A 230686-nucleotide genomic window follows, 5' to 3' on the forward strand; every position below is an offset into this window, starting at 1 on the left:
TAGCCGAATTTATCTTGTCGAATTCCTTTTCATCATAACCATGCTTTTTGGTTTCGGCAAGAATCATGCGTTTGACTTGTGGTCCTGAAACGTCCAGCATCCAATAGATATCGTCGGCAGAAACAAAATGCCAGGTTGGCCTGAGGATGTGTGTCCGGATGATTTTACCGGAATTTATGGCTTCTTCAATTTCTTTTTCAGTGGCATCACATCTGGAACCTATGGCCCATTTCGCCATGGAATAATCCTGCGCCTGCATGGCACCCAAATGATGCACAATTTCTTGTGGAGTGTTTAAGCTCGTTTCTAAAAGCTTTTGAGAAGCAAGTCTGTAATGAGATATTTCCTGATGTGTCATTTTTTAAACCCTATAAGTTATTGAAATTCATTTAAGCTTTGTACTTCTGAGCCTCTTAGTAGCTCAGCATCTTAGCACCTCTTTAACCATATAAGTTATTGAAGTTCATTTAAGCTTTGTCCCTTTGCACCTCTGTTTCCTTGCACCTTAGAACCTTAGCACCTAAGCATCTTAGCACCTTTTAAACCACATAAGTTATGTAAGCTCATTTAAGCTTTGTCACTTTGCACCTCTGTTTCCTTGCACCTTAGAACCTTAGTAGCTCAGCCTCTTAGCACCTTTTAAACCCTATAAGTTATTGAAGTTCATTTAAGCTTTGTGCCTTTGTAACTCTGATCCTTTTTCGCTTAGAACCTTAGTAAATCAGCACCTTAGAACCTAAAAAAGAACTAAACATGAATAATTTCATCGGCAATCAATAAATCTTCACGGCGTAAACGCAGGAAAATCTGAGCAACGGCAATGGTATCTTTTTCACAATAGGTTACAATTCGGTCAATGTCTTTTTCTACATAAAACACATGAGCCACCTGACTGCCGTCAATATCGCCTTTTGGGGAAGGGATGCCAAGTATTTTGGTCAGTAGTTTTAAAGAAGTAAAATGCTTGTAATCACCAAATTTCCATAATTCTAAAGTGTCCAGATGCGGGACTTCCCAGGGCTTTTTTCCAAATAAATTAAGCTTGTTCGGAATCGCAATCTGATTGATAATCATGCGGCGTGCTATGAACGGAAGATCAAACTCTTTGGCATTATGACCGCACAATAAATGTTGCGGCTGGTTAAAATGATTGTTCAGCAGATTATTGAAATCATGAAGGATCTTTTTTTCCTCGCCAAAAAAGGAAGTGACCCTAAAATTCCGGATATCTCCTTTGATAGTAAAATAGCCCACAGAAATGCAGACGATTTTACCAAACTCCGCCCAGATGCCGGCGCGGTCATAAAATTCTTCAGGAGTGAATTCCTCTTTTCGCTGATATTGGGTTTTATGGTCCCAAAGGGATTGCATTTCAGCATCAAGCGAATTAAAATGCTCTTCTTCCGGAACCGTTTCTATATCCAGGAATAAAATATTGTTGAGGTTTATTTTTTCAATCATACTTGTTAACCACTAATTCTACGAATTGATTTTTTTGTGAATATACATAAATTCGACTTAAAGAAAGAAATGTATTACAATTTAAATTGGTTTGGCTAATTTATGAAATAATATTTTTAAAACAGACTTTGTTGCTGCGTTGGATTTTCATGTTCCAAAAGCCATTTTTTGCGCCAGATTCCTCCGGCGTAACCCGTAAGTGAGCCATTTGTCCCAATGACCCTATGGCATGGAACTACAATCCAAAGCGGATTTTTACCATTGGCCGATGCAACGGCCCGAATGGCTTTGATATCACCAAGTTTTTTGGTCTGGTCCATGTAGCTGACTGTTTTTCCATATGGAATTTCGAGCAGCGATTTCCATACTTTTTGCTGGAATTCCGTTCCTTTTGGATTCAATTTGAAAGTAAAATCAGTTCTTTTGCCTTCAAAGTATTCTTGTAATTGTTGAACAGCTTCCTGCAGCACTTCCGGAATCTCAGCAGAAAGTTCGCCTTCTTTTGTGACCGAAATAACCGATACGCCCTCTTCATCACCAATGATTGTTGTGATTCCGAGCGGGGATTCTATGTAAGCTGTCTGTTCCATTTTTATAGTAACCTAAAGTATCAGGTCTTTCACAAAGTTCGCAAAGTTTTTGTTTGGAATCCTATAAGTGATCCTAATAATTTTTCAGATCAAATTGATATTTTAAACTAGTTTCAATTTTTTCACTTGAAACGATTCTCTTAATCTGAGATTGCTCCGGGCTGAATTTCGGCAACGGTAAATTTAAAGCTGTTGCTTTTTCGGTGTAATACATTTCGCGGGTAGGATGGAAGGGCGCCACAGCGTTAAAAACTTCCCCCCATTTTGACTGCTGGATGATTTCGTAAATCAAATTAATACAATCCTTTTGGTGGATTAAATTGACCGGAGCATCTGCATTTTCAAGGTTTTCTTTTCCCGATAAAGTTTTTACAGGATGACGGTCTTCACCGATTAAGCCTCCAAAACGGAGAATTGTAGTTTCGAACTGCTTATTTTTTTGTAAAAGAGCTTCCGCTGAAAGCAATTGTTTGCCGCTTTCGGTATCCGGATTTGGGGTTGTTTGTTCTGTGATTATGTTGTTTTCATTCCCATAAACAGAAGTTGAACTCACAAAAAGCACTTTTTTTGCGGTCGATTGTTCGATAAACGGAATCAGGTTTTCGATTTTCGCCACAAAAACCTTCTTTTCAGTATCCGGATTATTTCCTCTTAATTTCGGTGGAATGTCTATAATCAGAATTTCGCTTTTGGCTAAAAAATCGGTTATGTTTTCAGAAATACTTTCGCTTTCGAGTGTAACCAGAAAAGAATTTATTCCAACTTCTTTCAAGATCGACAACTTGTTTTCTGAAGTTGTGGATCCGTTTACTGAATTTCCTCTTTCGATTAATTTTTTCGCCAGGGGCAAACCCAGCCAACCACAGCCTAAAATACTAATTTGTGTCATTTTTTTATAAGGTACAAAGAGGCAAAGGTTCAGAGGGGCAAATGGAAAGTTAAACCGGATAGTTTCTTTCTTTATGTCTTCGCTTTGCGAAATTAATTTTTTACAAATTTAAGGTAAAACGAACTTTGTCTTTTCCTTTTCCGCCAATTCTATGATAGAATTTAATGGCCCTCTCATTAAATTGTGGGGTTTGCCATTGTATATTGATGCAGTTTTTCTCCCTTCCAATTTGTTGCAGCTTTTCAATTAAAATTGCCCCGATCCCGAAACTTCTGGCTTGTTCTTCCAGAAACAAACAATCCATATGTATAAATTCAGCGGCATCCCAGGTAGAATAATCAATTGTATAGGAAACGTAACCAATGATTGTTTCTTTAGTGGCAACAACCAGACAATAAAGTTTAGGGTTTTCTGCGAATATTGCTTTTTCTAAACTTGTTGCTTTTCCCTCCTGAACAAATTCCGCTTTTTCAAATTCCGCATGCTTTTGACATAAAACGACTAATTGGGGCAAATCCGTGAGTTCGCAATTCCTTATTGAATATTCCATTGCAGGTTGATTTCGGTTTGTAAAAAAGTAATAAAATGATGAAAGTAGTCGGGATAGTTTTCGTTTTCGCGGATCGCAATAAAATGCTTTCTTTTTAAACCGTTTTTACCAATTTTAATGGCTTTTATCGGACTAGTCTTAAGATGGGGCAACAAAGCCCATTTTGCCATCGACATGACGCCCATATCGGCTTTTACCATTTCGAGAGAAGCTTCGGTCAGAGGTAAGGGCGTAATTTTTCTGGGCGTTACTTTGGCCGGAGCCAGAAAGAACTGGTGTATCGTAACCGTTTCCATCGGAAGGGAGTGAATCAAAAGATGTTCGGTGACAAAATCCTCGGGAACCACATATTTTTTATGCACCCACGGATGGTTTTCGGAAACTGCCATTACCACTTCATCCTGAAAAAGTTCCAGGTATCTGATGTTATTGTCTTTGATCTGATCGCTGATAATCGCTATGTCAATGGTATTGGCCAGTAAATTCTGGAGTGGAATATGAGTCGCTTCGGTCACGATTTTCAATTCGACATTCGGGTATAACAGATGAAACTGTTTTAAAACCGATGGCAGCCAGTGATAACTTGAAAAACATTCGGTACTAATTCTGATTTCACCGTATTCACCAAAAACCATTTGTTTGATCTGGGTTTCGGTTTGCAATAGTTTATCCAGGATTTCATTGGCAATCTGATACATCTTTTCACCGGCTTTGGTCAGCACCAGTTTTTTATTCATTCTGAAAAATATGGGAGTGCCCAACTGATACTCGGCTTCTTTGAGCTGGTGGCTCAGGGCCGATTGTGTCAGATGAAGTTTATCAATTGCTTTGGTGATGCTCCCTTCTTCGACAATTGCTTTGATCAGCCGTAAATGACGTATTTCCATTTTTAGAGAATTTACACAAAGGAACAAAATTTTACGATGGGTTTTCCATGAAAAAAAGTAATCAAATGGATGAATTCTTTTCGTTTTTATGATGTTTGGAGTTCCGCTACTTTTGAAAAAATAAATCATTAAAATCTACTAAAAATGGAAGCACAACTTAAACATTATGAAAATAAACTGGCCTTCGAAATGGATCCTTCCGATTTGTTTGATGCCTTAAATAATGGCGAAAAAGTTATGGTAATTGATGCCAGAAAAGCATTTGGTTTCGAAGCAGAGCATATTCCGACTGCGATTAATATTCCGCACCGTGAAATGAACACAGAAAATACAAATCATCTCGACAAGGAAATTTTGTATGTGACGTATTGCGACGGAATTGGCTGTAATGCTTCGACAAAAGGAGCCTTGAACATGACGAAACTAGGGTTTAAGGTAAAAGAGCTGATAGGCGGAATCGAGTGGTGGAAGTTTGACGGTTATGCTACCGAAGGGACAAACGGTAAAAAAGCCGGATTGAAAATAGAATGTGCCTGTTAAACAAAAAGGACAAACTTTAATTTTAAAGTTTGTCCTTTTGCTTTTTTGGGAATTATATTGAAAAGCTTTCTTATTTAGGGGTAACAACCGGTGTTAAAGTATCTTTTGCAACAATAATACTGTCTTTTACAGGAGCAGTTTCCATGGGTTTCAAAGGAGCTGTATATCTTTTTATTTTCTGCTGAATCAAAACAGCATCATTCAAAACAAAAGGTGTCGGCATCATCCAGTCACTTCTTGGTTTGATTTTAAATAACGGATTGGTCATTAAATCGAAAGAACTTTCAATAAGATCCATATCGAAAATAGAGGATTTATTGATGTAAAATTCCAATACAAGCGGTTCGTTGCCTACCACATAGTAGCATAAAATCTTGCTGTCATCACGCTCTAGACGATTTCCGATTTGTCCTGAAGTTGAAACACCATTGGCCTTAAAGTTGTAAAACGTCATTTTGGTGTTGGCATAAATGTCATAACGATTTACTTTTCTGTTGGGTGAGATTTTTATTTTTAAATACCTGTTGTTTCCAACTACACTGTCTTTTATGAATGTTACTGTTGGTTTTGGCACTGCAACATTAGGAGCAATTGCACTGTAGGTAAATGTTGAATTGTATTTGCTGGTGATCGGAAGTGAATTTAAACCCACTGCTTTTTGATTGGTCTGTCCCAGATAGCTTTTGGTCCAGTCGTCTAAGTTGACGTCATAAGTAGTCCATAGTGCCGAATTGGTGTTGGCGTTATAGACATACAATAAACTGTTTGATTTTGCTTTCCCGTGTTCATAACCGGAGTGAATACCTGCGTAAACGAAAAATCCAATGGAAATACTAAAAAAGAGCATTGTCCATATTCCTTTTTTAGAAAAAGCGCCAAATATAGGGAGCAATAGTCCAAAGACCAAAACGGTGAGAATAGCACTTCCGTAAAGTATTTTTAATCCTAAACCAACCGGAAACATGATTATAAAAGGAGCTACAATGGCTAAGGCCGGAATACAAAATAATAAGTTCAGGCCTAAACTGTAATGTTGGGTGATGACAAAAATTCCAAATAAAATAATTCCGAAATATACCGGAATAATTAAGAAACCGGCTCCCGTCAGGCTGTTGGCCAGAAAGGCATTGATTACGATCCAAAGCAGTAAAGGGGCTACGAAATGATTCATAGTTATCTTTCCTTCAGAAAAGTGATCATAGAACGCAAAACAAATGGCAATACTTAGTGTTACAAAAGCACCGATGTAAGCATGTCCGTTGTACGTAAATCCGTTGAGCAAATCATTGTATTGCGGATAGGCCTCCAGAAGAATTTTCCATCCTAAAAAAGTAACCAGTCCGGATATAATCAGGGAACCTAACAACGGAACAAATCCTCTGAAAATCTCCCTGAAGCTAATGACGCGTTTCGCTTTTCCTATAAATATAAAAAGGATTAACAGACCTAAAGCTATGATTGTCATGGGTGCTACCCAGCTAAAAGGATAACTTATAAAAAATCCGAAGGGAACATTAAAATAAACATTATCCTGAGTTGAAGCTGTTGTATTTAAATCAATATTCGAAAAATATTTCAATAAAGGCATCAGATACGTTCCCTGATGTGTCAGTGTGGTTGTATTGAGATGCTGAATGTCATCTTGTTGAGTGTGGTAATTGAAATGACCATCGATAAAAGCAAAATTAAATCCCTGAATGTTTCCCTGCTCTCTAAAAACGGTCAGATCAGTATCATTCGGAAGCATTTTGTAAATGCTGTACATGAGTGAATTTGAAACCGGAAATTTTGTTTTGGCATTTGAGAATTCTTTTACAAGCGCTTCATTTCCTTTGTTGGTCTCCATTAACATGTAACTTGGTCCTGAAGAACCTCTGGCCTCAAAATTTAAAACCAGTCCTACGTCTTTTGCCCACGGATGCTGATTTACAAAAAGTGCCGCACCGTTTAAGCCTAATTCTTCGGCATCGGAAAAGAGAATAATAATATCATTTTTATGAGGTTGTTTTGCGTATAAAAAGGCACGGATACCTTCCAGGATCGTGGCAACTCCGGAAGCATCATCACTTGCTCCTTTAGAAAACGAGTGTGGGGCACTGTCGTAATGGGAAAGTAATAAAAGCGCTTTTGAATGGTCTGTTCCTTTAATGCGGGCAAGAATATTCTTAGATTTTACCAGAAGTCCTTTGTTGTTAAGGGTGAATCCTTCCTGGACAGTTGTCTCTAAACCGATTCTGTTTAGTTCAAGTTTAAGATAATTGGCAACTAATTCATGATTTGTCGAGCCTACATAATGGGGTTTTTGGGCTATGATTTTAACTTGACTTAGTGCTCGTTCTGTAGAGAATTCTGCAAGGGCTTCTTCGTTTTTAGAAACCCACTGGGGCATCATTGTGGCGTATATGATAGCTAAAATGGCTATGACGCAGAGAAAGGCTAGTATTGAAGTAGGATTTTTTTTCATGTTGAATATACTAAATTTCTTTTTTTACGAGCATAAAATAATCATTGTCCAGGGAGCAATATCCCTGGTCATACAGGAAATAATAGGTATCGCCTGTTTTCGTCTGCAAAATATTAGTAAAAAAATCAAAATCAAAGCCTTTATTCAACATTTTATCTCTTGTTGCTTTTGATTTTCCTTCTGAATTGAGTTCAGACAAAATACGGTAATTTTTGCGTAATTTATTGTTTACATTCCGCATAAAATTATTCGTATCCTTATTTATTTTATTATTGTATGCATTGCGACAACTGTCGGAACAGAATTTTTTATCTTCCCGTCCTACAATTTTTTCAGAGCATTCGAGACATGTTTTCATGGCTGTTCTATTTTTCTAATTTCATACAGGTCATTCCTTCTGTCCTTTAGAATGCGGACACTTCCATGCTCGTGGAGCTGTTTTAGCAAATTCAGATCAACGTCTACGATCAGAGTCATTTCTGTATTCGGAGTAGCTTCTGCTTTTATACCATTACTCGGAAAAGCAAAATCAGACGGTGTAAATACCGATGCCTGCGCATATTGAATATCCATATTATTTACTTTCGGTAAATTACCGACGCAGCCTGCAATGGCTACATAACATTCATTTTCTATAGCTCTGGCCTGTGAGCAATGTTTGACACGGGTGTAAGCATTCTGAGTATCGGTTAAGAAGGGCACGAACAAAATATTCATTCCTTCATTGGCCATAATTCTGGAGAGTTCCGGGAATTCGACATCATAGCAAATCAGGATTCCGATTTTACCGCAATCGGTATCAAAGGTTTTAAATTGAGATCCGCCTTTCATTCCCCAATGCTGTACTTCGTTGGGAGTAATGTGAATTTTGGTATACATTTCCGAAGTCCCGTCTCTTTTGCATAAAAAACCAACATTGTACAAATTACCGTTTTCTAAATGCGGCATACTCCCGGTGATGATATTGATATTGTATGAAATGGCGAATTCCTGAAAGCGTTTTCGAATCGGATCAGAATGCCGGGCCAATTCCCTGATGGCTTCTGCTTCTGAAAGATGATTGTAATCGGCCATTAAAGGCGCAATAAAAAGTTCCGGAAATAAAGCAAAATCACTCCCGTAACCCGAAACGACATCAATAAAAAACTCCGCTTGTTCAAATAAAGCTTCAACATTGTTAAGCTGACGCATCTGCCATTGGATTAATCCCAATCGAATCACACTTTTTTCAAGGTTAATTAATCTTGGACTTTCATCATAATACACGTTATTCCATTCCAAAAGCACGGCAAATTCTTTGGATTCTTCGTCGCCTTCTAAGTAATTTTTGATGATTCTTAAAACGTGAAAATCATTACTCAGCTGAAACGAAAGTACGGGATCGTGTAATTCTTTGTGTTTTACTTTTTCGATATAATTCTTGGGAGTCATTTTACTGGCATACTGACCATAGTTTGGAATCCTTCCGGCAAAGACAATCGCTTTTAGGTTCAATTGCTCACAAAGTTCTTTACGGGCATCATACAAACGGCGGCCTAAACGTAAGCCACGGTAATTGGGATGTATAAAAACATCAATTCCGTATAAAATTTCGCCATCCTTATTATGGGTAGAGAAAGTGTAATCCCCGATAATTTGTTTGTAATTATGTCTTTTGTCCACCAATTTTTCATCCAGTATTAAAGAAAGTGCTGATCCTACAACCACGCCATCTACTAAAATAACCAGTTGACCTTCAGGAAATATGGAGAGTAATTTTTTTATGTCTTTAGATTCCCAATACGAATTAGCCATTTCGGGATAGGATTCTATCATTGAGTTTTTCAATTGTTTGTAATCGACTAATTGTAAATTTCGCAATTCAACTTTGTTGATTTGTGTCTGCATATAGTAAGTTTTTCCCCGAATATACGAAATTATTCCCATTTGTAAACGCTTACAAATAATTACAACCGAAAGTAAATAGTTTAAAATTGTATAATTGTAAGAATAAACTGTATATTTGTATTGTTGAATTTGACTAATGAATTCATTTACACTAACCTTAAAAATTTATACGCCATGAATGCAATGAAAAATCGAGTACAGTTAATTGGGAACGTAGGTAACGATCCGGAAATTAAAACATTGGAAAACGGAAAAAAATTAGCGCATATGAGTATCGCTACAAATGAGTACTATAAGAATGATAAAGGCGAGAAAGTAGAACAAACCGAATGGCACCGGGTGACGGCCTGGGGGAAAACAGCTGAGATTATCGAAAAATTTGTAGTAAAAGGAAAAGAAGTTGCAGTTGAGGGCAAACTAACCCACAGAAGCTATGACGACAAAAACGGAGAGAAAAAATTTATTACAGAAGTAGTGGTCAATGAAATTTTACTGTTGAAGTAAATAATTCAAACCCGACAGTTCCGAAGCTTCGGGACTGTCGGGTTTATTTTTTAACAAGGTATTACAAAACAGAAGCGCCATTGACATCAGTAGTCAGTATTTCGCTCATATAATCGAAAAAAGGTCTCATATTTTGGCAGGTTTCCAGGGCCTGTTCTAAAAAAAGCGGACTTAATACTTCTGTATCTGTAAAACGTTTAATGATTAAAAACTGTTTGTAGCGAAGTAAGTCGATGGCTTCATGATTGATATCAAATCCTTTTGGTGCAGTTTTAAGCTTTTCGCCCTGTAACGTTCCGAAAGTTTTGACAAAAGATTCTGAATGCAGTATTTTTTGGAAAGGTGCAGCATCGTGCGCAAATTCACTTCTGATGCGTTTTAAATCGGCAGCACTTGGTCCCCAAAAGCCTCCGGCGAAAAAACTGTTTCCTTGTTCGAGATGAAAATAATACCCACCACGTCTTTGAGTTGTTGCCCGGGTAAAGCTGCCGCCCCAAAAGGTTTTAAAAGGCGTTTTGTCTTTGGAAAAACGAATATCACGATAAATGCGATAGACGCTTTTTTTGCCGGAAGCCGTTTCTAAAACGTCGGTTTTGGAAAGTTCCTGCAGCAATGCCCCTGCAAAGGTTTCAATATGGTTTAATTCCTTGAGATAGTTGGTTTTGTTTGCCTCAAACCAGGGTTTGTTGTTGTTTGCTTTGAGCTGCTGCAAAAAATCAAGACTGGATTTGGGTATCGTAATCGGTTGTTTCATAAGTATACTATTTGCGTTTCTAAAAGTAGAACACGAATGTCATTTAAACTAAAAACCCATCAGGTTTCTGATGGGTTTTTATATATTTTTTAAGCAGTCTTTTTTATTAAGTCAAACATAGGACAACGGGAGCAACGTTTCTTTTCGCTCTTTTTGAATTTCTCACAACAGCTTGATTTGCAGTTTTCGAGCTTCTTAATCTTATCAAGGATAACAGCATTCTGCTTTTTCTTTTTATCCTTTTTCTTGTCTTTGTCCTTAACTTTATCTTTCTTGCTCACAGTTCATCTCAATTATAAAACGAGACAAATATAAAAGAATAAATGTTATTTTTATGTATTCTAAATAAACTTTAACTTTTTTATTTTGGATTGATTGCGATAGAGCTTGTTACCGTTAATTGCTGAATATCACGATCAAACAAGTAAAGTCCGCCTTTGTCATCACCAATTAAGTTGATTTTATCCAGGATAGATTTAGCCGTAGCCTCTTCTTCGATTTGTTCCGCCACATACCACTGTAGGAAATTATGTGTAGCATAATCTTTTTCAGAAAACGTAATGTGTACTAATTCATTGATAGATTCCGATACAAAAATTTCATGATTGTAAAGTGTTTCAAACATTTCCTTAAAAGTAGTGTATGATGTTTTTGGCGCTTTTAAATCGGTAATGGTAGCACGTCCGCCACGTTCGTTAATATACTTAACCAATTTAAGCATGTGTGCGCGCTCTTCGTCTGATTGAGTGTACATAAATTGAGCAATTCCTTCTAATCCGTGTACTTCTGCCCAACAAGCCATTGAAAGGTAAGTTTGCGAAGACTCTGCTTCAATTCTGATTTGCTTGTTCAGTGCTGTTTCTATATTTTTTGATAACATAATCTTGAGTTTTGTGTAAAGTTAAATAATTTTAAGGAATTGAGAACCTCATTCCGTGCTATTGAAAACAATTCAGATTCAGACTAAATACATTGAAATTAACTTATTTGAATTAAAAGCCTTTTTTTGTACCATAGCCGCGTATAAGTATTTTGGTATTCTCTCAGTTGTACCCGTCCGTAAACTTCAGCATAGTATATTGTTTGGTTGTGGTATCGAAATAACCTAAAATCGAATAATCCTTAAATTTCATGATACTTTCTAAAGCAATTTCTTTATGTTTATCCATAAATGAGTAAATTTTATCTACTGCAAGAGGCTGTTGTTTTTCGGTAGTAAATCCTAGTTTTTTATCCCAGATACTTTCAAAAAATACTGTTTTGGTTTGAATGTCAGGATAGTAAAATCCGTCAAAACTCTGGTTGGTTGCTTTACTGATTCCCCCAATGGTAATAAACAGATTTTTTTTGTTTTTAAAGACAGAGATGCCCATATCTAAACCCGCTAAATGCTGCAGGAATTTGGCTGTGGTTTTTAATTCTTTCGGACTGTAGTTATCTCTTTGGATCAATAAAGGCGAATTTTTAAAAAGAATAGTGTCATTTTTTGAAACGGCGATACTTTTTAGGACTTCCTGCGAGTCCAGATCTTTTACATCAAATAAAAGCTCGTCTTCGTTGGCATTGATCTGATATAATTTGTTTTCGTGATAATAAGAGTTGGAGGATCTGGCTCCTTTTTTGGCAAGCGATTGAACAAAGTCTTTCTCTTTGATCTCAAGATTGTTTAAATTAATATCGAAGAGTTGTGTTTTTTTAACGTTCTGATCCAGCGTTAGCAGGATACGATCGCTTAATAAATACATCTTAGTTTTACTAATGGTTTTAGGCAGCGGATTGTATTCACCGGGTTCCATCTTTTCAATAGGGTTCTCTGTAAGGATCTGATTGAATGTTTGGGGTTGTGTTTTTCTGTCTGAAAAGGTAAAAGGGGAGAAATCAAGCACCTTTTCTTCTACGATTCCGTTTTTGAAGACATACAGAATTAGTTTTGGTTCGGTCTTATCCTGCGTCAGGAAATTAAAGGAATTATCTTTCTGATATTGAGTTACGATAAACTGATTCTTAACCGGATACTCAAATTTCAGCGCTTTCGAGGTTTTGCTTTCGAAATAATATTTAACGATTATAATGTTTTTTGCTTCTTCTGAAAACCAATACAAAGTTGGATTTCCGTCTTCACTAAAACTATATCCCATCAAAGATCTGTCTTCAAAATAGGTCGCCGGACCCGTAAACTGATCGGTCAGGAACAAGGCACTATTGTATTTTAAAACCGTAAAATTTCCCTGGTACAGCACGAAAACAAATACTTCATGGGTCGAGTTGTTTTCGAAATTTAAAATCTGATCGTTTTCGCGTATCCTTTTTAAGTCCAAAGGATAAGTCGTCAATACCGTTTGGCTTAACAAGATAGAATTGTACAATACAGCTAAAAACAGAAATATTTTTCTCATACTTTTTAAGAATAAAATCAATTCAAAATCATTGCCTGAATTCTGTTTAGGAATTCATCAACTCCTGAAAATAATCTACAAACTGACCCAGATGCAGACCGTCCATTAAACCATGATGCACATATACAGCCATCGAAATAGTTCTTTTTCCGGCTTCCGAAGTCATCATTTTTCCAAAAGAAACTTTAGGGCAGCTGTCAGGATACGTGAAACTGCGGGCATGCGTAAGCGAAGTAAAATTTAACCACGGTATTGCCGAAAAATGAATGACATTGTCGTCTTTAAATTCCCGTGTGAAAAGCCCGGTTGTGTTTTGAATACGCTCGATTTCTTTTAAGGCAGTTTGTTCGAAAACCTTAAAATCAGGATTGTATTCGATTAGTGAAAATCCGAAAGTACCGTCTTCGCGGCCAATTGTGGCTGATGCATCAATACGATCGTTGATGTAAATCTGGTCTTCTGCAATTCGGTATCGGAAATTCTCAATCGCGTTTACGGCAACCAACGTTTTGTGTAAATAATAAATAAAAAAGGAAGCATTGAGACTTTTTGCGGTCTGATAGGATTTCGTGCAGTCAATCTCGACAGTGGCACCAAAAAAAGGTTCTTCCATCTGTTTGAAATGGGCAAAATGCTCTCTTCTGTTCCAGTTTTCTAAATCTAAAAGTGTTTTCATTAGGCTAAATTATTAACCACTTCCGTGATTTTTTCAAATGAACTAAAATGTTCGTGTTCTACTTTATGGTTGATTTTCTCGTGTTCCCAGGTAGTGTGAAACGGAATATGAACGGCATAACCACCGATTTCTAAAACGGGTAAAACATCCGATTTTAATGAATTTCCGATCATCAGAAACTCATTTGGCTGAATGTCTAAACGGCCCAGTAATTTCTTGTAATCAATTTCCTGTTTGTCTGACATTACTTCAATATGATGAAAATAATGCCCTAAACCCGAACGGTGTAACTTGCTGTGCTGGTCTTTTAAATCACCTTTTGTAGCCACGACCAGTTTGTATTTGCCGTGCAGAGCCTGCAGTGTTTCTTCGATTCCGTCAAGGAGTTCGATCGGTTTTTCGAGCAATTCTTTTCCGTATTGAATGATTTTCTGAATCACTTCAACCGGAATAGTGTTGTTCGAAATGTTCATCGCCGCCTCAATCATCGACAAAATATAACCTTTGATTCCGTAACCGTACAAAGGCAAATTCTGGATTTCGATTTTAAACAGTTCCTGCGAAATGCCCTGATGCGAAAGATAATCTTCCATTAGGGCACAAAATTTATGTTCCGTTTCCTGAAAATAGGGTTCGTTTACAAACAAAGTATCATCGGCATCGAATGCGATTACTTTTAAATTTGGAATTTTGCTTTTATGTAACATATGTTTTTTGTTTCAGGTTTGAAGTTTTCTTTTTTTTAGGTTTTTTTGCCATTACTTACACGAATTTTCTTGAATTTTTTTGCCACAGATTATGGAGATTCCAAAGATTTGAAAATAATCTGCCAAATCTGCGTGAGAACTTTTTTGCCACAAATTAGCACTAATTTTTTTGTCTCTTCTGATACCTATCGGAATAAATGATTTCAAAGATTTAAAAAAAAATCTGCTCCATCTGCCAAATTTGCGAGAGAACATTTTAAAATTAATCGGTGTAAACCCATTTAATCCGTAAAATCCGCGAACTAATCTCCAATCTTAATTCTTAGAAAAGAACCTGCCCGGAGAAATGGTCTTATCGTAAAACGTAATCCGGATTCCGAAAAGCAAAATGATTCCGCCGAAAACCATTTGTAAAGTTATTTGTTCTTCTAAAAACAACCAAGCTAATATCGAAGTAATTACAGCCTGACTCAATAAACTTAACGAAACTCTCGTCGCACGCATGTGTTGCGTCGCATAACTGATCGAAAGCCAGGCGCACAACTGGCAAATTATTGCCTGAAGTACAAATACAAACCAGCCTGTATTGGAGAATCCTGTAAAAGATTCATTCAACGCATAACAAAGAATTCCTAAATAAGCGCTGGAAGCCAGTAAACTAATCGTCATAAACGATAAAACATCAACATGGGAAAGTACATTTTTACTCACCAAAAGATAAATCGAATACAGGATTCCGGACAAAACAGCAAACAGGAACGCCTGATCAAAATTTAATTCCAGAAAAAAACTAAAGCCAACTAAAGTCACCATTCCTAATAAAGAAACGATAGTTCCGATCCAGAAATTAGTTGCCGGTCTTACTTTCAAAAAGAAAAAAGAACCCAGCCCAACCCAAAGCGGAGAAAGGTTAGTTAACAAAGAAGCCTGAGTGGCACTTGAATCCTGAATGGCGATATTCCAAACCGCAACATCTGAGGCAAACAGAATTCCGCATAGTGATGCTAAAAGCGCAAATTTTAAGGTTGGAAGTTTAAAGTTTTTAGTCAAAAGTACATACGGCAAAAGCAAAAGCACGGCAAAAAACATTCTGTAAAAAGCAGAAATCAATCCCGAAGCTAAACGCAATTTGATCAATATCGGAAAAATCGAAATACAAAGTATGCCGCAGATTAAAGCTAATCTTGGTTTGGTTAATTTCATTATCATTTTATTTGAGCTTTTGAAAAGCAGATTCTTAACTGAAAAGCTGAGGATTCTTATTTAATCAAACACTTTAAAACTTTAACTAAGCATTGTTATTATTCAGTAAAACTAAAGATCTGATATTTTTTATTTTTCTTATTGTAATTTCCTAAATATAAACTTTTATTGAATTTGAAAAGTATTAAATCTTTGTACAAATTTGTCGTAAGTATTGAAACCTTTTCCTTAAGGTCTTTATTTTCTTCAAGGAAAATTCTAACCTTGTCGAAAGCTGAATTTTTTATTTCGCCATCAAGATGATTAAAATTGGAATCAAACAGGCAATTTGTATAAATTACAACTTTATCTTTATAAGAAATTAAATTCTCTATGGTATAACATCTTCCATAAGGAGCAAATGACATTCCTGCGCCCATTCCACCGGAAGCGCCCATTCCAACTCCCATCCCCATTGAACCACCACCGTGAACTCTATCATCTGAACTTCCTATAACGGTATGATAAACACCATCTAAATTATAGCATGATACACTGGGAGAAGTATTAATTTTGTTAAGAAATTCATCTGATTTTTTAATGATTTTTTTATTATTAAAACCATTTCTTTCCTGAAAGATATCAGAGTTTTTAAAACCTATTTCCTGATCGTGCATAGCTTTGTATTCGTTAATCTTATTGCCGTCTAAATCACTCATGGTAAGAAACAAAACGTACGAATTGGTTTTTAACTGAAGAATTTTATTGTCAATCACAAATGAATTTGATTCAAATGCTATTCCTCCATATTCTCCTTTGGCTATTTTTTGTTGTGCAAATGATTTGAGATTTGATGTGAAATTTTGAAGATTAATTCTTAAAACTTGTGTAGTGTTTCTAGTATTATCGATAGTAAAAATAATTTCATCCGGATTAGAAGTGTAAATTTTATATTTTTTAGAACTTAACACTAATGAAGGCGGACTATCGTTTGCTATAGTCTGAAAATTGGGTTCTCTGGACTCATCCGTTAAAACTATATACAAATTCTCAGGGTGATCAAATATATTTTTAAATTCCAAATGAGACAGGTCTACTGTTTTTTCGTTTAGATTGCCGTTATTATCTGAAATGTAAAATTTTAAAATACTGGTGTTTTTAATGATGGTAATAAGGTAAAAGACATTATTGATTGTGAGTTCTTTAATTATTTTTTCCTTTTTCAATTCTAAATTAATAGGGGTGCTTCTGGTTTCTTTTGTGGTAAAATTAAAATATTGAGAATTGATTTCTTTTCTGTCTTTTGAGCCCCAGAAAATGAAATAATCATTCTTATTTTGACTATACCCAATAATTTCGGTGTATGCCTTATCTGGTCTTACAGAAGATAGAGAATCTTTTAAATTAAATTTTTCATCAAACCTGATGGAAGTAACTTTTTCCTTATCGTTCAAAAACAGGATAACTTCTTTTTTATCCTCGTTTACTACCTGAAAGAAATCTCTTTTCTTTTCTAATTTTAAATCAAATTCGTTTACAACTTCCTGTGAAAAGGAGCTTAAACCAGCTAAAAAGAAAGAGGCTAAAAGTATTTTTCTGAACATTGACTGAGAATATTACGGTTTTAAATTTTTGTGCAAATATCCTATTTTTTTGAAAATAGTATAGGATAATTTTTCCAAAAGCAAAACGCGTGAACGAATTAATTGATTCACGCGTTTCGGGTTGTTGTTTTTTAAGCAGTTAAACTTTTACAGGCTTTCTCGATTTGTTTGTCTGAAAACGGTTCGAGTGCTTTGACGAGCATTTTACTGGTTTTAATGCAGTTCAGCATTTTGGCTCGCAGGTCGTGGTTGTCGCCCATTTCAGTTTCCAGTAGTGCCTCAAAAATTTCGGACAAATGTTCTGGTTGTTCTCTAAATTGTCCTTCAAACCAAAGGTTAGAAAGGAAATTCGCCACAGATGGCATTACATCATGATGTGATGGTTTTTGATTTTCTTTTGTCATTTTCTGAAAATATTAAACGCACGAAACCCTCGTCTTCGGTTGTGACAAAACACTCCTAGGAGTGAGATTAGGGCTATCACTAGCACCAGCAACGTGAACGAGGGTTCGCTTATGTTAAACTTAAAGATAAGTTTTTCGGATTTCTCCTAGTAAAGTGTTTTGTCGGTACAAACTTACAAAATATAAATCCTACCCACAACAAAAACACAAGAATATTCTTTCATTTTAAAATTATCAAATTATCAAATTATCAAATTATCACATTTTCAAATTTTCTAATTAAAAAACCTAGTTTACCGTTTCACCATTCGGTGCATCAGCATCCGGATTGATGAAAACCAGTTTTCCTTCTGCATTTGTCGTCATCAGGATCATTCCCTGACTTTCTACACCACGCAACGCTCTTGGCGCTAGGTTGGCGAGAACAGAAACACGTTTTCCGATGATTTCTTCCGGTGTAAAGCTTTCGGCAATTCCCGAAACAATCGTACGAACGTCAATTCCGGTATCTACTTTCAGGACCAGAAGTTTATTGGCTTTCGGCATTTTTTCTGCTTCCAGAATAGTTCCGACACGAATGTCCATTTTAGCGAAATCTTCAAACTGAATTAAATCTTTTTGAGGTTCCACTTGTTTATTTTCGGCAAGATTGGCCGTTTTTGTTGCTTCCAATTTGTCTATTTGTTTTTGTATTTCTTCGTCTTCGATTTTTGCGAAAAGTAATTCTGCTTCACCAATCTGATGACCTTCCGGAATTAATTCTGAATTTTCAACAACATCATTCCATTTCAATTTTCCTTCGTTTTTAAGGATTCGGGATAATTTCGCAGCTGTAAAAGGCAAGAACGGTTCCGCCAATATGCTCAACGCAGCGGCAATTTGCAAAGCGACATACATCTGCGTTTTTACACGCTCCGGATTGTCTTTCATTACTTTCCACGGCTCTTCGTCAGCCAGATATTTATTTCCTAAACGAGCCACATTCATCAATTCGCCCAAAGCTTCACGGAATCTGTAACGCTCTACCGAACTTGAAATCACGGCTGGATACGCTTTCAATTCTTCCAAAGCAGCTTCGTCGACTTCCGATAATTCATTTGGCGTCGGAATATATCCGTCGTAATATTTGTTCGTCAACACCACCACACGGTTGATGAAGTTCCCAAAAATCGCTACGAGTTCGTTATTGTTTCTCGCCTGAAAATCTTTCCAGGTAAAATCGTTATCCTTAGTTTCCGGCGCGTTCGATGTTAAGGCATAACGCAAAACGTCTTGTTTTTCCGGAAATTCTTCTAAATATTCGTGTAACCAAACCGCCCAGTTTTTAGAAGTCGAAAGTTTGTTTCCTTCTAAATTCAAAAACTCATTCGCAGGCACATTGTCCGGTAAAATATAACTTCCTTCGGCTTTCAGCATCGCCGGGAAAATGATACAGTGAAAAACAATATTGTCTTTCCCTATAAAGTGAACCAGTTTGGTGTCTTCGTCTTTCCAATACGGTTCCCAGTCTTTTCCTTCGCGGGCTGCCCATTCTTTAGTAGACGAAATATATCCAATTGGCGCATCAAACCAAACGTATAATTTTTTTCCTTCGGCACCTTCAACCGGAACATCAATTCCCCAATCAAGGTCACGTGTTACGGCACGAGGCTCGAGTCCACCGTCAACCCATGATTTTACTTGTCCATACACATTCGGTTTCCAGTCGTTTTTATGTCCGACTAAAATCCATTCTGTTAGGAAATCAGTATATCGATCTAAAGGTAAAAACCAATGTTTTGTTGCTTTTAAAATTGGAGTTTCTCCGGTAATCGTCGATTTCGGGTTTATTAAATCCGTAGCATTTAGAGTCGATCCGCAATTTTCACACTGATCTCCATAAGCTCCGTCGTTACCACATCTTGGACAAGTTCCTACCACAAAACGATCTGCCAGAAACTGATTGGCTTTGGCATCGTACAATTGCTCGGTTATTTCCTCAATAAAATCACCATTATCATACAGTTTTCTAAAAAATTCCTGAGCCGTATCATGATGAATTTTAGCCGAAGTTCTGGAATAATTATCAAACGAAATTCCGAAATCAACGAATGATTTTCTAATAATTCCGTCGTATTTATCAATAACTTCTTGTGGTGTAATTCCTTCTTTTTTGGCTTTCATCGAAATCGCAACGCCATGTTCATCGCTTCCGCAAATAAACGCAACGTCTTTTCCCTGTAAACGTAAATATCTCGAATAAATATCTGCAGGCACGTAAACCCCCGCCAAATGGCCAATATGAATAGGTCCGTTGGTGTAAGGTAATGCTGCCGTAATAGTATATCTCTTTGGATTTTGTATCATAACTCAATTTTATTGCCTGCAAAAATAAGCAATAGAATCGAGAATTTGTTATTTCACGGAGATTCACAAAGAAAAAGCGCGGAGATTCGCGAAGTTTTTTTAAGAAGGAGGAATTAATCACGTAATCCCGATAGCTATCCGAAGCAGAGCACAAAGTTTTATTTAGCCACAGATTACGAAGGATTAAAATGGATTTTTTCTAAATTAAATCTGCTAATCTGCTCAATCTGCAGAATCTGCGAGAAACAAAAGCTTAGTCAAATCTTTGCGGGTGCTTCGACTTCGCTCAGCCTGACAAACTTTGCGAATCTCAGTGGAAAAACCCATAAAATAGAACGAGTTTAAACTAGCCCTTCCGGTAAAAACTTCAAAATATATTTTGCAATATTTGCCAAAAACAAAGCAACTTTATGAGCAAGACAAAATTAATCATCAATAAAAACGGATCCATCAAAATTGAAGGTGATTTCGAAATAATGGATTCAGAAGGAACGGTTTACGGACTACAAGGCAGAAGTGCATTAGGCCTTTGCCGTTGCGGATTATCGGCCAACAAACCATTTTGTGACGGGGGACACCGTAATAATTTCGAGCACGATTCAGTTGCATTCGATTTACCGCCAATGAAAACGAACTAAGAGACGTTTCTGAAATATCATGAAAGCTGCATTTTTTAATGTGGCTTTTTTTATTCTCTTTTTTGAAATAATTATTCAATAATAATAAGTTAATTCCTTAAAAAAGTATATTATATTTACGGAAATTTTTAAAATATAGAGAATGAGAAAATTTACTATCGTGTTATTGCTTATAAGTTTTGTTTCGGTTCAGGGCCAGACACCAAGGGTTATTTCGAGTGACTGGATGGCTTTCAGCCAGACGATTGACATTCAGACTCCGGTCAAGAAAAAGTTTAAACTGATCGCTTCGGCAAAAGTAGAAACCACAGAGCCAAAAGCGTGGTCAGGAATCTGGGCAAGAGTAGATAATAAAAATGATGAAGTCGGTTTTTTTGATAATATGGGCGAAAGACCAATTAAATCAAAAGACTGGCAATCGTATACTGTTGAAGGAACAATCGATGAGAATAGTAAATCTTTGACTTTTGGAGGCTTAGGCTCGTATAATGGAAAGTTTTATTTTGATAAATTTCAGTTATTTATTGAAAATGCAAAAGGTGTTTTTGAGCCGGTAACCCTTTTAAATTCAGGTTTTGAAACGCCTGTAAATAATGGAGATATCCCGAAATGGAATTTAGGGACTTCGAAAGCAAAATTGGTTAAGGTGAAGGAATATAAGGTTTCTTCCGACAAATCAGCCGCCGATGGAAAAAATGCATTAGTACTGGAAGGAACGGGTATCATAATAAAAGAAACCGGAAAAATAGGAAATGTTGAAGGCGCTTCACCAAAAATCGGCGACATGATTTCGATGCTGGAAGACCTTAAAGATCGTGTTGAAAGAGCCGTTAAAAACATGAATCAATATGAAATAGATTACCTGCACGATGAACAGGCGAACCGAATTGGTGCCTTGGTGATGCATTTGGCTGCAGCCGAAAAATACTATCAGGTTTTTACTTTCGAAAACAGGGAATTTAATGAAGAAGAAAAGAAAATTTGGGATGCCGCTTTAAACTTAGATCAGGGCGGACGAGATGAATTTAAAGGACATGACATTCAGTATTATCTGGATATTTATAACGAAGTAAGGGCCAAAACGATTTCGGAATTAAAGAAAAGAGATGATGCCTGGTTTGCCGAAGTTCAGATGAAATATGACATCAGTAACCAATATTGCTGGTTTCACGTTATGGAACATCAGTCGAGTCATTTGGGACAGATTTTGTTTTTGAAAAAACGAATTCCACCACAACAGCAACAAAAGCCGATAATAGACAAGGGGATAAAACAATAAAAACAGAAAGCTGCACTAAATGGTGCAGCTTTTTTTATGCTGTAAAATGTTAAAAAAACAGCCATCAGGTAAATGATATTGAATTAATTATTTAATTTTAAATCCCGTATTTTGAGACTATTTAATGTGGAATAAAAAACAATTTAATTGTGAGGTTTATGGAATATAAAAGGCTTCAGGTCGTTTTTCTTTTGCTTCTTTTTGCAGGTAAGGCGATAGCTCAAAATAAAATCAATCTTTTTTCGGAAATTAACTATAACTCTATTCCTGCAGTAAATTTGAGTGAATATAAATCGGTTCAGGAACGCGACAAAAGAATCCAGAATCCCAATATTGCTCTGGGTGTCGGAATTTCAGGCGGCGGATCGAGAGCACAGTTTTTTAGTATGGGTGTGCTTTTGGGTTTAGAAGAGATAGAAGAAGGCAATTCCCATCGTAATTTTTTAAACGAAATCGATTATTATTCCACCGTTTCCGGAGGCTGCTATTCGGCGGGTTATTATTTAACGATCCTGAAAAATAAGCTACAGCACGATAATTGTTCTTTCAACGAATTCTATTTCTCTAAAGCAGACGCTTACAAATCAGATGTAAACAAATCAGCATCACTTTTCTCTCTTCTGAATAATAGCAGGAATGAAAAAGGAGAAAAAATATCAATGACGCAGCGTTTAGATCTGGAGGTTTTGCAATACGACAGCTCCAATCCTGAAAATCCGGATAAGTTTAAAACCCAAATGCTGCTGTCTGATTTTTTCATCTCCAAAGAGAGCAAAAAAAATCCGGAATTGCCCATTCTCGTTGCCAATGGAACAGCGTATAGTAACGGAGAGCGATTTCCCTTTATGCCGCATATTATTCGCGGTTTAAAAATAAATGCATCATTGGCTCCCAATAAGTCGGTTCTTCCTCTGGATAAAAACGAGATTAGTAATGGTTACGATTTCCCGCTGACGTATGCGATTACCGCAAGTTCTGCTTTTCCGGGCGTGCTGCCAAAAACCAAATTCGGAATCAAAGGTCAGAACAAAATATTGTGTGTGATTGATGGCGGTGCTTCAGATAATATGGGCTATCAGACCTTAATTGAACTGCTGCACAACGATGATAAAGTTGATAATAAAAACAAAAAGGCCCTTTTTATCGATTGTTTAGGACAAGGGAAGAAGGAACCTTATATCAATGATGCCAAAATCAGACTGATTTCCTTATTGGAAACAGCTTCTTTATATACTGTTCAGACCCGATACATTACTTTTGAAAACGATGTTGAAGATGTGTTGGAGAAGTATAAAATTCCGATTTCCAATTTTCAGGTTATTGGTTTTACAACCTTACGCGATTATCTTCTAAAGCTCAAAAAAGATAAGGATTATGAAGACCTGGTACTGCAATTGAAAAATACGGATGATGAAGATAGCAGCTGGCTGAAACTCCATGTTGATTTTAGAACCAAACTCATTAAAAACTTTGGTGCAGACAGTTTCAAAAAAGATAAAAACGGCGAAGTGATACTGTCCAGTTTAGACAAAGAAAAGTTTAAGGATTTTGGCGCCAGCGAACTCTTGATTTTATACGAATATACAGCGCACGTTGAAACAAAACTCAAAACAACTCCCGAAGAAAAAGAAATGTTATTGCTGGCGGGACGTTTTGCCGCTTTTGTAAAAACAAGCGAACTGAAAGAATTATTGGTCGAGCAGAAATAATTAAAACCAATTTACTATTGCTCTCACAATCCACAAAAGGACTATAAAGAGCAGGAAAGAAAACTGAATTTTATTCACCTTTTGGCTTCCAAATTCCCGAACCAGAAACCTGTCGACTATGACTGCGAATAAAACCAATACCAAACTGAATAAAATATAAATTCCCATTAATCCATCCTGCGCGGAATTTCCGGCAATTAAAATGACAGCGTAAACAGTACCGGCAAGAATAGAAAGTATTCCCAGCACAAAAAACAGGGTTGGTTTTTTTAGCAGTGTATTCATTTAGCTAGGTTTTTATCTCTTTAAAAATCACTTTTTTATTTGATCTGGGCATTTTAATAATATGAAACGGATGTGTTACTACGGTGGCAATATTTCCTTTTTTCAAATGTTCTACCTGAATAACGATCTTGTTTCCGTTTTCAACTATTCGGGTAATATCTACGGAATATCCTCCGTAATGGCGTATCTCATCAAAAACAGCAATAATCTGATATTTTGTAAAATCGATTTCGGTTTCAGTAAATGTAGCAGTAAGCTGAGACTGGCCATTGATTGTGGCTAGAAAAGTAGTCCAGCTTTTGATGTCTTTGATCACTAATTTTGATTCAATAAAACTTTCTGTAGTGCTTACGGAAAAATCATTTTGTGCAATTAAGGAATATTGTACGGCTGATTCATTGAATTCACTCGATTCATCGCTACTGCAACCCATTAATAAAAAAAGAAAACTGCAAATTAAAACAATCTTTTTCATGGTTTTTGGTTATGGAAATATTGGTGGTATTTCCTTAGTTTGCAGATGTGTTTTTTTATAAAAGGTTGCGTTGTGTCGCTTTTTAATGCTATAATTTGTTTTGATTATTAATGAGTTAGCGAATTGTTTTATAAAGTTACTGATAATAATTTTAAGTTTCCTTATTTACGGAAATGACAAAATTGCGCATAAAAGCAATTTAGGATTTCTTTCGTCTGTTATTTTACCCGAAATTTGCATCAAACTCCTTAAAAACAAACTCAAATGGAATTCGGCAGAATCATTATTTCAGAAACCGCAGCAAACAGCGAAAATCCACAGGATATTATCAACTCAAATATTTCGGTGATCAACCTGATGCGTGAGGAAAAAATTGACGACGACCTGATTCACGAAGATGCATTGATGAGTTACTACTTAGATTATTATATTTCGCAATATACAGAAGGTAATTTTTCGCAATTTGTGTACAACTCACGCTGGAATAAGGAACTGAATGAATTGATAGAAGAAGGCCTCACTCTTATTGGCGCCGAGAAACATTTAGAATTGTTTCAGACACAGGCCAAAAGAGTCCGATTGCTGAGCAGTGTTAAGATTGATAAATTCCTGAAAGGCAAACTTGAAGGCGTAAACCCAACAAGAGATTTGCTGAACAACGATACTTTCTTTGAATTAGAGGAAAACCTGGTGACACTTAACGCCGGCTTCCTAAAATCCCATCCCGATACCGAAGTACTTTCGGTGGATGAAATGTTTGCTGCTTTAGAGGAATTTGTGGGGCATGAGATTAAGAGGGAATAGTTTTTCTTTCAAGGAAATACACAAAGAAAATTACAAAGCAGCACAGAATTGAATCTAAATTCTAAAGAAATGTTATGTTAGTTTTATATTGCGCTGTGAAATTCGCTTTTACGGGCAACTTTGTCCTTATTCTTAACAAACATTTCCTTAAATTTGCTTCCTTTATATAAAAATAAAATAGTTACAAAAATCAAGCTATGTTACAAATCGCATTTATTAGAGAAAATCAGGAGAAAGTAATCAAGGCTTTGGCAAAACGAAATATCGATGCCAAAAGTGTTGTTGAAGAAGTGGTTCAATTAGATGAAAACCGTCGTGCTGCGCAGGTAGAACTAGACAATGTTTTATCTGAATCTAATAAATTATCCAAAGATATTGGTGAACTGATGAAAGCCGGAGAGAAATCGAAAGCAGCAATTTTAAAAGAAAAAACCGTTTCATTAAAAGAAAAAAGTAAGGAATTAGGCGAAAAAGCGGAAGCTTTGGCGATCGAATTAACGAACAAATTATACACTTTGCCCAATCTTCCGGCTGATATTGTTCCCGAAGGAAAAACTCCGGACGACAATTTAAACGTCTTTGAGGAAGGCGATATTCCGGTGCTGCACGAAGGTGCACAGCCGCACTGGGATCTGGTAAAAAAATACGATATCATCGATTTTGAATTGGGTGTAAAAATTGCAGGTGCGGGATTTCCGGTTTACAAAGGAAAAGGAGCCCGTCTGCAACGTGCACTGATCAATTACTTTTTAGATAAAAATACAGCTGCAGGATACAATGAAGTGCAGGTGCCGCATTTGGTAAACGAAGCTTCAGGTTACGGAACAGGACAATTGCCGGACAAGGAGGGACAAATGTATCACTCTACAATTGATGATTTATACCTGATTCCAACCGCTGAGGTTCCGGTGACGAACTTGTTTCGTGATGTTCTTTTGAGCGAAAGTGAATTACCGGTTTTACATACGGCTTACACACCATGTTTCCGTCGTGAAGCGGGTTCTTACGGAGCACACGTTCGCGGACTGAACCGTCTGCACCAGTTTGACAAAGTAGAAATTGTACGAATCGAACACCCGGACAATTCCTATAAAGCGCTTGACGGAATGGTCGAGCACGTAAAAAATATTCTACAGGAATTGAAATTGCCTTACCGAATCTTACGTTTGTGTGGTGGAGATATGGGTTTTACTTCTGCTTTGACGTATGATTTTGAAGTGTTTTCTACCGCGCAGGATCGTTGGTTAGAAATCAGTTCCGTTTCTAACTTTGAAACTTTTCAGGCCAACCGTCTGAAATTGCGTTTCAAAGACAAAGACGGAAAAAACCAACTGGCACATACCCTTAACGGAAGTTCATTGGCTTTGCCAAGAGTTCTGGCAGGAATTTTAGAAAATTACCAAACGCCCGAAGGAATCGTAATTCCGGAAGTTTTACGTCCTTATTGTGGATTTGATATTATAGATTAATTCAGTTTACAGTTTACAGTCGCAGTATTCAGTTAGCAAACTGCGACTGAAAAAGATTTTCAACAAAAACCAGAAATATGAAAAACATTTTTATCTATATTCTTTTGTTGTGGTCTGGTTTTGCGTTTGCACAAAATGAGCAACTGGCTCAATATTACTACGATAAAGGCGATTTCGAAAAAGCAAAGGTCAGTTACGAACAGCTTTTAAGCCTGGCGCCATCCAATACCCAGTATTTTTTAAGAACGGTCGATTGTTATCAGCAATTGCAGCAATTTGATATTGCCCAAAAAGCAATTCAGGAAAGATACAACCGATACAAACAAGGTGTTTTTCTGGTTGAATTGGGATATAATTTTCAATTGCAGAAAAATGAACCCAAAGCTAAAAACTACTACGATCAGGCTATTGAAAAAATCAGAACCAATTCGAATGATGTTTACGGAATCGGGAATTCGTTTGAGAAAAAGGTTTTGTTGGAATATGCCTTAAAAGCGTATCAGACGGCTATGGAAGTACAGCCGAATTACAATTTCAATTTTCAGATCGGAATGTTGTACGGTCAGTTGGGAAAGACCGATCTTATGATTGACCTTTTACTGACAGAATCATTTAAGAATCCGCAGAATGCCAATTTAATTCAGACGCAGCTTTCCCGTTTTATGAATGGTGAAACCGATAATACGGCTTTCAAAGACGCGATGCGAAAAGCATTAATCCTAAGAACGCAAAAAGATCAGGATGTTTTCTGGAACCATTATTTAAGCTGGTTTTATGTGCAGCAAAAAGAATTCGGAAAGGCTTTTATCCAGGAAAAAGCCATTTATAAAAGAGAACCCGAATCCCTGAGGAGTATTGTGAATCTGAGCCAGTTTGCACTGAATGAAAATGATACCGAGACTGCTACTGAGATTCTGAATTTTATTCTGCTTAATACCAAAGATTTAGATTTATTGATTCAGACTAATGCCAGTCTGATGGAAATTAAAATTGAAAAAGCCCAGGAAAAAGACTATCCGGCAATCCAGACCGAGTTACAACAATTGCTGACAACCTATGAAATAACTCCTTTTACCGTATCTTTGCAAATAATTCAGGCGCACTTTCTGGCTTTTAATTTAAAAAAACCGGACGAAGGCAAAGAAATTATAAAAAAAGCATTAGAACTTAATCTGAATGAGTATCAGCAGGCTGATGCTAAAATGGAATTAGGGGATATTTTGCTTTTGGAAGAAAAATTCAATCAGGCGCTGATCTATTATTCCCAGATTCAATTGGATTTAAAGAATGATGTGATGTCGCATGAGGCGAGTTTGAGAGTAGCCAAAACAAGTTATTACAAAACTGATTTTGAATGGGCCTTAAAACAATTCAAGGAATTAAAATCGGCCAATACACAATTAATTGCCAATGACGCTCTTGAATATTTTTTACTGATCAATGACAATACCGTTGCCGATTCGACACAAACGGCACTGAAGCAGTTTGCAAAAGGCGATTTCCTGATGTATCAAAATAAGAAAACCGAGGCTATTGCTCAGTTTCAGCGCATTCTGAAGGATTTTAAAGGACAGGAAATTGAAGCTGTTACAATGTTGCGTTTAGGAAAAATATACGAAAGTCAGGCCGATTATACTGCGGCGCTGAGTCAGTATCAGCAAATAATTGACAATCACAGTGACGGAATTTATGTAGATGAAGCGTTGTTCTTTTCAGCAGAAATTTACAACGACGAACTGAAAGATACAGAAAAGGCAAAACCTTTATATGAAAAAGTGATTTTTAACCATCAGGACAGTATTTACTTTGTTGATGCGAGAAAAAAATACCGGGAGTTAAGAGGAGACAAGAATTTGTAAATTCTAAAAAACAAATTCCAAATTCCAAAAAAAGAATTTATAAAATTAGATTCTTAGATTTTAGACTACTTAGATCTTTAGACTTTTCTGAAAATCTAACAATCTAAAAATCTAAGAAGTCTAACAATCTAAACAGAAAATGATTATTTACAACGTTACGACCAATATACACGAAAGCGTGCACGACCAATGGTTAAAGTGGATGCAGGAAAAACATATACCCGAAATTTTAGCCACACAAAAATTCTCTTCGGCACGAATTGTAAAAGTTTTGATTGAAGAAGAAATGGGCGGCATTACGTATTCCGTTCAATATGTTACCGATAGTAAGGCCACTTTAGAGCAGTTTTATATCGAAGATGAACCGCAATTTCAAAGGGAAGCTTTGGGATTATTTGCAGATAAAATGCTTTCTTTCCGAACAGAGCTGGAAGTTATTTCGGAACATTAAACGTAAGTTTTCAGTCCCGGTTTTCAGTATCAGCTAAAAAAAGAAAATTATGGAAATTCGATTTCAAACTAAAGAAGAAAGTAATAAGCAACAACAGGAAGATTTTCTGAAGTTGTCTAAAACGGAAAGATTTTATAGTTTTTTACGCTTAAGTGAAAGGATAAGCAGATTTCCTGTAAAAAATAGAGAGGATAAAAACAAAGACAATTTTCTGATTGTTATAAAATCGAGTTAGTATGTCAAAATTATGGGACCAAAACATTGATGAGTTCATTATTTTGGCAAGTAAAAAAAAGAGATTTTTAGATTATTTGATCTTTAGATTATTCGATATTTCGAGAATCTAACAATCTTAAAGTCTAACCATCTAAGAATCTAAAAAAAGACAATGGAAAAAGTAAAAGCCAAAAAACATTTAGGACAACATTTCCTGAAAGACGAAAGTATCGCCAAAGCAATTGCAGATACTTTAAGTTTAAAAGGATACGATGAGGTTTTAGAAATAGGACCGGGGATGGGTGTGTTAACTAAATATTTACTTGACAAACCAATTAATACACACGTAATCGAGATTGACACAGAATCTGTGGTGTATTTGGGTGAAAATTATCCAAAATTAAAAGATAAAATTATCTCTCAGGATTTCCTGAAATACAATATAAAAGAAGTGTATGAAGACAAGCAGTTCGCTATTATCGGAAACTTTCCGTATAATATTTCGACTCAGATTGTTTTCAGGACTTTAGAACTTAAACATCAGATTCCTGAATTTTCGGGAATGTTTCAAAAAGAAGTTGCAGAACGAATCTGCGAGAAAAAAGGTTCAAAGGCTTACGGAATCTTATCCGTTCTGGCTCAGGCTTTCTATGTTACAGAGTATTTATTTACTGTTGACGAAAATGTTTTTATTCCTCCGCCCAAGGTGAAATCGGGTGTGATGAAAATGACCCGAAAGGAAGATTACAGTCTTCCTTGTAGCGAAAAGTTGTTTTTTACAGTGGTAAAAACGGCTTTTCAGCAAAGACGAAAAACATTACGTAACAGTTTGAAAACATTAAATTTATCAGATTCTCTGCGATTAGACGTTATCTTTGATAAACGTCCGGAGCAGCTTAGCGTAGACGAATTTATTGTTTTGACTCAAAAAATAGAAGCCGATGGAGTTCAAAGTTAGCAAAGAATTAATCCAACAATTAGAAGAGCACATTGTTAACAAAAACGACAAGGAACTTGAAGTTTTGCTTAATGATATGCACCACGCTGATATTGCTGAAATCCTTGATGAACTGGATTTTGACGAAGCAACGTATATTTTTAAAGTTTTAGATAGTGATAAAACAGCAGAGATCCTTCTGGAGTTAGAAGATGATTTGCGTGAAAATATCTTAAGCCGACTTTCGCCTAAGGAGATTGCAGAAGAACTTGATGAATTGGAGACGAATGATGCGGCAGATATTATCGCGGAGCTGTCACAGGAAATTAAAGCGGAAGTAATCTCGGAGTTAATTGACGTTGAACATGCAAAGGACATTGTTGACTTATTGCGTTACGACGAAAATTCCGCGGGTGGTCTGATGGGAAAAGAGCTCGTAAAAGTCAATGAAAACTGGAATGTGCTGACCTGTGTGAAAGAAATGCGTATTCAGGCTGAAAATGTATCCAGGGTACATTCTATTTATGTGGTCGATGATGAAAACCGCTTAAAAGGAAGATTGTCACTTAAAGACTTGCTGACTACTTCTACCAAAACACAAATCGGTGACATTTATATCAGAAAATTAAATTTCGTAAACGTAGATACAGAAGATGTTGAGGTAGCCCGTATCATGCAAAAATACGATTTGGAAGCCATTCCGGTTGTAGATGAACTGGGGCGTCTGGTGGGTCGAATTACCATTGATGATATTGTTGACGTAATCAAGGACGAGGCAGACAAAGATTACCAATTGGCAGCGGGTATTACGCAAGACGTAGAATCCAACGACAGTGTTTTGGAGTTGACCAAAGCACGTTTGCCGTGGCTTTTAATCGGAATGGTGATCGAGATTGTAGCGTCTTTTGTCCTGAAAGGAAACGAAGCTACTTTTCAAAAATATTCAACCTTAATTATTTTTGTGCCATTACTTTCGGCAACAGCCGGAAATATTGGTGTTCAGGCTTCGGCAATTGTCGTTCAGGGTCTGGCGAACGGAACACTGAAAGAATTCAGTCGCGGATATTTCAGCAAGGAGATTTCAGTATCGATGATTTCCGGAAGTATCATATCGTTGCTTTTGTTAGGATACCATTCGATCATGTACCAGCAGTATCTGGTAGGAATGGCAATTTCAATTTCGATGATTGTAGTCATTTTATTTGCTGCAACCCTAGGAACCTTAGTGCCGCTTTTCCTGCATAAAAACAAAATTGATCCCGCGATTGCGACGGGACCTTTTATCACGACAACCAATGACGTTTTTGGAATTATGCTCTATTTCGGAGTGGCCAAACTGATTCTTGGGTTTTAAGTTTTTGCAACAAATTAATGGATTACAGTGATTAAAAATCTATAAAATCTATGTAATTTGTGGCTGAAAAATAAGCTATTAACCAGCCAAAAAACAAGCAATGAAAGTACACATTATAGGAGGGGGAAATCTTGGGGTTTCTATAGCCTTGGGAATTGCAAAATTCTCTAAAAACAATCAGGTAACCGTTACAAGGCGAAACACAGCCAGTATTCAATATTTATCAGAACACGGAATTACGGTTTCATCCGATAACAAACATCAAATTCAGGAGGCCGATGTGGTGATTCTAACCATAAAACCCTATCAGGTGGATACGGTCCTGGCAGAGATTTTACCGGTAATAAAAAATAAAACGATTGCTTCGGCAGTAAGCGGTTTGTCTCTTGAGGTGCTCCAGTCCAAAACAAACAATGAATATCCTGTAATCCGGATTATGCCCAACATCGCGGCCCAGTTTGGAGAATCAGCAACCTGTATCTCTTTTCCTGAAAAAGACAGGGAAAAAGCATTGCCAATAGTTGATTTGTTTCAGGACCTGGGAACGGCTCCGGTAATTGATGAAAAATTGATGGATGCAGCGACTGTTTTAGGTGCTTGTGGTACTGCGTATGCTTTGCGTTATATTCGTGCCTCTATGCAGGCCGGAATCGAGATTGGATTCGATTCGAATACTGCTCTCGCAATTGCAGCGCAAACGGTAAAAGGAGCGGCCAAAATGCTGTTAGAAGAAAAAGTACATCCGGAACAACTAATCGATCGTGTTACAACGCCTCAAGGCTGTACAATTGTCGGTTTGAATGAAATGGAACACAATGGTTTCAGTTCATCTTTAATCAAAGGAATCAAAACTTCCCTGAAACAGATCAAGGGATAAAATTTAATAAAATTCCAACATATAAAAATTCCAAATTCCAATTCTGATGATCGAATTGGAATTTGGAATTTTGTTTTTGATGCTTAAAGATTTTTATTTTCTAATCAGTTTCTTTTTTTTCTTTTCTTTCAAAGTATATTTTAAGTAGAAATAACCAAAAAAACCAGAAAGCATTGAGGCTATTAAAATGGCAATTTTAGAAAAAACAATAGTTTCGGGATCTTTAAAAGCCAAAATGGTAATGAATATCGACATGGTAAAACCAATTCCGCCCAGCATTCCGGCGCCTAAAATATGAGGCCATTTTAATTCTTTTGGCAAAGAACAAATTCCCGCACTAACTCCGATAAAAGAGAAAAGTAAAATTCCTAATGGTTTTCCGAGAACAAGACCCAAGACGATTCCAAAGGTATTGGGGTGATTTAAACCTTCGTGCCAGTCTGGTTTTATGGCGATGCAGGTATTGGCAACAGCAAACAATGGCAATATAAAAAACGCTACCGGTTTGTGTAGATAGTGTTGTAGTTTATGCGATATCGAGTTTTCTCCGCCATCTCCAAACGGAATTACAAAAGCTAATATGACTCCTGTTATAGTAGCATGGACACCGGAATTCAGCATAAAATACCACATCGCAGTTCCTCCGATTAAATAAGGAAGAATATAGTGCACTTTTTTGCGGTTCAGAATAAAAAGAACTCCCCAAATCCCTAACGCAATGGCAAGGTTTAAGAAAGAAATTGATTTCGTATAAAAAACAGCTATTACAATTATAGCACCCAAATCATCGATGACCGCAAGGGCGGTTAAAAATATTTTTAGTGATGCAGGAACTTTGCTTCCTAAAAGAGATAAAATTCCAATAGCAAAAGCAATATCGGTAGCCATCGGAATTCCTGCTCCGTTTTGGGTCGCAGTGCCAAAATTCAAAGCCAGAAAGATTGCGGCAGGAATTAACATTCCTCCAAATGCTGCCATTATGGGTAAGGAAGCATTTTTGATATTCGATAATTCACCGTGATAAATTTCGCGTTCCAGTTCTAAACCAATGAGTAAAAAGAAAATAGTCATCAAACCGTCATTGATCCAATGGGTTATGGAATGATGTCCCAGGTCTTTTTCCCAAAATGAAATATACTCCGTCTGAAAAGAGGAATTAGCAAGAATAAGTGAGGCAATGGTCACAAAAAGCAAAAGGAGTCCTCCTGATTTTTCGTTTTCAAAAAAAGCATTAAAAGTTTTCGTTAATTTCATTTTTAAGTTTTAATAGTTGATTCTAATGAAAATGCTACAGCTTTCTTTGCATGAATTTCAGCAGTATTAAATAATTCAGCATTAGTATATTCATTAGTAATTAATAATTCGATTTCTGTGCAACCCAATATTATTCCTTCGGCTCCTTTGTGAATTAAACCGGTAATTATTTCCAGAAAGAGATTTCTTGAATCAGCGTTTATAATTCCCTTTACTAATTCTTCATATATAATGCGGTGTATATCTGCTCTTTGTTTCTCGTTCGGGATTATGGTTTCGATATTATATTTTTCAAGTAAACGAAGTTTGAAAAAATCTTGTTCCATGGTAAACGACGTGCCTAATAAACCTATTTTTTTTATACTTTTCTCCTCAATCTTTTCGGCAGTTGCGTCAACGATATGTACTAAAGGAATTGAGACACTTTTTTCTATTTCATCCGATACTTTGTGCATCGTGTTGGTACATAAAATAATAAAATCAGCACCGCCTTTTTCGAGTTTTTGTGCAGCTTCAACCATTAATTGCCCCAGTTTTTCCCAGTTTCCTTCTTTTTGCAATACTGCAATTTCATTAAAATCTACAGAATACAGCAGCGATTTACCAGAATGAACACCTCCTAATTTTTCCTGAATGGTTCTGTTTATTATCTGATAATATAAAGAAGAGCTTTCCCAAGACATTCCTCCAATTAAGCCAATTGTTTTCATATTCCTTTTTATGCGAATTTACGCATTTTATGGGGAATTACTTTTGTTAAAATAATAAACGGCAATTTTTTTGTTACTTTGTTTTTCTAATAAAGTTTTAATTTATGAGTATCAAAATTCTACATATCGATAGCAATAATCCCATACTTTGGGGACAATTAGAAGAAGCCGGTTTTGAAAACCATGCAGATTTTAAATCTTCTAAAGAAGAAATCGAAAGCAAAATTCAGGATTATAACGGAATCGTCATTCGGAGTCGTTTTAAAATCGATAAAACTTTTCTCGATAAAGCAGCCAACTTACAGTTTATTGCCAGAGTGGGTGCGGGTTTAGAAAGCATTGATTGTGAATATGCCGAAGCCAGGGGAATTCATTTAATAGCTGCGCCGGAAGGTAATCGCAACGCTGTTGCAGAACATTCTTTGGGCGTAATCCTGTCCTTGTTTAATAATTTAAATCAGGCTGATGCAGAAATAAAAGCCGGACACTGGAATAGGGAAAGCAACCGCGGACATGAACTTGACGGGAAAACAGTAGGTATTATCGGTTATGGAAACATGGGAAAAGCATTTGCCAAAAAACTTCGCGGATTTGAGGTTAATGTTCTTTGTTATGATATTTTAGAAAATGTCGGTGACGAAAACGCTGCACAGGTTTCATTGCACGAATTACAGCAAAAAGCAGATGTGCTGAGTTTACATCTTCCGTGGACTCCGGAAACGGATAAAATGGTAAATACCGATTTCATAAACGCCTTTGCAAAGCCTTTCTGGATTATAAATACTTCCCGTGGTAAAAATATTGTTACGGCAGATTTAGTAGAAGCCATGAAAGCAAGAAAAGTTCTGGGAGCAGGTCTTGATGTTCTGGAATATGAAAAGTTGTCTTTTGAAACCCTTTTTCAGGATAATAATACACCGGAAGCCTTTCAGTATTTACTGGATGCTAAAAACGTTTTGTTAACACCACATATAGCCGGATGGACATTTGAGAGTCATGAGCGACTTGCACAGGTAATTGTAGATAAAATAAAGGCAGTTTACAGGATTAATTAACTTTAATTTTAGATTTAAATAACGAGCGTTTTCTTCTAAATATTCCATTCATAATTAGTTTTATTAGGTAATTTTTAATAATATTGTTTGTTATTTTCGAAGAATTAATCTAAATAAAGGTTGTCTTTGAGAATCAGGGAGTAACCGAAAATCCTTAAGAGTAGGAATTAACTTAACTAATATTGTTTATTATGATTGAATGGTACAAAAAAGTGGTTTTTGAAAATTACGCAAATTTTGAAGGCAGAGCGAGAAGAAAAGAATACTGGATGTTCTTTTTGGCAAATCTTATTATCAGTTTTGTGTTAGGTTTTGTATTAGGTTTGGTTTTCGCATTGATATCTCCTAGTCTGGCTCCTCTGGTAAATATTTATAGTTTAGCGGTTTTCATTCCTTCAATTGCAGTTGCAATCAGAAGAATGCATGATGTTGGTAAAAGTGGATGGTACATTCTTATCCCTATTTATAATATTATATTGTTGGCTACTGAGGGAGATAAAGGAACAAACGAATATGGTACTGATCCTAAAAGCGATAGTGACACTATTGATGAAATTGGAAAAGTTGAACTTTAATAATCTTTAAAAAGAAATATAACATGGAAGAGACAAAACCAGAATCATGGAATACTCCCCCAACTGTAAGACAGGAAAATAAAAAAGTTCTTGCAGGAGTTTTGGGGATAATTTTCGGATATTTAGGAATTCATAAATTCGTTTTAGGGTACACTCAGGAAGGAGTAATTCAACTCGTTTTAAGTATTGTAACCTGTGGTATTGCAGGAATAATTGGTTTCGTTGAAGGAATCATTTATCTTACAAAATCAGATGAAGATTTTTACCAGACGTATCAGGTTGGTAAAAAAGGCTGGTTCTAAAACATATAAATCCCATTTACTAAATGGGATTTTTTCTTTACTAAAATGCAAGTTCTTTCAAACGAGAGAACTTGTATTTTTTTTGTTCAGAAAAGAACTTTTGATGAAATAACAAAAGTAAAAGGAGTTAACTGAAAATCCTGAGTAGTAGGTAAAATTAAGAGATATCGATTATGATTGAATGGTACAAAAAAGTAGTTTTTGAAAATTACGCAAATTTTAACGGAAGAGCCAGAAGAAGTGAATATTGGTACTATGCTCTGGCAACTATACTTATATCTGTAATCTTAAGAATGCTGGAGTATTTTTGTGGATTAACATCTGGTATTGGTGAACTTGGAATCCTTAGGGGTGTATACAGTCTGGCGGTTTTTATTCCCGGACTTGCCGTAATGATCAGAAGATTACATGATGTTGGCAAAAGCGGCTGGTTTTTATTTATTTTAATTATTCCTTTAGTAGGTGTGATTTGGCTTTTCATAGTACTTTGTACCGAAGGAGATGATGGCACAAATGAATATGGTTCAGATCCAAAAGAGGAGTTTGATGAAATGGATGACATTGGAAAGGAAGTAGCCTAACCTGCATTCTCTAAAATAAAAAACCCGTTTCATGTTGAAACGGGTTTTTTATTTGGTGATTAAAGGGTTAATCTTCTTTTTCAGATAGTTTACGCTCTAATTCTATTTGAAACTCTTCAATAACGGGTTTCATGGTGCTTTCAGGAATATCTGCGATTCTGATGTACATTAAGCCGTCTATGGCATTATTAAACAAAGGATCTACGTTAAAAGCCACTACGCGCGCATTCTGCTTGATATACTTTTTAATCAAAACAGGCAAACGTAAATTACCGGGCTCTAATTCGTCAATAATTTTATCAAATTTATTCAGATCAGATTCTGCTTCATCAAAAATAAAGTCTTTGTCTGCGTCTTTCAGTTTTACTTTGTATGCTTTTTTAGGGTGGATGTACTGTGCAATATAAGGATCGTAATAGTTGGATTTCATAAACTCAATCATCAAAGATTTTGAGAAGTCAGAAAACTGATTACTGATACTTACGCCGCCCAACAGATATTTGTGCTCAGGATAACGCAGGGTAGTGTGAATAATTCCTTTCCACAACAAGAACAAAGGCATTGGTTTTTGCTGATAATCCTTGATGATAAAAGCACGTCCCATTTCGATTGATTTGTGCATCATATCATGTAATTCTGGCTCAAATCGGAACAGATCATTCAGATAGAAACCTTCAATTCCAAATTTCGGATAAATCTCAGAACCCAATCCCATACGGTAGGCACCTGCAATTTTTTTGGTTTCATCATCCCACAAAAACATATGGTGATAATATTGATCGAATTTGTCTAAATCTATAGACTCGTTGGTTCCTTCTCCTACTTCACGGAAAGTAATTTCACGTAAACGACCAATTTCATGCAGAATGTTCGGAACCGCTTTGGCTCTTGCAAAAAACACTTCGTAGTTTTTACTTTGTAATAAACGGCAATCGCTGTTTCTCAAGGCATTTACTTCGTCAATCATTGCTGACTCACTTGCCGGAGTAACGATTTTTTTAGGTGCTTTCGGGATTTTTAAACTTGCCGTGTCAAGCAGCTTGCTGTCCTTTTCAAAAGGATTGGCAAGCATATAAGTTTTCTTTCTTAAAAATTCTGAGTATTCTTCAAACGATTCAATTTCGTTTTGCTCGTTTACAGAAATCGGCTTACCAATACGAACTTTTATAACGCGGTCTCTTTGCGTTAGCAATTCAGATGGTAATTTTGCGGTACGTAAAGTATCATCAATTTTAGAAAGCCAGTAAAATAATCTGCTGTTTTTGGCGTGAAAATAAATCGGTACCACTGGAACTTTCGCTTTTCTGATTAATTTCAGTGCGCCTTCTTCCCAGGGTTTATCAACGACTAATTTTCCATCCTTATAAGTTGAAACTTCACCGGCAGGGAAAATTCCAAGAGGTTTCCCATCACTTAAGTGACGCAATGTTTCCTTAATTCCAACCACACTTGATTTGGCATCCTTGTGATTTTCAAAAGGATTCACCGGCATGATGTATTTCTTAAGCGGAACAATTCGGTGCAGTAAAAAGTTGGCAATAATCTTAAAATTAGGCTCTCTTTCAAGCATTAATTTCAATAATAAAATACCATCAATCCCTCCCAGAGGATGATTTGAAATGGTAATGTAGGCGCCATCTTTTGGTAAACGCTTTAAATCTTCTTCAGGAATTTCGAATTTAATTTCCATTTCATCCAAAATCCCGTTTAAAAACGGAACATCCTCTAAATGTTTATTATGGTCGTAAATCTTGTTCAGGGTAGATATCTTAAGAACCTTCATAAGCATCCAGCCTGAAAAAGTACCCAGTACTCCGTACTTGTCAACATTTATTGCCTTTGCAACTTCTTTCGCGGTAACTAAACCCATGTACTATTTTTAATTTATTAGAGCAGCGAACAAAGATAACAAAAAACTCTACTTTTTGCTGTTTCAAACACAAACTTTCCACTTTTTTATTACATTTGAAATCCTAAAAAAAAACTGTAATGAAAATTATTTCTTATAATGTAAACGGAATCAGAGCCGCAATTTCAAAAGGATTTATCGATTGGCTGCAACATGCCAATCCGGATGTTATTTGCCTTCAGGAAATAAAAGCATCGCAGGAGCAGATTCCTGTAGAAGCTATTACTGCAGCGGGTTATCCGTATCAGTACTACTACCCCGCAACAAAAAAAGGATATAGCGGTGTGGCAATTTTATCTAAAATAAAACCCAACAATGTCGTTTACGGAACCGGAATTCAGCATATGGATTTTGAAGGACGTAACCTTCGTGCCGATTTTGACGACTGTTCTGTAATGAGTCTGTACCTTCCGTCAGGAACAAATATCGAAAGACTGGATCATAAATTTATGTTTATGGATGATTTTCAGACGTATGTAAATGAGCTGAAACTTACCATTCCAAATTTGGTAATTTGCGGGGATTACAATATTTGTCATGAAGCGATAGACATTCATGATCCGGTTCGTAATAAAACTGTTTCCGGGTTTTTACCGTCAGAACGCGCCTGGTTAGATGGTTTTATGAAATCCGGTTTTATTGACAGTTTCCGCCATTTCAACAAAGAGGCACATCATTATTCCTGGTGGAGCTATCGTGCCGGAGCCCGTGGAAATAACAAAGGATGGCGTATCGATTACAATCTGGTAAGCGATTCTTTGCAACACCGATTGAAACGCGCTGTTATTTTACCGGATGCGATTCATTCTGACCATTGTCCGGTTTTAGTCGAAATCGAATAATTTCTGGTATTGTTCTTGTGAAGAAAATAACGTTTTTAAGCTGTCATTCTGAGTGTATTGAAAGATAGAGCGCTAATATTCTCTAGTTTAGGGAGCCGGAAAAGAATGCCATTTTATAGTTAGCGGGACATCTGAACCCTTATATTTCGAAAGACAAGAAATTAAATTATTAAACGCCTCAAATAAAAAGTAAATAAAATGATTAAAAAAGCCTCAATCGGATTGTTAGTTTTAGCTTTATCCACTACTTCTTGTGTTTCTAAGAAAATTTACAATGATCTTGAATCGAAATATTCAGATCTGAAAAAAGAAAACCGCTCTATTGCTGACGAAAATTCTGATTTAAAGAAATCAAAAAATCAATTGGAATTGGATCGTGATAAGTTAACCAAAGATCTGGCCAGCACAAAATCAGATCTTGAAAAACAAAAAGCCGATTTAGCTGCGGAACAGAAAAAGTACAAAGTGCTTCAGGATTCCTACAATGCTCTTGAGAAAAACAGCAACGATGCGCTGGAAAGCAACATGAATAAAAATCGTGAATTGTTGGCACAATTAGAAGCAAAATCTAAAAAATTAGCCGAAGAACAAGCCCGTTTAGATAAAACAGCAAGCCGCTTAAACGAACTGGAAGCTATGATTGCCGCCAAAGAAGCCGCCATGAAAAAACTGAAAGAAACCTTATCGAAAGCCTTAAATGGTTTTGAAGGAAAAGGTTTGACAGTGGAACAAAAAAATGGAAAAGTATATGTTTCCATGGAAAACAAATTGCTTTTCAATTCAGGAAGCTGGGCGGTTGGAACTGAAGGAAGAAAAGCAGTAGTCGAGTTAGGAAAAGTATTAGGAGATAATCCTGATCTTTCTGTTTTGATCGAAGGCCATACAGACGATGATCCGTACGCAGGTTCAGGACCAATTGCAAACAACTGGGATCTGTCTACCAAAAGAGCCACTGCCATTGTAAATATCCTAAGCGAAAACACTAAAATCAACAAACAAAAACTAACGGCAGCAGGGCGCAGCGAATTTTCACCACTGGCCAGCAACGAAACTCCGGAAGGAAAAGCCAAAAACCGCAGAATCGAGATCATCTTAACGCCAAGATTAGATGAAATTGCGGAGATGTTGAATAGCATCAACTAAGGTTCTTTTTAGGAACAAAGGTTCAAAGGAACAAAGGCTCAGAGTTTTTAACTTTGGGCCTTTTTTTGTTCCGGCAAGTTTCAATATAGGTTTAGTTTAAATTATCTATATTGAATTTATATTTTTGTAACTTTGAAATTCAAAAAATCAGGATTATGGGACTTCCCGAATTAAAAGATAAAATACGAAATCAGCTAGATTTAGCAGACGAGAAAGTATTGCGTATTGTCTCTTCAGTATTTGATAATTATTTAAATGAAGTTGTGTCTTACGATGCAAAAGGAAATCCTTTGACCTTGTCTGAATATCATAATAAGGTTGAAGAAGGTTTGAATGACGTTAAATACAATCGAATAACTTCACAAGAAGATTTATCTAAAGAAATGCAGGATTGGGATAATGAGTAATATCAAAATCAAAATTTTTTGGACAGCAAACGCAAAACAAGATTTAAAAGAAATTTACATTTCAATAAAGAATAAAATCTCTAAAGAAACGGCACTTAAAATTAGAGTTGAATTATTTAATAGTCCAAATCATATTGTTTTTGCAGAACAATTTCAATTAGATGAATACAGATTGGATTGCAGAAGAATTATAGTAAGGAATTTTAAAATTCTTTATCAAATTAAAGATAACTCAATCTTTGTGATCAGGGTTTTTAATTCGTTTCAAAATCCCGTTAAAAGTCTATAATAAAACTTAGAATCTTAGAGCCTTATTAACTCAGAACCTCAAAAAAACTTATCCTTTTTTTAACTTTTGTAGAATTTTCATTTGAAGAATCCCGTTGTATCTTTGAAGCTTCTTGGTCAAAAGAAAAACTTAGACTCTTAGCAAATCAGCACCTTAGAACCTCAAAAAACAAAATGAAATACACAACTTTACCCAATACCGATATAAAAGTTAGTAAAATCAACCTTGGTACAATGACTTTTGGTCAGCAAAATACAGAAGCCGAAGGACATGCCCAAATGGATTATGCATTCGAAAGAGGCGTTAACTTTTTTGATACAGCCGAAATGTATTCGATTCCGGCACGTCAGGAAACTTATGGAAGTACAGAGAAGATCATTGGAACGTGGTTTAAAAAATCAGGAAATCGCGATAAAGTGGTTTTGGCATCCAAAATTGCGGGTCCGAACCCGAATTTCACCTACATGCGTGATAAAATAGATTTCTCTCCGGAAAGTATTAAATACGCTTTAGAAAACAGCTTAAAACGCCTTCAGACAGATTATATCGATTTGTATCAGATGCATTGGCCGGAAAGACCAACCAATTATTTCGGACAACGCAATTTCAAAGATCATGATGCCGTGTGGGAAGATAATTTCAGGGAAGTTCTGGAAACTTTCGATGGCTTAATCAAAGATGGAAAAATAAAACATATTGGCGTTTCTAACGAAAATGCATGGGGAATGATGCGCTTCCTGGAAGAAAGCAAGTACCACAATCTTCCAAGAATCAAAACAGTTCAAAATCCGTATAATTTATTAAATCGTCTTTTTGAAGTAGGTTCTTCCGAAGTTGCCAAATATGAGAACGTGGGATTATTAGCCTATTCTCCTTTAGCGTTTGGTGTTTTAACCGGTAAATTTTTAACCGGAGAAGCACATCCAAAGGCAAGAATCAATCTTTTCCCGCAATACACCCGTTACAATAGCGATCAATGTACGCAAGCGACAAGATTATATCAGGAAATCGCTCATAAACACGGATTAACCCTAACGGAACTTGCCATGGGATTTGTTTTGCAACAGCCCTTTTTGACAAGTGCCATTATTGGTGCAACAACGCTGGAACAATTAAAAGAAAACATCGATACGATTGATGTATTTTTGTCAAAAGAAATCCTGACTGAAATTGCAGCCGTTCAGGCAATAATTCCGGATCCGGCTCCTTAAGTACTGTTTTAAAATAAACAAGAATTCCACAAATTGTCACGGGTTAATCTGTGATAATTTGTGGATTTTTTTTATTTAAGTAATTCGTGTTTACAAATCAAATTCATCTCCAATAGCTAAAGAATCAACCGGAACTGCTGTTGAATCCGGGGCTTTAATGCGTAGTAAAGAACGTGCATTTCCTGAAATATAAACCGGAGAAAGTCCGCCAATTGTATCTTCGGAAATTAAAACGCCACGACGTAACATTAAGTTGCTTAGGAATTTCTGATTTTTAACCGCGTAGTCTCTTAAATTTCCCTGATCGTTAAACTGATACATGAATTTTCTGGGCTTCGGAATAATCGTTGCCAAAAAGAGACATTCATTTAAACTCAATGCCGATGGGCTTTTCTGGAAATAAAAATGACTTGCTTCGCCAATTCCGTATACATTTGGTCCCCATTCAATAATATTGAAATACACTTCCAGCATTCGTTCTTTGCTTACAATTCGGTTGTTTTCTAAAATGTAAACCAGTAAAATTTCTTCCAGTTTGCGCGAAACTGTTTTTTCGCGGGTCAGGAAAACATTTTTAATCAATTGCATGCTAATGGTGCTGGCACCGCGGGAGAATTTTTTGGTTCTGATGTTCTTTAAGATTGATTGTTTGAAAGCTTCATTAATAAAGCCACGATGCGAAAAGAAAGAAGGATCCTCGGTCGTCAGTACACATTTTCGTAGATAAGGTGAAATCTGATCCAGAGGGGTGTAATTCGGATTTGCATTTCCAACCAAAACAGGCCGCTGCAATACATTTTGAATGATCGCGCGATACACAAATTCTCCGTTCAGTTTGTTAAGATCGGCCTCGCCGTATTTTGTGATTCTTAAATCTTCTTTGTTTAGTTTACTGTCAAAAACAAGTGCATTTGGTTTGTTTTTATTGAATTTGAAATCCAGTTTGTAATCAAAATTTCCGGTAGCTTCCATTCCCTGGAAATGCGTAAACAATCCATCAGGCAGAGAAACGATAAAATCCTGCGCTTTCATCTTCGGAATGTCAACTTTTAAAGTGTAAACGGTATCTTTCTCGGTATTGTAAGAAACGTAAGGACGGACTTTTATTTTATTCAGCTGCATGGTTGAAGTGCTGTCGATCGAGATAAAATCATCTCCTAATAAAAAGCGGTAATCAAAACGTGCATTTTTAATCACAACATCTTTGCTGGCAATTTTCGGGTGATTGATTTTTAAGTTTGAAATAGAAGTATAGCCGTCAATATGCAATTCGCTTCCGTCTTTTTCGATATTTGCCACGTTGAGGCGTATCGAGTCAAAGCTGGCTTTCAGGTTGTAGCGCTCGTCCAGATACGGAACTTTTATGGCACCTGTATCGAGATTGAAAAAACGGATATCTGCTTTTTTGTTTCTCGGATCTGCAAATCCTTTTATGTTCCAGCGCTGATCGAAATCTTTGCTTTGGACATGAAGGCTGGTTTCGAGTTGCTTGTTGTTTAATACAAGCTTATTTACGGCAATAGACGTTTTTTTGCCGTTATCATCAATTCTGAAATTTAAATTCTCCAGCTTCATATCTGTCGGAACCAGATTCAGTAGTTTTGAAATAATGCGATAGGCAAAAGCAGCATATTTGCGTTTCTCATTTTTATCAGTGTCGGATTGATCTCTTTTTAAGAAAGCATCAAAATTGCGGATTTTTCCTTTTTTGACTAATTGAATATAACCGTTATTGACTTTTAATGTCCCAACCTGAACGTCACCAATTAATAAATTGGACAGACTGATGCTGGTTTCAATTTTTTGAATATTAAAAAGAGTGTCCGCATTTTTAGGAACCAAAACCACATCCGTCAGCCTGATCCCTGATAATCCGTCAAACGTAGCCGATTTGACAGAAAAAGTACTGTTGTATTCAACATTCATTTTGCGGGTTACTTTGGCAATTGCCTGTTTTAGCAGTGAATTGCGAAAAAAGTAAAATCCTGAAAAAAGCACTGCTAATACCAGGGCAAGTATTAAGAGTGCTTTTATTATTTTTTGTTTGGGGAATTTCATAAAGTAGGTTTTATAAAAAATTAACCAAAAAGAATACTGGCTACATCTTCGATTTTAGCCACAAGTTCAATTTTGATTCCTGCGTTTTTTAAAGCAATTTTATTGTACTTGGAAACAAATATAGTGTTGAATCCTAATTTTTCGGCTTCCTGAATTCTTTGGTCTACCCGGTTTACCGGGCGAATTTCTCCTGACAAACCAACTTCACCTGCAAAGCAGAATCCTTTGGTGACCGGAATATCCTCATTGGAAGATAAAATGGCAGCCACAACGGCTAAGTCTATAGCAGGATCATCAACAGAAATTCCACCGGTTACATTTAGAAAAACGTCTTTTGCGCCTAAACGAAATCCGGCTCTTTTTTCTAAAACGGCCAGAATCATATTGAGTCTTTTAGCGTTGTAACCCGTTGTGCTTCGCTGTGGGGTTCCGTAAACAGCGGTACTTACAAGCGATTGGATTTCGATCATCAGCGGACGCATGCCTTCCATAGTGGTGGCAATAGCAGTTCCCGACATTTCTTCGTCTTTGTGCGATATTAAAATTTCCGACGGATTACTTACTTCCCGCAAACCGCTTCCCAGCATTTCGTAAATTCCCAGCTCGGCAGTTGATCCGAAACGGTTTTTTAACGCACGTAAGATTCGGTACACATGATTTCGGTCGCCTTCAAACTGTAAAACGGTATCGACCATATGTTCCAGGATTTTCGGTCCGGCAATGTTTCCGTCTTTCGTAATATGTCCGATTAAGATCACCGGGATATTGGTTTCTTTGGCGAACTTGATGAGCTCAGCGGTAGTTTCCCGAATCTGCGAAATACTTCCGGCAGTGGACTCGATATAATCCGTATGCAAAGTCTGAATAGAGTCAATAATTACAATTTCAGGCTCAATAGCTTCAATTTGTTTGAATATATTTTGCGTTTTTGTTTCGGTCAGGATATAACAATTGTCGCTGTTAGGTGTGATTCTTTCGGCGCGCATTTTTATTTGTTTCTGACTTTCTTCACCGGAAACATAAAGCGTTTTATAAGGTAATTTTAAGGAGATTTGCAGTAAAAGGGTACTTTTCCCAATTCCGGGTTCTCCGCCCAGAAGGATTAATGAGCCGGGAACAATTCCGCCACCCAGAACACGATTCAATTCGCCGTCAGTAGTATCCATTCGAATTTCCTGAGTCGAGTCAATTTCGTTAATTTTTAACGGACGCGGAGCTTTGCCGCTTGATGTAGGTTCGCTTTTCCAGGCCACTTTTTCCTGTTTCTGGATAATTTCTTCAGCAATAGTATTCCATTCCTTGCAGGCATTGCATTGTCCCTGCCATTTGGCATACTGAGTTCCGCAATTCTGACAAAAAAAAGAAGTTTTAACTTTCGACATTATTTAGTTGTTTTTGAAAGCGTATTCATCTCATCGATTTTCTCGTACATTACATCTTTGTTCAAATCTCCGATTGGCTCCATCTGAGAAGCATTTTGGTATTTTTTAGAAGCTCTTTTCGGATCACCCATTTTTTCATACATCAATCCCAGTTCATATTCCCCCAACATGGCTTTCGGATAATTTACATTTCCAATTTCTGCCATTTTACCCAATTCATCGTAGGCATTCTTTTTTAGAATGAGGGTTTCTATGATTTTGAAATCGCTCATTCTTACCGGTATCTGAACTCCCAGAACTTTAGACATTACATTGTATTTATTCTCCAGATAATCAGCGTAACCTGTTTCAAGAATAGCAATTTTGTTGTTGTATTCAGCAGAATCTATAGGTCTGTAGACTTCAAATATTTGGTATAAAGCGCTCGGGATTGCATGTAAAACCTCTGTATAATGTGTTGTGCCTTTAAATAAATCGTATTTATAATTCACTAGCGGATTATTGGCAATTTTAATATTGCTGTCCAACTTTTCGATAGGTTCCTTGATTTTTTTATTGTCTCCGTCTGCTGCAGATAAGTAGTAAAATAAAGGTTCTGTTACTTTCGCAAATTTTTCAGGGATTCTAACTTCCATTTTATTGGCAAGTTCCGGACTAAAAGCAATGTAAGCATTAAAAAGAGGCTGTTCCTTGTAGAGATAAAAATTGATAAAACTTGCCGTTACATCATGCCCGGCAATAATCCGGAAAGGGGAAGTACGATATTTTTTTTCGATGTAAGGAACCAGTTCGGCACCAACAAATTCAAAAAAATCAGCTCCTTTTTCAAAGGGAAGTCCGGTGTTTTGGTCAATTGTGGTATCGTCTTCGCGTTCATCATTTTTATTTTGATGAATACCAATTATAATCACTTCGGGTAAATCTCCCCAATAGGAACCATAACTTAATGCTCCGGAGAACGGATCAAATAAATAATCACCGTCTAACAGATATAAAACCGGATATTTTTTTTCAGGATTGGCTTCGTAAGAGGCAGGAAGCCCAATAGTTATTCTTCTTTCCTCTCCTAGTTTTTCGGATGTAATGTTGTCAAATTTTTTCTGTGAAAAAACAGAAACAGAAATTAAAGTAAGTAATAAGTAAACTTTTTTCATGATTTGGGATATTTCAGTGATTTAAAAGTATTGAAATAGTGTAGCAATATAACACTTTATTTGCTTTTTTATTATTTTGGGATTCTAAAATAGCAATACAGTATTTTGCCTAAAATTTACTTTGACATAGGGCAAAAGAAAGCGTCACTGGCAAAAATAATTTTGTCAATCGCTGAAGGAATAAGGTGTAAAAGAAAAATTTAGGTTAACGAATTGTCGTTTTCATTAGGGAAAATGATCCATGGCTTGAAGGTTTTAGCCTCTTCAAATTCCAGGGTTGCATAGGATATAATGATAATAATATCGTCTTTTTGAACTTTTCTTGCTGCAGGGCCATTCAGGGTAATTTCTCCTGAATTTTTTTCTCCTTTAATAGCATAAGTTTCAAAGCGTTCGCCATTATTAATGTTCACAATAGCTACTTTCTCTCCTTCAATAATGTTCGAAGCTTCCAGTAATGTTTCGTCAATAGTAATACTGCCAATATAATTTAAATCGGCTCCCGTTACTTTTACACGATGAATTTTTGATTTTATAACTTGAATTTGCATGGTGCAAAGGTAAATTAATTTAATGAAATGGTGTCAATCAGTCTTATAGAATTAACAAATACCGCTATAAATGCACGGTACTTTTTGTCTTTACTTTTATGATCGACAGATAATAATGTGGATTCATCAGCAATGACAAAATATTCTAATTCAAATCTTTCATTGTTTTTGAAAGAATTTTCAACAAATTCTATTGTTTCCTGCGGCGTACTGGTCTGGAATATTTCCTTCGCTTCTGTTAACGTTTTATAAATGATTGCGGCTTCTTTTCTTTCCTCAGCAGTTAAGCGCTCATTACGCGAACTCATCGCCAGTTGATTTTCTTCTCTGAAAATAGGACAGCCTACGACATTAACAGGCATATGGTTCTTTTCGACCATTTTTTTGACAATTTGCAATTGCTGGAAATCTTTCTCTCCAAAATAGGCATTTGTCGGACTTACAATTTCAAATAAACGTTTTACAATTGTCCCGACCCCATTAAAATGTCCGGGTCTGAATTTTCCTTCCATTTGATTTTCTAATCCGTCAAAATCAAAATTCTGGGAAACAGTATTTCCTTCATATATATCTTCTACAGAGGGTGCATATAAAATCATTTTGTCACTCAAAACGCGCATTTTCTTGATGTCTTCTTCAATGGTTCTGGGATATTTTGCGAGGTCTTCGGGATTGTTAAACTGAGTAGGATTGACGAAAATACTCACTACAGTATCGTCGTTTTCTTTAAGGGATCTTTGCATTAAAGCCAGATGCCCTTGGTGTAAAGCGCCCATTGTTGGTACAAACCCGATGGTCGAATTTGTGGTTTTGATAGTTTTCAAATAAGCTATCAAAGCTACTTTACCGTAGAAAATATGCATGGCGGTATTATTAAAATTTAGTGCAAACATAATATATTAGTTAATAACTGCATAAATTTTTGTAATTTTGCAACGTTTTTATTACCAAAAATTAAGTAAAATACTATTATGAAAGATAAGAGGATATTATATGTATCATCTGAAGTCGTGCCTTATTTGGCTGAAAATGAGGTTTCCTTAATGTCTTATGACGTTCCGAAAATGATTAATGATCAGGGAGGACAGATAAGAATTTTCATGCCAAGATATGGGAATATCAACGAAAGAAGACATCAGCTCCACGAAGTAATTAGACTTTCAGGAATGAATTTGGTAGTGAATGATTTAGATATGCCATTGATTATTAAGGTAGCTTCAATTCCGAAAGAAAGAATTCAGGTGTATTTTATCGATAATGATGAATATTTTAAACGTAAGGCAACTTTTGCCGACGAAGAAGGGGTTTTGTATCCTGACAATGACGAGAGAGCTATCTTTTTTGCTAAAGGAGTTGTAGAAACAGTAAAAAAACTCAATTGGGTTCCTGATATTATTCATGTTCATGGGTGGTTAGCAGCTATGCTTCCGATTTACATGAAGCATTATTACAAAAATGAAGCTTTGTTTTCTGAAACAAAAATTGTGACCTCTGTTTACGGTCAGTCTTTTGATGAAAATCTGGATTTAGAAATGATTAATAAGGTGAAGTTTGATGGTGTTCCACATGAAGCTATAGCGGATTTGGAAATACCAAATTACGAAAACGTGCTAAAGGCTAGTATCTTGCATTCTGATGCCGTAATTATAGCATCACCAAACGTATCTTCAAGTTTAACAAAATTTATAGAATCTTCAGGAAAACCTTTTTTACCTTTCGCCACGAAAGATGCATTCGCAGAAGCGTATACAAATTTCTACAAAAGTATGGGTCTTTAAATTTTAACATTATTATAAAACATGTATAATACTTCTTTCTTTAAGAAAATTCTATTAATAGCAACTGTTGTTCTTTTATATTCTTGTGACAAAGATTTTAACGCCATTGGTGATAATTTGATTGGTGATGACCATTTCGGATTAGAACCTGAGAAATATGATGTTGTGGCTTACGATCAGGAAATCTCCCCAGTTCAGTCAAACGGATTGGTAAATAATGCTTTAGGTATTTATGATGATAAGGTTTTTGGAGCCAGAACGGCAAGTTTTGCGACTCAGGTTTCACTTGAAAGTTACGCCCCGACTATTGGTGCGGAACCGCAAGTAGTAAGTGTTCAGCTTACTATACCTTATTTTAGTCATGGTATAAGTACAAATGATAAGGGAGATACTACATACGTATTGGATTCTGTTTACGGTAAGCCCGAAGATAAATTTATTAAGTTAAGTGTTTATGAATCGGGCGTTCAGATGCGTGGTTCTTATTTTGATAATGGATCTCAGTTTCCGCAGTTATACTATACGAATCAAAATGCTGATTTTGACAAATTTAAAATAGAAAACCCAACGCCGGGTAATGGTATTAAACGTTTGAATAATAATATTAATGTTAAAGCAGAGAATGATGAGTTTTATTTTAACCCAGGGGAACTTAAGGATGTAACTAAAGACGAAAAAACGGGTGTTGAAACGACAACCCGATTTGCTCCGCAAATGCGTTTAAATCTGGATAAGACGTTTTTTCAAACTAAAATATTAAATGCTTCTGCTTCAGTGCTTTCTGCAAGCGATGTTTTTCAGCAATATTTTAAAGGTTTGTATTTTAAGGTCGAAAAATCAGGATCCAGTGCAGGTAATTTGGCTGTGATGGATTTTTCTAAAGGTAAGATTACTATAAAATATACAGCTAAAACTGATATTACAACTGATGCAGAGACAGTAAGAGAGGACAGAACTTTAGTGATTAACCTAACAGGTACAACGGCCAGTTTACTGGATGATGTTAAGACACCTGCCTATCAAACTGCGCTTACAGATCAAAATAAAACGGATGGTGATGAGTCTCTTTATTTGAAAGGCGGTCAGGGATCACTTGCTGTTATTGAGCTTAATGCTTTTGGTTCGAAACTGACAGAAATCAGAAATAATAAATGGCTTGTTAATGAGGCTAATTTAGTTTTTTATATTGATACCGATAAAATGGCCGGCGTTTACGAATCTAAGAGGGTTTATTTGTATGATTTAACCAATAATGTTCCTATTTTAGATTATTTGACAGACGGAACCGGTAGTGGAGCGGCACTTGGAAAAGTGATTTATAGCGGTATAATTAATATCGACGCTACAAGTAAAAGAGGTACAACTTATAAAATTAGATTAACAGATCATATTCGAAATATTATAAAAACCACTACAGCAGTTAATGTTAAATTAGGTTTAGTTGTTTCAGGAGATATAAACACGGTGGCTTCAAATAAATTAAAATTAAAAAACAGCGTTATTACAGATGCGCCAAGAGCATCAGTTTTGAGTCCGTTAGGAACCATATTATTTGGAGGGAAATCTACAGTTCCGGACAATAAAAGACTGAAGCTTGAAGTTTACTACACGAAACCAAATTAATAAATATATATGTGTGGAATTGTTGGATATATAGGTCACAGAGAGGCTTATCCCATTATTATAAAGGGATTAAAGCGTCTTGAATACAGAGGATATGATAGTGCGGGTGTCATGTTATATGATACAGAATCAGGTATAAAACTTTGTAAGACAAAAGGAAAAGTTTCAGATCTTGAAGCTAAGGCAGAGAATGATTTAACTATAAACGGATCTATAGGGATTGGTCATACACGTTGGGCAACTCACGGGGTTCCGAATGATGTGAATTCTCATCCTCATCTTTCGAATTCGGGAGAACTGGTAATTATTCATAATGGAATTATTGAAAATTATGCTCCTCTTAAAGAAGAGTTGATTAAAAGAGGATATACTTTTAAATCTGATACAGATACAGAAGTACTGATAAATTTAATCGAAGAAGTTCAAAAGAAAGAAGGAATTAAGTTAGGTAAAGCAGTTCAGATTGCTTTAAATCAGGTTGTAGGCGCATACGCAATTGCAGTATTCGATAAGAAAAATCCAAATGAAATTGTTGCTGCAAGATTAGGCAGCCCTTTGGCTATTGGTGTTGGAGAAGGAGAATTTTTTATTGCTTCTGATGCTTCGCCTTTTATTGAATATACTTCAAATGCTATTTACCTGGAAGATGGTGAGATGGCAAATATCAGATTGCACAAGCCTCTAAAAGTTAGAAAAATAAAAGATGATTCTTTGGTAGACCCTTATATTCAGGAACTTCAAATGAATTTGGAGCAGATTGAAAAAGGAGGTTATGATCACTTTATGCTTAAAGAAATATATGAGCAGCCAAGTGTAATTAAGGATACTTACAGAGGAAGACTTAATGCCAATAAAGGAATCGTTCAGATGGCCGGTGTTGAGGATAATATTGAAAAATTCCTGAATGCTAAAAGAATTCTGATTGTTGCCTGTGGAACTTCATGGCATGCAGGTTTGGTAGCTGAATATATTTTTGAAGAGTTTACACGTATTCCGGTAGAAGTAGAATACGCTTCTGAATTCAGGTACCGTAATCCAATTATAAATAAAGATGATATAGTTATTGCTATTTCTCAATCCGGAGAAACAGCCGATACTATGGCAGCTATTAAATTGGCAAAAGAAAATGGAGCCTTTGTATTTGGAGTTTGTAATGTCGTAGGTTCTTCTATTTCAAGAGAAAGTCATGCAGGTGCTTACACCCACGCAGGTCCTGAAATTGGAGTAGCTTCAACAAAAGCATTTACAACACAAATTACAGTCTTAACAATGATCGCTTTGAGATTAGGTAAGGCTAAGGGAACATTATCAAATACAGATTATCACACATACTTGCAAGAATTAGAAATAATTCCTGAAAAAGTAGCTGAGGCACTGGAAACAAATGACAGAGCAGAAGAAATCGCTGCGGCCTTTAAAGATGCTCCAAACTGTTTGTATTTAGGACGTGGTTATAATTTCCCGGTTGCTCTTGAAGGGGCGCTGAAACTTAAAGAGATCTCTTATATTCATGCTGAAGGATATCCTGCAGCTGAAATGAAACACGGTCCGATTGCTCTTATTGATGAACACATGCCAGTTATTGTTATTGCACCTAAACAAGGTCATTATGATAAAATTGTAAGTAACATTCAGGAGATAAAATCAAGAAGCGGTAAAATTATCGCTGTTGTGACCAAAGGTGATACTCAGGTTAGAGAATTAGCCGATTATGTAATTGAGATCCCGGAGACCTCAGATGCATTGTCACCATTAATTACAACTATACCTTTACAGTTGCTTTCTTATCACATTGCTGTAATGAGAGGTTGTAATGTAGATCAGCCACGTAATTTGGCGAAATCGGTTACTGTAGAATAACATATTTAAAATATAATAGTTTTAGAAAAGCGAGATTTAGTCTCGCTTTTTTTATGACCGTTTTTTTTGTTCACATTTTTCTTGTAAGGATTCATTTAATGGTTAATTTCGCCGCTTAAAACAATAAATTGTAAAAAGATGAAAGGAATGATTACGGCATTATTTTTAGTAATGACTATAGCTGGTTTTTCGCAGCAATTAACCTATAGAAGTGGTGGAACTGTTTATGAAGGAGAGAACAAATTATCATCCGATCAGGTGAGATCCGTTTTGAGTAGTAACAGGGAAGCATTATCTCTTTACAACGCAGGGCGAAACAAAAAAACATGGGGGAATGTCCTTTTTTATGGTGGAACAGGTCTTGTGGTTGCCAATTTGATTGTCGGTTTAACCAAAGATGACACTACAGTCACCTATCCCGGAAACGGATATAATCCTTCGATTCAGTCTAAGCCAACCAGTTTTACAGCTGCAATTATTGGCGGTGCCATGATTATTGCTTCGATTCCTATTAAAATTGGTTATCCAAAAAAGATTAAATCAGCTATTGCGAAATATAATGAAGGTTTGGCGGAACAATATAAACCGGGGCCTAAAACTACTTTGGTGGCAAGTGCTAATCAAATTGGTCTTAAAATTGAATTTTAAGCTAATTTATTAGTCTTTAATGATTTATAAAAAAGAGTAATTATTGGTATTGTGTATTGTCTCCAATAAGTAAATAGATGAGTTGCAACAATGTTAAAAAAGTGAGATTTAGGTCTCGCTTTTTTTTATTATCAGATTTTTTTTCTTAGCCCTGTATTTTTAGTAAATCCGCAATTTTTCCTTCAAAAATAATATGTATGCATAGTAATTGAGATAGGGAAGGTTTGATATTTGATTTTAATTTAATAAAACTCATTGAGGAATAGTTAAAATATAACTTAAAAACATGGTAAATGTGAATTTTATTTAACGTTTTTTTATACATATTAAAATTATTTGTATTTTGGTAGGATAAACTAACAAAAAAACCAACCAAATGAGAGTCTATTTGCTAATTATGTTGTTTTTCTGCGGAATTTCCTTTGCGCAGAATACAATTACTGGTTCTGTTACCGATAGTAACAAACAATCTATTCCGGGTGCCAATGTTAATGTTGTGGGAAGTTCAACGGGAGCTTCTACTGATTTTGATGGTACTTTTAAACTGAGCACTTCTGCCAAACCGCCTTTTTCTATTAAGGTATCGGCTGTGGGTTTTGAGACTAAAACGATTAACGTTACATCACTAACTCAAAAAGTTGATGTCGTTTTGAAAGATGAAGAAACTAAATTAGATGAAATTGTTGTTTCGGCTTCCAGAACTCCTGAACGTGTAATAGAATCCCCTGTTACGATTGAAAGAATGGGAATTCAGGAAATAAAGAATACAACTGCAGCCACTTTTTATGATGGATTAGAGAATTTGAAAGAGGTTAATTTTAATACAAGTAGTATCTCTTTTAAATCAATAAATACGCGTGGTTTTGCTACAGTAGCCAATACTCGTTTTATGCAGTTAGTCGACGGAATGGATAATTCGTCACCGGCCTTAAACTTTGTATTAGGTAATTTAATTGGTATTTCTGATATTGATGTGGCAAGTGTAGAGCTTTTGCCTGGGGCATCTTCTGCACTATATGGAGCTAATGCTTTTAATGGTATCATGTTTATGACAAGTAAGAGTCCTTTTAATGATGAAGGAATAAGTGTTTATTATAAATATGGACAAACAAGTCAGGATGCTGCTGGAACAAACGATTATAATGATTTTGGGATCAGAGCAGCAAAGGCATTTACGAAGCATTTTGCATTAAAAGCAAATTTCACCTATATGGAAGCTTCTGAATGGATTGCAGCAGATACCAGAAGTATGACTGGTGGTTCTGTTGGGCATCAAATGAATCAAAATTATGATGGGTTAAATATATATGGAGATGAGGTAACTACTTTTATTCCCAATGTTGGACAGGTTAGCAGAACCGGATATCGTGAGCAGGATCTAACGGACAATAAAGTTAAAAGTATGAAGGCCGATTTTAGTGCTCATTTTAAACCTTGGGCAGATGATACAGAAATCATATTACAATATAAAATTGGTACGGGAAGTACGATTTATCAGGGAGCAAACAGATATGCCTTAAAAGACTTCCTGATGCAACAGGGTAAGTTTGAGATAAAAGGGAAAAACTTTTTTGGAAGGGTTTATTTTACAAGTGAAGATGCGGGAGATTCTTATGATATGAGATTTGCCGGATGGAATATTAATAGATTAGCAAAATCTGATAAAAACTGGTTTACAGATTACGGAACAGCTTTTCAATTGTCTTCTGCAGTACTTGGTCTTAATTCAAATGACGCTGCAAATTATGCAAGAAATTTTGCTGATTATAATGTTTCACCAAATCTGCCATTAGTACCAAATACTGATCCACTTAATCCGGGCGCTCCAAGATCCGCCAGATTTGAGCCGGGTTCTGTACAATTCAATAATGCGCTTGCAACTGTTACTTCAAATGCTGACTTAACTCAGGGGGCTAAATTTATTGATCATTCAAAGCTATATCATTCAGATATAAATTATAATTTCAGAGATCTTATCAAATTTGCCGAAATTCAGATTGGTGGATCCTGGAGAAAATATATCATGGATTCAGAAGGAACAATCTTTACGGATTATGATGGTCCGATAGATTACAGAGAATATGGAGCTTACGCACAATTGCAAAAAAAATGGATGGATGACAGATTGAAATTTACAGGATCTGTACGCTACGATAAAAGTCAGAATTTTGACGGGAATGTTTCGCCAAGAATTTCTTTTGTGTATTCTGCAGGTGAATCAAAAAGACATAATTTCAGAGTATCCTATCAAACAGGTTTCCGTAACCCAACTACTCAGGATCAATATATTGGTTTAGATTTAGGGCCTTTTGCATTAATTGGTTCTGCAGCAGATAATTTAGATCGTTTTCAGGAAACTCAGCCTGTTAGTCTTGCTGGTCAGGGTATACCAAATGCAAATATAGGGCCAACGGTTAACTTATCAGGGCGCAGTGCTTATGAAAACTCTTATACATTAGCTTCTGTTCAGGCATTCGCAGCATCTTCAAATCCTGGTGATCTTAAAGTTGCAAATCCTAAATTGGTAAAACCAGAACAAGTACAGGCTTTTGAAGCAGGGTACCGTACAGTGGTTCAAAATGATTTGTCGATAGATATTAATGGATATTACAACATTTATAATGATTTTATGAATACTTCGAGGGTAATTACGCCTTATTATGGAACAGTGGGGACTAATCCTGCAGATCCAGGTGTTCTACTGAGTTATTCAGCTTTGGCTTTTGGAGACAGAAGAGTGTATCAGGTTTATACCAATACAAGTGCTCAGATTACTTCGTTGGGTTTTGGAGTTGGTTTGTCTAAAAAAGTGTATAAAGACTTTGAATTAGGTGTTAATTATAATTATTCCCAATTTGATTTTGACCAATCAGAAGATCCGAGTTTTATTGCTGGGTTTAATACCCCGAAACATAGGATTAAAGGTTCTTTTGGGAATGCTAAAGTGGCTAAGAATTTAGGTTTTAATGTTAATGTAAGATGGAATACAGAATATTTATGGCAGTCTTCTTTTGGAGATGGTATGATTCCGGAAAATACAGTTCTTGATGCCCAGATTAATTATGGTATTCCAAAATTGAAATCTGTTATTAAAGTTGGAGCAACAAATCTTTTCGGAAAAGATTATCTTCAGGTAGTTGGTGCAGGTATGATTGGTCAGATGTGGTTTGCTTCATGGATAATTAATCCTTAAATGAAATAATCATTTGATTAAAAAGATTTTCTTTCTTTTTAGTTCTTAATAAGCTAGAAAGGGCTAATAATTTAAAAGTTAATAACATGAAAAAAAATATAAAATGGCTATTATTGGTTTCTTTGACCTTTATGGCGGCTTGTAATAATGACGATAATGATAATACTCAGGAAGAAGTTCCTGTAACCCCCGGCTCAGCGGTTTTTACAAAGTATATTGCCCTTGGTGACTCTTTTGCTGCCGGATATAGTGATAATTCATTATTTAAAAAAGGACAGGAGAACGGTTACGCAAATATATTGTCTCAGCAATTTGCTGCCGCAGGCGGTGGTGCCTTTACAATACCGTATGCAAATGATAATATTGGAGGATTGTTATTTGGAGGTCAGGTAAATCCATCATTTGGACCTCGTTTATATTTTAACGGAACAGCACCGGTTCCTGTATCTGGTGTACCAACTACCGAAGTTATGGCGCATCTTTCCGGTACGTTTAATAATTTAGGAGTTCCGGGAGCTAAAAGTTTTCATCTCGTAGCTAACGGATACGGTAATCCTGCAGGTTTATCTATTGGTGCAGCTAACCCTTATTTTGTTCGATTCGCAAGTTCACCTAGCACTTCAGTTTTGGCAGATGCATTGATTCAAAAGCCAACATTTTTTTCCTTGTTTATTGGAGGAAATGATGTCTTGAGTTATGCAACTTCCGGAGGAATCGGAAAAGATCAGACAGGGAATCCTAATCCGGCAACTTACGGTAGTAACGATATTACTGATCCAACTGTTTTTGCAAGTGTATATTCTTCTATGGCAACAGCTTTAACCGCTAATGGAGCGAAAGGGGTGGTAGCAAATCTGCCATATATTACAGCTTTGCCCTATTTTACTACTGTTCCATACAATCCACTTACAGCTAAATCTCTTGGCTCGAATAATGAAGCGGTTGGAAAAGCAACCATTCAGGCATTAAACGCGCAATTATATGGTCCGTTAAAACAAGCTCTGACTGCTTTTGGGGCAGGTGACAGGATTAGCTTATTGTCTGAAACTGCTGCAAACCCGGTAATGTTAAAAGATGAGACCCTGACTAACTTGGCACCGCAGCTAACTGCAGCTTTTACGCCAACATTAGGGGCGCAGACCGCAGCTTTTTATGGGGCAGTATTTGGTCAGGCCAGACAGGCCAAAACAACAGATTTAGTGGTTTTGCCTACCAGGACAGCTATTGGTGCCGCGCCTAGTGCTACGGATTCCGGTCTTGGAATTGCGCCGCCTGCTCCGTTAAATAAATTTGGGGTAACATATCCATTACAGGATAAGCATGTGTTGATTCCGACAGAAATTGCAGAAATTAAAAAAGCAACAGATGCTTATAATGCAACAATTTCAGCAATTGCCACCGAAAAAGGTCTGGCGTTTGTTGATACAAGAGCAGTTTTAACGCAATTGGCCAGCGGCGGAATTAAATTTGGAAATTTTAGTTTAACATCAGCGTATGTTACAGGTGGGGCTTTTTCTCTGGATGGAATTCATCCAAGTGCAAGGGGATATGGTTTAATTGCCAATATTTTTATTGATGCCATCAATGCAAAATACGGTTCTACATTACGCCGTGTTGATTTGGCTGCATATCCAGGCCAATATCCTGCAGTCCTTCCATAAAGATATTTTTTTTAGTGAGAAAGCCACTCGTTTATAAAATGCAGTGGCTTTTTTATTTAACTAAAAAATTACCATTTTAGATATTTGGGACCTGAGTTTTAGGAATCAAACAAAAACATAGTATTTTTTCTAAAAAAAATATTGATTTTATATTTTAAAAAATTATCTTTGCGCTCTGAAAAAAGAGGTATTTTCGATAAACCTAAATAGCTATTTAATAAATACATAAGTAATGTCAAAAGTAATAGGAAAAGTTGCTCAAATCATTGGACCAGTAGTTGACGTAGTTTTCAACGGTAAGGATGTTGAACTTCCAAAAATTTATGATTCACTAGAAATCACTAAAAAAGACGGAACGTTGTTAGTTCTAGAAGTACAATCTCACATTGGTGAAAACACTGTTCGTACTATCTCTATGGACTCTACAGACGGTTTGTCAAGAGGATATGAAGTAGTTGGAACGGGTAACCCAATCCAAATGCCAATCGGTCCAGATGTATATGGAAGATTATTCAATGTAATTGGAGATGCAATTGATGGTTTAGGTAACTTGCCAAAAACAGGTGAAAACGGTTTGTCTATTCACAGACAAGCACCTAAATTTGAAGATTTATCAACTTCATCAGAAGTTTTATTTACAGGTATTAAAGTAATCGATTTGATTGAGCCTTACGCAAAAGGGGGTAAAATTGGATTGTTTGGTGGTGCCGGTGTTGGTAAAACAGTATTGATTCAGGAGTTGATCAACAATATCGCAAAAGGTCACGGTGGACTTTCTGTATTCGCAGGAGTAGGGGAAAGAACGCGTGAAGGAAATGACTTGCTTCGTGAGATGTTAGAGTCAGGAATTATTAAATACGGTGATGATTTCATGCACTCTATGGAAAATGGAGGATGGGATTTATCTAAAGTAGATATGCCAGGAATGAGAGAGTCTAAAGCTACTTTCGTTTTCGGACAAATGAATGAGCCTCCTGGAGCTCGTGCGCGTGTGGCACTTTCAGGATTATCTATCGCGGAATATTTCCGTGACGGAGCCGGAACTGATCAGGGTAAAGACGTATTGTTTTTCGTTGATAACATCTTCCGTTTTACACAAGCAGGTTCTGAGGTATCAGCACTTTTAGGACGTATGCCTTCTGCAGTAGGATACCAACCAACTTTGGCAACAGAGATGGGAGCTATGCAAGAGCGTATTACTTCTACAAACAAAGGATCTATTACATCTGTACAGGCGGTTTACGTTCCTGCGGATGATTTAACGGATCCGGCGCCGGCTACAACTTTTGCCCACTTAGATGCAACAACAGTATTGTCTCGTAAAATTGCTGAGCTAGGTATTTATCCTGCGGTTGACCCGTTAGATTCTACTTCAAGAATTTTGACTCCTCAAATTTTAGGAGCTGAGCATTATGACTGTGCACAAAGAGTAAAAGAGATTCTTCAAAAATACAAACAATTGCAGGATATCATCGCGATTCTGGGTATGGAAGAATTATCTGAAGAAGATAAACTTTCTGTATCAAGAGCACGTCGTGTACAACGTTTCTTATCTCAGCCTTTCCACGTAGCGGAACAATTTACAGGTATCCCTGGAGTTTTGGTTGATATTAAAGATACGATCAAAGGATTCAACATGATCATTGATGGTGAGTTAGATCACCTTCCGGAAGCAGCTTTCAACTTGAAAGGTTCTATTCAGGATGCGATCGAAGCTGGAGAAAAAATGTTGGCGGAAGCTTAATATAGTTTTGAGTTATGAGTTATGAGTTATGAGTTTAGCAAAGCTTTACCTAACTTATAACTCATAACTCATAACTCATAACTCAAAAATTATGATTTTAGAAATAGTATCACCAGAAGCAAAATTATTTTCAGGAGAAGTAACTTCGGTTACATTGCCCGGAGTTGATGGAAGCTTTCAAATATTGAATCATCACGCTCCTATTGTTTCTATTTTAGAAAAAGGAACTATTAAAATTGTGGCTCCAAGCTTCAATTTTTCTAAAGAAGTAGCGGGTAAATTCACGAAAGTAAATGACCAGACTTATACTTTAGAGATTGTGTCAGGTACTATCGAAATGAAAGACAATAAGATAATTGTTTTAGCAGACTAAAATAATTTGAAATAAATTTTAAAAGCCATTCGCGAAAGCGAATGGCTTTTTTTATACTTTTAAACTATTAAAATCTCTTTATAAAAATATTGATTCAGCTATAAAAGCTCAGTAAGCTTTTATTATTACGTTTTGTCAGCCGATGAAGCGTATAAACCTATGTCAAATTTTATAAAGAGTATCTATGAAAAATATAAAAATTGCCGTTTTAGGCGGTGGAGGAAGAACTGGAAAATATCTTGTAAACCAGTTGTTGAAACAAGGATTTAGTGTAAAAATTTTACTAAGAACTCCTGAAGACTTTACAATTCAAAATTCACAAATCGAAATTATCAAAGGAGATGCAGTCGATGAGAATACTATTCGTCTATTGCTCGCAGGATGCCAGGCTGTAATCAGTACTATTGGCCAGCGCCCTGGAGAGCCAATGGTGGCAAGTCGGGCAACCAGTAATATATTGAAAGCGATGAAGGAATATAGCATCAAAAGATATGTTTTGTTGGCAGGGCTTAATATTGATACTCCCTTCGATAAGAAAGGCGAAAAAACAACTTTGGCAACGAACTGGATGAAAACCAATTATCCTGAAATTTAAAAAGACCGGCAATCTGCGTATGATCTTTTGACTCATAGTGCTGTTGACTGGACATTAGTCAGGGTTCCGTTTATTGAATTTACGGATCTCAGTTCTAATTTGTCAATAAGCATGGAGGATTGCTTGGGAGAAAAAATTAGTGCCCTTGACATTGCTGACTTTATGATTAAGGAAATGATGTAGTCTGATTTTTTTCGAAAATCGCCTTTTATAAGTGGTGTTTAAAAATTAGAAAAGTAACGGCGGATGATATCAAATCCGCCGTTTCATTTAATATTGAGATCATTTTCATAACTTTGCTTTTATGAAATTACCCGAAAACCTTACCCAAAAACTTGAAAATAGAAAGCAAAACAATTCGTTGAGACAATTGCCAAGTTTTAATAATCTTGTTGATTTTTCTTCTAATGATTATATTGGGTTTTCAAAATCGGAATTTGTTTTTAAGCAGGCACATCATTATTTAATAGAAAATGACATCATTCAGAATGGGGCAACAGGTTCACGATTAATTTCCGGTAATCATTCGCTCTATCAAATTGCCGAATTGTTTATTGCGCAGTTTCATGGCTCAGAATCGGCTTTAATTTTTAATTCGGGTTACGATGCCAATGTGGGTTTTTTTAGCGCTGTACCGCAAAGAAATGATGTTATTCTTTACGATGAACTGAGTCACGCTTCTATTCGTGATGGGATTGTAATGTCGAATGCTAAATCATACAAATTCAATCACAATGATTTTGATGATTTAGAACGTCTTATTCTGAAATTTCCCGATACCACAATCTATATTGTCACCGAAACTGTTTTCTCTATGGATGGCGACAGTCCAAATTTAGAAGAATTGGTGACGTTATCTGAAAAGTACAATTGTTTCCTGGTGGTAGATGAGGCACATACTTTAGGTGTTTTTGGAGAAAAAGGCGAAGGGCTAATGCAGTATTTACAATTGCAGGACCGCATTTTTGCACGTATCATGACGTTCGGAAAAGGTCTGGGTTGTCATGGCGCTGCAATTTTGGGAAGTTCAGCCCTAAAAGAATATCTGGTGAACTTTGCCAGAAGCTTTATTTACACTACGGGATTATCTCCGCACTCCGTTTCAACCATTTTAACCGCTTATCAGCATTTGGAAACTGAAATGGAAACAATCGAAAAATTACGTCAGAACATTGTGTTTTTTAATCAGCAAAAGAATTTATTGGGCTTAAAGCCCATGTTTGTCAGAAGCAAATCGGCCATTCAATCAGCAATTGTTCCGGGAAATAAAAATGTAAAACAATTGGCCGGGCAATTACAGGATAAAGGTTTTGATGTAAAACCGATACTTTCACCAACAGTTCCGGAAGGACAGGAACGACTTCGTTTTTGTATTCATAGTTATAATTCACAAGAAGAAATTAATCAGGTTTTAAATTTACTAGGAGATTTCGTATTTTAATTATGGAAGAATTTAAGTTAGTCAGAAGATACCAATATTCGTCAGAAGCTCAGATATTCAGCGGAAAACTTGAATCAGAGGGTATTGAAGTTTATTTGAGGGATAGCTTTACTGTTGATTCAAGTCCCTTTTGGAGTAATGCGGTTGGAGGAGTTAAGCTTTTTGTTAAAACGGAGGATTTCGAAAAGGCAAATGAAATTCTTTCATCTATTAGTGAGTATTCTGTAGATGAAAATAATAAATTAATTAAATGTCCGGATTGTGGAGTCGGACAAGTTAGAATGATAACTTCATTAAAAGATGCAAAAACACTTTTTGCATTTATTTTTTCATTGCTTTTTGTTTTGATTCCTTTTTATTCAAAGTACAGATATAAATGCGATAATTGCAAAGTTGAGTTTTAAAAGAAATTTTATTCTTTTAAATCCCATGTTTACTCACTTTTCAAAAAAAGTTGAAATTTTTTTGTAACGTTTTGGTTCTTTGATTACTTACGAGTCGTAATCAAAATAACTAAACCATTATGAAAACGCAATCCACTATATCAAAACAAAATAGCTTCAATTTCATTTTTATCATTCTTACTTCAGCTGGATTCGGGTATGCTTTTGTAAACCAGTTTTTATTAAACAAACCTAATCTGGGATTTCTTGTTCAAATGGCATTTTTGTGTATTGCTTCTTTTGCTTCCTGGCAGAGAAATAAGAAACGTAATTAAAAAAGGAGTTTTCAATCATTCAATCAATTTAAATCAATCAACAAAATGAAAAATGTATTCAAATCAGCAGTAGCAGTAATATTATTTGTTTTTAATGGCGCAATCAATGCCCAAACGGGTTCTCCTAAATTAGAAAATTCCCTTTTGTGGGAAGTCTCAGGGAATGGATTAACAAAACCTTCTTATTTGTACGGAACGGTTCATATGATTTGCGGAGCGGATTATTTTCTATCCGAAAAAACAAAAAAAGCATTTGACGCTTCATCGGAATTAGTTTTGGAAATTAATTTTTCGGATCCTAAAGAAATGACTGATATGCAGCAAATGGCAATGGGCAAAGAACCGTTAAGTAAAAGATTAAATCCGGAACAATTGTCTAAATTAGATGCAATTTTGAAAAAGACATCCGGAATGAGCGTTCAGCAAGTAGATGCTTTTAGTCTAATGACCGTGATGAGTTTGATTTCGATGAAATCTTTTGGTTGCAATGATCTCAAACTTTACGAAATGGAGTTTATCGAAAGCGCTAAGAAAAGAAACCTGAAAGTTGATGGACTGGAAACGGTTAAATCGCAGTTTAAAAGTTTTGAAAATGCTTATGCTGATGATGAAATGCTAGCAATGTTGGAAGAGTCAGATGTGGAAGAAACAAAGCTGTTGGTTGCGAATTATAAAAAGGAAAATTTAGAAGAACTATACAAGATTTCAACTTCTGAGAGTTTGATGAATGCGAAGGCTAAAAAATACATGCTTGACGAAAGAAATCAGAATTGGGTTAAACTTTTGCCGGAAATGATGAAAAAGGAAAACCTGTTTGTGGCAGTAGGAGCGGCGCATTTGGCTGGTGAAGAAGGAATAATTAATTTACTTAGAAAAGCAGGATATACTGTAAAACCAGTAATGAACTAGAACTATTTTGAAAGAGAAAGAATTTTTAAACCGGATAGAAAGTCATAAAGGAATCTTGTACAAAGTTTCTAAAATGTACATGAATAATCAGGATGATCAGCAGGATCTGTTTCAGGAAATTGTCTGTCAGCTTTGGAAATCGTATGAATCCTTTAGAAACGAAAGCCAATTTTCAACCTGGATGTATCGTGTGGCAGTCAATACTGCGATCGTATTCCTGAAAAAAGAAAAACGGAAAGTAGACAAATACGAAATTGCCTCAGAGAATATCAAAGATGATGAAGGCGACTCGCATATAAAGGAAAGTCAGATTGATCATTTTTATAAAGCAGTTCAGAAATTAGGCAAGATAGACAAAGCTATCATTTTCTATCAGTTAGAAGGATTCTCTCACAAGGAGATAGGGGATAATTTAGGGATTAGTGAAGGAAATGCCAGAGTGAAATTAAACAGGGCGAAAGAAAAATTAAAAGAAATAATAAAAAATCAGGGATATGGATTTTAACGATATACAAAACGCATGGAATAACGAAAAAGGTGAAAATATCGTTCTTCCGAATAATTTAGAAAAAATACAATCGGCAAACACGCCTTTGGATAAAATTAAAAAGAATCTGAAGAACGAATTTATTTACCAGATTATATCAATTGTTTTTATGGGGTTTATTCCTCTTATATACAGTTTTCCGGCAAAAATGACTGTTCTGTATTACTTGCTGTTCAGCCTTTTTACAGCAGTATGTATTTATTATTTAGTAAAGCTTTACTTGTTTTATAAAAGACTGAATACCGTGACCTTAAAAACAAAAGACAATTTGTACGAGACTTATTTTGATATCAGGCTTAATATGGAATTGTATAAAACTTTTGGATTTGCTTTAACGCCTTTTCTAATTCTATTTTTGATTGGGTTTGGCTATTATGAATTTTCTAAGATTCCAGGTTTTTTTGCAAAAGAGCTAACTAATTTTCAAATAGCAGGTATTTCTTCAATTGTAGTTTTTGCCATGCTTTTTATGGGCATTTCGCTGGAATGGTGGGTTCATAGGTTTTATGGGAAATTTGCCAGAGAAATCAAGGCTGTTATTGACGAATTAAAAGAAGAATAATAAATACAACCCATCGTAATTGATGGGTTTGTTGTTTTTATTGGTATTTTTGTATCCCATTAAAAACAACAAAATGAAATTATTTATTACAGGAATTTCAACCGACGTTGGTAAAACGATTTCTTCTGCAATACTTGTAGAAGCTTTAGAAGCCGACTATTGGAAACCGATTCAGGCCGGAGATTTGGATCATTCCGACAGTCATAAGATCAAATCTAAAATATCAAATACAAAAACGCAGATTTTTGAGAACAGTTATAAATTGAATACGCCCGCAAGTCCTCATCTGGCAGCGGAGATTGACGGAATTACAATCGATTTAGAACAAATAAAAGAGCCAAAAACGGATAATCATTTGGTTATTGAAGGGGCCGGAGGAATTTTTGTTCCGCTAAATCAAACGCATTCTATTATAGATCTGATTCAACCCGATTATAAGATAATTGTAGTTTCCAGACATTATTTAGGAAGTATCAATCACACCTTGTTAACTGTTGAAGCGATTAAAAACAGAGGTTTTGAAGTCTCCGGAATTATCTTTAGCGGAAGCGAAAACAAATCTACCGAGGATTTGATTTTAAATAAAACGGGAATAAAATGCATCGGCAGAATCGATGAAGAACCTTATTTTGATCAAAATGTAATTCGGGAGTACGCTGAATTATTTCGACATAATTTGTTGTCGTTAGAGAAATCTAAAATCAGAAATCTACAATATTACATCAGATGACATTATCAGAAAAAGACAGCCAGTATTTATGGCATCCTTATACACAGCATAAAACAGCACAAACGCCAATTGCAATCACAAGAGGAGAAGGCGCTTTGCTTTGGGACGAGAATAACAAAGAGTATATCGACGCAATTGCTTCCTGGTGGGTAAATCCGTTTGGGCATAGTAATAAAATTATCGCCGATGCGATTTACAAACAATTAACCACTCTGGAACATGTTTTGTTTGGAGGCTTCACACATGAACCGGCAATAAAAGTAGCCGAAAAACTGATGGAAATTTTGCCCAAAAATCAGCAGAAAATCTTCTTTTCGGATAATGGTTCAACAGCTGTAGAAGTAGCCATAAAAGTGGCACTGCAGTATTTCTTCAATAAAAATGAAAAAAGAACCACGATAATTGCTTTCGAAAATGCTTTTCACGGAGATACTTTTGCGGCGATGGCAGCAAGCGGAATCTCTTTTTACACTCAGGCTTTTCAGGGAATGTTTATAGACGTGGTCAGAATTCCGGTTCCTGTAAAAGGGCAGGAGGAGTTGAGTTTTAAGACCTTGAAAACGTTGATTGAAAGTCATAATTGTGCCGGATTTATTTTTGAGCCCTTAGTGCAGGGAGCAGCGGGAATGGTGATGTATGAGCCCGAAGCACTGGCTACTTTGATCGGGATTTGTAAAGAGAATAAGGTTTTAACGATTGCGGATGAAGTCATGACTGGTTTTGGTAAAACCGGAAAAACTTTTGCAATGGATTATGTTGCCGAAGAACCGGATATGATGTGTTTGTCGAAAGCCCTGACCGGAGGAACAATTCCAATGGCGATTACCACTTTTACCCAGAATGTTTTTGAAGCTTTTTATGATGATGATATCAATAAAGCATTATTTCACGGGCATACTTTTACGGCAAATCCTACGGGTTGCTCAGCTGCTTTGGCAAGTATTGATTTGTTGCGGACAGCGGAAATGCAAAATAACATTCAGAGAATAAATGCAAGTCATTTAATTTTTCAGGAAAAGATCGAAAATCATCCAAAAGTAATCACGGCCAGAACGCTTGGGGTAATTTTTGCCGTTGAAATTAAATCGGATGCTGAGGAAAGTTATTATGGTTCGATGCGTAACAAGCTTTATAATTTCTTTATAGAAAAAGGAGTGGTTTTAAGACCAGTGGGAAATATTGTTTACATTTTACCTCCGTACATTATGACTGATGAGCAGCTTCAGAAAGTGTATGATACGATAGAAGAAGCCATTGAAATGGTTTAATTTAGTTTGAAAATCCTGTGAACTTTGCATAAACTTTTGCGAACTTTGCGGTAAAATTATTTATTTTGAATTTACAAAAAATCTCTATTACATCCTTTTCATCTATTTCTCCTTTGGGAAATACTGCAGAGGAAGTCTGGAAAAAATATCTTGACAATCAACATTGTTTTACAAAGCAAATTTTAGATCAGCAGGAAACGTCTGTAGCAGCTTTAAGTGTTGAATCAGAGCAAATGGTAGCGGAAGTTCGGGAATCGGATATCAAATATAAGTTTTTGGACAGTTCTGTCTTGTTTGCTTTAACGGCTTCACGAAAAGCAGTTGAAAAAGCCGGTTGGAATAAAGAAGCTATTTTCGGAATCAATATTGGCTCTTCCCGTGGTGCCACTGATTTATTCGAAAAACATTATAAGGAATATCTCGATACAGGAAAAGCGCAGACCTTAGCTTCTCCAACCACAACATTAGGAAATATATCCTCCTGGATTGCACATGATTTACAAAGTGCTGGACCTGAAATTTCACACTCCATTACCTGTTCTACGGCACTCCACGCGCTTTTAAATGGAGTTGCATGGCTGCGGTCCGGAATGGCCGATAAGTTTTTGGTGGGTGGAAGCGAGGCTCCCTTGACAGATTTTACGATTGCTCAGATGAGAGCTTTAAAAATATATTCGCGTATTGATCAGAACGAAGAAGCCTGGCCGAATCTTGCTTTTGATTTTGAAAAGACACAAAACACCATGATTTTGGGTGAAGGGGCAGCGGTTTGTTGCCTGGAAGCGGGCGAAAAAGAAAATGCAATAGCCTATGTGACGGGTGTTGGTTATGCAACTGAAATTTTAGAACATAATATTTCAATTTCGGCAGAGGCAGATTGTTTTCAAAAGTCTATGAAAATGGCACTGCAACACACTAGCCCGGAGGAAATTGATGTTATTGTAATGCATGCACCCGGAACCATTAAAGGAGATTTGACAGAATTACGTGCTATCGAAAAAGTTTTTGGTTCTGAAATTCCATTATTGACTACCAATAAATGGAAAATTGGGCACACTTTTGGTGCTTCCGGAATATTAAGCTTAGAATTAGCACTCTTAATGATGCAGCATAATACTTTTATCAATGTTCCTTTTGCCAAAGTGCAAAAGCAAACAAAACCATTACAAAAAATAATGATTAACGCAGTAGGCTTTGGAGGTAATGCGGTTAGCATCTTAATTGAAAAAGCTTAGATCTGTAAAGATTATAATAAAAAACCCATTTGCCGCGGCGAATGGGTTTTTTTATGGAGTAAACGAAGTGTTTGGGTTCTATTGAAATATAACTTTCTTAGTTGTCGTATGATCATTGTCTAAAGTAACTTTTACCAGTAAGACCTGATTGGCAGACTGCAGATTTGTTATTTGCAATTCTGTTGCACCTACTTTCTTTTTGTTGTAAAGCAGTTTTCCGGAAATATCATAAACCGTAACTTCCTTAATGTTTTCTTTGGCAGAGTTCACCTTGATTGCTTTGTTTTTGATGCTGACCAAAATGTTGTTTTCCTTGTTTTCAAAATCACCTGTGCCTAATGTTTTATCGGTATAACGAAGTACCAGACGATCGTTAAAACTTCCGATTTTTGTACTAAAGGTATATTTACCGTCTTTTAAATTATGAATTTTGCCTGCTGTTTTATCTTCGATGTAAACGGCCTGATTGCTTAAATCTCCTTCTGCATGCTGTATGGAGATGGTAAAATCACCCTCAACGGTACTGCGGTATCCTAAAGGAACGATATCGGTATCCGTAAAAGGAAGTGCACGTCCCTGAATGACATAATTCAGATCGTTGTTTACGCTGTAAAAATCAAGATACGGGTTGGCATCAAAAGTTTCTCCGTCGTATCTGTTGTCAATACCATTTGTGGCTCCTTCTACATACCCTACGAGCATTTGTTTAAAAGCGCCTCCCTCATTGGTGATATTAAGCCAGATGCGGCTTTTCGCGGCTTCTTTTGCCCCTTTTGCCGGCTTAAAAAACTGACCGTTATTAGCGCCTCCCTCTCTCATTATGTTGGTAAAGGCAATTGTTCCCACATCGTTGGTGCTGGCAAAAAAGGATTGCCCGGCAGCAATGTGACCCTGTGGAATAAAAGGATTATTTCCAGGGGCATCGTCACCACTCGGGGCCGCTTCGGTTGCAACTCCGCCTGTTAGATTAAAAACAGCATAGTCGTCTGAGGAATAATCCCTTACTGTTATGTTTAAAGGGGTATTGTGTGTCCAGAAATAAAAGGTTCCGTTTATGAAACTATTTGCCTTCAGGAATTCATTCGCACTCAAAGCCGATGGATATGGATTACCAATCAGGTAAAATTTATCTTTTTCGACTGTTTCTCCGGACAGATTACCATTGTTTGGAATTCCTTTAAAAGAAGCTGTAAAATCAGCTCTTACGGTATTGGAATAGGTTTGCGGACCACGGATGATGTAGCCTTTGCCTACGGTCATATTGGTGTTTGAACTGGTTATAACCCAGTTGTCCCCATTGTATCCCATATATTTATCGGCTAAAGTGAACGGGGAAACATCAAATAATTTCTGTGGTGTTACCGGTGTAGACCAATATTCATAATCGGACAGGCGCATGGAACTTACACGTTTGTATATAATTTCTCCTGTATTGACTGCATTACTGTCCTGCATTAAACTTGAGTTGTTCTCAAAAGTCAGCGTGCCTCCGCTGGTAACATTTAAGGCATTAGTAACTGTAAGAGTATTTCCGTCGCTAATTACAACATCAACACCTGAATTTACAGTACAACTACAAAAAGTTAAATCTCCTGCTGATGTATAATTTCCTGCAAAAACGACAGGCTGATTACTTGTTGGCGGACCATTAGTCCATCCTGCATTCCAGGTTGCCAATAGCGGCAATTGATTTATAGCAATATTATTTGAGGCTACAGAAGTACAGGTACCATTTCCAACTGTATAAGTATATGTGGTATTGGCGGCAAGACCTGCAATTGTAATCGCTGTTCCTGTTCCCGTAGTTACAACAGCACCTGGTGATCTTGTTAATGTCCATGTTCCTGCAGAAGGTAATCCGCTTAAAATTACAGACCCCGTTGGCACTGCACAGGTAGGCTGTGTTATTGTTCCTACTATCGGAGCTGATGGTTGTGGGTTTACGGTTACTGTAAAAGTATTTTCAAGACTTACACAAGTACCGGCATTTCTTACTGTCAATTTACCTGTGTAAACCCCCGGATTAGTTCCTGCCGGAACACTAATTGAAATATTGCCTGCAGGTAAAGTCGTGTATGGAACCGCAACGAAGCTGTTGGCTGGTGTCGAGTTCCACGCAATACTATATGTGGTTGGTGTACCCGTTGTAGCACTATAAGATAAAGGTGTTGTCTGAAGAGCTGAAACGTTATAGCATACCGGTGTAGTTGCAGAAGCTGCTGTAATAGATACAGTACCTTCTATTAATTTAGAGAAGCAAGCTGTTGTGGTACAACCATTTTGATATCTGACATAATAGGTTGTAGGTGCTGTAGGCGTTACTGTTATAGAATCACCTGATCCCACAAGAGTACCTCCGCACGAACCTGTATACCATTGTGCATAACCTCCATTTCCACCTTTACTGCCTCCACTAACCGTTAAAGTAGTAGCGCTTCCTGCACAAAATGCTGTATTTGCAATTGCTGTCGGAGCCACAGGCGCGGTATTAACCTGAACAATAACGATTGTCTCACTGGCATAAAGTCCTGAGTATACCGTTCTTCTGAACCATGAGGTTGCTGTTAGATTTCCCGGCGTATAATCTTTTGCGTTATTTGTTCCAGGTGCTGCTGCATAACCTGTAGTTGCGTTTGTAGTACTTACTTCCCATAAATACGTGTAGGAACCATTACCTCCGCTAGGAGTGGAACCGGTTATAAGTCCCGGACTTGTACCTGTACAAATAGGTTCTGTATAAGTGGCTACAACGCTTAAACGTTTTACTATACTTACACATGGATCACCAAAAGTGGCATTTGTTGCAGGAATGGTAGCAGTAGTATTTCCTAAAAAAACGTCTGTTGCTACAGTTCTGCTATTAAAAGCATTACAAGTTCCTATTGTAAAATTTGGGGCAGTACCTGCCGGAGTACCATAACTCGCAAAATCGGCATTGATAAAAACAGTACCGTTTGGTGCTGTCAATACTGTTGGTATAGCATTTTCAACATAGGATGCATTTACTTTACCGCTTACGCCTTTGGTATAAGAAGCATAGTTGGAGTCTATTACCGGATCGAAAGTCCCGGAACCGCTAACAATTATTCTGCCATAAAGTGTGGTCGTAAAAAAAGTATTGGTTGTATTTGCTGCTCCTGATCCCTGTGCTCCCCATGTGCTTGTAAGCGGACCAACACCTCCCAATATTAACACTCTGGCTGTATGATTATTGTTGCCTGATAGATTAAGCTGAACACCTTTGGCTACATTGATAATATTAGAAGTTGCTACAGTTGTTGCACCAAAAGTTTTGATACCACTACCTGAAAAAGTAAGGTTGTAATAGGATGTTGATTTAATGGTTTGTGCGGCTCCGTTATAATTCACTGTATTCCCTGCTGCTGTTGCTGTAAGTGTAGTAATTCCTACTGTCGCGGCACTAATGTTTAAAGTACCTGAATTGACTAAAGTACCATTTCCTGCTAATGCAGTTGCAACAGTTAAAGTACTAGCACTAGTGTTAGTAAGAGATACTCCTGTAACCGTAACTCTCGGAATAGAAAGAGTTCCAATAAGTGACTGATTGTTAGTGTTAAATGTCTGTACTCCCGATCCACTGGTAAATGTTCCGTTATTGGTAATTCCTCCTCTAAAAACAACTCCGGCATTACTGGAATTATTCCATAATCCGGTTGAATTTATAGTGACTAAACCAACATAAGTTTTTGCTCCCAAATCGTTGCTATGAATTAATGATCCCGTTACAGAAGTAGTTCCTGAAATAGTAATATCAAATCCCGCAACACTTAAAGTTCCTCCGGTTTGAATCTGTAAACTTCCCGATACTGCCCAGGCTGCAGTTGTTGCCATGCTATGGCCCGTCTGAACAATAAAAATATCGGCTGCATTTGTAAAATTTGTAGGATGGGCTCCGGTTCCACCAGGATTAGCCCACCAGTTAAGACGGTTATTAGCATCAGTTGGTGCGCCATTAATCCCGGAATAATATGTTGCCGCATTCGCAAATGAAGCACAAAACAGCAAAGCAAAACAAAACATCTTTGCAGTTACACTTAATTTTTTTTGCGAATCATCAACAGAAAAAAGAGATAATTGGGGCAAAAACAATAAGCGAACGAATAAAAGTAATTTTTTAATCATATCAGTTGTGGTATTTATATTATAAATTTGTTTTTAGATGCTAAAATGGAATAAAAAAATACGAATGGTTATATATTATACATCCTAAAATACTTACGCGATTTTTTTACAATTTACTTTAAGAAATTTAAAATCAGTCGTTTAAGCAATTTTGTTTAGCCATTGCTAAACAGCTAAATTAATCGTACAAAAATATCATAATTCTCCAGATGTGCAACATTTAAGCAAAAGACTTTCTGAGAATTTATAAAATATTAAGACAAATTTTAACAGCAAAATGACTATTTTTAGCAATAATAGTTAAAAAGAAAGAAAAAACGCATGAATACAACTTGTACTCCAAAAGAAGCCTTACTCAAACTAGAACACTTTTGTGCCTATCAGGAACGGTGTCATGCCGAAGTTGTGACCAAATTATACAGTCTGAAAATGACTTCAGATGAAATAGATTTTATTGTCGTTCAGCTCATTGAAAGTAACTTTTTGAACGAAACACGTTTTGCGTGCAGTTTCGCCAGAGGGAAGCACCGTATCAAATTTTGGGGCAGAATCAGAATTACAAATGAGTTAAAAGCCAGACAAATTTCTTCGACTACTATTGCCATCGCTTTGAAAGAAATTTCACCGGAAGAATATGAAACAACTTTTGAGCAACTTTCTGAAAGATCCTGGAATTCAATTTCTGAAAAAAACACACTCAAAAAAAGAAAAAAATTCTGCGATTATATGTTGCGAAGAGGTTACGAAAGTAATCTTGTTTATGATAAAGTCAAAGAATTAGAACAGGTCTGAGTTTTTTTTCAAAAAGAAAAATACCTTATTTTTCCCCTCCGTAAAATCTTAGTATTCAAATTGTCAATTGTATTAAAATCCTTATTTATTACAAAATAACAGCTAGTTATAAATTATTACTTTCTTGCGAATTATTTAGCTAAACTCGCGTTTTTTCGATTAAATTCTCAAAAAACCCGTCCATTTTAGCTGTAATTTGCGATTATTCTTATGTTTTATTTTCATGTTTTATAAGAAATAACATAATTCTCCTGTTTTCCGTATGTAGTTTGTCGATTATTTTTAACATTTAATCGATAATACCCCCTTTCTTAAAACCCGTTTTGTCATGAACTCGTAGTTGTATATATCTTTGTGCGGGCCAAATTTTATGCTAGCATAACAACCTGATAGAAAACATTTAACATGACGAAAACTTTACTTTTATTTTTAATTTTACCCTTTGCTGTTTTTGCACAAAGCGACTTAGTAAAATGGAACGCGGCTTCTTCCGGCAATAGAAACACTCCGGTCTATGACACAAATCTTTTATATACCGGAACAAGTACTTCTCCGGATTTCACTGTTAATGGGTCTGTTAGTTTAAATTATAATACTGATGATGTAAATAATCCTTATTTCAGTACGGGAAACTGGCCTACTACACTGGAGTTTACAGGTAGTTATGATCCATCAAAATATGTTGAATTTAAAATTACACCAAAGGCAGGTAATAAAATTGACTTAAGCTCTTTTAATATTACCTACAGGGTTCAGAGTGGTACAAGTCAAAAATTTCAAATACAATATTCAAAAGATCCGGCTTTTACAACCGGGGTAAAAGTTTTGGTTCCGGAAACAGTAACTGCTACAACCTGGACAACTATAAATCCCCTTCTTTCAGCTGAAGTAAATCCGGTTTTACCGGGACAGGTAGTTTACGTTCGTTTGTACGCATACAACAGCAATAATAATTTTCATTTCAGAACAGGAATCAATGCGGGTAATTTGCCGGCGATTTTAAAAGGAACTGTTTCTACTTTTGATTCTTCTAAAATTTTAGCCATAAATGATTATTTAACGACTAAAAAAGAAATTGCGCTCAATATTTCGCCATTAAGCAACGATGTTCAGGGCTCCAGTGTAGCTTCAATCACAATTTCTACACCTCCGGCGGCATCAGAAGGAACGGCAATTCTAAATCCCGATAAAACCATAACATTTAATCCTGCTAAAAACTTTACGGGAACATCAACATTCAAATACACGATTACAAAAGGGACTGATCCTTCTTCAACAGCTGATATTCAGGTAACAATTGCCAATTTAACTGCTGATGGATTAGTAATCTGGGATGCAAAAACAAGCACTAACAGATTTAAGCCTACCGTTAACACTTCATACATAACAGGAAGCGATATTCCAAGTGCAGCGAATCCGGCTGTATCTTTCAACAATAGTGAAGATGCAAGTAATCCTTTTTATCAATCAGGCGGCTGGCCAACTCCGGGTCAAAATGCCGGAAGCTATGATCTTGCCAGATATGTAGAATTTAAAATTAAAGCAGATGCAAATCATAAAATTGATCTGTCTACTTTTCTTCTTACCTACAGAAGTCAGGGGGGCTCAGGACAGAAGCTGCAAATTCTTTATTCTAAAAGCAGCACCTTTACGGGTAGTGAAAGAGTTCTGTTTTCAGGAACAACAACAAGTACCTGGAATACAATTGAACCATCATTTGCATCTGATTTAAATACTTTGTCAGCAGGAGAAACCTTGTACATTCGTGCGTATGCGTACAATACTAACAATCAGTTTCATTTTAGAGCAACAGCAAATATCAAAGGAATTGTAAAAGACACAAACACGTTAACAGCGAGTAATGATTATGTTTCTACACCAACAAATCAGGCTGTTACAATTCCGATTTTAGATAATGACGTTATCGGAAGCAGCAGTGCTTTACAAGTTATAACTGTAACACAACCATCAAATGGAACTGTAACCGTTAATGGATTGAACAATATAACTTTTACTCCTGCGAGTGGCTTTACAGGAACAGCGACTTTTACCTACACGCTTAAAAATGCGGCCTCCAATTATTCATCAGCAACAGTAACGGTTACCGGAACAGCTCCACTTTGTGTAGCCACACCAACTGCCGGTATCAACTACTGGAAAGGTTTTGTATATACCTACACAGGAAATACCCCGGCAACTACAACATATGTTGGTTCAATAGCAGAAAAACCAATCTTTGACCGAAATGTTGGTACTGCCGCAATTACCGGAGATGCAAGTGTTGAAGCAAATGCATTTTGTGGAACTGCGCCAAGCGACAAGTTCCTCGTTCGTTATTTAATGCAGACTAATACAACAGCGGGTATATACAATTTTACTATCGGAGGAGACGACGGTGTAAGGTTATACATTGATGGTACTTTAGTTCCGTTTAATCCTTCAAATTCATGGAGTGACCACAGCTATACTAGTTATTCTACACAGTATACTTTTGCTACGGCAGGAGCTCATAATTTTGTTTTAGAATATTACGAAAATGGAGAAGCATCAAGAGTATCCTTTTCATACGGAGAAATAAAAGGTGATACTTCTTTCCCTTTCGGAGATAATAAATGGAATGTATACGGTTTTAATTCACCTGACATTGCATTGGTAGCGAATAGCTATGCCGGAACTTATGTTGCCACTGGCGTAAATATCAATACACAAACCTATTGGAATGCTACATTATCACCCTCATCCTACTCTGGCTGGCAAGGTGCTCCAATGCCAGTAGATCAGTTTGCCATTACTTACAAACGTCAGGGATTTGCTTGCGGACGCTACCAGCTACAATTGGTAAATTGTGATGACATCGCTGAAGTTTATATTGATGGGACCAGAATTTTTACACAAAACGGTTATACCAATACTACTTCAATGATTCCGGGAACATATCCTTTAAATAAAACTTCTAAAGTAGAAGTACGTTTAAGAGAAGATGGCGGTAATGCTAATGTCGCAATTAACTTTATTGATACTCCTTTTACCTATGACGGATCAGTAGCTCCTGCGACTGGCTCTTCTATTACGGTCAATAGTGATTTAACTTTATCTAACGATTTAGAAGTTTGTACTTGTACAATAGCAACGGGTAAAACATTGACGATACCAGAAAACAAAACACTTACGGTAAACGAGAATATCATTGTAAATACAAATGGTAAGCTTGTGATAAAAAATAACGGTTCTTTGGTACAAACAAATAATAATGCTACTTATACCGGAGCTGCAGATTCATTTGATATGGAACGTATTTCATATCCAATGAAGAATTATGATTATACCTACTGGTCATCAGCGGTAGCAGGCCGAAAATTAAATGCCGTATCTCCAAATACATTAGCAGACAAATACATGTCCTATAGCGGTACGAATTGGGTAATTGAAAGTGGCAATAATGTTATGACGCCTGGAAAAGGATACATTATTCGTGTTCCAACCTCAGGGTATGGATATCCAAACGGTAAAGATTACTGGACGGGACCGACGTATGCTCAAACCGTGAATTTTATCGGGATTCCTAATAATGGAATTATTACCGGGGAATCTCTTAAAGCAAATAATTACTATTTGATTGGAAATCCTTATCCATCTGCATTGGATGCTGATAAATTTTTAAGTGCAAATGCGTTTATAAATGGTACCCTTTATTTCTGGACACATAATACTTTGATCGGTACAACGGCAAAATACGAATACAATTCAAATGATTATGCAAGTTATAATCTGACAGGTGGAACAGCTACAGCTCCCTCTTCAGCACCAGGAGCTAACAAAAATATTCCTTCAGGTAAAGTAGCAGCAGGAGAGTCCTTCTTTGTCAGTGCAAATGCAGATGGAATTGTTAAGTTTGACAACTTAATGCGACCTGCAGGAGCTAACAATCAATTCTTTAAACCTGCAAAAACATCAAAAACTACTACGACAGAAAAAAGTCGTGTGTGGTTAAATATGACCAATGAAGGCGGTGCTTTTAAACAAACTCTGATAGGATATGTGGAAGGTGCAACCAATGATTTTGAAAATAGATTTGATGGATTAACCTTTGACGGTAATGACTATATAGATTTTTTCAGCTATGAAAATGAAAACAGTTATGTAATTCAGGGTCGTGCAGTACCTTTTGTTGACACTGATATTGTTCCTTTAGGATATCGAACTACTATTGAAGGCGATTTTACAATTTCGATAGAACAGGCAGATGGTGATTTAGCTGGTCAGTCAATTTACCTGGAAGATAAAACAACAGGAAAAATACAAGATTTACGAGCTGGAAAATATACATTTACCACAACGAAAGGAAATTTTACAGATCGTTTTATACTGCGTTATACGAATAAAACATTAGGAACTGGTGATTTTGAAAATACTGAAAAGGACCTGATTGTATCCGTAAAAAACAAAGTGATAAAAGTAACTTCGACAACAGAAAACATCAAAGAAGTTACGGTTTATGATATTTCAGGAAAACTGCTTTACAACAAAAAGAAAGTTGGTGCAACTGAATTGCAAATATCAAATTTACAATCAGGAAATCAGGTGTTATTCACAAAAGTAATTTTAGAGAACGACCATGTTGCATCTAAAAAAATAATTTTTAATTGATTTTATCACTAATTGAACCTATAAATCCGGCAGCGAAAGTTGTCGGATTTTTTAGCGTACTGACGATTCATCACAAATAACAGGCCTACAATTTTTACATATCTCTTATAAACTTTAAACAAAAAACAAATCAAAACCAACCAAAACGTATGTCCCCAACACTACTACTTTTAATTCGTTCTTTATTTTTAAAAAATTTGAGACTACTATTTTTTCTGATTTCTTTTAGCGCAGTCAGTCAAAATACAATTACAAGAATTCATACCGACTGGAAAGGGTACTGGACATCCAATTCGACAACGGGTGTAGGAAACCGACCGGACAGAGAAAATAATTTATTGGCCTTTACATGGGCACAAAATGGAAAAACATACTCAACCGGAGTTAGTGACAATACTCTTACTACAAATACTGTAACTTTTAGTCCTCAGAAATTCAGAGCTTTAAAAATTCAAACTATAGGGATAGATCCTGGTAGTATGTACATATTACAAGGTTCTATGATTGATGAATCTGCTAGCGGAGCCATCTTAACTCCAAAACTAATCCGAACGACAGCAACTGGTGCCGAGCTCGCCTCCAGACTTACCGACGGCCCTAATGGTTTAGCACTGGGAACAGGAATTGCTAACATAAAAGCAGGTACTGCTGAATTCAAAATTGGTACAAACAACCTTAATCTTACAGGATTGAATGATGATACGCCCGACCTGATTGTAACACAGGTTGCAGAACCCGGCAGTGCGAGTCTGGCAGATAAATTTAAATTTATTGATGCCTCAGGAAACACAGTAGGAAATGAAATATCGGTGTCTTTCATATCAGTTCCCGCTGTAGGAACGTACAGTCTGGATTTGTTTAAAATGGATGGGAGCTACGGTTTTACTCCAGCCGCGACAAGAGACATCCGAATGTTAGGTATTGAAACAAGTTCATTTGGTATAACAGCTGCTAATGCTTCGCAGGTAGATCGTTTTGTGGTTACTTTTTCGGGTAGTTCAGATTGTGCTTTCATTGCTTTTAATACAAAATCATTAAAAATTGCAGAATTAAAATTGGTTACAACATCTTCCATTATACCTTGTGGTAAATTAGGCGACACTGTAAATTATACCTACGAAGTTACTAATAACGGAGAAGTGCCCATAACCAATATTCAGGTTGCCGATCCAATGTCCGGAATGACAATAACAGGAAATCCGATAGCAAGCTTAGCGGTTGGTGCAAAAGCTACACTAACAGGAACCTATGTTATCACAAATGCAGATGTGGCTGCAGGCAGGATTGTTAATATGCCAAAAGTTACAGGTACCGATCCGTCATTAAATACAGTCGAAGATGTATCTCTGCCAATTGAAACTATTTTACTGGCACCTCCAACTATTGACAAAATAGTAAATATTACATGCAGCTCATTGGGCAGTGTTGTTTTTACTAATTTACCTTCAGATGGAAATTGGATTATAGAAAGAAGTCCGGGTTCAGTAAAAACTAACGGATCAGGAACAACGGAAACAATTACCGGTCTTGCTGTAGGGACCTATACTTTTAGAGTAACTAATAGTTATGGCTGTAAATCACCGGCAAGTACAACTGTACCCATTTCTGACCAATCAGCAACAACCTGGAATGGCAGCGTATGGTCTGGTGGAAATCCTGACATTACAAAAAATGTTGTTTTTAACGGAGCTTATACCATAACATCAGATTTAGAAGCTTGCTCCTGTACTATTAATTCAGGAGTTAATCTTTTAGTTCCTGTGGGTCGTACTCTTACAGTTACTAATGCCTTAAACGTTACCAGCGGAGGCACGCTGACTTTTGAGAACAACTCAAGTTTAATGCAGGACAGTAATGCAGTCAATACAGGAGAAATTATATACAAACGTGTAAGTTCCATGCGCCTGTCCGATTATGAATATTGGTCTACACCGGTAACACCACAGAAATTATTTGATGTTTCCCCGTTCACTTTAGCCGACAAATATATGGGATACAATGGGGACAACTGGGTTATAACCAGTTCAAACACCAATATGACCGTAGGCAAAGGCTACATCATCCGTGGTCCGCAAACCTATTCCAATACCGTAAGAGCTGATTTTACAGCTTCTTTTAAAGGAATTCCAAACAATGGTAATCTGTCCGGAGAAACAGTCGAAAAAGATAAATTTTACCTGATTGGTAATCCATATCCATCGGCTTTGAGTGCGAATGAATTCCTGAAGGCAAATAGTTTCATAAACGGAACCTTTTATTTCTGGACACACAATACCCCTTTAAACATAACAGTAAGGGATTATTCCTCAGACGACTATGCTGTTTTTAATCTAACAGGCGGAGTTGCAACCGAAGCGGCCCCGAGTGGTGACGATGCCCCTGGAAATAATCCTTTTATTCCACAGGGTCACATTGCTGCCGGGCAATCCTTTTTTGCCAGCACCAACGATGTGGGAACAATTGCCTTTACCAACATAATGAGAGAGGGAGGCGCTAATAACGGTCAGTTTTTTAAGCCGGCAAAAGGGGCAAAAGAAGCCGCGAAAAGCCGCATCTGGCTTAATATCACCAATGAGGGAGGCGCTTTTAAACAAATGCTCGTAGGGTATGTAGAAGGAGCCACAAATGGTATTGACAACAGATACGACGGAGAAACTTTTGATGCCAACCCGTATCTTGATTTTTACAGCGTAAACAACGATCTGAATTATGTCATTCAGGGACGTGCACTTCCTTTTACGGATACCGATATCGTTCCTTTAGGATACCGCAGTACCGTTGAGGGTGATTTTACCATCTCCATACAGCATGCAGAAGGAGATTTAAGCAATCAGGCCGTTTACATCGAAGATAAAACAGCAGGCAAAATTCATAATTTAAAAGACGGTAAATATACCTTCAGCACAAAAATCGGAAGTTTTAACGATCGTCTGGTACTTCGTTATACCGATAAAACATTAGGCACAGGTGATTTTGAAAACAAGGAAAACAACATTTTGGTCAGCATCAAAAACAAAGCAATCAAGGTGAACTCTGCCAAAGAAAACATTAAGGAAGTTACGGTTTATGATATTTCCGGAAAACTGCTTTACAACAAAAAGAAAGTAGGTGCAACAGAATTGCAAATAACAAATCTGCAGTCTGCCAATCAGGTCTTACTGGTAAAAGTTACTTTAGACAATGATCATACGACAACTAAGAAAGTTATATTTCAATAGAACCCAAACACTTTGTTTACTCCATAATAAAAAAACCCATTCGCCGCGGCGAATGGGTTTTTTTATGCTTTTTCTTCTCATTTAAATAACGGCAAATATCCCCTGAAGTTGGTATTGCAACATTTGTGCAGGAATATTAAATTGCAGTAAAATCTTATAATTAGTAATTAAACATATTTCACTGTGATTAAAAAATTATTCTTTTTAGCAATGGTAATCAGTTTCTTTAATAGAACGGAAGTATATGCACAACAAGGAAAAGTAGACCGAACCTTTAATACAGCTGACGATGGAGTAATCGGTGATGGATTTGATAATAGTGTAAGAACTTTATTTTTACAATGGGATGAAAAGCTCATTGTTGGCGGAGATTATTTAAATCTAAACGGAATACCATCGCCGTATTTAACCCGTTTGAATGCCGATGGTTCAATTGATGAAAGTTTTAACACAGGAAAGGGTTTAAACGGAAAAGTTTACAGCTCTTATGTTCAGTTAGATGGTAAAATTATCATTGGAGGAAGTTTTACAGCTTATAATGGCACAAGTTCAGGAAGGCTGATTCGTTTAAATAGCGATGGCTCACCGGATCTATCATTCAATACAACGATTGGAGCAACAAACGGAATCATATATAAAATCTGCCAGCAAACGGATGGAAAAATTCTTATTGTTGGCAGTTTTACCAAATACAATAATGTTACCGTAAACAGAATTGCACGCCTTTTACCCAATGGGGTATTAGATAATTCTTTTACTACAGGAACTGGTTCTCCCTTAACCATTACCAATGCTGAAATTTTAAACGATGATAAAATTCTTCTGACTGGAAATTTTACTGCTTTTAATGGAATTGCAACTAACAGAATTGTTCGCCTGTATCCTGATGGGAGAGTTGATCAGGGTTTTAATATCGGAACTGCTTTTAATGATGATGTAAATGCAATAGCAGTGCAGCCGGATGGCAAAATTATCGCAGGCGGAAAATTTACAGCGTATAACGGAATTATAGCCAAAAGAATTATTCGGTTAAATGAGGACGGAACCCTTGATAATACCTTTTTTTCTGGCTCAGGTTTGAATAAAGACGCAGTTCATATTATTAAAGTTGATGCTTCAGGTACTATTGCGATTGGAGGATCATTTAACGGTTTCTATGATGATAGTGAGGTGAACCGCCTGTTTTTTTTAAATCCGGACGGGACTCTGAAAAGTGATTTTTATACAGAATCAGGGCCTGGTTCTGCTTCCGTTCTGGCTTTAGAAAATAATGCAGATGGATCTTGGTATGTCGGAGGATCGTTCTCCGTTTTCGATGGTCTCAATCAGGGCAGACTGGCTAGAATTAATGCTGATGGAGAATATGATACAACTTATTTATCAGCAGGAATTGGTTTTAATAATTCTGTTTTAAAAGTTCTGGCTTTAGAAAATAAACAGACTATGGTGTTTGGGAATTTCAATAAATTCAATGGAAAATTAAATTCAAAAATTGCGAGGCTTCTGGAAAACGGAACAGTGGATGATACTTTTAATTTGGCGCAACAGGGCGCCAATAATGTTATAAAAACAGCGGTTTTGCAAGAGGATGGTAAAATTGTTTTTTCTGGAAATTTTACAAAATACAATGGATTGAGTTCTAATAGAATTGCACGCATTTTATCTGATGGAGCAGTTGATGGAACATTCAATTTAGGTTCAGGATTCAATAATCAGGTATATGCGATGGCGATTCAGCCGGATCAAAAGATTATTGTGGGGGGTAATTTCAGTTTATATAATAACGCACCAGCTAATAGAATAGTCAGATTGCTGCCAGATGGTTTGCCTGACGTCAGTTTTAATGTTGGTTTGGGTGCTAACGCGATTATTGACGTTATTATCATTCAGCCCGATGGAAAAATTTTGGTTGGAGGTCGATTTACTTCTTTTAATAGTCATCTATTTCCGGGTTTAGTACGCCTGAACAGTAACGGAAGTATAGATTCCGGTTTCAGTACAGGAGCCGGTTTTGATAAAAATGTATATGCATTAGCCTTGCAGTCAGATCAGAAAATAATTGTTGGGGGATCTTTCCTAATGTACAACGGTATTTCTCAAAAACGGATTCTCAGATTGAACCCAAACGGAGATTTAGACACTACATTTGATTCAGGATCAGGATTTAGTAAAGGAGATGTTTTAGCCATTCTCATACAACCTGATGATCGCATTTTGTTAGGGGGGACTTTTTCGGGAACTTATAAAACGAAATCCTCTTTAAGAATGATAAGGTTACTAAAGACAGGAGAATACGATAGTAGTTTTCAGGCTGCTTTAAATAATAAGTTGCACACTATGACTTTTACATCCGATCATAAACTGATGATTGGAGGAGATTTCAATTCTGTTTCCGGACTGCCCAAACATAGAATTGCACGTTTAAAGATTTGTCTGGAAAAGACATTCTGGGATGGTATTTCCTGGTCTAATGGCTTTCCGTCGGGAGGCAAAGAAGTTACTTTTACAGAAGACTATTCAAATTTAACAACGGCTAATACCTGCAGTTGTAGAATTAATGAAGGAAAAACGGTCACACTTTTAAGTGGAAATACGTTAAAAATTGAATTCGATTATAATGGTTCAGGAACTTTGATCTTAAATGATACAGCCAGTTTGTATCAGGATGATGATGAAATCATAAATAAGGGAATTGTCCAGGTTATTAGAAAATCGTCTCCTGTTTTAAAATTTGATTACACCTATTGGTCCTCTCCTGTAGAAAATCAAAAGTTAATTGATGTTTCTCCAAATACATTGGCCGACAAATTTTTCTCCTATAATTATCTCCTCAAAAATTGGTATATCGAAAATCCATCAAACAGTATGGTTTTAGGAAAAGGATATATTATTCGTGGTCCTCAGGATTTCTCCACAACAGTAGCTTCCAGATTCGAAGCCCTCTTTAAAGGGATTCCCAATAATGGAAAAATTACGTTAGATTGGGGAGAAGGGGATACTTTTAATTTGATTGGAAATCCGTACCCATCGGCTATTAATGCAGATTTATTTTTAGATAAAAACAGTGAAAATATTAAAGGAGCTCTTTATTTCTGGACACATAACACTCCAATTACGAACTATGAATATTCTTCAGATGACTATGCAGTTTATAACTTACTGGGAGGTGTAGGGACAAGACCAGCATTATCTTCAGGCATAAATGAAACAATACCGGACGGAACAATTGCTTCCGGGCAGGCCTTTTTTGCGCTGAGTAAAAATACTGGAACTGTTGAGTTCAATAATAGTATGAGAATTATCGGCAGGAATTCGATTTTTTTTAAGGCATATACAAACCTTAAAAACACAGAAAAATCAGGAATGGAAAAACATCGTATTTGGCTGAACCTTGAGAATACAAAAGGCGTTTTTAAACAAATTTTGATTGGGTATATTCAGGGAACATCTGATTTGACAGCAGATAATGATAAGTATAACGCTGAATCACTTAATGGGAATGAATATGTAGATTTTTTCAGTATTATTGAAAATAGAAATCTTGTCATTCAAGGTTCTAGTGCGCCTTTTATTATGTCAGATTCTGTTTCAATCGGGTATCATACAATTGTTGATGGGGATTTTACTATCAGAACAGATCATATGGATGGACTATTCGAAAATTTGAATGTTTATCTCGAGGATAAAACGTTGAAAGTAATCCATAATTTAAAAAATGGCCCCTACTTATTTAAAACTTCCAAAGGTACTTTTAAGGAACGTTTTATAATACGCTACAGCGACAGGAGTTTAAAAAATATAAGCTTTGGAAAACCTGACGATTCGGTTTTGATCGCAGTAAAAGACAGAATAATAAAAGTACAATCGACAAAAGAAAAAATTCAGGAAATTGCTGTTTTTGATATTTCGGGTAAGTTGATTTATAATAAAAAAACAATTAATGAAGCAGAGTTTCAGTTGCCAAATTTACAACTGGGGAAACAGATTTTGCTGTTAAAAATTATGTTAGAAAATAATTACAAAATAACCCGAAAAATTGTTCTGCACTAATAAGGCATCGTATTACTTCTTGAAAAAAAATCATTTTAGACAAAAAAAGCAACTTTTACGTATGTCTAAATGTTAAAATATATTTCTTTTTCTATTCAAAATTGAATATTTTGCTGTTTTTTAGGACAAAAGATTCATCTCATTTCAAAAATGCATTTCGTCGACAAACTCTTATTTTAAAGGCTAATAAGTTCTTTTTGAGCGGTATGTAAATAGGGTTAGTGTTAAATTCTTACAATTTAATTTGAAATATTTGACCACTGTGTAGATAAAATCGTACCTTGTTGTAATACTTTCATAATCAACGTATTTATAAGCCAATCAGGGACATTTTGTGTTACGAAAATTGTTTCTTTTTTATCTGCCGAAATATAGATTGCTATTTTGAATACCACTAAATAAAAACAGCATTTTAGTAGTTTTAGTAATAAGATGGGTTTTGTAATCAGTATTACTTTTTATGGTATTTAGAATTTAATGTTACCAGACTTCCCCCAGTGTTTGGTTTTTCTTTTTTCTTTTAACTTAAAAACTAGTCTGATGAAAAAAAAATTACCATCTTTTCTGTTTTCGTTTTCGATGCATTGTTCTTCTCAAGCTAATTTGCATTATTTAGAAATTCCGTTTTTTAAGGCAAAACTTTCTTTTCTTTTTTTATTTGTTTTTGCTTCTTCAGTGGCCCAGACCATATCACATACCTACACAACGAATACTTCCGTATTTGTCCCTCCCGGATTGAGTACAATGACTGTTCAGGCATGGGGAGCCGGAGGCGCCGGAGGAGGCTCCAGTGTTCCCGGAGGAGGTTTCGGAAGAGGTGGAGCAGGTGGTGGTGGTGGCGCATACGCAACAGCAACGATATCAGTTTCTACTCTAACCAATACCAATATAAGTCTAGTTGTAGGGGCACAAACAGCCGGTACAACTGGTAATGGTGCAAATGGAGCCAGCTCAACAATTACAGGTTTTGAAACTGTAATTTTAGCAGTCGGAGGATCAGGTGGTACAGCAAATACTACAGGTGGTAGTCCAGCTGGTGGTACAGGAGGTCAGGCTTCTGCCTCATTTGGTAATCCCGCTACAAAGACTTCGGGTAGTAACGGTGATCCTGGAGGAACTTCACTGTTGAGTCTTTTGTTTTCATCCGGTAAAGGAGGAACGGGTGCTTTGCCTGGAGGTGGAGCTGGTGGAGCTGCTATTGCTAGTGTAATTTTAGGCGTAAATAGTGTAGGTAATAATGGAACCGGCCCAGGTGGTGGGGGCGGGGGTGCAATGACCGCGGGTTCAGGAGGTCCATTGGCTGGAGGTGCGGGTGCTCAAGGGCAAATTAAAATTGACTATACTTGCCCAACTTACAGTATTACCGGAATTTCAGCAGCAAATGCTTGTACTTTAGCAGGAACTTCTTTGGTCACACTAACAGGAAGTGCTGCTTCTTTACCCGTAGGTACTTATACCGTAACGTATAACCGTAGTAATCCAACTGGCACCGCACTTATCGCAACTTTAACTGTTGCTGTGGCGGGAACGGGGACTTTTACCGCAGTCGGTTTAACTGCTGCCGGTACACCTACGATTACGGTTACAAATCTGGCATCAGGTGAATGTACATCAACTATTGGTTCTAATAATGTAGCTAACTTAACTGTTTTCGGCCCGACAGCTGGAGGAGCTGTAACTGGTACTTCACCAATTTGTTCCGGGGCAACGAGTGGTTTGTTAACCTTAAGTGGTCATACCGGAACAATCTTAAATTGGGAGTCATCAGTTAGTCCATTTTCAACCTGGACAAATATTAGTAATACAACTACAACTTATACTTCCGGGCCTCTTACTGCTACTACTCAATTTAGAGCTATTGTTCAAAATGGACCCTGTGCTTCCACACCTTCAACTCCTGTAACGATAACCGTAAATCCGCTGCCACAGGGAAGTTTAACAGCAAATGGCCCCTTTTGTGCAACAGGAGCAGGACAATTAACCTTTACAGCAACAGCCGGAACAGGTCCCTATACCATAGTTTACAAAGAGAACGGAGGAGCCGATCGTACTGCCACAAATGTTACCAGCGGTACTCCTTTTGCAACATTTACAACTCCGGTTATTGCTTCAACAACCTATACTTTGGTTTCTGTAACAGGAGCAAATACTTGTGTGCGAAGTTCCGTATTTACCGGGGGTTCTGCCACTATAACCGTAAATCCGCTGCCACAGGGAAGTTTAACAGCAAATGGCCCCTTTTGTGCAACAGGAGCAGGACAATTAACCTTTACGGCAACAGCCGGAACAGGTCCTTACACGATAGTTTACAAAGAAAACGGAGGAGCCGATCGTACTGCTACAAATGTTACCAGCGGAACTCCTTTTGCAACATTTACAACTCCGGTTATTGCTTCAACAACCTATACTTTGGTTTCTGTTACAGGATCTAATAGTTGTGTCCGAAGTTCAGGATTTACAGGTGGTGCTGCAACAATTACAATTAATCCAATACCGGCTACTCCGATTAACGGTGGAATTACACAGCCAACATGTGCCCTACAAACAGGTACCATAGTTTTAACAGGATTACCCAACATTAGCAATTATACGATCGTACAAACTGGTTTTTCTTCGAATACTTACAATGGAGGCAGTGGTCCCGATCCAACAACCTACACGGTTACAGGACTTGCGGCCGGAACATATAATTTTACTGTTCAGTATACCGGCAGTTGTGTTTCATCATCCTTATCTAATATTACAATAAATCCGCTTATAACGAATACCTACACTATCGCCGGAGGCTGGTCAAACGGAACACCTACCATAAATCAGAATGTAATTTTTGCGGATAATTATGCTATAACGGGAGATCTAAACAGTTGTACCTGCAAGGTGAATCCGGGAATAAAAATAACCGTAACGGCACTAAATACTTTAACGGTAAACAATGGTTTAATTGTTGATTCAGCATTAGGAACGGAATTAATATTTGAAAATAATTCGAGTTTAATTCAAATCAATAATAATCCAGGCATAAATTCCGGTGCTATCACTTACAAACGTACTGCTAAACAAATTCTTTTGGCTGATTTTGTATACTGGTCAACACCAGTAAGCCCGCAAACATTATTTGATGTATCTCCTTTTACTTTGGCGGATAAATACTTTGGCTATAATGGAACAAATTGGGTGATTACTCCCGGAAATACTACGATGGTTGTTGGTAAAGGCTATATTATTCGCGGACCGCAAACGTATTCAAATGGAACAAGAGAAGATTATACTGCTTCTTTTAATGGTGTTCCGAACAATGGGACGCTGTCTGGCGAGATTATGGATGCTGGTAAGTCCTATTTAATCGGGAATCCATATCCTTCTGCGCTGGATGCAGATTTGTTTTTGGATGCAAATTTATTTTTAGACGGAACCATCTTTTTTTGGACTCACAATACTCCTGTAGGAACAGCGGCCCAATACGAATATAGCGACGATGATTATGCCAGTTACAATAGGAGTGGAGGTGTTGGGATATCTGCAAAAAGTTCTCCCGGACATACAGATAATCCGGCAACAGATGCCGGAGTAAAACCAACCGGCAAAATTGCTGCGGGACAGTCTTTTTTTGCAACAACTGTTAATTCCGGAACACCTGTTTTTAATAATACGATGAGATTAGGAGGTACAAGTAATAACCAATTCTTTAAAACAGCAAACACATCAAAAAAAGCAGATTTGGAGAGACATCGTTTATGGCTTAATATGACAAACGAAGGAGGGGCTTTTAAACAATTGCTAGTGGGTTATATAGAAGAAGCGACAAATGGTTTCGACAATAGATTTGACGGAATAACCCTTGATGCCAATCCCTTTCTTGATTTTTATAGTATAAACGGTACTTATAAATATGTTATTCAGGGTCGCGCACTGCCTTTCTCAGATACCGATACGGTTCCCTTGGGGTATCGTTCTGCTATTGTAAGTGATTTTACAATTTCAATTGATGATTCGGATGGTAATTTAGTAAATCAGGCTATTTACATCGAAGATAAAGTAACAGGACTGGTACATAACTTAAGGGACAGTAACTATACGTTTTCAAGTGCAATAGGAGTTTTTGACAATCGCTTTATATTGCGTTACAAGGATACATCGTTGGGAATAGATGAGTTTGAAAACTCCGGAAAAGAAATGATAATAAGTACGAAAGATAAAACAATCAGTATTTATGCTCCTGAAAAAATAATTAATGAGATTCTTATTTATGACGTAACAGGGAACATGATCTATAAAAAATCAGATCTTAACGATCCTGCCTTTCAAATTGTAAATTTAAGATCTCAAAATCAGGTTCTTCTGGTGAAGGTGAAGTTAGCCGACAATACGATAAGCACTCGGAAAGTTATATTTTAGATTTTAAAAAATACTTGTAAAAAGGCAGTTTTACTATTTGGTAAAACTGCCTTTTTTTAGGATCTGTTTAAAGAAGTCTGGTGCAAATTTTCATGAGTATTCCGGATTGCTTTTTCATTTTTGTAATCAATCCATTTTTGGCCTTTGAATTTCCGCATCATAATATCAAAATGACGCATGATGAAAACATTATAAAATGCTTTTGATAAATTAGAGATATTTGTTGGGAAAGAACGCAGACTCATGGAAAATCCGGGTGTCAGATATTTCATGTAATGCCAATAGCCTTCCGGCATGTACAACATTTCACCATGTTTGAGATTTGTAATATACCCTTCTGCATTTTGGAGTGCCGGCCATTTTTCGTAATCAGGATTATCAAAATCGATGTCTTCTCTTGAAATTAGTGCATGCGGAACTTTGTACATATATTTTGATTGTTCGGGAGCAAACAACATACACTGTTTTTCTCCATGAAAATGAAAATGTAAAATATTGGAATAGTCAATATCGTAATGCATAAAGACTTTCGAATTTTGCCCTCCAAAAAACAACATAGGCATTTGCCGGACTAATTTTAAGCCGATATCGGGCCATAGAAAATCCTTGTTTAAGGCTGGCACCTGCTTCATTAAATTATAAAGAAAAATACGGTAATTGGTAGGTCTTTGTTCTAAAAGATCAATATAATCGCTCATTTTCATCTTGGTATGAGCTTCATTAAAGCCATCCTTGTGATTTACGGGCCTGTTGTCGTATAAGGGAACAATTGTATTACCGGCGATTTCTTTTATATAGGAAAGTTTCCATTTATCATAAGCCGGCCAGTCTTCGGTCAGCTGTTCAATAACAACGGGAATTTGTTTTTTGACGTATTGGGAAATAAAATCAGTTTTTGAGATTTTATTGACCCTTTCGATTTCTTTTAACTTCATCTCTTAAATAAAAAAATTGCTTATAACTCTGTGTTACAAGCAATTTAAAAATATTGGAAGAGATTTATTAACTCTTTTAATTAATTTTTTGATTTAATCGAAGCCTCAAGATTTCTTTCAATTGAATGTCCCGGTCTTGACCATTTTGGTTTTTCACCTAACGGAGCAAATTGAGAATCTCCTGCTTCAACGGTTTTTGGCTGTGAAACCTTAGTAAATGGTTTCTGCGGATTCAATCCTAATAACTCAAACATTTTCATGTCTTCCTGTACATCCGGGTTCGGAGTAGTAAGTAGTTTGTCTCCTGCAAAAATAGAATTGGCTCCTGCAAAAAAGCACATGGCCTGTCCTTCACGGCTCATATTGGTTCTTCCGGCAGACAAACGAACCTGCGTATCCGGCATTATAATTCTTGTGGTAGCAACCATACGGATCATTTCCCAGATTTCAACTGGTTTTTCTTCTGCCAGAGGAGTTCCTTCAACAGCCACTAATGCATTAATAGGTACTGATTCCGGCTGCGGGTTTAATGTAGAAAGAGCTACAAGCATTCCTGCTCTGTCTTCGATACTTTCTCCCATTCCGATAATTCCTCCGCTGCAAACCGTAACATTGGTTTTACGAACGTTTTCAATTGTTTCTAAACGGTCTTCAAAAGCACGTGTCGAAATTACATCTTTATAATAATCTTCAGAAGTATCTAAATTGTGATTGTAAGCATATAATCCTGCTTCTGCCAAACGTTGTGCCTGGTTTTCGGTAATCATTCCCAGCGTACAGCACACCTCCATATCGAGTTTGTTGATGGTACGAACCATCTCTAAAACCTGATCAAATTCCTCTCCGTCTTTTACGTTTCTCCACGCAGCTCCCATGCAAACACGAGATGATCCGCTGGATTTTGCACGCAAAGCCTGAGCTTTTACCTGGCTTACGCTCATTAAATCATTTCCTTCAACACCTGTATTGTATCGGGCAGCTTGTGGGCAATAACCGCAATCTTCAGGGCATCCTCCGGTTTTTATCGATAACAGCGTAGAAACCTGTACTACGTTCGGATCGTGTTTTTCTCTGTGAATCGTTGCTGCTTCATAAAGCAGGTCCATCATAGGTTTATTATATATGGCGATTATTTCGTCTTTTGTCCAGTTGTGTTTTGTAATGCTCATTGATACAATTTTTTGATGCTTCAAAAGTAGTTAAATTGTTCTAATCAACCAATGATGTATTCTGTAAATGAATATTTAGCAGGTTTTTTCAAAAAAGAAACACTCTAAAATCATAGAATTATATTTTTTTATGATTTTAGAGTGCTAAATTGTTGGTTTTATTTTGAAAAACTAATCCGCTACATATTTATTATTCCAATACAACATCATCATTAAAGTGACAATTACCGATGATGCTATTCCTTCAAATAATAAACAGATGCAATAGGTTGGTACAGAAGGATCTCCGCCAAACATAAAAGTCGACGAAAGTGTTTTTACATACGCATCACCGCCTCTTGCATAACTGTAAACCAGTAATCCGAATACACTCAATGCCACACCAACCACAGAAGTTGCCATTGCAGAAACGGCATTTGAAACAAAATTGGTTTCACCTTCCTGCAGGTTCATTCGCATGGTTTTATTTACACCATAAAATATAAAAAATACATTGAGGGTACGCAGGTAAAACAAATCGGCAAGCCCTAATACATTCATCAGTAAAAAATAGATGCCAATTCCAAGGAATATTAAAAAACCGTTGGTGATTTCTTTAGGTAGTTTCATAATGGTTATTTTTAGAGAAGTTAATAGTAAACAATTGACAAACAGTGCTGTATATCAAATTTACTAAAAAAATAACTACGATGATTTAAAAAATAACAAAAAGTACGCTTTGGCCTTTTCTAAAGCTGACCAATAAAAGCCATTGCCGTTTTTTTATCCTGATTTAATTGCTCTTTCAGCAGCTCAACAGAACCAAATTTTTGTTCTTCACGAAGATAATTCAATAAGGAAACTTCAATTTTGTGCCCGTAAATATCAGTATCAAAATCAAAAAGGTGTACTTCTATGGTTTGTTTTTCTCCATTTACAGTTGGGTTAAAACCAATATTCATCATTCCGAAAACCTCTTTTCCATTGATCAGGGTCTGAACGACGTAAACGCCATTTTTTGGAATTTTTTTATATTCTTCTTCAATCTGAATGTTGGCCGTTGGAAAACCTATAGTGCGCCCGAGTTGTTTTCCTTTTACCACTTCACCACTCAGGAAATAAGCATAACCTAAATAATCATTGGCTAAAGCGATATTTCCTTCGTCTAAAGCTTTTCTGATTTTAGTAGAACTTACAGAAACATCCTGGATCTCTTCAGCTGAAATTTGCTCCACCTCAAAACCATATTCTTTTCCGAAAGCAATTAAATCATTAATGTCAGCAGTTCTGTTTCTGCCAAAACGATGATCATGACCGATAATTATTTTCTGAATATGAAACTGATCCACCAGAATAGAATGTACAAACTCTTCGGCTGTTAATCTTGAAAAACTTTCGTTAAATGGATGAATAACAAGATTTTCAATTCCGGTTTGTTCGAGAAGTTTTGTTTTTTCGGAAATCGTATTTAAAAGTTTTATTTCTGATTTTTCCTGGAGGACCATTCTCGGATGCGGGAAAAAAGTAAGAACCAGACTTTCGTATTTGCCGTTTTCAGTGTTTTGCGTAATTCGCTCCAGAATTTTTTTATGACCAATATGCACACCATCAAAGGTGCCAAGAGTTAAAATAGTTTTCTTGGTTGACCGAAAATCGTTTATAGAATGAAAAAGCTTCAAAGCAAATTATTTAAGATGGTGCAAATTTATACTATCTATTTTAAAATTGATGCTCAGCTGAATTGATTTTTAATGAAATTTAGTTTCTTTTTGTTAAAAACAGGCCACTCGTCGATGAAAAGCAATTAAATGTCTAACATATGTAAGAATTTAATTTAATTGGTTTATTTTTGATGGCTTCAAATACCACTGATTTATGAAAAAACTATTACTTTTTATAGCAATTATTTTCTCTTGCGCCAATGTGAATGCTCAAAACGATGCTTTGTGGCAAAAAGTGAACCCAACTTCTGTTTTTAATAGAAAAGTAACTGCTGAAGATTCAGAAAAGTTGTATTTTAAATTAAACGCAGATTTCCTGAAAGAAAAACTGACAGCGGCAACGGATAAAAAATCAAAAAGTAATACTTCAGAAATTACTGTCCCTAACACAAATGGAGTTTTAGAGCGATTCACTATTTGGGAATCCTCTAATCTTGATGCGGAATTACAGGCGAAATACCCGGACATCAGAGCGTATGAAGGAGCAGGGATTGACGATAAATCGGCAAAAATTCATTTTAGCCTTTCGCCGGCCGGTTTGCAATCTATGGTACTTCGCGTAGATAAAAGCCCGGAATTTATAGAAAGCAATCCTGATGATAAAACGCAGTATGTGGTTTTTGCTTCTAAAAGTACTCTTGCAAAAGCAACATTAAATTGTTCTACAAAAGAAGTTTCAAATAATCAAAAAACAGCAAAAAACGCCCCTGCCTCAAAGGAAACCGCAAACAACAAGGTTTTTAAAACTTTGAGACTGGCCCTGTCTTGTACAGGAGAATATACAGCTTATTTTGGCGGAACTAAGGCAGGAGCACTGGCTGCAATGAATTCCACATTGACGAGAGTAAATGGAATTTTTAACAGAGACCTGGCGATCAAATTAGTTTTGATAGCAAATAATGACGCCCTTATTTATACCAATGCTGCTACTGATCCCTATTCTAATGCTTCTGAAGGAACGGATGGCGCCTGGAATCAGGAAGTCCAGACTACTCTGACAAACGTAATTGGAAATAGTGCGTATGATATCGGACATTTATTTGGTGCTTCAGGCGGAGGAGGAAATGCAGGATGTATAGGTTGTATTTGTGTGAATCCGACAGCTTCCGAACCTGACGGAAAAGGAAGTGGTTATACCTCACCCTCTAATGCAAAACCGGAAGGAGATACTTTTGATATTGATTTCGTAATTCACGAATTTGGACATCAATTAGGAGCTAATCATACATTTTCATATGATGGCAGTGAAAGAACAAATGTAAATGTGGAGCCGGGAAGTGGTTCTACCATTATGGGATATGCCGGAATTTCTGAGGATTATGACGTACAAAATAACTCAGACGATTATTTTGCCTATGTTAGTATTTTACAAATTCAAAATACACTTTCAAGTGTGAGCTGTCCTGTAAGTACGGCTTTAACCAATAATCCGCCAACCATAAGTGCGGGTCCCGATTATACAATTCCAAAAGGAACCGCTTTTGTGCTAAAAGGAACAGGTTCTGATGCAGAAGGAAATACAATAACTTATTGCTGGGAAGAAAACGATAACGCAACAAGCACATCCGGGGAAACCAGTAAAGCGTATCCAACAAAACCGGACGGAGCATTGTTCCGTTCTTTTCTGCCGGTTAGTTCGCCGATTAGATATATGCCACAATTAGATGCTGTGCTGCAAAATAAATTATCATCTACCTGGGAGTCCGTTTCTAACATTGCCAGAACTTTGAATTTTACTTTAACGGGACGGGACAATGCTGCTCAGGGAACAGCGCAGACCAGAACAGATGCTATGGTCGTGGTGGTGAATGCAAATGCAGGGCCATTTGCTGTTACTTCTCAAAACACAGATAATATTGGCTGGGCAAACGGAAGCCAGCAAACGATTTCCTGGAGTGTTAATAATACTACTGCTTTGGCAGGTTCTACAAATGTAAATATTAAACTTTCTACAGATGGTGGTTTAACATTTCCAATCACATTAGTATCCGGCACACCAAATGACGGTTCGGAAATTATCACTGTTCCGGCTGACATTAAAGCAATGACCTGCAGGTTATTGATTGAGCCAACGGCTAATATTTATTACGCTGTAAACAGCAATCAGTTTGCGATTGGTTACACCGTTTCAACAAATTCGAATACGTACACCTTCAATACTCCAATCGCAATTCCCGATGGAAATTTAACTTATACAACAAGAATAATTACGGTGACTGCTCCTTTTAGTACAGCAAAAAACAGCATTACGGCAAGCATGAGTGATGGTCAGAAAACGGCAAAAAATGCAGTTGCTGAAGATGGAACCGCTATTAGTGATGTAGATCTGAATATTAATTTTACACATACTTATTTATCAGATGTTCAGATTAGTATTATGAGTCCTGAAGGAACTATTGTTAATTTGTTTGACGGAAGTTGTGGCAGTTCTTCAAATACGTTGTCTTTAAAATATGATGATGCAGGAAGTGCAATCTCTTGTGCTGAAAAAACGTTGCAAACTGTTTTCCCGGCTGGTAAATTAAGTGCATTTAATAATGAAAGTCCTTATGGTGACTGGACCTTAATGGTTCGCGATATTGATGCCGGACAAGTAGGAACTATAAACTCGGCATCGATTACCATTCAGGCGCAAAAATATACGTTAGGGACTGATGAAGTTGCAACTGCTATTGATTTTGCTCTTTTTCCAAATCCAAATAAAGGAAGTTTTACAATTCAGTTTACACCGGAATCCAATTCGGGAGTTCAAGTTTTGGTATCTGATATTTTGGGAAGAACGATTTATTCACACGCTTTTGAACCGTCAGCTGATTTTAATGAAAACATTCAGCTTTCTAATGTGACTTCAGGAATTTATCTGGTAAGCGTTATTGATGGTAATCGAAAAACAGTTAAGAAGATAGTAATTAACTAATTTGTAAAATTTTAGTGCGCCATTGCCATACAAACGATGCTGATTTTTGCTCCCGGAATTTTTAGCAGGGCGCGTGAACAAGCTTCGAGTGTGGCTCCGGTAGTCAGAACATCATCGACAATTAAAAAATGTTTATGATGGCTTTCTGCTGAGAAAGTGACGTCAAATATATTTTCTATATTTTCGGATCTTCCTAAAAGATTCTTTTTTGATTGTGTTTTCGAATATATTTTTCGATATAAAACAGCATCATCATAAGTAATGTTTAAACCTTCAGCTAAGGCTTTTCCAAAAGTACTGACCTGATTATAACCTCTTTCTTTAAATTTTCTTTTATGGAGCGGAACCGGAATTACAACATCAAACGGAGTTTCTAATTTTAGTTTTTTTAAATCTTCTACATACCAGTTTCCTAAAATAGTTCCGATTTCCTCCCGGGCTTTGTATTTTAGGTTGTGAATGAGTTCCTGAACAATACCTTTTTTATTAAAGTATAAAAAGGCAGACGCATGCTCAATGTCAATTTTTCCATAAAACTTTTTGACAGCTTCATTTTTGGAATCCAGGTAATATTGCGTCAAAGGCATTTCATGTCGACATTTACTGCACAAGACCGTTTCATAAGTCATTAAAACTGTATGGCATCCGGCGCAAACTTTAGGAAAAAACAGGTCAATAATATAATTAAACACAAATAGAAAGAATTTAGTTACAAAAATAACGAAATCAACGCTTCAATCTTTATTATTTTTCTTTTTTTTAAACGTACTTTTTATATTTTTGCATCACTATGGCAAAACAAGAAGATATATTTAAGAATGTGGTTTCGCACGCAAAAGAGTACGGATTTATTTTTCCGTCAAGCGAAGTATACGATGGATTAAGTGCAGTGTATGATTATGCACAGAATGGCGTCGAGTTAAAAAAGAATATCCGTGAATATTGGTGGAAATCAATGGTTCAGATGAATGAAAATATTGTTGGCCTTGATGCCGCAATATTAATGCATCCGACTACCTGGAAAGCTTCAGGTCACGTTGATGCATTCAATGATCCGTTGATTGACAATAAAGATTCGAAAAAAAGATACAGAGCTGACGTTTTAGTGGAAGATTATGCTGAAAAGTTAAATCTAAAAGCTAAAAAAGAAATCGAAAAAGCAAAAGCTCGTTTTGGTGATGCATTCAACGAACAAGAATTTATTACGACAAATGCTCGTGTGGTTGAATATTTGGCTAAAGAGAGAGAAATTCTGGAAAGACTTGCAAAAGGTATGAGCGAAGATCTTCAGGATGTAAAAGCGCTAATTGAAGAATTAGAAATTGCTGATCCTGAAACGGGTTCAAGAAACTGGACAGACGTAAAGCAATTCAACTTAATGTTTGGTACTAAACTTGGAGCTTCTGCAGATTCTGCAATGGATTTATATTTACGTCCGGAAACGGCGCAGGGTATTTTTGTGAATTTCCTGAATGTACAAAAATCAGGTCGTATGAAAATTCCTTTTGGAATTGCCCAAACCGGTAAAGCTTTTAGAAATGAGATTGTTGCAAGACAATTTATTTTCCGTATGCGTGAATTCGAACAAATGGAAATGCAATTTTTCGTTCGTCCGGGTGAAGAAATGAAATGGTACCACCACTGGAAAGAAACACGTTTAAAATGGCATTTGTCGTTAGGTTTAGGGAAAGAAAATTACCGTTTTCATGATCACGAAAAACTAGCGCATTATGCCAATGCAGCAGCAGATATAGAGTTTAATTTTCCTTTTGGATTCAAAGAATTAGAAGGGATTCACTCTCGTACTGATTTTGACTTAAAAGCGCATGAAAAATTTTCAGGTAGGAAATTACAATATTTTGATGCTGAACTGAACGAAAATTACGTGCCATACGTAGTAGAAACTTCAGTAGGTTTAGATCGTATGTTTCTGTCTGTCTTTGCAACTTCTTTGCAGGAAGAAACATTAGAAGACGGTTCAACAAGAACAGTTTTAAAATTACCATCAGTTCTGGCGCCAACAAAAGCAGCAGTTTTACCATTGGTTAAAAAAGACGGATTACCTGAAATTTCGAAAAAAATTATCGAAGATTTAAAATGGGATTTCAATGTTGCTTACGATGAAAAAGATGCGGTAGGACGTCGTTACAGAAGACAGGATGCTTTAGGGACTCCGTTTTGTATTACAGTAGATCACCAAACAATCGAAGACGAAACAGTAACCATTCGTCACAGAGATTCAATGAAACAGGACCGTGTAAAAATAGCGGAATTAAAAGACATTATTGAAAACGAAGTCTCGATGAAAAACTGGTTAATGAAAATGTAATTTTTTTACAGAAAAATAATAAATAATCCCAAATTCCGTCAGGAGTTTGGGATTTTTTTAATTTAGGCGATACATTGATCAGATGTTTTTGTGTTTTGTCTTTTTATGTTAACATTTGCCTGTAATGTATCAACAATTAAATTTTTAAATAATTGTTATTCGTAATTTTAGTGGTAGATAAAATCAAGACCTTCCCATATTGAAAAAGTATTCGTATATTATTATTGATGATGATGCTGAAAGTAGTCTGAAGACCAAAACTGTTGCAGAAGGTTTTTCAGAGTTAACTTTTTTGGCATCAGCTGCGAATGGGCAACAGGGATTAACTTTGATTTTACAGCACCAGCCGTCACTTGTTTTTTTAGAAATTGATCCCAAAAATGCATCGGGCGATTTATCGCTTTACTTCATCAGTGAACTGTACCGGTATTTGTCGGTCCTGCCCAAAATTATTGTTACGACCTTAAAAAAAGAATGGGCTTACGATGCGATTCAATATGGTGTTTTTGATTATTTGCTAAAACCCGTTTTGGAAACGGATTTGCTTAAAACTATTTTAAAATTAGATAAAATAGCCCTGGAGGCACGATTTCTTAAAAGAGCGGACGATTGTAGTACTGCTGCTATTCCCTTTATTAAAGGAACCACGAATATCGAAAAACCTCTGGTTATCTGTATAAAGTCGTACGGTGATTATCGCTATCTTAATGCGTCTGAAATCAGTTATTTTCAGGCAGACAATAATTCAACCGATATTTATCTTAATTCCGGTGAAATGGTTACTGCTTTTAAAACACTCAAGTATTTTGAGAATGTACTTTCCTATCCTTTTTTCCGAATTCATAACAGTTACATTATTAATCGAAATTATGTAGCACGTATTCATAGCGGTAACTCAGTTTGTTACATCAAAAACTCTTCAAAAAAAATTCCTTTCTCAAAAACCTACAAATCAAATGTAGACTTAATTATTGCTAATTTTTCTGAAGGTAATTACTTAGAAGTCTAAAAATTAAGTAATTACATACATTTCAGGCTCATTGACTATCAATTGGGCATGTTTTACCACAAACTTATTTTTTCATACAATATTTTTTGGTTCTCAACGTAGCTTTGTCCCATGATTGCAATACAGCGGTCATATACCCCAAATAAAAAATCACAAACAAACACCCCAAAAACATGAAAAAAGCAGCTTTAACAATCGGATTATTTTCTTTAGTAATGGTAACAACTTCTTTTACTACTCCTGACACTACAAAGAATATCGCTAATGACGAATTAAGTATCATAACACCAATTGATGGTCAGGGTACAAGAGATGGCAGACAAAAGCACGATTTTACACGAACTGTAAATCAATCAGATTTAAATAATAATCATTCAAGTAACTTAAGCGCTGATGGTCAGTCTTTAAGAATGAATGTCAAAATGGATTAATCAGATAAAAGTTAAAAATTTAAGAAAAGGCTGTCAATTTTTTGATAGCCTTTTTTTTCGTCTTTAGTTTTACTATTTTTGGTAAAATTCAAGAAAGCTGTTGAAAAATAACTATTTAATATTATTCTTTTTATGTGTTGTTTTTTATGGTTGTACCCAAAAAAATCAAAGAGATAAAAATGTAAGCTTGTCAAAAGATAGCCTCGCTACGTACTTGTCATTAGCAAGTGATATAAATCTGCCTTTTAACTACAGGCAGCAATATAATAAAAAAGCTCTAAGCACAATTATAGAGCAAAAAGACGATTCTATTAATAAAGTAAATCTTTTTAAAGTCGCCAATCGATATTATAACATGAACGATTGGAAATCTTATCTGCAAACCACAAAATTAATTTTAGAAAGGGCAACGAATTCCCGCGACTCCATCCACATGGCTAAAGCATATAGCTATTTGGGAGACTATTACAGATCTCAATCTATATCAGACAGTTCATTTCTGAATTATTTTAAAGCTGAAAAAATTTATCTGAAGATCAATGATCGAAATAATCTGGCTAAAACCTTTCTGGATAAAGCAAATCTTCAATATAATGGAGGTGATTACTTTGAAAGTGAAATCAGTGTTTTTAAAGCGCTTCGTATTCTGAAAAAAGAAAATAATGTTAATGATGTGCTCTTTGACTGCTATAATTTACTTGGAATATTGTACAATGAACAAGAGGAATTCGATAAGGCTCTTCAACTGCACAAAATTGCCTTAAATACCCTTGCAGACAAATCTATTCCAGCCGATTATCAATTGGAAGCAACGTCATTAAATAATATAGGATTTGTTTATTTAAGAATGCAAAATTACAGGAAAGCCAAATTATACTTTCAAAAAAGCTTAAATCAAAAAAATTTATTCGAAGAAAATACTACTTTATATGCTATCGTATTAGACAATTTAGCTTATTCGAAGTTCAAATTAAAGGAATCTGACGGGTTGCCAAAACAATTCTTTGAAGCTTTGAAAATAAGAGATAGTCTTGGACTAAAATCAGGAGTTGTATTAAATAAAATACATTTATCTGAATATTATGCTTTTAAGAAAGATACTTTCAAGGCCATTCAGTATTCAAAACAAGCATTAGTTTTATCTAAAAATTCAAATAAAATAAGGAACATATTAGAAGCTCTTAAACAAATTGCCGTTGTTGATCATGCAAATGCTTCTGTTTATTCACGGGAATATATCCGGCTCAACGATAAAATGCTGAAAGCGGAGCGTAAAATGGGTGAAAAATTCTCCCGTATTGAATACGAAACGAATGAGATAAAAGACCAAAACTCGAATCTGCAGGAAAAGAATAAAACCCTGGTGTATGTTTTTAGTATTTGTACTTTGGTGGGTTTGTTTTTTTATGTGTACAAAACCCAGCAGGCCAAAAACCGGGAATTACTTTTTAAGCAACAGCAGCAAATTGCGAATGAAGATATTTATAACCTGATGATTTCCCAACAGAATGACATCGAAATGACCCGCATCAGGGAAAAGAAAAAAGTGGCACAGGAGCTGCATGATGGTGTTTTGGGAAGAATGTTTGGGGTACGGATCAGTCTGGACAGTCTGGATAAGATCGATGAAGCGGAAGCTGCCTTAAAAAGAAAAAAATATTTAACGGAACTAAAAAACATAGAGGAAGATATACGCGAAATTTCACACGATCTAAATAGGGAAAAATCAGAATTAATTAATAATTTTGTTTTGATTCTGAACAAATTGTTTGATAATCAACAAAACACCTATCCTTCTCAACTCATAACTGCTTTTGATTCTCAGATCAAATGGGAACTGGTTAGCAATGCAGTTAAGATTAATTTATACAGGATTGTTCAGGAAGCATTGCAGAATTGCAATAAGTACGCAAAAGCCAAAACGATAAAGGTCGAATTTAAGAGTGAAATAAATTACCTGGTTTTATCTGTTTTTGATGACGGGGCTGGATTTAATCCCCAAAGAACAAAAAACGGGATAGGATTGCATAATATCGAATACAGAGCTGCAGAATGTAAGGGTACCGTAACCATTAAATCTGCCAAAGGAGAAGGAACCCTGCTTTTAGTAAAAATACCCATCGATCAAAAAATTAACCTACAGAAGAAATGACAGTTGACCCCAACACTTTAGTTTCACAATTAATAAAGCAAAATATATTAATTGTAGATGATCATCCTTTTATTATTGAAGGATACAAAAATGCAATTACGCGTTACAATACGAAACAATACGAATTTGTGATTTCGCAGGCCTACGATTGCAGATCCGGATATGATTTGATACAAGATGAAGCAACGCCGGATTTTGATATTGCTTTTTTAGATATCAGTATGCCATCCTATGAAGAAAAGGATATTTTTTCAGGAGAAGATCTGGCCAAATTAATCTCAAAAAAAATGCCGCGCTGCAAAATCATTTTATTGACGATGTATACCGAATTGCTGAAAATTAAAACAATAATCAGGACCATAAGCCCGAACGGTTTAATTATTAAAAACGATCTGACCTTTGATGAACTGCTTTTTGCATTCGACAGGGTAATGAAAAATGAAAAATACTACAGCCAGTCGGTTCAGAAAATGTTAAGTCAGGCGCCGCATAATTCGATAGAAATTGATGAATTCGACAAACAGATTTTATTTCATTTGTCAAAAGGAACTTCCGTAGCCGATATGCCGCAGTACATTCCAATTTCTTTAAATGCGATAGAAAAGAGAAGAACCAATTTAAAAGAACTTCTCAAAATAAAATCAGGATCTGACGAAGATCTGCTAAAGGAAGCCAAAAGTAAAGCACTTTTCTAATGCAAAATTCCAAATTCCAATAATGCTGTCATTGGAATTTGGAATTTTTTATTTGGAATTTTTAAAATTTATTCACTCAAAGCATCCCAGCCACGTGCTTTTAAGGCAATTTTACTATTCGCACGCGTCACTAAATGAATTCCTTCACTTTCATCTGCCATATGACCAATAACCGAGAAGTTCGGATTGCCTTTTATTTTGTCAAAATCATTAATGTCAATCGTAAATAACAATTCATAATCTTCCCCGCCATTAATGGCAACCGTAGTACTGTCAATATTAAATTCTTCACAAGTCGATATAAATTGGGGATCTAACGGAAGTTTGTCTTCGTATAAATTACAACCTACTTTTGACTGTTTGCACAGATGAATAATTTCAGATGATAATCCGTCCGAAATATCAATCATGGAAGTTGGCTTGATTTCAAGAGCATGCAATAAAGTACGGACATCTTTTCGCGCTTCAGGTTTCAACTGACGCTCGATCAGATAACTGTACATATCTAAATCCGGCTGGCTGTTTGGGTTTACCTGAAAAACCTGTTTTTCACGTTCCAAAACCTGTAATCCCATATATGCAGCGCCGATATCTCCCGTAACAACAAGCAAATCGGTATGTTTGGCACCATTTCGGTATACAAGTTCTTCTTCATTAGCTTCACCAATGGCGGTAATGCTGATAATTAAACCTTTTTGCGATGAAGTAGTATCTCCGCCAATAACATCAACTTTATATTCTTTTGCAGCATGCGTAATTCCTTCAAATAATTCTTCTAAGGCTTCCAGTGGAAAACGATTAGAAACGGCCACAGAGACCGTTATTTGAGTTGGTCTGGCATTCATGGCGCAAATGTCAGATATATTTACAACGACAGACTTGTATCCTAAATGTTTTAAAGGCATATAAGCCAGGTCAAAATGTACGCCTTCAATCAGTAAATCCGTAGAAACAACTACTTTTTTGTCTTTAAAATCAAGAACAGCTGCATCATCTCCAATACTTTTTAAAGTAGATTCCTGAGTAACATCAAAGTTTTTGGTCAAATGTTCAATCAGGCCAAATTCTCCTAATTGCGCTATACTGGTACGTTGTGGATTTTTATCTTCGATCATTTTTTTAAGGTGCAAAGTTTTTAAAGGTGCAAAGGTACAAATTTTAATCGCTTAATACAGCAGACAAACAGCAGTGTGTCTTTGGTATCTATCGGAAACACTTGTAAATCTCCTCTTTTTTTAAATGATATTTTTTTCGCATCTTTAATAGAATAAAAAATTCAGAAAATGAAAACATTTGATATCGTTACACTTACCGTAAATCCTTCCGTAGATAAAAGCACTCATTTTTCAGGTCTGATTGCTGAACATAAAATAAGATGCGAAAACCCAAAATTTGATGCTGGCGGCGGCGGAATAAATGTTTCTAAAGCTATTGTACGTTTAGGCGGAAGTTCATTAGCCGTTTTTACATCAGGCGGACCAGTCGGTGAAATGCTCAAAGATTTAGTCAAAAAAGAAGGAGTCATTTTTGAAGCCATTCAGACCGTAACACCAACGAGGGAAAACTTTATTGCAGTTGATGATACTACGAATTCTCAATATCGTTTTGGATTTTCCGGTAATATCTTATCTGATTCTGAGGTTAAAAAAATCCTTGAAACAATTTCGGATTTAAAGCCGGGGTTTCTGGTAGTAAGCGGAAGTTTAAATGAAGGTTTATCAACTGGTTTTTATCAAAAAGTGGCCGAAATTGCCAGGAAATCAAATTCGAAATTAATAGTGGATACTTCCGGAGAAGCTTTAAAGAAAGTGCTGGAAACCGGATCCTACCTGATTAAGCCAAATGTAGGCGAACTGGCAAAATTAGTCGGAGCCGAACGCCTGGAAATGGAGGAAGTCAATGAAGCTGCCAAAAAAATCATAGCCAAAGGAGGAGCCGAAATTGTAGTCGTTTCTCTCGGTCCTCAGGGAGCAGTTTTGGTTACAAAAGATGCTTATGAATATGTTCCGGCGCCAAACGTTGCCAAAAAAAGTACCGTTGGAGCGGGAGACAGTATGGTCGGGGGGATGGTTTGGGCATTGTCTCAAAATAAAAGTTTAAAAGAAGTTATTCGGTGGGGAGTGGCCTGTGGCTCTGCCGCAACAATGAACGAAGGAACACAATTGTTTAAGCCTGAAGATGCCAATCGTTTGTTTGAATGGTTGAAGGAAAAGTAATTTTGGTTAGAAGTTCTGCTACTTGGCCCTGTATTAGACCGGACCTGTTTTTAAAGGCTGTGGGTTTTATACCGGTTAGAGCCAAAGGAAACAGGAATAAAAATATTTTTTTTCCTGCTGACAAACTGTTGTCACCGGACCTTAATAATTTTGAAGTATTAAAATAATTAAAACTTTAAAACTATGAAAACATTAGCTGCCCAGGTAATTACTCCCGAAGATTTGTTGAAACACTGGCAAGGACACCGCGCACTAACCCGTCGTGTAATTGAACTTTTTCCTGAAAAAGATTTCTTTGAATTTTCGATAGGAGGTATGAGAACATTTGCCAAATTAACCGATGAACTTTTAGCGATTGCGGTTCCGGGGTTAAAAGGAATTGTAAATAAAGAAGTGAAAGGATTCGCCGAAGAATCAGATAAACTAATTTTTAAAGCCCAATATCTGGAAAAATGGGACGAGGCAACTTCAGAAATCAATCAGTATTGGGAAAAATTATCGATTGAAGATTTTAATGAAACCTTTAATCTTTTTGGTCAATATGAATTTCCTGTAATTCAGAATATCCTATATTTTGTAGATAATGAAGTACATCACCGCGGACAAGCATATGTGTATCTGAGAGCTTTAGGTATTGATCCGCCTTTTTTCTGGGAAAGATAGCATTCCTGAAGATTGGCCAGAAAAAAACTCCTTAAAGTGAACGCTAAATTCACTTTAAGGAGTTTTTTTATAAAAGTCTTTTTCTGTTGACTTCCAGTAATTCTAAAGTTCGGACTTTGAGACTCTCGGGTTCCAGAATTGTAGCGTAATCTCCAAACATTAAGAACCAACGCGGGAAACCACTTTCGATATCACGGCACATAAAGGTCATTTCTATTTGTCCGTCGATTTCTTTTTCAGAGACAAAACCGTGGTATTTTCTTTCGAACTCCAGGTATCGGGCTATTTTTTTCTCAATCAGGATTCTGACTTTGGTCGTCGGAATGGTTTCAGTTTTGTTTAAATAGGTTTCCAAGGAATCATGTTCTATTGTAAAATCACATTCTGTTTTTTGAATACCCTGAATTCTGTCGGTTCTAAATTGACGATAATCCTTTCGCAGATGGCAATACCCCAGAAAATACCAATTGTTATGATCATGAAAAACGCCGACAGGTTCGATATTTCTATGGGTCGGTTGTTCAGCTTCTAATGTTTTATAAGATAAAATGATTTGCTTTTTCTCGGCAATACTTTCAAACAAAAGCGCCAGCGTATTGGGTGATTTGTCGTGAAATAAAGGGTCTGCCGATTGCATTACGACTCGTGATTCAATGTTCGAAAGCCAGTCTTTATCGGTACTTCTCAAAACCGATTTCAATTTAAACATTGCTGATGCATAATGTGATCCAAGAGACGGATCGGTGAATTTCTGCATCAGTTTTTCGGCCGCAATAAAACTGCTTACTTCTTCGCGTGTAAACATAACCGGAGGCAATCGATAACCTTCCATCAACGCATAACCCACTCCGGCTTCACTGTAAATGGGAACTCCGGAAGCTTCCAAAGTTCGGATGTCCCGATAAATCGTTCTTAAACTAACTTCAAAGCGATCTGCCAATTCCTGTGCTTTTACAATTTTCTTGGATTGTAATTGAATCAGAATAGCGACAATTCGGTCAAATCGTTTTGGGGTTTCGTCCATTTTTTTCTTTTTGAGGTGCTGAGTTACTAAGGTTCTAAGTTGCTGAGGTTTTTTTCTTTTGAGGTGCAAAGGCTCAAAGATACAAAGGTTCAGAGTTTTTTTTTGAGTTAGTAAGGTTCTGAGTGGTTGAGGTTCTGAGTTTTTTTTTCTGGTTACAATGGTTCAAAGATACAAAGGTTCAGCGTTTAGAGAAGTAAAAAATTGGTTCCAAATTAGGACAGATTTATGGGTTGAAAACATTATCCGAAATTTGCATTTGTCGTAGACGCACAGCTATGCGCCTCTACAATATACTTTGAGAATATAATATAATGTTTCTCCTGTAGGTTTTAAAAACAAAAAACCCGACAACTTTCGTCATCGGGTTTCAATCTATATTCTATTCTCTTTATTCTATTTTCTAAAAAAAACTTAGTCATTCAATTTCAAAACAGCCATAAACGCTTCCTGAGGAATTTCAACATTTCCTACTTGTCTCATACGTTTTTTACCTTTTTTCTGTTTTTCCAAAAGTTTACGTTTACGGGAGATATCCCCACCGTAACATTTCGCGGTAACGTCTTTACGAAGTGCTTTAATCGTTTCACGCGCAATGATTTTAGCACCAATTGCCGCCTGAATCGGAATGTCAAATTGTTGTCTCGGGATTAACTCGCGTAATTTCTCGGTCATTTTTTTACCGATGTTATAGGCGTTATCTTCGTGAATCAAAGCAGAAAGCGCATCAACCGTTTGGGCATTCAGAAGCACATCAAGTTTTACTAATTTTGAAGTTCTCATTCCGATTGGAGAATAGTCAAAAGAAGCATACCCTTTAGAAACCGTTTTAAGACGATCGTAAAAATCGAATACAATCTCGGCCAGAGGCATATCAAAATTCAATTCAACTCTTTCTGTCGTTAAGTAGGTTTGATTGGTAATTACGCCACGTTTTTCGATACAAAGGCTCATTACATTTCCAACAAAGTCAGATTTTGTAATGATTGTTGCTTTAATATACGGTTCTTCAACCCGGTCTAAACGAGAAGGTTCCGGTAAGTCAGAAGGATTGTTTACCACAAATGGTGTTTCAGGATCTTTTTTGGTATACGCCAGATACGAAACGTTAGGAACCGTAGTAATTACAGTCATATCAAACTCACGCTCTAAACGTTCCTGAATAATTTCCATGTGAAGCATTCCTAAGAATCCGCAACGGAAACCAAATCCTAACGCCGCAGAACTTTCAGGTGTAAAAACTAACGAAGCATCATTCAACTGCAGTTTTTCCATAGAAGAACGCAAATCTTCATAATCTTCTGTATCAACAGGATAAATTCCGGCAAATACCATTGGTTTTACATCCTCAAAACCTGTAATCATATTGGTAGTAGGCGTTTTAGCATCCGTTAGAGTATCTCCAACTTTTACATCTTTGGCTTCTTTAATTCCAGAAATCAAATAGCCAACATCACCTGCAGAAATCACACTTTTAGGAACCTGATTTAATTTTAAAGTTCCAATTTCATCGGCAAAATATTCATTTCCTGTGGCCATGAATTTAATTTTTTGCCCTTTTTTAATCTGTCCGTTTTTCACACGGAAAATAACCTCAATTCCACGAAACGGATTGTAATGTGAATCGAAAATCAAAGCCTGTAATGGCTCATCAACATTTCCTGATGGAGGTGGGATTTTTTCGATAATGGCAGCTAAGATATTCTCAACACCAAAACCTGTTTTTCCGGAAGCATGAATAATATCTTCCAGTTTGCACCCTAATAAATCAATAATATCATCACTAACTTCTTCAGGATTAGCACTTGGTAAATCTACTTTATTCAAAACCGGAATAATTTCCAGGTCATTTTCTAAAGCCAGATATAAGTTAGAAATCGTTTGTGCCTGAATGCTCTGTGCAGCATCAACAATCAAAAGTGCACCTTCGCAGGCAGCAATAGATCGGGAAACTTCGTATGAAAAATCGACGTGACCGGGAGTGTCAATTAAATTTAAAATATATTCTTCTCCTTTATAAGTGTATTCCATCTGAATGGCGTGACTTTTTATGGTGATTCCACGCTCACGCTCCAGGTCCATGTTGTCAAGCAATTGTGCTTTTTCTTCACGAGCTGTAACGGTTTGTGTAGCGCCCAATAATCGGTCTGCCAATGTACTTTTACCGTGGTCAATGTGTGCAATAATGCAAAAGTTACGTATCTTCTTCATTTTTTATATGTCAATTCTCTATGCGAGTTTTTAGGTATTTCCGGGTATAATTTTACGCTGCAGCAATTGCTGCAGAGCGTGTTATTAAGGCGCAAAGATAGCGGAAAGTTTTGGATTCTGGAATGTAGTTGCCCGATAGTTAGATTCTGGAATATAAATTGAGCCTTAAAATTCAAAATTAAATCCTTTTTCAGTCAGTTTTTTATAGATTTCGGGATCAAATTTGTACAATTTTGCCGCTCTGTGTGAAACATCTTTTTGCTTTTCGTCAAGTTCAACTAATAATTTCATATGAAGAATCTTTCTGCGGAAATTTGATTTGTCCATTTCGATTCCAAGAATTTCTTCATACAAATGCATTAATTGTAATAAAGTAAATTTTTCAGGTAAAAGATTAAAACCAATAGGAGCCTGACGAACCCGGTTTTGAAGTTGTTTTAAACTATATGAAAGGATTTCGTTATGATCAAAAATTAAATCCGGAACCTCATTAATTTTAAACCATTTGGCTTCAAATACTGAAACGCTGGCCTTAATATTATAATCTTCACGGTTTACTAAAGTGTAATATCCAATAGTTATAACTCTCTCGCTCTTTACACGGTCAGGATCTGTAAAAGCTTTTAATTGCTCCAGATAGATATTGTCAAGACTCGTGAGTTCATATAATATTCGCAATGCAGCATTATCAATACTTTCGTCCAGTTCCGGATTTCCTCCAAGAACGCCCCATCTCCCGGCACTTTCTCCTATGGCATGATGAACTAAAAGAACTTCAAGATTTTTTTTATCAAAAGAAAAAATAACGCAGTCAATCGAAATGCCCTCTATAAAAGATTTGGAATCAGCAGTTACAGGAGTATTAATTTTCGGAATGTTTTTAGAAAAGGAAGAAGTCATTAAAACTCAAAATTAAATCCTTTTTCAGTAAGTTTCCTGTAAATGTCCGGGTCAAATTTATATAATTTGGCGGCTCTGTGCGAAACATCCTGTTGTTTTTCGTCAAGAGCAACCAGTAATTTCATGTGAAGGATTTTACGCCTGAAATTTGATTTGTCCATTTCTACACCCAGAATTTCTTCATACAGATGCATGAGTTGCAGCAAAGTAAATTTCTCAGGAAGAAGATTGAATCCTAACGGTGCCTGGCGAACCCTGTTGCGAAGATGTTTGAGACTGTACCCTAATATTTCGTTGTGATCGTAAATTAAATCGGGGATGCTGTTTATTTTATACCATTTGGCATCAGCAGCGGTAAAACCGGCTTTAATATTATAGTCTTCGCGTTTTACCAAAGCATAGTAGCCAATGGTGATAACACGTCGAAGCGGGAAACGATCCGGATCGCCAAATGCTTTTAATTGCTCTAAGTAGATATTGTCAAGGCCGGTCAGCTCATTCAATAAACGATGGGCAGCAGAATCGGTACTTTCTTTTTTATAAATCCATCCTCCCGGAAGTCCCCATTTTCCTTTACTGATTCCTTCCCCGTGCTGTACCAAAAGCACTTCCAGACTTCCTTTGTCAAAACCAAAAATGACACAGTCAATTGTGATCGCATTCATCGCGGTCTGTTCGCTTTTTAAAAGAGAGTCCTCATCTTCATTTTTAACCATAACCTACTTTAAATTTTGACAAATTAAATAAATAAAATGAATAGTTGGCGTTATAAATCTTTTATATTTTTTTTAACGTAACAATTTTCTGATAATCAGGAGGTTGTTTTATTGTCGATTATTTCCTTTTATTTTATTTTTTCTTAAACGTCTGATTGTCAAATCGCTGATTCGATATTTTTTTAATAATTTTTATTTCACTTTCGTCTCCGTTTTTAGTGTATTGATAAAAATCACTGTGCATTAATCGGAATAGCCAAAAAAAATATCTAATATTTTGTTAATATAGAAAAAATGTTTTACACTTGTAGTCAAATTTACCATAAGATAAGTTCAATTTGACTATTAGTTTGTAAAACAACAATAATTCTTTAATTAAATAAAATATAGCTGATGTTATTTTTAGGAATTGATTTAGGAAGCTCCTCTGTAAAACTCTCTGTTTTTGATCCGGAAAAAGGGTCAACAATTGGAGCGGTTAGTGTTCCTGATTTTGAAATGCCAATTATTGCCCAAAAATTTGGCTGGGCGGAACAAGATCCGGAATCCTGGTGGCAATTTGTAAAAGACGGCATAAAGCAATTAGGTTTAAAATCGAGTATTGATTTAAAAAAGATTGCCGGAATCGGGATTGCTTATCAAATGCATGGTCTGGTTTTAACCGATGAAAATCTGAATCCCGTTCGCTCTTCCATTATTTGGTGCGATAGCCGTGCGGCCATTATCGGAGATGAGATTTACGATAAAATGGGTGCTGAGAATTGTCAGCAGCAAATTTTAGGGAGTCCGGGAAATTTTACGGCTTCAAAATTGAAATGGGTAAAAGAGAATGAGCCACAGGTTTTTGAAAAAGCAAAATACATGATGCTTCCGGGCGATTTTATTGCTGCGAAATTATCAAAAACAGCACAAATCAGTACTTCAGGACTATCGGAAGCGGCTTTATGGAATTTCTCAGAAGGAAAACTGGCCACTGAAATTCTTTCCCAAATGGGATTACCGGAAGCCATTGTTCCTGAGATTGTTTCCAATTTCGGAATTCAGGCCACTGTTAACGCACAAATTGCTGAAGAATTGGGATTGAATTCAGATGTAAAAATAACCTATCGCGCAGGAGACCAGCCTAACAATGCATTGTCATTGAACGTTTTGAAACCCGGAGAAATTGCGACAACAGCCGGAACTTCGGCAGTAGTGTATGCGGTGAGTGACCAGGATGCTTACGACAAACAAAACAGAATCAATACTTTTTTACATGTCAATAATACAGAAGCCGAGAAACGCAACGGCGTAATGTTGTGTATTAACGGTTCAGGAATTTTATACCAGTGGTTACGTAAAATTATGTCGGTAGATAAAGCCGAACTGATTGCTTACGAAAAACTAAATGCTGAAGCGGCAAAGGTGGAAGCCGGAAGTAACGGACTTCGTTTTTACCCTTTCGGAAATGGTGTCGAACGTATTTTTAATAATAAAAATGCGACTTCAGGAATCCAGAATTTAAACTTCAATATACATCAGCCGTCCCATTTGGTGCGCGCGGCCTGCGAAGGAATCGTGTTTGCGATGAACTACGGTTTTGATGTTATGAAAGAAGTCGGAGTTTCGGGAACGGTGGTGAGAGCCGGAAATTCAAATCTCTTTTTAAGTCCGGTTTTCAGGGAAATCTTTACCAATACGACACAAACTACTTTAGAATTATACAATACTTCAGGAGCTGAAGGTGCCGCAAGAGGCGCTGCTTACGGTTACGGATATTACAGTTCGCTGGAAGAAGCTTTTCAGGGATTGCAATGTCTGGATCGAATTGAACCCAATAAAATCCTGACCAGTCAATACCAGGATTTATATCAGGAATGGAAAAATCACATTAAAATCGAACAACAATAATGAGCACAACAAAACAAACTTATTTCAAAAACATAGACACGATTAAATTCGAAGGAAGAGAAAGTGATAATCCACTGGCGTTTAAATGGTACGATGAAAATCGTGTTGTTGCGGGTAAAACATTAAAAGAGCATTTGCGTTTTTCAATGGCTTACTGGCATACGCTATGTAACACGGGAGGAGATCCGTTTGGAGCTTCGACGGAAACTTTTTCATGGGATAAAAATGAAAATGCAATTCTAAGAGCAAAAGACAAAATGGATGCCGCTTTTGAATTTATGACCAAGTTAGGTTTGCCGTATTACTGTTTTCATGATGTTGATGTAGTGGATGATGCACCGACTCTGGCAGAATTTGAAACCCGTATTCAGACTATGGTGGAATACGCTAAACAAAAGCAACAGGAATCAGGGATTAAATTGTTGTGGGGAACTTCAAACTTATTCAGTAATCCCCGCTATATGAATGGTGCTGCGACGAATCCGAACTTTGATGTTTTGGCTTATGCGGGTGCTCAGGCAAAAATTGCAATTGATGCTACTATTGCTCTTGGTGGTGAAAATTATGTTTTCTGGGGAGGCCGTGAAGGATACATGAGTCTTTTGAATACAGACATGAAAAGAGAACAGGACCACTTAGGAAGATTCCTGAATACCTGTAAAGATTATGCCCGCAAAGAAGGTTTTAAAGGAACCTTTTTAATTGAACCAAAACCAATGGAACCGACCAAACATCAATACGATTTTGATGCAGCGACTTCGTTAGGATTCATTCATAAATACGGACTTCAAAATGATTTCAAATTAAATCTTGAAGTAAATCATGCAACTCTTGCCGGACACTCTTTCGAACACGAATTGCAAGTTGCCGTTGATGCCGGAATGTTAGGAAGCATTGATGCCAACAGAGGTGATTACCAAAATGGCTGGGACACCGATCAATTTCCAATAAATCTTCAGGAAGTTACTCAGGCGATGCTGGTTATCCTTGAAGGTGGCGGAATTCAGGGCGGCGGCGTAAACTTTGATGCAAAAGTGAGAAGAAATTCAATTGATTTAGAAGATAAATTTATTGCACACATTTCAGGAATGGATGTTTTCGCAAGAGGATTAATCTGTGCAGATCACATACTACAAAATACAGATTACAGAAAATTACGCACACAGCGTTACAGTTCGTTTGACAGCGGTAACGGAGCGAAGTTCGAAAACGGAGAATTGTCTCTTGAAGATCTAAGCAAAATTGCCCGTGCAAGTGGAGAACCTCAGCCCTTAAGCGGCAGACAGGAATTATTCGAACAAATTATTTCGAATGCATACTAAATTAAATTATAAGGTAACTAACTATAAATTTAACCAATTCTTAAATATTATGAAAAGCAAATATTGTATAAAAACAACAATGCTTCCGTTTTGTATGGCGCTGCTGCTAAGCGTCTTTACGATACAATCTGGTTTTGCACAGGAGCAATCCCAATTTGTAAGCGGAAATGTAAAATCGGCAGAAGACGGTATGGGAGTTCCGGGTGCCACGATTTTGGTACAAGGAACAAAAATAAGCACAGCAACTGATTTTGACGGATTATTTAAAATACAAGCTAAAACAGGAGATGTACTTGTTTTTAGTTTTATGGGATATAAAACACAAAAATTCACTGTTGGAACGCAAAAAACAATCACTGTTACAATGCAGGCTGAAACAGCTGAACTTAAAGAAATTGTTGTTATCGGTTACGGTACACAAAAGAAAAAGGTAAATACAGCGGCAACTTCACTGGTATCCGGAAAAGATATTCAGCAAGTAGCGAGTCTTGATGTGGTGAATGCTTTGCAGGGTCAGGCATCCGGGGTTAATGTTACTTCCTCTTCGGGACAGCCGGGGGCCAATATGGTAGTCAACATTCGTGGAGCAGGTACAGCAGGAAAAAGTGATCCTCTTTATGTCGTTGATGGCGTTGTTGTAGATAATGGTATTTCTTACCTTGATCCTTCGGTTATCGAAAGGGTCGATGTACTTAAAGATGCTTCGGCAGCTTCTATTTACGGAGCAAGAGCGGCAAACGGAGTTATTCTGGTAACGACTAAAAAAGGTAAAGACGGAAAAATGAATGTGTCTTTTAACTCCTACACCGGTTTTCAGCAAGTGGCTAAAAAATTAGATTTGATGAATACGCAGGAGTATACAACGATCATGAACGAGGCTCGTATAAACTCAGGACTTACGCCTTTATACACACCGGCTCAGGTTGCATCATTGCCTAATCACGATTGGCAGGACGATTTGTTTAATGAAGGAGCAATGAAACAAAACCATTCTCTTTTAATTACAGGTGGTGATAAAAAATCGACTATTGCAACAGGATTGTCTTACTACGGTCAGGAAGGAATGATTGGCAGCGCAAACAGTCAATCGCAATACGACCGTATCACTTTTAGTGTGAATTCAACATCTGAAATAATTGAAAATCATTTGAAAATTGGAGAAAACTTCACTTTATCTAATACAAAATCAAGCGGAATTGCTGATGATGGTATTTACAGCAACGGAATCAGAAGTTTCTTAAACGCGGCTCCAATTGATGCTGCTTATAATGCTGATGGAAGTTTTGCCAAATCAAATATTTCTGCAGATGTCAGTAACCCGGTTGGTTCACTTTACTACAATAACTTCAACGAAACTAAAGTCAACCGTTATGTAGGGAATATTTTTGCAGAATTAAAATTCCTGAAAGACTTTACATTCAGAACCAGTTATGGTGTAGACATGACAGATAGTAATTATCGTTCTTTCAGACCGGTTTATTCTCTTTCTTCAAGTGATAACAATACCGTTTCAAGTGTTACACAAAGCGGAACTAAAAGTTTAGGATGGATTTTTGAAAACACACTTCAATATAAAGTTACTGTTGGAGGATCACATAATTTTGATCTGTTGGTAGGTACTTCTGCAAAAAAGAATACCGCAGATTATATGGAAGGACAGGGTAGAAACTTGATTTTTACTGATTTCGAACATGCTTATTTAGACAATGCAAAAGACCCAACATCAAATGTGGTAAAAGGAAATCGCAGAGATTACGCCATCCAGTCTTATTTTGGACGTATGCTATACGATTACAATAACAAATACTTATTATCTGCAACAGTTCGTAGAGACGGATCTTCAGAATTCGGACCAAATAATAAATATGCCATTTTTCCATCATTTTCTGCAGGTTGGAATTTAGACCGCGAAGATTTCTTTAAAGAAAATACTGTTTTAAATACTTTTAAAGTACGAGCAAGCTGGGGGCAAAATGGTAACGACCAGTTTTCCAGAAGATTTGCTTATATGTCTACAGTTAGTTCAACAGATAAAACCTATCATTTTGGTACAGGAGACGAAACTTTATTAGTGGGTTCAAGCCCTGATCAGCTTTCAGATCCAAATTTAAAATGGGAAACTTCAGAACAATTAGATTTAGGTTTTGATGCTACCTTGTTTACCAATTTTAATGTAACATTCGATTACTACGATAAAAAAACAAAAGACTGGCTGGTATTGGCTTCTATTCCAACTTATGCCGGAGCTTCTGCACCGTATATTAATGGCGGAGACGTAAGCAATAAAGGTTTCGAGGTTGCTTTAGGATATCGCAAAAGCTTCGGAAACTGGAATTTCGGTATCAATGCAAACGTTTCTCACAACGAAAACAAAGTGCTTAGAATTGCCAACAACGAAGGAATCATTCATGGAGAGTCTAACTTATTGTTTCAGGGTTTAGACGAAATGAACCGTGTTGAAGTTGGAAAACCAATGGGGTATTTCTACGGATTAAAAACAGCGGGTATTTTTCAAAATGCTGCAGAAGTGCAGGCGGGAGTTCAGCCAAATGCACAACCTGGAGATGTTCGTTTTGTGGATTTAAACGGAGACGGACAAATCGATGCTAACGATAAAACAGAAGTAGGGAACCCAAATCCGGATTACACTTATGGAGTTAATTTGGATCTGTCTTATAAAGCATTTGATTTAACCGTTAATACTTATGGTGCAGCAGGTGGTCAAAACGTTTTTGGAATTCATGATTATACGCGTGCTTATACCAACAACACAACGGAAGTTTTAAACAGATGGACATCAGAAGGAACTTCAAACAGAATTCCAAGGGTAACTTACGGTACAGATCCTAATGGAAACTACACTAAGTTTTCAGATTTATATGTTCAGGATGCAGATTTCTTCAGAATTAAGAACATTACTGTAGGATGTGATTTGACAAAATTAACTACTAAGTTGGCTTTCTTCAGCAAATTCAGATTGTATGTTGCCGCTAATAACCTGTACACTTTCACAAAATATAAAGGTATGGATCCGGAAATTGGTTTCGGAAGTACTACTGTAGGACAAGAATGGGCAAGAGGAATTGATGTTGGATTTTATCCACAGCCAAGAACGTACATGATGGGTCTTAATGTTAACTTTTAATTTATGAAAACGATGAAAACATATATAAAATTATTTGCCCTTTCAAGCTTATTGGTTTTAGGAGCCTGTTCGGAAGATTTTTTAGAAAACGAACCTTATACAGATAAGGTAACAGACAATTTTTATAAAACTCCGGCTGATGCTTTCGAAGGACTAGTGGCCGTTTATGATGTATTGCAAAGAGAAGCTTACGGTACACAATTAATTGTCAGCGAGCAGGCATCTGACAATTGCTTTGGAGGATTTGGTATTGCAGATCCAACAGTAGATTTAGAATGGGACAGATTTTTGTACACGACAGATAAAGACATGAATGCACTGATCTGGACAAACTCTTATTTAGGAATTTACAGAGCCAATATTTTATTAGAAAATTTGGGGAAAGTAAACTGGGGAGCTCAGACCGCATTGAAAACACAATATGAAGCAGAAGCACGTTTTTTAAGAGCGCATTTTCACTTTCAGGCGGCTAAAATGTTTGGTGATATTGTTCCCTTAGACCATACCGTGACAACAAGTGAATTTCAATTGCCAAGACAAACGCCTGATGTAACCTATGCTTTAATTGCAAACGATTTAAAATTTGCAGCAGATAATTTAGGCCCTGAAAATTATTCTCAAAGAGGAAATGCAAACTTCGGACGTATCACAAAATGGGCTGCTGAAGCTTATTTGGCAAGAACCTTTTTGTTCTATACTGATTATTATGAAAAACCTGATTTAGCAGGTGTTGTTACTAAAGACCAGGCTACAACATACATTAATGATGCAGTAAGCAATAGCGGACACGCATTAGTAGCGGATTTTGCTAATCTTTGGTTGGCAGCTTCATTCGCAAATTTTGCAGGAGAAGACAACACAGAAATGGTTTGGGCTATTCGCTTTAATAGTTCAGGAAAAGGAAATTGGGATTTACACGAAGGAAACCGCTTTCAGGTTAACATTGCGCCACGTGGCGGAAGTGTAAACAACAAATATGCAACAGGATGGGGAGGAGCAACGGTTAACCCTAAATTATATGGAGCATATGAAGCAGGAGATACTCGCAGAGATGCTACTATTATTGCTTATGCAGAAGAAAATTTAGATTTTGATCCCGAAGCAAGAGAACAGCGCCAGTACACTGGATATTCGTGGAAAAAATACTGCCCAATTACAAACGCAGCAGGAACAGCTATTACGGAAGCCAACGGTGGAAATTTCCAAATTGACAACTATCAGGATCTGGCTATGATTCGTTATGCTGATGTATTATTGATGGCTTCAGAATTGAATTTACTTTCAAATCCCGGGTTAGCACAAGCAGATTTAGATAAGGTTCGCGATCGTGCCTTTAAAAGTACAACGAATCGCGTTACAGCTTCTAAAGCAAATATTATGAAAGAACGCCAGTTAGAATTAGCACTGGAAGGACAACGTTATTTTGACTTAATCAGACAAGATATGACTATTGCTAAAGCACAAATTGACAATACTGTTGGAGGATCTCAGTTTGCGGTAACTTTCAGACCGGAAACTTTAGGCTGGTTCCCATTACCACAATCTCAAATTGTACTTTCTAATGGGACTATTAAACAAAATCCAGGTTGGTAATAACTAAAAAAAACAAAAGATTATGAAACGTATATTATATATATTAATAGCAGCAATAACCATAGGCTCTTTGTTATTTTCATGCGAGCCTGTAGAAGACCGAGAAAGTTTAGACGCTATTACATTAACGCCGGCTACCACTAAATTTTCGGTTACCCAGAATCCTGCTAATGATCATGAAATAATTATAAAAAATGAAGATCCAACTGTAATTCCATATTGGTATTATGTTGATAGTAAAGGAAATGAATTAGGGCATTCTAACAAAGGCGAAGATAAAATCATTTTACCTTTTGGCGGAACGTATAAGGTTTTTTATACCGCTTATACAAGAGGAGGTGCCGTAGAAGCAGCTCCGGTATCTGTAACAGTTGCACAAAATGACGAAGCTTATTTTAGTGATGTAAGATGGGGGCTTCTTGCCAACAGAACAGCAGGAAAAACATGGGTATTAAACATGGTCAGACCTTTGGAATTTGTCGATGCAAAATACATAAACAGCACACTTAGCCCTGCAGGCTGGTGGCCATTGCTTTCAGAAATTCCCTGGGCAAACTTAGAAAATAAAGATTGGGGAGAAATTACTTTCGATCTTAAAGGAGGTTATAATGTTACTGTCATACAAACAAATCCGGCTTTAGGAAGTACACAAAAAACGACAAAAACAGGAACTTTTAATTTTTCGTTTTCAGACCAATCAAAAAATGACAGGTTAATTTTTAATGGCGGAATCGAAATGCTGCATCCAAATGACGGTACTTACTTTAGTTCTTCATTTAGTTTTACCAATGTAAGACTTGTGGAGTTAACAGAAACTACTTTAAGTTTTATAGCTATCAGAGCTGATGGTGGTTATTTATCTTATCACTTAATTGCTAAGCAATAATTATTTAATTCTATAGTCTCAGTTCTAAAAGCATTTCTACTGTTCTTTAAAACTGAGACTTAAATTATTTTACGGAAATAAACAGTCATTTTTATTTCTATCTTCAATTTTCCAACCAAAAAATAATACCAATGCGTAAAAGAAAGAATTTAAACAGCACACTTTCCTTAGTAACATTTGTAGTCATCCTGTTTTTTAGCTCCTGCAGCAAAAAAGAAGATACTTTTGTTAACCGAAAAGTCTCTTTTAATTCAGATTGGAGCTTTCATTTAAATGATAGTATTACAGATAAAGATACCATCGGGAATTCGACAAAATGGAGAACATTAAATGTACCCCACGATTGGAGTATTGAAGGAAAATTTGACGAAAAAAGCCCGGCCGGATACGGAGGCGGATCACTAAACGGAGGTTTAGGCTGGTATAAAAAAATATTTAAAGTTGCCGCTGAAGACAGCAGCAAAGTAATATCTGTCATTTTTGATGGTGTCTACAAAAACAGCGAAGTCTGGATAAACGGACATTATTTAGGAAAACGCCCAAACGGGTACATTGGTTTTCAGTATGAGATGTCGCCCTATCTAAACTACGGAGATCAAAACAACGAAATAATTGTTAAGGTTGACAATTCAAAACAACCGAATTCACGTTGGTATTCAGGTTCCGGAATTTTCAGAAATGTCTGGATCGAAACTACCGACAAACTACATGTTGGACAATGGGGAACTTATATAACCACCCCAAAAGTTACCGCCGAAAAAGCTTCGGTAAAAGTTGAAACTACGATTCATAATCAATATTCAGAATCAAAAAAAGCAACCGTAACAACTACTATTTTTAAAGACGACTCTAAAGTAACATCGTTTACTCAAAATATAACAATTGCTGCAAATACCAATCAAACGATTCAACAGGAAGCACAAGTTGAAACACCGGTTTTATGGTCTGTAGAAACACCGGAATTGTATACGGCAGTTACGGAAATTTCGCTTGACGGTACCATACTTGATTCCTATAAAACCAATTTCGGAATCAGGGATTTTAAATTTGATACCGATAAAGGTTTTATCCTGAATGGAAAACAAGTGAAAATAAAAGGCGTCTGCATGCACCATGATTTGGGGCCATTAGGATCGGCAATCAATACCAGAGCGATCGAACGCCAGTTGGAAATCCTGAAAGAAATGGGTGTAAACGGAATCAGAACTTCTCACAATCCTCCCGCGCCGGAACTTTTGGAGCTTTGCGACAAAATGGGTTTCATTGTCATGGATGAAGCTTTCGATATGTGGAAACAAAACAAAACCAAATACGACTATGGCAATGACTGGGATAAATGGCACAAAAAAGACCTGACAGATCAATTACTGCGTGACCGCAACCACCCAAGTATTTTTATGTGGAGTATCGGAAACGAAATTCCGGAACAATGGAACGAAAACGGAGTGACAATTGCCAAAGAGTTAGCAGCCATTACCCGTCAATACGATAAAACACGTCCGATTACAGCCGCAATGAATCCTCCGGTAAATATGAACCTTGATGGTGTTAATCTTCAATTTGAAAAAGCAGCGGTTCAATACAATAAAATTGCAGCTTCCGGAGCTTTGGATATTATCGGCTACAATTATGCGCATCAAACCTATGAATATCATAAAAAGAATTTCCCCGGAATTCCTTTTATCGCAACAGAAACCACTTCGGGTTTACAAACCCGTGGTTATTATGATGCTGTTTCAGACACCATTAAAAAATGGCCGGTAAGATGGGATCTTAAATTTACGGGTGGAAATCCGGGTAATACAGTTTCTGCTTATGATCAGGTACAGGCACCTTGGGGCTCTACGCACGAAGCCACCTGGAAAGTCATAAAAAAACACGATTTCCTTTCGGGGATGTACATCTGGACCGGATTCGATTATATCGGAGAACCAACGCCGTACGAATGGCCTTCTATCAGTTCGTATTTCGGAATTGTAGATTTAGCCGGTTTCCCAAAAGACGTTTATTATATGTACCAAAGCGATTGGACGGATAAAACCGTTCTTCATATCCTGCCACACTGGAACTGGAAAGCAGGACAAAATGTTGATGTCTGGGCTTATTACAATAAGGCTGATGAGGTTGAACTTTTCCTTAACGGAAAATCAGTCGGAATCAGAAGTAAAAAAGGAGAAGATCTGCATGTGATGTGGAGAATTCCGTTTCAGGCAGGAACACTAAAAGCAGTTTCGCGTAAAAACGGGAAAATTGTTTTAGAAACCGAAATCAAAACAGCCGGAAATCCATCCAATTTAAAACTGACGGCAGACCGAAGTACCATCAATGCCGATGGAAATGATTTGTCCTTTGTAACGGTTGATATTTTAGACGAAAAAGGAGTTTTGGCACCAAATGCAAATAACGAAATCAATTTCTCCCTAAAAGGAAACGGAAAAATTGTCGGCGTTTGCAGTGGAGATCCCGTAAGTCACGAATCGTATAAAGGAACAAAACATACGGCACTCAACGGAAAATGCCTGGTCGTAATTCAGTCCGGTGATACAAGCGGAAGACTGGAACTAACTTCCAAAGCAAACGGATTAAAACCGGCTACCATTGTAATTACAGCGGAATAAATAACAGATTATGAAAAGAAATTTAATCTTACTCTTTGTTTTAATAAGCCTGATTAATGGTCAATTGTTCGCGCAGAATTCCGGTGCTCAGAAATCTTCTGAAGACCGGATTATAAAAGTCGATTATAATAAATCGGCAGGAGCATTCAATACCATGTTTAAAGAATGCGTCGGAGCCGGAAGAGCCAATGAAGGACTGCGCGCAGACTGGCAGCAGCAACTGGCAATGCTGAAAAAAGACTGTGATTTTAAATACATCAGAATGCACGGTTTATTATCAGATGATATGGCTGTTTATTATGAAGATGAAAAAGGAAATTCACAATACAATTACCAGTATGTAGATGCTTTGTTCGATTTTATTGTGAGTATCAAAATGAAACCTTTTGTAGAATTAGGTTTTATGCCTTCAGGATTGGCTAGTGGAAAACAGACCATTTTTTGGTGGAAAGGAAATGTTACACCTCCCAAAGATTATAAAAAATGGGAAGACTTCATACAACATCTAACGGCTCATTTCACCGAACGTTACGGAGCAGAAGAAGTTAAGACCTGGTATTTTGAAGTTTGGAATGAACCTAACCTTTCGCCGGGATTCTGGACAGGTACTCAGCAAGATTATTTTAAACTATATGAGTATGCAGCGCGCGGCATAAAAAGCGTAAACACAGCTTACAAAGTTGGTGGCCCTGCAACAGCAGGAGCGGCATGGATTCCGGAAACAATTGATTTTTGTGCTAAAAATAAGGTTCCGATAGATTTTATTTCAACTCATACCTACGGTGTAAAAAGTGGCTACTTAGATGAATTCGGAACTTCGGGAACCATCTTAAATAAAGAAGAGACAAGTGTAAGTGGTGATGTTCTGAATTCACGTCAGCAGATTGCGAATTCGGCTAAGCCAAATCTTGAATTGCATTATACAGAATGGAGTTCTTCCTATACCCCCGCAGATCCCATTCATGATAGTTATCACTCGGCAGCTTATATTCTGCAGAAACTAAAACAGGTTGGAAATGCTGCAAACTCGATGTCGTATTGGGTTTTTACCGATATTTTCGAAGAAGCAGGCCCGAGGTATACACCTTTTCATGGCGGCTTCGGATTGCTGAATCTTCAGGGGATTAAAAAACCGGCTTATTTCTCCTATTCTTTTCTGAATAAATTAGGCGAAACAGAACTTCAGAATAAAGATACTTCATCATGGGTTTGTAAAAATTCAAAAGGAGATGTTCAGCTTTTATTTTGGGATTTCACCAATACGCATCCCGGAGATAAAGTGTTGAATCAGAACTATTACATTCAGGATTTACCTTCTAAGGAAAAAGGAAAAGTAAAAATTGAAATCGACGGACTGCAGAAAGGAAAATACATTTTAGAGATTTATAAAGTAGGCTATAAAGTCAATGACGCTTACGCAGACTATCTCTCGATGGGAAGACCAAAACAATTAACAGTAGCGCAGGTGCATCAAATTAAAGAGAAAAACAGTGGAGCTTTACTGGCATCAGAAAAAGTAATAATTGATTTAAAAGGAACTTATAATAAGGATTTCAGCATAAATGAAAATGATGTTTTTCTGCTGAACCTTGTCAAACAATAAACGCCTAAATAACGAACACAAAAAACCACCATAAATTTAGTAAGCATGAAAAATAAAATAATATTCCTGTCGGCAGCTTTGGCTTTTATAGCATTTAGTTCCTGTAAAAACGATACACAAAGTTCAGGTTCAGAATCGGTTCAGACGGAAGAATATCAGGGAAAAGAAATAGGCACAGAACATGATGCCGAAATAGATAAACTGATTGCTCAAATGACAATCGAAGAAAAAATCGGAATGCTGCACGGGAACAGTATGTTTAGTACTGGTGGTGTAAAGCGTTTAGGTATTCCGGAATTAAAAATGGCCGACGGACCGTTGGGAGTTCGTGAAGAAATTTCCCGCGACAATTGGGCTCCGGCTGGTTTAACAAACGACTTTGCAACATACTATCCAGCCGGAGGAGGTTTGGCGGCTACCTGGAATACAGAGATGGCACATACTTTCGGAAGCAGTTTAGGAGAAGAATTGCGCGCCAGAGATAAAGATATGCTGCTTTCACCAGCCATCAATATGGTACGAACACCGCTTGGAGGAAGAACCTACGAATATATGTCTGAAGATCCGTTTTTGAACAAAAAAATCGCAGTGCCCTTAATTGTAGGTTTACAGGAAAAAGATGTGATGGCCTGCGTAAAACATTTCGCAGCAAACAATCAGGAAACGAACCGTGATTTTGTCGATGTACAAATTGACGAACGTGTGCTTCGTGAAATTTATTTACCTGCATTTGAAGCTGCTGTAAAAGAAGGAAAATCATATAGTATTATGGGAGCCTACAACAAATTCAGAGGCGAATATTTATGTGAAAATGATTATATGCTGAATAAAATCCTTCGTGACGAATGGGGATTCAAAGGAATTGTAGTTTCAGACTGGGCTGCGGTGCATTCAACAGCAAAATCATTAAAAAATGGTCTGGATATTGAAATGGGAACGCCAAAACCTTTCAATGAATTTTTCCTGGCAGACAAATTAATTGCTGCCGTGAAGTCGGGAGAGGTTTCTGAAGCTGAAATTAACCTGCATGTAAAACGTATTTTAAGAATGTTGTTTCAGGTAAAAGCAATGGGTGGCGGAGAGCGTGCTAAAGGAAGTATTGCAACAGAAGCACATTATCAGGATGCCTACAAAATTGCAGCAGAAGATATAGTATTACTGAAAAATGAAAATAACGCACTTCCATTAAAACTTGACGGTGTAAAATCTATCGCAGTAATTGGAAACAATGCCACGAAGAAAAATGCCTTAGGCGGATTCGGAGCGGGTGTAAAAACCAAAAGAGAAGTTACTCCTTTAGAAGGTTTGAAAAACAGACTGCCTTCATCTATCAAAATAAATTATGCAGAAGGCTATTTAGAGCGTTACGATGAAAAAAACAAAGGAAATTTAGGAAACATCACTTCCAACGGACCGGTTACGATAGACCAGTTAGATCCGGCTAAATTACAGGAAGCCATTGAAGCCGCTAAAAAATCGGATGTTGCCATCATATTTGCAGGTTCCAACCGTGATTACGAAACCGAAGCTTCTGACCGAAGAAACTTAAACCTGCCATTCGGACAGGAAGAATTAATTCAGAAAGTATTGGCCGTAAACCCAAAGACTATTGTCGTGATGGTGGCCGGAGCGCCTTTCGATATTGATGCGGTGAGCAAAAAAACATCTGCTTTAGTGTGGAGCTGGTTTAACGGTTCTGAAGGTGGAAATGCGTTGGCAGATGTATTGCTTGGAAAAGTAAATCCGTCCGGAAAATTACCATGGACAATGCCTAAAAAAATCATGGATTCTCCTGCACATGCCACAAACAGTTTCCCTGGAGGAAAAACGGTTACCTATGCAGAAGGGATTTTAATAGGATACCGTTGGTTTGATACTAAAAATATCGCACCGTTATATCCTTTCGGATTCGGATTGTCCTACACCACTTTTGCTTTCGATAACGCAAAATCAGATAAATCGGAGTATGCCTTAAACGAAACAATTACTGTTTCTGTTGAGGTGAAAAACACAGGAAAAGTCGATGGTAAAGAAGTCGTACAAGTATATGCTTCTAAAACAGATTCGAAAATTACACGTGCTGCACAGGAATTAAAAGGGTTTCAAAAAACAGCCGTTAAGACAGGAAGTTCCAATACCGTAATCATTAAAGTTCCGGTTAAAGAATTGGCCTACTATGATGTAACGGCAAAAAAATGGACCGTTGAACCGGGAAAATATACTTTGAAAGTAGGAAATTCTTCGAGAGACATCAAAAAAGAAATTACGGTGACCATTAAGTAAAAAAGAATAATGGAGAGTGTTTTTAAACCATATAAGTCAGGTGAGGAAATATAAGCTGGGCTTAAATGAAATACTTATATGACTTATATGGTTAGTCAGAGCCACTAGTCAAAAAATGATTTTTGATGAATGATATAGAATGAGTTGTCTGAGGGTCAGCGGCTCCCTCAACTAATTTTGATTTATATAAAATGGAAAAGAGAATGAAAAATTATCTTATTACTGCCGCACTTTTTATTGTTGTGAGCGGTGTTTTCGCCTGTAGTTCAGAAAAAGAAGTGCCGGAAAACACTATTCAAAAAACGCTTACGATAAATACAAACAAAATTGATTTTGAAGCCAAAGAAAGCGAAACAAATGTTGTCATTGCGGCAGAGGTTACCTCATGGACGATAAGCGCTTCAGATGCCACATGGATTAAGTTGAGTAAAACTTCCGGAAGTAAAGGAACCAGTCTTGTAACCATTACAGCTTTAGAAAACAAATCGAAAGACACAAGAACGGCTACAGTTACCATAAGTTCCGGAGAAGCAGCACCATTGCAGGTTTCGGTTTCTCAATTGGGAACTGCTGTCGCTGCAGGTTTATATCCAAGTTACAATACCAATCCGATTGCAGCCGATGCTTCAGGAATGAGCAGTACCGCAGCACAATTGGCGGCAAAAATAAAACTGGGCTGGAATATCGGAAATACGATGGAAGCAATTAATGGAGAAACAGCATGGGGAAATCCTAAAGTGACAAAAGCATTAATTGATGCTGTAAAGGCAAATGGATTCAACGCCATTAGAATTCCTTGTTCCTGGAATCAGTATTTAGCCAATACGGCAACGGCACAAATAAAAACAGACTGGTTAAACAGGGTAAAAGAAGTCGTGCAATATTGTGTCGATAACAATATGTATGTGGTTATTAATATTCACTGGGACGGCGGATGGCTGGAAAATAATATCACAGAAGCCAAAAAAGTAGAAAATAATGCCAAACAAAAAGCTTTTTGGGAACAGATAGCCACACACTTCAGAGGATTTGATGAGCATTTGCTTTTTGCCAGTGCCAACGAACCAAATGTTGAAGATGCTGTACAAATGGCTGTTTTAACCTCCTATCACCAGACATTTATTGATGCCGTTCGTTCGACCGGAGGAAAAAATGCGTATCGTACTCTGGTAGTTCAGGGTCCGGCAACAGATATCGAAAAAACAAACAAACTGATGCTGAAGTTACCGGTAGACAAAACCGCAAACCGCATGATGGTTGAAGTTCATTATTATTCTCCGTGGAATTTTGCCGGTTTAACCAAAGATGAAAGCTGGGGAAAAATGTTCTATTACTGGGGAACCGGATTTCATTCGGCAACAGATCCGGATCGTAATGCCACCTGGGGAGAAGAAACAGACCTGGCGAATAATTTTAAACTGATGAAAACGCAGTTTGTAGACAAGGGAATTCCTGTTTTGTTAGGAGAGTTTGGAGCAATCCGCAGAACTTCTTTAACAGGAGACGCTTTGACCTTACATTTGAATTCAAGAGCCTACTACCTGAAAACAGTTGTAAAACAAGCAAAAGCAAATGGATTATTACCTTTTTATTGGGATGAAGGAAGCACCGGAGACAAGGGTTTCGGAATCTTCAACAGATCCAATAATACGGTTTTCGATACCAAAGCCTTAAACGCATTGATTGAAGGATTACAATAAAAAATATTTTACCGCAAGGAGCGCAAACTATAGCGAACTTTGCGGTAAAATATTTTATACTTAATTTTAAAATAAAAAAAATGAAGAAAAATATCATCTTTCTCTTTCTGGTTTTCAGCATAATGGCCAACGCAAATGTCAGGATGCCTTTATTGTTTTCTGACGGAATGGTGCTGCAGCGCAATAAACCAATTCCTGTTTGGGGCTGGGCAGATCCCGGAGAAAAAGTAGAAATTCATTTTAATAAACAGACCAAAACAGTTCAGGCCGACAAAAACGGTAAATGGACCGTTAGTTTAAACTCCGAGAAAGCGGGTGGCCCTTTTGAACTAAACATTACTGGAAAAAACAAAATCACCATCAAAGATGTTTTGGTCGGTGAAGTATGGATTTGCAGCGGACAATCCAACATGGAATTTCAGGTTTTTAAAACCGTGAATGCCGAGAAGGAAATCAACGATTCCAATTATCCAATGATTCGTCATTTTGGAGTAGCGCAGGATTTAAGCGGTTCGCCAAAAAGCGATTTAAAAGCAGGAAAATGGGAAGTCAGCAGTAAAAAAACAGTGGGTAATTTTACCGCTGTCGGATATTATTTCGCTAAAAAATTATATGCCGAATTAAAAATCCCGATCGGAATCATTAATACGTCCTGGGGCGGGACCAATGTAGAAACCTGGACAAGTCGCGAAGCCTTTCAAAACAGCGATGATTTTAAGGAAATGATTGCTGATGTTCCGGCTGTTAATATGGATGAGATTTTTGAAAGCTATAAAAAATCAGTTTTAGAAAATATTAGAAAAGTTCAGGGTTTTGAGGTTTCAATGGAAAACGAAGCCCAGTTCAAAGCCCCTAATTTCAATGATAAAAACTGGCCGGAAATAAAAGTTCCTTCACTTTGGGAAAATCAGCAGCTGGGCAATATGGACGGCATTGTCTGGATGCGAAAAACAATCGTTTTAACAGCAGAACAAGCTGAAAAAGAAGCCGTTTTGTATTTGTCAAAAGTCGATGATGAAGACCAGACCTATGTCAACGGAGTTGAAGTAGGAACGAACAATCTTTGGGACAAACAGAGAATTTACAAAATCCCTGCAAATGTTTTGAAAGAAGGAACAAACGTAATTTCAGTCAGAATTACAGATTACAGCGGCGGCGGTGGTATTTACGGTGATCCGTCCGATTTAAAAATCGATTTTAAAGATGCAAGCCTACCTTTGGAAGGCCTTTGGAAATTTAATGTGATAAAAGTAAAAATCGAAGTGTCACCAAACAGTTATCCCTCATTATTGTACAATGCCATGATAAATCCCCTTGTTCCATATGCGTTTGAAGGTGTTTTATGGTATCAGGGCGAAGCCAATGTAACGCGAGCGAGCCAGTACAAAAAAGCATTTCCGCTCATGATTACAGACTGGAGAACAAAATGGAATCAGGGTAATTTCCCTTTCTATTTTGTACAATTAGCCACCTTCGATGAGTTTGGAGGCAACAGTCAGAAAGGAAGCCGTTGGGCAGAACTTCGCGAAGCACAAACCGAAACTTTAAAACTACCCAACACCGGAATGGCCGTAACGACCGATATCGGAAATGCAAAAGACATTCACCCGACCAACAAACAGGATGTTGGTGTACGTTTGGCCGCCATCGCATTGAACAACGTGTACGATAAAAAACAGGTTTTTAGCGGTCCAATGTATAAATCAATGGAAATAAAAGGAAACGAAATCGTCCTGACTTTCGATCATATCGGATCCGGATTAACGGCCTCCGATCATTCAGAAAATGTAAAAGGTTTTGAAATCGCAGGCGCTGACAAAGTATTTCATCCGGCGAAAGCCATTATACAAAACAACAAAATAATCGTTTCCGCCTCTGAAGTTCCAAATCCCGTTGCCGTTCATTACGGCTGGGCAGACGACGATACCGAAATCAATCTTTTTAATAAAGAAAAATTTCCGGCATCACCGTTCAGAACAGATCATTGGGAAATGATGACGGCCAGTGAAAAATATAAGATTAGTAAATAATCTGATTATGAAAAAAGCAATTCTCTTATTTGTAGGTGCCATTTCGCTCGCGCTTAATGCACAACAACAAGATATAAAGATGCGTGCAGAGTTGTATCAAAATCCAATTTTTGCCGGCGATTACCCGGATCCTTCTATCATTAGAGATGGTGAAGATTATTATATTGTACATTCTTCCTTCAATTATTATCCCGGATTACTGATCTGGACTTCAAAAGATTTAATCAACTGGAAGCCTGTAACGCATGCCCTTAAAAAAAGTGTAGGTTCTGTCTGGGCACCGGATTTAGTAAAATTCAATACTAAATTTTATATCTACTTTCCGGCAAACGAAACCAATTATGTAGTATCGGCAGATAATATTAACGGACCGTGGAGCGATCCCATCGATTTGAAAATCGGCAATATTGATCCGGGACATTTTACAGACGAAAAAGGAAATCGGTATCTCTATTTTAGTAATGGAGATTTTGTGCCGCTGTCTAAAGACGGGCTATCGGTTTCCGGAACTGCAAAACATGTTTATGACGGATGGAAAATCCCGTCAGACTGGTCTGTAGAATGTTTTTGTATGGAAGGACCAAAAATGCTGAAACACGGAAATTACTATTACCTAACCGTTGCAGAAGGAGGAACCGCCGGTCCGGCTACAAGTCATATGGTGATTTCGGCAAGATCAAAATCGCCTTTAGGACCTTGGGAAAATTCACCTTACAATCCTGTTATAAAAACAAAAGACAGTTCAGAAAAATGGTGGTCAAAAGGACATGCGACATTAATCGACGATGTTAACGGAAAATGGTGGATGGTTTTTCACGGTTACGAAAAGGATTACTACAACATGGGCCGTCAAACACTGCTGCAACCCGTAGAATGGAAAAGCGATGGCTGGTTTAAAGCTCCGCAAAACATAAAAACGGAGGAACCAATAAAAAGGCCGGCAGGAAAAATAACCAAAAGTAATTTCATACTGTCCGATACTTTTTCAGGTACAGAACTTGGGCCGCAATGGCAATTTTTTAATCAATATGATCCCGAAAGATTTAAACTGACTCCCAATGGTATCCGGATTAAAGGAAAAGGAAACGGCATTGGCGACAGTTCTCCACTTTTGTGTACACCATCGGATCATTCGTATTCAACGCAGGTAGAAGTTGATATTGAAGGAAATGCCTCGGCAGGACTCATTCTTTTTTATGATAGCAAACTTTACACAGGGATAGCTGCAGATAAAGAAAATATTCTGGCAATATTAAGATCGTGGCAGTTCCCAACTCAAAAAGGAATTAATAAAACCCATTTATTGTTGCGTCTTGAAAAGAAAGAGCAACTCGTAAATATGTTTTACAGCCTCAACGGAAAAGATTGGATTAAAATCGAAAATTCGGCAGAAGTTTCTTCATTTCATCATAATGCGTTGAGTGGTTTTATGAGTCTTCGTATTGGGCTTTCGGCAGTTGGAGAAGGTCAGGTTACATTCAGGAATTTCGTTTATAAACCATTAAATGAAGTGATAAAATAATTGAATTTTAAAATCGATATTGTTTTAATTATTCTTTGTCGATTTACAAATGTGATTCCTCGTTCGGAATAAAAAGATTATAGAAATACCGGAAGCAAAAAAACATCAAAAAACAAAAAATACCAGCTTATGAATGTAACCATCATAAAAAAAACATTTTTCATTTTACTTCTTATTGCTTTCTGTATCAAAGCCACAGCCCAGTCCAGCCATGTTTTGTGGTACAATCAGCCGGCCGAATTCTTCGAAGAAAGCCTGGTTTTAGGAAATGGAAAAATGGGAGCAACTGTTTTCGGAGGTGTTAATTCAGATAAAATCTATCTGAATGATGCAACACTTTGGTCGGGAGAACCTGTAAATGCTAATATGAACCCCGAAGCGTATAAAAATATTCCGGCAATTCGGGAAGCATTAAAAAAGGAAAACTACAAACTGGCTGAAGAATTAAATAAAAAAATCCAGGGTAAAAACTCCGAGTCGTTTGCGCCTTTGGGAACTTTGGAAATCAATAATTCCGAGAAAGGAAAAGCCGTCAATTACCACAGGGAACTGGATATTTCGAATGCCATATCAAAAGTGAGTTATGAAATGGACGGTGTAAAATTTACCCGTGAATATTTTGTTTCGGCACCGGATCAGATCATGGTTATCAAATTGACCAGCAGTGAAAAAGGAGGCCTGAATTTCGATATAAATTTAAAGAGTTTATTAAATTCAAACGTTGAGGTCAGAAATAATATTCTGGTCATGACTGGTTTTGCGCCCATTCATGAAAACGCAGGATACCCCGTTCTTCCAAAATACAAGGAGGTAAAAGAAAGAGGGACAAGATTTACAACCTTAATCCAAATTAAAAATACAGACGGAAAAGTTACAAACTCTACCGCAAGCTTAAGTTTAAAAAATGCCACCGAAGCCTTTATTTACATTGCTGTTGCTACCAGTTTCAATGGTTTCGACAAAAATCCGGCAACTGAAGGTTTAAATGATATAGCAATTGCATTGCAGAACCTCAATAAAGCCCTTGCAAAACCATTCGATAAAATAAAAGAAAATCACATTGCAGATTATCAGAAATTTTACAATCGGGTAAGTCTGGATTTAGGAAAAACAACAGCACCGGATCTTCCCACAGACGAGCGTTTATTGCGCTACGCCGACGGGAAAGAAGATAAAAACTTAGAAATCCTGTATTTTCAATACGGACGTTATTTGCTGATCAGCAGTTCAAGAACAATGGGCGTTCCGGCCAATTTGCAAGGCATCTGGAATCCTTATCTTAATCCGCCCTGGCGCAGTAATTATACGATGAATATCAATTTGGAGGAAAATTACTGGCTGGCCGAAAACACCAATCTTTCTGAAATGCATTTGCCATTGTTGAGTTTTATAAAAAACCTGTCAGTCACCGGAAAAGTGACGGCAAAGACTTTTTACGGAGTAAACAAAGGCTGGGCAGCAGCTCATAATTCAGATATCTGGGCAATGTCAAATCCTGTGGGGCAATTCGGAAAAGAAGATCCAAGCTGGGCGTGCTGGCCATTATCGGGAGCCTGGCTAAGTACGCATATCTGGGAACATTATATTTTTACAAAGGACAAAGAATACCTGAAAAAAGAAGGTTATCCGATTATGAAAGGTGCCTCGGAATTCTTTTTGGAATGGATGATTACCGATAAAAATGGTAATTTAATTACATCGCCTTCCACATCTCCGGAGAATAAATACATTGCGCCAGATGGTTTTATCGGAGCAACTATGTACGGTGGAACAGCGGATCTGGCAATGATCCGCGAATGTTTTGATAAAACAATTAAAGCAGCAAAGGTTCTGAATACCGATGCTGATTTCAGGGCAAAGCTCGAAACGGCACTTTCGAAATTGCACCCGTATCAAATTGGTAAAAGAGGAAATCTGCAGGAATGGTATTTCGACTGGAATGACGAAGACCCCAAACACCGTCATCAATCCCAATTGTTCGGACTTTTTCCGGGTGATCATATCACGCCTTTGAAAACTCCGGATTTAGCGAATGCTTCCAGACAGACGCTCGAAATAAAAGGAGATGAAACGACAGGCTGGTCAAAAGGCTGGCGTATTAACCTCTGGGCAAGACTTTGGGACGGCAATCGCGCGTACAAAATGTTCAGGGAATTATTGCGATATGTAGATCCGGATGGTAAAAAAACGAAAACACCAAGAAGAGGGGGAGGAACGTATCCTAATTTATTCGATGCGCACCCGCCTTTTCAGATCGACGGTAATTTTGGCGGTGCGGCTGCCGTGGCAGAAATGCTGGTGCAATCAGATGAAAATGAAATCAGATTATTGCCTGCCTTGCCGGATGCCTGGGAAAGCGGTTCTGTAAAAGGAATCTGTGCCCGTGACGGATTCGAAATTCAAATGGAATGGAGCAACAAAACCTTAAATAAAGTGGTAGTTTTTTCTAAAAAAGGAGGAAAAACCGTTTTAATCAACGGTGATAAGAAACGCGAAATCATTTTGGAGAAAGGACAGACTACAGAAATAAACTGGTAGCTATTACTTTTGAAAACGCATGTCCGGCTGAGCGAAGTCGAAGCCCATTCCTATAATCAAGCTTCGACTTCGCTCAGCCGGACAAATAAAATTAAACCCGACAGTTTTTTTAAAACGTGTCGGGTTTAATCGTTACGGATATTATTCTTTTGCAGAAGCTTCAGTTTCTTTTTCTGTATTGTTTTTCTTTTGACTTTCTTTAAAAGCCTCGTACCATTTTTCGATCGAAGGATAAACGTAAGCAGCTACTTTCTTAATTGGATTGTAAAAAACAGATTTATCGAGCGTTTCTTTTTTGGCGAACGTATTATTGAAGTTTATTTTTTCAAAAAGAGCAATTACAATACTTAGAATCAGGATGGTTCTCAAAACCCTGAAAAAACCGCCGCCTAATTTATTCGCCCACCCCAGCATCGCAAAATCAGCAATTCCGGTTAAAAATTTGGCCAGTAAATAGACCCCAATCACAACCAGGATAAAAGTCAGGATAAAAGCCGTAATCTGAATGTTAGTCGGATTCCAGCTTACGTGTTTTGCAATCAGGTCCTTCATAAAAGAAGAAAATTTTATCGCTAAATAAATTCCCAACAGCAAAGAAACAAAAGAAGCGATTTCGACAAAAAGTCCGTTTTTAATCCCTTTGTATAAGCTAAAAGCCAAAAGTGCCCCTAAAATAATATCTAAAAAACTCATATTTCCTTTGTTTTACTGAGGCGCAAATATAAAAGAAATATCCAGTTTTTAAGGGGCAAAGGTTCAGAGATACAAAGGTTCACAGGTTTGATTTTGTATCTCTTTTATTCTAAAAGAAAACAAAAACAAAAAACAACCGGTTTTAATCGGTTGAATCTGCTAAATCGGGGGGTAATTTATTCCATACAATACTAGAAACAGTTAATTCTAGGTCTTTGGATTGAAGTTCCTATCTTTGCACTAAAAATTTTAGGGTTCAGATTGTTGCTTTTAGATTTAAATAATCATTAAATCATTGCTCAATCTAAAATCTAAAATCTAAAATAAAATAAATATGTCCAGAGATAAACAACTAAAAGAGCGTTGGGAAAAGCTCGTCAACATACTTTCAAATCAATTCTCACAAGGCGAAGACCTTGATTTAGATGCCATTATTTACCTGATTGGAGTTCAGGAACTCGGAAAAGTGCATCGTGAATTCAAAAAAGATGAAAAACTTAATTTGATGCACATTGCGATTTGCCGATTATTGGAGCCGTATGGTTTTTATGAATTCGAATTTTTTGATGAAGAAGGATGGCCGCATTATAAGGTAAAAGAAGAACTACCGCCACTAAAAGCAGGGGAGCAATCGGTTTTAATGAAAGAAGCTATTGTAAATTATTTTTTAGAAAGAGAAGTTATTGAGTAGGTTTTAGTCTCAGTCACAGTCTCAGTTTTCAGTGACTGTTAATTGTAAACTGAAAGCGTGACTTTAAAATTTAAAAAAAAGATGTGTAGATATGCAATGGTTTCCTATAAACCACATTATGCTTGTTTTAATTGTCGTAAGACATTTAAGAGAAGATTGATGAATGATATAGAAAGAGGCAAGAAATCGGTTCTCGAAGCAAAGTGCCCACAATGCGGGGATTTAATGGCCAATATGGGTCTTGATTTTGAATCACCAAAAAAGGATGATCTTAAAAAATGGGAACATTTGAAAAGTTTATATTCTGTTGGAATTGCTTTTCATTCTTGCGGCTGCAGCGGTCCGGGATACATTCCTAATTCAAAAGAAAAATTAATTGAATATTTTGAAGATTTAAAAACGAAGTATCTTAAAAATATTGATTTTTGGAGAATGAGAATAGAACCCACAACTAAAGCGGAGCACGATAAAGAAAATCAGAGAAACTGGGCAAACTTAGGTACTATTTCATCAAACTTTAGAAAAGAGATTGTTAAGAATCAGGATGGAATAGATTTTTGGCTTAAAAAAGTGCAGGAAATAGAAAGCAAAATAAGTCTGATAAAATAGTTATGAATGAATATCATGGCTTGCAAAGGAAACTTTAAACTTTAGACTTTAAACTTGAAACAAATTATGTAAATTTGTATTCTCAATTATTGAAGGAAAATGATAGATAAGATAAAAGACTATATTGGCGAAGCAGAAGCTTTTTCAACAGAAAATGCTGCAGAGCTGGAAGCATTCCGTATTAAATTCTTAGGAAAAAAAGGCGTTTTGAATGACTTTTTTGCTGAATTTAAAAACGTACCAAACGATCAGAAGAAAGAATTCGGACAAGTTATAAATGCATTAAAAACAACCGCTGAAGATAAAGTAAAAGCAATTGTTGACGCATTAGAAAGCAAAGAAGAGTCTAAAGGGATTTTTGGTGATTTAACACGTGCGGCTGAACCGGTAATTATAGGTTCACGTCATCCTATTTCGATAGTTAAAAATCAGATTATAGATATTTTCGCGAACATCGGATTCAACGTTTCCGAAGGACCGGAAATCGAAGACGACTGGCATAACTTTACCGCTTTAAACTTACCGGAATACCATCCGGCACGTGATATGCAGGATACCTTTTTTATTCAGACCAATCCTGACGTGTTGTTGCGTACGCATACTTCATCTGTACAGGTGCGCTACATGGAAAATAACAAACCGCCAATCCGTACGATTTCTCCGGGACGTGTTTTTCGTAACGAAGCTATTTCGTCGCGTTCGCACTGTATTTTCCATCAGGTAGAAGGATTGTACATCGATAAAGACGTTTCGTTTGCAGATTTAAAGCAGACCTTGCTTTATTTCACCAAAGAAATGTTCGGAAAATCAAAAATCCGTTTACGTCCGTCTTATTTCCCGTTTACAGAACCAAGTGCCGAAATTGATATTTACTGGGGTTTAAAAACCGAAACCGATTATCGTATCACAAAAGGAACAGGCTGGCTGGAAATTGGAGGATGCGGAATGGTAGATCCAAACGTTCTTAAAAACTGTGATATCAATCCGGATGAATACAACGGTTTTGCTTTCGGAATGGGAGTGGAGCGTATCGCGATGTTGTTGTATCAAATTGGCGATATCCGTATGTTTTACGAAAATGACGTTCGTTTCCTGGAGCAATTTAAATCGAATATATAATTCCAGATATTAGATGTAAGACTTTAGATTTCAGATTAATCTGGAAGATTTAAAGTCGTTAATCTTTATTAATTACAATACAATAAACCTTTGTTGAAGTTTAGACTTTGACAAAGGTTTTAAAGCTTTTAACAAAAATGAAAAAAGACATAACAATCCCGGAAGTAGAAAATGTATTCCTTGCTGCCGTTCAGGAATGGAGCGATGATTTTATGGAAAAAGTATGGTACGCTTATCTGATCAACGACAGCGACTTTAATTTAGACAGCGTAATGGTCGTTTCTAAAGCATTTGGAACAATAGACGGCGAAATGAAAAAAACGTCTGTTTTACGTCATGCTTTTGTTGAAGTTCCTGCTGTTTCTGTAGTGAAAATCGAAATGATTGAAAAAAGCCTTTTGGTGCTAAATAACGAATTCATGGTAACGTTCTTTATCGGAAATACGTTATACGACAAGAAATTCATCTTCAAATCTAACCTAATCAACGAAAACAATACGGAAGAAGTGCCGATTTTGTTTTTGGATGGGGTGATGGTGAAGTAGAGAAAATAGAGTATAGAATAAAGAACATAGAGTATAGAATAAATAAATTAGTTTAGAAAATAGATAAAAGAAGAAGGATTCAAGACAAAATTAATAAGTCCTGACTCTTTTTTTATGTTCAGAGATAAGAATCTATATTCTATACTCTATGTTCTGTATTCTTAAAAATTTAATCCAAAGACTCCGTTAGTTTTTTGAAAACCGATTTGGCGTCTTTTCCTTCATATAAAATGCTGTAAACGGCATCTATAATTGGCGTTTTGGCACCATAACCCTGATTTAGTTTATAGGCACTTTTGGTGGCGTAATACCCTTCGGCCACCATGCTCATTTCCATCATGGCGCTTTTTACCGTATACCCTTTTCCAATCATGTTTCCGAACATTCTGTTTCTCGAAAATACAGAATATCCTGTAACCAATAAATCGCCCAAATAAGCAGAATCATTGATGTTACGTTTCATTTTATGTACTTTTCTGATAAATTTCTTCATTTCACGAATTCCGTTACTCATCATAACCGATTGAAAATTATCTCCATAGCCTAAACCATGTGCAATTCCGGCAGCAATAGCATAAATGTTTTTAAGCATTGCAGCATATTCTGTACCGATAATATCATCTGAAATTTTGGCTTTAATGTAATTTCCGGAAAGTGATTTGGCCACAATACTGGCTTTATCAGGATCACCACAGGCAATGGTCAGATAAGAAAGTCTTTCTAATGCTACTTCTTCAGCGTGGCAGGGACCTGTGATTACACCAATATTATAATAAGGAATGTCGTATTGAATGTGGAAATGTTCCCCAACGATTAAACTGGTTTCCGGAACAATACCTTTAATAGCAGAAAAAATAATTTTATCAGCTAAAGAAACCGTTAGGTTTTTAAGTTCAGCATCCAGGAAAGCGGAAGGAATTGCAAAGATTACATAATCTGCATATTCAACAGCTTCATTTATATTATTGGTCAGTTTAAGTTTTTTGGTGTCAAATTCAACCGAACTTAAATAATTTGGATTGTGTTTGTATTTTTCAATGTGTTCTATGGCAGCATCGTTGCGCATGTACCACGCAATTTCGGAAAGATTTACACAAAGCATTTTTGCAATGGCCGTGGCCCAACTTCCTCCTCCAATTACTGCAAATTTTAAATTTTCGCTCATTATTTTAATAATTTAAAACAAAAGTACTTAATAATGTAGTAATAATACAAAATCTGATTTAAGAAATTTAAAAACGTGCTTTAATTGCAATGGTTTTCAGGGACTTTAAAATAAAGATGAAAATATTTTAACAGGAACACAATAAAATTGTAATCCGTACGTTCTAAGTATTTACAAATTAGAATTTTAATGAGTTTAGCAAAAATTGAGTTAGTTAGTTTTGTTTTAGTATTTTAAAAAGGCGTTCCTAAATAAATTAAGAACGCCTTTTTTTGTATCTTATCTTTTGAGTCGCAGTTTACAGTCTCAGTATTTAGTGTACAGTACGGTATTCAACTGAGACTGTAAACTGCGACTCAAAACTAATAACTCATCTCTACAATAGCTTTTACTTTGTCTAAAGTAATCAGTTGTTTTTCTCCCAGACCTTTCCAGCCTCTTTCATCAAAACGATTTACAATGAAATCAGCGGTTTTGTCATAGTCGTTGGTGTATTGCGATAATTTGGTGTCCATTCCCATAGTATGGAAGAAAGCAACAGTTTGACTGATCGCTTCTTTTGCCACTTCGTCATCAGAACCAGTCAAATTGAAAATACGTCTTCCGTACTGGGCTAATTTTTCTTTTTTGGTATCGAACATTACGTTATACAAACTTGGGCCTATAATCGCCAGAGTTCGGGCATGATCAATACCGTACAAAGCTGTCAATTCGTGGCCAATCATATGGGTTGCCCAATCAGAAGGAACTCCTTTCTGAATCAAACCGTTTAAAGCCATCGTACAGCTCCACATAAAATTCGAAGCCAAAGCATAATCCGTTGGATTCTCAACTACTTTTGGGCCAACTTCAATTAAAGTCTGTAAAATTCCCTCCGCAATCCTGTCTTGTAAAAAACCTTCGTGCGGATACGTTAAATATTGTTCCATTACGTGTGTATAAGCGTCAACAACACCGTTTTGAATTTGTCTTTTTGGCAAAGATTCAATAACCGTTGGATCACAAATAGAAAATTTTGGAAATAAAGCACTTCCGCCAGAAGCTAATTTTTCCTGAGTTGCTTTAATTGTTACTACATATCCGGAATTCATTTCGCTTCCCGTTGCAGGCAATGTCAAAATAGTTCCAAATGGCACTGCATTTTCTTTAATCAGCAAACGTTTTTGTAGAATATCAATCGGATTTCCTTCAAAATTTACGGCAGCCGAAATAAATTTCACACCGTCAATAACAGAACCACCGCCAACTGCCAAGATAAAGTCGATTTTTTCGGCTTTAATAACTTCAACAGCTTTCATCAGAGTTTCAAAATGTGGATTAGGTTCAATTCCCCCAAATTCCACAATGTCAAAACCTTTTAAGTTGCTGATGACCTGTTCGTGAATTCCGTTCTTAAAAATACTTCCTCCTCCATAAGCCAAAAGAATTTTAGCCTCTTTTGGAACTAATGTGGAAAGTTTTTCGATTTGTCCTTTTCCGAAGATCAAATTCGTCGGATTGTATAATTCAAAGTTTAGCATGTTTTTTTTCTTTTTAGGTGCTAAGGTTCTGAGGCACTATGTCTCTAAGTTTTTTAAAAGATACCAAAATCTTAGCACCTTAGCAACTCAGAACCTTAGTGCCTTATTTATTCAATTGTTGTAATAATTTACCTGCCACTAATTTAGATGAAGCGGGATTTTGACCTGTAATTAAAAGTCCGTCTTCAACAGCGTAAGGCTGCCAGTTTCCTATTTTAGAGAATTTTGCGCCATTTTGAGTTAAAGCATCTTCCAGTAAGAAAGGAACAACTTTGGTTAGGCCCACTGCTTCTTCCTCTTCATTGGTAAAACCGGTTACTTTTTTACCCTTAACCAAATATTCACCTTTTACTTTTACATTTTTCAACACTGCAGGAGCATGACAAACAAAAGCAACCGGTTTATTGTGCGTATAAAAAGACTCGATTAAAGCAATTGAATTTTTATCTTCCACTAAATCCCAAAGCGGTCCGTGACCTCCCGGATAGAATACAGCATCGTAATCTTTCTGGTTGATAGTCGAAAGTTTATGCGTGTTTTTTAGTTTTTCCTGTAATGTTTTATCGGCATCGAAACGTTTTGTGTCTTCGGTCGCAGAAGAAGGATCCGCACTTTTAGGATCAATTGGCGGCTGACCTCCAAGTGGAGAAGCAATTGTAATCTCGATTCCCTGATCTAATAATTCATAATACGGTGCAGCAAATTCTTCTGACCAAAATCCTGTTTTTTCTCCTGTGTTGCCCAGTTTATCATTACTGGTTACAACAAATAATACTTTTTTCATACCTTTTTTATTTGATTTTTGAGCTGTAGCGGAAAAGCTTACGGCTGTGAATGCTATGATCGCAAGTAATGCTATTTTTTTCATGTTCATTAATTTTTAAACAAATTTACGCCATTAGTGATATTGGTAAAAATAAAATAAACTATGTTTGTTATAAATATATTTATGTCATGGTAAATCTCGAATGGTACAGAACTTTTAAATCAGTTTATAAAAATGGTAATTTTTCTATTGCCGCCAAAGAATTGTTTATGAGCCAGCCTGCTGTAAGTCAGCAGATTGCTATGCTGGAGGCGCATGTTGGAAATAAATTATTTAATCGAAAATCAAAAGGCGTAGAAGCTACCGAGTACGGTAAGTTACTCAATAATTTAATTATCGATGCACTGGATCGCCTTGAAAATGTCGAAACCACTTTTAGAGCAAAAGCCCAGGATTCGGTGCGATTAATTTCTGTTGGAGTTTCAAAAGATTTGTTTAACAGCATAGGAAGTACTTTAATTTCAAAATTTGACTTTATAGATTTTACGTTTGGAGATAATGATGCGCTTTTCGCCCTGGTCGATGCTAAAAAACTGGATTTCGCAATCGTAACAAAGCAATTTGAAACCTTTGATACTATTTATGAAATCGTCGGAAAAATTAAGCTGGTCATGGTGGCACCACTAAATTTAGATGCCGAAAAATTCCGTCAGATCTTAAAAACAGATAATTATACAGAAACGGAACAATGGCTTAATGAACAAAAATGGTATTGCCATGACGCGAGAATTTCTCATATAAAATTATTCTGGCTGCATGCGTTTAATAAAAAAAGACCTTCGATGGTTCCTAATTATATTATTCCGTCAGAATCTGAAATGCTCGAAATGTTGTCAAGAAACTCTGGGGTTGCTATCACCTGGAATTGTAATGCAAGAAGATATATTAAAGAAAATAAGCTGCAGTTGTTGTGGAATAGTTTCCATGTACCGGAGGAATTCGTGTATGTACTGACGGCTAAAAACAACAATGTAAATTCCTTTTTTGATAGTATTTCGAAAGAATTAAAATTGTTTTTTGGTAACAGGTTGTAATTTGAATCATGGTTTTCAATTGAAGTTCTGTTATCTTTTAAAAAAGTATGAAAATTCTTCTATTTTGTTTTGAATTTAGCGTTTAAATGGATAATTTTGACAAACAAACACTAAACTTAACAATCATGAAAAAGCTCACAACAATTTTAATGCTTACGCTGGTGTTTTTTATGACTAATTCCTGCAGTAAACATGACGACGAGGTGATAATAGATTGTCTGGCCGAATCAATTTATATTAAGTTACATAATTCTACCGATGCCGTTAATCCTAAACTCATGAATTATTCCGTTGAATATACCGGAACAGGAACTTTAAGCGCAGTAAAATGGAACTTTGGGGATGGCAGCACCGGAACCGGTACAGCTGTCGCCCATATATATGCCTCTGCAGGAACCTATGAGGCTAAAGCTGATGTTACAGTTAAGAAAAATGGTTCAGAATGTACTTCCAGCCCTAAGAGAACCGTGACGGTGGAGTAGGAAGCTAATTGAAAAGAAATATTCAGGAGAGTCAGTTTTATGGTTTATGCTTGTGCAATAAATTATGAAATTGACTCTCATTCGTTATATTTGTGAGATATGATTTTTTAATTATGGAGAATTTTCAAAATATTCGTATTGCTGTTGACGCCATTGTTTTTGGATATAAAAACAACAATTTGTACGTGCTTTTAATCGAACAGAAATTTGGTTCAGCCGAGAAATATTGGGCTTTACCGGGAGGATTAGTAAAGCCGGAAGAGTCTTTAAGCGACGCTGTTATAAGAGAATTGCATGAAGAAACCAATGTGCAGCTGACTTTCATGGAGCAGCTTTACACTTTTGGGGATGATATTAAAAGAGATTCCAGAAACCGGGTTATTTCGGTAGCTTATTATGCACTGGTCGATGCTTCAAATCTGGAAATTAAGGCAGATACTGATGCCGAAAAAGTGCAATGGTTTAAAATAGATGAAATTCCTTCTTTGGCTTTTGATCATAATTTAATAGTAAAAAGTGCAATCGCAAGACTAAAAGCAAAACTAACTTATGAACCCATTGGTTTCGATTTGCTGCCCGATGAGTTTCTGTTTTCGGATCTTGAAAACCTGTACTGCACGATTCTGGAAAAGGAAATTGACCGAAGAAACTTCAGAAAAAAAATACTCAGTTACGGCTTTTTAGATCAAACGGAGCACTTTTCTCCGATAAAAAACGGCCGTCCGGCAAAACTTTTCAGATTTAATAAATTGAAATACAATGAATTAATTGAAAAGGGCTTTCATTTCGAAATAAAGTTTGCGTAATTTTTACACAAAATAATTGTCCAACAAAATATTAAATGTATATTTGCGTATAATTAACGCAAACCAAAAAACTATGATACTTAACTTAGACCCAAACTTCAAACCATTTACTGGTCAGAAAGAAATAGAATTTAAAAATTTCACTTTTTCAGGAGGAGAACCACATATCAAAATTAATCCTGATTTCGATAGTAAGGAGGCCATAACAATCACACACCGTTTAAATTCATTTAATGATTTAGGGTTATTGTGCCTGACAGTAGATGCTTTAAGACGGATGGGGGTGAAAGTGATCAGTCTTTTTATTCCGTACTTTCCGGCAGCACGTCAGGACCGGGTAATGATCAAAGGGGAACCTTTATCTGTAAAAGTCTATGCCGATATCATAAACGGAATGCAGTTAGAAAAAGTTTTTGTTTTTGATGCACATTCTGAAGTTACACCGGCATTGGTTAACAATTGCGAAGTGATTCCAAACCATACTTTCATTCAAACGGTTATAAAGACAATTGGCAACGATGTAAAATTAATTTCTCCCGACGGTGGCGCTTTGAAAAAAATCTACAAAGTTTCTGAATTTCTGGGAGTTGTTGACGTTGTAGAGTGCAGCAAAAGCCGTGATGTAAAAACAGGAAAACTATCTGGTTTTAAAGTCTATGAAGACGATTTACAGGGCATGGATTGTCTGATTGTAGACGATATTTGTGACGGAGGAGGAACATTTGTCGGTTTAGCAGAAGAATTAAAAAACAAAAATGCAGGAAAATTATATCTGGCAGTAAGTCACGGAATTTTCAACAAAGGTTTTGAAGTTTTAGATTGCTTCGAAAAAATATTCACAACGAATTCTTTTAAAGATTTTGACAATGAAAAGGTGGAGGTCGTAAAATTGAAATTATGAATAAAAATTATAGAGTAGAAATAGCCAATAAAACCTTAGAAATTGTGAAAAATGGTTTTTATGAGTTTAGTGGGGAAAAGATTGACATAGAAAAAGAACTCAAACAATCCATAGGAAATACGTTTACAATTATGCCAGAAGATTGGGATGCAATATTGAAAATTCCAATTGAAAATAAGTTTGAAACAGAAATTGTTACAAAGAATTGTTCGACAATTGAAGCAATATTTCAAGAGAAAAATGGCAAAATTAGCGTATTGAATTTCGCTTCCGCAAAAAATCCCGGCGGCGGATTTTTAGGTGGTGCTTCCGCTCAGGAAGAAAGTTTGGCGAGGTCTTCAAATCTTTATGAAACGCAAATCAAAGATAAAAAGATGTATGATTTTAATAAAAATCAATCTTCATTTTTATATTCAGATTACATGATTTATAGTCCCAATGTTTTGTTTTGGAACGATGATAGCGGAAATTATCTTGAAAAGCCATTAGTTGCAGACATAATCACATCGCCGGCACCAAATAAAGGCGCGATGCTGCAACATGACAGGAAAGAAGAAATCGTACAAATAGAAAAGGTTTTTAAAAAGAGAATGGATGAAGTATTGGCCATTGCTTCAAAGCAAAAAATCGACTCATTGATTTTGGGAGCCTGGGGATGTGGTGTTTTTAGAAATGAGTCAAAAGATGTAGCACATTTATTCAAAGAAATTATTTCAGAAAAATATGCAGGGGCTTTTAAAAAAATAGTTTTTGCAGTATTGGACACTTCTGAAAAAAAATCAAATTTCAGGCATTTCGAAGATGCTTTTAAAAAATAAAAAATGAAATATAAGATAGAAAATATAACTGCGGAAAGTAAGTTTTTATTTTTCTGGGGTCATCAGCCCAACAAAGACGGAAGTATTTCTAAAACCTGTTTCAGCCAGTGGTGGTTAAGTCCTTTTGAAGTTGATAATGTAACGTATAAAACTGCCGAACACTGGATGATGGCTAAGAAAGCCGAATTGTTTGGTGACAAAGCAATTTCCGAAAAAATAATCCACGCAAATTCTCCGGCTGAAGCTAAAAAACTTGGCCGTGAAGTTAAAAACTATGTAGATACGGTTTGGTTGGAAAACAGGTTTGAAATTGTTCGACAAGGGAATCTTTACAAGTTCAGTCAGAATGCAGCTTTAAAAGAATTCCTTATTCATACCAACGAAAGAATTCTGGTTGAAGCCAGTCCTGTTGATCCTATTTGGGGAATTGGAATGGCAGCCGATCATACGGATATTCATAATCCCGAAAAATGGAAGGGATTAAATCTTTTAGGTTTTGCTTTGATGGAGGTTAGGGATGAATTGAAATAGTTAGAAATTATGAATGAAAAAACAGCAAAAAGCGTAAGCAAGTTCTTAAGTCTTGTACTAAGACATTCTCCGGAAACCATTAGTTTAAAACTAGATGAAAACGGCTGGGCAGATGTAGAAGAATTGATTGAAAAATGTTCCAAAAACGGAAATTCGTTAGACATGGAACTTTTAGAGTATGTTGTAGAAAACAATGATAAGAAACGTTTCACTTTTAATGAGGATAAAACGAAAATAAGAGCCAGTCAGGGGCATTCGATTTCAGTTGAATTAAATTTGGCAGAAACAGAACCTTTAGAATATTTATATCACGGAACAGTTGGAAAGTTTTTGGATAGTATTAAAAGAGAAGGGTTACAAAAAATGAGCCGTCAACATGTTCATCTTTCAAAAGATAGAGAAACTGCGACTAATGTTGGAAGTAGAAGAGGAATTCCACAGATTTTAACTGTTAGAAGCGGAGAAATGTTCAAAGACGGATTTAAATTTTATTTATCTGAAAATAATGTTTGGTTGACAGATCAGGTTCCGGCAAAATACATTGAATTTTAAGTTATGGAAAGAACTTTAGTCATAGGAGATATTCATGGAGGATTAAGAGCATTTGTTCAGATTTTGGAAAGAGTTGAAATTACTGCAAACGACCGCATAATTTTTTTAGGAGATTATGTTGACGGATGGAGTGAATCGGCTCAGGTAATTGATTTTCTCATTGACTTAAGCAAAATCTACACTTGTGTTTTCATTAAAGGAAATCATGATATTTGGTGCGAAGGCTGGCTCGAGTCAGAAAATGTAGATACTGTTTGGGCTAAACATGGCGGTTCCGGTACAATAAAAAGTTATGAACGTTATTCTTTAGAACAAAAGGAGAATCATTTGTCGTTTTTTAAAAATATGAAAAATTATTTCATAGACGAACAAAACAGATTATTTATTCATGCCGGTTTTTCTTCAATGCACGGTCCGGAGAAAGAACATTATTCAACTAATTATTCCTGGGACAGAACCTTGTGGGAGATGGCTTTAACAATGGATAAGCGCATTCAGAAAGATTCACTTTCCTATCCAAAAAGATTATTGCTTTTTAATGAGATTTATATCGGTCACACACCAACTTTAAATTACGGAATTGATGTTCCTATGCAAGGATGCAATGTATGGAATATCGATACGGGAGCGGGGTTTTATGGAAAATTGTCATGTATAGATGTTGACACAAAAATAGTGTACCAAAGTGATGTATTGAAAGAATTATATCCAAACGAAAAAGGAAGAAATTAAACCTATTAAATTAACTAATACATATATGAACCCACTATTATTAACAGACGGTTACAAAGTAGACCACAGAAGACAATATCCAACCGGTACAACACTAGTATACTCTAACTGGACACCCAGAAAATCCAGAATTGAAGGTGTTGAGGAAGTGGTGTTTTTCGGATTGCAATATTTTATCAAAAAGTATATTATTCAGGATTTTGAATTGCATTTTTTCAAACAGCCGAAAGAAGAAGTGGTAAAAAAATATGCCCGAAGAATCAATAATTATTTAGGCGAAAACCTGGTTGGAACCAAACATATCGAAGATTTGCATGATTTAGGATATATTCCGATGGTCTTTAAAGCATTGCCGGAAGGTGCGAGTGTGCCGATTCGCGTGCCAATGTTTACCATGTTCAACACACTTCCGGAGTTTTTCTGGCTGACCAATTATTTTGAAACCTTGCTTTCTGCAGTAGTCTGGCTTCCGTGTAATTCTGCTACAATTGCAAAAGAGTACAGAAAAGTACTGGATAAATATGCCGGGGAAACGTCTTCAGTTCCGGAATTTGTCGACTGGCAGGCACATGATTTCTCTATGAGAGGAATGGGGGGAATCGAAGCTTCGGTAACGTCTTCAGCCGGACATTTATTAAGTTTTACAGGATCTGATACTATTCCTGCTATCGATTTCCTGGAAGAATATTACAATGCCAATTCAGATGTTGAATTAGTCGCGGGTTCGGTAGCGGCTACAGAGCACTCTGTAATGTGCATGGGAACGACAGAGGGTGAATATGAAACTTTCAGGAGATTGATTTCTGAAGTTTATCCAAAAGGAATTGTTTCTATTGTTTCGGATACCTGGGATTTGTGGAAAGTACTAACCGATTATCTGCCGCGACTAAAAGAAGAAATTGTTGGCAGAGAAGGTAAAGTAGTAATTCGTCCTGACAGTGGTGATCCGGTAGATATTATCTGCGGAAACCCAAATGGTAAAACGGAACAGGAAAAGAAAGGTGTAATCGAATTGCTTTGGGATGTTTTTGGCGGAACTGTAAATGCTAAAGGGTTCAAAGAATTGGTACCACAGATTGGTGCCATTTACGGTGATAGTATTACGGTTGCCAGAGCTACTCAAATCTGCGAAAAATTAAAATTAAAAGGATTTGCATCCACTAATGTTGTTCTTGGAATTGGTTCCTTCACCTATCAGTACAATACGCGAGATACTTTTGGTTTTGCAATGAAAGCTACATATGGTGAAGTAAACGGAGCAGGCAGAGCCATTTTTAAAGATCCGATCACGGATGACGGAACTAAAAAATCAGCCAAAGGATTAATGAAAATTGATTTAGTCGATGGAGTTTATCATCTAACGGATAATGTTTCCTGGGAAGAGGAGCAAAAAGGAGAACTTAAAGAAGTTTTCAGGGATGGAAAACTTTTGGTTGATCAGTCGCTAAGTGAGATTCGAAATCGAGTAAAAATCAAGATAAATGTAGAAGCATAAAAACTAAAAAGCCTGAATTTAAAATTCAGGCTTTTTTTATTCCGGTCTGTCATTTCGACCGAAGGGAGAAATCACATCCAGGGAGCGACGTACTGTGTGTCTTTACTTTATGTGATTTCTCCCTTTGGTCGAAATGACAAGATTGTGTAAAATGAAACTTTTTTATTTCTTATAAAAATTATTATGATCGATGTATTCCAAGACTTTTGGAGGTAATAGTGGCTGAATATTTTTTCCTTCCTTGATGCTGTTTCGGATAAAAGTAGAAGAAATCTCCACAATTGGAGCATCAATAATATGAACTTTTGGGTGCGATTTTAATTCAATACTTTCCTCTTCTTCTGAAATGCGGGGATAAACGTATATGTCATAATGATCTAAAATGACTTCGTAGTTTTTCCACTTATGTAGCGTTTTCAGATTGTCTTCCCCCATAATTAATGAAAAATCATGAGTTGGATATTTTTCATGCAAATGAATCAGGGTATTTACCGTGTAATTGGGTTGCGGTAATTTAAACTCAATGTCAGAAGGTTTAATTTTTGGATAATCTTCCGTCGCCAGAAAAACCATTTGTAAACGTTGGTGATCCTCTAATAAAGTTGCTTTCTTCTTCAGCGGATTATGTGGCGTGACAACCATCCAAATCTGATCTAAGTCGGCAAACTCAGCCATATGATTGGCAATGATCAAATGACCAACATGAATGGGGTTATACGTTCCGAAATAAAGACCTATTTTCATTTTGTTTTAGTACTTAGTTTTTTAGTACTTAGTCGTTAGTTCTAAGTGTTGGGATTTTATATTAGTCTTTTAGGTTTCTTGAAAAAGCATTTATCATTTTGCTTTCTTCTTCAATCAAAAATATAATCTCATTGAATAAGACATTATCAAAAATAAATTCTAATTCTTTTGCTATAATTAGTTGTGTTTCTATTTCGTTTAATGAACCTCTGGAAATATTTAAAAAATGATTTATCACTCTGGCGTCCAAAACCTTCTGCTATATTTGAAGGAACTGAGACACTGGCTCTTTTTAATTGGCTTGTAAGGGCATATATTTCTTCTTTGGGAAAACTCTTTGTTAGTTTATACACTAAAACAACAATTTTGATCCCTTTTTGCCAAATAAGTAATTCTTTATATGATTTAATTCCGCTCATTTAAATTTTAAAATTTAGTTTTAGTCTTTAGAACTAAGGACTAAAAACTAAGGCCTATTTGGAAACAAAAGCTTTCACCAATTGATAAGCTTCTTCTTTAGCCGTATCTAAATCGTAGTTTTTTATAATCGTATCAAATTGCGGTGCCGTTGCCAATTCAACAGAGGCTTTTGCGATTCGCATATTGATTTTGTCATCACTTTCAGTAGAACGCTCTTTTAATCTGCGTTTTAGTTCGTCTACGCTTGGAGGTTTTACAAAAACAGCTAAAGTCTGCTCCGGAAATTTGTGTTTGATACGCAATCCACCGGCAACATCAATATCAAAAATTACATTTTTTCCTAAAGCCCAGATACGCTCAATTTCGGATTTTAAAGTACCGTAAAAGTTGTCACGATAGACTTCTTCCCATTCCAGGAAATTTTCGGCTTTAATGTGTTTTTTAAATTCCGGTAACGAAATAAAATAATAATCTGTTCCGTGAGCTTCTTCTCCGCGAGGGTCGCGGGAAGCTGCTGAGATAGAAAATTCTAAATTTAAATCCTCTTTCCCCAGTAAATGTCTTACTATAGTTGTTTTTCCTGATCCCGAAGGTGCCGAAAAGACAATTAATTTTCCTTTGTTCATTAAATATATACTTTAGGCTTTGGGCGATATGCTTTCAGCTTTATTCGTTTCGTTTTTCTGCCTATAGCCTATAGCTTAAAGCTTATTGCGTTTACAACACATTTAAAACCTGTTCCTTAATTTTTTCCAGTTCATCTTTCATCATCACAACCAGTTTCTGCATTTGGGCGTGATTTGATTTAGAACCCATTGTATTGATCTCACGACCCATTTCCTGCGTAATAAAACCTAATTTACGACCATTGGCTTCCGTTCCTTTAATTGTTTCTAAAAAGTAATCCAAATGATTCGTTAGGCGTACTTTTTCCTCTGTGATATCTAATTTTTCAAGATAATAGATTAATTCCTGCTCAAAACGGTTTTCATCAACATTTACTTTCAATTCAGAAATAGCAGTTTGTAAACGATCTTTGATAGCCTGAACGCGTTCCGGATCAAGAGCCAGGGCATCAGTCATATATTGACGGATGTTTCCGATTCTCAGATTGAATTCTTTTTCAAGTGATTCGCCTTCATCTCTTCTGAAGTTTAAGATATTTTGAAGTGCCTCTTCAATGATAACCTGAATTTGCTCCCAGTCATTTTCATCGATTTCCTCACGCTCCGTTTTTAAGGTGTCCGGCATACGAATCGCCATTTTCATTAATTCCGTTTCGTCTGCATCAGGATAAACTTCCTGAAGTTGGGCGATGTAGTTTTTTACAACAGGAACATTTACCTTAGTCGAAGTTTGTTCAGCAGTGCTTTCAATGTAAATCGCAAAATCAATCTTTCCTCTTTCGAGTTTTGTAGAGATAAAAGTTCGTAAACCTAATTCCATTTCGCGATAAAGCGAGGGCATTCTTACGTTTAGATCTAAACCTTTACTATTTAAGGATTTTACTTCGACGGTAATTTTTTTTGTAGGCAATTGCAAAGAAGCTTTGCCAAACCCTGTCATAGATTGTATCATATAATTGAGTATAAAGGCGCAAAGATAAATAAAAGTTTGCAGTCTTGGGTTTTAAATCACTAATCAGTTGTGTACTGAGTGACTTAAAGTTTTTTCGCCACGAATTACAATAATTAGCACGAATTTAATTAGTGTGAATTACTGGTTTTTCTTTTGCCACAGATTAAAATAATTGTATGGATTTTTACAATCTGTGAAAATCTTTTAATCTTTGGCGTTGTTAAGCTAAACAAATAATTTGTGCTAATTAGTGTAATTTGTAACTAACTTTTTTTTAAGATAATGCTTTCATAACCTGCAATGTAACAGGCTGCGTATTACCAATATAAATTTTTTCATCAATAATAAATACCGGACGACTGATGAAAGTGTAATGTTCCAGAATGTACTTTTTAAAATCGGCTTCAGTAAGATTTTTATCTTTTAAATCCATTGATTTGTACAACTGTGCTTTTTTGCTGAACAAAGCTTCGTAACTTCCCGCAAGCTGATACATTTCTTCTAATTCTGCTTCGGTGATTGGGTTTTGCTTAATGTCATGAAAAACCAAATTATGGTCTTTCGGTAAACTTTTGATGATTTTTCGGCAGGTATCGCAAGAAGCGAGGTAGTATATTTTGTTCATGATATCTGAATTTATTTGAGTACAAAGAAAATCCATTTGAAATATAAAAATGGTTAATTTTATAAAAAAATTAAAATTATGGATTCAGTTTTTGAAGTGCAAAAAACCATCAGGAATATTCTCCTAAAGGTTTTGGATAATCATTCGTTAGAGCAATTGAATAAAATTCCGGACGGATTTAGTAATAATCTGATTTGGAATATTGCACATTGCATCGCATCGCAACAGGTTTTAGTTTATAAATTGTCCGGTTTAAAGATGCAGGTTTCAGACGAATTTGTAGCAAAGTATTCAAAAGGCACCAAGCCGGAAGGAGATGTTACACAAGCTGAAGCCGATGAAGTTAGAGTGTTGCTTTCTTCTACTTTAAATCAAACGATAAAAGATTTTGAAGCGGGAACTTTCGTTGCTTACAATGCCTATAAAACAAGTATGGGATTTGATTTAAATACTCTTGAGGATGCATTTAATTTCGTTAATTATCATGAAGGTATTCATACCGGAATTATCATGAGTATTAGAAAGTTGGTTTAAATAAAAATCCCGCAATTGCGGGATTTTTTATTATTCTATTATTCTTTCTATTGTTACTTTCATCGCACCTGCGCCTTTACTTTTTGTTATTTCCATAAAAGCTCTTTTGGAGAGGTCTAATTCGCGTGTTTTTACAAATGGACCACGATCTGTGATTTTTACAATTACAAATTTCCCGTTGGCTTCGTTGGTTACTTTTATTCTGGTACCAAACGGAAGTTTTTTGTGTGCTGCGGTGTATTTGTTATTGTCGAATCTGCTTCCGTTTGCTGTTTTTCTTCCTGTAAATTTGTCAGCATAATAGGATGCGTGTGCGTTTTTTTTGTAAGCTTTTAATTTTAAGCCATTATCAGTAAATATAGAATCCATTTGCATGGGTGGGACTGATAACTTTCCTACTTTTATTGTGTCCTGAATAATTTTAGGGGTTTCTTCTGCTGTTTTGTTTTGACTCATTATAGTCATTAAACAACTAAAAAATGTAACTGCAAATAAAGATAAGGTAGTGTTTTTTTTACTTCTCATAGGTTATTTTTTTTCAGACTTGGGGAGTTTGTACAAATAATATGCCGAGATAAAAAAAGCCCTATTGATTTAGGGCTTTAATTGGTTTTTAGAACCAAAGGTTCCATGGGATTCTGCTTAAAATAAGCAATAATCCTAATCCGTAATAAATAGCAAAAGTTTTGAATTTAGCCTCGCTATTAATTAATTTTTTATGTTTTGACCATCCGATAGTTATCAATGCGATCGCGATAAGATTAATTAACGGGTGTTCTAATGACGTTAATCTTAATTCTGCATTAGACATTTGTCCAAATGCTGCTTTTCCAAGAGGAGATACAAAATAAAGAATTAAACCAATCAATAATTGTGTATGGGTTCCAATTAAGGCAAACAATGCTATTTTTCGGTCTTTAGCTGTAAATTCTTTTTTAGAAGTAAAACCAATGATGGCATTTACAACTGCAATTAATAAAAGTAGTAAAGCTAAATAAGCCCAGCCAGAGTGAAATTTTTGTAAAAAATTGTACATAAAGTTGATTTTTTGTTAAAACAAATATAGCAAAAAACGGTATAAAAAAAACGGCATTGGACTAAAAGTCAATGCCGTTTTTGGTATTTATTCAGATTCTAAATATTAGAAATCGTAACGTAGAGCAAAGTTCCATGTTCTACCAAAACCAAAGTATACCTGATTCGTAGTAGCGACACCTTTATATGTAGTAACTGTAGGAACATCAGCTGCAAATATATTTGTTTTTGATTCAGCAATGTAGGTATAGTCAAATACGTTGTTTACGTTTAATCTGAATCCAACTGAATTACTTTTGTTTTTTCCTACTAATAATTTGTAAGATAAACCAGCGTCAGTAGTGTTGTAAGAAGGTAACTGTAATGCACCTTTATTATTTGCAGAAGTAAATGCTCCCGGAGAGATTGCAGCATAAAGCTTATCAAAGTAGTTGATATTTGCATCAACACTAAAACGTGGGACAATTTCATAGGTTGCTCCAAAAGCAGCTGTTGTTGCAGCAGCATCACCAACTCTTACACCGTCAAGGAATAATGTAATAGCACTTCCTCCACCAATAGGATTGTTTCCTGAGTCGTAACGATTACTTGTACTCGTTCCTTTATATTGCCAGTCTCCAACAGAGAACATACCAGTAAGGGTAAGATTAGGGAGTACTTTAGCAGTACCAGCGAACTCGATACCTGAGTGAATTTCTGTAATTCCAGCGAAATCATAGTATCCTCCAGGGTTTGATGTATCATTATCGTTTTGTCTTTGGTATCTGTCTTTCCATGAAGTACGGTATATATCTACGTTTGCAGTAAAAATTCTTGAACGGAAACCGTAACCAGCTTCTACACCAAAGATCTTTTCGTTTGTTAAGTTACCATTTACTAAAGATGCATTGTTTGGGTAAACTGCATTAAAGAATGGTTGTTTGGAGTAATATCCTGAATTAGCATATACATTATGGTGCTCATTAATGTTGTAGTTAACACCACCTTTAACGTTACCACCAAGAATGTTTTCGAAATCTGTACTAGATAGTGCAGTAGAAGATAAATACTTAAAGTAATCAACTCTCTTAAATCCTTGTTGAGAAATTGCACCCTGAATAAATGCAGTAAATTTATCTGTAGAATACTCTAATTGAGTAAATCCTCCATACCATCTTACGTCACCATCATTGTTGAAGTTAACTTTTTCTTCACTAGATGTACTTTTGAAAACGTTCCAGGCTGGATAAGTAGAATATGTGTTTGTTAAAATTCTATTAGGGTTGTTTACATCAAAGTTATCAGCAAATGAGTCTCCTCCTAAAAGATTGTTTAAGTTTTGGTAGTGAATACCTTTGTATCCTCTTACATCGACTCCAAGATCCCAAGTTAAATGCTCAGTAAATTTTTTATTGAAGTTAATAATAGCACCGTACCAGTTGTGGGAGTTAACTGATGAAATTTGTGAAATACCGTTTGTTGCATTGTTTCCAGTAACTGCACTGTTTTGGAATTGACCACTTGTACCAGTAGTAGCACGAGTAAATGAAGTTCCATTAATAGATACTGTCTGCCCTGAGTTGTAAGCCTGAATTTTGTCGTAATCAACTAAACCATCAGCAGTTCTAAATGCATTATTAGCATAATTAAAACCTCTAATAAAACCAGCTCCTCTAGATCCTCCTCCACGTCCAAAAGAAACGTAGCCTACAGTTGATAATTTAGAAGTTTCGTTGATTTTATAATCCCAGTTTAATGAGATTACTGGTTTGTGGTAGTAATTTCTTACCATGTTAAATTCTTTTCCATCCTTATAACCCCAATCAGAGTTATATTTGATATTTGGATCAGATTCTGTACCATATTTTTGATACTGTGCTATGGTAATAAAAGTGCTTCTTTGATCGTGCCATTGTGGGGCACCAGTAATTGTTAATTGGAAATCATGCTTGTTGTTTTTTGTAGCATAACCAAGACCAACATAGTAGTTATCTCCGTTAAATTGAGTTCCGTCAACATATCCGTCACCTTGTGTGTGGCTGAATAAAATAGAAGCAGATAATCCGTTGTCTAATTTTCCTGTATTGTAAGCAACATTCGATTTAAAGAAATTATCGTTACCAAATGAAGTACCAACTGTTCCGCCTTGTTTTAAATCTGAAGCTTTAGTTATGTAGTTCATAGTACCCCCAACAGAAGCGATAGCTAATTTTGAAGATCCTAAACCTCTTTGAATCTGAATATAAGAAGTAACGTCTGCTAAACCAGCCCAGTTGCTCCAGTAAACAGCTCCGTTTTCCATGTCGTTTACCGGCATACCGTTAACCATTACTGCGACGTTGTTTTGACTAAAACCACGAACTGTAATTCTAGAATCTCCAAAACCACCACCAGATTTAGTCGTATAAACAGATGGAGTACTTTTTAACAATTCAGGAATCTCCATGTTTCCTAATTTTGCCTGAATTTCAGCTGCTCTAATAGTAGAAACTGCAACAGGAGTTTTTCTGTCTTTTGCAATATCTACAGTAGTACTTTTTACTACAATTTCGCTCAATTCGTTTGAATTACCTGCCAAAACGATTTCGCCTAAATTTGTTGTTCCACCATTTGAAACTGAAAATTGTAAAGTTTTGGAATCGTATCCTAAATAGGTAATAACCAATTCTCCAGTACTAGTTTTAGTCTCAATCGTAAATTTACCATCGAAATCTGTTGAAGTTCCACTTGGTGAACCTTTAACAGCTACGTTCGCACCGGGTAAAGTTGCACCTGAGGCATCGGTAATAGTACCGGTAACTTTTCCTTGAGAAAATACGGTTGAAACTACCATGAACAATAGTCCAGTTAGTAACCAATTTTTCATTGTCTTCATTTGTTTATTTAGTTTATTGTTTTTGGCAAAATTATAACATTAAAATCAGATAATGTTATCAAAATGTTAAGAAAAACTAATTTTGCTTAATTCATTGCGCATTAAAATGATTTTTCTTTTTTGTGTTAAATAAAATGATGTTTTCCTGATTTTAGAGACCTATATTTTGTTAAAAACATAATAATTTGAACAGTGCTGTAGCCTTAAACGCTCAAATAGGAAGCTTCGCTATCCATTTGTTAGGGGGTTTATACGAAAAAACGCCTTAATTTGTGTTAAATTAAGACGTTTCAATATGTTGTAAAAAATTAAATTATTTGTTTTTCAAAAAATGATTCAATAAAAATGAAGTTGAGCTATCGTGATTTTTTACTATTTTGGTATTTATTTCTTCTAAAATAGAATTTGCCAGTTGTTTCCCCAATTCTACTCCCCATTGATCAAAGCTAAAAATATTCCAGATAACTCCCTGAACAAAAATTTTGTGCTCATATAAAGCGATCAGTGATCCTAAGCTTTTTGGAGTCAGTTTCTGAATCAGAATCGTATTAGTCGGTTTGTTTCCTGTGAAAACTTTAAAAGGCAATAGATAAGAGGCCTGTTCTGCAGCAAGACCTTGTTTGTCGAATTCCGCCTGAACCTGCACAGCGGTTTTCCCATGCAGTAAAGCTTCGGTTTGCGCAAAAAAGTTGGACATTAATTTATCGTGGTGATCTTCATTTCCATACAACGGTTTTACAAATCCGATAAAATCTGTCGGGATCAGTTTTGTTCCCTGGTGGATCAGTTGGAAAAAAGCATGTTGGGAATTGGTTCCGGGCTCTCCCCAGATAATGGTTCCTGTTTGATAGTTTACCGGTTTTCCGTCACGGCCAACACTTTTTCCGTTACTTTCCATAAAGGCCTGTTGCAGGTACGGAGCTAATTTTTGCAAGTATTGCGTGTAGGGAATCAAAGCTTCGCTTTCGGCTCCAAAGAAATTATTGTACCAAACGCTTAATAAGGCTAAGATCACCGGAATGTTCTCGTCAAATTCTGCCGATTTGAAATGCTCGTCCATTTCATTGGCACCTTTTAGTAATTCATTATAATTATCAAAACCAACGGCCAGTGCAATGCTTAAACCAACGGCACTCCATAGCGAGAATCTTCCTCCAACCCAATCCCACATCGGGAAAACGTTGTCCGGATTAATACCGAATTCTGTTACTTTCTGGATATTGGTAGAAACAGCAACGAAGTGTTTTGCAATATCCGCCTGAGTCGCCGATTTTAAAAACCACTCTTTAATTGTTTCAGAATTCGTTAACGTTTCCTGTGTGGTAAAGGTTTTGGAAACAATGACAAAAAGGGTGGTTTCAGGATCTAATTTTTTAATGATTTCATTTACGTGATCTCCGTCAACATTGGAAACGAAATGCGTAGTTAAATGATTTTTGTAGAACTGCAAGGCTTCAACTGCCATAACCGGACCAAGGTCAGAACCTCCGATACCAATATTTACGATATCAGTAAATGCTTTTCCTGTAAAACCTTTTCTTTGTCCTGAAATGACTTCCTGTGTGAAGTTTTTGATTTTGTTTTTTACTTCGTAAACTTCCGGAATTACATTTTCTCCGTCAACTTTAATAGTCGCTGATTCCGGTGCACGTAAAGCAGTATGTAAAACGGCTCTGTTTTCGGTTTTGTTAATGATTTCTCCGTTAAAATAATCCGCAATAGCATTTTTTAATCCAATTGAATTGGCCAATTCTAATAAAAGGGAAATAGTCTCCTGAGTAATATTGTTTTTAGAATAATCTACCAAAAAGTCGTTCCATTGTAAGTTGAATTTTTCAACACGTGAGTTATCCTGTTGAAATAATTCCTGTATCGTAGTTTCGTGAATTGCGTTATAGTGATTTTGCAGATTTTTCCACGCTTCAGTCCCGGTTGGGTTTGTTGTGTTTAAAGCCATTTTGTTGTCTAATTATAAAAGTGGTTATGACGCAAAAATACTGAAATTAGTTTTAAAAGTCTGCCGCTTCACAATTATATAACAAATTAGAAGAAAAATGAAGAATGTAAATTCCTATGAATCTTCCGGGTTTAAACCTTTATAAATTACCAATGCTGTCCAGTTCTCTTTTCAAAGGTTCAATTTGATTTAAGAAACGCGTTCTGTCATTTCCTCCTAAAGATTCTCCGGTTGGCAAATTAAGTCGAAGGGCGTCTACCTGAACTCCGTTTTTCCAGAAACGGTAACAAACGTGAGGTCCTGATGCCAGTCCGGTGCTTCCTACCAGTCCTATTTTTTGTCCTTGTGTAACACGTTGTCCGCGTCGTACTAAAATTCTGGACATGTGTAAATATTGAGTAGAGTAGGTACCGTTGTGTTTTACTTTTACAAAATTCCCGTTTCCTGCGGTGTATCCTGTTGCTTCCACAACTCCGGATGCAGTTGTAGAAATTGGAGTTCCGGTCGGGGCAGCATAATCGGTTCCTTTATGTGCTTTCCAGGTATGTTGTACCGGGTGAAATCGGTTCATTGTAAAGCGGGAGGTGATTCGGCTGAATTTGATTGGTGTTTTTAAGAAAAAGTTTTTCAGTGTTCTTCCCTGATCATCGTAATATTCTATTTTTCCGGAAAGAGAATCTTTTTCAAACGGGAAAGCATAAATGATTTTTCCTTTATATTCAAAAAAGGCAGCCTGAAGATCTTCCACTCCGTCATAAACTTTATTGTTTATAAAACGTTCTGTGAAAATTAGTCCGTAACGGTCGCCTTTCTTAAGTTTAAAAAAGTCAATAGACCACGAAAATACTTTGGTAATTCTGTTGGCAAGTGCGGTTTCCACACTTTCATTTCCTAAAGTTTCAGACAGGGAACTTTTTAAAACGCCGCCAATAATTTTACGTTTAAAGGTAACAGGCTTTACTTTTTTATAAGCTTTAGCAGTACTGTCCCTGAAATCGACTACATAATAAGTTAATGCGTCGGGCTGATAAATAAAAACCTGAAGTTTGTTTGTTTTGTTTTTTGATCGAAGAAGCGTGTAAGGCTTGTTGTAGCGAATAGACCTTACGTCAAAAGAATCTTTTACCTGTTCTACAATGTCATAAACCCTTTTGTCTCCAATATTCTGACTTTGAAAGATGGATCCAAAGGAATCGCCTTTCTGGATAGTGTCCTGTAAAACATTAAAATCTGCGTAATTAAAACCAAATTCTACTTTTTTAGTTTTTGGTTTTGTAATTTTGGTTTCGACTTTTTCTTCTGTTTTTTTACATGAAAATATTGAAAACAATATTATAATAATTACAACTGCTTTTTTCAAACTTTTAAATTTTTGTTGAGAAATTAAACGGTGGTTTCGTTTCCCCAATTGGACAATTCTTCTTCGGTCCACAATTTAGGAAAAAAGATGCGTCTTTGGTATTTTGGATGCATATATTTTTGCCAGTCGCTTCCTCCGGTGGCTTCGCCGTTTCCTTTTCCGCTTTCTAAGATGTATTTTCTTGCAGTATTGAGGTGTTGCATCACCCAGGTAATATTTACAGTATGGTCATAATGACGCATTGCTGTAATTAATGCTTCATTCAATTGATCTTTTTCCGGCAGCTGTGTAAATTTCTGCCAGATATTTTTTGTTTTGAACGTGCTGATCTGACGCAAAAACTGATCTTTATACTTATTTTCAAATTCCTGAAGCAAATATGATTTTTTCCCAGTTTGATAGTCCTTTCCTGCTGCCTGCCAATACAAATGTTCGAAACTGGTTTCTAAAGCTGTATTTTCGTCAAAGTCTGCTTTGTATCTGCGGTCTGTTAAATTAATGACATCCGTAGAAGCAAATTCAATTAATCGGTATTGCGCACTCTGAAAACCACTTGCCGGAGTCAGGGTATTTCTGAATTTCATATATTGATCGACTTCCATTCCGTTTTCCATAATGCTGAACGAATTGGTCAGCATGTCAAAATAACGGGTAATTCGGGATAATCTTTCGCTAAAAAAATCAACCTGAATGTTTTCGGTGTCGGCAATCTGATCAATTTCCCAAAGAATCATTTTGAAAATCAATTCATTTACCTGATGGTACATAATAAATACCATTTCGTCAGGAAGCGTAGTGCGTTGTATTTGAAGGTTTAAAAGAGCATCAGTCTGAATATAATCCCAATAGGTAATTGGTTTTGACCAAAGTAAGCCTTCAAGCTGAACATCAGTTTTTTGGTTTATGGCTTGAAATTTAAGATCAATTTCTTTTAGGATCGATTCAGAATTATCTGTGGTGTTCATTATTTTTTTACTTTAAATGGATTTTTTAATCCTTTATATTCATCCAGATCTGCCTTTAGTGAGCCTACGGCAAGATCTGCTTTTATTCTGACGGGAACTTTGTTGTCGTCGTCTGTTATCCAAAGCGTTACGCTTTCTTTTTCTTTAAAAACTCTTCCGGTTTGTACCAGTGGTTTGAACATCATGGTAGAAACGGTTCCAAATTTAGTTGTAATATCCTGACGGCCTATATATTTTAACTTAAATTTTGTGATTTCATCATCAAAGAACATGTCTATACTGATCGCTTCGCCCGATTTAAGTTTGTCTATATTGGGATGGTTTCTTAAATAATAAAAGGAAGAAATAATGTCTTGTACCGCATCAGAGGTTATAATTGTTTTTTCAGATTTACGTTTGTAGTCTTTTACCAAAACCCTGTTTTCGTTTTGATTAAAAATACCCTCCTGATTCTTGGTGTAACCACCTTCGTTGATTTTTCTGATGTATCGGTAAGGACTTCCGGTTTCTTTGTCGAAATAACTTTCGTATAAATCTTCGACTTTGAAGAAAAATTTTGACATTCCGGTTGTGTAGCCTTTACCCACAGCGTGAAAAACTTTCTTGTTGTTTATGGTGGCATCTTTAACTTCCAGAGTAGCGTACCCGGCGTTTACAATTCCATAGTGAATTCGAAATTTGAAATATTCCCCTACGTCGAAGGCATCTTCTTTAAAGGAATCAAAGCTAAGTGTCGTGAGGATTAATATAGAGAGAATTAATTTTTTCATAGGACTATTTTGACAGTTATGTTATTAGGATAAAAGCAAATTCTATTCCAAATGTACCAAAACAAAAAAACTCAGTCAAGGAATGACTGAGTTTTTATGCTATTAACTAACCAAAAAACTATAAATTATGAAATTTATATCAATTAGGAAGGAAACCACCCCTTCCTGATTTGCGAGTGCAAAGATAGATACAAAGTTCAGAAAATAAATAGCAAAAAGTGAGTTTAACATATCATTTGCATAAAAAGCATCGTTTTACAGAGAATTTTTCTACATAATGTAAAAATAATGCTTTTTTATAGAGTTCCTCTCAATTCCTGTTCTCTCTCAATGGACTCAAAAAGTGCTTTAAAGTTACCTGCGCCGAAACCTTTTGCTCCCATTCTTTGAATAATTTCGAAAAATAAGGTTGGTCTGTCCTGAACTGGTTTTGTAAATATTTGTAATAAGTAACCATCCTCGTCTGCATCGACCATGATGGCTAATTTTTCAATTTCATTTAAATCTTCTTTCATCATATCCATATGAACTCCTAGTCTTTCGGGAATTGCCTGATAGTAAGTATGCGGTGGAGCAGATAAAAATTCAACGCCTCTCGCTTTTAAGTCCGAAACAGTTTTGATTATATCATCAGTTGCAATAGCGATATGCTGAATTCCGGGTCCTCCGTAAAAATCCAGGTATTCTTCAATTTGTGATTTTTTCTTTCCTTCTGCCGGTTCGTTGATTGGAAATTTGATTCTTCCGTTTCCGTTTGACATTACTTTACTCATCAAAGCCGAATATTCGGTGTTGATTTGTTTATCATCAAATGAAAGGAAATTCACAAATCCCATCACGTCTTCGTAGAATTTTACCCAGGTGTTCATTTCGTTCCAGCCCACATTTCCTACCATGTGGTCTATATATTTTAATCCTGTTGGTTCTGGATTGTAATCTGATTTCCATTCTTTGTAACCCGGTAAGAAAACACCGTTGTAATTTTTTCTTTCTACAAAAATATGAACCGTTTCTCCGTAAGTGTAAATTCCGGAACGTACTACTTCTCCAAATTCATCTGATTCTACAGTTGGTTCCATAAAAGAACGGGCACCGCGTTTCATAGTTTCTTCGTAAGCACTTCTCGCATCTTCAACCCAAAGAGCTGCCACTTTTACACCGTCCCCATGTTTTTTAAGATGTTCATGAATTGGTGAATCCTGTGTTAATGGAGTTGTCAAAACAATTCTGATTTTGTCCTGTTTCAAAACATAAGAGGCTTTGTCTTTTACTCCTGTTTCTAATCCCGCATAGGCTAATGACTGATATCCGAAAGCGGTTTTGTAGTAATGTGCAGATTGTTTTGCATTTCCTACGTAGAATTCTACATAATCTGTTCCTAATAACGGAAGGAAATCCTGTGCTCCTTCAAATATTTTTTCTAATCCGTATTCTACTGATTTTACTTCTTTCATAATAATTAGATAATTTGACAATGAGAAAATGAGATAATTTTGAAATGTTTTAATTTGATCAATTTTCTAATTCCTCATCTTAGATGTTGATATTATTTTATTTAAAATTTTTAAAATTTCTGATAATTCATATAATAAATCTTTGCAATCCGGATAGCTTTTATGAGCGTCGCAGAGAAACAACCAATATTCTGTTTCGTCTGCTTCTTTAATTGCAATTTTTAATTTATGAATAAAATCTGCTTTACTTTCTGCATTTTGGGATTCTTTTGAATTTGCTCCAATTGATGTCCCACTTTTTAATAATTGATTGGCAATTACAAACTTCCTTTGTTCTTGTAGATCGCTTGTATAATCAATTATATTTAATGCAAAATTGAAAGTTTTTATTAAAAGAGCGTTGTCTTTGTATTGTTCGTTGAAAGTCATGTTTTAATTTGATAATTAGAAAATGTGTTAATTAGATAATTTACTATACTTGTTAAAGATAATAAATTGTAGTCTAAATACTACTTTTTAATTTCGTTAGAAATTATCTAATTATCAAACTCCCACATTGACTAATTCTTTACTCCGTCCAGGATTTATAATATTGTCCATCATCAAGACCCATTGCTTCTTCCGTCACCATAAGTGGACGGAAAGTATCTACCATAACGGCTAATTCATGGGTTTCTTTATGACCAATACTACGTTCCATTGCGCCGGGTGCCGGACCATGCGGAATTCCTTTGGGATGTAAAGTGATATGTCCCTGCTCTATATTGTTACGGCTCATAAAATCACCATCAACATAATACAGTACTTCGTCCGAATCAATATTGCTGTGGTTATAAGGTGCCGGAATTGCTTTTGGGTGATAATCGTAAAGTCGTGGGCAGAAAGAACAAACAACAAAAGTTGCCGTTTCAAAAGTTTGGTGTACCGGTGGTGGTTGGTGTACGCGTCCGGTTATAGGTTCGAAATTATGAATCGAGAATCCGTATGGAAAATTATAGCCGTCCCAGCCAACAACATCAAAAGGGTGTGTGGCGTAAACGACTTCGTGAATCATTCCTTCTTTTTTGATTTTAATTAAAAAATCACCTTTTTCGTCGTGCGTTTCCAATTCGCCCGGCAGAATAAAATCGCGCTCACAAAAAGGAGAATGTTCTAAATGCTGACCGGATTCGTTCTTGTAACGTTTCGGAGTATAAAAAGGAGAATAAGATTCGACGTAAAAGAGTCTGTTTTCTTCTGTTTCAAATTCGATTTGGTAGATAATTCCTCTTGGAATAATCAGATAATCACCATATTCAAAAGGAATATTACCCAGCATGGTACGTAATTTTCCTTTCCCTTTATGGATAAAAAGCATTTCGTCGGCATCGGCATTTTTATAGAAATAATTTCTAAGGGATTCCTTAGGTGCTGCTAAACCAATAATACAGTCTTTGTTGACCATCATTGCTTTACGGCTGTCTAAAAAATCATTCTCCGGTTTTAGTTCAAAACCTTTAAATAATAATGATTTTATATTTTTTCCGATTGCGATTTTAGGCTCAACCGAATAGGAGTTTATAATTTCCTTGACCTGTGTAGGTCTGTGAACATGATAGGACAATGACGAATGTCCGTGAAAACCTTCGGTTCCAAATAATTGTTCGTAGTAAAAACCTCCGTTTGGTTTCTCGAACTGGGTGTGTCTTTTTTGAGGAAAATCTCCAAGTTTATGATATAATGGCATGGCTTTTCAATTAGATAATTTATAAATTAGATAATTAGAAAATGTGAATTGTGAACAGATAATTAGCTCATTTTCTAAGTTGGCTAATTATTCAATTCGATAGCATTAGTCCGGGTTTCTCTTAATGAGAAATTGAAGATACTCCAATAAACCTGTCCATTTTGTTTTCATTATAACAAATGTCGTAATTTTTATTGATTTAAATTACAAATTAAAATAAAAATCCTATACTAAACCAGGTAAAACTTTTTGACATTTCCGGAGACCAGGAATGTTTAACTTCAATTGGTCCAATAATCGTTTCCAGTCCGTAACCTACGGCATATCCCGAATATTTAGGCATTGAGATCCAGTCTACTGTGGTGAAAATATCATCACCAAGGTTGGCATAATTGGCAGATATATTGACGTGATTTTTTTTGAAGATCTCGTAATCCAGTGTAATGTCTGATTTAATATAGCTGTTTCCGGCAATACTTAAAAAGTCGTATCCGTAAAAATAATTGAAATTGTTTATTTTGCTGTAACCATATCCTCCGAGTATGAAATTAAAAAACGGAACACTGTCGCTTCCTATATTAAATCCTGCATCGGCTCCGATTTTGAATGTTGCTTTTCTGAAAAGTTTGCCCGCAAATGCAATTTCCGCCTTTGCAATTGAGAAAGGCTTAAATTGTTTGGTGTAATCCGATGAAGCTAAATAAGTTTGTAAACCGGATGAAAAATACAATCCCGAACGGGGAAAACTTTTGCTGTCAAAGGAATCATATTTTAAATAACCAAAAACGCTGAAATAACTGCTTCTTTCAATAATGTTCTCCGTGTCGGAAAGTGTTGGCGAATCTATTTTTAAGTACTTGTATTCAAGCCCGCCACCCATAAGAAATTTTTGCACAAATATGGTCTGGAAATAGGCCTGATTGGTTAAATCTAAAAAATCAACATTAATGAGATTTACATTTTCAGTGTCGAAATTACTGATGTTGGTCGTAACATTTCTGTTAAACTTACTTAATTTTGACTGAAACCCAAAGCTGATGTTAAAACCATTTTCGACATAATAGTTTAAATCGTATCTGAAATTATCCCCTAAAATAATGTCAAGTGAGGTTATGTCATTTTTTAAGAATGTTTTTTTATGGGTAAGGTTTAATAAAATTCCGCTTTTGTAAAGACCGTCGTAATGCAATCCAAGTTTTAAAAAAGTCTGTGTCGGATTTTCCTGCAATACAAGGTCTAAATTATCCTGATTGCCATCAGGCTGCAGGCAATAGGATATAGTACTAAAGTTTTGTGTAGCATTCAGATTGTTTATTCCGGTTCTCAGATCCTCATATGTTATAGTGCTTCCGGGTTTAAAACGAAGTTTACCACGAATATATTCTCTGGTATAATTATCTAACGGATCACTGTTTATTTTTTTAATCTCAATTGTATCCGTGATTATCTTTAGTTTTGGTTTTTTATAAAAATGCTCTTCATCTGTCAATGATTTAATTTTCTCATAGACGGCAAAAGCGGCTTCTTCACCTTTTCGGATTATTTCTTCCCCTTTATCAAATGAAATTACCCCGTAATCCCGAATGTCGGGTTTTATATAAACATCGGTATCTTTTACCTTGCTTTTCATCTTATCAATCGACTGCATATTGGTAATCTGTACCAGTATTCGGGTAGCATTTTTAAGGCCTTTTCGATTTAATAAATCATCTTGTACATCGACACCAATTATGATATCTGCACCCAGATTTCTAACCTCTTTTATCGGATAATTGTTCACAACCCCGCCATCAACCAGTAATTTTCCATCAATTTCTACGGGAGTAAACAACGATGGAAAAGCAGCACTTGCCATCATGGCCTGAACGAGATTACCTTTGTTAAGCAAAACTTCTTCTCCTGTTTCTATATTGGTTCCAATACACAAAAACGGAGTTGGTAGTTTATTGAAATCACGAACATGACGCACGTTTCGGGTCAGACTGCTCAGTAAATTGTAGTTGTACATTCCTTTTGAAAGTGCTTCCGGAATACCAATTCTGAAATTGCTGAAAGGCAAAACGATAGCATATAACTCATCATTTCTTTTGCCATAAAAGTTTTTCGAGGAACGCGGAATGTAATCGTTTATTAATTCGTCGAAATTGGTCTTCTTGAAAATAGAATCAATTTGGGAAGCATTGTAACCGGAAGCGTAAAGTCCGCCAATAACAGATCCCATGCTGGTTCCGCCGATATAGTCTATTTTTATTCCGGCTTCTTCCAATACTTTTAAAACTCCAATATGAGCAAATCCCTTAGCGCCTCCGCCACTTAAAACCAAACCAATTTTGGGTCTTTTAATACTGTCTTGCTTTTTATCCTGTGAAAAAGAGTTTAGCGAAAACAGCATAACAAATACTAAAACAGCTGTGTTTACACCCCGGGAGGAAATAGACAAATTGGAGAGAAAAAAATCTTTTAATCGTATGTTTTTAAAGGACAGCTGGATAAGGCTCATAGAATTAGCTGGTTTGTTCTGTAAAAGTCGGAAATATTATTGAACTTTACAGGTCAATTTTGTTTTTAATAACATTATTTCTTCGTTAATATCAGATTTTGGTTTTTGTCAAATTTCCAGATATCGGTATGCCATTTTGCACCACCTCTACAACTGGATTGAAATGTTTTTCTTTTTTTATTTATTTGTACATCACAAAATTCATCACATTCCGGATTAGAGTTTAAAGGCATTTTTAATTTTTTTAATTGTTGATTTGCAGGGTTGTAGATAAATATTTGATATATGGTGTAAACGCCCATTCCGTCATCTGTTCTGTATACTGCAAAATCTTTATAACCATCAAAATTGTAATCTTCTGCTACAAAATGCATCTCTTTATCGCTAATGGATGTTTCGATATAATCAATATTTTGTGTTTTAGTATTTTTAGAATTGGTGATTTCTAATTTTTCAAAATTATTGATAACTTTAATTTTTATTTGTGTTTGGTCTTTCTGATGAAATTCAATATTCTTCTGACAATAACAATGGCAGGAAAAGAATATCATAAGGCTTAAAAAGAATATTTTCATCTGATTAGGATTGATTGTTACTGTAAAAGGAAACAATTTTTTTTGCTTTGGACGGACCTACTACATCCGATATTTCTTTTTCCGAGGCTAATTTTAATCTTTTAACACTTTTGAAATGCTGGATTAAGGTCAGCATCGTTTTTTCACCAATTCCGGGAATGCTTTCCACAGAAGAATTGAGTGCTGCCTTGCTGCGTTTGTCGCGATGAAAAGTAATTCCAAATCGATGCGCTTCATTTCGTAATTGCTGGATTACTTTTAGTGTCTCCGATTTTTTATCGAGGTATAACGGAATCGAATCTCCGGGATAAAATAACTCTTCAAGTCGTTTCGCAATTCCGATGATGGCAATTTTACCTCTTAATCCCAATTCATCTATACTTTTTAAAGCAGCGGATAGTTGTCCTTTACCACCGTCAATAATAATAAGCTGCGGCAAAGGTTCTTTTTCGTCTAATAACCGTTTGTAACGACGATAAACGATTTCGGTCATCGAAGCAAAATCATCAGGACCTTCCACCGTTTTTACATTAAAATGGCGGTAATCTTTTTTACTGGCTTTTCCGTCTTTAAAAACAACACAGGCCGCAACAGGATTTGTACCCTGAATGTTCGAGTTGTCAAAACATTCTATATGACGCGGTTCTACCGGCAATCGCAAATCTTTTTGCATCTGTGCCATAATACGATTGGTATGGCGATCGGGATCTACAATCTGCAATTGTTTGAGTTGTTCTATGCGGTAAAATTTTGCATTTCGAATCGATAAGTCCAGAATCTGTTTTTTGTCTCCAAGCTGTGGCACCGTTGTTTTGATATTTTCTCCCAAATCAATTTCAAACGGAACAATAATTTCTTTTGATAATAAATGAAAACGTTCCCGAAGTTCTATTATCGCAAGTTCCAGCAATTCCTCGTCGCTTTCATCCAGTTTTTTCTTTATTTCTAAAGTATGCGAACGAATAATCGATCCGTGAGAAATCTGTAGAAAGTTGACATAGGCAGCGCTTTCGTCGGATACAATCGAAAAGACGTCAATATTGGTGATTTTCGGATTTACAATAGTGGATCTCGATTGGTAATTTTCCAGAACTTCTATCTTTTCTTTTATTTTCTGAGCTTCTTCAAAATGTAAATCCTGAGCGTATTTTGTCATTAAACGCTTGAAGTCTTTCATGCTTTCCTTGAAATTTCCTTTCAGGATTTCACGGATCGCATCCACTTGTTTTTGATAATCCTCCAGAGATTCCAGACCTTCGCACGGACCTTTGCAATTGCCAATATGATATTCGAGGCAAACTTTAAATTTTCCCGAATTGATATTGGGCTGGTTTAAGTCGTAGTTGCAGGTACGGAGCGGATACAATTCTTTGATTAAATCCAGAATCGTATGCACGGTTTTAAAACTCGTGTAGGGACCAAAATATTCAGAGCCGTCTTTGACCATTCTTCGCGTCGAAAATATTCGTGAAAAAGGTTCTCTTTTAATACAGATCCAGGGATAACTTTTGTCGTCACGCAATAAAACATTGTAGCGGGGCTGCAAAGTTTTGATTAGGTTGTTTTCCAGTAAAAGCGCATCGGTTTCAGTAGGAACTACAATATGTTTTATGGTTACGATTTTCCTGACCAGAACATTTGTTTTTCTCGTATCGTGAATTTTATTGAAGTAGGAAGAGACTCTTTTTTTTAAATTTTTTGCTTTTCCGACATACAATATTTTATCGTCTTTGTCATAATATTGATACACACCGGGATTGTCCGGTAAGGTTTGAATTTGGAGTTCTAAAGACGGTTTTGACATTCTGTTTTGTTTCTGAAGAGACTGAAAAAGCTATTTCAAAAACGATTTTGATAATAAGCTTAACAGTGATTTAGTTTCAAATTTACGAAATCAAAAGAATAATTTCTATATTTAGATTTTATAATTCTATATGAAAAATAACAAAACCATGATTATTTTTGGCGAGTCGATTTTGCCGGGAGAAAATAGAACCATAAACGTCGAAATTGCCAGATTGCATACCACTACAAAACTCAATATTCCTGTTATTGTGCGTCGTTCCAAACTAGAAGGCCCGGTAGTTTTATTCTCGGCCGGAATTCACGGAGATGAAATAAACGGAATTGAGATTGTACGTCAGCTTATTAGCAAAAAGATCAACAGGCCCACCAGAGGGACGATTATTTGTATTCCGATTATTAATATTTATGGTTTTGTAAATAAATCCAGGGAGTTCCCTGACGGAAGAGATTTAAATCGTGTCTTTCCCGGAAGTAAAAAAGGCTCTCTGGCAAGCCGTTTTGCTTTTCATATTGTTGCGGAAGTTTTGCCCATTTTAGATTATGCAGTCGATTTTCATGCCGGTGGTGCGAGCAGATTTAATGCCCCTCAGATCAGAATCACCGAAAATAATCCGGAACTGAAACTTTTGGCGGATGTTTTTAATGCGCCGTTTACCTTGTACTCTAAAAATATTAATGGTTCTTTTAGAAACACATCCGAAAAGGCAAATGTAAAAATGCTGCTTTTTGAAGGAGGAAAATCATTGGATATCAATAATGATATTGCCAATGAAGCCGTGATGGGAGTAAAGCGTTTGTTGCATTATTTGAATATGCTGGATCCCAAACAAGTTGTTGACGAGGCAGAAGATCCGTCCATCTATATCAAAAATTCGATTTGGTTAAGGGCCAAATGTTCCGGTTTATTGCATGATTTTAATATGATTGGAAGATTTGTGACCAAAGGAACTATTCTGGCTATAATTACAGATCCGTTTGGTAAATTTGAGCAGAAAGTAAAAGCGCCTCATGATGGCTTTGTTATTAATGCCAATCATTCGCCGATCGTCTACGAAGGCGATGCGATTTATCATATTTCTAAAAACGCTCCCGAAAATGCTCTCGAAAATGCCGACGAATAAAAAAGAATTACGACTACAATATAAGCACCTCAGAAAAGAATTGTCGGCTGATGACATCGAAGAAAAAAGCCTGATGATTGCCAACAATTTATTACAGTTGCCGATTTGGAATAAAACCTACTATCATCTTTTTCTTCCTATCGAAGAGCAAAAAGAAATCAATACAGAATATGTACTGCATTTGCTTTCCGGAAAGGATAAGGAAATTGTGATTTCTAAAAGTGATTTTGAAACCCGCGCGATGGCTCATTTTTTATTGACTGATAATACGAAAATAAAGAAAAACGAGTATAACATTCCGGAACCTGTAAACGGATTGCCGGTTGCATCTCAAATGATTGAAGTTGTTTTTGTGCCACTGCTGGCTTTTGATATTTTAGGAAATCGAGTGGGTTACGGAAAAGGTTTCTACGATAAATTCTTAGCAGAATGTAAACCGGAAACCATCAAAATCGGACTTTCTTTTTTTGAAGCGGAAAGCCAAATTGAAGATGTTTTTGAATTGGATATAAAATTAGATTATTGTGTGACCCCTGAGAAAACGTATGCGTTTTGATTAAATACCAAACAACAAATCCCAAATTCCGATCTTAAATTTTGGAATTTGGGATTTGTTATTTAAAAAGATAATTTAATTATTTTACTTCCTTGATAGTGGAAGCATCAATCCAGCCTTCTGTTCCGTCTGTTAATTCGATTTTTTTCCATTTGTCCATCGTTTCGATTACATAAACCTTTGCACCTTCGTGTAATAAAATAATAGCCGAACCTGCTTTTTGCGGTTCACTTCTGACTTCACAGATCTCAGCAAAAACAATTGCCGGGCGATCGTTATCGAAATGATCTTTTTCAGACATTCCTGCAGCAACGCTTAAAAGCAGGGCAACCAAAATAATAAACATTCCGATAAAATAAATTCTTTTCACGAGGGTGTGTTGCGAGAAATAGTATCCAATAAAGCTCAGCAAAAAAATAAAACCAATTGCAACAGAAATTTTCGCCCAGGTATTATAATCAAAAATCCCCGTGAAGTTCTGGATCAGTTTTGCAAAACCAACTTTTGGTACTTCCTTTATTTCATCAATTGTTAGTTTTTTGGCGAATTTTAAATTGTTTAAGGTTTGAGGATCACCAGGTTTTAAAACCAAAGCCTTCTCGTAATTGTAAATAGAAGGCGCAACCTTATTGAGTTTATAATAACAATTTCCCAGATTGTAATACAACTCAGCCGATTGCTGCTTGTCTTCTTTTATAATATTTTCATATTCCTCAACTGCCTGCTGATATTTTCCATTTTGGTATAAATCGTTCCCCTTTTCAAAGCTGCTTTGAGCAAAGAAAACCTGAGAGATTAATAAAAAGAGATATAGTATATTTTTCATTTTATTTTCTTTAAGCCTGAAAGGTTTTTAAATCTGTCAGGTTTGATTTTAGAATTTAAATTTAAACAATCTGCTTTTCTAATTCCGAAATAATCGAAACAGCTTTGTCATAGTCCTGCTGGATTGATGCACTTGATGCCGGAGCATAACGCGCAAACTCACAGTTTTCAGTTAAATCGATAAAACTCTGAACGGTTTCCGGATTGGCATTTCTTGATAATAACAATTCGCGGATATTGTCTTTGCTCATTTCTGAAGTTTCAATGTGTAATTTGGCTTTCAGGAAATTATGCATCGCTTTTTCGAGTGCAATGTAAAAAGGCTCTTTATTATTAAGCTGTTTTTTAGCTTCAGATAAATATTTTTTAGCCAGTTTATTGTTCATTTTAATTCTGTTTCCAGTCACATCACTGTCAATTGCCTCTTTTTTCTTCTTAGCCAAAATGATAATTGGAATAATTATAAAAGGCAGTAACAACAATCCGTAATAGAGGTCCGAACCATAGAAATCGTTTGTGGCTATCGAAAGTAATGTTGTTTTAGTTCTTATATATTTAAATTGTTCTGCTTTCGATACAACATTTTTTGATGCGTTTGCAGCAGTATTTGCCTCAGCCTGCATTGGCCCGTCTAAAACATCAACCATAATTTCCTGAGAAGTAATGGTTTTATAAGAACCTGTATTCAGATCGAAATAAGAAAACTGCATTGGTTTTATAGCATATTTCCCTTTATACTGCGGAATAATAGTATACTTATCTGAGATTCTTCCGGACATTCCGGCTAATGAAGTCGTTACTTTTTCGTCATGTACCGGATCGTACATTTCTAATGCATTAGGTACAACCGGTTTTGGTAAAGTAAACAATTTCATGTTTCCGGACCCTGTCGCACTTACAAATAAGTCCAGACTTTCTCCGTTTTTCAATGTCGTTTTAGATGGCGTAACGGTAAAGGTGAATTTACCGACAGCGCCACTGAACCCTTCCGGTTTGCTGGTTTCAGGAAGTGGTTTTACATTAATTGTTTTAGCTCCGGCCGAAACAATTTTGTTGTCTTCTGATAGTATCATCTGACCAAACATGTCGCGACGATTGGTCGGCAATTGCACTCCAATATCTAATGAAAGCGGTTCAATAGTAAGTTTTCCTGATTTCTGAGGATATAAAATCGTTTTTTTCAGGATTACAAAATAACATCTTTGTCCATTATGAGTTCCTTCTTCTGTAGCCAGTCGTTGGATTTCTATATTTTGGTTCCAGAAATCATTGTATTTTGGTTTTGCCAGTTCTTTAAAGCCGGTAACACCAATATTATTAAAGTATAATTTGTAAACTACTGTTATGGGTTCATTCAGATACGGATTTGTTTTTGAAATTTCCGCAACAAGATCCAGTGTTTCGCTTCCGGCTCCCTGTGGTCTGTCATTAGGATCTCTTTCCTGGGCAACAGCATTGGTAACCACTATCTTTATGGGAGCTGTTTTGTAGACCTGTCCATTAAATTCTATAGAGGCCTGTCTAATCGTAACAGTTCCTTTTTGTGCGGGTTGTAAAATATAGGAATATGCTTTCTGAAAAGAACTGCGTCCGTTTATCCAGGATTGACTTACCTGCTGACTTGGTCCTGCAACAACTCTGAATCCTTCAAATGCAGGCTGCTCAAAATTATCTCCATCAACATTCATGATAAAGTCAATTCGAAGTCTTTCATTTACTCCAAGCGTAGTTTTAGTTACTTTGGCTTCAAATTGAACCTGAGCCATAAGCCCCTGAAAAGTGAATAGTAATAGAATTAAATATCTTTTCATTAATTGTTTCAGTTTTGTTTAACTGTTTAACTGTTTAATTGTTAATTTGTTTAATCGGTTTTTTAGGTTTTATTGTTTATTCGAATAAACAGTTAAACGAATAAACGATTAACCCAAAAATTTACCAGTCTTTTTCTGTTTTTTTAGGACTTCCCTTTACTTTTTGAGCGTTGACTTTATCCTGAATTTTCTTTTCTTCGTTATTAACGGCGTCTAATAAATTCTGAACACGTTCTTTTGAAATCCCTCCGGGCATTGGTTTTGGCTCTCCTTTATTGTCTGATTTGTCATCTTTCTTCGGATCGTTTTTACCGTCTTTTTTATCCTTGTCTTTATCGCCTTTGTCGTCTTTTTTATCTTTATCCTTGTCCTTGTTTTTATCCTTATCCTTATCTTTGTTTTTGTCTTTATCCTTATCCTTGTTTTTGTCTTTGTTTTTATCGTTTTTCGGAGGATTTTCTTTTAGTTTTTGTTTGGCGTAAGCATAATTGTAACGGGTTTCATCATCAGTCGGGTCATTACGTAATGCTTGTTTGTAGGCTTCAACTGCTTGCGTATAGTCTTTCTCTTTCATCAGGACGTTTCCTAAATTGTGAAAAGCCTTGTGTTTGTCAGGTCTGGTCTTGGCATTTTTTATGGCTTTGGCATACGCCAGTTTGGCTTCAGAAGCCTGATTTTGTCTGTAAATGGTATTTCCTAAATTATAAGAAGCGATACCGCGTTTCGGGAATTTTGATTCCGAAATTCTATAATTTGCTTCAGCATCAACAAATTTATTCTGCTTATATTCTTCATTGGCATCAGGCAATGTCTTGTCTTTCTCCTGAGCCGAAACTGCTAAAGAAAACGTTAGTAAAATATAAAGAAGTAAATTTTTCATTCTAATTTTTTTATTTTTTTATTTGCCATGAAAGGCACCAATTATCACTAATTAGATTTGTTTTTTTATTTGAATTTCAAAAAGACAAAATTAAAAACGCTCTCTTTTTGTGTAAATTCGAGTAATTAGTGGCTAATCTTATTGTTTCTTTTCGTTAAATAAATTCAACTCTTTTATCCAGTTTGTTTTTCTTTCTAAAAGGAAAATATCCAAAAACAACAACAGGAATGCAAAGCCGATAAACCATTGAAATTGCGACTGAAAATCGGCCATTTGTGTGGCTTCAAATTCTGTTTTCTGAATGTTGTTTAGCGCATTTTTTACATATTCTAAAACTTCCTTTGTATTTCCGCCATACACATAACCGCCTTTAGTAGCTTTAGCAATAGCTTTTAAGCCTTCCTGATTTAGTTTGGTAATAACAGTTCCTCCATTTTGATCTTTTTGGTAGCTTTTGACAACACCATTTTCTTTCAACGGAATTGTTCCTCCTTTTTCAGTTCCAACACCAATGGTGATGATTTTCATTCCCAGTTTATTAGCTTCTTCGGCAGCAGCAGAAGCTCCTTCCGAGTGATCTTCCCCATCAGAAATCAGAATCAGTAATTTACTGGTTTTGCTTTTTTCATCAAAATAAGTAGACGACAATCGGATTGCGTCGTCAAGTGAAGTTCCCTGAGACGAAACCATATCCGGAGTCATACTTTGCAGGAACATTTTGGCAACGCTATAATCTGTTGTAATAGGCAAAACCGGGAAAGCGCTTCCTGCATAGGCAACGATTCCGATTCTGTCACTTCCCAGGTTATTGATAATCTGTGAAACCAATTGTTTGCTTTTTTCTAAACGGCTTGGTGCCACATCTTCGGCCAGCATACTTTTAGAAACGTCAACGGCAAAAACAATGTCGATACCTTCACGTTTTACCGTTTCCATTTTGGTTCCAATCTTCGGATTCACTAATCCAATAATTAAAAAGGCAAGAGCCAAAAGCATTACCGATATTTTTAATACAGGTTTGAAAACAGAACTTTCCGGGCTCAGTCTTTTTACTATTTCCAGGTCACCAAATTCACGTTGTTTTTTTCTTTTCCAATACATATTGAAAAGAAAAATACACACCACAATTGGGAGTAAGAATAGAAGGTATAAATATTTTTTTTCGTCTAATTCCATAAATGTTTTAAAATTTCAATCCTCATCGTTGCGGGGATAAATTCCAAATTCTAACTTTTTGCCTTTACCTTCAATTTTTAAATCCAATCCAATTCAAATTGGAATTTGGAATTTTAAAATTGAATTTTTTTGATTTGAAAAATCAAATGAAGCTTCTGTAAACGGTATTTCGTAAACCAATTTCCAGCAATAATAAAAATGCTGCGAGTAAAACAAAAAATCTGTATTTTTCGTCGTAATCATAGAACTTCAATTCCTGGATTTCTGTTGTTTCGAGTTTATTGATCGATTTATAAATCTGTGCCAATCTGTCGTTGCTTGTTGCTCTGAAATAAGTTCCATCAGTTTTTCGGGCAATATTTTTCATCAATTGCTCATCGATTTCCACTTTTTGCATTTTAAATAAAAATCCTCCATTTGGTCCGTAAGCGTATGGCGATTCTGCCATTCCGTTACTTCCAAGACCAATGGTATATACTTTTATTCCGTATTGTTTTGCGATATCAGCAGCTGTTTCCGGTTCAATAAAACCGGCGTTATTTACACCATCTGTCATCAGGATAATAACACGGCTTTTTGCTTTACTGTCCTTAAGACGGTTTACAGCAGTTGCCAATCCCATTCCAATTCCGGTTCCGTCCTGTAAAGCCGTATCGTATTTAATTCCCTTTATGGCTTCTAAGATAATCGCTTTGTCACTTGTAACAGGTGTTTTTGTATACGCTTCTGAAGCATACAGCACTAATCCGACTCTGTCATTTGGTCTTTCTTCAACGAAATCTGCCGCTACTCTTTTTAAAGCCTCCATTCGGTTTGGTTTTAAATCTTTGGCCAGCATACTTCCGGAAACGTCAATTGCAATAACAATATCAATTCCTTTGGTTGTTTTCGTCTGATTGCTGATATCTACGGTTCTTGGTCTTGCCAATGCAATAATCAAAGAAGATAGCGCAATAGTTCTGAAAACATACAAACACGGTTTTAGTTTTGTCAATAGTGATTCACTATTTTTAAAACCCTGTGTTGAACTCATTTTCAGGGTAGCCGACTGTTGGTTGCGTTTCAGTAAAAACCAAATGATCGCAATTGGAATTAATAGAAATAGCCAAAAAAATTCCGGATTTAAAAAAGTTATCTTACTCATTAGTTGCCTGCTTTTCTAAGTTCAACAGAATTTAAAATCCGTGTTGTGATATCATTTGCGTACAAATCACCTTCTTCATGCAAAATCATGATTTGCTGTAAGCCCTGATCTTGTTTGAAAAGCAAAATTTCGTAATACGCTTTTGCACTTGTTTTATCAAGAGGGTTTAAGATGGTCATTGTTCCGTAGCCTTTTAATCCCTGAACACCTTCGTTGGTTTGGAAATCTTCTTGTTTTACAATTATATTTTGTCCGCCCTGAGCTTCAATTACTTTTAAAGAACCTTCTAAAGTTTTGGCTAAATCCAGCTCAACAGGTTTTTTGAATTTACTGGTAGAAACCGTAATAAAGAAATTATCAATCATACTTCCGTATGTAAAAAGCTGCATTTCCTTAATCAGGGCCATTGTTTCTTTTGGCAGCACTTTTTGGGCATCCATACGTTTTAAAACTTTTGGAGTTTCAATTAAAACACCCGGATTTCCATACTCGCTTTTTACCCATTCTCCTTCTAAAAGCCGCTTCGTCGGATTCATTAAAAGGGTATCTTTCACATAAGTGAAACCTTTATTTGCAATAAAAACCGCTGTGGTAAGGGCAAGTAAGAGAAAAACAGATCCTACGGCAATTGCAATGCGTTTGTTGCGTTTTTTTCTTAATTGAATCTTGATTTGTTTTTGTCTTTGCGCTTCATTCAGTAATTCGTCCTCTTCATTCGGAACTTCTGTCGGAATCGCGTTATCCAGCGTTAAAATTACTTTCTGGATTTTATTTCTATCCTCGGTAATTTCAAAATCCAGAGGCTTTGATTTTGCAAATTTTACTAAATCAGCCTGACGTAAAACACGTTCTAAATTTTCAACAGTTTCAGGTGTCAAAGCCATTTTCTTTTTAGTAGAAGCAGTTCTGATGGCCTGAATCAATTCGGAAGTCGTACTTTCCATTGCCGGAATGTGAATCGCTTCTTCAATATAGTTACGGGCAATATCCGTTAATTCACTGTAATATTCTTTAATTTCACCCTTTTGAACCAATTCTTTCTGCTCCAGGTTGTTCAGTAAACTGGTGGCCTTTTCGATAGGTGTTTTATAAACTTCTTCTTCAATTTTCTTCTGTTGGCGTTTTTTGACAAACCAGTAGACAAAAACTCCAATTCCGATAAGTACAACTCCAATCAAAAGGTAAAGCCACCAATCGCTAATGCCACTGTCACCAGCAGTAATATCTTTTATGTCGTACATTTTTTGCTGTAAAGTGTCCACTTTTACGTTAGCGACTTCAACACGGATAGAATCACTTAAAAAAGGTTTTTTGTCAATCAGAATCTGAACACCCGGAATCGTATATTTTCCCGAATCAAACTGTGTTAAACCGTATTTTTTGATCAGTTCGTAAGTGTCATTTTTCTTAACCGTATCAATTGGGTACGATTGAATTACCTCAAGCGGACCAATGTTTTTTAGTTTAGGAAAAACGACTTTGGATTTTGAACTCACCACCGTTTTAAGCGTTAACTTAAATTCGGCTCCAATTTTGTTTTTCGTAGTATCAATGCTCGTTTCTACCTGTTTTTGCTGTGCAAAAATAGACGAGGAAAGCAAAAATAAGAATATGTAAAACTTTAATTTCATTTGATTTTTTTGATTTCAGATTTTAGTCTAAAATGTGCTTAAAAATGGAACGCTGATGACGCACATTTAAGCGGATTTTTTTATCTGGATGTTTTGATATTCTTTAAAATCTAATATTCTAACAATCTAAGAAGTCTGATATTCTAAATCATCTTGACTTGAAATACCCCAGTAATTTAGTTACGTAATTCTCATCGACTCTTGTGTTCACAACACCTGCGCCGGATTTGCTAAAAATATCCTTGAAATAATTTACTCGTTCCTGATAATGTTTTTCGTAATTCATTCGCACCGATTTTGAGCCTGTGTCAACCAATTGAACTTTTCCGGTTTCGGCGTCAAGCATGCTGACCATTCCTAAATTAGGGATTTTTTCTTCGCGGATATCGTAAACACGGACACCTGTTATGTCGTGTTTTTTGGAAGCAATTTTTAAAGTCTGCTCGTAATTTTCAGACATAAAATCTGAAATTACAAAAACGATCGCTTTCTTTTTCTGAGTTCCTGATAAAAACTTCAAAGCCTGTGCAATGTCTGTTTTTTGACTTTTAGGTTCAAACTCGATCAATTCGCGAATGATCCTTAGAACATGGGAACGACCCTTTTTTGGCGGAATATACAATTCTACATTGTCCGAAAAAAGAATTAAACCAATCTTGTCGTTATTTTGTGTAGCCGAAAAAGCCATCGTTGCCGCTATTTCGGTTACGATGTCTTTTTTAAACTGATTTTTTGATCCAAAACCTTCAGAACCCGAAATATCAACCATTAAAACCATGGTCAGCTCTCGCTCTTCTTCAAAAACTTTTACGTGAGCTTCGTTATAACGCGCAGTCACATTCCAGTCGATGTTACGAATATCATCGCCATATTGGTATTGACGCACTTCGCTAAAAGTCATTCCACGTCCCTTAAATGAAGAGTGGTATTCTCCCGAAAAGATATGATTACTCAGCCTTTTGGTTTTGATTTCTATTTTCCGTACTTTTTTTAAAAGCTCTTTTGTATCCATTTTATTTGTTTAAAGTTTAAAAGTTTCAGGTTTAAGGTTTGCTTTACAACAACCTGAAACCTAAAACATTAAACAAATTTTTAAGGTACTTCAATCTCGTTTACGATCTTGTTGATAATGTCTACAGAAGTAATGTTTTCGGCTTCAGCCTCGTAGGTGATTCCAACTCTGTGACGTAAAACATCATGCACAACAGCACGAACGTCCTCAGGAATTACATAACCACGACGTTTGATGAAAGCGTAACATTTTGCTGCATTGGCTAAATTGATACTTCCACGTGGTGATGCTCCAAAACTAATAAGAGGTTTTAGGTCTGCCAGTTTGTACTTCTCCGGATAACGGGTAGCAAAGATGATATCTAAGATATATTTTTCGATTTTTTCGTCCATGTAAACTTCACGGACAGCTTCCTGTGCGCGTAAAATTTGTTCAACGGAAACCACAGCATTTACTTTTTCGTAACTTCCTTTAAGGTTTTGACGAATTACAAAACGCTCTTCGTCAATTTTTGGGTAGTCAATTACCGTTTTCAACATAAAACGATCGACCTGTGCTTCAGGAAGCTGGTATGTTCCTTCTTGTTCAACAGGGTTTTGTGTAGCAAGTACTAAAAACGGGCGGTCTAGTTTGAAAGTAGTATCGCCAATAGTAACTTGTTTTTCCTGCATCGCCTCCAAAAGTGCTGATTGTACTTTCGCGGGAGCACGGTTAATCTCATCGGCAAGCACGAAATTGGCGAAAATTGGCCCTTTCTTAATAGAAAATTCGTTTGCTTTGATGTTGTAAATCATTGTTCCGACTACATCGGCAGGTAATAAGTCAGGTGTAAACTGAATACGGCTGAAAGAACCCTGAACAGCTTGTGACAAAGTATTAATGGCTAAAGTTTTGGCCAGTCCCGGAACACCTTCCAATAAAATGTGACCCTGTCCTAAAAGACCAATTAATAAACGCTCGACCATATGTTTCTGGCCCACAATAACTTTGTTCATCTCCATTGTAAGAAGGTCTATAAAAGCACTTTCTCTTTCAATTTTTTCATTTATCGCTCTAATGTCTAAAGTCGTTGTATTTTCTTCCATATAAATATTTTTAAAACCTTTTTAAGACGTTGATTTATGTGCCTAACTTTTGAGAGTGCAAATTGAATATTTTTTGAGAAGTAAGATGTTAAAGAATGGTTAAAACTTCGACCAATGACCTAATTTTAAGGACGAATTGTGAATCTATTTTTATATTTTTAAGAACTTTGGTGATTATGCTGTAGAAAAGCATATTTAATACCAAAAATAACGCAATATTACCATGAGCAAAACAACATTATCGCCTATAATTTCGGGCACTATGAATTGGGGGGTATGGGACAAAAACCTTACACCTAAAGAAATGGAAAACATGATACAAATCTGTATCGAAAATAAAATCACCACTTTTGATCACGCGGACATTTACGGATCTTATACCACGGAAGCCGACTTTGGAAAAGCTTTTCATGCCAGTAAAATTGACCGCGAAAAATTACAGCTTATCACCAAATGCGGAATCCGTATGATTGCTGAAAATCGTCCGGAAAATAAAATTAAGCATTATGACTATTCTAAAGAATATATTATAGGGTCTGCTGAGGAATCGTTGAAAAAATTAAAAACAGATTATGTTGATGTTTTTTTATTGCACAGGCCAAGTCCTTTGATGCAGGCTGATGAAATTGCCGAAGCAGTTGAGAAATTAAAGACTGAAGGGAAAATTATAGATTTTGGACTTTCCAATTTTACCAGTTCCCAAACGGAATTAATTCGCCAGAAAACAGAAGTAAGTTACAATCAGGTTCAGTTTTCGGCAACACATTTTGAGCCTATGACGGACGGAAGTCTGGATTATATGCAGGCACACGGAATACGACCATTGTCATGGAATCCGCTTGGGACTGTCTTTAGAGAGGATACCAAAAAAACACGTCGTCTGAAAAAATTACTTTCGACCTTAGTAGAAAAATACCATTTCGGTTCGGATACCCTTTTACTTTCCTGGATTCTGAAACATCCGGCAAAAGTTATTCCAATCGCCGGAACAGTAAATGTTGCCAGAATTCAATCTTTAATGAAAGCAGTCGAATTAGAAATGGATAAAGAAGACTGGTTTGCCATCTGGACTGAAAGTATGGGCGACGATGTAGCCTAGTTTTCAGTGTCAGTATTCAGTATTCAGCCATAGAGGTTGTAATATGTTTTGAACATAAAATAATAGCCACAGATTATTAGATTTCACAGATTTCAGAATAATTTAATCTATGGCAAAAAAAAATAAAAAGCAGCATGAAAAAAACAGTTATAATTACTGGAGCCACCAGCGGAATTGGAAAAGCAACCGCTCAGATACTGGCCAGAAATAACTATAAAATTATACTTTGCGGCAGACGAAAAGAACGTTTAAGCGAACTTGAAAAAGAACTTTCTGCTTTTACGGAAGTACATTCTTTGTCGTTTGATGTTCGTGATAAAAAAGATGTTTTTAAAAAAATAGAGGCGCTTCCTGCTGCATTTTCAGATATTGATATTTTGATCAATAATGCAGGAAATGCACATGGCTTAGATCCAATTCAAACCGGAGATCTCGAGGATTGGGACGCTATGATTGATATCAATGTAAAGGGACTTTTGTATGTTTCGAAAGTAGTGATTCCTAAAATGACGGCAAAAAAATCCGGACATATTATCAATATTGGATCAACAGCTGCCAAAGAAGTGTACCCGAATGGAAATGTATATTGCGGAACAAAACACGCCGTTGATGCGATTACAGCCGGAATGCGAATCGATTTAAATCCGTTTGGAATCAGGGTAGGAGCCATTCATCCGGGAATGGTGGAAACTGAGTTTAGTGAAGTACGTTTTAAAGGGGATGCCGACAGGGCCTCCAATGTGTACAAAGGATTTGATCCGCTGCAGGCAGAAGATATTGCCGATATTATTCATTTTGTAGTTTCAAGACCCTATCATGTTAATATAGCTGATTTAGTTGTCATGAGTACAGCACAGGCGTCGTCGACAATTGTTAAAAGAGACTAGCTTAGATTTTTAGACTAACTTAGACTTCTTAGATTAAGCTTTGTCTAAAATTTAAGAAGTCTGATTGTCAGGTATCTAAGAAGTCTAAATTTAAAATTCAAAAGTCTAAGGAGTCAAAAAATCTAAGCCAGTCTAACAATCTAAAAAGAATGATTAACAAACGTCTTTTGATAAAAAATTTACTCGCCCATAACGACGAGAGCAGTTTTTATGATAAAAAAAGACAGTTGAATCTGCATACCCGGGAAGGAAAGGGGAAGTTTCTGAAACACATTTGTGCCTTATCCAATTCAAATCCTACCAATAATTCCTATATTGTTGTGGGTGTTGAAGATCAGGATAATGAAATTGTCGGTGATGATTTCTTTGATGACAGCCGGATTCAGAATCTGGTGAACGCTTTTTTAGAAAATCCGCCTAAAATTCAATACGAGAATGTGCCTTTTCCGAATCTTCCAAAAGATAAAGTGATCGGTCTGGTGACCATTAAGCCTAAAAACAAGATATCTTACTTTAAGAAAGGAATACATACCATCGTTGCCAATAGTGTTTTTGTCAGGCGGGGCAGTAATTCAGTTCCTGTTGAAGGTGATGTTGAAAAGAATTATCAAAATACGGAAACCGTTATTGGAATCGAAAACAATTCCCGAAACAGTATTCAGTATACACTGGACGGCGTTATCGATTTTATGAATTTCAGGCATAAAGATATGTCGCCGAAATACAATGTTTTTAAAGAATTGTTTGTGATCTGTTGGGCCGGAGTTCCTAAAAAATCCAGAGATAAAACTTTTTTGTCGCGGGTAGATATTGAATTAATCAACGAACAGATTAAACTTTTTTATTCGGCTCAGGATGTAGTTACCATTGTTTTTGATGATGATAGTTTTACCATTACGGAGTATGTTCCGTTAGGCTTGAATGATAAAACGAGTTATTACCCTTTAGAGGAACAGACCATCCGGTTTTTTGATAACGGCTATTATAAGATTGATCGCAAAATGCTTTTTCAGCCACCGGAATTCAACCGAAGAATGCTGTACCATATTTACAATTCAAATGTCACATTGCTTCAGAAATTACAAAAAGGATTTACACTTTCTGAACGCGAAATGTTGGATTTAGAAAATCTTCCGTCTACTTTTATGATTTGTTACCTGAATGGTTTCGACGATGCCAAACAAAAGTTAATCGACTCTAAACCACTTTTAAAACCTTACGGACAGGTCTATTTGTCTTTTAAAGAAGCATTGCGAATTTTGCGTAAAATGAAATACGACGTTCAGTAGGAAAGTTCAAAGTTGCAGAAACTCAAGCGGGAAAATTTATTGGTAGCGTAAATAAGGGCTGACTTTGTCGTACGGGAAAAGAATTTCCTTGGCTCCTTCTGCATAAGAAGCTGCTTCATAGGAATTATAATACAATAGCAATCCGTCTTCTGTATAAAAAATATTCTGCGGCAGCTGAAACTGGTCGTTTTCGAACATTAGTCCGGTAGCGTTGATATTGGCTTTTTCCGGTATATTGTATTTGGCACGGAATTCTTTTTCGGCAAAAACCTTAAACTCTTTTGGGTTTTTGAAAATCTGATCGTTAAAAATTATTTTTCCGGTTTTTGGATTGAATAGTAAAGAGCGGAAACCCTGATACCCGTGAGCGCCTCCTGTAAAAGTGTAATGATCAATTTTTATATTCAGGACTTGTTCCGATTGAAATTCGATATTGCCCGTAATTTTGGCTTCCCAGCCATACGTTTCACTCGGGAATTTTTTATGCATTTCTTCATAAGAAGCAATAAATGAGGAAGCTAATGTAATATAGTCAGATGCTTTTAATGGTTTTTCTTCAAAATAAACAATTTCCTTTACTGTCGAATATATTTTTTTATTAATGCTGTCCGCAATGATCTTACTGTTTTTTGCAATTGGAATATCGATTTTAATATAGGGGCAATCTTTATCGCAGGGCAGGGTGGTTTTTTTTTCAAATGTTTCATTCTCAAATGAAAGCTCTTTGTTACAACTAATACAGATTAGAAACAAAAAGACTAAAAAAGTATACTGTTTCATGTCTAAAAGTGTTAATTATATACAAAGGTAAGAAGTTGTGGCTGGATTAAAATAAATTAAACGGTAAATTTGTACTGTTAAATTAGGTTTAAAAAACGTAACTATATGAAATTCAATACAAAAGTAATACATGGTGGTCAGCATCATGATCCAAGTACAGGAGCTGTTATGCCTCCGGTATACCAAACTTCAACTTATGTTCAGACAAGTCCGGGACAGCCTTTGGGGGATTATGAATACAGCAGGGCTGCAAATCCTACCCGTACGGCATTAGAAAACGCTTTGGCGAGTATTGAGAATGGTACACGCGGATTGGCTTTTTCATCTGGTCTGGCAGCGACAGATTGTATTTTGAGAGGGTTTAAAGCCGGAGACGAGGTAATCGCGATGGATGATTTATATGGCGGAACCTATAGAATGTTTTCCAGAATTTATAAAGATTCAGGGATTAAGTTTCATTTTGTTGATATGACCGATATTGCAAAATTGAAGTCCTTAATCAATGAGAATACAAAATTGATTTGGGTTGAAACACCAACAAATCCATTAATGAAACTGGCAGATATTCAGGAGATTTCAAAAATCACCAAAGAGCATAAAATCTGGTTAGCTGTCGATAATACGTTTGCAACACCTTATCTGCAAAAACCTCTTGATCTGGGTGCTGATATCGTGATGCACTCTGCTACAAAATATTTGGGTGGTCACTCTGATGTTATTGCCGGAGCCTTGATCGTAAAAGATGAAGCTTTAGGAGAACAACTGCATTTTCAACAATTTGCAACCGGAGCGACACTTGGACCAATGGATAGTTTTTTGGTTTTGAGAGGAATTAAAACGCTTTCATTAAGAGTACAAAGACATTGCGAAAATGGAGAAAAAGTGGTGGAGTACCTCACGAAACATCCAAAAATAAAAACAGTTTATTACCCGGGATTGCCAAGTCATCCTTTTCATGAAATTGCCAAAAAACAAATGAAAGGTTTTGGAGGAATGGTTTCTTTTACTTTTAATTCAGGTAAAAAAGAAGATTCAATTGCATTTTTGGAAAAACTTAAAGTTTTTACCCTTGCAGAATCATTGGGTGGAGTAGAATCATTGGCCAATCATCCTGCTTTAATGACACACGCTTCTATTCCTGCTGATAAAAGAGCTGAGGTTGGGATCACTGACGATTTAGTTCGATTGAGTGTTGGAATTGAGGATGCAGAAGATTTAATAGCCGATTTAGAACAGGCACTGGCCTAAAAAAACAAAACCCCAATTCGAAAGAGTTGGGGTTTTTGCTTTATATTTATTTTGTAAATTCTAGAAATCCAGATAGAAGATGTAACCTGCGTTAACCCATACTTGTGAATCATTAGACTTGTTTTCTTTGTACATGTCTTTGTTAGGGTTTAATCCGTCAACCCAGTCAGAGCTAAAACCCTGATAACGGATATCAAGCATTAAATCGCTCATTTCTGATAACTTGTAATGAACACCTACACCGGTTACAAGAGATAAAACTACACCAGTTTCTGTAGAAAATCCAAATTGACGACCATCCGAAGGGGTTAAGTATTTTGGATAAGTAGTAGCCGAAGTTCCCAAAGGACCTAATGACGAACCTACTTTTGTTGAATAATAACTAACCTGAAGTCCTAAACTTACATAGGGACTAAAGCTGCCAATGGTGTTTTCATAATCATGTATTTTCATAAATGGGGAAAATTCCAATTGGGTACCCAGATTTAATAACGTAGAACTGCCGGTCATGGCTTTCAGTTGTTCAGTTGTAATCTTAGGCGGATTTCTGTCAACATCTTCTCCAAAATGTTTTAAATCGGTTTTGTTGAATGATAATTCCGATCTTACTTTGAAATGTTCTGAAAAAAAACGATCTCTGTTACTGTTCGACGAAAAGTTGATAAAGTGAACGATTCCTACTCCAAATCCGGTATTTCCGACATTTGTTTTAAAATCGTGTCTTTGTCCATAATCGGATTGAAAAGATACGGGGCCGAATATTATTCCTACTTCTTGTGCAATAGACTGGGCATTTGCAGTAGTTGAAATTCCTAATAAGGCGAATAATGTGAGTACTATAGGTTTAAGCATGAGTTTGGGCTTTCAAATCTTGAGCAAATATATAAAAAACATGTACGATTCAAAATATAATATTGTCCTATTAGAAAATAAGTAGCAAAATACTTAATTTGCTAACTTTAATTCGGTTGTTTTGATGTAAATTTAGAACTGTAAAATGCTATTTTTAGGATTGTTTGAAAAATTTACAATTCGGTGATTGAAACAAAAAAAAATAACATTGAATTGTCATTTTACTATATCTTTGTGTGTCAAAACGAAAACGTTTTCTTAAACGTGTTTTCTAAGATTAAAAGAGTCAAAAATAAAATAATTTACTAGAATAATTTATTTAGAAATGGAACAAAAAATAAATGAATTTATGGCTCTTGTAGAGTCAAAAAATCCAAACGAGCCAGAATTTCTTCAAGCCGTTAGAGAATTTGCAGAAACGGTAATTCCATTTATTGCAGAAAGAAAAAAGTATGATGGAAAAAACTTACTTCTTAGAATTGCCGAGCCAGAACGTTCTATAATTTTTAGAGTTCCATGGGTAGATGATAATGGAGAGATAATTGTAAACAGAGGTTTTAGAATTCAGATGAACTCCGCAATCGGACCTTACAAAGGCGGAATCAGATTTCATCATACCGTAAACTTGTCTGTATTAAAATTTCTTGCTTTCGAACAAGTTTTTAAAAATAGCCTGACAACACTTCCTATGGGAGGTGGAAAAGGAGGTTCTGATTTTGATCCTGAAGGAAAATCTGATGGTGAAATTATGCGTTTTTGCCAGTCTTTCATGACAGAATTATGCCGTCATATTGGTCCTGATTTAGATGTTCCTGCCGGAGATATTGGTGTGGGTGCAAGAGAAATCGGTTATTTATTTGGTCAGTACAAAAGAATCAGAAATGAATTTACAGGTGTTTTAACCGGAAAAGGAATTGCTTACGGAGGTTCATTGATACGTCCTGAGGCTACCGGATATGGTGTTGTTTATTTCACAGATCAGATGTTGCGTACTATCGGGCATGATATTAAAGGAAAAAGAGTTGCCATTTCAGGTTTCGGAAATGTTGCCTGGGGTGTGGCACTAAAAATAAACGAATTAGGTGGAAAAGTAGTTACGATTTCCGGACCTGATGGTTATATTTATGATGAAGAAGGAATTTCAGGAGAGAAAATCGAGCACATGGTAGAAATGAGAGCTACCGGTGATAACAGAGCTGAAGTTTATACTAAAAAATATCCAAACGCTGTTTTCCATAAAGGAAAAAGCCCATGGGAAGTAAAAGTAGATATCGCGATTCCGTGTGCTACTCAAAACGAACTGAACGGAGAAGATGCTCAAAAACTAATTGATAACGGTGTATTGTGTGTAACTGAAGCTGCAAATATGCCTTCAACATTAGATGCAATCAAATTATTCTTAGACAATAAAGTATTATTCGCTCCGGGGAAAGCTGCAAATGCCGGTGGAGTTGCTGCATCCGGATTAGAAATGACCCAAAATTCAATTCGTCTGAACTGGACTAGTGAAGAAGTAGATTTAAGATTGAAAGATATCATGGTTGGAATTCACAACCAATGTAAAAAATACGGTGCTGGTGAAGATGGTTACGTAAATTATGTAAAAGGAGCTAACATTGCCGGATTCGTTAAAGTTGCAGATGCTATGCTTGCACAGGGTGTAGTGTAATTTTAATTACAGTTTTACAAATGCCTTCGTTTCTGTTGTCAGGAATGAAGGCATTTTTTTTTTGCTGTTTTTTTAAACAATAAAATTCGGGAATTACTCCGTCTGTTTACATCGGTCGGATCGTGGTAAAAATAACGTGAATTATTTATGAAGAGAACAAAATTCAAATACTTACGTTTGTAGTATATTTGTCTATCCGAACATATTTGAAAATGAAGAGAAGGTTTTTGTATATTTTGTTTTTATTGTTGATGCAATTAGCGGTCGCACAGAATAAATTGTCCTGGCAGGGCTATTTTTCGTTTAATGAAATAAAAGATATTTCAGAAAATGCAACAACTGTTTTTGCCGCTTCAGAAAATGCAGTATTTTCTAAAAACCAGGCAGACAACACTATTAAAACAACTACTACTGTTGAAGGACTTTCGGGACAAACCATTTCTGCCTTATATTTTAGTGAGACTTCTAAAAAAACTTTAATAGGATACGAAAACGGCTTGCTGGCTATTGTGAATGAAACCGATGGAAGCATTTCAAAAAAAGTAGATATTATTAATAAACAGTTAGCGCCTAATCTAAAGAAAATCAATCACTTTATGGAGCGCGACGGTCTTGTTTATGTTTCTTGTGATTTTGGAATTGTGCAGTTTAACCTGAAAACATTGCAATTTGGTGACACCTATTTTATTGGTGATAATGGTGCTGAAATAAGTGTCAGACAAACTTCTTTTTTTAACGGGTTTATTTATGCGGCAACTTCAAACGGAATCAGGAGAGCGGATCTTGCAAATGCGAATTTAATCGATTTCAATCAGTGGAGTGTGGTTAATTCAGGAGATTGGTCCAGTGTTGAAACATTTGATACAGCACTTATAGCAATCAATACTGCGGGATACATTCACAGATATAATTCTAATACATTTGTTGGGTTTGTTCAGCTTCCACAGTCTTCCGTAGACATGCGGGCCAAAAATAATAATTTGTTTATTACAACCGCTACGACTGTTTATGTTTATAACAATCAAATGACGCAGACTCGTCAGATTAGCAATATGCAGGTGCTGAGTGACAAACTGAGTTTTAGTTGTGCGACGACTGTTGGAGATTTAATTTATATTGGAACAAAGGAGAATGGTTTATTCTCGTCAACACTTTCAGGAGCTTCTGTTTTTGAGAACAGTACACCAAAAGGACCTTTACGAAATAGTGTTTTTGCGCTTCAGGCTACGACAAATTCGTTATGGACAGTTTTTGGAGACTATTCCGGAGTCTACAATCCATATCCAAAAGATAATTATGGAATAAGTAAATTCAGTCAGGATCAATGGCTGGATATTCCTTACGAAGAAGTTTTAGGCGCTAAATCGTTAGTAAGAATAGCGGTAGATCCAAATAATGAAAATAAAGTATACATCGGTTCTTATGATGCAGGTTTACTAAAGGTTGAAAATAATGTACCCTCTTATCTTTACGGAACAGGAAATAGTTCCTTAGAGGCCGTTCCGCCAGGCACAACAGATGTGTGGGTAAATGGAATGGTGTTTGATAAAACCGGAAATTTGTGGATGAACAACAGTTTAGTAGACAACGGAATCAAAGTGCTGAAACCGAATGGAGACTGGCAGGTTTATTCGACAAAATCAATAATTACGAATGTTGCGAGTTGTCCTTTTGGCCGAATGTCAATTGATAAAAACGGAACAAAATGGATGGCAACCTATAATAATGGTATTGTCGGATTTAACGAAAAAGGAAATGTGTTCAAGAAAATTACAATGGGCAGTGATGCCGGAAATCTTCCTTTTATGGATGCGCGTGTAGCAACTCCGGATAATAACAATCAGCTTTGGATAGGAACAACAAAAGGATTGCGGATTCTTTCTAATGTGAATAGTTTTTTAACAGATCCTCAATTAACAACAAAAGCAATCATTATTCTCGAAGATGGCTTAGCTCAGGAATTGTTGTACGAGCAGTTTATTACAGATATTGTGGTTGACGGATCTAACAACAAATGGATCGGTACTGCTGATTCGGGTGTTTTTTTAGTTTCTCCAAACGGACAGGAAACCAAATATCATTTTACCATAAATAATTCTCCTTTACCCAGTAATACTATAAATGATATTGATATCAATAGTGCAACGGGCGAAGTTTTTATAGCAACAGACAAAGGGCTTATTTCTTTTAAAGGAGTATCAACTGCCGCAAATGAGAATTTGAATGAGGTTTATGTCTATCCAAATCCGGTTCGCCCTAATTATGGAGGAACGGTAAAAGTGGCAGGATTGCTGGATAAAGCAAATATAAAAATTACAGATATTGAAGGGAATCTCGTTTTCGAAACTATCTCCCAGGGCGGAACAATAGAGTGGGATACAACTGCGTTTGGCAGATATAAAGTCGCGTCCGGAGTTTATATGATTTTTATCTCGGCTCAGGACGGCGTTGAAACTAAGGTTAAAAAAGTAATGATTATCAGGTAGTTTGATACCCGCCGTTTTATTACATGTCTATCAGCACTATGAATAATAAAAATTGTTTTGACTTTTTACGGTTTTTCTTTGCAGCAAATATTCTATTGGCACACCTCTGCGAACTTTCTCAAAATAGTAATCTGGCTTTTTTGTCTTATTTCTCTAATGCAATAATAGCGATAAAAGGTTTCTTTGTAATAAGTGGTTTTCTGGTTGCCAAAAGTTATGTGAATACACCTTCATTAAAAGAATACTTCGTTAAACGCGCCAAAAGAATTTTACCGGCTTATATTGTGGTTATTCTTTTTTCAGTTCTGATTTTTGCCTTCTTTAGCAGCTATAATTTTTCGGACTATTTTTCAGATATCAATACCTATAAATATCTGGGATGGAATTTGGTTTTTCTAAATTTCATGCAGCCTTGCCTGCCGGGACTTTTTGTGAATAATCTTCATTGCGCTGTAAATGGAGCTTTATGGACCTTAAAAGTAGAAGAAGGTTTTTATATTGTTTTGCCTCTGATTTTTTACGTAATCAAAAAAACCAGAAGGACTTTTTTAGTACTCGCAAGTCTTTATATTTTGTCGTTACTATATTGGTTTACTATGGATTATCTGGATAAGCCATTATTAGCAAAGCAATTACCGGGTTATTTGTCTTATTTCGTAACGGGAATTTTGCTGTTTTTGAATTTTGATTTCATTATGAAATACAAAAAAATAATTTTGACATTTTCAGTTTTACTCTTAATGGGTTATTATATTTTAAGCCTGCAAACAGATTGGCTGTATCCTGCAGCATTTGGCTGCATTGTCATTATTACCGCCTACAATCTTCCTTTTTTGAATAATTTCGGAAAGTATGGCGATTTTACCTATGGACTTTATATCTACCATTTTCCTGTCATTCAGATTTTCAGGCAATATGACTTATTCGAAAAATACAATGCTTATTTAATGGCAGTTGCCGTAATTTTGATTACTTTGTTCTTTGCTGTCCTTTCGTGGTTTTTTATAGAACGAAGATTTTTGGATAGATATAAAAAGAACAATCAAAAGCACATTCCGACTGTATGTTAGTCAAAACAAAAGCAATCGTAATCTCATCCTTAAAATTTCAGGAAAAAAGCCTGATCGTAAAATGTTTTACGCTTTCAAACGGCCTGAAATCTTATTTTGTGCGTGATGCTTTTTCGAGCCGGAAAGCCAGTCAGAAAATTGCTTATTTTCAGCCTTTGTCCATTCTCGAAATCGAGGCCGTACATAAAAACAAAGGTACTTTAGAGAATTTCAAGGAAATAAAAACAGCCGTTCCCTTCCAAAGTATCCATACCGATATTGTAAAAAGTACGATGGTGATGTTTCTGTCTGAAATGCTTCATTATTCGATTCAGGAAGAAGAAAAAAACGAACCTCTTTTTGTGTTTTTAGAGACTGCTTTGACCTGGCTGGATCATCACGATGAGATTTCTAACTTCCATTTAATCCTTCTTCTGGAAACAACCAAATATTTGGGTTTTTATCCGGATGTTTCAGAAATGGATTTGCCTTTTTTTGAAATGTACGATGGGGTTTTTACCCTTTTCCACGGTATGGGTTCGCTGACGGAACATGAAAGTAACTTGTTTAAAAAGTTAATTGATTTAAAATTTGACAACGATCAAAAAGTTTTTCATGTTATTGAAAGACAAATACTGCTTAAAATTCTGATCGACTACTACAGTTTTCATTTGGATGGATTCAAAAAACCAAAATCTTTGGAAGTTTTAAAAGAAGTTTTCTCTTAAATTTTACAAATTGGAGCTGTTTTCTGCGGAATCTACCTGAAATTCAAGGGCAGCACTCTTTTTTCTGTCATCTTTTATCTATTTACCTCAAAATTCCTTACTTTCGCACCTCGATTAAGAAAAGGATAAAATGAGCACAAAATTTACTGAATACAAAGGACTTGACTTGCCAACAGTAGCGTCAGAAGTACTTGATTTTTGGAAGAAAGAAAATATATTTGAAAAGAGTGTAACCACTCGCGAAGGTGCTGAGCCTTACGTATTTTTTGAAGGTCCGCCTTCAGCTAACGGTTTACCGGGAATTCACCACGTGATGGCACGTGCGATTAAAGATATTTTTTGCAGATATAAAACTCAAAAAGGTTTTCAGGTAAAAAGAAAAGCCGGTTGGGATACGCACGGACTGCCTGTAGAATTAGGTACTGAGAAAGAACTTGGAATCACAAAAGAAGATATTGGGAAAACCATTTCTATCGAAGAATATAACGAAGCGTGTAAAAAAACCGTAATGCGTTATACCGACGTATGGAATGATCTGACCGAAAAAATGGGATATTGGGTAGATATGGATGATCCGTATGTGACTTACAAACCCAAATATATGGAGTCTGTCTGGTGGCTTTTGAAACAAATCTACGATAAAGGTTTGTTGTACAAAGGGTACACAATTCAGCCGTATTCTCCGAAAGCAGGAACAGGATTGTCTTCTCACGAAGTAAACCAGCCCGGAGCATATCGCGATGTTACAGATACTACGATTGTAGCACAGTTTAAAACATTGCCGGAAACATTGCCAAACTTTTTAAAAGGTTTTGGAGATATTCACATCTTAGCCTGGACGACAACTCCGTGGACATTGCCTTCGAATACCGCTTTGACCGTTGGTCCAAAAATCGATTATGTTTTAGTAAAAACTTTCAATCAATATACCTTCGAACCTGTAAATGTTATTCTGGCTAAAAATTTAGTTGGAAAACAGTTCGGGAAAGGATTTTTTGCAAGCGAAGATGATGCTGATTTTGACAAAGTGAAAAACGGCGACAAACAACTTCCGTATAAAATTTTAGCGGAAGCTAAAGGTTCTGACTTAGTTGAAATTCGTTACGAGCAATTATTGCAATACGTATTGCCCTACCAAAATGCGGAAAACGCCTTTAGAGTAATTGCCGGAGATTTCGTAACTACCGAAGACGGAACCGGAATTGTACATACCGCTCCGACTTTTGGTGCAGATGATGCTAAAGTAGCAAAAGAAGCAAAACCGGAAATTCCGCCAATGTTGGTTTTAGATGAAACCGGAACAGCAGTTCCTTTGGTTGATTTACAAGGGAAATTCACTTCACACTTAGGTGATCTTGCCGGTAAATATGTGAAAAACGAATATTATGACGAAGGACAAGCGCCAGAGCGTTCTGTTGATGTTGAAATTGCTATTCGATTAAAAGAAGAAAATAAAGCCTTTAAGGTTGAAAAATACGTACATAGTTATCCACACAGCTGGAGAACTGATGAGCCGTTATTATATTATCCCCTAGACTCTTGGTTCATTAAAGTAACCGATGTAAAAGATAGAATGTTCGACCTGAACGAAACTATCAATTGGAAGCCTAAGTCTACTGGTGAAGGACGTTTTGGAAACTGGCTGAAAAATGCCAACGACTGGAACTTATCTCGTTCTAGATATTGGGGTATTCCGTTGCCAATTTGGAGAACCGAAGACAAAAAAGAAGAAGTTCTTATTGGCTCTGTTGAAGAATTATACAACGCGATCGAAAAATCTGTCGAAGCCGGTTTTCAAAAAGAAAACCCATTCAAAGGTTTTGAAATCGGAAACATGTCTGAAGCAAATTATGATTTAATTGATTTACATAAAAATGTAGTTGATCAGATAATTTTAGTTTCTGCTTCCGGACAACCAATGAAACGCGAAAGCGATTTAATTGACGTTTGGTTTGATTCCGGAGCAATGCCTTATGCACAATGGCATTATCCATTTGAAAACAAAGATAAAATCGACGAGAATAAAGATTTCCCTGCGAATTTCATTGCAGAAGGTGTCGATCAGACTCGTGGATGGTTTTATACCTTACATGCAATAGCCACTTTGGTTTTTGATAAAGTTGCCTATAAAAATGTAGTTTCGAATGGTCTGGTTTTAGATAAAGACGGAATAAAAATGTCTAAAAGTAAAGGGAATACGATAGACCCTTTCAAAACCATCGAAGAATATGGTCCTGATGCCACACGCTGGTACATGATTATGAATGCAAATCCATGGGATAACCTGAAATTTGATTTAGATGGAATTGCTGAGGTTCGCCGTAAATTCTTCGGAACATTATACAACACCTATTCGTTCTTTTCGCTATATGCCAATATCGACGGATTTAAATATGCTGAAGCGGAAATTCCGTTAAACGAAAGACCCGAAATCGATCAGTGGATTATGTCTGAATTGCACACGCTGATAAAATTTGTTGACGAATGTTATGCAGATTACGAACCAACAAAAGCTACAAGAGCAATTTCTGACTTTGTTCAGGAAAACCTGAGTAACTGGTACGTTCGTTTATGCCGTCGTCGTTTCTGGAAAGGCGAATACGCTCCTGATAAAATTGCAGCTTACCAAACACTTTATACTTGTTTACTAACAATAAGCAAATTGAGTGCTCCGGTCGCTCCTTTTTTCATGGATAAATTGTATCGGGATTTAACAGTTTCAACAGGGACTGAGGGTTTTGCCAGTGTTCACTTGGCAGAGTTCCCAAAATTTGTCGAAAACTTTGTTAATAAAACGTTAGAAAGCAAAATGCAGAAGGCGCAAACCATCTCATCATTGGTTTTATCGCTTCGTAAAAAGGAAATGATCAAGGTGCGTCAGCCTTTACAAAAGGTAATGATTCCGGTACTTGACGAGAATCAACGTACTGAAATCGAAGCTATTTCCGAGCTTATAAAAGCAGAAGTAAACGTGAAAGAAATTATGCTTTTAGACGATGCTTCAGGTGTTTTGGTAAAACAGATTAAACCTAATTTTAAGACGTTAGGACCACGCTTTGGAAAAGATATGGGCTTGATTTCTAAGCAAATACAAAGTTTTTCTTCTGATCAGATCAATCAGTTGGACAAGCAGGGGACGTTAGATATTGTTATTGCTGGAAATAATGTAACTTTATCATTAGAAGATGTCGAAATAACGTCTCAGGATATCGAAGGATGGCTGGTTGCAAATTCAAACGGAATCACAGTTGCGCTTGATATAACAATCACCGAAGATTTGAAAAAAGAAGGTATCGCAAGGGAAGTAGTAAACAGAATTCAGAATATCCGTAAAGATTCAGGATTTGAGGTTACTGATAAGATTAAAGTGCAAATTAAAAGAACCGGCCTTTTAGAGGAAGCTATTTTAAAAAATGAAGACTATATTAAGTCTGAGACATTAACAGATAATTTGGTTTTTACAGATGCTTTGGAAAGCGGCATAGAAATTGAGTTTGATGATATTAAAACAATGATATTAATTTCAAAATAATATAAAAATGGTAGATGAAATTACAAGATACTCTGACGCTGATTTGGCGGAGTTCAAAGAAATAATCCAAAATAAAATACAAAAAGCACAAGCCGATCTGGATTTAATAAAAAGTGCTTACATGAATGATTTGAATAACGGAACAGATGATACCTCTCCAACTTTCAAAGCTTTTGAAGAAGGAAGCGAAACAATGTCAAAAGAAGCAAACTCACAGTTGGCTATCAGACAGGAAAAGTTTATTCGTGATTTGAAAAACGCATTATTCCGTGTAGAAAATAAAACATATGGTATCTGCAAAGTAACAGGTAAATTAATCGGTAAAGAAAGACTGAAAATTGTACCTCACGCTACAATGAGTATCGAAGCAAAAAATCTGCAACGATAAGATATACTAAATTATGAAACGCTCCTTTTGGGGCGTTTTTTTATATATAAAAATGTGAAGTGATTCCTTAAATCCGTACTGCGCTTTGAAAGATGAGGCAGTTAACAGGATTGAAAAATATTGCATTAATTAGAACTGTCCCGATTATAAACAGTTCTAATTAAGCAATGGTGAATTGCATTAAGCTAAATTCTTTTCGAGTTCTAATTTATGTTTTTTCAGGATAGCTCTTGTCATTCCTAAATTGGCTTTGCTGGAGTCTGCCGCCAGGTAAATCATAAATTTTTTGTTGGGTGAAATGTCAATAATGTGAATTTGTGTGGAAAGCGTAATTAAGATATCTTCAATATCCTGATTTAAATTCAAGGCTTTCACGGCGTTTAATTTTGCTTTTACAACTTCAAGATTGTAAGCAGCTGCCAGTTCAGGATCAAAAGAAGGGTCTAAACTTAAATTACCAAAGCTTAATCCTGATTCAATTTCGGTTACGGCAATAGCAATAAAACCGTTTACATTTGTTTTCATTTCATTTAAAAACACGTTTAAAAAGTCGTTACTCATGGTTTTGTGGTATTTGTGGTTAATAGATTTATGTTATTTCAATAGGGAATTTTTGCTTAATTCTGTCGAAAGTTCCTCTGTTGTACGCATCAATAATCCGAGGTTGCTCCCGTCTTTTGAAAAAGCCACTACAAAGTTTGAGCCACTGATCTTATTTCCAATTACAACTCCGTCTGCTGTTTTTAAAAACAACTGTTTCAGGGAACCTTTATCCAGATCAGCTAAAAATTTTTCACTCATAGATAAAATCGCAGCGCTCATTGCCGCTACACTGTCTCCGTAATCTAAGTGTAATGATGTGATTAGTTTTCCTTTTCCGTTTAAAATTAGCGCTGATGTAGATTTAGTGTTAACCAGAAAATCGTTCAGGATGGTCGTGATTTCATTCATTTTGGAAGGATTTAAGGAGTTGTTAAAATATATTGATATTGATAAAATTTTTAAAGTATCGGGATGTATTCTGACTAAACAACTGTTAATTTTTCTAACAAATATAAATTATTTTATGTATTATTGTATTGCCGAATCAAAATAATTTTATTTTTTTTACTATAAAAAACTTACATTATGAATAAAGTGTTGAAATTTAAAGATGTGAACTCGGATGTCGAAAATAGAATGAAAGAATTCGAGAAAATGCGAATTAAATTAAAGTCCCAGATCGCAAAGGATGCCGCTAAAAAAAACGCTGCAGGAAAAGAGGGAAAAGGTTTGTTTAAATCTATTTCCGAATTTTTTACCGATGCCCCTAAAACACCAACAAATTCAAGTGTTAAGAAATAGCTTTTACGAAGCGGGTCAAAAGTTATTTTAGACTTGTTTATTTTATTATAAAACAATTAACGCTCCGTAAGGGGCGTTCTTTTTGATTAAATTATTACTTTTGCCCATCAAAATTTTATAAAATGTCATTACGAAAATCGTACTTCCTCATATTTTTAGTTTTACTTATCGATCAGCTTTCTAAAATCTATGTAAAAACAAACTTTGTCTTAGGTGAAGAAGTGGTTATTGCGGATTGGTTCAGAATTCATTTTATAGAAAATGAAGGAATGGCCTGGGGAACAAAAATTCCCGGCGAATATGGAAAATTAATTCTGACCGTTTTTAGAATTTTTGCTGTATTCGGAATCGGATATTGGCTGGCTGATGCGATTAAAAAACGTCATTCTACTTATTTGATCGTTTCCATTGCCTTAATTTTTGCCGGAGCTGCCGGAAATATACTGGATTCTGTTTTTTACGGAGTAATTTTTGACGACAGTACCCATAATCTTGCGACACTCTTTTCACCAACTCCATACGGAACGTGGTTTCATGGTTTGGTAGTAGATATGTTTTATTTTCCAATCTGGGAAGGTAATTTGCCAAGCTGGCTGCCTTTCTTTGGAGGTAAACATTTTATGTTTTTTAATGCTATTTTCAATGTTGCCGATATGGCGATTTCTACAGGTGTTGGTATCCTGCTTGTATTTAATAAAAGAGCATTCCCGAAACATACCTAAAAATTAGAAAAAACACCAATAAAAAAATTCCAAATTTCAATAGCTGCATGTTATAGCATGTTAATTGGAATTTGGATTTTTTTTTATTGAAAATTTTACATTTTTGGGATTAATATTTATTGTGCTATTTTTACGATACAAAAATCAAACCTATGCAAAGTCCGTCTTTTTCTATCTATGATGCATCTGCGGGTTCGGGAAAGACCTACACTTTGGTTAAGGAATATCTTAAAATTATTCTTTCATCACCCAAAAATGATGCCTACCGCAATATTCTGGCAATAACGTTTACCAATAAAGCGGTTCATGAAATGAAAAGCCGTATTGTGGGAAGTCTTTCTGAATTTACAAAAGACGAACCTTCTGCAAAAGCTATGGATTTAATGGAAGATTTGTCCCGTGAAACAGGTCTTTCGATAATAAAAATCAAGACAAAATCTCAAAGTATAATTAAGCATCTTATTCATAATTATGCTGCTTTTGATATTTCTACCATTGATAAATTCACACATAAGGTAATTCGTGCTTTTGCACATGACCTGAATTTACCCATGACCTTTGAAGTTACGCTGGATACCGAGAATTTATTGGTAGAAGCCGTTGATGCTATTATTGCTCAGGCGGGACAGGACGAAACGCTGACCAAATTACTGATTGATTTTACGATGGAAAAAACCGACGACGATAAAAGTTGGGATGTTTCGCGTGAGATTCTTGAAACCGGAAGATTGGTTCTGAATGAAAATAATAGGAATGAAATTTCTCATTTTCAGGATAAATCCATTGAGGAATTTGTGGCGATAAAAAAGAAAATGTCGGTTTTGTGTGCCGATTTAGAAAAAGAAAATACCGGATTTGCTATACAGACTCTGGAGCTAATCGATAAAAACGGTATCGATTTAAAATCATTTTCAAGGGGAACTTTTCCGAATCATCTCGAAAGTATTCGTGATGGAAAATTCAATCCAAGAAATAAAACGTTTCATGAATTTGAGGATATTGCAATCAATAAAACCGCAAGTGACAGGGCTTTAATTGAAAATCTTATTCCCGAATTGCTTCTTACCCTGGCTAAAATTTATAAAAACTTTGAAAAAAGGGATTTTTATAAAGCCTTTCTGAAAAATATAACACCGCTTTCTCTACTCAATACGGTTAGTAATGAACTGGCAAAAATTCAATCGGAACAAAATATTTTATCGATTTCAGAATTCAATGCCATTATTCATCGTGAAATTCAAAATCAGCCGGCGCCCTTTATTTATGAGCGCTTGGGAGAACGTTACCGTCATTTTTTTATTGATGAATTTCAGGATACGTCAGAAATGCAATGGCAAAACCTGATTCCTCTAATTGATAATGCGCTTTCGGGCCAGGATGATTTTGGAAATAAAGGAACTCTTATGATTGTTGGTGATCCCAAACAATCCATTTATCGCTGGAGAGGAGGAAAGGCCGAGCAATTTATTGAATTAAGTAAAGAAGCAAATCCTTTTGCTAATCCGGATAAAAAACTGGAGCATTTAAATACAAATTACAGAAGCTACAGTGAAGTAATTGATTTTAATAATGCTTTTTTTAAGCTGATTTCTACAGAATTTTCGAATGAAGATTATAAGGATTTATATGAAAATCATAGCTTTCAGAATCCAAATTCTAAAAAAGGCGGGTATGTCAATATTTCTTTTCTTCCCATAATAGAAAAAAATGATTTCGCAGATGAAGAAGAGGTGGCAGAGAAATCAGATTTGTATGTTCTGGCGACTTTAAATACGATTCTAAAAGTAGTTCGGGAAGGTTTTGAGTATAAGGATATTGTAATTTTGACCCGTAAAAGAGGTCAGGGAATCGATATTGCCAATTATTTAACAGAACAAAATATTCCGCTTCTTTCGTCAGAAACGCTGATGATCCAGAATGCTACAGAAGTTCGGTTGATTGTTCATTTGTTGAAATATCTGAATAACAGTGCCGATTTGGAGTCGAAAGCTAATTTTTTGCATTTTTTAGGAACAACTTTAGAAACTGAAATTCCGATTCATGATTTTATCGCAAACGGAATGGCCCAAAGGTTCGAAAGTGATTTCGAGAATTGGCTTTTAACGTTTGATGTATCGCTTTCTTTTGAAGATATCAGAAAGAAGTCTTTGTATGAAGCTGTTGAAATAATCATTGCAAAATTCATTCTTCCGTCAGAAGGAAATGCTTATGTGCAGTTTTTTCTGGATATCGTTTTGGAGCGCGACATCAGAAATCAGGCAGGTATTGCGGATTTTCTCGGTTATTGGGATAAAAATGCGGAGAAATTCAGCATCCCGTCTCCAGAAGGAAATAATGCAGTTCGCATTATGACCATTCATAAATCGAAAGGGCTCGAGTTTCCCGTAGTTATTATGCCTTTCGCCGAAGAAGATTACAACAGAAAACCAAAAGATAAACTCTGGCTGGATACGGAAGAAGCTGATTTGGGTGTTCCGAAAGCTCTAATTGATAATAGTAGTGCAGTTGAGGGTTTCGGTGAAAGTGCATCGGCAGTTTTTAATTTGAAAAAACAAGAAGAACTGCTCGATAATATTAATGTTCTATATGTAGCGCTAACGCGTGCTGAAGAACAATTGTATGTTATTTCACAATCTTTGAAAGAGCGAAAAGACGGAGAATTTCCGAATAATATGGCTTCTTTCTTTATTAAATATTTGATACATAAAGGAATTTATGATCCGGAAAAGACAGAATATGATTTTGGAAACAAAATAAAGCTTTCTCCGTCGACAAAAAAGGTAGATTTAGTTAAAGTAATTCCAATGGTTGCAGAAGTTTTAAATCCGAAAAATATAAAAATCGCACAGCGGGAAGCTTTAATGTGGGGTACTCATCAACAGGAAGCGATTTCGTACGGAAATGTAATTCATGAAATCTTAGCCTTCGTGAAAGATAAAACGGATGTGGATTTGGCTGTTACAAAAGCACTTGAAAATGGACTGATTACTTTTGATCAGACAGAAAAGGTTTTGGCAACACTTCATGAAATTGTAAATCATCCGGAATTAAGTATGTGTTTTAATGGAAATGATAAAATTCTGAATGAGCAAACCATTGTTCAGAAAGAAGGCAAAATTTTAAAACCGGATCGCATTGTTCTGACCAAAAATAAAGAAGCGTATCTGCTGGATTATAAAACGGGTGTCAGTAATGCAAAATACACGAAACAAATTCAGGAATATCAGGATGCTATTGAAGATTTAGGGTACAAAGTGTTAAAAAGAGCTTTGGTATATATAGGAACAGATGTCGATGTGGTAAATTTGTGATGAAATTAATCAGATGTTAAGAGATCGGCTTGTGTAAGTTGTTAATTTTTAACATATTAAATAAATAAAAATGTACGGTAAAATTAAAGATCATTTGCAAAGTGAGTTGCAAACTATTGAAGAAAACGGAATTTTTAAAAAAGAACGTATTATAACGTCGGCACAAGATGCTGAAATTACGATTTCAACCGGAGAGAAAGTTTTAAATTTCTGTGCCAATAATTATTTAGGACTTTCATCGCATCCCGAAGTAGTTCAGGCTGCTAAAGATGCTATGGATACACATGGTTTTGGAATGTCGTCTGTTCGTTTTATTTGTGGTACACAGGATATTCATAAAACATTAGAAAAAAAGATTGCGGACTTTTATGGTACAGAGGATACTATTTTATATGCAGCCGCTTTTGATGCTAATGGTGGTGTTTTTGAGCCATTGCTGGGCGAAAATGACGCTATTATTTCTGATAGCTTAAATCATGCTTCTATTATTGATGGTGTGCGTTTGTGTAAAGCAGCCCGTTATCGTTATGAGAATAGTAACATGGAGGATCTGGAACAGCAGTTAATTAAGGCTAATGAAGCAGGTGTTCGTTTTAAATTAATTGTGACCGATGGTGTTTTCTCTATGGACGGTGTTGTTGCCCCACTAGATAAAATCTGTGATCTGGCGGATAAATACGATGCTTTGGTGATGGTCGATGAATGTCATGCTGCCGGATTTATTGGTGCAACCGGTAAAGGTACACTTGAAGCAAAAGGGGTTATGGGGAGAGTTGATATTATCACAGGTACACTTGGTAAAGCATTAGGTGGCGCTATGGGTGGTTACACAACAGCAAAGAAAGAAATTATTGAGTTGTTGCGTCAAAGATCAAGACCTTATTTGTTTTCGAACTCGCTGGCACCGGCAATTGTTGGGGCTTCTATTAAGGTTTTTGAATTATTGGAAAAAGACACTTCCTTAAGAGATAAACTAGAATGGAATACGAACTACTTTAAAGAAGGCATGAAAAATGCCGGATTTGATATTATAGATGGAGATTCTGCAATTGTTCCGGTTATGTTGTACGATGCAAAATTATCACAAACAATGGCAGATGAACTTTTGAAAGAAGGGATTTATGTGATCGGTTTCTTTTTTCCTGTTGTCCCGAAAGAGAAGGCAAGAATTCGCGTACAGCTGTCAGCAGCGCATACAAAAGAACATTTGGACAAAGCGATAAGTGCTTTTGTATCAGTAGGTAAAATGTTAAAAGTTATATAATTCCCATTTTATTGAATTTTTGTAGGTTTTTTTTAACATTTCATTTTGTATTTAAAAAATTTGGTGTTACTTTTGCTTGTAATTAACTAAATTGTAATTAAAAAAATTAAGTATGAAACATCTTAACAAACTTTTAGTTGCTGTAATGATGGTGATGGGGCTAGCTTCTCACGCGCAAGACAGTAACAATCCATGGGCTATCTCTTTTGGAGTTAATGCCGTTGACACTAGAACTAGCTCTGGTGCAGGAAGTGGTTTCTTTGATCAACATTTTTCTCAGGCATTCGCTGTAAAAGACAACTGGAATATTCTTCCTTCTTTGTCGTACATTGGTGTGTCTAGATATGTAGGAAGTGGATTCTCTGTAGGTTTACAAGGGTCTGTGAACAAAATTGATAAATTTGTTACTTTCAATCCAAAGGCTCCAGGTCATGATGCAAGAGGAAATGTTGTCACTAATCCTGGTGATTTAATGTATTACGGAGTTGATGCAACTATCAAATACAGCTTCCAGGAATTAATCAAATCTAAAGTAATCGATCCTTCGTTAACTGTTGGTGGTGGTTATGTTTTCTTCGGAGACAGCAGCTACGGAACTGTTAACCCAGGTGCTGGTGTAACTTTTTGGTTTACTGATGCTATTGGTTTAGAGCTTGCTACTAAATACAAATGGTCTGTTTCTGGAGACAGAGTAGATGCAGCTGGTGTTCCAGATGCTCCATCTCACTTCCAACACACTGCTGGTTTAGTTTTCAAATTCGGAGGTAAAGATACTGACGGAGACGGAATTTATGACAAAGACGATGCTTGTCCAGATGTTGCTGGTTTAAAACAATTCAACGGATGTCCTGATACTGACGGAGACGGAATCGTTGACGCTAGTGATGCTTGTCCAGATGTTTTTGGTTTAGCTGCATTAAACGGTTGTCCTGATACTGACGGAGACGGAATTGCTGATAAAGATGATGCTTGTCCAGATGTTGCTGGTTTAGCTGCTTTAAGAGGTTGTCCAGATGCTGACGGTGATGGTATTGCTGATAAAGATGACAAATGTCCTACAGTTGCTGGTCCAAAAGAAAATGGTGGTTGTCCTTTCTTAGACGCTGATAAAGATGGTGTTTTAGATAAAGATGATGATTGTCCTACAGTTGCTGGTCCTGCTAGTAACAGAGGATGTCCAGAAGTTACTTCTGAGGCGTTAGAAGACCTTAAAGTTCAAGCTAGAGCAATCTACTTTAACTCAGGTAAAGCTACTTTCAAATCAGGAGACAAAGAAACTCCAGCTAGATTAGATGCTATTAAAGAAATCCTTAAAAACTATCCAAACGCGAAATTCAGCATTGAAGGTCACACAGATAGCGATGGTTCTGACAAATTGAACCAAAAACTTTCTGAAGACAGAGCTGCTGCTGTAATGAACGCTTTGATCGAAAGAGGAGTAAATGTTGATAACTTAGTATCTAAAGGTTTTGGTGAGTCTCAACCAGTAGCGAGTAACAAAACTCCTGCAGGTAAAGCACAAAACAGAAGAACTGAAATCAAACACATCGGTTCTAAATACGAAGGTAAATTGTAATTTACTTTCTAAATAAATTCTAAAAGCCATTCTTAATTGAATGGCTTTTTTTATTTTTATAAAATGATAAATACTTCTTTTCTCGGAAAAATAGCAACTGTTATAATTCAGGATTATTCAGGTAAACTTGCTGAAACAACTATTATCCTGCCAAATAAAAGAGCAAAGGTTTTTTTAATTGAAGCCTTAAAAAAAGAAACGACTCACACGATTCTTTCTCCTGATATAATTAGTATAGAAGATTTTGTACAGGATGTCGCGTCCATTCGCGCTGTTGATTCAATTGAACTTCTATTTGAATTTTACGAAGTATATCTTTCTGTTACAGAAAAACAAAATCAACAATCATTCGAATTATTTGCCAATTGGGCAAAAACGCTTCTACAGGATTTTAATGAAATTGATCGCTACTTATTAGAACCTTCCCACGTTTTGTCTTATCTTAAAGATATCGAAGACATAAAAAAATGGGGAATAGAGGTTGAAAATAAAACAAAACTTTTAGAAAATTATATTGAGTTCTGGAAACTTCTCCCTTTGTATTATGAGTCTTTATACAATCATTTGCTTCATAAAGGCATAGGGTATCAGGGTTTGATTTATCGGGAAGCAGTCCATAATTTAAATCATTTTTCGAATACAATTTCAGAACGTAATTTTGTTTTTGCAGGTTTCAATGCCTTGAATGCCGCTGAAGAAAAAATCGTGCAGCATCTTTTGGCCTTAGATCAGGCTAAAATTTATTGGGATGTGGATCAGACTTTTCTTAATGACCCTTATCATGATGCAGGTCTTTTTGTGCGTCGCTTTAAAGAAAACTGGAAACACTATAAAACAAATCCTTTTGAGTGGATTGTTGATGACTTTTCACAATCAAAAAACATTCAGGTAATCGGAACTCCAAAAACGATTGGACAGGCTAAACTAGCCGGAAGTATTATCGAAAAAATAGTAGCTGAAAATCCTTTAACCTCCCTGGATAAAGTAGCCATTGTTTTGGGTGAAGAGAATTTACTAATGCCCGTTTTATATGCTTTGCCTTCTTCGGTTGGAGCTTTGAATATTACTATGGGATATTCCAGTAAAAATAATCCATCGCAGATATTGATTGCGAAATTATTTAAAATGCATACCAATGCGCTCTCCAGAAAAGGCGAAAGCTATGTTTTTTATTATAAGGACGTACTGGATATTTTAACGCATCCGTTAGTAGAACCTTATGCAGGTGCCGGTAATCTGGTTAAGATTATAAAAGAGAATAATTATACTTTTATTACTCACAACAGATTGTTTGAACTCAATTCGAATGTATCGGATCTTTTTAAATTGCTTTTTCAAAAGTGGGAGAACGGATCGGTGGCAGTTCTCGAAAATATTTCAACTCTTTTACTAGTCATAAAAGAAAATTTCAGCAACGACAATGAAGAAGAAAAAATTGCCAAAGCTTTTGTCTTTGCCATTTTTAAAGTAATCAATAAGCTGATAAATTATTATTCGAAACATAAACATATCGACAATATTGATACGCTGTATGCAATTTACAAACAGGTTATTGATGTCGCTGAAGTTTCTTTTGAAGGTGAGCCTCTGAAAGGACTGCAAATTATGGGAGTCCTCGAAAGCCGTGTTCTGGATTTTGATACTGTAATCGTAACTTCTATGAACGAAGGAAAATTTCCTGCCGGGAAGTCCCAAAATTCATTTATTCCGTATGATGTAAAAAGAGAATTAGGTTTGCCGACTTTTAAAGAAAAAGATGCCATTTATACGTATCACTTTTATCATCTGCTGCAAAGGGCAAAAAATATTTACCTGATTTATAATACCGAAAATGATGGTTTAGATGCCGGAGAGCGCAGTCGTTTTATTACGCAGCTGGAAGTCGAAAAGCAAGTAAAACATAACCTTACTTTTGATATCTATAATCCTGTTTTGCCAACAACGGCTTACCAGCCAATGGTGATTCCAAAATCTGAAGCGGTTATGGAGCGATTAAAAGAAATTGCCATAACTGGTTTTTCTCCGTCAGCTTTAACAAGTTATATACGGAATCCGATTGAATTTTATTTTCAGAAAATCCTTCGAATCCGCGAAGTGGAAGAAGTCGAAGAAAATATTGCCTTAAATACGCTGGGAACTATTATTCATGAAACTTTAAAAGCCTTATACGATCCTTTTGTGGACAAATTTATTTCTGAAGCGGATATAAAAAATTGTTTTAAACTTCTGGATGCCGAAGTGTTAAGGCAATTTAAACTGGTTTATAAAGAAGGTGAAATTAAAAAAGGGCGTAATCTTCTGGCTTTTGAAGTAGCAAAACGGAATGTTTCCAATTTCCTGAAAATGGAACTGGAGTCGATTGTAAACGGAGATGCCATTAAAATCACTGCTTTAGAAAAAACATTTGAGCGTCACTTCAACCATCCTGATTTGCCATTTCCTGTCTTAATTAAGGGAAATGTGGACAGAATCGAGATGCGAAACGGGAAAGTAAGAATTATCGATTATAAGACCGGAAAAGTGGAGAAAACAAATGTAGTACTGAAGTCGTGGAATGGATTGACTCAGGAGCTTAAAAACGATAAAATCATTCAGGTTCTGGCTTATGCGTTTATGTTTGAGGAAGAAGCCGGTGCTATTCCTATGGAAGCCGGTATTATTTCCTTCAAAAATTTAAAATCAGGATTTCTTCCGTTTGGGTTTAAGGAAGAGAAAGAACTGGATCTTACGGTGAGCAAAGAAATCCTGAACAGTTATTTAGAAGAAGTGGCTTTACTGCTAAAGGAAATTTTTGATCCCGCTATTCCATTCGAGGAAAAAATAAATTAGATCACTAAGCTGTAAAAAGACGATTTTATTATCGGTTGAAAAGTAAAGGATAAACAGTTTTTGTAAAGAAGGGCATATTCAATTCGTTTTCAACAAAAAAATAAAAGAGGTGTGCGATGGTAAATTACGCTACTTTGAAATTAAAACAGTTCTTTTTAATCATTCAAAATTTGTTTCATTAGAAGAAACTTGCGACTCATTATCACTTGCCAGGATTGACTGGTTCAATGAACGGGTCACGGAAAATTCAAAATTTCAGGGCCTGATTATTATTAATTCAAATTGTGAAAATGTAATCATGATTTCAACCCGGTTAATTTTATGCAAAAATGGTAAGTTGCATTCTATAAGTAAAAAAGCGGAAATTGTTAGAGAACAATTTCCGCTTTTTTTGTAAGTAGTTTTTAGCTGAATATTTTTTTAAAGAAACCTTTCTTTTTTTGCTCCTCAGTAGCATTACTGTTTATACTTCCGTTCTCAAAACGAAATCTTCTAAACTTCATCAGTTTTACATTTAGGTCAAAGCGTAATTCGTCTACCGTTTTCATCTGGATAATTTTTTTGCAAATTTAGCAAAAACTTCCCTTAAACCTGCTCGTCCGCAGGGTTAATCGAATCATTTGATTTTTATTGAACAGATTGTTGGGTTTTTGAATAAATTCCTTTTTTCTGTTAATTTTTTTTGCAGATTATATTTTAAAAATAGGTAATAATTAAAAGATAAATAAAAGCAAGTCAGTGGATTAGGAGGGCTGTTTTTTTAACAAGTGTTTAGCTTACAATTCTGTTTATTGAAATATCTTTGAACATTCTTTTTAAAATTTTATAATAACGATATGGTTGATTTAAATACATTGGTGGAGGAAACCGGAGCAGAATCCGGATTGGTTTTTAATATAGATGGAATTTTGATAGAGTCTGTTAATCTTGAATATGACGGGAATGTAGCGGCAATGATAGGGATGATATTAAAGATGTGTTTAGAGATGTCGGAAGATGTGAATAATGGAGATTTGAAACAAGTAATGATTAAGAATAAAGAAGGTATCGTCGTAGCCAATAAGGACTCGGAAGATAATTGCGTGGCGCTGCTTTCTAAAGATATAAGTAAAATGGGCCTTTTGTTACGCAAAATGGATACTGTTTTCAACAATTAATTAAATACAATTAAAACATGTCAGATTTTTTACAGAATTTTCAAAACGATTTAAAAGAGAATATTAATGGATTTATTGCCGTTTCAGTAACTGAGGTTGAAACAGGAATGTCTTATTGTTCCCTCTCTTTAAATCCAAATTTTGACCCTGAATTAGCATCCGCTTATAATTTAGAAGTCGTAAAAGCAAAATTGAATGCCATCAAAGCTTTAGGATTAAATCAAAAAATCAACGATATCTTAATTACACTAACAGATCAGATACACATTATAGATGTTTCTGAAGATGGTAAATATTTTATTTACCTTGCGGTTGATGCTACTAAAGCAAATCTTGGATTAACAAGAGCAACTTTGGCGAAATTCAAAAAGGATATTATCTCAAAATTATAATGTAATTTTGCCCCCAATAATGAGAAAAAGGCTGTTTCAAAATTTTTTGAACAGCCTTTTTTGCTTTTTGCAGGTTGTGATTTATTTAAAGAAATCAACTAATATCACTTTCAATTCTTCTTTGTTTTCAATCTGACTCATATGTCCATCGTCAAAAGAAACAAGTTCTGCAGTGGTATCTTCTATTTGTGTTATGTTTTCTTCGTAGTTTAAAACCGGATCTTTCCTGCCTAAAACCAATAAAACCGGAAAAAGATTTTCGCGTAATAGTGCCTCCCTGTCTTTTCTGATTTTCATTCCTTCTAAAGAAGCTACAATTCCCTGTAATGGAGTCTTTAAGGCCTGAATTTTAACTTTCTCAATTTCTTCTGCTAATTTTGTTCTGTTGTTTTCACTAAACAAATTCGCTATAGCGAGGCTTACAAAGGCTACATAATTTTGTTTCACCGCTTTAATGGCGCGGGTTCTGTTTAATTTTTTCTCGGCACTGTCTTCTTTGGCAGTAGAATTTAATAAAACTAATTTCTTTATACTTTCCGGATACAATTCGGCCAGAGCTAAAGCAACATAACCTCCCATAGAATGTCCTGCAACAATCGCTTTTTCGATTTTTAAATGTTCTAAAACTTCTTGGACAACATGGGCATTATCTTCCATGGAATGTACATATCCCAAAGAATCCGATTCTCCGTGGCCTAATAAATCGATTGTGACAACTCGGTACTCTTCAGAAAAAAGAGCAACATATTCCTGCCACATTGTTTTGTTTTCGAGGAAACCGTGCAGCAATACAATTGCCGTTCCTTGCCCGGAATCGGTATAGGATATTTTGGTGTTTTTGTATAATAGCGTTTTCAAGACGTTTGATTTAAGTATAAAATTAAGGTATTATTTTTAAAATGGCAGTAAAATTAAAACGGCTCGGATTTCTGAAAGCCGTTTGTTTTTTATGATTTTAAAAAAGAATTTATTTCCGAGAAAAACTTTTCCCGTGCATCCAGCCATCCATAATGTTTGGAATGTTCGAGGAAAATCAATTTTGAATTAGGAAGTGTTTTATGTGCGATTTCTCCAATTTCATTACTGATAATATCTTCTTTTCCCTGAATAATCAGCACCGGATTTTTGAATTGCTTTAATTTCGTTTTGCAGTCAAAATTCATTTTCTGCATATCGTTCCATAATAAACCGTTTATAGTCGAGTTGCCTTGTGTTAATCTTTCTGCGATTATTGGAGCATATTGCTGATCGTAAACATAAGCGGGTGCCATAGCTCTTCCTCTTCCGATTCTTGCTGTGTATGAAGTATCGCCTTTTTCGATTTTAGCATTCCAGTAATTCAGGGAATCTTTTTGAGATTGATTCAGGCCCGCTTCTATAAGGTTGGCGCTTTTCAGCAAAGTCAAATCAACACCTCCAGAAGACGATAGAATTAATTTATTAATACTGTCCGGATAAAGGGTCGCATAATAAGAAGCCAGCATTCCTCCAAAAGAATGTCCGAGAATGTTCCATTTTTTGATTTTAAGATGTTTTCTCAATGACTCGACATCACCAGCCATTAATTGCATCGAAATAGTCTTAGCGTTTAAATTTGTCAATTTTGATTTTCCCGTTCCCCTTTGGTCGTAAATAATGGTTTCCTGATTTTCAGACAGCTTTTTGGCCATGTCTTCAAAACCATTACTGTTCATTCCCGGTCCGCCATTAATAATTAAAAGCGGTTCACCTTTTCCGAATGTTTTATAATACGTCAGGCTGGAATCATTGTTCTTAGCATAGCCTTCCGTTTGAGCGAAAGCCTTACCAAGAAAGATCAAACAGGTAATTAGAAAAAGCTTTTTCATTGCAATGCTTATGAATTCATTAAACTCTCGATTTCATCTGCTTCAATCGGAATATTGCGCATCAGGTTAAATGGCTCTCCTTTTTCCTGCACCACAACGTTGTCTTCCAAACGGATTCCGAAACCTTCTGCCGGAATGTAGATTCCTGGTTCAACCGTAAAAACCATATTGGCTTTCATTGGTTCGTGCAGCAATCCGTAATCGTGCGTGTCCAGTCCCATATGGTGGGAAGTTCCGTGCATGAAATATTTTTTGTACGCTGGCCATTCCGGATTTTCGTTCTGAACATCGGCTTTGTCAATTAAACCCAGACCCAGTAATTCTGAAGTCATGATTTTACCCACTTCAATATGGTATTGCTTCCAAAGTGTTCCCGGAGTCAGCATTTTGGTGGCTTCGTTTTTTACTTTTAGAACCGCATTGTAAACTGCTTTTTGTCTTTCTGAATATCTTCCTGAAACCGGAATTGTTCTGGTCATATCGCTAGAATAGTTAGCATATTCAGCAGCTACATCCAGTAAAATCAAATCTCCGGCTTTACATTGCTGGTTGTTTTCGATATAATGCAAAACGTTTGCATTGTTTCCTGATGCAATAATTGGGGTGTAAGCAAAACCTTTAGAGCGGTTGCGAATGAATTCGTGAATCAGTTCGGCTTCGATTTCATATTCGGTCACATTTGGTTTTACAAACGATAATAATCTTCGGAAACCTTTCTCGGTAATATCACATGCCTGCTGAATCAAATCGATTTCTTCGCTTTCTTTTACAGAACGGATGCGTTGCAAGATTGGGTTGCTTTTCGCTACGTTGTGTGCCGGATAACGTTCTTTCCACCATTTTACGAAACGGGCTTCACGGGTTTCTGTTTCTACGTTGGCGCGGTAATGTTCGTTGGTGTTGATGTACATGGTATCGGCGTACGTCATCATTTCGTTCAAAATTTTATGAAAATCCTGCAACCAATACACCGTTCTGATTCCTGAAACCTGAAAAGCGCGTTCTTTGCTTAGCTTTTCACCTTCCCAAACTGCGATATGGTCGTTGGTTTCTTTCAGGAAAAGAATCTCTTTTTGGTTTTCATAAGGCGCATCCGGAAACAAAAGCAAGATGCTTTCTTCCTGATCGACACCGCTCAGGTAAAAAATATCTCTGTGTTGTGCAAACGGCAAAGTACTGTCGGCACTAACGGGGTAAATGTCATTGGAATTGAAAACGGCAACACTGTTAGGTTTCATTTCTGCCGTGAATTTTCTGCGGTTTTTTACAAAAAGAGCGCTGTTTATTTGATGATATTTCATAATAATTTCGTTTTTGAACTTCGAATTTCAAAATTAGTGATTTTTGAAGAAGTGGCGTATAATTGGTTTATTAAAGTTTTCTTATTTGTTTGGGGAGTTTTTTTCTCTCGCAGATTTTGGAAATTTGGCGGATTTTTTTATTTCGAAAGGATTACAATTAGACGTGACAGGTTTTAAAAACCTACGGTTTGTCAGTGATTGTATTTAAACTTAAAGAATTAAATTAAGTAAATAGGGAAATAACAATAAATGGAAAAGCCTCTTATAAAGAGGCTTTTTATAATAGTGGGGCTCCTAAAATACTTATCCTGCCTTTCGGCTCCGAGAACTTATATCTCGCCCCATCAATTTCTTAATACAAAAATAGTGTCAATTTTTTAAAATTTGCCTTTAAAGCTATACTTTAAAATGATAGCTGTGGCTTAAATGATAGAGATGAATTATTGTATCTTGTCTATATTCGTTAGTTTATTTTCAACCTTAAAGTTTAGCATCGAACTTTCACCGTCGAAAAGAATCTCATGGTCGCCATCAAAGATTTCATAATTATCTTTTCTCATAGCAGTTCTTATAGTTATCTCATATTGGCCTATCTCTAATCCATGAAATTCAGCAACAACATTTAATGTAATATTGTCACTAAAAATTTCTTTTAAAACAACTGACATTGGTTTTTGTTTCGGAGGTGGATAACTGATAAATTTAAAAGTTTTATGTTTTAAAGAATAAAATATTAAATGCGAAAGTGCTTTTCGTAAAAGATTTTCCACAACATCGATTTCAATATCTTCTCGGGCTCTGCCATCATCTTCTCCATGTTGCTTTCTGTTTCTGTAATGCTCCCCAATATAAAAATGAATGATTAGGTTTTCTTTGATTTCGCCTATTTTTCTTGCTTTTTGTGATGAACAATTGATAATGTACTCTTCCGGATCAACAACCATTATTGCCGTGCGGGAATTTATTCTTGGTCTTTTGCCTTTTTCGCCACGCATAAATTTTTTTAAGCAAGTTTACAGATAAATTTCTAATAATAAAAAATATTAAGTAAGTTAATTTTTACAAAAAAATTGTTTTTAAAGAATAGCATTTTTACAATCCTGTGTTATTCCTAAGCTAAGGAATCTCATTTTGATCATCTACACAGTACGTCGCTCTCTGGATGTGATTCCTTCGTTTCTCGGAATGACAATGCATAAAAAAAACCGAAGCCCTAAAACTTCGGTTTTTTCTATAAATATATCTTTCGTAGAAATTATTTTTTCTCACTCAACAACTTCTCCAAAAAAGCAACTTTCTCTTTCTCAGCCTGAATTAATTGTTGGTAAAGTTTCTTATTCTCTTCGTAAGATTCTAGAAGTTTATCTAACGGATTAAAAGTGCAACTATGATTTACGGAAATAGAACCATTATCGTAAGTATTTCCAATAATATTAAAAACTGCTTCTTCAGAAAAGTTTTTTATCATTTCGGCAGGTACGCCTAAAGCCTGGGCAATTGCTTTTAGTTTTTCATCATCAACGCTTTCGCTTCCTTCAATAATAGAGATTGATTGCTGGGTTGTACCAATTGCTTGTGCAAGTGCTTCCTGCTTCATGTCGCGAAGCTCTCTGATTCGGCTTATGTTTCGCCCGATGTGTCTTGGTTTTGGTGCTGTGCTCATAGTTCAAAGATATTTAAAATTCTTTTATGTTTTTTGGTTTTGCTTAAAAACGGATCTTTGTTTGTTGGGGAGATTTTGTAAATTAGTTTCTTAATTTACAAACATATAATTTTTCTTACTATTTTTAAAATATACTAATTAATTTTAGCATCGTGGTTTAAGGAATTCTTGTAAATATATCAATGGAATGCAATCAAAAATAAAAGTTAGAAAAGTCGAAAAGCAGGATCTAGATTTCGTTTACAAGTCAATTTGTGAACTTGAAAATGAAGAATTAGATTTTGAAGTCTTTGCGGCAATATTCAATGAAAATATTGCTAACCCTAGGAACCTTTATCTGATGGCTGAAAACGAAAAAGAAGGGGCAGGTTTTATTAGTTTTCACACGCAGAATCTTCTGCATCATTGTGGTTTGGTTGGTGAAATTCAGGAGTTTTTTATGCATCAAAAATATCGGGGTCAGGGCGTGGGGCGTTTACTAATTAATGAAATCAAAAATTTTGCAGAGCAGAATAATTTGAAAAGCATAGAAGTAACCACCAACCGAAGAAGAGTAGAAAATGTCCTGATTTATGAAAACCTTGGTTTTACTTTAAGCCATAATAAGTTTACGATTTATAAAGAATAAAATATCTATTTTTGACATTATGATTGACAGAGAAAAAATAATAGAGAACTATATTGCCAGTTACAATCAATTTGATATTGATAAAATGATGGCTGATTTTGATGACAAAATTGTTTTTGAGAATATTCAAAATGGCGAAGTAAACATGACTTTGTCAGGACTGAAAGAATTTAGAAATCAGGCAGAGGAAGCGAAAAAGTATTTCTCGGAAAGAGAACAAACAATTACATTATTCAGCCATTCAGAAAACCAAAGCGAAATTGCTATTGATTATCGCGCTGTTCTGGCAATGGACTTTCCTAACGGAATGCAAAAAGGACAAGAATTAAATTTGAAAGGAAAGTCTGTTTTTGAATTTTTGAATAATAAAATTGTTAGATTAGCAGATATAAGTTAAGGCGTTTTTTAGCTTAATGACTTTGCTATAATCAACTTTAAATAATCAGGATTGAATAAACATTTAAAATACCTAATCGCACTCTTTCTGGCTTTTGTCGTGATTGCGGGCGACTGTACTTTAGATTCTCAATCCAAATCGGCAGCTTATTATCAGTCTTCGTTTGTTGTTTTAAGGAGAGAATTAAATCTTAAAAGTTCTTTTTTTTACAAATTTGGTGAAGTCGCCTCTTTCAGTAAAACAAGATTTTCAATTGTTTTAAGTTTTCTTAAAATAGAAAATATTTTTACTTTTCAAGTTAAGAAACTGCTTAAACAGCAAGATTTGCTGTACCAAAAACTAACTTCATTTATAAATCAATCTGTTTTTGTAAATGAAATAATTACTTCAAACCATTTCTACAAAAGTTTATGCAGCGCTTAGAGATTTTTCTAAGCATTTATGCGTTTCAACGCATTCTATGATAAAATAATGTCTAATCATTTATCATTTTAAAATGTATAAACACAAAAATAAAACACGTTTAGAGCGATCTAAACGACCACTTCATTGGATAAAAAGAAAAATACTTGTAATAATCACGGCTTTCATGTTAGGAATGGCAAACGGAATGAACGTGGAAGATCAAACCATTAAAGTAAAACAAAATTATACGGAGCAACAAAAAAAGGATTGATTTGGTTGTTTTTTATTTTTTTTAAATAAGATATCGATTTTTAAATTTCTTACATTCGTCCACTCAAAAAAAAAAACCAAAAACCAAGATTTTTCTATGAAAACAAAAAAATACCTTTTTCCAACGTTATTATTTTTTTCTCTTTTAATGTTCTCCTGTGTCTCTGAGGAAAAGTTGAGTGCTGAAAACACTATTCAATCTTTTAGTATAAGTAGAGGAGGCGTTACTAAAGATTTTACAGTTGTCGATAATTCAATTACTGGTAAAGTAGAAAGTACCTTTGAATTAAATGATCTAAGCTTATCAGTTTTAATTCCTACAGGTGCAACAATAAGCCCTGAACCAAATACAATTAAATCCATTAATGGTTCATTTACTTTGGTAGTTACAGCCGAAAATGGTGATAAGAAAACTTATAATGTAAATATAAATAGAGAGCCAAGTGTTGATAATTTTATTTTAGAATTCAATATTAAAACTCCAGACTTAATGAATGCGAGTATTAATAAAGAAACTGGACTAGTAACAAGGAGGCTACCTGAATTCGTTGATTTAAAAAATTTAAGTGTTGACTTGAAATATTCAAAGTATGCTTCTATTTCACCAGATCCTGCAAGTATTAAGGATTATTCATCTCCTGTAAATTTTACTGTTAAATCTGAATCGGGAATAGAAAAAATTTATCAGGTAAAATTAGAGCGTATGGATGTCAACAGAACAAGATCCTGTACAGAAGCCAATGCATGGAAATGGTTTGGTGGAGATGACAGAACTGATGCACCGGATCTTTTGCCGTATGATAGAAATGTATCGACTGGTCAGACAATTATCCTTGATAAAGATTTAGTTCCATCTGTTTTTAGTGTGAACCTTCGTGAAGGTTTTTATTATTATGAAAATAGTAAAGATTATAATCAGCCTGTAGTTCTGAAATTAATTATAAGAGATGCAAGTCTTAATGTATTAGCAACTACTACTACAGGTGTCTCAGGAGTGTTTAGTGGAGGATTTATTCCTTTTGATTTGCAAAAATTGAACCTTCTTTTAGAGGCTAATAAAACATATGTTTTTTATTGGTATCTAGTGGATGGAGAAAAATTAGGAATTACCGCGAGTAGTCCAGGTAATAATAAAAGCGGATCTGGATTCTGTTTTAACTCTGGCTACTCCGGTGAATCTAAAGTTAGTGAAAATACAAATATTGAAGATTCAAAAGTCATGTTTGAGCACCCCTGGCATTTTAGCATAGAGTTAGAAGGCAAGGAATAATAAGAGGTAAAAAAACCGAAGCAGAAATGCTTCGGTTTTTATCTTAATTTATTGGAATTTGGATTTTTTTTTATTGGAATTTCTTAATCAATCCATTTATAATATCTCGCCCCAATCAAATTAGGGATTTCTTTTTCAATGCGATCTAAAACCCATTCGTTTTTAGGCGTTCGGATGCTTTCTTTTTGTTCTTTTTTGTGAAGGCTTTCGTAAGTTTTAAAATCAATTTCAACGCTTTCTTCCAGATTTTCAAAAAGTTTGATTTTGGCTAAAGCCGATTGCCATTCGGGTTGAATAGTTCCTTCAAAAACTTTCGATTTCGATCCGCTTCCGTAAGCCAGGAATCCGAATGTAGTTCCCGAAATTTCTTGCTTTGTGTCATAATAATGAGCCAGAGTCGATAACAATCCCATGAAAATGGATCCGGTGTAAAGATTTCCAATTAAAGAGGAAGCCAATTCTGCAGGCTGCAATTTTTCGGTTACAAACTTTTTATATTCCTCTGATTTACCAACTTCTTTAATTTTAGTTTGATAATCTGCGGGTTCGATATTTTCTGAAATGATTTTATCTGCATGGTCTAAAGCATAAATCTCAGACAACATCCTGCGTCCCTGAAAAGAGTAGGGAAGGTGCATGATAATGCTGTTCCAGGAATTGTATAAAGTTTCGGTAGTGTTTTTTAGTTTTTTGAAAGAGAAGTAAGCAGATCTCGTACGATCCATATAACACTGGTTCGAATACTGACCGTCGAAAACCGGCTGATCCTTATGAATTTCGATTTCGGCTTCTAAGTTGTCAAACCACGGATCGTTGTTTTCGTTTTGCGTAATAGCTTCTTTTGCGATAGTCCTGTAGGGTTTGAAAAAATCGAAAACACCTTTGGTACTTGTAGCCCAATTTTCATCAAAAGCAATAATTCTGGGGTTCGAAGTTACTAACATTGCTAATGCTCCGGCACCTTGCGTATATTCTCCGGTGGAGTTTAAATCATATTTTGCAAAATCGGTGGTCACCACAATTGCTTTTTTGGCAGGATTCAGTTTTACAAAATCAATACAGTTTTGCAAAGCATCCACACCGCCAATGCAGGCAAACGTAAAATCGACAACGTCACATTCGGCCAGGGTATCTTCGCCAAATTTTTGTTCCATCAAACTGATTAGGAAAGAACTAATCGGTTTTGAACTGTCGATGCCGCTTTCGGTTCCGACATAAATCCGGCTGATTTCGTTTAGGTTTATTTGATTCTCAGTAATCAGTTTGGTTAAAGCGTTGGCTCCAAAAACGACTGCGTCCTGATGTACATCGGGCAAAGTCATTTTAATTAATCCAAGACCTTTTTCCAGTTTTTCGGGTTCTATGTTTCTGGCAGTTGCCAAAGTTTTTATGGGTAGATGTATGTTGGCCACGTCAAAAGAAATAGCGTCAATTCCTGTTTTCATTCTGATTTTTTTTGAAGCCGATAAAGGTAAAATTATGCTGTTAAAATTCACTTGTTTTCGGTAAATAAAATTCATGATGTCTTTACTTTTGAGGAAAACAACTCAAAAAGTCCTAAAAAATAACAATTTGGTAATTATATAAAAGCCAGGATTACGTTAAAATCACTTGTGAAAAATTTCTATTTTCTTGTTTTTAAATAATTTGCAATAAAGTCACGGAAAGCTCTTTAAAATGATTATAAATAACAACGAAATGGTTGTAGTTCATTTGTAATTGCTTTATTTTTGTATAATTTTTTAAAACAAACTACTTAAACTCTTATGGCACAATCTGCACTATTGAATGCTTCCATCTTAAAGAAAGTGGCTATGGCCCTTTCGGGAATATTCTTAATCACGTTTTTAGCGCTGCATGTTTCCTTAAATTTTATTTCTATAATTAGTGAAGATGTCTTTAATGAGGCTTCTCACTTTATGGGATACAATCCGCTAATACAATATGTAATGCAGCCTGTTTTGGCAATTGGTGTAATTTTCCACTTTATAATGGGATTTATACTAACAGCTCAGAATAGCGCGGCAAGACCAATTGCATACGCAAAATACAACGGAGCAGCTAACGCTTCCTGGTCGTCAAGAAATATGATTATTTCTGGATTGGTTATTTTGGCATTCTTAGGATTGCATTTTTATGATTTTTGGTTTCCTGAAGTAAACTATAAATACATAGTTGGTGAGGCACCAAATGCCACAAGATATTATGGAGAGTTAGTTCATAAATTTCACGATCCAATTCGTACCGGAATTTATTGTGTAGCTTTCGTTCTTTTAGGTTTCCACCTTTGGCACGGATTTGCGTCTTCTCTGCAATCAGTTGGGATGCACAATAAATACTCTCGATTCTTAAGTAAAATCGGTTATGGATTTGCGGTTGTAGTACCGGCACTTTTCATCCTAATCGCTTTAGTTCATCATTTCAATAATTAATATCAATTATAATGGCATTAGATTCAAAAATCCCAAAAGGTCCAATCTCGGACAAATGGACAGATTATAAAGATCACATTAATTTAGTAAACCCTGCTAATAAACGTAATTTAGATATTATTATCGTTGGAACAGGTTTAGCTGGAGGTTCTGCTGCGGCTACTTTGGCTGAATTAGGATATAACGTAAAAGCATTTTGTTTTCAGGATTCACCAAGACGTGCGCACTCTATCGCGGCACAAGGTGGTATCAATGCGGCAAAAAATTATAAAGGAGACGGTGACTCGGTTTACAGATTGTTTTATGATACTGTAAAAGGTGGAGATTACCGCGCCCGTGAGGCAAACGTTCACCGTTTGGCTGAAGTTTCGGCTAATATTATCGACCAGTGTGTGGCTCAGGGAGTTCCATTGGCTCGTGAATATGGCGGACTTTTAGATAACCGTTCTTTTGGAGGAACTTTGGTTTCCCGTACTTTTTATGCACAAGGACAAACCGGACAACAATTATTGCTGGGAGCTTATTCTGCAATGAACCGTCAGATTGGCCGTGGTAAAATAAAAATGTACAACCGTCACGAAATGCTTGATTTAGTAATCGTTAACGGAAAAGCAAGAGGTATTATCGCCCGTAATCTAGTTACCGGAGAAATAGAAAGACACTCTGCTCATGCTGTAGTTATTGGTTCAGGAGGATACGGAAACGTATTTTTCCTTTCTACAAATGCTATGGGAAGTAACGCAACAGCAGCCTGGAAAATTCATAAAAAAGGAGCGTTTTTTGCCAATCCGTGTTATACACAAATTCACCCAACCTGTATTCCGGTTTCAGGAGATCACCAGTCAAAACTGACTTTGATGTCTGAGTCGTTACGTAACGACGGTCGTATCTGGGTTCCTGCCAAACTGGAAGATGCTCAGGCAATTCGTGAAGGAAAGAAAAAAGCAACTGATTTATCGGAAGCGGAAAGAGATTATTTCTTAGAAAGAAGATATCCTGCTTTTGGTAACTTAGTACCTCGTGACGTCGCGTCACGTGCTGCAAAAGAAAGATGTGATGCCGGTTTTGGTGTTAATAAAACAGGTGAAGCCGTTTATTTGGATTTCGCAGCTGCAATTAAACGTTACGGAACGGAAGAAGCTTATGTGAAAGGTCTGGATGCAAATGATACTGCTTTAGTAACTAAATTAGGAACTGATATCGTAAAAAGTAAATACGGAAACTTATTCCAAATGTACTTGAAAATCGTTGATGAAGATCCTTATGTAACACCAATGATGATTTACCCTGCGGTTCACTACACTATGGGTGGAACATGGGTAGATTATAACTTAATGACTACCATCCCGGGATGTTTCTCAATCGGAGAATCTAACTTCTCTGATCACGGAGCAAACAGACTAGGAGCTTCTGCTTTGATGCAAGGTTTAGCTGATGGATATTTCGTATTACCTTACACTATCGGAGATTATTTAGCTCCGGATATTAAAATGGGTGAAATTTCTACAGACTTACCGGAATTCGTGGAAGCAGAGAAAAATGTAAAAGATCAAATCGACAGATTTATCAATAATAAAGGAACTCATTCTGTAGATTATTTCCATAAGAAATTAGGAAAAATCATGTGGGATAAAGTAGGTATGGCTCGTAATGCTAAAGGTTTAAATGAGGCTATCGAAGAAATTGCTGCTTTACGTGAAGAGTTTTACAGAGATGTAAAAGTGCCGGGAAGCGCTAACGAATTTAATCAGGAATTAGAGAAAGCGACACGTGTTGCCGATTTCTTAGAGTTAGGAGAGTTGTTCGCGAAAGATGCATTACACCGTAATGAGTCTTGTGGAGGTCACTTCCGTGAAGAATACCAAACAGAAGAAGGAGAAGCACTTCGTGATGACGAAAACTTTGCTTACGTTGCAGCCTGGGAATACAAAGGAAAACCAAGTGATGCCGTATTACACAAAGAACCTCTGGTTTACGAAAACATTAAATTAGTTCAAAGAAGCTACAAATAGTATTTAAAGAAGTCTTGATACTTGCTTTAATGCTTAAAACTTATACAAAATGAAACTTACATTAAAAATATGGCGTCAGAAAAACGCCCAGGATAAAGGAGGAATCGTTGATTACCCAATTGACGGAATCGAACCAGATATGTCTTTCCTTGAAATGCTTGATGTTCTTAACGAACAATTGATCAATAAAGGAGAAGAGCCTGTAGCATTTGACCACGATTGTCGTGAAGGAATCTGCGGAATGTGTTCATTATTCATCAATGGAGAAGCACACGGACCCGACAGAGGAGTTACTACTTGTCAGTTACACATGCGTATGTTTAAAGATGGTGATACGATTTTTATCGAGCCATTCAGAGCTAAAGCTTTCCCGGTAATTAAAGATTTAGTGGTTGACAGAAGTTCTTTCGACAGAATTCAGCATGCAGGAGGATTTGTTTCTGTAAATACTTCAGGAAATACCATTGATGCCAATACCATTCCGATTAACAAACATGATGCAGATAAATCTTTTGATGCTGCTGCGTGTATTGGTTGCGGAGCTTGTGTAGCAACTTGTAAAAACTCATCGGCTATGTTGTTCGTTGGGGCTAAAGTATCTCAATATGCATTATTGCCTCAGGGTAAAGTGGAAGCTGTTGATCGTGTTTTAAACATGGTGCACCAAATGGATTTAGAAGGTTTTGGTAACTGTACCAACACCGGAGCTTGTGAAATAGAATGTCCTAAAGGAATTTCTCTTGAAAATATCGCACGTATGAACCGTGAGTATTTAGCGGCAAGCTTAAAAGGATAATTTTAAGAAAATAGTTTTAAATAGAAAAATGGGGTTTTAGGACCCCATTTTTTTTGTTTATACCGTTTCGAGATACTGCCTTTGGCAAGGAAATCTCACAAATTAAACTTAAGAAAGATAAAATTGTAAAGACCTAAGATTTTCTTTTGATAAAAAGGTTTTAATTCTGCAATGTGGCAAAATTGAAATTAAATTAAATTTGCCACACTTTCCGTGGCAAAAAGAAAATTTTAAAAAAAATGCCACGCTTTTTGTGGCAAAAAAAAAATAAAAATCAGATTTGCCACAAAACTATACTATGCAAGCGCTGCAAATTCTCGCGAGGCCCAATGTCATAGAAATGCTTTTTATTCCGGGCGTTTATTCGTAATACAATTGAGAAGCCTTTATTTCCTGTTTCTCTTTTCCTTCCTGCTGAATGAAACAACTTAAGGTAGTGCCGCCAATCTGATCAAAATAGTTAATGTTGATTTTGTGAAAACCTTTTTCAAGTCTTGCAACACCATACGCTTCGTTAAGCCAATGAATGCCGTCATTATTGACGATTAATTCATTATCGATAAAAAGCTTCGATCCGTCATCTGAAAGCGTCGAAATGGTATAGTTTCCCGTTTCCGGAATATAGAGGTATCCGTCGAATTTTAAGCCGATATAACGCTCTGTTTTCGATTTCCATTTTTCACTGCTGACCGCTCCTTCAAAAATTCCTGAATTCACAGGTTTTGCCAGTTCTAAATCCTGAACCTGCTGAAATAATTTTCCAGTGAAATACTCATATTTTAAACCTTGTTTGGTTGGATTTACTGCTAATGCTGCTTTTAAATCCGGATTTTTAACCAATATTTTATTGATAGAACTTTTTCTTCCGCTTGGGCTAATCTGAACCGTTTTGATAGTTCGGTATTCTCCTTTCGGAATATTTATAGTTACTGGCTTTTCATAAAGTTCTGCCGTTTCATCCGGATTGTAACCATCGATGGTATAAAAAATCTGTCCGTTTTTGATCGTTGGTTTTAAATCTAAAACATATTTTGAGGCAATCAAAGCAGTTTCATCAGAACCAAAAGGAGTTGGAACTTTGTACAATCTTTTTTGTGCTTCCAGTTTTTCCAAATGATGCGGCATTTTGTTAAGGACAAAATTGTTGTAATTTTTATTTTGAGGCTGCGTCCAGGCAATTTCTGCCAAAGCAAATACCCTTGGATACAGTTGATAATTCAATTTAGCGGGGCTTGTGAGGTATTCCGACCAAAGATTAGATTGAAGGCCCATGATATATTTTTGCTCGTCAACCGTTAAACTGTCAACTGGAGTTGGATTGTAATGGTATATTTTGTCTACTGTAATTAATCTTCCAACGGTTAAAGGTTCATTTGGCGAATAGCCCTGATTGTAATCTAAATATAAAACCTGTTCCGGATTCATGATCACAAAATGCTTTTGTTTCGCGGCACTAATTCCTCCGGCTTCTCCGCGCCAGGACATTACAGCAGCATTTGGAGCGAGTCCGCCTTCCAGCATTTCATCCCAGCCCAGAATTTGCCTTCCGTTGGCATTGAGGAATTTCTCTATTCGGGTGGTGAGGTAGCTTTGTAGTTGGTGCTCGTCTTTTAATCCTAAAGCTGCAATTCTTTTCTGGCAATTGGGGCAGACTTTCCATCTTGCTTTCGGACATTCATCGCCTCCGATATGAATATATTTACTGGGGAATAGAGCGATAACTTCTGTTAAAACATCTTCCAGAAAAGTAAAAGTCTCTTCTTTTCCGGCACAGAAAATATCTTCAAAAACACCCCATGATTCAATAACCTTATACGGACGATCCGGAAAACAGGATAAATTGGGGTAAGCAGTAACGGCTGCCGTTGCATGGCCGGGCATTTCAATTTCAGGAATGATATTTACGTAATGTTCCTCGGCAAATTTTACAACGTCCTTAATTTCTTCCTGTGTATAAAAACCTCCGTACGGATTTCCATCAAAGAACATTGGCGATCGTTCAAATTTATTTCCAACTAAAGTCTGCGCTCTTTTAGAACCGACTGCAGTTAATTTTGGATATTTTTTGATTTCAATTCTCCAGCCCTGATCGTCTGTCAGGTGCCAGTGAAAGTTGTTTAGCTTATAACTGGACATTTGTGTGATAAAATCTTTTATAACATCAACCGGAAAAAAATGACGGCAAACATCCAGATGAAGCCCGCGGTAGCTGTATCTGGGCTCGTCTTCGATGGTCACGCAAGGCATTTTTATTTCCTGATTTTTTGTTTTATTCGGCAACAGCTGCAGCAGACTCTGAACAGCATAAAATAATCCTTCTTCAGTACCTGTAACGGTGATTTTTTTGGAAGTAATATTGATTTTGTACGCTTCTTTATTGAATGAGGCTGAAGGATTTTTAGCAATAAACACCACTTCAACAGTTTCTTTTTTTGAAGGTAGATTTCCATTAACGGCAGCTTCAAAAATTTGTGCCGTTTTAAGTTCTTGCGCACTGAATTTATTATTTTCAAAAACAACTTTTATCCTTCCGTTGAAACGAATGCTGTCTCCTGTTGCTTTGTAGGAGTTTGGAGCAGGAATGATCGAATTGTTTTCAGAAAAAGTTTGGGCATTTCCGAAAGAAAAACAAAATATTAAAAAGAGGAATAGACTTTTTTGCATGGTTGTTTTTTTGGTTTGTTGAACAAATTTAGGATTTGTAAATTACTTTGCATTTTTTTTGCAAAAGAGTTTGGTGTTTAAATGTCTTTAAAATAGATGAATTAACTTTTTTATTACTTTGTGTTATAATTTGTTTCGCAATAATATTGCATTTATTGTTTACATTTGCTCCTAACAAAATTGAACTTGCATGAGTAATGATAATGAAGTGGTTAATTACACTAAGGAAGAACGTAAAAATCTTATTTTAAAAGAGATTAACTTGCACACCCGTGTAAGTTTTGAAACGCTTTCGGCCAAATTATTTGTTTCAGAAGATACGGTCAGACGTGATATTAATGAACTTGAATCAGAATCTTTATTGATTAAAGTAAAGGGTGGTGCGATGACAAAAGCCTATCACCATTCTTCATCAAATCAGACTTATGCAGGCGAAGCGAAACAGGTTATTGCACAAAAAACGTTAGGTTTACTTCATGATGGCATGGTTTTGTTAATTGGCGGCGGAACGACCATCAGAGAGTTCATACGCTTGATTCCAAATGATTTAAATCTTACTATTTTTACGGTTACCGTTCTTTCTGCAGTAGAACTTCTGGACAAACCCAATGTTAAAATCATCATGATTGGCGGCAGCATTTCTTCTTACAGCCAAATGTGCGTGAGCGGCGATGTTTACAATCAACTGGCCAACATTAAAGTCGACTTACTGATTTTAGGAACCAATGCTTTAGATATTGAAGGTGGTTTCTCTGATTCTGACTGGGAAACCGTTCAGGTAAAAAAAGCAATGATTCAGGCTTCCGAAAAAACAGCCATTCTGACTATTTCCGAAAAACTGGATACCGTTTTAAAAATGAAAATTGCCAGCTTATCCGAGGTAGATTATGTGGTTACCGAAGTTAATCCCGATCATGAAAAATTACAATCGTATAAGAAGGCAGTTCCAAGTTTAGTTTTTATTTAATGCCAGTTTTTCATTAAAAAATTAATCCAGTTCTGATGAAAGATGCTTTTTAAATCTTCATCCGAATAACCGTTGTTTTTAAAAATCAACACCAATTTTTGTAAATCTGCAATCGTATCTAAATCATACGGACCCTGTTCTGTTCCAAAAGCACCATCCAGATCGGAACCTATGCCAATATGGCTGGCATTTCCGGCCAACTGGCAAATGTGATCCATGTGTCTGAAAACCGTTTCCAGATTACATTGTGTCCCCAAAGGTGTTGAAACACCTCTTTCCCAGTTCGGAACCAGCATCCAGGCATCTAAAGCACCGCCAATGACGGCTCCTCTCGAAATTAAGGCCCTGATCATTTCGTCGCTGTACTGTCTGTTATGATCGACAAGACTTCTGCAATTGTTATGGCTCGCCCAAACGGGGCCGTTATAGTGATCTAAAGCCTGCCAAAAAGCATCGTCGCATAAATGTGTGGCATCCAGAATAATATTCAGACGTTCCATTTCTTTCAATAAATCAAGACCATTCTGATTCATTTTTCCGGTGGCATCTGTTCCGTTTGCGTAACGTCCCGGACCATAGTGGGCAGGGCCGATCGCCCGTAAACCGTAATTATAGGCTTTCTCTAAATAGGAAATATCAACTATCGAATCGGCGCCTTCTAAACTTAAAATATAACCAATTGGCTTTTTATCATTTGGAGTTCCGTCATTCCATACCTCAATTTGTTTTTGGAGTGATTTTTTATCGGTAATCGCCACCATTTCTCCGGCTTCTTCCATGGTTTTGTACCAGGTCAGTTGTCCCTGCGTTTGTGCCCAGGCCTGTTCGGGAGAATTCCAACCCGGAATGATACTGCCCGGTTTTACGAAACGTGCGATTTGAGTCGCTACCACAATACCAATATTGCCTCTTCGCAAATCAGGAAACGAAACCGTGGCGCGCTCGCGGTCCGGTTTGTCAGTCATTCCTTTTTCTAAATGGCGCAATGTTTTTACATCATTTCTTAAATCTCTGTTCCATTCCATCGCATTCATGCTCAGGTCTAAATGGGCGTCTATTATAAACATAGTATTTTTTTTAAGGCACAAAGGTCAAAGGCTCAGAGGGTTCTCTAGACAAGTGTTATTATGAGGTCTATTCTCTTTCTTCTTCGCTCTGTTTCCTATTCTTTTTTCTTTATTCTCGTTTTTCTGCTGCTAGATGTTAATTTTTCTGCTGCGGGCCGCCACCTGCCATTGATCGCAAATTTCATGGGCTGCATTTACCACCTGAACCGAATCGTAAAGCGCGCAGGTAGGGCAGACATGATAGGGCTGGGCGTAAATAGTATCGCCGATAGCATACTCGTTTTTTCCTCTGTTTTCTATAATTAAGTGCTCTTCTGAATGTGCTGTCGGGATTAGGTTTTCATCATTTAAAAGCACTAATCTTTTGTCGATCGGGTTTTCGGAAGCTACGGCTTTGTATCCGATATCGATACAAAATGTGGTACTTGTAGGCTTTGAAATAATAGTTCCGACAATAACCAGAGCAGGCTCAAAATTTTGTTCGGGTAAATGAATCTGGTAATTCGAATCCCAAAAAACAAAAGTTCCGGGACTGCATTCTACGTTGTTCTGACTGGCATAAAACGGAAATGTATTCGATCCTCCGGCAACAATTTTTAGTGCGTAACCCAGCTTTTCCTGAAGGGCTTCAACTGCTTCATTGATACTAAAAAACAAGTTGGAAGCGGCAGCAATGCGGTGTTCTAAATCACCTTTCAAATGACCATCGTAAATATGAATTCCGACGAAATGAATGTTTTTTAAAGAAACAATTTCTTCTATTAAAGCTATCCAGTTTTTAGAAATGGAGACTCCCGTTCGATTCATTCCGGTATTCAGGTCCAGATAAACTGTAAGTTGTAAACTGTTTTGCTGCGCAATTTCATTCAAAGCTTTTGCTGATTCGATATTGTCAACAATGGTCGAAAAAGCAGTGTTGGGATATTTTTTTATTAATGAAATCCATCTCTCTTTTTTAGCTCCGACAGGCTGATAGGCGAGAAGTACATCTGAAATTTCGTGTATCGCAGCCAATTCCGCTTCGGCAATAGTGGCGCATTTTATTTTTTGGATGCCGTAGGTTTTAAATAAATCAAGGATCTCACCAATTTTATGTGTCTTGATATGGGGTCTTAATTTTTGAACATCACCATTTACGAATTCAATCAGACGCTCGATATTCGACTGGATACGATCTTCGTAAACAGCTAAAAAAGGAGTGTCAATACGGGTTTCGGAATTAATTTTCCACCAATCTTTTTGCATACTCTAGTTTTTGGTTTTTTCAACAACTTCAATTAAATTCTGAAAAGCTTCAACTGATTTTTCAAACGTCAGTTGGGCCAACAGTTCCTTTGAAAATAAATTAGATCCGATTCCGACACAAACCACACCAACTTTAAACCAGGATCTTAAGTTGCTTTCTTCTAGAGTCACACCTCCGGTTGGCATTAATTTTAAATTCGGAAAAGGGGCTTTGATCGCTTTTACATATCCGGGTCCGCCAATTTTATCGGCAGGGAACAATTTGACAACTTCTGCGCCTAATTTATTGGCATGCAGCACCTCGTTTAGAGTAGCTGCTCCGGGAATCCAGTACACATTATTCTTAAAACAATAATTGCCTATTTCTAAATCGGTATGCGGACAAACGATGCAGTCGGCTCCCAATTGATGGTAAGCTTCCGCATCAGTAACGGTTAAAATAGAGCCAACCGCAATTTTTATATCTAATTTATTAGCATTTCTAAACGCAATCATCTGGCTGAAAACTTCCTTTGCATCATTGGAGCGCGCTGCAAACTCAATGATTTTAATACCGGTTGCCGCAGCTGATTTCAATATGATTTCGGCAGTTTGAATGTTGATTTGAGTGACTAACGGAAGTACGCCTTGTGCTTTTAAAATGCTGTACATATTTGGGGAAATTTATCTGTTAATTCTGTTACTGGAGCCATTTTTGATAAAATGACTTATTTCTGCTGGATTGCTGATCGCAAAGTCTCCGGGAATACTCTGTTTGATCACCCCGCAGGCTGTGGCCCAATCGATACATTCCTGGCCTGAAAAGGTATGGGCCAATCCGTAAAGTAAACCTGCTGTAAAAGCATCACCGGAACCAATCTGATCCGTTACCAGATGTATTTTTTGTTCTTTTGTTTCATAAAAATTGCCTTCATGCAAAAGCAATCCTTTGTATAAATGTGCCGGTCCGTCTGATTTTCTAAAACTCATGGCCAGTGTTTGTAGAAAAGGCATTTTTATTTTTAATAATTCGAATGTTTGCTGAAAACGATTGGTATCGGATTCTTTTGCATCAGTCGTGATTCCGAAATAAATGGCTACGGCATCTAAATCCGCGACCGTGATGGTGCTGTACTGAAGCAAATCGGGCATGATTTCGGAAGGATGTTTTCCGTATTGCCATAATTTGGATCGGTAATTAAAATCAGAAGAAATAGGCAAACCTTTTTTATGCGCTGCCAGAATTGCTTCCCTGCAGGCTAAACCTGCTTCAAGTGATACGCCCGGGCTTATTCCTGACCAGTGAAAATGCGTGACATCGGCCAAAGCCAAATCCCAGTTAATCTGATCTTTTTGTATGGTGGCGAAAGAAGAATTACTTCGGTCGTAAATTACCTGCGACTGCCTGATCTGATTTCCGGCTTCGACAAAATATAATCCTAAACGTTCTCCGCCATACACGCATTTGGAGGTATTTACTTTGTATTTCTGAAGTTCGTTTATCGCCAATTGCGCCAGATCGTTTTCCGGTAATCGGGTAATATAATCAGTCTGAATGCCAAGCTGGGAAAGTAATACACAAACATTGGCTTCGGCTCCGCCTACATGAACGCGCATTTCACTGGCTTGCGTAAAGCGATAGCCATCGATAACATTCATTCGAAGTAATAATTCGCCAAAAGTTGCAATTCTGGTTTTTGAGGTTTTTGTATTCATTGTTGTGTTTTTTTTTGCCACAGATTATAGAGATTTATAAACGTTGTGTTTTTTGCCACGACTCGAGCGATAGCGAATAGGCGAAGCAATTACACGAATTTTCACGAATTTCTTTACGCACTGATTCGCATAAATTCGTGGCTAAAAAAATCATTTTAATCTGTGCAATCTGTGGCAGAACTTTTTTAAATAATTCCAAAACGGTTAAGCGAGCTGATTCGTGTAAATTCGTGCAATTTGTAGCAAGAAAATCATTTCAATCCTGTAATCAGTGGCATAACTTTTTAATATAATTCAAAAACGGCTTCTACTTCAACAGGAATATTGTCCGGTAGTGAGCCCATTCCAACAGCGCTTCGTACGCCGATTCCGTTTTCCTGTCCCCAAACTTCGGCAAACAATTCACTGCAGCCGTTGATTACGTAGGGATGTCTCAGGAAATCACCATTACAATTTACCATTCCCAGTACTTTTACAACTCTTTTTACTTTGTCCAGGCTTCCAAAATTGGTTACGATGGTAGAAAGCATGGTCAGTCCAACTTGTCTTGCGGCTAGTTTTCCTTCTTCAATATCCATGTCATCACCGATTCTTCCGATGATTAAGGATTTGTCATCCCGAACAGGGCCGTGTCCCGACAGGTATAAATATTTACCATCAACTAAATAAGGTTTGTAGATACCAAGCGGTTGGGGTGCCGGAGGTAGTGATAAACCTAATGTTTCAAATTTTTCCTGTGGTAATAAATTCATGATATTAATGTATAATTGAGTTTAAAATAAAAACGAAAATGATTCCTAAAACCGATACTAAAGATTCCA

At 36.3% G+C, this 230686-nt stretch carries 192 protein-coding genes and 1 pseudogene (2 of these 193 cut by a window edge); 106 read left to right on the forward strand and 87 right to left on the reverse strand.

Going from position 1 to position 230686, the window contains the following annotated elements; all coding sequences use genetic code 11:
* From HAV12_RS01470 to HAV12_RS01495, 6 genes are all read right to left on the reverse strand, one after another.
* Positions 1-358, reverse strand: partial view of a winged helix DNA-binding domain-containing protein gene (locus tag HAV12_RS01470; protein ID WP_171568162.1) — the 5' end (the start) only. The gene continues 719 nt to the left of window position 1, outside the view; the window shows 358 of its 1077 coding nt (coding positions 1-358); it begins with the start codon at positions 356-358; its stop codon lies off the left edge, out of view.
* Positions 359-747: 389 nt separating this feature from the next.
* Positions 748-1461 (reverse strand): 3'-5' exonuclease, encoded by a 714-nt coding sequence (locus HAV12_RS01475; protein WP_171568163.1) that lies wholly within the window; start codon positions 1459-1461, stop codon positions 748-750.
* 116 nt (positions 1462-1577) lie between these two features.
* Positions 1578-2051, reverse strand: coding sequence for a methylated-DNA--[protein]-cysteine S-methyltransferase (locus tag HAV12_RS01480; protein WP_171568164.1), 474 nt, complete (start codon positions 2049-2051; stop codon positions 1578-1580).
* A gap of 73 nt (positions 2052-2124) precedes the next feature.
* A complete protein-coding gene (locus tag HAV12_RS01485) occupies positions 2125-2940 on the reverse strand; it encodes an SDR family oxidoreductase (protein WP_171568165.1) in 816 nt (271 codons plus the stop codon).
* A gap of 100 nt (positions 2941-3040) precedes the next feature.
* Positions 3041-3490 (reverse strand): GNAT family N-acetyltransferase, encoded by a 450-nt coding sequence (locus tag HAV12_RS01490; protein WP_171568166.1) that lies wholly within the window; start codon positions 3488-3490, stop codon positions 3041-3043.
* A complete protein-coding gene (locus tag HAV12_RS01495) occupies positions 3475-4377 on the reverse strand; it encodes a LysR family transcriptional regulator (RefSeq protein WP_171568167.1) in 903 nt (300 codons plus the stop codon). Before HAV12_RS01495 ends, HAV12_RS01490 begins: the two co-directional genes overlap by 16 nt.
* Positions 4378-4521: 144 nt before the next feature.
* On the opposite strand from HAV12_RS01495, the gene HAV12_RS01500 reads away from it, so the two are divergent.
* Complete coding sequence (locus HAV12_RS01500; protein ID WP_171568168.1) at positions 4522-4917, forward strand: rhodanese-like domain-containing protein; 396 nt, start codon at positions 4522-4524, stop codon at positions 4915-4917.
* 70 nt (positions 4918-4987) lie between these two features.
* Here HAV12_RS01500 and HAV12_RS01505 read toward each other — a convergent pair whose 3' ends face one another.
* Genes HAV12_RS01505 through HAV12_RS01515 form a run of 3 tightly spaced genes read right to left on the reverse strand, consistent with a single transcriptional unit; the run spans position 4988 to position 9268 of the window.
* The gene (locus tag HAV12_RS01505) at positions 4988-7381 is read right to left on the reverse strand and encodes a M28 family peptidase (protein WP_171568169.1); all 2394 of its coding nucleotides are present in this window, start codon (positions 7379-7381) and stop codon (positions 4988-4990) included.
* A gap of 10 nt (positions 7382-7391) precedes the next feature.
* On the reverse strand, positions 7392-7739 hold the full coding sequence (locus HAV12_RS01510; protein ID WP_171568170.1) for a hypothetical protein: 348 nt from the start codon (positions 7737-7739) through the stop codon (positions 7392-7394).
* The gene (locus HAV12_RS01515) at positions 7736-9268 is read right to left on the reverse strand and encodes a carbon-nitrogen hydrolase family protein (protein ID WP_171568171.1); all 1533 of its coding nucleotides are present in this window, start codon (positions 9266-9268) and stop codon (positions 7736-7738) included. The genes HAV12_RS01510 and HAV12_RS01515 overlap by 4 nt, the downstream gene beginning before the upstream one ends.
* Before the next feature lie 174 nt (positions 9269-9442).
* Here HAV12_RS01515 and HAV12_RS01520 point away from each other — a divergent pair, with 174 nt between their 5' ends.
* Positions 9443-9772: a single-stranded DNA-binding protein gene (locus tag HAV12_RS01520; protein ID WP_171568172.1), complete on the forward strand. Its 330-nt coding sequence runs from the start codon at positions 9443-9445 to the stop codon at positions 9770-9772.
* 61 nt (positions 9773-9833) lie between these two features.
* Here the strand turns inward: HAV12_RS01520 and HAV12_RS01525 are convergent, their stop codons facing one another.
* The 9 genes from HAV12_RS01525 to metG all read right to left on the reverse strand — a co-directional run bounded on the left by HAV12_RS01525 (position 9834) and on the right by metG (position 19841).
* Positions 9834-10526, reverse strand: a complete 693-nt coding sequence (locus HAV12_RS01525; RefSeq protein WP_171568173.1) for a DUF2461 domain-containing protein — start codon at positions 10524-10526, stop codon at positions 9834-9836.
* Positions 10527-10887: 361 nt separating this feature from the next.
* Positions 10888-11406: a ferritin gene (locus HAV12_RS01530; RefSeq protein ID WP_132033055.1), complete on the reverse strand. Its 519-nt coding sequence runs from the start codon at positions 11404-11406 to the stop codon at positions 10888-10890.
* Positions 11407-11569: 163 nt separating this feature from the next.
* Positions 11570-12922 (reverse strand): hypothetical protein, encoded by a 1353-nt coding sequence (locus tag HAV12_RS01535; protein ID WP_171568175.1) that lies wholly within the window; start codon positions 12920-12922, stop codon positions 11570-11572.
* 46 nt (positions 12923-12968) lie between these two features.
* Positions 12969-13598: a chloramphenicol acetyltransferase gene (locus tag HAV12_RS01540; RefSeq protein WP_171568176.1), complete on the reverse strand. Its 630-nt coding sequence runs from the start codon at positions 13596-13598 to the stop codon at positions 12969-12971.
* Complete coding sequence (locus tag HAV12_RS01545; protein WP_171568177.1) at positions 13598-14305, reverse strand: HAD family hydrolase; 708 nt, start codon at positions 14303-14305, stop codon at positions 13598-13600. Before HAV12_RS01545 ends, HAV12_RS01540 begins: the two co-directional genes overlap by 1 nt.
* Positions 14306-14620: 315 nt before the next feature.
* The gene (locus HAV12_RS01550; RefSeq protein WP_171568178.1) at positions 14621-15508 is read right to left on the reverse strand and encodes a DMT family transporter; all 888 of its coding nucleotides are present in this window, start codon (positions 15506-15508) and stop codon (positions 14621-14623) included.
* 98 nt (positions 15509-15606) lie between these two features.
* Positions 15607-17091, reverse strand: a complete 1485-nt coding sequence (locus HAV12_RS01555) for a hypothetical protein (RefSeq protein WP_171568179.1) — start codon at positions 17089-17091, stop codon at positions 15607-15609.
* A 131-nt stretch (positions 17092-17222) separates the two neighbouring features.
* Complete coding sequence (locus HAV12_RS01560) at positions 17223-17495, reverse strand: hypothetical protein (protein WP_171568180.1); 273 nt, start codon at positions 17493-17495, stop codon at positions 17223-17225.
* 288 nt (positions 17496-17783) lie between these two features.
* The gene (metG, locus tag HAV12_RS01565) at positions 17784-19841 is read right to left on the reverse strand and encodes a methionine--tRNA ligase (RefSeq protein WP_171568181.1); all 2058 of its coding nucleotides are present in this window, start codon (positions 19839-19841) and stop codon (positions 17784-17786) included.
* Between the two features lie 410 nt (positions 19842-20251).
* On the opposite strand from metG, the gene HAV12_RS01570 reads away from it, so the two are divergent.
* The 3 genes from HAV12_RS01570 (at position 20252) to HAV12_RS01580 (ending at position 23467) form a co-directional block, all read left to right on the forward strand.
* On the forward strand, positions 20252-20479 hold the full coding sequence (locus tag HAV12_RS01570; RefSeq protein ID WP_026984188.1) for a CDGSH iron-sulfur domain-containing protein: 228 nt from the start codon (positions 20252-20254) through the stop codon (positions 20477-20479).
* Between the two features lie 142 nt (positions 20480-20621).
* On the forward strand, positions 20622-21758 hold the full coding sequence (locus HAV12_RS01575; protein ID WP_171568182.1) for a DinB family protein: 1137 nt from the start codon (positions 20622-20624) through the stop codon (positions 21756-21758).
* Between the two features lie 158 nt (positions 21759-21916).
* Positions 21917-23467, forward strand: a complete 1551-nt coding sequence (locus HAV12_RS01580; protein WP_171568183.1) for a patatin-like phospholipase family protein — start codon at positions 21917-21919, stop codon at positions 23465-23467.
* Here HAV12_RS01580 and HAV12_RS01585 read toward each other — a convergent pair whose 3' ends face one another.
* Both HAV12_RS01585 and HAV12_RS01590 read right to left on the reverse strand, forming a co-directional pair.
* Positions 23468-23752 carry a hypothetical protein gene (locus HAV12_RS01585; protein WP_171568184.1) on the reverse strand — a complete coding sequence of 95 codons (285 nt, stop codon included), beginning with the start codon at positions 23750-23752 and terminating at the stop codon, positions 23468-23470.
* A gap of 4 nt (positions 23753-23756) precedes the next feature.
* Positions 23757-24227 carry a protease complex subunit PrcB family protein gene (locus HAV12_RS01590; protein WP_171568185.1) on the reverse strand — a complete coding sequence of 157 codons (471 nt, stop codon included), beginning with the start codon at positions 24225-24227 and terminating at the stop codon, positions 23757-23759.
* A gap of 264 nt (positions 24228-24491) precedes the next feature.
* Between HAV12_RS01590 and HAV12_RS01595 the strand changes: the two genes are divergently transcribed.
* From HAV12_RS01595 to proC, 7 genes are all read left to right on the forward strand, one after another.
* The gene (locus HAV12_RS01595) at positions 24492-25031 is read left to right on the forward strand and encodes a DUF4375 domain-containing protein (RefSeq protein ID WP_171568186.1); all 540 of its coding nucleotides are present in this window, start codon (positions 24492-24494) and stop codon (positions 25029-25031) included.
* Between the two features lie 197 nt (positions 25032-25228).
* Complete coding sequence (gene serS / locus HAV12_RS01600; RefSeq protein ID WP_171568187.1) at positions 25229-26500, forward strand: serine--tRNA ligase; 1272 nt, start codon at positions 25229-25231, stop codon at positions 26498-26500.
* Between the two features lie 77 nt (positions 26501-26577).
* Entirely contained in the window at positions 26578-28359 is a 1782-nt protein-coding gene (locus tag HAV12_RS01605; protein WP_171568188.1) for a tetratricopeptide repeat protein, read from the forward strand.
* Between the two features lie 139 nt (positions 28360-28498).
* Positions 28499-28810 carry a DUF4286 family protein gene (locus HAV12_RS01610; RefSeq protein WP_171568189.1) on the forward strand — a complete coding sequence of 104 codons (312 nt, stop codon included), beginning with the start codon at positions 28499-28501 and terminating at the stop codon, positions 28808-28810.
* Between the two features lie 388 nt (positions 28811-29198).
* On the forward strand, positions 29199-29984 hold the full coding sequence (rsmA, locus tag HAV12_RS01615) for a 16S rRNA (adenine(1518)-N(6)/adenine(1519)-N(6))-dimethyltransferase RsmA (protein WP_132033087.1): 786 nt from the start codon (positions 29199-29201) through the stop codon (positions 29982-29984).
* Entirely contained in the window at positions 29968-31317 is a 1350-nt protein-coding gene (gene mgtE / locus HAV12_RS01620) for a magnesium transporter (protein ID WP_171568191.1), read from the forward strand. Before rsmA ends, mgtE begins: the two co-directional genes overlap by 17 nt.
* A 100-nt stretch (positions 31318-31417) precedes the next feature.
* The gene (proC, locus tag HAV12_RS01625) at positions 31418-32194 is read left to right on the forward strand and encodes a pyrroline-5-carboxylate reductase (RefSeq protein WP_171568192.1); all 777 of its coding nucleotides are present in this window, start codon (positions 31418-31420) and stop codon (positions 32192-32194) included.
* 93 nt (positions 32195-32287) lie between these two features.
* Here proC and nhaA read toward each other — a convergent pair whose 3' ends face one another.
* The gene (gene nhaA / locus HAV12_RS01630) at positions 32288-33448 is read right to left on the reverse strand and encodes a Na+/H+ antiporter NhaA (RefSeq protein ID WP_171568193.1); all 1161 of its coding nucleotides are present in this window, start codon (positions 33446-33448) and stop codon (positions 32288-32290) included.
* Between the two features lie 2 nt (positions 33449-33450).
* Positions 33451-34158 (reverse strand): aspartate/glutamate racemase family protein, encoded by a 708-nt coding sequence (locus HAV12_RS01635; RefSeq protein WP_171568194.1) that lies wholly within the window; start codon positions 34156-34158, stop codon positions 33451-33453.
* 104 nt (positions 34159-34262) lie between these two features.
* Between HAV12_RS01635 and HAV12_RS01640 the strand changes: the two genes are divergently transcribed.
* The 4 genes from HAV12_RS01640 (at position 34263) to HAV12_RS01655 (ending at position 36671) form a co-directional block, all read left to right on the forward strand.
* The gene (locus tag HAV12_RS01640) at positions 34263-35213 is read left to right on the forward strand and encodes a 2-hydroxyacid dehydrogenase (protein WP_171568195.1); all 951 of its coding nucleotides are present in this window, start codon (positions 34263-34265) and stop codon (positions 35211-35213) included.
* Between the two features lie 191 nt (positions 35214-35404).
* Positions 35405-35788 (forward strand): DUF805 domain-containing protein, encoded by a 384-nt coding sequence (locus HAV12_RS01645; protein ID WP_171568196.1) that lies wholly within the window; start codon positions 35405-35407, stop codon positions 35786-35788.
* A gap of 23 nt (positions 35789-35811) precedes the next feature.
* A complete protein-coding gene (locus tag HAV12_RS01650) occupies positions 35812-36090 on the forward strand; it encodes a TM2 domain-containing protein (protein ID WP_132033101.1) in 279 nt (92 codons plus the stop codon).
* A 173-nt stretch (positions 36091-36263) separates the two neighbouring features.
* The gene (locus HAV12_RS01655; protein WP_171568197.1) at positions 36264-36671 is read left to right on the forward strand and encodes a DUF805 domain-containing protein; all 408 of its coding nucleotides are present in this window, start codon (positions 36264-36266) and stop codon (positions 36669-36671) included.
* 67 nt (positions 36672-36738) lie between these two features.
* Here HAV12_RS01655 and HAV12_RS01660 read toward each other — a convergent pair whose 3' ends face one another.
* Complete coding sequence (locus tag HAV12_RS01660) at positions 36739-38541, reverse strand: lysophospholipid acyltransferase family protein (protein WP_132033105.1); 1803 nt, start codon at positions 38539-38541, stop codon at positions 36739-36741.
* Positions 38542-38660: 119 nt separating this feature from the next.
* Between HAV12_RS01660 and HAV12_RS01665 the strand changes: the two genes are divergently transcribed.
* The 5 genes from HAV12_RS01665 (at position 38661) to HAV12_RS01685 (ending at position 42472) form a co-directional block, all read left to right on the forward strand.
* Positions 38661-39422: an exodeoxyribonuclease III gene (locus HAV12_RS01665; RefSeq protein ID WP_171568198.1), complete on the forward strand. Its 762-nt coding sequence runs from the start codon at positions 38661-38663 to the stop codon at positions 39420-39422.
* 198 nt (positions 39423-39620) lie between these two features.
* On the forward strand, positions 39621-40565 hold the full coding sequence (locus HAV12_RS01670) for an OmpA family protein (RefSeq protein ID WP_132033109.1): 945 nt from the start codon (positions 39621-39623) through the stop codon (positions 40563-40565).
* 155 nt (positions 40566-40720) lie between these two features.
* Positions 40721-40972: a hypothetical protein gene (locus tag HAV12_RS01675; protein WP_171568199.1), complete on the forward strand. Its 252-nt coding sequence runs from the start codon at positions 40721-40723 to the stop codon at positions 40970-40972.
* The gene (locus tag HAV12_RS23025; RefSeq protein WP_171568200.1) at positions 40965-41261 is read left to right on the forward strand and encodes a type II toxin-antitoxin system RelE/ParE family toxin; all 297 of its coding nucleotides are present in this window, start codon (positions 40965-40967) and stop codon (positions 41259-41261) included. The genes HAV12_RS01675 and HAV12_RS23025 overlap by 8 nt, the downstream gene beginning before the upstream one ends.
* Before the next feature lie 173 nt (positions 41262-41434).
* The gene (locus HAV12_RS01685) at positions 41435-42472 is read left to right on the forward strand and encodes an aldo/keto reductase (RefSeq protein WP_171568201.1); all 1038 of its coding nucleotides are present in this window, start codon (positions 41435-41437) and stop codon (positions 42470-42472) included.
* Between the two features lie 90 nt (positions 42473-42562).
* Here HAV12_RS01685 and HAV12_RS01690 read toward each other — a convergent pair whose 3' ends face one another.
* The 5 genes from HAV12_RS01690 to panC all read right to left on the reverse strand — a co-directional run bounded on the left by HAV12_RS01690 (position 42563) and on the right by panC (position 48510).
* Positions 42563-44530, reverse strand: coding sequence for a transglycosylase domain-containing protein (locus HAV12_RS01690; RefSeq protein WP_171568202.1), 1968 nt, complete (start codon positions 44528-44530; stop codon positions 42563-42565).
* A gap of 20 nt (positions 44531-44550) precedes the next feature.
* Positions 44551-45912, reverse strand: a complete 1362-nt coding sequence (gene radA, locus HAV12_RS01695) for a DNA repair protein RadA (RefSeq protein ID WP_171568203.1) — start codon at positions 45910-45912, stop codon at positions 44551-44553.
* A complete protein-coding gene (locus HAV12_RS01700) occupies positions 45912-47066 on the reverse strand; it encodes an alpha/beta hydrolase (RefSeq protein WP_132033117.1) in 1155 nt (384 codons plus the stop codon). The genes radA and HAV12_RS01700 overlap by 1 nt, the downstream gene beginning before the upstream one ends.
* A 200-nt stretch (positions 47067-47266) precedes the next feature.
* A complete protein-coding gene (gene panD / locus HAV12_RS01705) occupies positions 47267-47617 on the reverse strand; it encodes an aspartate 1-decarboxylase (protein ID WP_017495920.1) in 351 nt (116 codons plus the stop codon).
* 14 nt (positions 47618-47631) lie between these two features.
* Positions 47632-48510, reverse strand: a complete 879-nt coding sequence (gene panC, locus HAV12_RS01710) for a pantoate--beta-alanine ligase (protein WP_171568204.1) — start codon at positions 48508-48510, stop codon at positions 47632-47634.
* 78 nt (positions 48511-48588) lie between these two features.
* On the opposite strand from panC, the gene HAV12_RS01715 reads away from it, so the two are divergent.
* The 17 genes from HAV12_RS01715 (at position 48589) to HAV12_RS01795 (ending at position 68502) form a co-directional block, all read left to right on the forward strand.
* Positions 48589-49395, forward strand: coding sequence for a glycogen/starch synthase (locus HAV12_RS01715; protein WP_171568205.1), 807 nt, complete (start codon positions 48589-48591; stop codon positions 49393-49395).
* A gap of 21 nt (positions 49396-49416) precedes the next feature.
* Positions 49417-51018, forward strand: a complete 1602-nt coding sequence (locus HAV12_RS01720) for a DUF4270 domain-containing protein (protein ID WP_171568206.1) — start codon at positions 49417-49419, stop codon at positions 51016-51018.
* Positions 51019-51027: 9 nt separating this feature from the next.
* Complete coding sequence (glmS, locus tag HAV12_RS01725) at positions 51028-52878, forward strand: glutamine--fructose-6-phosphate transaminase (isomerizing) (protein WP_171568207.1); 1851 nt, start codon at positions 51028-51030, stop codon at positions 52876-52878.
* 147 nt (positions 52879-53025) lie between these two features.
* A complete protein-coding gene (locus tag HAV12_RS01730; RefSeq protein ID WP_240345217.1) occupies positions 53026-53526 on the forward strand; it encodes a hypothetical protein in 501 nt (166 codons plus the stop codon).
* Between the two features lie 376 nt (positions 53527-53902).
* Positions 53903-56719 carry a carboxypeptidase-like regulatory domain-containing protein gene (locus HAV12_RS01735; RefSeq protein ID WP_171568209.1) on the forward strand — a complete coding sequence of 939 codons (2817 nt, stop codon included), beginning with the start codon at positions 53903-53905 and terminating at the stop codon, positions 56717-56719.
* An 86-nt stretch (positions 56720-56805) separates the two neighbouring features.
* Positions 56806-58380, forward strand: a complete 1575-nt coding sequence (locus HAV12_RS01740) for a G-D-S-L family lipolytic protein (RefSeq protein WP_171568210.1) — start codon at positions 56806-56808, stop codon at positions 58378-58380.
* Between the two features lie 232 nt (positions 58381-58612).
* Positions 58613-60124: a F0F1 ATP synthase subunit beta gene (atpD, locus tag HAV12_RS01745; RefSeq protein ID WP_089481317.1), complete on the forward strand. Its 1512-nt coding sequence runs from the start codon at positions 58613-58615 to the stop codon at positions 60122-60124.
* 91 nt (positions 60125-60215) lie between these two features.
* Entirely contained in the window at positions 60216-60497 is a 282-nt protein-coding gene (locus HAV12_RS01750) for a F0F1 ATP synthase subunit epsilon (RefSeq protein WP_171568211.1), read from the forward strand.
* A gap of 184 nt (positions 60498-60681) precedes the next feature.
* Entirely contained in the window at positions 60682-61092 is a 411-nt protein-coding gene (locus HAV12_RS01755) for an NAD(P)-dependent oxidoreductase (protein ID WP_240345218.1), read from the forward strand.
* 304 nt (positions 61093-61396) lie between these two features.
* The gene (locus HAV12_RS01760; RefSeq protein ID WP_171568212.1) at positions 61397-62533 is read left to right on the forward strand and encodes a pyridoxal phosphate-dependent aminotransferase family protein; all 1137 of its coding nucleotides are present in this window, start codon (positions 61397-61399) and stop codon (positions 62531-62533) included.
* A gap of 2 nt (positions 62534-62535) precedes the next feature.
* Positions 62536-62937 (forward strand): putative signal transducing protein, encoded by a 402-nt coding sequence (locus tag HAV12_RS01765; protein ID WP_240345219.1) that lies wholly within the window; start codon positions 62536-62538, stop codon positions 62935-62937.
* A gap of 359 nt (positions 62938-63296) precedes the next feature.
* Complete coding sequence (locus HAV12_RS01770) at positions 63297-64160, forward strand: TraB/GumN family protein (RefSeq protein ID WP_171568213.1); 864 nt, start codon at positions 63297-63299, stop codon at positions 64158-64160.
* Positions 64161-64164: 4 nt separating this feature from the next.
* Entirely contained in the window at positions 64165-64665 is a 501-nt protein-coding gene (locus HAV12_RS01775) for an RNA polymerase sigma factor (RefSeq protein WP_197984822.1), read from the forward strand.
* Positions 64655-65269 carry a hypothetical protein gene (locus tag HAV12_RS01780; RefSeq protein WP_171568214.1) on the forward strand — a complete coding sequence of 205 codons (615 nt, stop codon included), beginning with the start codon at positions 64655-64657 and terminating at the stop codon, positions 65267-65269. Before HAV12_RS01775 ends, HAV12_RS01780 begins: the two co-directional genes overlap by 11 nt.
* A 73-nt stretch (positions 65270-65342) precedes the next feature.
* Positions 65343-65999 carry a dethiobiotin synthase gene (gene bioD, locus HAV12_RS01785; protein WP_171568215.1) on the forward strand — a complete coding sequence of 219 codons (657 nt, stop codon included), beginning with the start codon at positions 65343-65345 and terminating at the stop codon, positions 65997-65999.
* Positions 65996-67267 (forward strand): adenosylmethionine--8-amino-7-oxononanoate transaminase, encoded by a 1272-nt coding sequence (gene bioA, locus HAV12_RS01790; protein ID WP_171568216.1) that lies wholly within the window; start codon positions 65996-65998, stop codon positions 67265-67267. Before bioD ends, bioA begins: the two co-directional genes overlap by 4 nt.
* Positions 67268-67332: 65 nt before the next feature.
* Positions 67333-68502: a beta-ketoacyl synthase N-terminal-like domain-containing protein gene (locus tag HAV12_RS01795; RefSeq protein ID WP_171568217.1), complete on the forward strand. Its 1170-nt coding sequence runs from the start codon at positions 67333-67335 to the stop codon at positions 68500-68502.
* Positions 68503-68580: 78 nt separating this feature from the next.
* On the opposite strand, the gene HAV12_RS01800 is transcribed toward HAV12_RS01795, so the two are convergent.
* Positions 68581-72645 carry a T9SS sorting signal type C domain-containing protein gene (locus HAV12_RS01800; protein ID WP_171568218.1) on the reverse strand — a complete coding sequence of 1355 codons (4065 nt, stop codon included), beginning with the start codon at positions 72643-72645 and terminating at the stop codon, positions 68581-68583.
* 321 nt (positions 72646-72966) lie between these two features.
* Here HAV12_RS01800 and HAV12_RS01805 point away from each other — a divergent pair, with 321 nt between their 5' ends.
* The 5 genes from HAV12_RS01805 (at position 72967) to HAV12_RS01825 (ending at position 89747) form a co-directional block, all read left to right on the forward strand.
* Positions 72967-73437 (forward strand): regulatory protein RecX, encoded by a 471-nt coding sequence (locus tag HAV12_RS01805; RefSeq protein WP_171568219.1) that lies wholly within the window; start codon positions 72967-72969, stop codon positions 73435-73437.
* Positions 73438-73842: 405 nt separating this feature from the next.
* Positions 73843-78084 carry an Ig-like domain-containing protein gene (locus HAV12_RS01810; RefSeq protein ID WP_171568220.1) on the forward strand — a complete coding sequence of 1414 codons (4242 nt, stop codon included), beginning with the start codon at positions 73843-73845 and terminating at the stop codon, positions 78082-78084.
* Positions 78085-78281: 197 nt separating this feature from the next.
* Positions 78282-81302: a T9SS sorting signal type C domain-containing protein gene (locus HAV12_RS01815; RefSeq protein WP_171568221.1), complete on the forward strand. Its 3021-nt coding sequence runs from the start codon at positions 78282-78284 to the stop codon at positions 81300-81302.
* A 183-nt stretch (positions 81303-81485) separates the two neighbouring features.
* On the forward strand, positions 81486-85352 hold the full coding sequence (locus tag HAV12_RS01820) for a T9SS sorting signal type C domain-containing protein (RefSeq protein ID WP_240345220.1): 3867 nt from the start codon (positions 81486-81488) through the stop codon (positions 85350-85352).
* A 540-nt stretch (positions 85353-85892) separates the two neighbouring features.
* Positions 85893-89747 (forward strand): T9SS sorting signal type C domain-containing protein, encoded by a 3855-nt coding sequence (locus HAV12_RS01825; RefSeq protein WP_171568222.1) that lies wholly within the window; start codon positions 85893-85895, stop codon positions 89745-89747.
* Between the two features lie 56 nt (positions 89748-89803).
* On the opposite strand, the gene HAV12_RS01830 is transcribed toward HAV12_RS01825, so the two are convergent.
* The 4 genes from HAV12_RS01830 to HAV12_RS01845 form a co-directional block, all read right to left on the reverse strand.
* Entirely contained in the window at positions 89804-90682 is an 879-nt protein-coding gene (locus HAV12_RS01830; protein ID WP_171568223.1) for a cupin-like domain-containing protein, read from the reverse strand.
* A gap of 80 nt (positions 90683-90762) precedes the next feature.
* A complete protein-coding gene (bioB, locus tag HAV12_RS01835; RefSeq protein ID WP_132037169.1) occupies positions 90763-91851 on the reverse strand; it encodes a biotin synthase BioB in 1089 nt (362 codons plus the stop codon).
* Positions 91852-92022: 171 nt separating this feature from the next.
* The gene (locus tag HAV12_RS01840) at positions 92023-92460 is read right to left on the reverse strand and encodes a hypothetical protein (RefSeq protein ID WP_132037170.1); all 438 of its coding nucleotides are present in this window, start codon (positions 92458-92460) and stop codon (positions 92023-92025) included.
* A gap of 119 nt (positions 92461-92579) precedes the next feature.
* Entirely contained in the window at positions 92580-93509 is a 930-nt protein-coding gene (locus tag HAV12_RS01845; RefSeq protein ID WP_171568224.1) for a bifunctional riboflavin kinase/FAD synthetase, read from the reverse strand.
* Between the two features lie 196 nt (positions 93510-93705).
* Here HAV12_RS01845 and HAV12_RS01850 point away from each other — a divergent pair, with 196 nt between their 5' ends.
* The gene (locus HAV12_RS01850; protein WP_171568225.1) at positions 93706-96468 is read left to right on the forward strand and encodes a reprolysin-like metallopeptidase; all 2763 of its coding nucleotides are present in this window, start codon (positions 93706-93708) and stop codon (positions 96466-96468) included.
* 11 nt (positions 96469-96479) lie between these two features.
* On the opposite strand, the gene HAV12_RS01855 is transcribed toward HAV12_RS01850, so the two are convergent.
* On the reverse strand, positions 96480-97097 hold the full coding sequence (locus HAV12_RS01855) for a ComF family protein (RefSeq protein WP_171571617.1): 618 nt from the start codon (positions 97095-97097) through the stop codon (positions 96480-96482).
* Between the two features lie 161 nt (positions 97098-97258).
* Here HAV12_RS01855 and HAV12_RS01860 point away from each other — a divergent pair, with 161 nt between their 5' ends.
* The 5 genes from HAV12_RS01860 (at position 97259) to HAV12_RS01880 (ending at position 103084) form a co-directional block, all read left to right on the forward strand.
* A complete protein-coding gene (locus HAV12_RS01860) occupies positions 97259-98797 on the forward strand; it encodes a glycine--tRNA ligase (RefSeq protein ID WP_171568226.1) in 1539 nt (512 codons plus the stop codon).
* A gap of 199 nt (positions 98798-98996) precedes the next feature.
* Positions 98997-99806 carry a LytTR family DNA-binding domain-containing protein gene (locus HAV12_RS01865; protein ID WP_171568227.1) on the forward strand — a complete coding sequence of 270 codons (810 nt, stop codon included), beginning with the start codon at positions 98997-98999 and terminating at the stop codon, positions 99804-99806.
* 173 nt (positions 99807-99979) lie between these two features.
* Positions 99980-100237, forward strand: a complete 258-nt coding sequence (locus HAV12_RS01870; RefSeq protein WP_171568228.1) for a hypothetical protein — start codon at positions 99980-99982, stop codon at positions 100235-100237.
* A 187-nt stretch (positions 100238-100424) separates the two neighbouring features.
* Positions 100425-102389 (forward strand): tetratricopeptide repeat-containing sensor histidine kinase, encoded by a 1965-nt coding sequence (locus HAV12_RS01875; protein WP_306462580.1) that lies wholly within the window; start codon positions 100425-100427, stop codon positions 102387-102389.
* On the forward strand, positions 102386-103084 hold the full coding sequence (locus tag HAV12_RS01880) for a response regulator transcription factor (protein ID WP_132037177.1): 699 nt from the start codon (positions 102386-102388) through the stop codon (positions 103082-103084). The genes HAV12_RS01875 and HAV12_RS01880 overlap by 4 nt, the downstream gene beginning before the upstream one ends.
* Positions 103085-103152: 68 nt before the next feature.
* On the opposite strand, the gene thiL is transcribed toward HAV12_RS01880, so the two are convergent.
* Complete coding sequence (gene thiL / locus HAV12_RS01885; RefSeq protein WP_171568229.1) at positions 103153-104199, reverse strand: thiamine-phosphate kinase; 1047 nt, start codon at positions 104197-104199, stop codon at positions 103153-103155.
* 168 nt (positions 104200-104367) lie between these two features.
* Here thiL and HAV12_RS01890 point away from each other — a divergent pair, with 168 nt between their 5' ends.
* Positions 104368-105300: a 1-phosphofructokinase family hexose kinase gene (locus HAV12_RS01890; protein WP_171568230.1), complete on the forward strand. Its 933-nt coding sequence runs from the start codon at positions 104368-104370 to the stop codon at positions 105298-105300.
* 183 nt (positions 105301-105483) lie between these two features.
* Entirely contained in the window at positions 105484-105963 is a 480-nt protein-coding gene (locus tag HAV12_RS01895; protein ID WP_171568231.1) for a DinB family protein, read from the forward strand.
* A gap of 67 nt (positions 105964-106030) precedes the next feature.
* Here the strand turns inward: HAV12_RS01895 and HAV12_RS01900 are convergent, their stop codons facing one another.
* The 4 genes from HAV12_RS01900 to HAV12_RS01915 all read right to left on the reverse strand — a co-directional run bounded on the left by HAV12_RS01900 (position 106031) and on the right by HAV12_RS01915 (position 110811).
* Positions 106031-106987: a YafY family protein gene (locus tag HAV12_RS01900; protein ID WP_171568232.1), complete on the reverse strand. Its 957-nt coding sequence runs from the start codon at positions 106985-106987 to the stop codon at positions 106031-106033.
* Positions 106988-107398: 411 nt separating this feature from the next.
* Positions 107399-109195, reverse strand: coding sequence for a translation elongation factor 4 (gene lepA, locus HAV12_RS01905; RefSeq protein WP_171568233.1), 1797 nt, complete (start codon positions 109193-109195; stop codon positions 107399-107401).
* Between the two features lie 165 nt (positions 109196-109360).
* Complete coding sequence (locus HAV12_RS01910; RefSeq protein WP_132037182.1) at positions 109361-110095, reverse strand: NUDIX domain-containing protein; 735 nt, start codon at positions 110093-110095, stop codon at positions 109361-109363.
* On the reverse strand, positions 110095-110811 hold the full coding sequence (locus HAV12_RS01915) for an NUDIX domain-containing protein (protein WP_171568234.1): 717 nt from the start codon (positions 110809-110811) through the stop codon (positions 110095-110097). Before HAV12_RS01915 ends, HAV12_RS01910 begins: the two co-directional genes overlap by 1 nt.
* Positions 110812-111204: 393 nt before the next feature.
* Between HAV12_RS01915 and HAV12_RS01920 the strand changes: the two genes are divergently transcribed.
* From HAV12_RS01920 to HAV12_RS01975, 12 genes are all read left to right on the forward strand, one after another.
* On the forward strand, positions 111205-112701 hold the full coding sequence (locus HAV12_RS01920) for a xylulokinase (RefSeq protein ID WP_171568235.1): 1497 nt from the start codon (positions 111205-111207) through the stop codon (positions 112699-112701).
* Complete coding sequence (gene xylA / locus HAV12_RS01925) at positions 112701-114023, forward strand: xylose isomerase (RefSeq protein WP_171568236.1); 1323 nt, start codon at positions 112701-112703, stop codon at positions 114021-114023. Before HAV12_RS01920 ends, xylA begins: the two co-directional genes overlap by 1 nt.
* Positions 114024-114072: 49 nt before the next feature.
* Positions 114073-117168: a TonB-dependent receptor gene (locus HAV12_RS01930; protein WP_171568237.1), complete on the forward strand. Its 3096-nt coding sequence runs from the start codon at positions 114073-114075 to the stop codon at positions 117166-117168.
* 12 nt (positions 117169-117180) lie between these two features.
* Entirely contained in the window at positions 117181-118761 is a 1581-nt protein-coding gene (locus HAV12_RS01935; RefSeq protein ID WP_171568238.1) for a RagB/SusD family nutrient uptake outer membrane protein, read from the forward strand.
* Positions 118762-118783: 22 nt separating this feature from the next.
* Positions 118784-119647, forward strand: a complete 864-nt coding sequence (locus HAV12_RS01940) for a hypothetical protein (RefSeq protein ID WP_171568239.1) — start codon at positions 118784-118786, stop codon at positions 119645-119647.
* A gap of 131 nt (positions 119648-119778) precedes the next feature.
* Positions 119779-122265: a glycoside hydrolase family 2 TIM barrel-domain containing protein gene (locus tag HAV12_RS01945; protein WP_171568240.1), complete on the forward strand. Its 2487-nt coding sequence runs from the start codon at positions 119779-119781 to the stop codon at positions 122263-122265.
* Between the two features lie 10 nt (positions 122266-122275).
* Positions 122276-123868 (forward strand): glycoside hydrolase, encoded by a 1593-nt coding sequence (locus HAV12_RS01950; RefSeq protein ID WP_171568241.1) that lies wholly within the window; start codon positions 122276-122278, stop codon positions 123866-123868.
* A 45-nt stretch (positions 123869-123913) separates the two neighbouring features.
* On the forward strand, positions 123914-126151 hold the full coding sequence (locus HAV12_RS01955; protein WP_171568242.1) for a glycoside hydrolase family 3 C-terminal domain-containing protein: 2238 nt from the start codon (positions 123914-123916) through the stop codon (positions 126149-126151).
* 203 nt (positions 126152-126354) lie between these two features.
* On the forward strand, positions 126355-127851 hold the full coding sequence (locus HAV12_RS01960; protein WP_240345222.1) for a cellulase family glycosylhydrolase: 1497 nt from the start codon (positions 126355-126357) through the stop codon (positions 127849-127851).
* A gap of 80 nt (positions 127852-127931) precedes the next feature.
* Positions 127932-129881 (forward strand): sialate O-acetylesterase, encoded by a 1950-nt coding sequence (locus HAV12_RS01965; RefSeq protein WP_171568244.1) that lies wholly within the window; start codon positions 127932-127934, stop codon positions 129879-129881.
* A 7-nt stretch (positions 129882-129888) separates the two neighbouring features.
* Entirely contained in the window at positions 129889-131403 is a 1515-nt protein-coding gene (locus HAV12_RS01970; RefSeq protein WP_171568245.1) for a family 43 glycosylhydrolase, read from the forward strand.
* Positions 131404-131532: 129 nt separating this feature from the next.
* A complete protein-coding gene (locus HAV12_RS01975) occupies positions 131533-133941 on the forward strand; it encodes a glycoside hydrolase N-terminal domain-containing protein (protein WP_171568246.1) in 2409 nt (802 codons plus the stop codon).
* Between the two features lie 141 nt (positions 133942-134082).
* On the opposite strand, the gene HAV12_RS01980 is transcribed toward HAV12_RS01975, so the two are convergent.
* Positions 134083-134634 (reverse strand): CvpA family protein, encoded by a 552-nt coding sequence (locus tag HAV12_RS01980; protein ID WP_171568247.1) that lies wholly within the window; start codon positions 134632-134634, stop codon positions 134083-134085.
* 334 nt (positions 134635-134968) lie between these two features.
* Here HAV12_RS01980 and HAV12_RS01985 point away from each other — a divergent pair, with 334 nt between their 5' ends.
* The 4 genes from HAV12_RS01985 (at position 134969) to HAV12_RS02000 (ending at position 137598) form a co-directional block, all read left to right on the forward strand.
* Complete coding sequence (locus HAV12_RS01985) at positions 134969-135325, forward strand: hypothetical protein (protein WP_171568248.1); 357 nt, start codon at positions 134969-134971, stop codon at positions 135323-135325.
* 159 nt (positions 135326-135484) lie between these two features.
* Entirely contained in the window at positions 135485-135934 is a 450-nt protein-coding gene (locus tag HAV12_RS01990) for a hypothetical protein (RefSeq protein WP_240345223.1), read from the forward strand.
* A gap of 99 nt (positions 135935-136033) precedes the next feature.
* Positions 136034-137053 carry a phenylalanine--tRNA ligase subunit alpha gene (gene pheS / locus HAV12_RS01995; protein WP_132037197.1) on the forward strand — a complete coding sequence of 340 codons (1020 nt, stop codon included), beginning with the start codon at positions 136034-136036 and terminating at the stop codon, positions 137051-137053.
* 137 nt (positions 137054-137190) lie between these two features.
* Positions 137191-137598, forward strand: coding sequence for a hypothetical protein (locus tag HAV12_RS02000; protein ID WP_171568249.1), 408 nt, complete (start codon positions 137191-137193; stop codon positions 137596-137598).
* A 169-nt stretch (positions 137599-137767) separates the two neighbouring features.
* On the opposite strand, the gene HAV12_RS02005 is transcribed toward HAV12_RS02000, so the two are convergent.
* The 3 genes from HAV12_RS02005 to HAV12_RS02015 form a co-directional block, all read right to left on the reverse strand.
* On the reverse strand, positions 137768-138763 hold the full coding sequence (locus HAV12_RS02005) for an NAD(P)H-dependent glycerol-3-phosphate dehydrogenase (protein WP_132037199.1): 996 nt from the start codon (positions 138761-138763) through the stop codon (positions 137768-137770).
* A gap of 362 nt (positions 138764-139125) precedes the next feature.
* Positions 139126-140283, reverse strand: a complete 1158-nt coding sequence (locus HAV12_RS02010) for an iron-containing alcohol dehydrogenase (RefSeq protein WP_171568250.1) — start codon at positions 140281-140283, stop codon at positions 139126-139128.
* A 103-nt stretch (positions 140284-140386) separates the two neighbouring features.
* Positions 140387-141151: a type 1 glutamine amidotransferase domain-containing protein gene (locus tag HAV12_RS02015; protein ID WP_162304652.1), complete on the reverse strand. Its 765-nt coding sequence runs from the start codon at positions 141149-141151 to the stop codon at positions 140387-140389.
* A gap of 86 nt (positions 141152-141237) precedes the next feature.
* Between HAV12_RS02015 and HAV12_RS02020 the strand changes: the two genes are divergently transcribed.
* From HAV12_RS02020 to HAV12_RS02060, 9 genes are all read left to right on the forward strand, one after another.
* Positions 141238-142143 (forward strand): LysR family transcriptional regulator, encoded by a 906-nt coding sequence (locus tag HAV12_RS02020; RefSeq protein WP_171568251.1) that lies wholly within the window; start codon positions 141238-141240, stop codon positions 142141-142143.
* Positions 142144-142268: 125 nt separating this feature from the next.
* Positions 142269-142625, forward strand: a complete 357-nt coding sequence (locus tag HAV12_RS02025) for a PKD domain-containing protein (protein WP_171568252.1) — start codon at positions 142269-142271, stop codon at positions 142623-142625.
* A gap of 113 nt (positions 142626-142738) precedes the next feature.
* On the forward strand, positions 142739-143431 hold the full coding sequence (locus HAV12_RS02030; protein ID WP_171568253.1) for an NUDIX domain-containing protein: 693 nt from the start codon (positions 142739-142741) through the stop codon (positions 143429-143431).
* A 73-nt stretch (positions 143432-143504) separates the two neighbouring features.
* Entirely contained in the window at positions 143505-144332 is an 828-nt protein-coding gene (gene prs / locus HAV12_RS02035) for a ribose-phosphate diphosphokinase (protein ID WP_171568254.1), read from the forward strand.
* Positions 144329-145150 (forward strand): TIGR02452 family protein, encoded by an 822-nt coding sequence (locus HAV12_RS02040; RefSeq protein WP_171568255.1) that lies wholly within the window; start codon positions 144329-144331, stop codon positions 145148-145150. Before prs ends, HAV12_RS02040 begins: the two co-directional genes overlap by 4 nt.
* A 3-nt stretch (positions 145151-145153) precedes the next feature.
* The gene (locus HAV12_RS02045; protein WP_171568256.1) at positions 145154-145681 is read left to right on the forward strand and encodes an NADAR family protein; all 528 of its coding nucleotides are present in this window, start codon (positions 145154-145156) and stop codon (positions 145679-145681) included.
* Between the two features lie 9 nt (positions 145682-145690).
* Positions 145691-146233: an RNA 2'-phosphotransferase gene (locus HAV12_RS02050; RefSeq protein WP_171568257.1), complete on the forward strand. Its 543-nt coding sequence runs from the start codon at positions 145691-145693 to the stop codon at positions 146231-146233.
* Between the two features lie 3 nt (positions 146234-146236).
* A complete protein-coding gene (locus HAV12_RS02055; RefSeq protein WP_171568258.1) occupies positions 146237-146965 on the forward strand; it encodes a metallophosphoesterase in 729 nt (242 codons plus the stop codon).
* Between the two features lie 25 nt (positions 146966-146990).
* Positions 146991-148460: a nicotinate phosphoribosyltransferase gene (locus tag HAV12_RS02060; RefSeq protein WP_171568259.1), complete on the forward strand. Its 1470-nt coding sequence runs from the start codon at positions 146991-146993 to the stop codon at positions 148458-148460.
* Between the two features lie 162 nt (positions 148461-148622).
* Here the strand turns inward: HAV12_RS02060 and nadD are convergent, their stop codons facing one another.
* The 5 genes and pseudogenes from nadD to HAV12_RS02085 all read right to left on the reverse strand — a co-directional run bounded on the left by nadD (position 148623) and on the right by HAV12_RS02085 (position 151827).
* Entirely contained in the window at positions 148623-149204 is a 582-nt protein-coding gene (nadD, locus tag HAV12_RS02065) for a nicotinate (nicotinamide) nucleotide adenylyltransferase (protein WP_171568260.1), read from the reverse strand.
* Positions 149205-149265: 61 nt separating this feature from the next.
* Positions 149266-149623 (reverse strand): annotated as a pseudogene (locus HAV12_RS02070) (four helix bundle protein).
* A gap of 54 nt (positions 149624-149677) precedes the next feature.
* Positions 149678-150250, reverse strand: coding sequence for a guanylate kinase (gmk, locus tag HAV12_RS02075; RefSeq protein WP_171568261.1), 573 nt, complete (start codon positions 150248-150250; stop codon positions 149678-149680).
* Between the two features lie 91 nt (positions 150251-150341).
* The gene (locus HAV12_RS02080) at positions 150342-151202 is read right to left on the reverse strand and encodes a YicC/YloC family endoribonuclease (RefSeq protein WP_171568262.1); all 861 of its coding nucleotides are present in this window, start codon (positions 151200-151202) and stop codon (positions 150342-150344) included.
* A gap of 274 nt (positions 151203-151476) precedes the next feature.
* Positions 151477-151827, reverse strand: coding sequence for an arsenate reductase family protein (locus tag HAV12_RS02085; protein ID WP_132037215.1), 351 nt, complete (start codon positions 151825-151827; stop codon positions 151477-151479).
* Between the two features lie 78 nt (positions 151828-151905).
* Here HAV12_RS02085 and HAV12_RS02090 point away from each other — a divergent pair, with 78 nt between their 5' ends.
* Positions 151906-152361 carry a DinB family protein gene (locus HAV12_RS02090; protein WP_171568263.1) on the forward strand — a complete coding sequence of 152 codons (456 nt, stop codon included), beginning with the start codon at positions 151906-151908 and terminating at the stop codon, positions 152359-152361.
* Positions 152362-152391: 30 nt separating this feature from the next.
* On the opposite strand, the gene HAV12_RS02095 is transcribed toward HAV12_RS02090, so the two are convergent.
* From HAV12_RS02095 to uvrC, 13 genes are all read right to left on the reverse strand, one after another.
* Complete coding sequence (locus tag HAV12_RS02095; protein ID WP_171568264.1) at positions 152392-152886, reverse strand: septal ring lytic transglycosylase RlpA family protein; 495 nt, start codon at positions 152884-152886, stop codon at positions 152392-152394.
* Positions 152887-152974: 88 nt separating this feature from the next.
* A complete protein-coding gene (locus HAV12_RS02100) occupies positions 152975-153397 on the reverse strand; it encodes a hypothetical protein (protein WP_171568265.1) in 423 nt (140 codons plus the stop codon).
* A gap of 105 nt (positions 153398-153502) precedes the next feature.
* Entirely contained in the window at positions 153503-156250 is a 2748-nt protein-coding gene (locus tag HAV12_RS02105) for a TonB-dependent receptor domain-containing protein (RefSeq protein ID WP_171568266.1), read from the reverse strand.
* A gap of 313 nt (positions 156251-156563) precedes the next feature.
* Positions 156564-158207 (reverse strand): glucose-6-phosphate isomerase, encoded by a 1644-nt coding sequence (gene pgi, locus HAV12_RS02110; RefSeq protein ID WP_171568267.1) that lies wholly within the window; start codon positions 158205-158207, stop codon positions 156564-156566.
* A 139-nt stretch (positions 158208-158346) separates the two neighbouring features.
* Positions 158347-159567: a peptidoglycan DD-metalloendopeptidase family protein gene (locus HAV12_RS02115; protein ID WP_171568268.1), complete on the reverse strand. Its 1221-nt coding sequence runs from the start codon at positions 159565-159567 to the stop codon at positions 158347-158349.
* Positions 159568-159590: 23 nt separating this feature from the next.
* Positions 159591-160532 (reverse strand): tryptophan 2,3-dioxygenase family protein, encoded by a 942-nt coding sequence (locus HAV12_RS02120; protein ID WP_171568269.1) that lies wholly within the window; start codon positions 160530-160532, stop codon positions 159591-159593.
* Positions 160532-161302, reverse strand: coding sequence for a DUF3108 domain-containing protein (locus tag HAV12_RS02125; RefSeq protein WP_171568270.1), 771 nt, complete (start codon positions 161300-161302; stop codon positions 160532-160534). Before HAV12_RS02125 ends, HAV12_RS02120 begins: the two co-directional genes overlap by 1 nt.
* A 296-nt stretch (positions 161303-161598) precedes the next feature.
* Positions 161599-162759, reverse strand: a complete 1161-nt coding sequence (hppD, locus tag HAV12_RS02130; protein WP_171571619.1) for a 4-hydroxyphenylpyruvate dioxygenase — start codon at positions 162757-162759, stop codon at positions 161599-161601.
* 63 nt (positions 162760-162822) lie between these two features.
* Entirely contained in the window at positions 162823-163185 is a 363-nt protein-coding gene (locus HAV12_RS02135) for a four helix bundle protein (protein WP_171568271.1), read from the reverse strand.
* 139 nt (positions 163186-163324) lie between these two features.
* On the reverse strand, positions 163325-164482 hold the full coding sequence (locus HAV12_RS02140; protein ID WP_171568272.1) for a homogentisate 1,2-dioxygenase: 1158 nt from the start codon (positions 164480-164482) through the stop codon (positions 163325-163327).
* A 211-nt stretch (positions 164483-164693) separates the two neighbouring features.
* Positions 164694-166982, reverse strand: a complete 2289-nt coding sequence (locus tag HAV12_RS02145) for a patatin-like phospholipase family protein (protein ID WP_171568273.1) — start codon at positions 166980-166982, stop codon at positions 164694-164696.
* A gap of 74 nt (positions 166983-167056) precedes the next feature.
* Positions 167057-167557, reverse strand: coding sequence for a hypothetical protein (locus HAV12_RS02150; protein ID WP_171568274.1), 501 nt, complete (start codon positions 167555-167557; stop codon positions 167057-167059).
* Positions 167558-167561: 4 nt separating this feature from the next.
* Entirely contained in the window at positions 167562-169361 is a 1800-nt protein-coding gene (gene uvrC / locus HAV12_RS02155; RefSeq protein ID WP_132037227.1) for an excinuclease ABC subunit UvrC, read from the reverse strand.
* 130 nt (positions 169362-169491) lie between these two features.
* Here uvrC and HAV12_RS02160 point away from each other — a divergent pair, with 130 nt between their 5' ends.
* Positions 169492-170484, forward strand: coding sequence for a succinylglutamate desuccinylase/aspartoacylase family protein (locus tag HAV12_RS02160; protein ID WP_171568275.1), 993 nt, complete (start codon positions 169492-169494; stop codon positions 170482-170484).
* Positions 170471-171040, forward strand: coding sequence for a 5-formyltetrahydrofolate cyclo-ligase (locus tag HAV12_RS02165; protein WP_171568276.1), 570 nt, complete (start codon positions 170471-170473; stop codon positions 171038-171040). The genes HAV12_RS02160 and HAV12_RS02165 overlap by 14 nt, the downstream gene beginning before the upstream one ends.
* A gap of 79 nt (positions 171041-171119) precedes the next feature.
* Here the strand turns inward: HAV12_RS02165 and HAV12_RS02170 are convergent, their stop codons facing one another.
* The 8 genes from HAV12_RS02170 to HAV12_RS02205 all read right to left on the reverse strand — a co-directional run bounded on the left by HAV12_RS02170 (position 171120) and on the right by HAV12_RS02205 (position 180604).
* Complete coding sequence (locus tag HAV12_RS02170; protein ID WP_171568277.1) at positions 171120-171866, reverse strand: tetratricopeptide repeat protein; 747 nt, start codon at positions 171864-171866, stop codon at positions 171120-171122.
* Positions 171867-171927: 61 nt separating this feature from the next.
* Complete coding sequence (locus tag HAV12_RS02175) at positions 171928-173676, reverse strand: BatD family protein (protein ID WP_171568278.1); 1749 nt, start codon at positions 173674-173676, stop codon at positions 171928-171930.
* Positions 173677-173797: 121 nt separating this feature from the next.
* Entirely contained in the window at positions 173798-174556 is a 759-nt protein-coding gene (locus HAV12_RS02180) for a tetratricopeptide repeat protein (protein WP_171568279.1), read from the reverse strand.
* 138 nt (positions 174557-174694) lie between these two features.
* Entirely contained in the window at positions 174695-175732 is a 1038-nt protein-coding gene (locus HAV12_RS02185; protein WP_171568280.1) for a VWA domain-containing protein, read from the reverse strand.
* 142 nt (positions 175733-175874) lie between these two features.
* Positions 175875-176876: a VWA domain-containing protein gene (locus HAV12_RS02190; RefSeq protein ID WP_171568281.1), complete on the reverse strand. Its 1002-nt coding sequence runs from the start codon at positions 176874-176876 to the stop codon at positions 175875-175877.
* Positions 176876-178507, reverse strand: a complete 1632-nt coding sequence (locus tag HAV12_RS02195) for a hypothetical protein (protein WP_171568282.1) — start codon at positions 178505-178507, stop codon at positions 176876-176878. The genes HAV12_RS02190 and HAV12_RS02195 overlap by 1 nt, the downstream gene beginning before the upstream one ends.
* A gap of 148 nt (positions 178508-178655) precedes the next feature.
* On the reverse strand, positions 178656-179519 hold the full coding sequence (locus HAV12_RS02200) for a DUF58 domain-containing protein (RefSeq protein ID WP_132037236.1): 864 nt from the start codon (positions 179517-179519) through the stop codon (positions 178656-178658).
* 80 nt (positions 179520-179599) lie between these two features.
* Positions 179600-180604: a MoxR family ATPase gene (locus tag HAV12_RS02205; protein ID WP_132037237.1), complete on the reverse strand. Its 1005-nt coding sequence runs from the start codon at positions 180602-180604 to the stop codon at positions 179600-179602.
* A 223-nt stretch (positions 180605-180827) separates the two neighbouring features.
* Here HAV12_RS02205 and HAV12_RS02210 point away from each other — a divergent pair, with 223 nt between their 5' ends.
* From HAV12_RS02210 to HAV12_RS02220, 3 genes are all read left to right on the forward strand, one after another.
* Entirely contained in the window at positions 180828-181703 is an 876-nt protein-coding gene (locus HAV12_RS02210; RefSeq protein ID WP_171568283.1) for an aldo/keto reductase family oxidoreductase, read from the forward strand.
* A 134-nt stretch (positions 181704-181837) separates the two neighbouring features.
* Positions 181838-182590 (forward strand): SDR family NAD(P)-dependent oxidoreductase, encoded by a 753-nt coding sequence (locus HAV12_RS02215; RefSeq protein WP_171568284.1) that lies wholly within the window; start codon positions 181838-181840, stop codon positions 182588-182590.
* A gap of 149 nt (positions 182591-182739) precedes the next feature.
* Positions 182740-183879 (forward strand): ATP-binding protein, encoded by a 1140-nt coding sequence (locus HAV12_RS02220; RefSeq protein ID WP_171568285.1) that lies wholly within the window; start codon positions 182740-182742, stop codon positions 183877-183879.
* A 36-nt stretch (positions 183880-183915) separates the two neighbouring features.
* Here HAV12_RS02220 and HAV12_RS02225 read toward each other — a convergent pair whose 3' ends face one another.
* On the reverse strand, positions 183916-184659 hold the full coding sequence (locus tag HAV12_RS02225) for a DUF3298 and DUF4163 domain-containing protein (protein WP_171568286.1): 744 nt from the start codon (positions 184657-184659) through the stop codon (positions 183916-183918).
* A 105-nt stretch (positions 184660-184764) separates the two neighbouring features.
* Between HAV12_RS02225 and HAV12_RS02230 the strand changes: the two genes are divergently transcribed.
* Positions 184765-185907 carry a cystathionine gamma-synthase gene (locus HAV12_RS02230; protein ID WP_132037242.1) on the forward strand — a complete coding sequence of 381 codons (1143 nt, stop codon included), beginning with the start codon at positions 184765-184767 and terminating at the stop codon, positions 185905-185907.
* Positions 185908-185967: 60 nt separating this feature from the next.
* Here HAV12_RS02230 and HAV12_RS02235 read toward each other — a convergent pair whose 3' ends face one another.
* The gene (locus HAV12_RS02235) at positions 185968-186759 is read right to left on the reverse strand and encodes an outer membrane beta-barrel protein (protein WP_132037243.1); all 792 of its coding nucleotides are present in this window, start codon (positions 186757-186759) and stop codon (positions 185968-185970) included.
* Positions 186760-187084: 325 nt separating this feature from the next.
* On the opposite strand from HAV12_RS02235, the gene gdhA reads away from it, so the two are divergent.
* The 6 genes from gdhA (at position 187085) to HAV12_RS02265 (ending at position 196611) form a co-directional block, all read left to right on the forward strand.
* Positions 187085-188428 carry an NADP-specific glutamate dehydrogenase gene (gdhA, locus tag HAV12_RS02240; RefSeq protein ID WP_171568287.1) on the forward strand — a complete coding sequence of 448 codons (1344 nt, stop codon included), beginning with the start codon at positions 187085-187087 and terminating at the stop codon, positions 188426-188428.
* Positions 188429-188640: 212 nt separating this feature from the next.
* Positions 188641-190914: a T9SS type A sorting domain-containing protein gene (locus HAV12_RS02245; protein WP_171568288.1), complete on the forward strand. Its 2274-nt coding sequence runs from the start codon at positions 188641-188643 to the stop codon at positions 190912-190914.
* 38 nt (positions 190915-190952) lie between these two features.
* A complete protein-coding gene (locus HAV12_RS02250; RefSeq protein ID WP_171568289.1) occupies positions 190953-191984 on the forward strand; it encodes an acyltransferase in 1032 nt (343 codons plus the stop codon).
* Positions 191978-192691, forward strand: coding sequence for a DNA repair protein RecO (gene recO / locus HAV12_RS02255; RefSeq protein WP_132037247.1), 714 nt, complete (start codon positions 191978-191980; stop codon positions 192689-192691). The genes HAV12_RS02250 and recO overlap by 7 nt, the downstream gene beginning before the upstream one ends.
* Before the next feature lie 130 nt (positions 192692-192821).
* A complete protein-coding gene (ileS, locus tag HAV12_RS02260) occupies positions 192822-196223 on the forward strand; it encodes an isoleucine--tRNA ligase (RefSeq protein ID WP_171568290.1) in 3402 nt (1133 codons plus the stop codon).
* Between the two features lie 7 nt (positions 196224-196230).
* Positions 196231-196611, forward strand: a complete 381-nt coding sequence (locus tag HAV12_RS02265) for a TraR/DksA C4-type zinc finger protein (protein WP_035681592.1) — start codon at positions 196231-196233, stop codon at positions 196609-196611.
* A gap of 180 nt (positions 196612-196791) precedes the next feature.
* On the opposite strand, the gene HAV12_RS02270 is transcribed toward HAV12_RS02265, so the two are convergent.
* Both HAV12_RS02270 and HAV12_RS02275 read right to left on the reverse strand, forming a co-directional pair.
* A complete protein-coding gene (locus HAV12_RS02270) occupies positions 196792-197172 on the reverse strand; it encodes a hypothetical protein (RefSeq protein ID WP_132037249.1) in 381 nt (126 codons plus the stop codon).
* A gap of 33 nt (positions 197173-197205) precedes the next feature.
* On the reverse strand, positions 197206-197562 hold the full coding sequence (locus HAV12_RS02275) for a roadblock/LC7 domain-containing protein (RefSeq protein ID WP_132037250.1): 357 nt from the start codon (positions 197560-197562) through the stop codon (positions 197206-197208).
* A 177-nt stretch (positions 197563-197739) separates the two neighbouring features.
* Between HAV12_RS02275 and HAV12_RS02280 the strand changes: the two genes are divergently transcribed.
* The 6 genes from HAV12_RS02280 to HAV12_RS02305 all read left to right on the forward strand — a co-directional run bounded on the left by HAV12_RS02280 (position 197740) and on the right by HAV12_RS02305 (position 207657).
* On the forward strand, positions 197740-197955 hold the full coding sequence (locus HAV12_RS02280; protein ID WP_132037251.1) for a hypothetical protein: 216 nt from the start codon (positions 197740-197742) through the stop codon (positions 197953-197955).
* Between the two features lie 122 nt (positions 197956-198077).
* Positions 198078-198677 carry a lipoprotein signal peptidase gene (locus tag HAV12_RS02285; protein WP_171568291.1) on the forward strand — a complete coding sequence of 200 codons (600 nt, stop codon included), beginning with the start codon at positions 198078-198080 and terminating at the stop codon, positions 198675-198677.
* Positions 198678-198829: 152 nt separating this feature from the next.
* A complete protein-coding gene (locus HAV12_RS02290) occupies positions 198830-201988 on the forward strand; it encodes an exodeoxyribonuclease V subunit beta (RefSeq protein WP_171568292.1) in 3159 nt (1052 codons plus the stop codon).
* A gap of 70 nt (positions 201989-202058) precedes the next feature.
* Positions 202059-203252, forward strand: coding sequence for a glycine C-acetyltransferase (gene kbl, locus HAV12_RS02295; protein ID WP_171568293.1), 1194 nt, complete (start codon positions 202059-202061; stop codon positions 203250-203252).
* Between the two features lie 112 nt (positions 203253-203364).
* Positions 203365-204828 carry an OmpA family protein gene (locus tag HAV12_RS02300; RefSeq protein WP_171568294.1) on the forward strand — a complete coding sequence of 488 codons (1464 nt, stop codon included), beginning with the start codon at positions 203365-203367 and terminating at the stop codon, positions 204826-204828.
* 63 nt (positions 204829-204891) lie between these two features.
* Positions 204892-207657 carry a PD-(D/E)XK nuclease family protein gene (locus HAV12_RS02305; RefSeq protein ID WP_171568295.1) on the forward strand — a complete coding sequence of 922 codons (2766 nt, stop codon included), beginning with the start codon at positions 204892-204894 and terminating at the stop codon, positions 207655-207657.
* A 404-nt stretch (positions 207658-208061) separates the two neighbouring features.
* Here HAV12_RS02305 and HAV12_RS02310 read toward each other — a convergent pair whose 3' ends face one another.
* Positions 208062-208205: a hypothetical protein gene (locus tag HAV12_RS02310; protein WP_205423344.1), complete on the reverse strand. Its 144-nt coding sequence runs from the start codon at positions 208203-208205 to the stop codon at positions 208062-208064.
* A 288-nt stretch (positions 208206-208493) separates the two neighbouring features.
* On the opposite strand from HAV12_RS02310, the gene HAV12_RS02315 reads away from it, so the two are divergent.
* Both HAV12_RS02315 and HAV12_RS02320 read left to right on the forward strand, forming a co-directional pair.
* Positions 208494-208814, forward strand: coding sequence for a roadblock/LC7 domain-containing protein (locus tag HAV12_RS02315; RefSeq protein ID WP_171568296.1), 321 nt, complete (start codon positions 208494-208496; stop codon positions 208812-208814).
* Positions 208815-208831: 17 nt separating this feature from the next.
* Complete coding sequence (locus HAV12_RS02320) at positions 208832-209206, forward strand: hypothetical protein (RefSeq protein ID WP_171568297.1); 375 nt, start codon at positions 208832-208834, stop codon at positions 209204-209206.
* Between the two features lie 81 nt (positions 209207-209287).
* Here the strand turns inward: HAV12_RS02320 and HAV12_RS02325 are convergent, their stop codons facing one another.
* From HAV12_RS02325 to HAV12_RS02345, 5 genes are all read right to left on the reverse strand, one after another.
* Positions 209288-210064 carry an alpha/beta fold hydrolase gene (locus HAV12_RS02325; RefSeq protein WP_171568298.1) on the reverse strand — a complete coding sequence of 259 codons (777 nt, stop codon included), beginning with the start codon at positions 210062-210064 and terminating at the stop codon, positions 209288-209290.
* Between the two features lie 89 nt (positions 210065-210153).
* Positions 210154-211053 carry an alpha/beta fold hydrolase gene (locus tag HAV12_RS02330; RefSeq protein ID WP_171568299.1) on the reverse strand — a complete coding sequence of 300 codons (900 nt, stop codon included), beginning with the start codon at positions 211051-211053 and terminating at the stop codon, positions 210154-210156.
* A gap of 8 nt (positions 211054-211061) precedes the next feature.
* Positions 211062-212354 carry an aminopeptidase P family protein gene (locus HAV12_RS02335; protein ID WP_171568300.1) on the reverse strand — a complete coding sequence of 431 codons (1293 nt, stop codon included), beginning with the start codon at positions 212352-212354 and terminating at the stop codon, positions 211062-211064.
* Between the two features lie 440 nt (positions 212355-212794).
* A complete protein-coding gene (locus tag HAV12_RS02340) occupies positions 212795-213349 on the reverse strand; it encodes a hypothetical protein (RefSeq protein WP_171568301.1) in 555 nt (184 codons plus the stop codon).
* Between the two features lie 260 nt (positions 213350-213609).
* Positions 213610-214017, reverse strand: a complete 408-nt coding sequence (locus tag HAV12_RS02345; RefSeq protein WP_171568302.1) for a helix-turn-helix domain-containing protein — start codon at positions 214015-214017, stop codon at positions 213610-213612.
* Positions 214018-214204: 187 nt separating this feature from the next.
* Here HAV12_RS02345 and HAV12_RS02350 point away from each other — a divergent pair, with 187 nt between their 5' ends.
* The 5 genes from HAV12_RS02350 to HAV12_RS02370 all read left to right on the forward strand — a co-directional run bounded on the left by HAV12_RS02350 (position 214205) and on the right by HAV12_RS02370 (position 216987).
* Complete coding sequence (locus tag HAV12_RS02350) at positions 214205-214645, forward strand: GNAT family N-acetyltransferase (protein ID WP_171568303.1); 441 nt, start codon at positions 214205-214207, stop codon at positions 214643-214645.
* A 19-nt stretch (positions 214646-214664) separates the two neighbouring features.
* On the forward strand, positions 214665-215042 hold the full coding sequence (locus HAV12_RS02355) for a nuclear transport factor 2 family protein (protein WP_171568304.1): 378 nt from the start codon (positions 214665-214667) through the stop codon (positions 215040-215042).
* A gap of 51 nt (positions 215043-215093) precedes the next feature.
* On the forward strand, positions 215094-215465 hold the full coding sequence (locus tag HAV12_RS02360) for a hypothetical protein (protein ID WP_171568305.1): 372 nt from the start codon (positions 215094-215096) through the stop codon (positions 215463-215465).
* Positions 215466-215538: 73 nt separating this feature from the next.
* Positions 215539-215718: a hypothetical protein gene (locus HAV12_RS02365; protein ID WP_171568306.1), complete on the forward strand. Its 180-nt coding sequence runs from the start codon at positions 215539-215541 to the stop codon at positions 215716-215718.
* 96 nt (positions 215719-215814) lie between these two features.
* Positions 215815-216987 (forward strand): DUF5018 domain-containing protein, encoded by a 1173-nt coding sequence (locus tag HAV12_RS02370; protein ID WP_171568307.1) that lies wholly within the window; start codon positions 215815-215817, stop codon positions 216985-216987.
* A gap of 83 nt (positions 216988-217070) precedes the next feature.
* Here HAV12_RS02370 and HAV12_RS02375 read toward each other — a convergent pair whose 3' ends face one another.
* Positions 217071-218432 (reverse strand): hydroxymethylglutaryl-CoA synthase family protein, encoded by a 1362-nt coding sequence (locus HAV12_RS02375; protein ID WP_171568308.1) that lies wholly within the window; start codon positions 218430-218432, stop codon positions 217071-217073.
* Positions 218433-218753: 321 nt separating this feature from the next.
* On the opposite strand from HAV12_RS02375, the gene HAV12_RS02380 reads away from it, so the two are divergent.
* The 3 genes from HAV12_RS02380 to HAV12_RS02390 are packed head-to-tail and all read left to right on the forward strand — an operon-like array spanning position 218754 to position 222227.
* Entirely contained in the window at positions 218754-219419 is a 666-nt protein-coding gene (locus HAV12_RS02380; RefSeq protein ID WP_132037271.1) for a succinate dehydrogenase cytochrome b subunit, read from the forward strand.
* 11 nt (positions 219420-219430) lie between these two features.
* The gene (locus tag HAV12_RS02385) at positions 219431-221431 is read left to right on the forward strand and encodes a fumarate reductase/succinate dehydrogenase flavoprotein subunit (protein WP_132037272.1); all 2001 of its coding nucleotides are present in this window, start codon (positions 219431-219433) and stop codon (positions 221429-221431) included.
* A gap of 49 nt (positions 221432-221480) precedes the next feature.
* Positions 221481-222227, forward strand: coding sequence for a succinate dehydrogenase/fumarate reductase iron-sulfur subunit (locus HAV12_RS02390; RefSeq protein ID WP_132037273.1), 747 nt, complete (start codon positions 221481-221483; stop codon positions 222225-222227).
* A 360-nt stretch (positions 222228-222587) separates the two neighbouring features.
* On the opposite strand, the gene HAV12_RS02395 is transcribed toward HAV12_RS02390, so the two are convergent.
* Positions 222588-224891: a family 20 glycosylhydrolase gene (locus HAV12_RS02395; RefSeq protein WP_171568309.1), complete on the reverse strand. Its 2304-nt coding sequence runs from the start codon at positions 224889-224891 to the stop codon at positions 222588-222590.
* Between the two features lie 190 nt (positions 224892-225081).
* Here HAV12_RS02395 and HAV12_RS02400 point away from each other — a divergent pair, with 190 nt between their 5' ends.
* Entirely contained in the window at positions 225082-225858 is a 777-nt protein-coding gene (locus HAV12_RS02400) for a DeoR/GlpR family DNA-binding transcription regulator (RefSeq protein ID WP_132037275.1), read from the forward strand.
* Here HAV12_RS02400 and HAV12_RS02405 read toward each other — a convergent pair.
* The 6 genes from HAV12_RS02405 to HAV12_RS02430 form a co-directional block, all read right to left on the reverse strand.
* Positions 225855-226925: a dipeptidase gene (locus HAV12_RS02405; RefSeq protein ID WP_171568310.1), complete on the reverse strand. Its 1071-nt coding sequence runs from the start codon at positions 226923-226925 to the stop codon at positions 225855-225857. The two genes, HAV12_RS02400 and HAV12_RS02405, sit on opposite strands and share 4 nt — an antisense overlap.
* Before the next feature lie 129 nt (positions 226926-227054).
* Positions 227055-228170: a D-TA family PLP-dependent enzyme gene (locus HAV12_RS02410; protein ID WP_171568311.1), complete on the reverse strand. Its 1116-nt coding sequence runs from the start codon at positions 228168-228170 to the stop codon at positions 227055-227057.
* A 3-nt stretch (positions 228171-228173) separates the two neighbouring features.
* The gene (locus HAV12_RS02415; protein WP_132037278.1) at positions 228174-228821 is read right to left on the reverse strand and encodes a bifunctional 4-hydroxy-2-oxoglutarate aldolase/2-dehydro-3-deoxy-phosphogluconate aldolase; all 648 of its coding nucleotides are present in this window, start codon (positions 228819-228821) and stop codon (positions 228174-228176) included.
* 12 nt (positions 228822-228833) lie between these two features.
* Positions 228834-229865 (reverse strand): sugar kinase, encoded by a 1032-nt coding sequence (locus HAV12_RS02420; RefSeq protein ID WP_171568312.1) that lies wholly within the window; start codon positions 229863-229865, stop codon positions 228834-228836.
* Between the two features lie 284 nt (positions 229866-230149).
* Positions 230150-230617, reverse strand: a complete 468-nt coding sequence (locus HAV12_RS02425; protein ID WP_132037280.1) for a RidA family protein — start codon at positions 230615-230617, stop codon at positions 230150-230152.
* A gap of 4 nt (positions 230618-230621) precedes the next feature.
* Positions 230622-230686 carry the 3' portion of a GntP family permease gene (locus HAV12_RS02430; RefSeq protein ID WP_171568313.1) on the reverse strand. The gene runs 1255 nt beyond the window's last position, so 65 of the gene's 1320 nt are visible here — the last part of the coding sequence; its start codon lies beyond the right edge, outside the window; the stop codon is at positions 230622-230624.

It is taken from the genome of Flavobacterium sp. CLA17, from assembly GCF_013112255.2.
GTDB classification, from domain to species: domain Bacteria; phylum Bacteroidota; class Bacteroidia; order Flavobacteriales; family Flavobacteriaceae; genus Flavobacterium; species Flavobacterium circumlabens.

What these genes read in the sequence shown, in the direction of transcription:
- HAV12_RS01475 (WP_171568163.1), bottom strand. Translation starts at nt 1,461, where the DNA reads ATGATTGAAAAAATAAACCTCAACAATATTTTATTCCTGGATATAGAA.
- HAV12_RS01480 (WP_171568164.1), bottom strand. Translation starts at nt 2,051, where the DNA reads ATGGAACAGACAGCTTACATAGAATCCCCGCTCGGAATCACAACAATC.
- HAV12_RS01485 (WP_171568165.1), bottom strand. Translation starts at nt 2,940, where the DNA reads ATGACACAAATTAGTATTTTAGGCTGTGGTTGGCTGGGTTTGCCCCTG.
- HAV12_RS01490 (WP_171568166.1), bottom strand. Translation starts at nt 3,490, where the DNA reads ATGGAATATTCAATAAGGAATTGCGAACTCACGGATTTGCCCCAATTA.
- HAV12_RS01495 (WP_171568167.1), bottom strand. Translation starts at nt 4,377, where the DNA reads ATGGAAATACGTCATTTACGGCTGATCAAAGCAATTGTCGAAGAAGGG.
- HAV12_RS01500 (WP_171568168.1), top strand. Translation starts at nt 4,522, where the DNA reads ATGGAAGCACAACTTAAACATTATGAAAATAAACTGGCCTTCGAAATG.
- HAV12_RS01505 (WP_171568169.1), bottom strand. Translation starts at nt 7,381, where the DNA reads ATGAAAAAAAATCCTACTTCAATACTAGCCTTTCTCTGCGTCATAGCC.
- HAV12_RS01510 (WP_171568170.1), bottom strand. Translation starts at nt 7,739, where the DNA reads ATGAAAACATGTCTCGAATGCTCTGAAAAAATTGTAGGACGGGAAGAT.
- HAV12_RS01515 (WP_171568171.1), bottom strand. Translation starts at nt 9,268, where the DNA reads ATGCAGACACAAATCAACAAAGTTGAATTGCGAAATTTACAATTAGTC.
- HAV12_RS01520 (WP_171568172.1), top strand. Translation starts at nt 9,443, where the DNA reads ATGAATGCAATGAAAAATCGAGTACAGTTAATTGGGAACGTAGGTAAC.
- HAV12_RS01525 (WP_171568173.1), bottom strand. Translation starts at nt 10,526, where the DNA reads ATGAAACAACCGATTACGATACCCAAATCCAGTCTTGATTTTTTGCAG.
- HAV12_RS01530 (WP_132033055.1), bottom strand. Translation starts at nt 11,406, where the DNA reads ATGTTATCAAAAAATATAGAAACAGCACTGAACAAGCAAATCAGAATT.
- HAV12_RS01535 (WP_171568175.1), bottom strand. Translation starts at nt 12,922, where the DNA reads ATGAGAAAAATATTTCTGTTTTTAGCTGTATTGTACAATTCTATCTTG.
- HAV12_RS01540 (WP_171568176.1), bottom strand. Translation starts at nt 13,598, where the DNA reads ATGAAAACACTTTTAGATTTAGAAAACTGGAACAGAAGAGAGCATTTT.
- HAV12_RS01545 (WP_171568177.1), bottom strand. Translation starts at nt 14,305, where the DNA reads ATGTTACATAAAAGCAAAATTCCAAATTTAAAAGTAATCGCATTCGAT.
- HAV12_RS01550 (WP_171568178.1), bottom strand. Translation starts at nt 15,508, where the DNA reads ATGAAATTAACCAAACCAAGATTAGCTTTAATCTGCGGCATACTTTGT.
- HAV12_RS01555 (WP_171568179.1), bottom strand. Translation starts at nt 17,091, where the DNA reads ATGTTCAGAAAAATACTTTTAGCCTCTTTCTTTTTAGCTGGTTTAAGC.
- HAV12_RS01560 (WP_171568180.1), bottom strand. Translation starts at nt 17,495, where the DNA reads ATGACAAAAGAAAATCAAAAACCATCACATCATGATGTAATGCCATCT.
- metG (WP_171568181.1), bottom strand. Translation starts at nt 19,841, where the DNA reads ATGATACAAAATCCAAAGAGATATACTATTACGGCAGCATTACCTTAC.
- HAV12_RS01570 (WP_026984188.1), top strand. Translation starts at nt 20,252, where the DNA reads ATGAGCAAGACAAAATTAATCATCAATAAAAACGGATCCATCAAAATT.
- HAV12_RS01575 (WP_171568182.1), top strand. Translation starts at nt 20,622, where the DNA reads ATGAGAAAATTTACTATCGTGTTATTGCTTATAAGTTTTGTTTCGGTT.
- HAV12_RS01580 (WP_171568183.1), top strand. Translation starts at nt 21,917, where the DNA reads ATGGAATATAAAAGGCTTCAGGTCGTTTTTCTTTTGCTTCTTTTTGCA.
- HAV12_RS01585 (WP_171568184.1), bottom strand. Translation starts at nt 23,752, where the DNA reads ATGAATACACTGCTAAAAAAACCAACCCTGTTTTTTGTGCTGGGAATA.
- HAV12_RS01590 (WP_171568185.1), bottom strand. Translation starts at nt 24,227, where the DNA reads ATGAAAAAGATTGTTTTAATTTGCAGTTTTCTTTTTTTATTAATGGGT.
- HAV12_RS01595 (WP_171568186.1), top strand. Translation starts at nt 24,492, where the DNA reads ATGGAATTCGGCAGAATCATTATTTCAGAAACCGCAGCAAACAGCGAA.
- serS (WP_171568187.1), top strand. Translation starts at nt 25,229, where the DNA reads ATGTTACAAATCGCATTTATTAGAGAAAATCAGGAGAAAGTAATCAAG.
- HAV12_RS01605 (WP_171568188.1), top strand. Translation starts at nt 26,578, where the DNA reads ATGAAAAACATTTTTATCTATATTCTTTTGTTGTGGTCTGGTTTTGCG.
- HAV12_RS01610 (WP_171568189.1), top strand. Translation starts at nt 28,499, where the DNA reads ATGATTATTTACAACGTTACGACCAATATACACGAAAGCGTGCACGAC.
- rsmA (WP_132033087.1), top strand. Translation starts at nt 29,199, where the DNA reads ATGGAAAAAGTAAAAGCCAAAAAACATTTAGGACAACATTTCCTGAAA.
- mgtE (WP_171568191.1), top strand. Translation starts at nt 29,968, where the DNA reads ATGGAGTTCAAAGTTAGCAAAGAATTAATCCAACAATTAGAAGAGCAC.
- proC (WP_171568192.1), top strand. Translation starts at nt 31,418, where the DNA reads ATGAAAGTACACATTATAGGAGGGGGAAATCTTGGGGTTTCTATAGCC.
- nhaA (WP_171568193.1), bottom strand. Translation starts at nt 33,448, where the DNA reads ATGAAATTAACGAAAACTTTTAATGCTTTTTTTGAAAACGAAAAATCA.
- HAV12_RS01635 (WP_171568194.1), bottom strand. Translation starts at nt 34,158, where the DNA reads ATGAAAACAATTGGCTTAATTGGAGGAATGTCTTGGGAAAGCTCTTCT.
- HAV12_RS01640 (WP_171568195.1), top strand. Translation starts at nt 34,263, where the DNA reads ATGAGTATCAAAATTCTACATATCGATAGCAATAATCCCATACTTTGG.
- HAV12_RS01645 (WP_171568196.1), top strand. Translation starts at nt 35,405, where the DNA reads ATGATTGAATGGTACAAAAAAGTGGTTTTTGAAAATTACGCAAATTTT.
- HAV12_RS01650 (WP_132033101.1), top strand. Translation starts at nt 35,812, where the DNA reads ATGGAAGAGACAAAACCAGAATCATGGAATACTCCCCCAACTGTAAGA.
- HAV12_RS01655 (WP_171568197.1), top strand. Translation starts at nt 36,264, where the DNA reads ATGATTGAATGGTACAAAAAAGTAGTTTTTGAAAATTACGCAAATTTT.
- HAV12_RS01660 (WP_132033105.1), bottom strand. Translation starts at nt 38,541, where the DNA reads ATGGGTTTAGTTACCGCGAAAGAAGTTGCAAAGGCAATAAATGTTGAC.
- HAV12_RS01665 (WP_171568198.1), top strand. Translation starts at nt 38,661, where the DNA reads ATGAAAATTATTTCTTATAATGTAAACGGAATCAGAGCCGCAATTTCA.
- HAV12_RS01670 (WP_132033109.1), top strand. Translation starts at nt 39,621, where the DNA reads ATGATTAAAAAAGCCTCAATCGGATTGTTAGTTTTAGCTTTATCCACT.
- HAV12_RS01675 (WP_171568199.1), top strand. Translation starts at nt 40,721, where the DNA reads ATGGGACTTCCCGAATTAAAAGATAAAATACGAAATCAGCTAGATTTA.
- HAV12_RS23025 (WP_171568200.1), top strand. Translation starts at nt 40,965, where the DNA reads ATGAGTAATATCAAAATCAAAATTTTTTGGACAGCAAACGCAAAACAA.
- HAV12_RS01685 (WP_171568201.1), top strand. Translation starts at nt 41,435, where the DNA reads ATGAAATACACAACTTTACCCAATACCGATATAAAAGTTAGTAAAATC.
- HAV12_RS01690 (WP_171568202.1), bottom strand. Translation starts at nt 44,530, where the DNA reads ATGAAATTCCCCAAACAAAAAATAATAAAAGCACTCTTAATACTTGCC.
- radA (WP_171568203.1), bottom strand. Translation starts at nt 45,912, where the DNA reads ATGTCGAAAGTTAAAACTTCTTTTTTTTGTCAGAATTGCGGAACTCAG.
- HAV12_RS01700 (WP_132033117.1), bottom strand. Translation starts at nt 47,066, where the DNA reads ATGAAAAAAGTTTACTTATTACTTACTTTAATTTCTGTTTCTGTTTTT.
- panD (WP_017495920.1), bottom strand. Translation starts at nt 47,617, where the DNA reads ATGCAAATTCAAGTTATAAAATCAAAAATTCATCGTGTAAAAGTAACG.
- panC (WP_171568204.1), bottom strand. Translation starts at nt 48,510, where the DNA reads ATGTTTGCACTAAATTTTAATAATACCGCCATGCATATTTTCTACGGT.
- HAV12_RS01715 (WP_171568205.1), top strand. Translation starts at nt 48,589, where the DNA reads ATGAAAGATAAGAGGATATTATATGTATCATCTGAAGTCGTGCCTTAT.
- HAV12_RS01720 (WP_171568206.1), top strand. Translation starts at nt 49,417, where the DNA reads ATGTATAATACTTCTTTCTTTAAGAAAATTCTATTAATAGCAACTGTT.
- glmS (WP_171568207.1), top strand. Translation starts at nt 51,028, where the DNA reads ATGTGTGGAATTGTTGGATATATAGGTCACAGAGAGGCTTATCCCATT.
- HAV12_RS01730 (WP_240345217.1), top strand. Translation starts at nt 53,026, where the DNA reads ATGATTACGGCATTATTTTTAGTAATGACTATAGCTGGTTTTTCGCAG.
- HAV12_RS01735 (WP_171568209.1), top strand. Translation starts at nt 53,903, where the DNA reads ATGAGAGTCTATTTGCTAATTATGTTGTTTTTCTGCGGAATTTCCTTT.
- HAV12_RS01740 (WP_171568210.1), top strand. Translation starts at nt 56,806, where the DNA reads ATGAAAAAAAATATAAAATGGCTATTATTGGTTTCTTTGACCTTTATG.
- atpD (WP_089481317.1), top strand. Translation starts at nt 58,613, where the DNA reads ATGTCAAAAGTAATAGGAAAAGTTGCTCAAATCATTGGACCAGTAGTT.
- HAV12_RS01750 (WP_171568211.1), top strand. Translation starts at nt 60,216, where the DNA reads ATGATTTTAGAAATAGTATCACCAGAAGCAAAATTATTTTCAGGAGAA.
- HAV12_RS01755 (WP_240345218.1), top strand. Translation starts at nt 60,682, where the DNA reads ATGAAAAATATAAAAATTGCCGTTTTAGGCGGTGGAGGAAGAACTGGA.
- HAV12_RS01760 (WP_171568212.1), top strand. Translation starts at nt 61,397, where the DNA reads ATGAAATTACCCGAAAACCTTACCCAAAAACTTGAAAATAGAAAGCAA.
- HAV12_RS01765 (WP_240345219.1), top strand. Translation starts at nt 62,536, where the DNA reads ATGGAAGAATTTAAGTTAGTCAGAAGATACCAATATTCGTCAGAAGCT.
- HAV12_RS01770 (WP_171568213.1), top strand. Translation starts at nt 63,297, where the DNA reads ATGAAAAATGTATTCAAATCAGCAGTAGCAGTAATATTATTTGTTTTT.
- HAV12_RS01780 (WP_171568214.1), top strand. Translation starts at nt 64,655, where the DNA reads ATGGATTTTAACGATATACAAAACGCATGGAATAACGAAAAAGGTGAA.
- bioD (WP_171568215.1), top strand. Translation starts at nt 65,343, where the DNA reads ATGAAATTATTTATTACAGGAATTTCAACCGACGTTGGTAAAACGATT.
- bioA (WP_171568216.1), top strand. Translation starts at nt 65,996, where the DNA reads ATGACATTATCAGAAAAAGACAGCCAGTATTTATGGCATCCTTATACA.
- HAV12_RS01800 (WP_171568218.1), bottom strand. Translation starts at nt 72,645, where the DNA reads ATGATTAAAAAATTACTTTTATTCGTTCGCTTATTGTTTTTGCCCCAA.
- HAV12_RS01805 (WP_171568219.1), top strand. Translation starts at nt 72,967, where the DNA reads ATGAATACAACTTGTACTCCAAAAGAAGCCTTACTCAAACTAGAACAC.
- HAV12_RS01810 (WP_171568220.1), top strand. Translation starts at nt 73,843, where the DNA reads ATGACGAAAACTTTACTTTTATTTTTAATTTTACCCTTTGCTGTTTTT.
- HAV12_RS01825 (WP_171568222.1), top strand. Translation starts at nt 85,893, where the DNA reads ATGAAAAAAAAATTACCATCTTTTCTGTTTTCGTTTTCGATGCATTGT.
- HAV12_RS01830 (WP_171568223.1), bottom strand. Translation starts at nt 90,682, where the DNA reads ATGAAGTTAAAAGAAATCGAAAGGGTCAATAAAATCTCAAAAACTGAT.
- bioB (WP_132037169.1), bottom strand. Translation starts at nt 91,851, where the DNA reads ATGAGCATTACAAAACACAACTGGACAAAAGACGAAATAATCGCCATA.
- HAV12_RS01840 (WP_132037170.1), bottom strand. Translation starts at nt 92,460, where the DNA reads ATGAAACTACCTAAAGAAATCACCAACGGTTTTTTAATATTCCTTGGA.
- HAV12_RS01850 (WP_171568225.1), top strand. Translation starts at nt 93,706, where the DNA reads ATGAAAAAACTATTACTTTTTATAGCAATTATTTTCTCTTGCGCCAAT.
- HAV12_RS01855 (WP_171571617.1), bottom strand. Translation starts at nt 97,097, where the DNA reads ATGACTTATGAAACGGTCTTGTGCAGTAAATGTCGACATGAAATGCCT.
- HAV12_RS01860 (WP_171568226.1), top strand. Translation starts at nt 97,259, where the DNA reads ATGGCAAAACAAGAAGATATATTTAAGAATGTGGTTTCGCACGCAAAA.
- HAV12_RS01870 (WP_171568228.1), top strand. Translation starts at nt 99,980, where the DNA reads ATGAAAAAAGCAGCTTTAACAATCGGATTATTTTCTTTAGTAATGGTA.
- HAV12_RS01880 (WP_132037177.1), top strand. Translation starts at nt 102,386, where the DNA reads ATGACAGTTGACCCCAACACTTTAGTTTCACAATTAATAAAGCAAAAT.
- thiL (WP_171568229.1), bottom strand. Translation starts at nt 104,199, where the DNA reads ATGATCGAAGATAAAAATCCACAACGTACCAGTATAGCGCAATTAGGA.
- HAV12_RS01890 (WP_171568230.1), top strand. Translation starts at nt 104,368, where the DNA reads ATGAAAACATTTGATATCGTTACACTTACCGTAAATCCTTCCGTAGAT.
- HAV12_RS01895 (WP_171568231.1), top strand. Translation starts at nt 105,484, where the DNA reads ATGAAAACATTAGCTGCCCAGGTAATTACTCCCGAAGATTTGTTGAAA.
- HAV12_RS01900 (WP_171568232.1), bottom strand. Translation starts at nt 106,987, where the DNA reads ATGGACGAAACCCCAAAACGATTTGACCGAATTGTCGCTATTCTGATT.
- lepA (WP_171568233.1), bottom strand. Translation starts at nt 109,195, where the DNA reads ATGAAGAAGATACGTAACTTTTGCATTATTGCACACATTGACCACGGT.
- HAV12_RS01910 (WP_132037182.1), bottom strand. Translation starts at nt 110,095, where the DNA reads ATGACTTCTTCCTTTTCTAAAAACATTCCGAAAATTAATACTCCTGTA.
- HAV12_RS01915 (WP_171568234.1), bottom strand. Translation starts at nt 110,811, where the DNA reads ATGGTTAAAAATGAAGATGAGGACTCTCTTTTAAAAAGCGAACAGACC.
- HAV12_RS01920 (WP_171568235.1), top strand. Translation starts at nt 111,205, where the DNA reads ATGTTATTTTTAGGAATTGATTTAGGAAGCTCCTCTGTAAAACTCTCT.
- xylA (WP_171568236.1), top strand. Translation starts at nt 112,701, where the DNA reads ATGAGCACAACAAAACAAACTTATTTCAAAAACATAGACACGATTAAA.
- HAV12_RS01930 (WP_171568237.1), top strand. Translation starts at nt 114,073, where the DNA reads ATGAAAAGCAAATATTGTATAAAAACAACAATGCTTCCGTTTTGTATG.
- HAV12_RS01935 (WP_171568238.1), top strand. Translation starts at nt 117,181, where the DNA reads ATGAAAACATATATAAAATTATTTGCCCTTTCAAGCTTATTGGTTTTA.
- HAV12_RS01940 (WP_171568239.1), top strand. Translation starts at nt 118,784, where the DNA reads ATGAAACGTATATTATATATATTAATAGCAGCAATAACCATAGGCTCT.
- HAV12_RS01945 (WP_171568240.1), top strand. Translation starts at nt 119,779, where the DNA reads ATGCGTAAAAGAAAGAATTTAAACAGCACACTTTCCTTAGTAACATTT.
- HAV12_RS01950 (WP_171568241.1), top strand. Translation starts at nt 122,276, where the DNA reads ATGAAAAGAAATTTAATCTTACTCTTTGTTTTAATAAGCCTGATTAAT.
- HAV12_RS01955 (WP_171568242.1), top strand. Translation starts at nt 123,914, where the DNA reads ATGAAAAATAAAATAATATTCCTGTCGGCAGCTTTGGCTTTTATAGCA.
- HAV12_RS01960 (WP_240345222.1), top strand. Translation starts at nt 126,355, where the DNA reads ATGAAAAATTATCTTATTACTGCCGCACTTTTTATTGTTGTGAGCGGT.
- HAV12_RS01965 (WP_171568244.1), top strand. Translation starts at nt 127,932, where the DNA reads ATGAAGAAAAATATCATCTTTCTCTTTCTGGTTTTCAGCATAATGGCC.
- HAV12_RS01970 (WP_171568245.1), top strand. Translation starts at nt 129,889, where the DNA reads ATGAAAAAAGCAATTCTCTTATTTGTAGGTGCCATTTCGCTCGCGCTT.
- HAV12_RS01975 (WP_171568246.1), top strand. Translation starts at nt 131,533, where the DNA reads ATGAATGTAACCATCATAAAAAAAACATTTTTCATTTTACTTCTTATT.
- HAV12_RS01980 (WP_171568247.1), bottom strand. Translation starts at nt 134,634, where the DNA reads ATGAGTTTTTTAGATATTATTTTAGGGGCACTTTTGGCTTTTAGCTTA.
- HAV12_RS01985 (WP_171568248.1), top strand. Translation starts at nt 134,969, where the DNA reads ATGTCCAGAGATAAACAACTAAAAGAGCGTTGGGAAAAGCTCGTCAAC.
- HAV12_RS01990 (WP_240345223.1), top strand. Translation starts at nt 135,485, where the DNA reads ATGAATGATATAGAAAGAGGCAAGAAATCGGTTCTCGAAGCAAAGTGC.
- pheS (WP_132037197.1), top strand. Translation starts at nt 136,034, where the DNA reads ATGATAGATAAGATAAAAGACTATATTGGCGAAGCAGAAGCTTTTTCA.
- HAV12_RS02000 (WP_171568249.1), top strand. Translation starts at nt 137,191, where the DNA reads ATGAAAAAAGACATAACAATCCCGGAAGTAGAAAATGTATTCCTTGCT.
- HAV12_RS02005 (WP_132037199.1), bottom strand. Translation starts at nt 138,763, where the DNA reads ATGAGCGAAAATTTAAAATTTGCAGTAATTGGAGGAGGAAGTTGGGCC.
- HAV12_RS02010 (WP_171568250.1), bottom strand. Translation starts at nt 140,283, where the DNA reads ATGCTAAACTTTGAATTATACAATCCGACGAATTTGATCTTCGGAAAA.
- HAV12_RS02015 (WP_162304652.1), bottom strand. Translation starts at nt 141,151, where the DNA reads ATGAAAAAAATAGCATTACTTGCGATCATAGCATTCACAGCCGTAAGC.
- HAV12_RS02020 (WP_171568251.1), top strand. Translation starts at nt 141,238, where the DNA reads ATGGTAAATCTCGAATGGTACAGAACTTTTAAATCAGTTTATAAAAAT.
- HAV12_RS02025 (WP_171568252.1), top strand. Translation starts at nt 142,269, where the DNA reads ATGAAAAAGCTCACAACAATTTTAATGCTTACGCTGGTGTTTTTTATG.
- HAV12_RS02030 (WP_171568253.1), top strand. Translation starts at nt 142,739, where the DNA reads ATGGAGAATTTTCAAAATATTCGTATTGCTGTTGACGCCATTGTTTTT.
- prs (WP_171568254.1), top strand. Translation starts at nt 143,505, where the DNA reads ATGATACTTAACTTAGACCCAAACTTCAAACCATTTACTGGTCAGAAA.
- HAV12_RS02040 (WP_171568255.1), top strand. Translation starts at nt 144,329, where the DNA reads ATGAATAAAAATTATAGAGTAGAAATAGCCAATAAAACCTTAGAAATT.
- HAV12_RS02045 (WP_171568256.1), top strand. Translation starts at nt 145,154, where the DNA reads ATGAAATATAAGATAGAAAATATAACTGCGGAAAGTAAGTTTTTATTT.
- HAV12_RS02050 (WP_171568257.1), top strand. Translation starts at nt 145,691, where the DNA reads ATGAATGAAAAAACAGCAAAAAGCGTAAGCAAGTTCTTAAGTCTTGTA.
- HAV12_RS02055 (WP_171568258.1), top strand. Translation starts at nt 146,237, where the DNA reads ATGGAAAGAACTTTAGTCATAGGAGATATTCATGGAGGATTAAGAGCA.
- HAV12_RS02060 (WP_171568259.1), top strand. Translation starts at nt 146,991, where the DNA reads ATGAACCCACTATTATTAACAGACGGTTACAAAGTAGACCACAGAAGA.
- nadD (WP_171568260.1), bottom strand. Translation starts at nt 149,204, where the DNA reads ATGAAAATAGGTCTTTATTTCGGAACGTATAACCCCATTCATGTTGGT.
- gmk (WP_171568261.1), bottom strand. Translation starts at nt 150,250, where the DNA reads ATGAACAAAGGAAAATTAATTGTCTTTTCGGCACCTTCGGGATCAGGA.
- HAV12_RS02080 (WP_171568262.1), bottom strand. Translation starts at nt 151,202, where the DNA reads ATGATACAATCTATGACAGGGTTTGGCAAAGCTTCTTTGCAATTGCCT.
- HAV12_RS02085 (WP_132037215.1), bottom strand. Translation starts at nt 151,827, where the DNA reads ATGAACAAAATATACTACCTCGCTTCTTGCGATACCTGCCGAAAAATC.
- HAV12_RS02090 (WP_171568263.1), top strand. Translation starts at nt 151,906, where the DNA reads ATGGATTCAGTTTTTGAAGTGCAAAAAACCATCAGGAATATTCTCCTA.
- HAV12_RS02095 (WP_171568264.1), bottom strand. Translation starts at nt 152,886, where the DNA reads ATGAGAAGTAAAAAAAACACTACCTTATCTTTATTTGCAGTTACATTT.
- HAV12_RS02100 (WP_171568265.1), bottom strand. Translation starts at nt 153,397, where the DNA reads ATGTACAATTTTTTACAAAAATTTCACTCTGGCTGGGCTTATTTAGCT.
- HAV12_RS02105 (WP_171568266.1), bottom strand. Translation starts at nt 156,250, where the DNA reads ATGAAGACAATGAAAAATTGGTTACTAACTGGACTATTGTTCATGGTA.
- pgi (WP_171568267.1), bottom strand. Translation starts at nt 158,207, where the DNA reads ATGGCTTTAAACACAACAAACCCAACCGGGACTGAAGCGTGGAAAAAT.
- HAV12_RS02120 (WP_171568269.1), bottom strand. Translation starts at nt 160,532, where the DNA reads ATGAACACCACAGATAATTCTGAATCGATCCTAAAAGAAATTGATCTT.
- HAV12_RS02125 (WP_171568270.1), bottom strand. Translation starts at nt 161,302, where the DNA reads ATGAAAAAATTAATTCTCTCTATATTAATCCTCACGACACTTAGCTTT.
- HAV12_RS02135 (WP_171568271.1), bottom strand. Translation starts at nt 163,185, where the DNA reads ATGACTTTCAACGAACAATACAAAGACAACGCTCTTTTAATAAAAACT.
- HAV12_RS02140 (WP_171568272.1), bottom strand. Translation starts at nt 164,482, where the DNA reads ATGCCATTATATCATAAACTTGGAGATTTTCCTCAAAAAAGACACACC.
- HAV12_RS02145 (WP_171568273.1), bottom strand. Translation starts at nt 166,982, where the DNA reads ATGAGCCTTATCCAGCTGTCCTTTAAAAACATACGATTAAAAGATTTT.
- HAV12_RS02150 (WP_171568274.1), bottom strand. Translation starts at nt 167,557, where the DNA reads ATGAAAATATTCTTTTTAAGCCTTATGATATTCTTTTCCTGCCATTGT.
- uvrC (WP_132037227.1), bottom strand. Translation starts at nt 169,361, where the DNA reads ATGTCAAAACCGTCTTTAGAACTCCAAATTCAAACCTTACCGGACAAT.
- HAV12_RS02160 (WP_171568275.1), top strand. Translation starts at nt 169,492, where the DNA reads ATGAAAAATAACAAAACCATGATTATTTTTGGCGAGTCGATTTTGCCG.
- HAV12_RS02165 (WP_171568276.1), top strand. Translation starts at nt 170,471, where the DNA reads ATGCCGACGAATAAAAAAGAATTACGACTACAATATAAGCACCTCAGA.
- HAV12_RS02170 (WP_171568277.1), bottom strand. Translation starts at nt 171,866, where the DNA reads ATGAAAAATATACTATATCTCTTTTTATTAATCTCTCAGGTTTTCTTT.
- HAV12_RS02175 (WP_171568278.1), bottom strand. Translation starts at nt 173,676, where the DNA reads ATGAAAAGATATTTAATTCTATTACTATTCACTTTTCAGGGGCTTATG.
- HAV12_RS02180 (WP_171568279.1), bottom strand. Translation starts at nt 174,556, where the DNA reads ATGAAAAATTTACTTCTTTATATTTTACTAACGTTTTCTTTAGCAGTT.
- HAV12_RS02185 (WP_171568280.1), bottom strand. Translation starts at nt 175,732, where the DNA reads ATGGAATTAGACGAAAAAAAATATTTATACCTTCTATTCTTACTCCCA.
- HAV12_RS02190 (WP_171568281.1), bottom strand. Translation starts at nt 176,876, where the DNA reads ATGAGTAAGATAACTTTTTTAAATCCGGAATTTTTTTGGCTATTTCTA.
- HAV12_RS02195 (WP_171568282.1), bottom strand. Translation starts at nt 178,507, where the DNA reads ATGAAATTAAAGTTTTACATATTCTTATTTTTGCTTTCCTCGTCTATT.
- HAV12_RS02200 (WP_132037236.1), bottom strand. Translation starts at nt 179,519, where the DNA reads ATGGATACAAAAGAGCTTTTAAAAAAAGTACGGAAAATAGAAATCAAA.
- HAV12_RS02205 (WP_132037237.1), bottom strand. Translation starts at nt 180,604, where the DNA reads ATGGAAGAAAATACAACGACTTTAGACATTAGAGCGATAAATGAAAAA.
- HAV12_RS02210 (WP_171568283.1), top strand. Translation starts at nt 180,828, where the DNA reads ATGAGCAAAACAACATTATCGCCTATAATTTCGGGCACTATGAATTGG.
- HAV12_RS02215 (WP_171568284.1), top strand. Translation starts at nt 181,838, where the DNA reads ATGAAAAAAACAGTTATAATTACTGGAGCCACCAGCGGAATTGGAAAA.
- HAV12_RS02220 (WP_171568285.1), top strand. Translation starts at nt 182,740, where the DNA reads ATGATTAACAAACGTCTTTTGATAAAAAATTTACTCGCCCATAACGAC.
- HAV12_RS02225 (WP_171568286.1), bottom strand. Translation starts at nt 184,659, where the DNA reads ATGAAACAGTATACTTTTTTAGTCTTTTTGTTTCTAATCTGTATTAGT.
- HAV12_RS02230 (WP_132037242.1), top strand. Translation starts at nt 184,765, where the DNA reads ATGAAATTCAATACAAAAGTAATACATGGTGGTCAGCATCATGATCCA.
- HAV12_RS02235 (WP_132037243.1), bottom strand. Translation starts at nt 186,759, where the DNA reads ATGCTTAAACCTATAGTACTCACATTATTCGCCTTATTAGGAATTTCA.
- gdhA (WP_171568287.1), top strand. Translation starts at nt 187,085, where the DNA reads ATGGAACAAAAAATAAATGAATTTATGGCTCTTGTAGAGTCAAAAAAT.
- HAV12_RS02245 (WP_171568288.1), top strand. Translation starts at nt 188,641, where the DNA reads ATGAAGAGAAGGTTTTTGTATATTTTGTTTTTATTGTTGATGCAATTA.
- HAV12_RS02250 (WP_171568289.1), top strand. Translation starts at nt 190,953, where the DNA reads ATGAATAATAAAAATTGTTTTGACTTTTTACGGTTTTTCTTTGCAGCA.
- recO (WP_132037247.1), top strand. Translation starts at nt 191,978, where the DNA reads ATGTTAGTCAAAACAAAAGCAATCGTAATCTCATCCTTAAAATTTCAG.
- ileS (WP_171568290.1), top strand. Translation starts at nt 192,822, where the DNA reads ATGAGCACAAAATTTACTGAATACAAAGGACTTGACTTGCCAACAGTA.
- HAV12_RS02265 (WP_035681592.1), top strand. Translation starts at nt 196,231, where the DNA reads ATGGTAGATGAAATTACAAGATACTCTGACGCTGATTTGGCGGAGTTC.
- HAV12_RS02270 (WP_132037249.1), bottom strand. Translation starts at nt 197,172, where the DNA reads ATGAGTAACGACTTTTTAAACGTGTTTTTAAATGAAATGAAAACAAAT.
- HAV12_RS02275 (WP_132037250.1), bottom strand. Translation starts at nt 197,562, where the DNA reads ATGAATGAAATCACGACCATCCTGAACGATTTTCTGGTTAACACTAAA.
- HAV12_RS02280 (WP_132037251.1), top strand. Translation starts at nt 197,740, where the DNA reads ATGAATAAAGTGTTGAAATTTAAAGATGTGAACTCGGATGTCGAAAAT.
- HAV12_RS02285 (WP_171568291.1), top strand. Translation starts at nt 198,078, where the DNA reads ATGTCATTACGAAAATCGTACTTCCTCATATTTTTAGTTTTACTTATC.
- HAV12_RS02290 (WP_171568292.1), top strand. Translation starts at nt 198,830, where the DNA reads ATGCAAAGTCCGTCTTTTTCTATCTATGATGCATCTGCGGGTTCGGGA.
- kbl (WP_171568293.1), top strand. Translation starts at nt 202,059, where the DNA reads ATGTACGGTAAAATTAAAGATCATTTGCAAAGTGAGTTGCAAACTATT.
- HAV12_RS02300 (WP_171568294.1), top strand. Translation starts at nt 203,365, where the DNA reads ATGAAACATCTTAACAAACTTTTAGTTGCTGTAATGATGGTGATGGGG.
- HAV12_RS02305 (WP_171568295.1), top strand. Translation starts at nt 204,892, where the DNA reads ATGATAAATACTTCTTTTCTCGGAAAAATAGCAACTGTTATAATTCAG.
- HAV12_RS02310 (WP_205423344.1), bottom strand. Translation starts at nt 208,205, where the DNA reads ATGAAAACGGTAGACGAATTACGCTTTGACCTAAATGTAAAACTGATG.
- HAV12_RS02315 (WP_171568296.1), top strand. Translation starts at nt 208,494, where the DNA reads ATGGTTGATTTAAATACATTGGTGGAGGAAACCGGAGCAGAATCCGGA.
- HAV12_RS02320 (WP_171568297.1), top strand. Translation starts at nt 208,832, where the DNA reads ATGTCAGATTTTTTACAGAATTTTCAAAACGATTTAAAAGAGAATATT.
- HAV12_RS02330 (WP_171568299.1), bottom strand. Translation starts at nt 211,053, where the DNA reads ATGAAAAAGCTTTTTCTAATTACCTGTTTGATCTTTCTTGGTAAGGCT.
- HAV12_RS02335 (WP_171568300.1), bottom strand. Translation starts at nt 212,354, where the DNA reads ATGAAATATCATCAAATAAACAGCGCTCTTTTTGTAAAAAACCGCAGA.
- HAV12_RS02340 (WP_171568301.1), bottom strand. Translation starts at nt 213,349, where the DNA reads ATGCGTGGCGAAAAAGGCAAAAGACCAAGAATAAATTCCCGCACGGCA.
- HAV12_RS02345 (WP_171568302.1), bottom strand. Translation starts at nt 214,017, where the DNA reads ATGAGCACAGCACCAAAACCAAGACACATCGGGCGAAACATAAGCCGA.
- HAV12_RS02350 (WP_171568303.1), top strand. Translation starts at nt 214,205, where the DNA reads ATGCAATCAAAAATAAAAGTTAGAAAAGTCGAAAAGCAGGATCTAGAT.
- HAV12_RS02355 (WP_171568304.1), top strand. Translation starts at nt 214,665, where the DNA reads ATGATTGACAGAGAAAAAATAATAGAGAACTATATTGCCAGTTACAAT.
- HAV12_RS02365 (WP_171568306.1), top strand. Translation starts at nt 215,539, where the DNA reads ATGTATAAACACAAAAATAAAACACGTTTAGAGCGATCTAAACGACCA.
- HAV12_RS02370 (WP_171568307.1), top strand. Translation starts at nt 215,815, where the DNA reads ATGAAAACAAAAAAATACCTTTTTCCAACGTTATTATTTTTTTCTCTT.
- HAV12_RS02375 (WP_171568308.1), bottom strand. Translation starts at nt 218,432, where the DNA reads ATGAAAACAGGAATTGACGCTATTTCTTTTGACGTGGCCAACATACAT.
- HAV12_RS02380 (WP_132037271.1), top strand. Translation starts at nt 218,754, where the DNA reads ATGGCACAATCTGCACTATTGAATGCTTCCATCTTAAAGAAAGTGGCT.
- HAV12_RS02385 (WP_132037272.1), top strand. Translation starts at nt 219,431, where the DNA reads ATGGCATTAGATTCAAAAATCCCAAAAGGTCCAATCTCGGACAAATGG.
- HAV12_RS02390 (WP_132037273.1), top strand. Translation starts at nt 221,481, where the DNA reads ATGAAACTTACATTAAAAATATGGCGTCAGAAAAACGCCCAGGATAAA.
- HAV12_RS02395 (WP_171568309.1), bottom strand. Translation starts at nt 224,891, where the DNA reads ATGCAAAAAAGTCTATTCCTCTTTTTAATATTTTGTTTTTCTTTCGGA.
- HAV12_RS02400 (WP_132037275.1), top strand. Translation starts at nt 225,082, where the DNA reads ATGAGTAATGATAATGAAGTGGTTAATTACACTAAGGAAGAACGTAAA.
- HAV12_RS02405 (WP_171568310.1), bottom strand. Translation starts at nt 226,925, where the DNA reads ATGTTTATAATAGACGCCCATTTAGACCTGAGCATGAATGCGATGGAA.
- HAV12_RS02410 (WP_171568311.1), bottom strand. Translation starts at nt 228,170, where the DNA reads ATGCAAAAAGATTGGTGGAAAATTAATTCCGAAACCCGTATTGACACT.
- HAV12_RS02415 (WP_132037278.1), bottom strand. Translation starts at nt 228,821, where the DNA reads ATGTACAGCATTTTAAAAGCACAAGGCGTACTTCCGTTAGTCACTCAA.
- HAV12_RS02420 (WP_171568312.1), bottom strand. Translation starts at nt 229,865, where the DNA reads ATGAATACAAAAACCTCAAAAACCAGAATTGCAACTTTTGGCGAATTA.
- HAV12_RS02425 (WP_132037280.1), bottom strand. Translation starts at nt 230,617, where the DNA reads ATGAATTTATTACCACAGGAAAAATTTGAAACATTAGGTTTATCACTA.